The organism is Roseibium sp. SCP14 (genome assembly GCF_040329475.1).
Classification (GTDB): domain Bacteria; phylum Pseudomonadota; class Alphaproteobacteria; order Rhizobiales; family Stappiaceae; genus Roseibium.
The window spans coordinates 1-163,985 of record NZ_JBDZYH010000013.1; the positions used below are offsets into that span (position 1 = coordinate 1).

Below are 163,985 nucleotides of genomic sequence, written 5' to 3' on the forward strand. Positions count from 1 at the left end.
TCGTCGCGATCAACAAGGACGAAGAAGCCCCGATCTTCCAGGTGGCAGACTACGGTCTCGTCGCCGATCTGTTCGAGGTGCTGCCCGAATTGAAGGCTGCCGTCGAATAAGACCTGCGGCAAATTGATCACGGACCCCGGAGCGAGTAATAGTTTTCGCTCCGGGGTCCTTGCCGTTTGGCGTAAGACTTGCCAAAAATAGCGGCAACCGGGCCCGTCGGGGTGTTTGTAAGAGATCGGATTTTTCAGGATGGCTGTCGAAATCAAAAAAGTCGGTATTATTGGCGCTGGTCAGATGGGCAGCGGCATTGCACATGTGTGTGCGCTTGCAGGCTTCGACGTGGGATTGAGCGACATTTCAATGGAGCGGATCGAGTCCGGTCTGGCATCGATCAACGGAAACATGGCCCGTCAGGTTTCCAAATCCCTGATCACAGAAGAAGCACGCAACGCCGCCCTCGACAGGATCAAACCAGCGGAAGACCTCGACCTACTGAGTGACGCTGACCTCGTGATCGAATCCGCTGTCGAAAACGAGCAGATCAAACGCAAGATTTTCTCGCAGCTTTGCCCGATTCTGAAGCCGGAAGCCATTCTGGCAACCAACACCTCTTCCATCTCCATCACGCGGCTTGCGGCGACAACGGATCGTCCGGAGCGCTTCATCGGTATCCATTTCATGAACCCGGTGCCCCTGATGGAGCTTGTCGAACTCGTGCGCGGTATCGCAACCGAGGACGAAACATTTGAAGCGTCGAAGACCTTCTGCGACCGTCTGGGCAAGCAAATTGCGGTTGCCGAAGATTTTCCGGCATTCATGGTCAATCGCATTCTGCTGCCAATGATCAACGAAGCCATCTACACGCTTTATGAAGGCGTCGGTTCTGTTGAATCCATCGACAAGGCCATGCGTCTCGGGGCGAACCACCCGATGGGACCGTTGCAACTTGCTGATTTCATCGGCCTGGATACCTGCCTGTCGATCATGCAGGTGCTGTACGAAGGTCTTGCGGATACCAAATACCGTCCGTGTCCGCTGCTGGTAAAATATGTTGAAGCCGGTTGGCTGGGCCGGAAGACGCAGCGCGGCTTCTACGACTACCGCGGTGAACATCCGGTTCCGACACGATAACGCATATGAACCTTGCGCATTACTGTCTTGCCAACGCCGCTCCGGATCCGGAGAAAACGGCGTTGGAGGTGGTTGGCGCTGATGGCAAGGTCCTTGAAGAATGGACCTTCGGACAACTCAATAACACTGTCCTTTCCATTGCATCGGGACTTCGGGCCACCGGTTTGCAATCCGGTGACAGGATCCTCCTCAGGATCGGTCATTCCAGTGATTTTCCGCTTCTCTTTTTCGGTGCGATTGCCGGTGGCTTCGTTCCGGTCCCGACGTCAGCGCAGCTGACAGCCTCGGAAGTTTCATCCATCCTGACCGACAGCGCAGCCGGTCTGGTGTTGCATGACGGCGTCACGATCGTTCCCGTAGATGCCGGAGTTCCGCTGCTGGGGCCCGATGGTATCGAGGACCTCAAGAAGTTCGCTCCGGGCGAATTCGTGCAAACTGGCGACGATGATCCCGCATTTCTCATTTACACCTCCGGTACGAGTGGCCAGCCCAAGGGAGTGCTCCATGCACACCGGGCAGCCGCCGCCAGAAAACCCATGTATCAGGGCTGGTACGGCATCACACCTGCCGACAGGCTGCTCCACGCCGGTGCTTTCAACTGGACCTACACCCTGGGGGTCGGGCTTATGGATCCCTGGGCCAACGGGGCGACCAGCATCGTCTACGACGGGCCTCGCGATCCTGACGTCTGGCCACGGATCATCGAGGCCAGCAAGGCAACCTTGTTCGCAGCCGTTCCCAGCCTTTACCGGCGCCTGCTGAAATACGGCAATGTCGTCCCTGCTTCGTTTCCGTCGCTCCGGCATGGATTGACCGCTGGAGAAGCGCTTCCAGCAGGCCTTTATCAGGAATGGAAAGACCGGACAGGCCGCGAGCTCTTCGAAGCTCTCGGCATGAGCGAGATCTCGACATATCTGTCCAGTGGTCCGAATGTTGCGGTCAGGCCGGGGTCTCCGGGCAAACCACAGAAAGGCAGAAAGGTTGCCATTCTGAGCGAGAAAGGCGACACAGCGGTTCTGGCTCAAGGCAACGAGACCGGGCTTCTGGCAGTCCATCGCGAAGAGCCGGGGCTGATGCTTGGTTACTGGAACCGGCCAGAAGAAACCCGTGATGCGTTTCGGGGCGACTGGTTTTTGACTGGAGACCGGGCGCAGGAAGATGATGACGGATACATCTGGTATCAGGGGCGCGCGGACGACCTGATGAATTCATTCGGGTACCGGGTTGCGCCTGAAGAGGTCGAGCGGGCCCTGTCGGCACATCCGGATGTGCAGGAAATTGCCGTGACGGAGGTCTCTGTTCGCTCGGGCGTCAGCCTGATCACGGCTTTTGTGGTCCCGCACGACCTCGATACTTTCGATATCAATGAGCTTGCCGGTTTTGCGACCAGAAGCCTTGCTGAATACAAGCGGCCAAAGGACTACAGGATCGTCGATCGACTTCCCCGAACGGCTTCCGGCAAGGTCCGGCGCAAGGCGCTGGGTTCAAGGAATGCGTAAACTTTTTTGTCTGCAGGTAAGTTTTCGTTAACGCTTGCTTAAGGGCAGGGGAGTAGGGTCTTCCTGTATTCAGGAGACTGCAATGGATAGCGTTGGAATTGCCAGCACATATGCTGCGACGACCCAGGCTCAAACCAGCCAGGCGCTTCAGTCCGAGATGATGAAGATGGCGGCTCAGCAGGAAGCCAATCTGGTGGCGCTGCTCCAGGAAGGTGCTGAGAACCTTCAATCAGCTCAAGCCGCTCCCCCTCCGGGCCTTGGCACGCAGGTCGACGTGACCGCGTGATCCTGAGCAATTGCGATGATTTCAACTTCACGCGATAGCCTCAACACCCTGATTTGCTCAGGTCTCGACGGTAAGGCCGACTTGAAAACCCACTGAAAATGCGTCTTTCATCCGCTGCGAATGTTAAACCGGAGTAATTTCTCCTTGCCGGTTACATGCTTGCTTGTCGTTGTCGACGTCTTCCTCAAGGGAAAGTTTGAGTGTTTCTTGTCGAGAGATCAGAAAATAATTCAATCAATTTCAGTGACTTACCTGATTAAAATTTGAATTTTAAGAAAATTTGATAGATCAAAAAAGTAATTCTCAAATCAAAACTTGAAGTAACTTCCGATGTTTACCCATTAAGCGCAAGCATGGGATAAAAATTAGCTTCAATGTCGTATCCGAAGATTGGAACAGACGATGTCTGAAGCAGTAGGAAGTGGAACCACTCAAGTGTTCCAGCCTTCGCTGAGCATATCGCGTACGGAAAAGGTTGCTGAGCAGGCCGAAGCGATCAGGGCCCGCCAGTCTGAAGCTGTTGCCGAGACTGTTCAACGGCAGGCTCAATTCAGCGCAAACCGTGCGGAAAACCTGGTCCGTCAGGCCGAGACGCTCGAGAACCGGGCTGAGTCCGGCAATCCGCAGAACGGTCTGGGAGGTCAGGTCGACATATCCGTTTGACGAACAGTTTTCGTTCGCGCCAAAGGAGTAAAGAGTATGGCGAGTGTTTCCGGCAGCATGTCTTCTTCAGCGGCTGTTGATGCCGCGAAAGTGCGCAGTGAGCTTGCGGCCAATGCTATCAAGGATCAAAACGACCAGGAGCGTCAGGTCGCCGAACGCCTGAATGAAGCACAGGCAAATCAGGAACAGCAGCGTCGCGAAGCACGCAAGATCCCGGGTCTCGGGGAAGCGGTAGACATAACCGTCTGATTTCTCTTTCTTTTTGGGTTTTGCAAGGTTGAGCAGATTCGCAATGGCCGCGCAGACCCAACTTCATTCCCGGGCTGATGATGATTGCCCGGGATCTGTGTCAGTCGTTCTGTCATCAAGACCTGGTCGGATCACCTGCCCGACTTGGAGAGCCTCAGGCTCCATCCTTTTTCATTGCATTGTTGATCAGATCTTTTGCCTCGCCTGATGCCCATTCGGCAGGGCCGTACATGGTGCCGATTTCGCAGCCTTCCGGATCGACCAGGATTGTCGTCGGCAATCCGGTAGCTCGCGCGACCTTTCTCAAGTCTTTCAGCAGACCGTTTGAACTGTCCTGATAGTAGGTCAGGTGGCTGACGCCGATTTCGTCCAGAAACGCCTTCGGTTTCTCCGGTCCGCCCCGGTCGAGGTTAACCGCGACCACTTCGAAATTCTGACCACCAAGATCGGCCTGGAGTTGATCCAGAGCCGGCATCTCTTCGCGGCAAGGTGCGCACCATGTCGCCCAAAGGTTCAAAAGAACCGTCTTGTCCTTGAAATCGGCGAGTGTAAGCGGGTTGTCGTCCGGTCCCTTGAATGTGAGCGCCTTCAGGTCGAGAGGCTGACTTGCCGGCAGAAAAGCAGCCACGTCACCCTTGGCAAACGGCTTGGCCTGTTTGGCTGCTGCGAGAGCCGCCGAACAGCTTTGCGCTTCGGCAATATTGCCATTGGGACCAACGATCACGTATAGAGCCGCTACAGCGGCTACTGCACCTGCTAGTCCTGCGGCGACAATGCCGCGTTTGGAGCGTTTAGCGGGTTCATTTGGCTTCGTCATTCGTTCACACCTCGCAAGGGGCGCCTTTTAAAGGACAGGACATGAGCAATCGCATGTGGGGAGGCCGGTTCGCTGAAGGACCGGACGCCATCATGGAGGAAATCAACGCCTCCATCGACTACGACCGTAAGCTATATAAACAGGACATCGACGGCTCGAAAGCCCATGTGCGCATGCTCGCGGAAAAAGACATTGTGACGCGGGACGATGCCGACAAGATCGTTCAAGGTCTAGACACAATCCTGTCAGAAATCGAAAGCGGCGAATTCAAGTTTTCCAGGGCACTTGAAGATATTCATATGAATATCGAGGCGCGTCTTGCCGAACTGATCGGTCCGGCTGCCGGTCGGCTGCACACGGCGCGTTCCCGAAACGATCAGGTGGCAACCGATTTCCGCCTCTGGGTGCGTGATACGCTGGACACGCTGGATGAACAGTTGAGCGAGCTGATGCAGGTACTGGCGGAAAAGGCAGAGGCCCATGCAGCCGATGTGATGCCCGGTTTCACTCATTTGCAGTCCGCCCAACCGGTGACTTTCGGCCACCATCTTCTGGCCTATGTCGAGATGTTCGCACGCGATCGTGGCCGCGTCCGTGACGCGCGCAAGCGCATGAACGAGTGTCCGCTCGGTGCAGCGGCTCTTGCCGGAACGTCGTTTCCGATCGACCGGAAAATGACGGCGGAAGCGCTTGGGTTCGATCGGCCGAGCGCCAATTCGCTCGACGCGGTGTCCGACCGTGATTTTGTCATTGAAGCGGTTGCTGCCGCCTCCCTGACCGCCATGCACCTGTCCCGTCTGGCGGAGGAGATCGTTGTCTGGTGTTCCGCACAGTTCGGTTTCGTCAAGCTGTCGGACAAGTTTTCGACCGGTTCGTCGATCATGCCGCAGAAGAAAAATCCGGATGCTGCCGAACTCGTTCGTGCAAAGACCGGCCGTATCTACGGTTCACTTCAGGCTCTGCTGGTGATGATGAAGGGCTTGCCCCTCGCCTACTCGAAGGACATGCAGGAAGACAAGGAACAGGCTTTTGACGGTCTGGCCAGCGTTTCGCTTGCACTTGCGGCCATGACGGGCATGGTCCGCGACCTGGAGCCGGTCACCAAGGCGTTGAAAAAAGCCGCTGGGTCCGGTTATTCGACAGCAACCGATCTCGCCGACTGGCTTGTGCGTGTGCTTGGCATGCCGTTCCGCGACGCGCACCATGTTACGGGCCGCATCGTTGGTATCGCCGTGGAGAAGGGCATCGAACTTCACAAGGTTTCGCTGGAAGAGATGCAGGAGGTGGACCCCCGGATCACCGAGGAAGTTTTCTCGGTTCTGTCGGTGGACAAATCCGTCCGCAGCCGGACCAGCTACGGCGGAACCTCTCCGGTCAATGTCCGCAAGCAGGCGCGGCGCTGGCTGAAAGAGCTTGCGAAAGACTGATTGCAGCAACAATCGGTCGAAGTCGGCCCGACAATCTTCGCATGACAGGTGCAACTGGCCTTGCCGAATTCCGTCTGTCATGCGAGGAGAAGAATCAACGAGCAATTTTGCCGAATGTTCCACGCCCAATACGGTGTGAAGCGGCTTCGGTATGAGGGAACGATCGATTTTCCTGATTCATGTGAAACAGGAAAACCATTCCGGAAGGGCCTATATGGTGATGATGACCCGCTTCAAAACTGTGGCGCTGATCAGTCTCTGCCTGAGCCTGACACTGGCCGGATGCGGTCGGAAGGGCAGCCTGGACGATCCGAGAGCCCCGACGCCGTCTGCCGATGCCGGTGCGGATCCGGCGGTGGTTGCCGCGAGCGAGCCACCGGAACAGCCGGAGGACGATAAACCGTTCTTCCTGGACTTCCTGATTCAATAACAATACCGGCGCATCGCGAAAAACGTGCTGCGCATCGGCTGCGTGAGGGTGTCCCGTGCATCACTTTGATTACAAGAATGGCGAGTTGTTCGCAGAGGATGTTGCAATCGAAAAGATTGCGCGCGAAGTCGGCACGCCGTTTTACTGCTATTCCACGGCGACGCTCACGCGGCACTATCAGGTGTTCTCGTCCGCCTTTGACGATATTCCCTCGCTGGTCTGCTATGCCATGAAGGCAAATTCAAACCAGGCGGTGCTGGCGACGCTGGCTCAGCTGGGGGCCGGCATGGATGTTGTCTCGGAAGGTGAACTGCGTCGTGCCCGGGCGGCCGGCGTACCTGCTGACAAGATCGTCTTTTCAGGTGTCGGCAAGACCGAAGCGGAACAGGCTTATGGTCTTCAAGAAGATATCCTGTGCTTCAATATCGAATCTGAACCGGAGCTGCACCAGCTTTCGCGGGTTGCGAGCGAAATGGGCAAGACCGCTCGGGTTTCCATGCGGATCAACCCGGATGTCGATGCCAAGACCCACGCAAAGATTGCCACAGGCAAGGCTGAAAACAAGTTCGGTATTCCCTGGCAGCGTGCCAGGGAGGTTTACGCGGTTGCAGCAAAACTGCCCGGAATTCAGGTTACCGGTATCGACATGCATATCGGTTCCCAGATCACGGAGCTGGAGCCGTTCGACAATGCCTTTGCGCGCCTTGGTGAGCTGATCACCGACTTGCGCGGCGAAGGTCACAAGATTGATCACGTCGACCTCGGCGGTGGCCTGGGTATCCCCTATGTCACTGACAATGACCCGCCTCCACATCCGGATGCTTATGCGGAAGTGGTGAAAAAACATGTACGGCAGCTGGACTGCAAGGTCATGTTCGAACCGGGACGTCTGATTGCCGGAAACGCCGGTATTCTGGTGACCAGGGTGATCTACGTGAAGGATGGGGCCGACAAGACTTTCGTGATTGTCGACGGCGCCATGAATGACCTGATCCGGCCAACGCTTTACGAAGCCCATCATGAAGTGCGGCCGGTAAGGGAAGAAAACCGAGATGCGGAGCGAATCAAGGCCGATATCGTCGGTCCGGTTTGCGAAACAGGTGATTTTCTGGCTCAGGACCGGGATATGCCGAGGGTCGAGGCCGGCGACATGCTGGCGGTTTATTCGGCAGGTGCATATGGTGCGGTTCAGTCCAACACCTACAATTCCCGTTTGCTGGTCCCGGAAGTCCTCGTAAACGCTGATCAATTTGCAGTCATCCGTCCGCGGACGACGTTTGAGGAGCTGATCGGTCTCGACCGGATTCCCGACTGGCTCAAGGGTTCGTGACATCACCTGTCGACAAATAGTTGTTCCGACAGGTTGCCCCAACGCCTCCAATGCCTCACCTTATTAGGTGGAGGGCAGATCCTTCTGGCTGTTGCTCACGAGTGAGCGGCAGTTACAGGATATGAACCGGAGGTGCCTTTGAGCGCAGATGACAGCAAACAGGATTCCGGCCGGCATGTAACTCCAGAGCCATTTGGTTGGCGGGCCCTTATCAGGAACCGCCTGGACAGGCTTGTGCGCCAAAGCCGATGGGCACTGTTCGTCGAGCGTTTCTGGCGTGCGCTGTTACCTGTCCTTGTTGTTATCGGGCTGTTTGTCGGGCTTTCCTGGGTCGGTCTTTGGCTGGTTCTGCCTGCCTGGGCCGGTCCGCTCGGAGTGATTGGTTTTGCTGTTGCCGCGGTCTGGGCGGCACGCGATCTGTTCCGATTGTCCTGGCCGTCTCGGGAAGATGCACTCGGCCGGGTTGAAAGGGCATCCGGGTTCGATCATCGCCCCTTGACCACTCTTGAAGATGATCTGTCGGTTGGCGCCGAAGATCCACAGAGCCGGGCGATCTGGGAGCTGCATCAGCGCAGGACCGCCGAAGCCGTTGCCGAGATCCGCTCAAAAGCCCCCGATCCGCAAGCCTATCGCCGCGACCCCTGGGCGCTCAGGGTTTTGGCCGCAAGCTTGCTTGTTATCGGGTTTTCAACCGCCAGCGGCGACTATGGCGGCAGGCTTGCTTCTGCCTTTCAGAACCCGTTCAAAACGGTGGAACCGCCCAGTCGTCTCGATGCCTGGGTCACGCCACCGCTTTATACCAGCGAGCCGCCTATCTACTTGACCGGCGAAAGTGCGCAATTGCGCGACCCCGGTGCTCCGGTCTCGGTTCCGGAAGGCTCTATTCTGGTTGTCAGGACGCAAGGCTCTGGCAATCTGACCATGACCTTTGCCAGCGCGGAGGATGAAAAACCTCAGTTCATCCAACCTGAAGCAGGCAAGGAAGGGCAAGATCCTGATCTGGAACAGCTTCTTCCGGTCGAACGTCGTCTCAAGCTCGATACGACAGGCATTGTCGAGCTTCTGAACGGCGAAGAGCGCCTGTTGAGCTTCGTTTTTGCCGTGCGCCCGGATGATGCACCGGAAATCAGACTGGTGGACGATCCGGAGCCGCAGCTCAGCGGTGCGCTGAAATTTTCTTATCTCGTGAATGACGATTATGGCGTGATCGCCGCCGAAGGGCGGATTACGCCGCTGCCTGATCCGGAGCACAAGGACCGTGTGCCCAGGCCGCTTGTCGACGCGCCGCAATTTCCCCTGTCGCTGCCACCGCGGGCCGGAACCGCCAAGACAGCGGAAACCATTCGTGATCTGACGTCGCATCCCTGGGCAGGATCGGAAGTCGATCTGACGCTGATGGCACGGGATCAGGCGGGTCAGGAAGGCGTTTCCCCTGCCTACAGGATCACATTGCCGCAAAGAAGGTTCAGCAAACCGCTTGCACGTGCTGTGGTGGAACAGCGGCGCAATCTTGCCCTTGATGCGCACAACCATGCTCAGGTGATCATGGCAATGGACGCCTTGATGCTGGCGCCGGAGCTGTTCAACTTCAAACCCCGCAATTATCTCGGCATGCGCTTTGCCTACGGACTTCTCGTCAAGGCGCAGACGGACGATGAGCTCAAGGCAATGTTGCCGCTTTTGTGGGACCTGGCTCTCTCGATCGAGGATGGAGACCTGTCCGCCGCCGAACGGAAGCTGCGCGATGCCCAGGAAGCCTTGCGCAAAGCTCTCGAAGAGGGGGCGAGCGATGAAGAGATCGCCAAGCTTACCCAGCAGCTTCGAGAAGCGCTGAACGAATACATGCAGGCTCTGGCCGAGCAGATGCGCCAGAATCCACAGGCAATGCAGCCGTTCGACGGAAATCAGCAAACGCTCAGCCAGCAGGATCTGAGCGACATGCTGGATCGGATCGAAGAACTGGCGCGGACGGGTTCCCGCGATGCCGCGCGCGAACTTCTGGCGCAAATGCAGCAGATGCTGGAGAACCTGCAGGCCGGGCGGCCGCAGATGATGCCCAACGGCATGAACAACGAAATGATGGAAATGCTCAATCAGCTGGGCGAAATGATCCAGCGTCAGCAGCAGCTTATGGATGAGACCCACCGTTTCAACCAGGATCAGCAACAGCAGCGCCGCGGTCAGCGCCAGCAGGGCGAGCAGCAGGGTCAGGGACAGCAGCTGACCCAGGAGCAGCTGGAGCAGATGCTGGAGCAGTTGCAGCAAGGTCAGGGCAATCTGGCGCAGCAGCTGCAGCAGCTCATGGATCAGCTGGGTCAGAACGGCATGGGAGAAAACGAAGCCCTTGGTGAAGCCGGAGAGTCCATGGGGCAGGCTCAGGAGTCCCTTGGTGAAGGCCAGGGCGAACAAGCCCTTGGTCAGCAAGGAAATGCGCTGGACGCGCTCAGAAGAGGCGCACAGGGCCTGACCGAGCAAATGATGGGCCAGGGTCAGGGGGCCGGTTCGCCAAGCGGTCCTGCGCCGCTGGATGAGGATCCTCTGGGCCGCCCGCGCCGGACGGAAGGGCCCGACTTCAACAACCGGGTCCAGATCCCGGATGAAATCGACGTTCAGCGTGCAAGGCGTATTCTTGAAGAACTGCGCCGCCGGTTCTCGGATCCGTCCCGTCCGAAACTGGAACTCGACTATCTGGAGCGTTTGCTTAAGCGGTATTGAGTGCGGTTAGTGCATCAAAAAACCCCGCCGGTGGCGGGGTCTAATCGGTTCGTCTTTCCACAGCTTTTATGCGTTCAGGCGTAGCGGCGGGTCTCCTGCGGCAGTTCGCCCGCGATTGCTTCGCGGACGGCCCTGCGGATATCGGCAAGAGAAAATGGCTTCGTGATGATGTCATGCACCAGCGCGTCCAGTCCGTTTGCGCGCTCCCGCTGATCGGCAAAGCCGGTCATCAGCAGTATCGGCAGGTCCGGGTAATCGCGGGCTGAATGCAGCGCGAGGGCAATACCGTCCATCACCGGCATCTTGATGTCGGACAATAGTAGGTCGTAGCTGCCTTTTTCACGGGTCAGTGTTTCAACGGCTTCGCCGCCGTCTTCCGCCACTTCCACTGAATGCCCGTCAAGCTCCAGCGCGCGCTTCACGAAGCTGCGGACAGCTTCATCATCTTCGGTGAGAAGAATGCGAGCCATGCTCACTCTCCTGTATTGCCGTCTGCCGCAGTCTCTTCAGACGGAACGACGTATCCAATAAAGGGCAACTGCCGCCAAGCGTGGCCCATATCCATACCATATCCGACGACAAACTTATCAGGACAGGCAAATCCCACATAATCGGCAGATATGGCAGCTTTGCGGCGCTCCGGTTTATCCAGCAACGCCGCGACCTTGACCGAACGGGCTCCCCGTTTTTTCAATCGCTCACGTGCGAAGTTGAGCGTGCGGCCGGATTCAAGGATATCATCCACCAAAATTATATCGCGGTCGTTAACGTCACTTTCGACATCACGCAAAATACGGATATTTTCCGATCCCTCCGTGCCGGCACCGTAGGAAGAAAGGTGGATGAACTCCATTTCCGGCTCCAGACCGACCCGGTGCATGGCGCGGACCAGATCCGCTGCGAAAATGAAGCTGCCCTTGAGCACGGCAACCACGAGCAGTTTCTGCGGTTTTCCCTCTGCAATTTCTTCGGCGAGCGCAAAAACCCGCTGCGCAATTGCGTCTTCGTCGAACAAAGTGTGGATATTGGCGGTCATGGTCACTCGAGAACTATCTGGCGTTTGCCGCGGTCGACAAATCGTACCTGGATGTCGGATGCGGTTTCAGGTGGATCGGCTAAGATCGTTCTAAACCGGGTTTCGTCAAGCCCGTTTAACGATTTTGTCCGGGGCTCTACAGTCCAGGCGTAAATTTCCTGCAAATCCGAGTTGCGAATTGACAGGCGAACACCCGGAACGGTGTTGTTTTCACTCAATAGATTGCGGATCGATCCTTCCACGACGAGAACCCGCTTGCCGTCTTCGATTTCCGTGAAGGTTCTCAGGTTGCGGAATTCCAGGCCTCGCAGGTTCACGTCAAGGCCGATCATCTGGAAAAGGCTTGCAAGGTCGGGGGATTGTTTGACGATGTTGTCGCGCATCAGGACAAAGAAAACACATGCCGCGAGAGCCACGCCGAACAGGGCTATGCCGCCAATGCGCCGATAGTTGCGCCGAAACATCCAGTTCAGAATTGCCCCGATGTGATTTCGCCGGAACTTGTTCGGGTTGACGATGATCTTCGGCCGCTTGGCGTGAGATTCAATATCCTCACTCGGGGCGTCGTCGGGTTCGTTGCTTTCATTTGCAAGGTCGGCGGCGTATTTTTCTTCGTCGACACTGGCGCGTGAAGTCGCCGGAGGCGGCGTGAAATCCGCAATGTCTTCTTCTTCGCTGACCGGATCGGGGTCATCTTCCCCTTCATCAGTGCCGGCGATACCGGTTTCTTCCGTCGCGTCGGCTTCCCAGTCCGCTTCGTCCTTCTCCGAAGATTTTCCATCCACTTCAGGCGTTTTGGAGGTTTCAGCGGCTCCAGGCTTGAAGTCGACGGTGCCTTCCTCCTCTTCGGGGTTCGGCGAAACGTGCCAGCGATTGCCGCACTTTGCGCATTTGACGCTTCTCCCCTTGGGGCCGAGCGCCTCTGCCTTGATCTCGTAGGACGTACTGCAGTCCGGACATTTGATCTTCATGCGCGAAGACCTTTCGCCATGGCATGCTCTGAAGGTTTTCTTACATAACCCGTGAGACGGAAGTCCGGCAGGAATTTTTGGACAAAAGCCAGCAGATCCGGTGCCATGTCTATCTCTTCATATAGATCCATTCCCCAATGGACATTTATATGATTAATGCACCGTTAACGGGCTGGCTATAGCGTCTGTCCATCAACAGGAGTCAATTTTGTGATCCGCTTCGAAAATGTCGGATTGAGATACGGTATGGGGCCTGAGATCCTGCAGGACCTGACCTTCCAGATCGAACCGCAGTCCTTTCAGTTTCTGACCGGGCCTTCGGGTGCCGGCAAAACCAGCCTGATCAGACTGCTGTTCATGTCGCTGCGTCCGACCCGTGGACTGATCAAGGTTTTCAATCGTGACCTGAGCGTGATCGACAAACAGGAGCTGCCGAAACTGCGCCGCAAGATCGGCGTGGTTTTCCAGGACTTCCGTCTGCTGGATCATTTGACGACTTATGAAAATGTGGCCTTGCCCCTGAGGGTAATCGGCAAGGATGAATCCGAATACAGGTCGGACGTGATCGATCTTTTGAGGTGGGTCGGACTGGGAGACAGAATGCACGTTTTGCCGCCGGTCCTGTCGGGTGGCGAGAAACAGCGTGCCGCCATAGCCAGAGCGCTGATCACCCGACCGGAAGTCCTGTTGGCAGATGAGCCAACGGGGAACGTTGACCCGCCCCTTGCCCGCCGGCTGTTGCGTCTTTTTATTGAATTGAACAAACTTGGCACTTCCGTTGTCATTGCAACTCACGATATTGCTTTGCTGGAACAAGTGGACGCCCGGCGCATGGTTCTGGCCGACGGCCGTCTTTCGATTTTTGACTAGGCAGCAGAATGGCTCATTCGGAAGAACGAAACGAAAAGCGGGAGTCTGCTGCCAAGGTCAAGCCGCCGAAACGCCTGGAGCGGCTGAAACGACCCCGGCGCAAGGCACCTGCGGATACGCAGAACCAGCAGCAGAGTGACGAGGCCAAGCTTCGTCCGGCCGCCGCGATCGTTCCGCCTCAGTCGGTGGCCGGCCGCGCCCTCACTCTCGTCGTTGCCATCATGAGCTTTCTTGCGTGCCTGACCGTCGGTGCTGTGTCGGTTGTCTGGGATGCCGCCGATGCGTGGCAAAACGACCTGGTCCGTGAAATCACGATCCAGATACGACCGACGGAAGGGATCGACATGTTGCGCGAGATCGACAAGGCTGTCGCGCTTGCGCAGGAATTTTCCGGAATTGAATCCGTGCGGGCCCTTTCGGACGCCGAGACCAAGGACCTTCTCGAACCCTGGCTTGGAGATGGATTGCAACTGGATGGATTACCGGTGCCCCGCCTCATTCAGATCACCGTCGGTGATCCGGCCCTCCTGAATCTGGCACAACTACGGGCTCAGGTCTCGCAGCAGGTGACCGGGGCCAGTGTCGATGATCACTCGATCTGGACCTCTCGTCTGTCAGCCATGGCAGGTGCGGTCGTGGTTGGCGGCTTTGCCATCATGGTGCTTGTTCTGGGCTCGATGGTGCTCAGCGTGGTATTTGCTACGCAATCGGCAATGGCGGGCAACAAGGATGTGGTGTCGGTGCTGCATTTCGTCGGGGCGGAAGATTCGTTCATCGCCCGTGAATTCCAGCGTCATTTCCTGATGCTCGGTTTGAAGGGCGGCGTTTCCGGCGGAATTGCCGCAATAATCTGTTTTATTGTGGTGGATATGCTGACACGGCAAGGAGCGGGGCAAGCCGGATCAGACCAGATGTCAGCCCTGTTCGGCTCGGTCTCCGTCAGTTTACCCGGATATTTCGGTGTTTTCGGTGTGGTGTTTCTGGTGGCCATTCTGACTGCGCTGACTTCGGGTCTGGCGGTCAAGGCTCATCTTGCCAAGGTCGATTGAGGCGCAAAAAAAGCCGCTGAATAATCCAAGACTTATCCAGCAACTGACCCGTTTGCCGACAGATAGGCAGCTTGTAGTTGCTTCAAAAGCGGAAAGAGACTTGGAGTTATTCTTGCGCTCGGGAAACAATCTTGGTTTTGGCAATGTAATCGGCTAATTTGTCGCGACAGTCGGCTGCCGCGAAATTGGCCGAATCACTTATCATAGTCGCCGCATGACCAACGCAGACACAATCGTAGATCCAGCCTTGGAAGATGGCGTTCCAGTTGTTGCGGAACGGCGTGTGTCTGCTTTGCCGGAGAACTCCGCAACCGCTTCCACATTATCCGAAGCAGGTGAGCGCCGCAAAAAACGGTTTGGACTACGCTTTGTCTTCGTAGCAGTCATCGCGGCATTGCTGTTCGGAGCGGTCGGCCAGTTTCTGTATTTTGCGCATCAGATTACAACGGCAAAAGTCCCCGTGACCGCAAATGCCGATGCAATCGTTGTTTTGACCGGAGGTCAGGCCCGGGTCAACGAGGCTGTCCGCTTGCTTGAGGAAGGCAAGGCCAGCCGGTTGCTTATTTCCGGGGTGCATCCGGGAACGACGCGCGAACAGCTCGCAGCAGTCACGTCGTCCAGCATGCCCTTGGAGAAAGGCAGTGTCGATCTGGACCGTGTTGCGCTCAATACAGCGGGAAATGCAATTGAAACCGCCAGCTGGGTGAAGAAGAACGGCTTCGATTCCTTGCTGGTCGTCACGAGCGCGTATCACCTGCCTCGGGCCAGGGTTGAGCTTTCCGATGCTCTTCCGGATGTGAACCTGATCGCCTACCCGGTCTTCTCCAAGGGCCTGAATCTGGAAGACTGGTACAAGGAACCTGCAACGATCCGGCTTCTCATGCGCGAATATGTGAAGTATATCGTCGCCCGACTACGTATTGCCGTGAAGGGTGTTGGCTGACTCTGGTCAGGTCATTGCTGAACGGTTGGGGACGGACCGGCGGTAACGCCTAGTGATTTTTTGCAGGTACCATGCTTCTTCTGCGTTCGACAATTTTTCAGATTCTGTTCTATTCCGTTACCTTTGTTGAGATGATCCTGTTTTCTCCGGTCATGCTGCTGCCACGCAGCTGGGGCTGGTGGATTGTTCCGGTCTGGTCGAAAACTCTTTTGCTGCTGATGCGGGTGACCGTCGGGCTGAAGATTGAAGTCCGGGGCAAGGAAAATCTGCCGAAAGGCGGTTTCATTGCAGCCATGAAGCATCAGTCGGCCTGGGAAACGGTGACGTTGATCCCCCTCTTCACCAGCCCGACCTTCATCCTGAAACGGGAACTGCGCTGGATTCCGATCTTTGGGTGGTACACGGCCAAGTACAAGCAGATCCCCATCAATCGGGGCAAGCGGTCCGAAGCCCTGGCTGCCATGATGGAAGCTGCCAAGGAAGCAATTGCGGAAGAGCGCCAGATTCTGATCTTTCCGGAAGGTACGCGCCGCCCGGCCGGTGCCGAACCGAAATACAAGTACGGGATTGCGCATCTTTACAAGGACCTGAAATGTCCGGTGGTGCCGATTGCCCACAATGCCGGCCTCTATTGGCCCCGGTCCTCCTGGGTTGTCTATCCGGGAACGGTTGTCGTTGAGATCCTGCCGCCGATCGAACCGGGTCTGCCGGCCGATGAATTCCATCAGAAGATGGTGACGGCAATCGAAACGGCGAGCGACCGTCTGATCGATGAAGCGCGCAAGGCACCGCATCCTTCGCCGGTCCTACAGAAGATCGATGCTCACAAAGAAGCACGGACAGCCTGATCCCTGTTTTGCAGTTTCGGAACAGACAGCGGCGATGCGTGGAAGGATCCTGCAGCAATGCCGGTTACATGCCTTGTGGTTGATCTGGTGTTGCTGAAATCTCTGGATCTTATTTAATATAACCGGTTTCAAACTAAGTTAAACCAAATAACACAGGCGCGTGAATTGTAGTTTATCCAAGTAAACACGTAATCACGTATCAGTTATACCTGTTTTTTTCTAAAAAATCGCACCTACTTTGGGTGTGCAGCGTTCAAAAGACGTTAGCACGATGCGAAGACGATACTGTCGAAGACGTATCTATTGAAAGTTAAACACACTGGTACGGAGATTAATCATGCGTACGAACAAGAAATTTGTATCTACTTTGCTTGCCGCCGCTTTCATTTCTACGGCAGCTGCCGGCAGTGCCTTGGCCTTCAATGGCGGCGAAGCCTATGGCGATGCTACCGGTGACGAGCCGCTGACCATCCGCCAAATGCAGATTGCCAATGAAAAAGCGCTTCGTGACGCTCGCAACAACCGTCTGCTGATCCTGGAAAATCAAGGCAGCTATAACGGTGAAGAACGTTTGACGGCCAAACAGCAGGCTGCTTTCAATGCCGCTTCCTCGAAAGGTTCAAAGCTGATCCTGCCTTTTATTGGCGATTGGAACGGAACTGCAAAAGCCGGTTTTCCGCATAACTGATTGAAGCACTCGCACACAGAGTGTCCCCCACAAGAAAGGGCCGCGCATTTGCGCGGCCTTTCTTCTTTTCGGGAACCTGAACGGGTTGCCCGGAGTTCTGGAGAATTTTCCGGCAGAGTTGAAGCGGATTTCAGGCTGCGCCGTTATCCCGCAAGCGCTGTGCCAGCCAGGCAAGTCCTGTGTCGGGAATGCCCATCTCGTCCAGATGCGCTGCGGTGTTGATGACGTATTCCGGATTTGCGCCAGATTTTCCCACCGCACCATTGACGATATCCAGCTGCTCTTCCAGAGGCAGGGCGCCGGCATATTGCGGATGGCCGTGATCGACCATGTAGACCAGCGCTTCGACCTTTTCGCCATTGTCGAGTTCGATGTTGTGCCAGTGTTCCTTGTAGACCATGGTGGTCTGTTCGCGAGCGCGCAGATAATCGAGCGTCTGCGGCCAGATTTCCTCTGAAACCTGATAGGCGATCCCCCGGCACGCGCCGCCATTGTCCAGGCCGAAGACGAGCCCCGGCCTTTCCTGAGTGCCGCGGTGAACCCAGGAATAAACGCACAGCGCCCGGTGGGCTCCCCGTAACAGGGCTTGTTCCGACCGCAAGTGATCAAATCCCGGGTTCCACATCAAAGAACCGTAGCCAAATACCCAAAAATCGCTCATATCGACCTGTCTTCTCTTTTGCAGGTGCGGAAATAACAATCTCCGCCTGTCGATTCAATGCCGCGGTACAAGCCGCGACTTCAACAGTGAGTAACAAGAGCAGTGTCCACGACCGCGAGCAAACCGACCAAATCCTCCAAACGCCGTTACATTCTGCTGCTGAGCGTTATCGTTCTGGTGATTGCGGGCTGGTCTGCCGCATGGCTCTACGGTCGCTCTGTCCTGGCGGATCAGCTCGACCGGCAAATGAACAATCTTGCGCAAAGCGGCCTTGAGCTGACCTGCACGGATCTGACGATTGCCGGTTATCCCTTCCGCTACGAAGTCTCTTGCCAGGAGATGCAGTCGCTCGACAGGGCCGGCACGAGCAGTTCTCTCGAGGCACTGAGAGCCATCGCACTGATTTACAATCCCTGGCATGTGATCCTGGAAGCAAAGGCACCGATCCTGATGGAAGCGCCGCTTGCCGGGTTCAACGGCGAGATGACATGGGAAACCGCCCGTGCGAGCGTCAAATTCAGCCGGGAGGCGCTGGGAGACCTCGACGCGGTGATCCGGAAACCGGAAGTCGCGTTTGAAAACATTCTGACGAATGGTTTGATTTCGTCCGACAAGGCGGAAATTCACCTGCGGACAGCGCCGGAACAAGCGGATGCGCTGGACGGATTTGCGACGATCGACGCCTTGAACCTGCAATCGGTGTCAAACCTGCAGGAGACGATCGACTTGCGCGGCCATGTTCAGATCAGTGGTGGCACCGCGATGCTTGCAGGAGCGGACCTCGTCACTCTGGTTCGGATCAACAACGGTGAATTGCCGGTCAGACTGGTTCTGTTCGAGGCTGTTATCGGTGAAAGCCGCATCGGCGCCAATGGCGATTTGCTGGTCAATGGGGACGGCACGCTCTCCGGCACATTGAACCTGACACTGGGCAATGCCGAGCAGTTGCTCCAGATTCTTAAGCCGCTGTTTCCACCGCAAAACAATGCCTTTGGGCTCGTTGAAGGTGTCATAAAAAGCCTGAAGTCTGCCGAGACGCAGGTCGACGGCATTCCTACAATCAGTCTGCCTGTGGCGATCGAGCGCGGTGTGGTGCGAGTTGGCTTTTTGCCACTGGGGCAGATCCCGCCGCTGTTTGCAGCCGGGATCTAGACCCCAGGTGTCAGGTAACGCTTCAAGGGATCAATCGCCGGCAACGCGGTCGATCGGGATGAGATAACTCTTGCGATGGTCCGGCTCGGCGATCTTTTCATAAAGGGCAACGGCGGGGGTGTTCTTGCCCGGTACGATCCAGCGCAAATGCAGCCAGCCGCGGCTCTTTCCCTCCGCAACAAGGGTTTCAATGATCTTGCGGCCAACGCCCTGGTTGCGATGATCGGGATGAACGTAGATGTCATCCATCTGGCCGATGCGAAGGCCGGTGATCAGTTCGGGCAGGTCGAAATAGACCGCGAAGCCGATCAGCCTGCCACTCGAGAATGCGCCCAGCACTTCAGCGGTCTTGTCGCCAAGGATGCGTTCTGCGTAAAACTCGTCGGGGCGGCGCGGCGCTCCGCGTTTCAGCGCTTGAGCGTTCTCGGCAATGAGCGGTGCAAGCTGGTGGGCATCTTCTGGTCCGAGGACCTTGATTTCCGTAGTCGTCATGTATTCCCCGACAATGGCAGGACAAAGAAATGATCCCCAACATGTCCTGAAACCGGAGTCGGGATCAAGGACCTGAATCAAATTCTGCGAAAGCCTTCCGATGTTTTTCGTTTCGTGTCATGAGCATGTGTCGTTCGGCTGGATGCTTCAAGGCAGTGAGGTGAAATGGAAGGCTCGGGAAGAGTGAAGGCAACGGTCGTCGGGCTGAGCGCGGTGCTCATGTGGGCAACGCTCGGCGTGTTCGGTGCGGGCTCCGGGCAGGTTCCGCCTTTTCTGCTGAACGCGCTTTGCTTCGGAACGTCCGGCGCGCTTGCAATGCTCTGGCTGGCTGTGACCGGCAAACTTGCGCTGTTGCGCCAACCTCCAGGCGTGTGGGCCTTCGGTACGTTGGGCCTTTTCGGCTTTCACTTTTTCTATTTCACGGCCATTCGCAATGCACCGCCGGTAGAGGCCAACCTGATCAACTACACCTGGCCTTTGCTGATCGTGCTGTTTTCCGCCTTTTTGCCGGGTGAAAAGCTGCGAGCGCATCACGTTCTGGGGACAATCCTCGGACTTGCGGGAGCGGCCCTGTTGATTACCGGAGGCGACGGAATTCAGTTTTCCGGCGGCTCGGCATTGGGATATGGCGCTGCCATCGCGTCCTCCCTGTTCTGGTCCAGTTATTCGGTCCTGTCCCGCCGCCTTGGGTCGGTTCCGACCGAAGCGGTTGCGGGGTTCTGCCTTATGACGGCGCTGCTGTCTGCCTTGTGTCATGTGGCGCTGGAGGAAACAGTCTGGCCCGCGGCACCCCAGGAATGGGCTTCGGTCCTGGCTCTGGCGCTGTTTCCGGTCGGCTTGGCTTTCTTCACATGGGATATCGGTGTCAAACGCGGCGACATTCAGGTTTTGGGAGCCGCCGCTTATTCTGCGCCTTTGCTCTCGACGCTGTTGCTCATCGCTTTCGGGTTCGGGGTCTTGACCCTTTCGGTCGGCATCGCCTGTCTCGCCATTACCATGGGGGCCGTGATTGCCGCCAAGGACATGATCTTCGGCCATCGGGCGCAAAGTGCGTCTTGATGATCTTCCCCCTTCGGTGAATTTCGCTTGATCTTTCGATCCGCTAGGTTAACTCAAATCCCGTTTCGAATTCCCGTAGGATCAGTCGATGACCGCACCGCTTAGACCTCGCCGTTCCGCCCTCTATATGCCGGGTTCCAACGCCCGGGCACTGGAAAAGGCAAAGACCTTGGATGTCGATTGTCTGCTTCTGGATCTGGAGGATGCGGTCGCCCCTGATGCCAAGGAACTGGCCCGGACGCAGATCAGCGATGCGGTTTCTGCCGGTGGTTATGGTGAAAGGGAAGTCGTCATCCGGATCAACGGTATGGATACCCCGTGGGGAGAAGACGATTTGAAAATGGCGGTCAAGGCCGCGCCTGACGCCATTCTCGTTCCCAAGGTCAATGCGCCGGCTGATCTGCAACGCGTTGCGCATATGTTGTCTCTGCATGGCGCGTCGCACGACCTGAAAATCTGGGCGATGATGGAAACCCCCGAAGCGATGCTCAATGCCGCCGCCATCGGTGCTTGCGGCAGGGATCCGGAAGTCCGGCTCTCTTGTTTCGTCATGGGGACGAATGATCTTGCCAAGGAAACCCGTGCGCGGTTGATGCCGGGCCGGGCCGTCATGATGCCCTGGCTGATGACATGCGTTGCGGCTGCAAGGGCTGGAGGCATCGATATTCTCGACGGCGTCTATAACGCCTTTCAGGACGACGAGGGTTTTGCTGCCGAGTGTGCACAAGGTGCTGAAATGGGCATGGACGGCAAGACACTGATCCATCCCAAGCAGATTGCTTCCTGTCACGCGGCATTCAGTCCGACAGAAGAAGAAGTCGCCTGGGCGCGCAAGATCAACGAGATTTTCGATCTGCCGGAAAATGCAGACAAAGGTGCAATCCAGGTGGACGGCAAGATGGTGGAGCGGTTACATGCGGAAATGGGTAAGCGGGTGATCGCCATCGCCGACGCCATCGCTGCCCGTGCATGACAGGACGGACACACAAATGAAGCTTTATCGGTTCATCACCGGCGTAGACGACAGCGAATTCTGCCATCGGGTCACCCAGGCCCTGAACAAGGGCTGGGAACTTTCCGGCTCACCTTCTTTGACTTATGACGCCACGCGCGGCGCCACCATCTGCGGCCAGGCGGTCACCAAGGAAGTCGACGGCGAGTATTCCCGCGACATCAAGCTCGGCGATTACTGAGTTTCTCGATTTGCCTGGCACAAAGGCACTTCGGACGCACCGTTCACAAAACGGAAGGATTGAGAGTGCGCAAGGTACTCTCAATCCCGATCTATTACCGATTTTCTGAAAATTCCACTGGCTCAGGCAGCGACGGCGCTGATCTGGTCATGAGCTTTGGCGAGTACCTCCTCACCCCCGAGGACCTGCTGGTCTGCTGCCACGATCTGAATATCGGTGATGCCGAGGAAACCGAGCAGGTGCTTCAGGTAACCGGTGACGAAATCGTCGTAGGCACCAACCTGCGTCATTGCGGACGCCATCGCGAGGATGGCGCGTTTACCCGTCAGCGTTCCGGCCGGACCCGTTTCGGTGTAGTTGAAGGTCACGCCGTGACGTGTGATCAGATCGATCCATGCCTTCAGTGCCGCCGGGATCCCGAAATTGTAGACCGGCACACCTATGACGACCGTGTCGGCGGCCTTCAACTCGGCGATCAAGGTATCGGATAGAGCGAGCAGATTGCGCTGTTCGTCATTGCGATCATCAGCACTCGTCATGTTCGCGCCGATCCAGGAATTGTCGATCAGCGGAAGTCCATCAGCGAGATCACGAGACACGACAGTGTCTGGAGACAGGCGGGCAATCACCCGGTCGGTCAGATCCCGGGAAACGGAGCCTTCGGTACGGGCAGATGAGTCGATACGCAGAACGCTGTGTGGCATGGGGCTGATCCTTCTTGGACGTTGACTGAAGCCAGGTTCGTGGGCTGACCGGATATTTGTTTCTTGCAAATTCAAACGCAATATTCCCAAATGCACAGGATATGTGCGTTTACGCACAGACAGGGCGCGGCCATGGACAATTGGAACGAAATCCGGACTGCCTATCACGTGGCACGGCTCGGCTCCGTCAGTGGGGCCGCGAAGGTACTGGGGGTCCACCATGCAACGGTGATCCGACACATCGATGAGCTTGAAAAAACTCTGGGAGCAAAACTCTTCCAGAGGCACTCGAGAGGCTACACCGTTACCGAGGCCGGACAGGATCTGCTTCAGGTTGCGCAGGCGACCGACGATCAGTTCAGTCAGCTGGGCAACCGCATAAAGGGGCGTGGCGGTGAGGTAACCGGTGAACTGGTGATTACGTCGCTCGCAATCGCTTCGGCGGCGATGACTTCCCTTTTGGCGCGGTTTCAGGCCATGCATCCTCACCTGATCGTGCGCTTCCTGACCGACCCGCGCCTGTTTCGACTGGAATACGGTGAGGCCCATGTGGCTATCCGGGCGGGCAGCCCTTCCAGTCAGCCGGACAACGTCGTTCAACCATTTGCTCGCCAACGGTTTGCCATCTATGCCTCCCGGGCGTACATCTCTCGCAATGGCATGCCACAAGACGAAAACGAGATTGTTTCGCATCGATTTGTCGGTTCGGATGATCTAACGATCAACTCACCCATGATCGCCTGGTTGCGTGACCATGTGCCTGAAGAAAATCTGATTTTCCGAGCCACCGACATGACGGTCATGCGTGAGGCAACGCTTGCGGGCGTCGGTCTGTGCTTCCTGTCGGTCATGGAGGCGGCCTCTCACCCGGAGTTGGTAGAGGTCATACCCAGCAAGGAAGACTGGGTGGTTCCCTGGTGGCTCCTGACGCATGTCGATCTGCATCGAACGGCCAAGGTTCAGGCTGTATTGTCGTTTCTCAAAGAAGAAGCGAAAAAAGCTACGGTCATTTGACCGGAAGACGGCGTGCCTGCTTTCAGACGGGTTCAGCCAGAGCTTGCGTCTCCGGAGGCGAAAGTGTGCAAAGCGATTACTCTGATTGTCTTGCGGCTTGCCGTCGTTCAAAAACCACAGCGACATCTTCCCAGTCATCAACGGTTTGCGACGAAAGGGACATCCGAATGCCAGCCTATATGCTCACTTTCTTGCGTGTGGAAGATGCTGAAACCCACGCACGAGATTACCTGCCTGAAGCACACCGGATCCTGGTCAGCTACGGAGGCAAACCGCTGGCTGTGACCGAACAGGTCGATGTGAAAGAGGGGGCCTTACCAGAGGGCCGTCTGATCCTGGTGGAATTCCCGACGAAGAAGCACGCGGAAGATTACTATTTCGGTCCCGAGCACAGACCCTACAAGGAAATCCTGGAAAGGGTCTCCTCCTGCGATATGGCGATTTTTGACTCTGGCCTGCTGCCGTAAAGAACGGATCGAACCGCAGCGGAGATCCAGCTGTCTGCAACTGTTGACTGTTGCGATTGCCTGCAACCTGCTGCAGTCTTCTTGCCATTGGCAACTCCGGGCGCGGTGATCCAGGCGGTAAAATGGACAGACGGGATGTTGTGGCGGCTGTCTTTGCCGCGTTCATCTGGGGAGCAACCTTTCCGATTTCGGCCCTCGCGCTTGAATCAACGCCGCCTATTTTCTTCACATTCTTACGGTTTTTCTGCGCAGCGCTTTTTGTGGTGACCATCGCGCGCCCACGGGTTTCGTGGTGGAAACTGACATTGGCCGGCCTGCTTCTGGGAGCCGGGCAATACGGATTGATGTTCACATCGATGGCTATGGGTCTTCCAGCAGGACTGGCATCGCTGCTGGTGCACACCCAGGCATTCTTCACGATTCTGATTGCGATGGCCGTCTTTTCCGAACGGCTGGATGGCCGCGCAGCTTTTGCCGTCCTGCTGGCACTTGCCGGACTTGCATGCCTGATCCTCGATCGCTCGGATGCCAGCGCGCTTGAAGGTATCGGGTTGATCCTGCTGGCCGCTCTGTGCGGTGCCGGCGGCAACATTGTTCTGAAATCCATGGGCCAGGTCGACATGCTGGCGGTGGTGGTCTGGATGAGCCTGATGTCACCCATTCCCCTGGGAATTCTGTCGCTGCTGCTTGAAAGCAACGGTGACCCGCTCAGCCTCTTCGCCAAGGTTGGCTGGATGACTGCGTTCGCAGTCGCCTATTCCGCCTTGCTCGCGACCATTGTCGTCTTCACGATCTGGGGTCGACTACTGGTGAAATACGACGCCTCGAATGTTGCGCCGTTCTTTCTACTGGTTCCGGTTTTCGGCATCAGCCTGTCGGCTGTCATTCTGGGCGAGCGTCTGACGACGTTTCAGATGACAGGCGCGGGCCTGATTTTTTGCGGTTTGGCCTTGACCTTGTGGCCTCGCAGCAAACGCGAACTGGAAGCTGGTTGAAGGTCTGATCAGATCCACCTGTGTTGCAGTTTCAACGCTTTGATACGCTCTCAAACTTTCGGTGAAAATCGTCGGCGTTGTTGCTGCGGGGATAGGGTTCGCCCGGAACCTGACAGCCGAGAAAATCACACAGTGGTTCCCACCCCGATCCCAGCTCATAGGTTAAGAGACGGTCCGGACCAAACGCTGCCTGAACGTCGGATATGTTCTTTTTGTACGTCGCGATAATATGGTCGCGATCATCCAGACGGCCCTTGAAAACACGTTGAGCAACCAGTCTTTTCCCCACCGTGTTTGGATCGTCTCCGTTCCTGAGAGCTTTCAGTATGGTGCCGTCCATACTCTTGAACCAGCTGTCGACATCGCGAACCGACAGGATGATCTTGGCGTCGGGATAATGGGCGCTCAGTTCCCGCCAGAAAAATGCAGCGGGCCAGTCGACGGTTGCCCGGTAATCCGAAAACACTTCGTGCCAGTCAGGCAAGACTCCCATCGCGGCCGTTCGCCAAAGCGCGACGCGTTCCGGGTGAGGCACAACCTCGTACATGTGGTAGCACGGTCCATACCCCAGGATTTCCAGCGCCTTTTTGAGCGACTCCGTGCCGGTTCGGCCAAATCCGGCGCCAATTATCGAAAGTGTCACATAACGTTCCTTTGCGGTGATGCCAGTCTTAGCATTGCAGGCCTCGTCAGTACCTGCAGCAAAAAATTGGAACGCATCTCGGTTCCACCGGTGATCCGAACCGGGCCGAAGGCATACATATTAAAATCGCGCGTTTTCCCGGAATGCCGTCGGTGAACGTCCGCAATGGCGTTTGAAATCCCGGCTGAAGTGAAACGGGTCGGCGTAGCCGCAACGTTGGGCGACGGCTGATACATTCTCGGAACTGACCGTCAGCAGATGCTCGGCCTGCACCATACGCTCCCGGCGAAGCCAGGAGACCGGGGAGGTTTCTGTCGCGGCCTGGAACCGTCGGAACAGTTGCGACTGGCTGAGACCGGCAACCACAGCCATTGCCGTTATGTCCCAGTTGCGGGACAGATCCTTGCGCAATTGTTGAATGACCTTGGATACCGGGTCGACCTCATTCAGGGGCGGAGTTCCGGCTCGCTTCGTGAACACTTTGGCAAGAATCGCCGCGACCTGTGTGTTCATATGAGCATCCATGAGCGGATGCTGACTGGCCAGTTGTTGGATGATCCCCTCGAAATCGGGCAGCAGGTCCGCCATCTCGTCGACAACCGGCTCAGCCCGCAGATTGAGCTGCATGAAGAAGTTGTCGAGGGTCGCACCCGACAGTGCTATCCAGACATAGGACCAATGGTTTCCCGGCGTGGCGCGATGCGCATAGGTGCGGGATGTATCCAGCCAGGCCAGACAAGCCTCTTCGGCAGCGACTTCTCTGTCACCGACACGGATCCAACCCTCGCCGGACAGCGTCAGGATCAATGTGTGCTGATGATATTTCCGGTCAACGATCCCGCCGCTCCCGGGGTCATGCGTTCGTCCACCGGCCGCGACCTGATACGGCCAGGGCGAAACGGCCGGGTCACTGCTGTGGAAGTATATCTGTGTTCCGCCAATCACCTTCATGAATGCGAGTATTGTCCAGCTGAATGCCAATGTCATGCATTCTTTGCGCGATTTGGTGCGGGTATCTTCTAGTCAGTATCCGTCTTGCTGAACATGTGCAGCTATCAGGTCCGCTTAGAGGGGCATGAAATGCCAATTGAAAATCCGACCCTCCGCCACATCGTCAACGATCCCACGCTGAGCTTCGCGCAAAAGGCACGTGCCCTTTCGCTTGAAGCGGAGAATTCTCTGGACTATCCGTCGATCGATGACGAAACGCGCGCCGCACTGGAGGCGCGGGTGATCTGTGACATGTATGAAGGCCACGCCCCTTACAAGCCGCGTTACGTTCTTCCGGACTATGAGGTCGTTCTGAAAAACGGCAGCGAATGGTTGGAGTTGCCGCCGCCGCAGACGCTTGATGAGGCAATCAACACGCTGATGATTGCCTATCACCATGTGCCCTCGGTAACGGCGATGCCGGTTTTTATCGGTCATCTGGACAATTTGCTGTTGCCCTTTTGCGATGGGGTATCGGACGACGCGCTGTATCAAAAGATCAAACTGTTCTGGCGATACCTGGACCGGGTACTGCCCGACGCCTTCATGCATGCCAACATCGGCCCGACAGACAACCGCGTTGCCCGGGCAATCCTGCGTGTTGATGCCGAACTCAAGCAAATTGCCCCCAATCTGACCTTCTCCTACGATCCGGAAATCAGCGGCGATGACATATTGCAACTGGCGGCTGAAAACATAACGAAGTGCTCAAAGCCCCATATCGCCAACCATCCCTTGCACCGGCAAGTGTTCGGTGAGCGCGGCTACGGCATTGTCAGCTGCTACAATGCACTACCGGTTTGTGGTGGAGCCTCAACCCTGACGCGGGTGAACCTCGCCGCCGTGGCTGAGCGATCGGCGGGCCTGAACGATTTTCTGACAAACAAGTTGCCCTTTTATGTCGACCTGAATTTCCGGCTGACTGAGGCGCGGATCGATTACCTGTTCAATCAGTCCGGTTTCTTTGACAGCTTTCTTGTGACCGAAGGCTGGGTTGACGAGACACGCTTCACCGCGATGTTCGGCATCTTCGCTATGGCTGAGGCCGTGAATATCCTGCAGGACAAGGCAGGTGCCCAAGGGCGTTACGGTCATGCTCCGGAAGCAAACGCCATCGGCCACGAGATTTCCAGGCAGCTGGAACAGCTGGTGGGTGCGCACGAGCTGAAAAATGTCTGGCATGGAAGGGCGATGCTGCATTCTCAAGCAGGTTTGTCGACCGATACAGGGCTTACGCCGGGTGTGCGCATTCCCTACGGTACTGAACCTGACCCGGTTTCTCACATACTGGCACTGGCACCTCATCACCGGCACTATGCCTCCGGCGTCAGTGAAATCCTGACGCTCGACGAGACCGTCAAGGCAAATCCGAATGCCGTCGTTGATTTGTGCAAGGGTGCCTTTGCCAGGGGTTTTCGGGAGTTTACCGCAAATGTCGGTGGCAATGACCTGGTTCGCGTGACCGGCTACATGATCCGCCTGACCGACATTGAGAAATTCAATGCGGAGGCCGGTTCGCGGACAAATACGACGGCGCTAGGAGCGGAAGCTGCCGACTGCACGTCGATCCTGAAACGCAAACTGCGGGTCGTTGCCAGTGAACTCCTTGCGGGCACAAATCAGTAAGATCCTGACCTGGTCCTGCGTCGACGGACCGGGCAATCGGATGGTCCTTTTCATGCAGGGGTGCAATTTCAACTGCGCCACCTGCCACAATCCGCATACGATCGGTCAATGTGACAGTTGCGGCGAGTGCCTGCCCGTTTGTGAGCCGAAAGCTCTGTCGCTGGTGGACGGAAGGATTGCATTCGAGCCGTCCGTCTGCACGCAATGTGACGCCTGCTTGGACGTTTGCCCGATCAGCGCCAATCCAATGGTTCGCAGTTACACCGTTCAGGAGATCCTGGATCTGCTTCATGAGCATGCCGGGTTTCTGTCCGGCATCACCATCTCGGGCGGTGAAGCAACGCTGCAATTGCCCTTTATCCGCAGCCTCTTCTCGGCGATGGGAGAGGATGTAGACCTGCGCCATCTCACGCGCTTCATCGACAGCAACGGGCATCTTGGACCTGTTGCCTGGAAGTCGGTTTTGGAGGTTACCGACGGCGTTCTTCTCGACATAAAGGCGTTTGATCCAGAGCTGCACGTTCATTTGACGGAAAGATCAAATGCCAGAAGCCTCGCAAGCGCGCGGCTCTTGCACGAGGCCGGAAAGCTGTATGAATTGCGTTTTCTGATGGTTCCGGATGCGACAGACCGTGACGAGGAAATCGACAGTCTGATCAAATTTGTTCAGTCGCTTGATGGTCCGGTGCGATTGAAGCTGAACGCCTTTCGCACCCATGGGGTTCGTGGTGCGGCTGCACAGTGGCCGGCCATGAAGAAAAAGCGTGTGGAGGCGGCTGCGGAGCGACTGGTGCATGCGGGGCTTGGTCCCGTTGAACTGCCTGCCCTCTGGTAACTGGCTGTACGGTAACAGACGGTGCGATGTTTCAATCGCAAAAGATTGCGGCAAATACCCTGTCGTAGATTGCCTCGACAAGCGCTGCTTCCTCGGTCCCCTGGCGGGCGAGATTGCTGAGACCCGGCGCGGCATTCACCTCCAGAACAACGGCTTCGTTTTCTGAAGATAAGCCGTCGGGAACGATCATGTCGACGCCGGCATATCTAAGCGACAGGATATCCGCCGCTTGCTGCGCGGTTGCAAGAATTTCCGGGGCTAATTCAGGCGTGACGATCCTGGCAGTTCCCCCGCAAGACAGGTTGGTCACCGGCAGCAGCGTCACTTCCTGTCCGTTTTCGGGCACGCTTTCCAGATCCAGCCGCTGGGCGGCCAGTTCCCGGATAATACGGCTATCAGATACCGGCAGTTTCGCATGGGTTGCCAGCAGTTCCGCCAAGTTTTGTGTACCGTTGCCGAAAATGACGGGACGCTTTCGCTCGATGGCGCAAAGCACTTCACCGTCAAGAACGACGACGCGAAGCTCCCGTCCACGGATTTCCGGCTGCACGAGCAAATGTTCGTGGTTTTTGGCGAGACATTGCAGCGCGGATCCAAGGGTGTCGAGCGTGTCGACCCGCATGACACCCTGGCCTTCCTGACCGATGTTCGGTTTCACGAAGAGCGGAAACCGCTTTTCCTCGGTGAAGGTCAGAAGGTCGTCGTCGATGGGCGTGTTGTCGCTGATCTTATCGCTGAAGACAAAATGGCTGTCGGGAACGCTTATGCCGGCCTCGGCAAGGAACCTGGCTGCATAAGCCTTGTCGTTGGCGATCTCCGACGCGCCGAGCCCATTCAGGTCGAACCGGGTGCCTTTGAAATACCAGCGTTTGCCCGCCGGGCTCTCGACCATGCCGGCGTGGCCATAAGGATCGCCGGCGGACAGGCGTAGGCCCCTCCGGGCGCAGAAGCGTTCAAGCAATTGAAAAACGAGGGACCGGCTGCCCGGATCCCCCGCGTCAAACGAGCCCATTCGGGTCAATTCTTGCCTTGCCGTGCGTTGGCCAGATAATCGATCTTGAACAGGTCCGGATTGGTCGGACCGTTGGAGACCACGTTATAGACCGCTACAGACGTGTCGTAGCCCTGCTGGTCGGTCACGGTCCACTGCTTGAGCGCATAGTCCTTGGCGTCGAAGATCAGTGTCAGCGTGCCGGAATTGAACTTCGTCTTGTCGAAGATGGTTACGGTAATCAGATCCGATTCAACCAGAACATTGGTGACGTTGGTATCCTTCTGGAGATCAATCGTATCGGACAGAAGGAAGCGCAGCGGGGTCTGGCCAAGTGGCCAGATGTCCTGAGTGTTGAGTTTGCGGTCGCGAACGGAAACGGACTTGCCGTCCGCAACGATGTCCAGCACCGAAGGCTTGTTGTAATAGAAGCGGACCTTGCCGGGACGGGCCATGTAGAACTTGCCGTCAGACTGGCTGCCGTCTGGGCCGAACTGAATGAAGTCTCCGTGCATGGTCTTCACGGAGTTGAAATAGCTGTTCAGGTCCTTGAGGGCTTTTTGCTCGTTTTCCGTCAGCGCGTGCGCGGGAGCAAGAGCGGCTACGGCAATGGCTGCGGCAAGAAGCGGGCGCGTAACGTGCCTTGCCAGTTTGTGAGCGAAATGTTTCAGCATGTTGCAATGTCCCAATTCGTTAATGCCGTGGAGCTTTTGCCTTAGCTAGGTACTGTGTGTGGCAAAGCTTGGGCACGCTAAGCTACGGACGTGGAAATCGATCTTCAGAACACTTGGAAAATGCGATTTCGTCAGCCCGTATCCTAACATCAAAATTCTTCCTCGACCCCATTTTGCACGAGAATTTCTCGTTTCCCGGCATGGTTTGCCGGGCTGATAAGGCCTTCCTGCTCCATGCGCTCGATCAATGAAGCGGCACGGTTGTAGCCGATTGACAGGCGGCGCTGGACATAGGAAGTCGACGCCTTCTTGTCACGCAGCACGATGGCGACGGCCTTGTCGTAAAGGTCGTTGCCTTCACCGCCCCCGGCAAGTCCACCGTCATAGGGGCTCTCGGCTTCCTCTTCCTCTTCGGTGACTGCTTCCAGGTATTGGGGTGTGCCCTGAACTTTCAGGTGCTTGACGATATCCTCAACCTCGTCATCCGAAACAAACGGACCATGGACACGCTGGATGCGGCCGCCGCCGGCCATGAACAGCATGTCACCCATGCCAAGCAATTGTTCCGCACCCATTTCACCCAGGATGGTCCGGCTGTCGATCTTGGACGTCACCTGGAACGAAATACGGGTCGGGAAGTTCGCCTTGATGGTACCGGTGATGACGTCCACTGACGGGCGCTGGGTCGCCATGATGAGGTGAATACCGGCAGCACGCGCCATCTGCGCCAGACGCTGGATCGCGCCTTCGATGTCCTTGCCGGCAACCATCATGAGGTCTGCCATCTCATCGACGATCACGACGATGTACGGCATTGCCTCGAGCGGCAGTTCCTCTTCCTCGTAGATCGGCTGGCCGGTGTCCCGGTCGAAGCCGGTCTGAACTGTGCGTGTGAAGCTCTCGCCCTTTTCAAGGGCCTGCTTGATGCGGGTGTTGTAACCGTCAATGTTGCGGACGCCCATCTTGGACATCTTCTTGTAACGGTCCTCCATTTCCCGGACCGTCCATTTCAACGCGACAACCGCCTTTTTCGGGTCGGTTACCACCGGTGTCAGCAGGTGCGGGATGCCGTCGTAGATGGAGAGTTCCAGCATTTTCGGATCGATCATGATCATCTTGCACTGCTCCGGCGTCAGCCGGTAAAGCAACGACAGGATCATGGTGTTGATCGAAACGGATTTACCCGAACCGGTCGTACCTGCGACCAGCAAGTGCGGCATGCGGGCCAGGTCGGCAACAACGCTTTCGCCATTGATGGTCTTGCCGAGTGCCAGTGCCAGCTTGGCCTTGGCCTTTTCAAAGTCCTGCGCCGCCAGCAGTTCACGGAGATACACGGTTTCGCGGCGCGCATTCGGCAGTTCGATGCCGATCGCGTTCTTGCCCGGAATGACTGCAACACGGGCGGATATCGCGCTCATGGAGCGGGCGATATCATCCGCGAGGCCGATAACCCGCGAAGACTTGATGCCCGGTGCCGGCTCGAGTTCATAGAGTGTGACCACCGGTCCGGGGCGAACTTCGATGATTTCGCCGCGCACGCCGAAATCCTCCAGAACGCCTTCAAGGATGCGGGCATTCTGCTCAAGGGCGTCGGCCGACAGGCCCGGAACCTTTCCGGCGACCTTCGGTTCAGCCAGAAGGCGAAGCGGTGGCAGTTCGTACTCTTCCGGCGCGCCAAGGAAAGACGGCTGCGCTTCTTCGATGGCCCGCTTGCTTTGCTTCGGACGTGGAGCCTGTGGGATTACCCGACCCGCTTGTGGGGCAGGCGTCGCCATCTGTTCCTGCTGCCTTGGATCCGGTTCCGGAGCCGCGATACCGACCGGGACAGCAGGCCGGCCGGTGACCGGACCCTTGTCTATCATGAGCTCATCCGGCTCGAAGGACTCGCCTTCCTCGCCATAAGGGTCCTCGGCGTACATATCTTCAGGCTCTTCGGGGTCCTGATCGCGGCCGCGGTCATAGAACTCGTCCAGGCCATCGTCGTCTTCAGGCATCAACCGGCCGGCAAGCGCCCGTCGAAAGGCATTCAGGCGGCCGCCCTGCGGTTTGTCCTCCGGCTCATGGTCGCCGTCATGCTCCTCGTCTTCCCAGACCTCCTCTTCCGGCACCCTGGAGCGCTTGAGGCCGGTCAGCCGGCGAATCTGTGCTGCGGACTGAAGTCCCCAATGCCCGACCTGTCCGACCAGAGCCGTGGTGAGCATGGACAGGCGGGATTCGCCCTCGTCTTCTTCCAGTCCGAGCTCTTCCTCGATCGACTTGCCATGACCCTTGGGTGTGCGTGCAGGCTCGAGACGTTCGGAAATCTGATTTTTTGCGCCAAGCCAGCCGGCGGCGGCAAGAAGGAACAGGATGGCTGGAACGCCGAGGCCGAGACCTCCGACAATTGTGGCCGCACCACTGGTCAGATTGGAGGTGATGAGTGCGGGTGCCTGATGGACCGTGTCACCGAAAAAGCCGCCCAGTCCTGTCGGCAGCGGCCAGCTTTCCGGCACGGGCAAGGCTGCAAGCGCGCCGGCGGCAAGGCAAGACCCGATAACCCAGAAAACAAGACGTTTGCGGCCAATGCCCAGAGCGTTGCCGGTAAGAAGCCGCCAGCCCCACAGGACAAGCGGGATCAGGAAGACGGCGGTGGCAAGACCGATGGTCTGCATGAGCACGTCGGCGACAACGGCACCCGGCGCGCCGAGGGCATTTCGAACCGGTCCGCTCGTCGCGTGATTGAGGCTTGGATCGCCGACCGACCAGGTTGCCAGACTTGCAGCGAGCATTGCTGCAAGGGCGATGATACCCAGTCCGGCAGCGCCGACCAGATTGCGTCTCAGGAAACGCTTAATCGGGCTTTCGGTATCCAGCAGATCCACAGAGGACCGGCGACCGTTGCCGCGAACTGCGCTGGCCCGTCTCATGCTTTTTCTCCCAACCAGTTTGCCAAGCGTTCAAGCGCGATTTCCGTCTGTTCGAGCGGTGCGCACAGACCGACGCGGATGTAGTTTCGACCGGGGTTGCTTCCATCGGACTGATCGGACGCCAGGAAGCTTCCCGGCAATACCTTGACGCCGATGTCGCGCCACAGATCCTTCGTCACGCTGACCGCGTTGCCCCATTTGGAAACGTTCAGCCACAGGAAGAACCCGGCTTCAGGTGTGACCGGCCCCATGATCGGACCGAGAAGACGTTCCGCAGCCTCGAATTTTTCGTTGTACAGCCGTCGATTTTCCGCAACGTGCGTCTCATCCTGGTAAGCCCTGACCGCAACGGCCTGGGCAGGCAGTGGCACTTGCGGTGCCGCGAGACCACGGAACCGCACCCATTTGCGCAGGAACTCCGGATCACCGGCGGCAAATCCGCAACGCAATCCGGCGAGGTTCGACCGTTTGGAAAGCGAGTTCAGGACAATGATGTTGGCGAAATCAGTGCCCATGGCTTTTGCGGCCTGCAAGATGCCCGGGGGTGGCGTCTTTCGGTAGATTTCCGAATAGCATTCGTCTGCAAAAATGTAGAACCGGTGTTTTCTTGCCAGTGAAATCAACCGTTGCCAATAGGCGATGTCGGCAACATAACCTTCCGGGTTCGTTGGTGAGGCGACGTAAAATGCGACCGTTCCGTCCAGCAGTTCAGCGTCGAGACCGTCCAGGTCGGGCAGGAAATTGTTTTCGGCAGTCGCGTCGAGCAGAACCGCCTCGGCGTCCGCCACGTGCGCGGCAGCGGCATAGGTCTGATAGAACGGATTGGGCAGGATTACGGCCGGATGGTCGATCCCCTTGTCCAGCTGATCCCTTGCGGATATCGCGCCGAAGGAAAGGCCCTCACGGGAGCCGTTCAGCGGCAAGACACCGTGGTCCTTGTCGACCATTCCGTCCAGATCGTAGCGCTCGTCAAGCCAGGCGGCGATCGTTTCCCGGAACTCGGGCGATCCGGCAATGGGCGGATAGCGCCTGAAGCTTGCCATGTTTTCCGCCAGAACTTCCGCGGTGAAGTCCGGAATGGCGTGCTGAGGTTCGCCAATTGTCATGATGATCGGGTCGAGACCCGCCGTCTCGCCGTCAAGAAGCTCGGCAAGGCGTTGAAAGGGATTTGAGCTCGGCAGAGCCGCGCCGCGCTGATAGGCTTTAGGGCTGGCAGTCATCAATGATCCGGCGGTCGTTACGCATAACTTTGACCCGACCCTATCGCCTCCTTGGTAAATCTCTTATTAACCAAGCGGGCAGGGGCGTGCATTTCCAGCGGATTGCCAGTCGTCCGGTTCTTGCCTAAATTTCCTTGCGGCTCTCTCTACTTGATTAGTAAGGATTTTTCATGGCTGGCAGCAAAGATCCGATTTCTGTCGTTTGTTTTGGCGACTCTCTCACGTGGGGCTTCAATCCGGTGGATATGTCCCGCTATGGCCACGACATCCGCTGGACACGGCTGCTGCAAAAGGATCTCGGACCCGATTTCTATGTGGTCGAAGAGGGCGTGAATGGCCGCACGACGGTCTTCGAAGACCCGGTCAAGGGCGACAAGAACGGGCTGGAACACCTTTTCACCGTTCGAAAGACCCATATGCCGATCGATGTCCTCATCATCATGCTGGGCACCAACGATCTGCAGGATCGGTTCGGCATGAACGCGGAAACAATCTCGATTGCCATCGGACGCTTGCTTTTCCTTGCAACCCAGCCGACCGATGACGTCGAAGGTCGGGCTCCGAAAGTGTTGTTGATGTCGCCGCCACCGCTCGGAGATCTCCAGGGGACGCCGTTCGAATTGCAGTTCTCCAGTCGCAGCCAGGAAGAATCCACAAAGCTCGCCGACGCTTACCAGTGCAAAGCCGAAGAATATGGGGTCGCTTTCTTTGATACAGGCACCGTGATTTCGGCCAGTCCGGTCGATGCCATTCATTTTGAGGCCGAACCACAGGCGGACCTGGCCAAGGCGATCGCCGTTGAAGTACGCAAACTGGTGGGGCGATAGGTTACACTTCCAGCTTTTTCAGAGCTTTGCGAATTCGAACCTTGATCGATCCGGCTATTTCCTTCTCCTGAGCAGAGGTAAGAAAATCAAGCGCGGCCTTTTTTCTCTTCGGAAACCGGTAGGCGAGGGTCGCCAATCCGTAATAAGCCCAGGCCCGTACCAGTTTGTTTTGCGAAGTGAGTGCCTCGGTGATGAAGTCGCTGATGGTTGTTTCCGCCTCTGCCGGCACCTCAAGTTGATCAAGGTATTGAAGAATATGCAGTTTTGCTTCCCAGTGCCGGACATGCGGCAGGGAAGCGAGATGTTTCCTGGTCTGGCTGAAAGAAAGCGGTTCGCCTTTGGTATCGAAATGATGTTTCAACAGCCAGGTTGAGGCGCGCTCGCAGGCTTCGTTTTCGCTTAAGTCAATGAGCGAACCCAGAAAATCCGGGTCGGCCCGATGAACGGCAAAGACCTCTTCCAGAGGTTTCGTAAGTTTGCCGTCCCACGCAACAAGAACTGATTGAAGCGTTTCCAAGATCGAGACCCTGTCAGTTGTCGATTGTCAAAAGTCGACCGTCAGGCCCTTGATCTCCCAGTCGTCGTAACGTGTCGGTTCCAGTCCGCCGCGACCATTGACCTCTTCCGGCAGTGCGTCCTGTTTGGCATCGATCTCCTTGCGGCGTTCCTCGGCCTCCTTCAAGGCGCGCTGGGCCGCGGGCGGCAGGTCTTCGAAGCGTTTTTTGGGCGCGTCCTTGATGCTTGTTTTCAAGGAAGGGACGTCTGTCTGGCGAAAGGTGTCCGTGAGATGTTCTGGTTTGTCCGGCATGGATGCGTTCTTCAAGATTACGTCGTTGTCATGCTTTATAAGATAAGCTTGCCAAGATTGGCAGCAATACCCATGTTCAAATCTGGATTGAGCGCATTTGTCGCTCGACTTTTGATGGTTGCAGCCAGAATAGGAAACGGAACACAGCGGCAATGAACTATATTCGCACAGCGATGCTTTTGGCGGCGATGACCGCCCTTTTTATGGGAATCGGCTTCATGATCGGCGGCCAGTCGGGAATGCTGATCGCCCTGGCCATTGCCGCGGCCATGAACGTGTTCAGTTACTGGAACGCGGACAAGATGGTTTTGCGCATGCACCATGCACAGCAGGTGGATGAGCGTTCAGCGCCGGAATATTACCGCATGGTGCAGCGATTGGCGCAAAACGCCGATCTGCCGATGCCCAAGGTCTACATCATCAACAATCCGCAGCCGAATGCGTTCGCGACCGGCCGGAACCCGCAAAATGCGGCGGTTGCCGCCACGACCGGCCTGTTGAACATGCTGACGCCCGAAGAACTCGCCGGGGTGATGGCCCATGAGCTGGCGCATGTGAAAAACCATGACACCCTGATCATGACCATCACGGCAACGATCGCCGGTGCGATCTCGATGCTTGCGAACTTCGCGTTCTTCTTCGGCGGCAATCGCAACAATCCGCTTGGCATTGTCGGTGTTCTGCTGATGATGATCGTTGCGCCTATGGCAGCAATGGTCGTGCAGATGGCCATTTCCAGGACCCGTGAATATGCCGCCGACCGCATGGGCGCGCAGATTTGTGGCGAGCCGATGTGGCTGGCCTCCGCACTTGGCAAGATCGCGGGCGGTGTGGAGCGAATTCACAATCCCGATGCGGAAGCCAATCCGGCGACAGCGCACATGTTCATCATGAACCCGTTGTCCGGCGAGCGAATGGACAATCTGTTTTCGACCCACCCGAATACTCAGAACCGGATCAATGAGCTGCGCAAGCTCGCCGATTCCGGACTTGGAACCGGTGGACGTACCTCCTATCGCAGCGGATCTGCGCCGCAAACCGGCCCATGGAGCGGGACCGGTGGTTCGACGCAAGATAGTGAGCCCCGCCGGCCGAAAGGGCCTTGGGGCTGACACCCGCCGAAGCGGCAAAAACCGCTTTGCCCGACGCGTTGCACAGCTTAGAGTGATCAGAACTGCGCCGCAGCCGGAGGTCCGGTCTGCGGCGCTTGGTTTTATTCCCGAAAAAAGCCCGAGATTAGGACACTCCTTTGACGAGACGCCCCAACAAGAAAGCAAAACCTGCAGACAAGCAGGATCGGCAGCAGACCGACAAACCGGGTTTTTCCGCGCGCAAGGTCGCCGCGGACATTCTGGGAAACGTAGTGCACAAGAAACGGCCCCTGGATGGCGAACTGGATGTTGCGTCCGGGCACTCCGGTTTTCGGGCTCTTGCGGCGAACGACCGGGCTCTGGTACGGGCGATTGTAGGGGCTTCCCTTCGCCATCGCGGTGAAATCTCGGAAATTCTGGAACGCTTGCTGGATCGCCAGATTCCGGAGAAGACAGGCCGGGTGCTCGACATTCTTCATGTTGCCATTGCCCAGATGCTCTTTCTGGATGTTCCTGACAGGGCTGCAGTCTCCCTAGCGGTCGATCACGCCGGACTGGATCGAAGAGCGAGGCCATACAAAGGACTGGTGAACGGCGTCCTGCGCCGCCTGGGCCGTGAACGCGAAGAGATAACGGGCGACCTGGATGCGGATCTGTTGAATACTCCGGACTGGCTGTTTGAAAGCTGGCAGAGCTCTTATGGCGCGGAAACGGCCCGTGCAATTGCACGGGCGCACCAGGGCGAAGCGGATCTGGACCTGACTGTGAAAAAAGGCCCCGAAGACTGGGCGGAGAAACTTGAAGGTAGCATCGTCGGAGCCGGAAGTGTGCGCCTGGCTCGAAAAGGTGCTGTTGAAGCCCTTGAGGGTTTCGAAGACGGCGACTGGTGGGTGCAAGACGCTGCTGCCGCCTTGCCTGCGCGTCTTCTTGGAGATGTAGAGGGTCTGCAAGTTGCGGATCTTTGCGCTGCTCCTGGCGGCAAGACGGCGCAGCTTGCCGCGTTGGGTGCTGATGTGACTGCTGTCGATATCTCGAAGAGCCGATTGAAGCGCCTGGAGGAGAACATGGCCCGTCTGGGCCTGAAGGTGACGACGGTCGCCTCGGATCTCAGGGAATTCAAACCGGAGACTCAATTTGATGCGGTCCTGCTTGACGCCCCGTGCAGTGCAACGGGAACTATCCGGCGGCATCCCGATGTTCCCTGGATCAAGAAGCCGTACGATATTGAAAAGTTAAGTGAAATTCAGCGCGAGCTGCTTGATGGGGTTCTGGCCTGGGTCAAGTCAGGTGGTTTGATTGTTTATTGTACCTGCTCACTGGAAACAGCTGAAGGCGAACGGCAGGTCGAGGCGTTTCTGGAGCGCCAGGCCGGAAAGGTTGAGCTTGTTGCCGTCGATGCGGAAGAGATCGGCGGCCTTGATCAATGCGTCACGAACGAAGGGTTTTTACGCTGTTTGCCCTGCCATGTTGCGGGGGCTGATGCCGATTTGAAAGGAATGGATGGCTTTTTCGCAGCCAGATTCCGGGTCTCTTAACGTGGCATAAACTGTTCACTTGCAATGTTTCTTTAAACGAAATGCTAACCTTAACATTTGGTTCTGTGACCGGAGAGTTCCCATAGACGCGCTTGAACCATCGATGCTGGGGATGGTTTGGTGAATATTGCAAGCCTGAGTGAAAGAAGCCGTGTCTGGCGACTTTTGGCCCTGCATGTTTGGCAACGTACCCTTAAATGGATGCATGGCGGACCGATTTTCCGCATGCAGCCGTTTTCGGCTGTTCCCGCGCGTCTTCTGATCGCTCCTCAAGATCTGCGTACTGCAGATGCAACCAACGCTGCCGATATCTATGGCGGAAGATTCCTTTTTTCCGGTCATCTGGTGGAAACGCAAGGCCGCTCGCCCTTCGAGCTGGAGGCGGTGCACGAAGATTGGCAGCGGGAGTTGCACAGTTTCGGTTGGCTCAGGGACCTGCGTGCTTCCGACAGTCAGATCTCCCGGCAAAATGCCCGCGCCCTGGTGGAAGACTGGATCAGGTACAGCGGCCGCTGGCACGACGTGGGGTGGGAAGCCGCTGTCGTCACAAGACGTATTCTGTCCTGGCTGGCACATTCCCCGTTCATTCTCCAGGACGGTGATGCCGAGTTTTATCGGAGTTTCGTCAAATCATTGGCCCGTCAGGTCCGTTACCTGCGCCGGACCATAAACGAAACCGAAGATGGTGTTGAGCGGCTGCATGCGGCGCTGGCAATTGCCTCCGCCTGTATTTCCATGGCCGGGCAGGGACGGTTTGCGCGCCAGAGCATTCGCCGTCTGGAGCATGAGCTGACGCGGCAGATCCTTCCCGATGGTGGGCATATCTCCCGTAATCCAAGGGCTCTGATCGACATTCTGGCCGATCTCCTGCCGGTTCGTCAGGCCTTCGTTTCGCAAGGGCTGGAAATGCCTCCCGCCATGCTGCAGTCCGTCGACAGGATGATGCCCCTGTTGCGGTTTTTCCGGCACGGGGACGGAGCGCTGGCACATTTCAACGGCATGGGTTCGACACCCAGTGATCTGGTTGCCACGATCCTTGCCTATGACGATGCCCGGGGGGCTCCACCGGTCAACGCTCCCCATTCTGGATATCAGCGCCTCAGCGGGGCGTCTTCGGTGGTATTGATCGACACAGGTCCCGCTCCTGCAATTTCGGTGTCGGGTGACGCGCATGCCGGTTGTCTTTCCTTCGAGTTTTCATCCGGAGTGAACAGGCTTGTCGTCAATTGCGGCGTGTCTTCGAAATCCAATCCACTCTGGCGCAAGGTGAGCCGGTCAACCGCCGCCCATTCGACGGTGACCGTAGAGGACACCTCCTCTTGCCGCTTTCTGTCGGAAAAACCCTTTGGGCATTTGCTTGGCGCCCCCATCCTCTCAGGTCCTGGGGATGTTCCGCTGGAGCGGGAGGACGACAAGGCCGGGAGTCGGATCACTGCCTCGCATGACGGTTACGCAGCCGAATTCAACGTTCTTCATGAGCGCGATCTGCGCCTGTCGGCTGACGGTACGGTGCTTGACGGCATCGATACGCTCAAGGCGGTCGGCGATGTGGACCCTGAACAGCTTTACGCAGTTCGTTTTCACCTTCACCCAGGTTTGAGAACGTCGCTGATCCGAGGTGGATCCGCGGTTCTTCTGGTGTGCAGAGACGGGGAGGCCTGGGAGTTCGAGGCGCCTGGAAGCGAGCTGAGCCTGGAAGAGAGTATTTATCTGTCCGATGTCTACGGCCATCGCAAAACCGAGCAGATCGTCGTTGCCGGGTCTCTTCTGGAAGCACCGTCCGTCGGCTGGCAACTCCGCAAGACGGCCACCGCCAAACTCAGCCGGCGCGGAACCAGCGACTTTGACGAGATGAATGAGGCGGATGTACCGGAGGAGCCGCAAGAGCTGCCGCTCGAGGAATAATACGCCTCCGAGCGCGACCCAACGGCTCAATATGGACGGTTATTGCCAGACAACCTTCCGATTTTCCTGCAGACGTGTTAGGGCGACGCGCATCACCTGAGATCCGGATCGTCCCTACCTGCGAGGCATTCCTCATGGCCATTGTGTCCAAAGCCATTCCTGTTCCCGAATTGGTTCCCGTCAAGCGCGCCCTTCTTTCAGTTTTCGACAAGACCGGTCTTGTCGAATTCGCCAAGGCACTGGCCGAGCGCGGCGTGGAACTTGTGTCGACCGGAGGGTCCTACAAAGCTTTGAAAGACGCTGGTCTGACTGTTCTGGACATCACCGAAGTGACCGGATTTCCGGAAATCATGGATGGCCGGGTCAAGACACTTCATCCCATGGTCCATGGCGGTTTGTTGTCGATCCGTGATGACGCGGACCACCAGGCGGCGATGGGCGAACACGGCATTACCGGGATCGATCTTTTCTGCGGCAATCTTTATCCGTTCGAAGATGTAGTCGCCTCCGGAGCCGACTATGCGACCGGCATTGAGAACATCGACATCGGCGGGCCGGCAATGACGCGCGCTGCTGCCAAGAATCATGCCTATGTCACCGTGGTCACCGATCCAGCCGACTACGACAAGGTGATCGCCGAGCTCGATGCAAATGAAGGGCAGTCGCCGATTGCGCTGCGCAAGAAACTGGCGCTGAAGGCTTTCGCACGAACAGCAGCTTATGACGCGGCTGTCTCCAACTGGCTGGCGGATCAACTGGATGAAGCGACACCCGCACATCGTGCGGTTGGTGGTGCCCTTGCAGAAGTCATGCGCTATGGCGAAAATCCGCACCAGACAGCGGGTTTCTACAAGACTGGTGAGAACCGCCCGGGAGTGGCAACCGCGAAGCAGCTGCAGGGCAAGACGCTTTCTTACAACAATATCAACGATACGGATGCGGCGTTCGAACTGGTCAGCGAATTCGATCCCGCGCGGACGAGTGCCGTTGCCATCATCAAGCATGCCAATCCGTGTGGCGTGGCCGAAGGGGCAAGCCTCAAGGTTGCCTATGAAAAGGCCTTGCGCTGTGATCCGGTATCGGCCTTTGGCGGTATCGTGGCTCTGAACAAGACGCTGGATGCAGCCGCTGCCGAAGAAATCGTCAAGATCTTTACCGAAGTCATCATAGCGCCGGATGCCGATGAAGCTGCAAGAGAAATCATTGCCGCCAAGAAGAACCTGCGTTTGCTGGTGACCGGAGGTCTGGCTGATGCGCGGGCGCACGGCCTGTTCGTCAAGTCCGTGGCCGGTGGTCTTCTGGTTCAGTCCCGCGACAACGGTGTCGTTGACGATCTCGATCTGAAGGTCGTGACCAAGCGTGCGCCGAGTGAACAGGAACTGGCCGACCTGAAGTTTGCCTTCCGTGTTGCCAAACACGTCAAGTCGAACGCGATCGTCTACGCCAAGGACGGCGCGACCGTTGGTGTCGGCGCTGGTCAGATGAGCCGCGTGGACTCAGCCCGGATTGCAGCCCGCAAGGCGCTGGATGCAACAGCAGCAGCGGGCTTGAGCGAACCTCTGACAAAGGGTTGTGTCGTTGCGTCGGATGCCTTCTTCCCGTTTGCCGATGGGCTTCTGTCAGCTGCGGAAGCCGGTGCAACCGCGGTCATTCAGCCAGGCGGATCCATGCGAGACGACGACGTCATTGCAGCAGCGGACGAAGCGGGACTGGCAATGGTCATGACCGGGATGCGGCATTTCCGACATTGATTGTAGATTTTCAGCCTAATGGGCTGAAATTATTGTAAGAATTGACGAGAGGGTTTCATGAAAAAGCTCTCTCGTTGAAGACCTTGTTAACAACCGAAATGTAATCTTGCCAAAGTTGCGGCCGTCTTTATTTGGCCGCTTTCGTGTGAATCGCGGAGATTACTCGGTGTTGAAGAAAGCGAAGGTCACTACAAAGCTCATCGGCGCGAGCGCATTGACCCTTACGGTTGCAATGGCAATCGGAATTAGCGCCATCGGCTGGCAGGCTTCTCAGATTACGAGTGAGCTTGCACGAGAGGAAGCGGAAACCGTTGCCCGTGAGCAAGCCCAGTTCGTACAACGCGGACTGGAAAAGGGTCTGAAGTCGGCCCAGGCCCTCGGCAGCGCGCTGAGTGGGTTGAAGACTGCCGGAGCGGTTGATCGCGAAGCGTGGAACGCGGTTGTCGAGAAAGTGGCCCTGACGGACAAGGACATGTCCGGCGCCTGGGGTGTTGTCGTCGGCGATCAGCTGGACGGCAAGGACACGGAATTCGTCGGCAACGAAAAGTGGGCCAAGAGCGGGCAATGGCAGCCATACTTTTTCCGCAAGGCGGACGGCACGCTTGCTTACCGGCCGATCGAGGAAGTCTCGGTGGGTGATATGTCCAAGGACCTTTGGTTCAATGGGCCGTACACGTCCAGAAAAGACTACATGACCGAACCCTATAGCTGGGAAGCTGACGGCAAGACAGTGACCGGCGTCTCCTTCGGTGTTCCCGTCTGGGACGGTTCCAAGCTCATTGGTGTCGCAGGTGGCGATATTCTGCTGACGCCGCTTTCGGAAGTCCTTGGCGAGCAGAAACCGCTAAAGACAGGTATCGTCCAGCTGCTTTCGCAAAACGGCAAATGGATTGCGCATTCCGACCCGGCGCTGTTGGGCAAGGAATGGGCGGAAGGCCGCGCTGAACAGGATCTCGCATCTCAGAACAAGGTTCTGAGCGCTGTGAAGAACGGTGAACTTCTGATCTATGACGGTTATTCGAATACTCTGGGAACGGATGTGCACCGGGTTGTCATGCCGGTTTCGGTGACCGGCACGGATGCAAAGCTGGCCGTCGTGGTCAGTGTTCCCGAGGCGACCTTGAACGCTGCGTCTTCGCAGATCACGACCATGATCATCGGCGTCGGCATCGTTCTTCTCATCGTTGTCTGCCTGTCGATCTACCTGGTCGGAAACCAGATTGTACGTCGTCCGCTTGAAAGGGCTGTTGCCAGCATTCAGGCGCTGATTGACCAGCGCTATGACGAGCCGATCCATGATACGGATCGCGCTGACGAAATCGGCCAGATCAGCAATGCGCTCGAAGTCTTCCGTGAAAAGGCTCAGCACGCGGAAGCCCTTGCGGCGGAGCAGGAAGAAACCCAGCAACAGCAACTGGCGCGCGCCGAACGCATCAGCAATCTGTCGCAAAACTTCGATCGTCAGATCACCGAGCTGACCCAGACGGTGATGAACCAGGTGCAGGACCTGAATGCGGCGTCCGGTACATTGACGGCCGGCGCAGATGACACCAGCGAAAAGAGCACGACCGTTGCGGCGGCTTCAGAGGAAGCGTCCTCAAACGTGGAGACCGTTGCATCGGCAGCCGAGGAACTGATGGCCTCGGTCAGCGAAATTTCCCGTCAGATGACGCAGTCGACGGAAATCGCTTCGCACGCTGTTGAGCAGGCGCAGTCCACCAACAGCAAGATCGAAGGGTTGGCGGAAGCGGCCAACCGGATCAGCGAAGTCCTGAAACTGATCACCGACATTGCCGAGCAGACCAACCTTCTGGCTTTGAACGCGACCATCGAGGCCGCACGGGCTGGAGAAGCGGGCAAAGGCTTTGCGGTTGTTGCAGCCGAGGTCAAGGAGTTGGCGAACCAGACAGCCAAGGCAACGGAAGAAATCTCCTTGCAGATCCAGTCGGTTCAGACCGAGACGGCCGGGTCGGTTGAAGCGATCAAGGGAATCTCCGAGACAATCGAGAAGATGAACGAGATCTCGTCGAGCATCCAGGCTTCTGTTGAGCAACAGGGGCTGGCGACCGATGAGATCGCCCGCAACATCCAGGAAGCCTCGAATGGCACTCAGGAAGTTGCACAGAACATCGTCAAGGTGGCTGCTTCTGCTGATGACACCGGGAACGCTGCCCGCCAGGTGAGTGCATCGGCAAACGTTCTGCAGACCGAGGCGGATCGACTGAAGCAGGAAGTTGACGGTTTCCTGGAAGACGTTCGCCAGATCGCCTGACACCGCGATATTGCTTGCCTGAGATTGGAACGCGCCGGGTGCTTATCCGGCGCGTTTTTCTTTGACCATCAAAAGAAGGCCCAGTCCGACCGCGAAAAACAGCAGGATGACGGACATGCCGGCCGGTTGGCTGTTTGTCATTGCGGTAACGATGCCGACCGCAAGGGGGGCCAGAAAGCTCGTAACCTTTCCCGAGAGCGCCAACAGACCGAAATACTGTGTCATGTGCTCGCGGGGCACCAGCCGGATCAAAAGGCTTCGGCAGGAAGCTTGCAGCGGGCCGGAGACGGCTCCGATAAGGGCCCCGAGACCAATAAAGACCTGTTCGGGCAGGGAGGCAAAGAGCGCTCCCTCGGGAGCCGCTTCCGTCTTGATGACAAAAAAGACCGTGGTTCTGTCGATGGATATCATTCCCAGCCCGCAGATCATCAGGACAATCAGGGAAAAGATCAGAACCGGCTTTGCACCGAACCGGTCGTCCATGGGGCCGCCCAGGGCCAGGCCAAGTGTGCCGGTGATGGTCAGAATGATCCCGAAAGTGCCGATTTCTATCGAACTCCAGCCGAGCTGCCCAGCGGAATAGATGCCGCCGAAGGCAAACAGAGCCACAAGACCGTCCTTGAAGATCATGTTTGCGATGAGAAACAGGAAAGTGTTGCCGTTCGACCAGGCTTGGGAAAGATTCTGCGCAAGATCCTTCAGGCCCTTGCGGATCGCCGGGCCGAGTTTCGCCTGTTGAGGTGCATCGGGCACGAACAGGAACATCGGCAGCACGAAGATGAGATACCAGACCACCGAAAAAGGACCGACTGCCCGATCGCCTTCATGCGTCTTCGGGTCAAGGCCCAGAACCGGTTCGAAACCGAGTAGTGTCTTTCCGGTTTCGGGACTGGCGGAGAAAAAGCCGAGCGCAATCACCAGCGTTACCAGGCCACTTACATAGCCTGCCGCCCAGCCGAAACTGGAAAGCCGTCCGATCTTTTCGGAAGGTACCAGGCTCGGCATCATGGCGTTGTTGAAGACCGTCGCGATTTCAATTGAAAGTGTGCCGACCGCGAAGGCAATCATTGCGATAGCTATGCCGTGCGGTGCTCCGGGCGCGGCAAACCAGAAAGCCCAACAGCAGATGAGAAAGGGAATCGAAAATACAAAGATCCAGTGTTTTCGCCGGCCCGTGGCATCAGCGACAGAACCCAGGATCGGCGCAAGCAGAGCAATGCCGAGACCGGCGCTCGCCGTGGCAAAGCCCCACAGTGATTGTCCCTCCTCCGGTGTCGATGCCAATGCCGATGCAAAGTAGGGGGCGAAGATAAATGTTGTGATCAGGGTGAAAAAGGGCTGTGCCGCCCAGTCGAAAAGTGCCCAGGACAGGACTGCGCGGCGATCTGTCTTTTCGAGTGAAACGTCTGAAGCAGTTGTCATCTTGGCATTCTATCCCGACCGGATCCTGAAAAAGCAAAAGGTCGGCAGCGAACTGCCGACCTTGTCACTTGATAACATGCTTTCAGCCTCAGGCTGTGCCGCAAATTTCTGCCAGCAGTCCAGCGGCCACCGAAAACTTGGAAACGCTCAGTCCGCCATCGAGGATTTCGGTCACTACCCGATGTCTTCGCGTTACTTCCGCTTCATGCTCTGCGAGCCATTCGGAGAAGGTACCTGCCTTGATCGCGGCGATTGCAATCGAGCGGTGGGCAGAGACAAGGATCGCCCGCGCCCGGTCGAGAGCAAGGCCGTCATAGTAGTCCCGAACCGCAAGGTCGGTCGCCATCTGGTGCATGGCGCCAATCTGGAAGTGGTGCGCGACCTCGTAGTAGGCCGTTGCCGCCGTATCCAGGTCGGCTTCCGTAAGCTCCGACACAATGACGATGTCCGGGATGGCGCGCTCGGCCAGCAGCCGGGCAATCCGCTTGGCCAGTGCCTCCGGAACGCCCTGAGCGACATAGGCCTCGGCCTTTTCGTTCATGATCGCCTTTGGCCTTTCCGGAACAACGGCATCAAGCCGGCCGCGCAGATCGGAAATGCCGGTGCGGAACCGTTCGACGACGGCTGACAGCCCTTTGTCGAACGAGACGTTCCGCTTGAACCAGACCACGCGTTCCAGCAGCAGAGTTTGGACCTCGGAATAGAGCTCCAGCTGCAGATCACCGTCGATCTTTGTGTCGAGTGCATCGATCTCGTTGTTCAGATCAGTGAGATCGTAGCTGTTGCGAACGGCAACGAAGCTCTGCGCGATTTCGGTCGGCGTTGCACCGGTCTGGTCCATCAGACGCGTCAGGAAAGTGGCTCCGCCCCTGTTGATCATCGAGTTGGCCAACATGGTCGCGATGATTTCCCGGCGCAGCCGGTGACCGGCGATTTCGTCCTTGTAGGCGTTTGCCATCTGGTCCGGAAAATAGCGGAAGAGTTCCCGCCCGAGGTAATCGTCGTCGGGAACCGAGCTTTCCAGAAGGGAATCGTACAACGTGATCTTCGAGTAGGCGAGGAGGACGCCGAGCTCGGCACGTGTCAGCAGCTGACCGGCCTTGCGCATTTCGTCCAGGGTTGCCTCGTCCGGGAGTTCCTCGACCACCCGGTCGAGCAATCCAGCCTGTTCCAGCCGACGCATCATGCGGACCTGGAAGCCGAAGTCTTCCATTCCCCGGCGATGCATCATGGAGATGGCCAGTGTCTGCAAATAGTTGTTTCTGAGAACGAGGTCCGCGACCTCGTCCGTCATATCTGCCAGTAACTCGTTGCGTTGATCGATTGACAGCTTTTCAGCTTTCACTGCGGCTCCGAGCGCGATCTTGATATTGACCTCCATATCGGAGGAATTCACCCCGGCGGAGTTGTCGATCGCGTCAGAATTGCATCGACCGCCCTTCTTGCTGAATTCGATGCGCGCCAACTGCGTCAGTCCGAGGTTCGCGCCTTCGCCGATCACTTTCGCGCCGAGTTCCGGCGCGGTAATCCGGATCGGGTCGTTGGCGCGGTCGCCTGCATCCGCGTCAGTTTCGGTTGTGGCCCGAATATAGGTGCCGATACCGCCGAACCAGAGCAGATCCACGTTCATCTTCAAAATGGCGGTCATGACCTCCTGGGGCGTCGCGCTGGACTTGTCCAGATCAAGCAGGGTCTGGATTTCAGCTGAAAGCGGTATCGATTTCAGCTGACGCGAGAAGACACCGCCTCCCTTGGAGATGAGCTCGGTGTTGTAGTCCTTCCAGGAGGAACGGCCGAGATCGAACAATCGCTTTCGTTCGTCCCATGTCTTTGCCGGGTCCGGATCCGGATCAATGAAGATGTCGCGATGGTCGAAGGCAGCCACGAGGCGGGTCGCCTTGGACAGCAACATGCCATTGCCGAACACATCGCCGGACATGTCACCGACGCCGGCCGCGGTGAATGGTTCAGTCTGGATGTCGCGGTTCATTTCGCGGAAATGACGCTTGACCGCTTCCCAGGCACCGCGCGCGGTTATACCCATTTTCTTGTGGTCGTAGCCGGCAGAACCGCCAGAGGCGAATGCGTCCCCGAGCCAGAAGTCCCGCCCTTCGGAAATGTCGTTGGCGGTGTCGGAGAAGGTAGCAGTGCCCTTGTCGGCTGCCACCACGAGATAGGGATCGTCGACGTCATACCGTTGAACCCGCTCCGGAGGAAGGATTGTGTCCTCGTCCAGGTTGTCGGTCACGTCCAGAAGCGCATTGATGAAAATCTTGTAGCTTTCCGTGCCTTCCTTGAACCAGGCTTCGCGATCGCTCATCGGCGGGAGCTGTTTCGGAACGAAGCCGCCCTTTGCACCGACAGGAACGATCACGGCGTTCTTGACCTGCTGCGCCTTTACCAGGCCGAGCACTTCGGTGCGGAAGTCCTGGGCGCGGTCAGACCAGCGCAGTCCGCCGCGAGCGACCATGCCGAAGCGCAGATGGACGCCTTCGACGCGCGGACAATAGACGAAGATCTCCCGGAACGGCCGCGGTTGCGGCAGGTCACTGATCTGACGGCTGTCGATCTTGAAGGCAAAGGTTGGCTTGGGCTGGCCCTTGTCGTCCAGTTGATAGAAATTCGTGCGCAGGACGGATTCAATCGTGTTCTGGAAGCGTCGCAAGATGCGGTCATCATCGAGACTGGACACGTCCTCCAGGTCCGCGATCAGTTCACCCTGCAGTCGTTCGGTGCCAAGGTCGCGGTCCTTTTCCGTAACCTCAGGATTGAAGCGAAGATGGAACAATTCCAGCAATTTCGCCGTGATGGTCGGGTAGTTGTTGAGAGTCGACCACATGTAGTCTTCGGAGAAGCGGATGCCGGCCTGGCGCAGGTATTTGGACAGGGCACGGATCACCGCAACGTCGCGCCAGGCAAGATCGGCCGTCAGGACCAGGCGATTGTAACCGTCATTTTCGGCCTTGCCGGTCCACACCGCCATGAACATGCTTTCAAGGCGGCTCTGCAACTGTTCGGTAAAGTCGATGTCTTCGCCGGTTTTTGACTCAAGCGTCATTTCGTGAAGGTAGGACAGACGGGCATCGGCCGGTGTCACCCGGTAGGTCCTCTCGTTGATGACCTTGAAACCCATGTTCTCCAGAAGCGGCACGCGGGCCGATAGCGGTATGGGCGAGCCGCAGTGATAAACTTTCAGCGACAGGCGGTTTTTCTCTGTTTCCGAAGGCTGATGAAACGTGATTGTCGTGTCGTGCAGATCCGACAGGGTTTCCAGTTTGACAATATCAAACAGGGCGGACTGAGCGCTGTAGACTTCCTTGTAGCCGCCATGGAACGACCGGGCGTACCGATCTGCCAGCCGGCGGGCCTGGGCCGGGGCAAACTCCTTGTTCAAGGCGTCGCGAACACTGTCCGCCCAGGTCCGAATCATGTCCGCGACGGCGTTTTCAAGTTCTTCCTGTTCGGGTTTCGGCGTTTCGCCGGTGTCGCGTCCGACGATGTAATGCACCCGGGCAAGCGGTCCTTCCGGATAGGTCACGTACCAGGCGGACAGGCGGCCTTCGTAGATATTGGCCAGATAAGTGCCGATGTTGAGCCTGACTTCCGTGGAGTAGCGATCACGGGGAACGAACACCAGAATGGACACGTAACGATCGAACTTGTCCGGTCGTGACAGCACCCGAATGCGCGGGCGTTCGTCCAGCTGCAGGATCGCAATGGCGAAATGGAACAGGCGCTCACGCTCGATCTGGAACAACTCGTCGCGCGGGAAGGCTTCCAGAACGTTTCTGAGCGCGCGGCCGGAATGACTTTCTGAACCGTAGCCGGCCCGCGCCAGGACACTGGCGACCTTGCGACGCAGGAACGGGATCGTGCTGGTCGGTTCTGTGTAGGCGGTCGAAGCGAACAGACCGACGATACGCAATTCGCCGACCATGTTGCCGTCATCGTCGTAAAGCTTGGCACCGACATAATCCATGTGAACGCGGCGGTGCACGTTGCTCTTCACATTCGCCTTGGCGATGATCAGAGGTTCCGGCTTCATCAGGAACTCGCGGATTTCCGGAGTGATCTGGACGAACTCGGACCCGCGCCGCAACACCCTCACGTCCGGATCGGCCAACAGGCCGAGACCCGTTCCTTCGTGGGGCGACAGTTCCCCTTCCTCGACGCCGCCTTCGAACTTGTATTCGCGCATGCCGAGGAAGATGAAGTTGTCGTTCTCCATCCATTCGAGGAAGTGAATGGCTTCCCACAGGTCGTCACTGCTGCCGGGGATCTGGGTGGTCTTGTAAGTATCGATGGCTTCAGCCAGACGTTCCTGCATCGGCTTGAAGTCCGTGACGACGGACCTGACTGAATTCAGCACCGTGTCGAGACGCTGTTTCAGCGCGGACCTGGCCTCTTCGGAATCGATCCGGGTCACGTGAATGTGGATCAGACTTTCCTGCCGGTCCTTGCGCTTCGGCGGCTTCTTGCGTGCAATGGCAGAAGTGAGCTTGCCGTCTTCGTCCCGTTCAACGATGAAGATCGGATGCAGGACCAGGTGCACTTCAAGCTTGCTGTCGTGTAACTCGTCCATCACCGAGTCGACCAGGAAGGGCATGTTGTCATTGACGATCTCAATGACCGTCAGCCCGTTGACCTTGTTGCCCTTCGTTTCGAATGAGGGGTCGGAAATGCTGACCCTGTGCGTCCCCAACTCGTGGTTCTGGAAATCCTGCCAGGCATCGCGGACAAAACCGGTCAGCTCTTCGGTCGAATAAGTGACGATATCTTCGGCAGCGGCCCTGTCATAGAACGCGCTGGAAAATTCGGCCAGGGCAGGATCTTCTTTACTCAGGTTTGCGTGGACCGCGTCGATGAGTTTCAGTTTCTCGACGTCGTGTTTGTCCGGCATTTTTATCCCCTTAGGCGATCTTCGGTTTGGCTCTGTCGCATGGTAGGTCAAAGACCCCTAAAAGAGATTAAAAAGGCTTGGTGCAGTCAGTTCTCGGGAGAGGACGTCGAGACGCGGGAAACAGGGAGCGTTTCCCGGTCGTCGCGGCGTAAACGATGAGCCGACCGGACATATCGCAAGGACATTGAACTGGCTCTGTTCCGCAATCCGGCCACCGTCGAGCGGGCGGCAAACCCGATCGTGGACCCTGTAGAGCGGACTTTCGTCACTTCCAATGCCATCTTAAACTCATTTACGGAACCAGGACCTTTGTTCTTAAATTGCAGCGACCCTAGAAGTTTTCATGACGGGAGGACCAAATTGTCAAGTAAAGTCACAGCCTTGCAAATCGATTCAATTGAAACATTAAGTGAAAAAACGCAGGCCTATTTCGATTTGTGCGAGGAAAAGCTGGGTTTGGTGCCCAATGTGCTCAAGGCCTACGCCTTTGATGAAACGAAGCTGCGTGCTTTCACCGACATGTACAACGACCTCATGCTGGGGGATTGCGGTCTCTCCAAGCTTGAGCGTGAAATGATCGCCGTGGTGGTCTCCGCCGTCAACCGCTGTTTTTACTGCCTGACGGCCCATGGCGCCGCGGTCCGCGAGCTTTCCGGCGATCCGGTTCTTGGGGAACTTATGGTGATGAACTACCGCGTCGCGGATCTCAGCGAGCGGCAGCGGGCCATGCTCGATTTTGCTGTGAAGCTGACGGAGAAACCCGCGGAAATCGTCGAAGAGGACCGGCAGACTCTTCGCGACACCGGGTTCAGCGATCGTGATATCTGGGACATTTCTTCCGTTGCGGCGTTCTTCAACATGTCCAACAGGGTCGCGGCAGCGAGCGACATGCGCCCCAATGATGAGTATCACTCAAGAGCCCGTTGAGCTCTCGTCGTGCTGTGCGGCGGTGACAAGTGATGGAATTGGGTGTATGACGCATCCGATTTCATTCACTCGCTGAAGCGTAAAAGAGGAGAGGAGCGGGCGATGGTTGCGCGCGTATTCATTGATGGCGAAGCTGGCACAACGGGATTGCAGATCCGCGAGCGCCTCGCCATGCGCCGCGATCTTGAGCTTATCTCCATTCCGGACGAGAGCCGTAAGGACCCGTCGGCCAGGGCCGATTATCTCAACAAGGCGGACATTGCCATCTTGTGCCTGCCGGACGCGGCAGCGAAGGAAAGCGTAGCGCTGATCGAGAACGACACCACGCGAGTGATCGATGCTTCCAGCGCCCATAGGGTTACCGAAGGCTGGGCATATGGCTTTGCCGAGATGGATGTCGATCAGAGCGACATCATTGCAGCCGCCATGCGGGTCACCAATCCGGGGTGCTGGCCGCAAGGTCTCATCGCCGCGATGCGTCCGCTCGTCGCCGCAGAGTTGGTGCCGTCCGATCTCGCCGTCAATTTTCATGGCGTGTCGGGTTACTCCGGCGGCGGCAAGGGCATGATCGCGGACTATGAAGGGCAAGGCGCCGCAGCGAATGTCTGTGCGCCCTACGCGCTTGGATTCAATCACAAGCACCTGCCGGAAATGAGCGAATACGCTCTGCTGGAGGCTGCGCCGCTGTTCACACCGACCGTGGGCAACTACTACAAAGGCATGCTGACGGTTGTGCCACTGAACCTTTCCAAGCTGGAAAAGGTTCCGACAGGCGAGCAGCTTCACAACGCCATTGCTGACCATTTTGCGGGTGCTGCCGACGGCTTCGTCGAGGTTGCGCCCCTGGAAGCTATCGAACGCTCCGGCGATCTCAACCCACAGGCGCTGAATGATACCAATCGCCTGCGCCTGCATGTTTTTGCCAATGATGCGCGTGCACAGGCGGCGATCATTGCGGTCTATGACAATCTGGGCAAGGGCGCTTCGGGTGCCGCCGTCCAGAATCTTAATCTGATGCTCGGTGTCGATCAGACCACAAGCCTGGCGGCTTGAGGTGATCCACCGGACGTGACCATTCAGGAGAGGAAGTAATGGAAAAATTTGAAACCCTGACCGGTGTCGCGGCGCCAATGCCGATCGTGAACATCGACACGGACATGATCATTCCGAAGCAGTTTCTGAAAACGATCAAGCGCACCGGTCTCGGAAGCGCGTTGTTTTATGAAATGCGCACCAATGACGATGGTTCCGAAAACGTGGACTTTGTTCTGAACAAAGCCGCCTATCGCGATGCAAAGATCATCATTGCCGGCGACAACTTCGGCTGCGGTTCCTCTCGTGAGCATGCTCCATGGGCGTTGCACGACTTCGGCATTCGCTGCGTGATCTCCACATCCTTCGCCGACATCTTCTACAACAACTGCTTCAAGAACGGCATTCTGCCGATCGAAGTGTCTGAAGACGAGCTGGAAACCCTGCTGCACGCTGCCGAGCGGGGGTCCAACTTCACTCTGACGATCGATCTGGAAAGCCAGGAGATCCAGGGCCTGGAGAGCGGTGACATCGCCTTCAAGATCGACCACTTCCGCAAGCATTGCCTGATCAATGGCCTCGATGACATCGGCCTGACCATGGCGAAGTCGGAAAAGATCGATTCATTCGAAGGTGAAATCGGCAAGAGCCGTCCCTGGGTCTGAGGCCCGGAGTTCAGGTCAGAAAAACAGAAACCCGGTGCGATCGCACCGGGTTTTTTGCTGTGAGGGCCGGTGTCCGGTCAATCTTATAGGCAACCCGGGAACGGATTCAGTCGAATCGCTGCAAGCCAGACCCGTCAATTTGCGGCCTCCAGGGGCATCTATTGATGTCTTTCGTTTGTATAATTTGTTGATAAAATTCACATGAATTAGATAAAATCAACATTCTGGATTTTTGTAGTCAAAATACATGATCCTCAACATGTTCCTCTTTTGCTATTGTAATCAGATAGATAGATTGCGGTGCGGAAGAAAATGGAAGAAAAACGTCGATTGGTACTAAAGTCTGTTACGTGGCAGCTTTCTGGAGTGGTTTCAATGACACTCATCGGCTGCATTTTTACCAGTTCAGTATCGGTAAGTAGCGGTATTGCGATTGTGAGTTCTATTACAGGTTTCTTTTTTTACATACTGCATGAGTTCGTATGGTCGAAGATATTCTGGGGCCGCCGCAAGATCTCATGAATTCACGCAACAACAGTGAAGCACCATCTTGGAGGGATCGATTCCTGCGGCAAATAGCAGGCAAGCCGGACGGCGTTATTCTGAATCGTTCTTCGAGTGCCGCTCGGCATTAACCTGTTGCAGCTCGGCCATTTTCTCGCCAATTGGCCGCAATGCGGCAATCGTTTGCTGATAGCGGCTCGCGTGCTGCTCGAACAGGCGGCGGGCAAGTTCGGGATATTCCTGGATCATGCGTTTGAAAAGGGCACGCCGGATGCGGATGATGCGTACCGGGCCGACGGCTTCTGCCCGGCAAGGGCGCCTGCTTTCCGCAAGCAGTGCGGTCTCACCCAGGAGAGTTCCTTCGCCGACCTTGTCGACTTCCTCGAACCCATCCTTGCCTCTCGTCTGCAGGCTGACCGTGCCGTTGGTGATGACCAGACCGCCGTCAGCGCGCTCGTCCTGATCGAACAGGCGCTGACCGCCATTGTAGTCCATGCTTTCGGCGCTGAAGGCGAGCAGCCGCAGCTGATCGTCCTGAAAGTCCGATAGCAGGGGGATTCGTTTGAGAATCTCTATGTCTTGGGCAAGGCTCATGCCCAAGATTTACGCTGATTACCCGTTAGGGCACAAGCTTATATCCACCGGCTTCTGTGACCAGAAGCTCCGCATTGGACGGATCGCGCTCGATTTTTTGACGCAGTCGGTAGATGTGGGTCTCGAGCGTGTGGGTTGTAACGCCCGAATTATATCCCCAGACTTCATGCAGGAGCACGTCGCGAGTGACAGGCTTTTCGCCGGCGCGATACAGGAACTTGAGGATCGAGGTCTCTTTTTCCGTAAGACGAACCTTGGAACCCGCATCGTCCTGCATGACCTTGGCGGCCGGGCGGAACGAATAGCGCCCGATGGCGAATGTCGCGTCTTCGCTTTGCTCGTGCTGGCGAAGGTGGGCGCGAACCCGGGCAAGGAGAACCGCAAACTTGAAAGGCTTTGTGACGTAGTCGTTTGCGCCCGCTTCCAGACCAAGGATCGTGTCGCTGTCGCCATCATGGCCGGTCAGCATTATGATCGGTGCCTTGAACCCATTCTTGCGCAGGAGTTTGACCGCTTCGCGTCCGTCGATATCCGGAAGGCCGACATCCATCAGAAGCAGATCGACATGTTCGTCCTTGGCGAGGCCAATGCCGGAAGTTGCTGAATCTGCCTGGATGGTTTCGAACTCGTCATAAAGAGAGAGCTGTTCAACCAGCGCTTCGCGCAGTTCGTTATCATCATCGACTATCAAAATCGTGCGGGCGGTCATGGTCCTGGTCCTCGCCAAAAGTCTCAAATTGATCACGCCAACTTGTGCAATCTACACATGCGTGTTCCTGCCTCTATGTGCGTGGGAAATTCTCGCCATACAAGCCATGGTTCGTCAATTCTTCTTCACGCGGGGTTTAAGGCTGGTTTATCAAAGTTTTCTTTTTTGCGTTAAGGTCAATAAATACCCGTGATGACACAATTGCAAAAACCGGCGGATATCCTTGAAGTTCGCGCGCTGACGCGTGACAGAACCAAGGGAAATCTGCGTTTCGGACAGATCACGGTTCCGTGTGCTCTGGGAAGGTCCGGCATTCTCGCGCGCAAGAAAGAAGGCGACAGCGGCACACCGTCGGGCCGCTTTGAGCTGTTGCAGGTCTATTATCGGCCGGACAAGGGCCTGCCACCGGCAACGTCATTGCCTCTCGAACCGCTCACTCCAGTGTCGGGTTGGTGTGATGACCCCCGGCATCGGCTGTACAACCGGCCGGTCCGGCTGCCGTTTGCGTCAGGGCATGAGAGGATGTGGCGGCAAGACCGGCTCTACGACATCGTCGTCGTACTTGACTGCAACATGTATCCGGCGGTGAAAGGCCGGGGGAGTGCAATCTTCTTTCACATCGCGCGGGAAGACTACCGTCCGACTGAAGGCTGTGTTGCCGTCGCACCGGAGCACATGCGCCTGCTGCTCGCCAAAATCCGTCCCGGCGCGGTGATGCAGATCCATATCTGAATATTGCCGCCATATTAGCAGAGGTGCTGGCGTCTACTCCTCTTCCGCTTGCGGACGGTAAATGGTGAAGGACCCGCTGACACGGACGGTGGTGCGTTCGCCGTTGCCATCGTCCAGATCGGCCGTGCGGACATAGAACCGATGTCGCTGAACGTTGAAGCTGCCGTCGACATTGCTTTCCAGAAATGTCGCCCGGCCATTTGCATCGATGCTTTCCAGGATCGCCGTATGCCTCGGATCTCCCCGGGACAGGGTCTCTTCCTGCCAACCTTCGTCGTTGTCGACGCGAACACTGACGCGAAAGTTGGAAAACTGAAAGACGTCTCCCGGGCGGGCGTTCGCCAGTTGATCAACCACACGGCCCCAACGATAGGTCGATGAGGGCTTGTGAAAACCAACGCTGGCAAAGCCATTATTGACCAAGGTCCAGCATTGACCGTTTCCTTCCTGCCGTCCAAGACGTTCGACTGCAAAGGCGATCAGGCGTTGAGCTTGCTGCTCGGTGACATCGGGCATCGAACAAGTCCTCTTCAAGGTCAAATTCAGGAAATGACCTTACGTCAGATTGGCATTACGTCGATGTAACCGGCATCACAAGTCAGCGCTTGCTTCGGATTTGGTGCTCTGTCTTTAAGACATCTGGTAATTTGGCAAGAAATCCGCCATATAGGGGCAAATGATCGCGAAAAGTCGATCTGTTTCCCTGAACCCTAAAAGAAGTGCTCCCGGTATGGCGTCTGAAACCAGACCCTTTTTGAAGATGAATGGCCTCGGCAATGATTTCGTCGTGTGGGACGCGCGTGAAAAACCGCTGCGTCTGACCAGCGAAGCAATTGCCAGGTTGGGCGATCGGGAAAACGGGATCGGGTTCGATCAGATGATCACCGTTGAACGTTCCGGCCTGGGCGTCGATGCATTCATGCGCATTCACAACAGGGATGGCGGCGAGGTCTCCGCCTGTGGCAACGCCACTCGGTGTATCGGCCGTCTCCTGATGGAAGAAGCCGGCAAGGAGCTGGTGACGATCGAAACGAGCGCCGGATTGCTTCATGCTTTTGATGCCGCCGGCCCGCGTACCGTGACGGTCGACATGGGTGAGCCGCGTCTGGAATGGGATCAGATCCCGCTGGCGGAAGAGTTTGCGGATACCCGCGCCATCGAACTGCAGATCGGTCCGATAGACGATCCGATCCTGCATACGCCGGCTGCGGTCAACATGGGCAACCCGCACGCCATTTTCTGGGTAGACGATGTCGAGGGATATGAACTGGAACGGGTCGGTCCTCTGCTGGAGCGTCATCCGATCTTTCCCGAATTCGCCAACATCTCCCTGGCGCATGTCTATGACGAAGACCAGATCCGGGTAAAGGTCTGGGAGCGCGGTGTCGGTCTGACGCTTGCCTGCGGAACTGCTGCCTGTGCGGTCGGCGTAGCGGCAGCGCGTGACGGCAAGACCGGCCGCAAGACGACCGTCCATCTGCCGGGAGGCCCGATTGGCATCGAATGGCGCGAGCGCGACAATCATGTTCTGATGACGGGTCTCACGGAAGTGGAATTCGAGGGCGAAGTCGATATCGACACGCTCGACTGGCGCAGGACCGCCGCTGGAGATGCGCCGCAGGAGGCAGGATCCGCCTCATGAGCATTGACGTTGTAACATTCGGCTGCCGGCTGAATTCCTATGAGTCGGAAGTGATGAAGCGCGAGGCGGAAGCCGCGGGTCTCAAGGATGCGATCCTGATCAATACCTGTGCGGTGACGAACGAAGCCGTGCGGCAGGCGCGTCAGGCGGTTCGCAAGGCCAAGCGGGATAATCCGGATGCCCGCGTGATCGTGACCGGGTGCGCGGCGCAGACCGAAACCGAAACCTTCTCCTCCATGGACGAAGTCGACCTGGTGCTCGGCAATACTGAAAAGCTGGAGCGCAAGTCCTATCAGGATGTGGTTGCGTTTGGCATCTCGGAGACCGAGAAAGTCCGCGTCAACGATATCATGAGCGTTGAAGAGACCGCTGGTCACCTGATCGACGGCCTCACCGGACGGGCCCGCGCGTTTGTTCAGGTCCAGAACGGCTGCGATCACCGTTGTACTTTCTGCATCATTCCTTACGGCCGCGGCAACTCCCGCTCCGTGCCGATGGGCGTGGTGATCGATCAGATCAAGCGCCTGGTCGACAATGGCTACAACGAGATCGTTCTGACCGGTGTCGACATCACCTCTTACGGGGCCGACCTGCCGGGCGCACCGAAGCTCGGCACCTTGACGGCCAAGATCCTGAAGATGGTGCCGGACTTGAAGCGTCTACGGCTTTCCTCCATCGATTCCATCGAAGCGGATGAGGATCTGATGCGGGTGATCGCTGAGGATGAACGGCTGATGCCGCATTTCCATCTGTCCCTGCAGGCTGGTGACGACATGATCCTGAAGCGGATGAAGCGACGTCACCTGCGTGCCGATACGATTCAATTCTGCGACGAGGTTCGCCGTATGCGTCCCGACGTCGTTTTCGGGGCGGATATCATCGCCGGGTTCCCGACGGAAACCGAAGAGATGTTCCAGAACTCCCTGAAGATCGTCGATGAATGCGGATTGACCCATCTGCATGTCTTTCCGTTTTCTCCGCGCCCTGGAACGCCCGCGGCACGCATGCCGCAGCTGGGGCGTTCGATCGTCAAGGAACGGGGGGCACGCCTGAGAGCCAAGGGTGAAGAAGTGTTGGTCAAGCACCTTGCCGGTGAAGTCGGCAAAGTCTCTCCTGTCCTGATCGAGAAAGAAGGCCTGGGCCGGACCGAGCAGTTCACACAGGTTGAACTGAACGGAGGGCAGGCCGGAGAGATTGTCGAAACGAAAATTATCGGCCATACGGGACGGCATCTTCTGGGCGAGGCCCTTTCCAAGGCGGCCTGACGGTTGTCAAAGCCATTCCGGCAAAAGCGCGTCATGATGTTGCGCACCGGATGAGGCAAACAGACTGGATTTCTTAAGGCGGTTTCATGAGCGAGAAAAAGCGTGGGTTTCTTGGGCGGCTCTTTGGCGGCAAGGAGAAGCCGGTAGAAAAGACCGAGGCCGAAACCGATACGGTTGTTGAAAGCCCTGCTGCAGAGGAGCCGCAGGTTGTCGAACCTGAGGTCTCGACCGACGAAGCAGTTGTCTCCACCGAAATGGATGTGGAACCGGTCGTGTCCATGAGCGAGCCGGTTCAGACGCTCGATGCCGTCGTCAGCCCGAACCTGGTGACGGATTTTTCGCCTCCAAATGCTCCGTTGCAATCGGAAGACATTCTGACAACTGACCAGGCTCCTGAGCCGGAATCCGATCCGGAACCGAAACTTGAGGCAGAAAGCCAGGCGGAACAAACCTCCGAAGCGGAGCCTCTTGCTGAAGCAAAGCCGGTCGTTGAGCCTGAGCCTGAGCCGGAAACAGAAACAGAACCTGTTCCAGCTCCGGTTGCCGAAGAGCCGAAACTTTCCTGGTTCCAGCGACTGAAAAAAGGACTTTCCCGGTCTTCCGCCTCGCTGACCGAAGGTATCAGCTCCATCTTCACCAAGCGCAAGCTGGACGCCTCCATGCTGGAGGAACTGGAAGATATTCTGATCCAGGCCGACCTTGGCGTCGATACGGCCATGGCGATCACCGACCGGCTGTCCGATGGCCGTTACAACAAGGAGATTTCGCCGGAAGAGGTCCGGGAGATCCTGTCCGAGGAAGTCGAAAAAGTTCTTGAACCGGTCGCGCAGCCGCTCGATCTGGACATGGGCAAGAAGCCGCATGTGGTGCTGATGGTCGGCGTGAACGGCACCGGCAAGACCACGACCATCGGCAAGCTGTCGCAGAAACTGCGCTCCGAGGGCAAGAAGGTGATGCTGGCAGCGGGCGACACGTTCCGCGCGGCAGCGGTCGAGCAGCTCAAGATCTGGGGTGAGCGCACAGGGGCCGAGGTCGTTGCCCGCGATACCGGCGCGGATGCTGCCGGCCTTGCCTTTGATGCGATGAAAGAGGCGCAGGCAAAGGATGTCGACGTTCTTTTGATCGACACGGCCGGTCGTCTCCAGAACAAGGCCGAGCTGATGGATGAACTGGAAAAGGTCATCCGCGTCATCAAGAAACACGATCCTGAAGCCCCACACACGGTTCTTCTGACACTGGACGCGACAACCGGGCAGAACGCGCTCAACCAGGTCGAAATCTTCGGCAAGGTGGCGGGTGTTACCGGTCTGGTCATGACCAAGCTCGACGGCACTGCCCGTGGCGGTATTCTTGTCGCCATTTCCGCCAAACACGGACTGCCGGTGCACTTCATCGGCGTCGGCGAAGGCGTTGCCGATCTGGAGCCGTTCTCAGCCAAGGATTTCGCCAGCGCGATTGCCGGTCTGGCCTGACGGTTCCACTTCCTGCTTTTGTCATCCCTGCGAAAGAAGGGATCCGGTAACCCATGAGGCTTGTTGTCTTGCCGAGAGGTCACGGCGTACCGGATCCCGGCTCGCGCTACGCTTGGCCGGGATGACAAAGAGAGTGTGGATGTTTCTCGGAGAATTGCCGCCGTACTTGGCCTTGGCGACACTCTTGCGGTTGTCATCCCCGCGAACGCGGGGATCCAGTACTCCGTGCGGTCTGTTTGTTGACCGGGAGGCCTTGCTGTCTCGGTCCTGGCTCGCGCTCTGAGTGGTCAGGAAGACAATAAAAGTGAGCGAATTAACCGTGCACGGGGGTTAGCTGCCCGGTTCCCATCCCTCAGGTGCCATCTCGAAACCTTCGAACTGGAAGCCCGGGGCCACGGTGCAGCCGACCAGGGTCCAGGCGCCGAGGGATTGCGCTTGCTGCCAGCCGTCGCGGGGGACAATGCCCTGCGGGCGTTCGCCGGCGAGAAGATTGCTGCCGAGAGTGAGAATTTCCTTGGACTTGCCGTCTGCGCTGATTGAAAGCTCCAGCGGGCTGCCGGCATACCAGTGCCAGGTTTCGACCGCATCGACCTTGTGCCAGCGCGACAGGATACCTTCCGGTAGCAGGAAATAGATCAGCGTGGAGGCCGCACGGCCATTTGCGTCGCTCACCTCGTCGCGAAAGGTTTCGACATAGAAGCCGCCTTCGGGATGAGGCTGCATTTTCAGAAGGTCAACGACTTGTTCGGCTGACAGCTCGGTCGAATTCGGCATTTCAGTTCCGGATGTTTCAGGTTCAGGTGCTGGCGGAAGATCCGGACCTTCGAGCGTTCAGGACGACTTCGTGTCAGAACAGAAGGCAAGATCGTCGATGGTTTCCCTCAAGGCTGCAACGACTTCCTGGTAAAGAACCTGCATGTCCAGCTTATGGCCGCCGCCATGCTGCATCGGGATCGGTTCTGCCTGGGTCAGGATGCGGTGTACCACATCCTGCGCACGCTGCTCCGCGCTTCGGCTGGTCAGCGCCTCGGTACTGGCGGGTGTCATGTTTTCTGCCCCTTCATGATCACAACAGGTTGCATATGGGGGCAATTGCCGGGGATTTAAGCCTTTTGGAGGAGAAAAGCCGTCCGCGACCTTGGGGACTGAACGGACGGCAAAGTTTTCACCTCATGCGTTGTCTTTGCGTGTCCTGATCTCGGTAAAAACATCCGCAGCAGACTTGCCTTCCATTCCGAGCGCGGTCGCGACCGACGCCTCCGCAGCGCGCAGGAACGGATTAGTCGCCTTCTCCACACCCATCGAAGTTGGCAGGGTCGGCTTGCCTTGCGATCGCAGGTTCGAGACCTCCTGTGCCCGGGACTGCAGATCGGCGTTGTCCGGTTCGATCGTCAGCGAAAACCTGGCATTGGCTTCGGTGTATTCGTGGCCACAATAAACGGCTGTGTCGTCGGGCAGTTCACGCAGCAGCTTTGACAGCGAAGACCACATCATCTCCTTGTCGCCTTCAAACACCCGGCCGCATCCAAGTGAAAACAGCGTGTCCCCCGTGTGGGCCATCTTGATGGACGGGATGTACCAGGAAATCTGATCGAGCGTGTGTCCCGGCGTCGAGATGGCTTTCACTTCGTAAGGGCCGCAGAGAATGTGATCTCCGTCTTCGACAGTCCGGTCGAGCTGGGCGATCTTCTGCGCCGATCTGGCAGGACCATAAACGGTCGCGCCGGTTTTCTGCTTCAGCTCTCCAAGGCCCTGAACGTGATCCCAGTGGTGATGAGTGATCAGGATATGGGTCAGTTTCCAGCCGGTTTCTTCCAACGCCTGTTCGTAAGCGCCGGCATGTGGAACGTCGAAGGCGATTGTGGTTCCGCTGTCCCTGTCATGGACCAGAACGCCGAAATTGTCGTCGAGGCAGATGAATTGATGGATCTCGGTGCTGTCACTCAAGGCCATGGCTCGGCACTCCGCAATGATTGACTTGTGGAATCGCACAGTGGCAAAAGGACGGTCCCGGAGCAAGGCAAGAGTGCTTGCGCTTTCTCACAGTTCCTTGTTCAATCGCTGCCAACAGCATCCGCCGAGCGAGTTTTGATGTATCTTGACGTCGTCCATCTGCGCGCATTTTACGATCTGCCACTCGGACGGCTCTTGCGAAGCCTGATAGGTGCGCCGATCCGCTCCATGTGGCCGGATCTGAAGGGGCAAAGGCTCCTGGGGATCGGGTATGCCGGACCATTCATGCGGCCTTATCTCGACAATATCGACCGGGCGATCGCGGCAATGCCTGCCCCGCAGGGTGCTGTCCCCTGGCCGCGAGAACGTGAAAGTGCGTGTGCGCTGGTGGAAGACGCCGCCTTGCCGTTTCCCGATCTTTCCTTTGACCGCATCATGCTGGTGCATGCGCTTGATCATTGTTCCGATCCCGATGCGGTTCTGAAGGAAGCCTGGCGCGTGCTGGCGCCAGGGGGGCGGTTGATCGCGGTGGTTCCGAACCGGCGCGGGCTCTGGGCCCAGTCGGAACTCTCGCCTTTCGGCTATGGCCGCCCTTACTCGGGCAGACAGCTGAAGGAGTTGCTGAAGAGCTGCCAGTTCAATGTCCTGGAGGACAAGGAAGCTCTTTTCATGCCGCCTTCCAAGGCGCGCACGATTTTGCGTGCAGCTCGCACCTGGGAGGGCATCGGCCGCAGGATCTGGCCGGCTTTCGGAGGCATCCTGATCGTCGAGGCGGAAAAGGTTGTCTATCAAAGCCTGCCGGCCGACGGAAAACGCAGTCGTCTGCGCGCCTTGCGACCGGTGTTCATTCCCGAAGGCGTGGCCACCGGATTGAAACCGGTCAGGGCAGCAAGTGTCGAGCGAATGGGATCTCTATTGGACGATTAGTGGGGGAACAATAGCTCGCGTAGCCGGTTCCACTCCTACTCAAATCCGGGTCCTGAACGATGTCAGGTGGATGGCGGCAATTTTGCCGGTTTTGGAATTTGAAGACGGTTCGCGCGTTTATCGCTTCAGCAGAAAAACCGCCTGTTCGGCAACGATGTTCCAGACCCACCACGGGGCATTGACCGGGATCTTGTTGCCGCGTGCGCTGAGTGCAATGGCTTTTTCCACGTCGGCATCCAGTTCGCGGCACAGTTCGACAAAATCGCGAAGCGAACAGAAGTGAATGTTCGGCGTGTCGTACCACTCGTAAGGCAGGTACTTGGTGACGGGCATGCGTCCCCGGAACAGCAGCTGCATCCGATTGCGCCAATGGGCAAAATTCGGAATGGAAACAATAACCTGCTTGCCGATGCGCAGGAGTTCGCTCATCACCTGTTTCGGTTGGCGGGTAGCCTGCAGGGTCTGGCTCAGAATGACAATGTCGAAGGCCTGATCGGGATAATCCGCAAGGTCCTTGTCCGCGTCCCCCTGAATGACCGACAGACCGCGCGCAACACACCGGTTCACACCGGCCTGGCTGAGTTCGATGCCGCGTCCATCCGCCTGTCTTTCGCGAACGAGCAGGTCAAGCAGGGCACCGTCTGCCGAACCGATATCCAGAACGCGAATGCCGTGTGGAACCAGAGAGGCAACGACCTTGTGGTCACCGCGGACCTCACCAGGTTTCGTTTGTGTGGGCGCAAGGTTCATGACTTAGTGTTCCTCCCCAGGCGCCGGCAGGTTCCTTGCACGTGCTGCCCCTGTGATGAAGCCCTGGATGGTTTCGAACATTTCAGGCACGTCCAGCAGGAAGGAGTCGTGGCCGCGATCGCTTTCGATCTCGACAAAGGAGACATTGGCGGCCGCCGCATTCAACGCCCTGACCACGCTGCGGCTCTCGGATGTCGGGAACAGCCAGTCCGAGGTGAAAGACATTACGCAGAACCGCGTTTTAGTATCCTTGAAGGCATTCGGCAGTGATCCGCCGAATTCCTGCGCCAGGTCGAAATAGTCCATGGCGCGGGTCACATAGAGATAGGAGTTGGCGTCGAACCGGTCGACAAAGGTCATGCCCTGGTGGCGCAGGTAGCTTTCAATCTGGAAATCGGCGTCGAACCCGAAGGTCAGGTTGTCCCGGTCCTGTAGATTGCGGCCGAATTTCTGGTGCAGTGACTCGTCGGACATATAGGTGACATGGGCAGCCATTCTGGCCACAGCCAGGCCTTTGGTCGGTCGCACGCCTTCCTGAATGTAGTTGCCGCTCCGCCAGTTCGGATCTGCCATGATCGCCTGACGACCGACCTCGTGAAAGGCAATGTTCTGGGAAGTATGCCGCGCAGCTGCCGCAATCGGCACCGCCGCGAACACGCGTTCGGGATAGCTCGCTGCCCATTGGAGGACCTGCATGCCGCCCATGGAGCCGCCGACAACGGCAAACAGGGTTTCGATGCCCAGATGATCAACCAGCCGTGCCTGCGCGCGAACCATGTCGCGAATGGTGATCACCGGAAGATCAAGGCCATAGGGCGTTCCCGTTGACGGGTTGAGCGTTGCCGGACCTGTGGTTCCAAGGCACCCGCCCAGAACATTGGCGCAAATCACGAAGTAATGGTTGGTGTCGATCGGCTTGCCGGGACCGACCATCAAGCCCCACCAGCCGGGTTTTCCGGTTACTGGATTGGTTGAAGCGACATACTGGTCTCCGGTCAGTGCGTGGCAGATGACAATGGCGTTGGTCTTGTCGGCATTCAACACGCCATAGGTTTCATAGGCGATTTGCCATGGCGCCAATTCGATGCCGGAATCCAGCTTCAGAGGGTTTTCTGCGGAAAAATGCGCAACCTTGCTGGATGGCGTCACAGCCTCGGAGGCTTTCAGATCTTCAAGGGATGTTTTGCCGGGAGCAGCCGGATTTTCTGTTTCGGCGGACATTTGCGAGACCGTGACCTTTTTCGTCCTGGGTCGGGAAAACCTGTCCCCAGGCGAAGACCTGTGGCAGGGAATACCTGTCAGGCCAGCCTGACATTTTTGAAATGGAACGACAATCAGACTGGCGACCTAGCCGCGTGAAGCTTGCCGAGTCAATGATTTCTTTTGCGTTTGCGCGATCACATGCCTATGACTATGCGCCGCTGAACCCTAAAGAAGACTGGATCCTGTCATGGCTCAAATTCCGGACAACGGGACCTCGCCGGAGGCGTTGCGAGCGCGTATCGATGAGATCGATATACGGATCCACGAAGCGCTGATGCAGCGGGCTGAGGCTGAGGCCGGTCTCGCGGCGAGCCGAGGTTCGGACGAAAAACAAGGAGCTGTGTTTCAGCCGGAACGTGACGCGGAGACTTTGCGCCAGATCGTGGAGCGGCACGAGGGCACTTTGCCGCTGGAAACCGTCGAGCATATCTGGCGAAGCATTATATGCGCCTGCACCAATTTGCAGGCCGATACGGCGGTGTTTCTGGACGGTGGCGCCGAGCTCACGGATATGCTCGACCTGGCACGGTTTTATTTCGGATTTTCCATTGAACTGGTGCCCGGGAGCGATGCAGCCGATGTTGTCGGGGCGGTGAGCGATTCAGCCGGCGATATCGGACTGGTTGCCCTGAACGACCGTGCGGAACTGCCCTGGTGGCGGGGGCTGAGCGAGACTGGTGCGCAGGTTCGGGCAAGGCTTCCCTTTGTTGTCCAGGACGAGCGGCCGGCTGATCTTCCCGCTCTTGTTCTCGCCAAGGCCGATAGTCTTGTCGACAATGCGGATATCGCGGTTTATGACGCACGCTGGTCTGATGTTTTGCCCGGCAGATTGATGGATCAGGGGATCGAAGTGCTTAGTTTTTTCCGGTCCGCGGCCGGAGTTGACGCGCTGTTGGCGATTTCCGGAGACCTGTCGGAAGAAGACGTTTTGAAAGCCTGCGCAGCCGCAGGAGCTGAGCCGGATGTGTTGAGACGCGTTGGCGGATACGCCGCGCCGATCGATGGGGATGGCGATGCGGACGATGGATTTGGACCCGAGGATACCTTCGATGGCGAAGGTCGGGAGTCTCAGGAATGAACGAGATGACTACAGTGAAACAAGCTGACGCAACCCAGGCAATCCGCCCTCAGCCGAAAGCCGGTGTTCTGGACATCGCGCCCTATGTGCCCGGCAAATCCAAAGGTTCCCACGGCAGGACCGTGCACAAGCTCTCGTCCAACGAAACGCCTCTTGGAACCAGTGAAGACGTCAAGCACGTCATCGAGGAAGTTGCGCGGGCGCTCGAACTTTATCCGGACGGTGCGGCAACGGAACTGCGCAAGGCCATCGGCGAGGTCTACGGGCTAAATCCTGACCGGATCATCTGCGGAGCCGGCTCGGACGAGATCCTCAGCCTGCTTGCCTATTGTTATCTCGGGCCCGGCGACGAAGCGATCTATTCCGAGCACGGATTTCTGGTTTACGACATCGCCATCCGGGCGGCGGGTGCTGTTCCGGTGGTTGCGCCGGAAAAAGACCTGACGACCGACGTCGATGCGATCCTGGCTCGGGTCACTGAAAAGACCAAAATGGTCTTTGTGGCCAATCCCAACAATCCGACCGGTACCTATCTACCTTTCGAGGAAGTCAAACGCCTGCATGAAGGTCTGCCTAACCACGTTCTCCTGGTTCTGGATGCGGCCTATGGCGAATATGTCCGCCGGAACGACTACGAAAGCGGGCTGGCGCTTGCTGCGACTTCCGAGAACGTCTTCATGACACGGACCTTTTCCAAGATCTACGGTCTGGCAAACCTGCGGCTTGGCTGGGGTTTCGGGCCTGCGCATGTCATTGATGCGTTGAACCGCATTCGCGGTCCGTTCAACACATCTGGCGTTGCCATTGCTGCCGGTATCGCTGCCGTGAAAGACCGCCAGTTTGTTGCCGATTCAGTGGATCACAACGACAAATGGCTTCCTTGGGTAACGGGCGAATTGGAAGGTCTCGGTCTGGTCGTCACGCCGAGTGTCGGCAATTTCGTGCTTGTGCACTTCCCGGACGAAGACGGCAAGCGGGCTCAGGATGCGGACGCCTATTTGCTGGAGCGGGGTTGTGTTTTGCGCATGGTCGGCAATTACGGTCTGCCGAATGCCATTCGAATGACAATCGGTTCGGAAGATGCAAACCGCACGGTGATTGCGCATCTGAAAGAATTTTTGGAACAAGCTTGAGACAGATTTAGAACACATGACTGGTGCTCCCCTCTTTGAGCGAATGGCCCTGATCGGCATTGGCCTGATCGGCTCTTCTATTGCCCAGGCAGCGCGTCAGCGCGGCCTGGTGAAGGAAATTGCGATTTCCACCCGTTCGCCTGCGACATTGGCAAGGGCAGAGGAACTGGGCCTGGGGGACTATTATGCGCATGATGCGGCCCACGCTGTCGAAGGGGCCGATCTTGTCATTCTGTGTGTGCCGGTAGGCGCCAACGAGGCGGTTGCCAAGTGGATTGCACCTAACCTGAAAAAGGGTGCCATCCTGACGGATGTCGGTTCAACCAAGGGCTCGGTCGTGGAGCATGTCGGCCCGCATGTGCCGGAAGGTGTGCATTTCATTCCCGGGCACCCGATCGCAGGTACCGAGCAATCCGGTCCGGATGCCGGTTTCCCGACACTGTTCGATCAACGCTGGTGCATTCTGACGCCGCCCAAGGATGTGGATCAGGCCGCACTGGAAAAGCTCAGTGCATTCTGGCAGGGCTGCGGATCGCATGTCGATCTGATGGAGGCGAAGCACCATGATCTGGTTCTGGCAATCGTCTCGCATTTGCCGCATCTGATCGCCTACAACATTGTCGGCACGGCTGATGACCTTGAGACGGTAACGAAATCTCAGGTGATCAAATACTCAGCTTCCGGTTTCCGTGACTTCACGCGTCTGGCAGCCTCCGACCCGACCATGTGGCGGGATGTGTGCCTGTCCAACAAGGAAGCCATACTGGAAATGCTGGCACGGTTTTCCGAAGACCTGTCCGCAATGCAGCGTGCCATCCGGTGGGGAGACGGGCAGATGCTGTTCGACCTGTTCACCCGCACGCGCAGTATTCGCCGCTCGATCATCGAGGCTGGCCAGGAGACCGATGCGCCGGACTTCGGGCGCCATTCTGCAGGGGGATCGGTCAGCTCGTCCGATTGACGATATATGCGGCCAGTGCCTTTAGTGTGATGGTTGCGTCACCATAGGGCTGCATCAGCTCCTCGGCTTCCTGCAGCAGCCGATCAAGTTCCCGGCGGGTCTTGTCGACACCCCACAGGCCGACGAGTGTCGCCTTGCCGGCCTCGGCATCCTTGCCCGTCGCCTTGCCCATGGCTTCCGGGCTGGCTTCGACGTCAAGAAGGTCATCGGCAAGCTGGAAGGCCAGACCGGTGACTTCGCCAAACCGGGTGAGCCGTTCCACATCCGCGTCGGCCGCGTTCGCCAGGATAGCGCCCGCCCGGCAGGCATATCGGAGCAGGGCGCCGGTCTTCATGGATTGCAGGAGGCGAATTTCCGCTTCGGTGCGTTCGCGATGCTCGGATTCCAGATCGAGCATCTGACCGCCTGCCATGCCGCCGATGCCTGCCGCGCGGGACAATTCCCGGGAAAGGCGTAGGCGCACGGCCGGGTCTTCGTGGATCACGTCTTCAGCGATGATGTCGAAGGCAAGTGTCAAAAGGGCGTCACCGGCCAGAATGGCCGTTGCCTCGTCATAAGCCCTGTGAACCGTCGGCTGGCCGCGGCGCAGGTCATCATCGTCCATTGCGGGCAGGTCGTCGTGGACCAGTGAATAACAATGGATGAGTTCCAGTGCACATGCCGCCTGCACAACACCTTCGTCGGACCGCCCGATTAGCCGGGCACACTCGACAAGCAGGATGGGACGCAGTCGCTTGCCGCCGTTCAGGGCACCGTGCCGCATTGCGTCAAGCAGCCGGGTCGGGCGTGTGATCTCCTGCGGGCTGGCAACGTCGGACAGGATCGTCTTCAGCGCTGCTTCCACATTTGTCGCTTGCGCCGCCAGATAGGATTTGAGATCGAAAGTCATTCAGTTACCACCACTAAATTGCCCGGGGCTTCCCTGTCCTGAATTTCTGTTTGCGTCAAGCCATTAGCGCATAAGATCGGCATCCGCAGGCAATTTGTTCAGAAAGCTGGACGTATGATTTCAAGCCCGTTATTGCCTAGTCACTGCCATTGGGCAAACGGGTGTGCAATCAAGGGCTGCGGTTTGCGATCATTGACCTTCCAACTCAAGCTGAAGACGCCGCCGGTTATCCGGTCGGGTCACGGTGACGGAGGCTGAATGGCAACCAGGGCAAAAACCACAAATGTGTTCGGCGGACTGTTCCGTTTCCTCCGCAAGTGGCTGATCCGAATTGTTCTGCTTGTGATCATCCTGCCACCGGTGCTCACGGTCATCTATTCCGTCGTTCCACCGGTCAGTACGCTGATGATCGGTCGGTATGTGCAGTTTCTCTGGGTCGATCGTCAGTGGGTGTCACTGCAGGACATCTCTCCCAACCTGATCAAATCGGTGATTACCTCGGAAGACAGCGGGTTTTGCGAAAATGACGGTGTGGAGTGGGATGCGCTTCAGGATCAGGTCGAGGCCCTGACCGATGGCGAACGCCCGCGTGGGGCGAGCACGATCACGATGCAGACGGCCAAAAACCTGTTCCTGTGGGGTGACCGGTCCTATGTGCGCAAGGCCCTGGAAATTCCACTGGCCCTGATGCTTGACGCGATCCTTTCCAAAAAGCGTGTTCTTGAGATCTATCTCAATATCGCAGAGTGGGGGGAGGGCATCTTTGGTGCAGAAGCCGCTGCACAGGCATGGTTCGGCAAGCCTGCGAAGGATCTGACGCGGGTGGAAGCTGCCCGCTTGGCAACGGCATTGCCCAATCCACTGGGCCGTAACTCGGCAAATCCGACATCCGGACACCGCCGCCTTGCCGCGACCAATATTGCCAGAGTGAATGCCGCCGGCCCGATTTTCGGCTGTGTTCTGGGGAAATAGCCAACGTTCGGTAGAATGGGCGATTAGTCTATTCTATTTTAACGTAGAAAATTTCTTCTTTTGGGGTGGCAAAACGCTGGCGTTGCCTGTATAACGCCGCGCATTCGAACACCTGCGTGCAGCCACGCCCCGGGCTAACCCGGTCCGGGCCGCGCGGTTATGGACCACGGAGAAAAACAAAATGGCCGTTCCAAAGAGAAAAACCTCGCGCATGAAGCGCGGTTTTCGCCGTTCCGCGGACGCCCTGAAGCAGCCGACTTACGTCGAGGACAAGGATTCGGGTGAACTGCGTCGCCCGCATCACGTTGACCTGAAGACCGGCATGTACCGGGGCCGTCAGATCCTGTCCGCTAAGGACGACGCTTAAGTTCATTCCGCTTTCGAGTTTTTTGCTTGAAAGCGAATTGAAATCTTAAGGTGGATCGCCGCATGGCAAACCAAGATTGAGGCTGGCCTTGTTCCGACAGGTCGGCCTTTTTCTTTTGTCTTGAAATCGACCCTTTGATCGTGTCAGCTCCGCGCGTTCCGCCCTTCAGTCAGGGCCTTGCAGTCCGGAGCCCCTACATGCGCCTTTTCTCCGCAATCCCTTTCACACTTTTCTCGTTTCTGATCTATAACGCGTTCGCGTTCACGGCCGGAGCGTCCGATCCTGCCTTCTGGTCCCAGCCGGTTATCACCATTGCAATGGTCTCCGGGGCGACGTTCGAACTGCTTGCAAGCGATCTGCTGATCACGGTCGGCCTGTTCTTTCTTTTCATCGAAATTCTGAAAGCCACCCGGATCGGAACGACCGCGCTTCTGGATCACATGTTTTCGGTGCTCGTCTTCGTCGCCTATCTGGTCGAGTTCCTGGTGCTGCAGCAGGCCGCAACATCCTTGTTCTTCATCCTGATGGCGATTTCACTGATCGACGTGATCGCGGGGTTCTCGATTTCGATCACAGGCGCACGCCGGGATGTGTCGTTTGGACATGGAGATATGCATTAGGGTGAGCGGGCTGCGTACCGGCTTCGTTTCCCTATGCTCTGTCATTGCAGGACTAGATCCGCTGCTGTCCGGTTTACTTCCGACGGGTATAAAAGACCAACGACCGCTCCGTTGTCATTCCTGCACCCGCCTTCGCGGGCATAAACTCCGGCAGGAATTCAGTAAACACAAAGGTGCGGTTCAAATTGACACCGGGGATACCGGATCCCGGCCTTACGCTACGCTTCAGCCGGGACGACAAATACGGTGATTTTGTGTTTTGACAAATGATCGAACGCTGTTTGCTTGCCGGGCGCAGCGCCAGTTCGAGCAAACAGCTTGGAAGCGGCGCTTTGAATGCGCTTCGTCTCAGGCGTCCTTTGCGTCGTCCGTGAGCGCGTATCGTTGGATCAGAGGCAGCTGGGTCAGCGTGAACACCAGGGTGATCGGCATGACACCGAAGACCTTGAAATTGACCCAGAAGTCAGTGGAGAAGCTGCGCCAGACGACTTCGTTGATGATGGCGAGAACGAAGAAGAAGACACCCCAGCGGAATGTCAGTTTGCGCCAACCTTCATCGGTAAGTTTGAAAGCGCTGTCGAAAACGTAGCCGAGAAGGGATTTTCCAAACACGAGACCGCCGAGCAGGATAGACCCGAACAGGGTATTCACGATGGTCGGCTTGAGCTTGATGAAAAGCTCGTCATGCAGCCAAAGCGTCAGTGCACCGAACACCAGGACGACGACGCCCGATACCAGCGGCATGATCGGCAGGCGCCTTGTCAGCCACAGCGAGACTGCAAGGGAAATGGTGATGGCGACCATGAAGGCTGCCGTTGCCAGAAAGATTGGTTGTCCGATCGATTGCAGGACCGGAAAGGCTGCGGCGATCTGCTCGCCCCTTGAGTTGAAAAGAAAGAAGATACCGAGCGGTCCCAGCTCCAGCGCCAGCTTCAGAAGCGGCGACAGTTCCTTCCGGGTCGGGTCGTTCGGAGCGTGTTCGAATTCCATATTTTCTCTTCTCCACACAAGGAATACCCGGGAGATAGGGGCAAGGGGCGGGTCGGGTCAAGGCGCAAAGATTGACAAGGCCTGAAATTGATCCGAGTTGAGCCGGTGCACCTGACTGATAATCATCGCTTCCGTCCGGCAGCGACATGGACGGTCAAAAGCGCAAAAAACTGCCCCGAAGCATTGCGCTGTTCGAGGTCGTTCAAGAAGGCCGTACCTTCATCTTCTGATATATCGCCTGTAGTCACGCAGCGACTGACAGTTTCGGAGATATCGAAAATCGTTTCCGCGTCAGGAAAGTTCTGCAACACGAGTGGATGCGTAGATTGATGTGTCAGGGTCAGGTGATTGCCAAGCAATTCGCCGAGAGTGCGGCCGATCAGGGGATTGCGGAAGGTCCGGGCGAAGGTTCTGGTGATCTTGCCGGAGACTTCAGGCAGATCCGAATTGATAACGTAGGTGCTCCAGTCAGGTTCCGCGGCGCACACAATGCCGCCTGAACGAACAATTCGCGTCATTTCCGTAATCGCTGTGTCCGGATCGTGAATGTGCTGCAGAGACCGGTCGATCCGTGCGGCGTCGAAGAGACCTGCATCACAGTCAATGTTCTGAACATCGCACTGTCGGAAGGTGACTGATGTTGCCTTTTCGCCAAGCGCGTCGGCTGCATGACCCCGGGCGTGGGACAGGAACGTTTCACTGAGATCAAAGCCGGTTACCGTCCCTTTTGGCACCAGCTGCTTCAGCCGCGGCAGATCGAAACCCAGTCCGCAGGCAACGTCAGCGACCCTGCTTTCCGGGTCGAGGGTCAGAGCGTCATAAGAAGTTCGCTTGTAAGCCTGAAAATCCGGCAGGTCTTCCATGAGGCTCAAGCACTCTTTCAACTTGGCCAGATCCACCGCGGCATCCACATTGCGATATCCGTCTGCAAGAAACGTCATTCGTTCAATCCTTTGATCTTTCAGATATGTGTTTGCCTTTCCGAATTCCAATCCGGGGCGCGGATCTTGAGCGCGCGCGTGCCTGAAGCAACGTGAAGTGCCAAAGAACCGCCAATCTGATATCCCTTGTGTCATTGCTTCAAGCCGAAGTTGGAGAGTGTTCTGATAGATGCGTATGCTTCTGGCCTCAATTCTGCTGATTTGCATGATCCTGCCGGTAAGGGCAGTCACGCCCGTTGATTGGGAAGACCTGAAGGACCCGGCGGCAACAACTTTTGACGATCCATTCGCAGCCTTGAGCATGATCGAACTGCGGTCGTTGGCGACTGTCCTTCGTCTGCGCAAACGGCTTGGCGAGAGCGGCGTGGCGGACGAGGCAAGGTCCCGGATCGTGCTGAGGCTGGCAGACGAGGAAGCCAGGCTTGCTGCGAGCGGTGTCGACACGGACGCTTTGCTGGCTCAACGTGAGGCGATCGCCAGAAAGCGGGCACAGGCCGCATTGGCCGGCAACCCGGCACTGAGCGGCAAGGAAATTGCCATCACGGGATACGTCATTCCTGTTCTCGAGGAAGATGGTATCGCGCGCACCGGCTATCTGGTTCCGGAATATGGCATGTGCAGTCATGTACCTGCACCGGATCCCAATCAGATGATCCGCTATCGCCTGAAAAACGAGTGGCAGGCCGACCGGATTTACCAGAAGGTGCGCCTGACCGGGCGCCTTGGGCTCAGGGTGTCACGACAGACGATTAACCTGCTGGATGGTCAGGTTGAGATGATTTCCGCCTTTGAGCTTGAAACGCAAGAGGTGCAATCTCTCGAAGAGAACGGCCCTGACGTTGAAGCCCGGAGTTTCCGGTCTTTTGTGCCACCGAGATCCGGGGCGGCAAGGTCGGTCACCGCAAACTAAAAAGGCGCCCATTTGGGCGCCTTCTCGTTTCCACGCTTTACCGAATGATATCAGCCGTTGGCGATGTACTGACCGCCGTTGATGGTCATGACTGCACCGGTCATGAAAGCCGCGGCGTCGGACGCCAGGTAGACAACTGTCTGGGCGATTTCTTCCGGATGGCCGAGGCGGCCGACCGGAATACCGGAAATGATAGATTCCAGGACCTTTTCCGGCATGGCAGCGACCATGTCGGTGTTGATGTAGCCCGGGCAGACGCAGTTTACAGTGATGCCCTTGAAGGCATTTTCCTGGGCAAGGGCCTTGGTGAAGCCGATCACGCCTGCCTTGGCGGCCGAATAGTTGGTCTGACCCATCTGACCTTTCTGGCCGTTGATGGAGGAAATGTTGATGATGCGGCCGGAGCCGCGTCCACGCATGCCGTTGATCACCGGATGGGTCATGGTGAACATGGAATCGAGGTTGGTGGACAGAACGGCCCGCCACTGATCGAAATCCATCTTGTGGAACATGCCGTCACGGGTGATGCCCGCGTTGTTGACCAGAACTTCCACCGGTCCCAGCTCGCTCTCGACCTGTGCGATACCTGCTGCACAAGCGTCAGGGTCGGAAACGTCCCACTTGTAGACGTGAATGCCGGTTTCGGCTTTGAAGGCCTCGGCTTTCTCGGTGTTGCCGGCATAAGTGGCCGCCACCGTGTAGCCGGCATCTTTCAGACCGCGCGAGATTGCTTCGCCGATACCACGCGTACCTCCAGTGACCAATGCGACCTTGCTCATTCCCCTTCCTCCTGACTTCCAGCTTCGGGCCCTTTGGGCTCCACTAGGTTATTGATTTCGTTGTTTTGAAGTTGTGGCTGGTCCTCATCAGCCACAACCCCGTGCACATTTGGTTTCGATCAGCGCTCAAGACACATGGCAACACCCATGCCGCCGCCGATGCAGAGCGTCGCGAGGCCCTTCTTGGCGTCGCGACGAACCATTTCGTGGAGCAGGGTGGTGAGAATGCGGGCGCCGGACGCACCGATCGGGTGACCGATGGCGATGGCACCGCCGTTGACGTTGACGATGTCCGGGTTCCAGCCCATGTCCTTGTTGACGGCGCAAGCCTGTGCGGCGAATGCCTCGTTGGCTTCCACCAGGTCGAGGTCGGCCGCCGACCAACCGGCTTTTTCCAGAGCCTTGCGGGATGCCGGGATCGGGCCGGAGCCCATGATTGCCGGGTCGACACCAACCGTTGCCCAGGATGCGATGCGGGCGAGCGGCGTCAGGCCGCGCTTTTCGGCTTCGGCAGCGCTCATGACCAGAATCGCCGCCGCACCGTCGTTGATGCCGGAGGCGTTGGCGGCCGTCACGGATCCTTCCTTGGTGAAGGCCGGGCGCAGCTTGGCGACGCTGTCCAGAGTCGCACCGTGGCGGATGTATTCATCGTCCTCGACAACGCGTTCGGACTTGCGCTCCTTCACCGTGACCGGAGTGATTTCGGCCTTGAACTTTCCGGCTTTCTGCGCAGCTTCGGCCTTGTTCTGAGAGGCGACGGCGAACTCATCCTGCTGCTCACGGTTGATCTGCCATTTTTCAGCGACGTTTTCGGCGGTCTGACCCATGTGATAGCCATTGAACGCATCCCACAGTCCGTCCTTGATCATGGTATCGACCATCTTGAAGTCGCCCATCTTGTGGCCGGAGCGCATGTGAGCGCAGTGCGGCGACAACGACATGTTTTCCTGTCCGCCTGCCATCATGATGGTGGCGTCACCGGTCTGAATCTGCTGCGCTGCAATGGCGACGGTGCGCAGGCCGGAGCCGCAGACCTGGTTGAGGGTCCAGGCCGTTGCCGTGTCGGCGATACCCGCCTTGATTGCAGCCTGACGCGCCGGGTTCTGACCTTCTCCGGCGGTCAGAACCTGACCGAACACGACTTCGTCGATTTCGTCGCCTTTGACACCGGCCTGTTCCATGGCCGATTTCATGACAAGAGCGCCAAGTTCATGGGCGGGAATATTGGCAAATGAGCCGTTGAAAGTGCCAACCGGCGTGCGGGTCGCACTGACAATGACGATATCGTTGGAAGCGCTCATACTACTCTCCAGGACTTGGGCCGAGCGGCCTTAGTAGGTAGGTGACCCGAAGGCACCTTAAGATCCTTGTTTCACCTTGGACTAGAAACTGCGGTTGGATTTGTGTCAACCGTTTCACCCTCTATCTGGGGACTGTTTTCGCATTTGCGGTATTATCCTTTCGTCACTGCACATAAAAAGGGTGGCAAGATCCTCTACGATTGGCTTAGTCTCTTAGTTGGAGGAAATGACAGGGTTGCGAAGGCCTTGTCGTCAAATGGGAAACAAGCCGTAAGGCTGAGAGGCGGAAGTGACGAATGGCCAAGACAAACGAGCCAACAATCATCAAGAAATACGCCAACAGGCGGCTCTACAACACGGGCACCAGTACCTATGTCACGCTGGAGGACCTGGCCGTGATGGTGAAGGGGGAAGAGGATTTTGTGGTCTATGACGCGAAGTCCGGTGAGGACATCACTCGGTCCGTGCTGACCCAGATCATTTTCGAACAGGAAGGCAAGGGCCAGAATCTCTTGCCGGTGACGTTCCTGCGGCAGCTGATCCGTTTTTACGGCGACAGCATGCAGGGACTCGTTCCGAGCTTCCTGGAATATTCGATGACGTCCCTGACGAAAGAACAGGAAAAGCTCCGCTCGCAAATGAGCGAGGCTTTCGGGGCAACCGCGTTTGACGCCATCGAGGATCAGGTCAAGCGGAACACGGAGATGTTCGAGCGGGCGATGAAGATGTTCATGCCCTTCCCAACCGGAGAGGCTGGATCCGCACCCGGTTCCACTGCCGGTGGCAATGCGGTCAAACCGGAAAAGACCGAAGTTGCCGATCTGGACGACATGAAGCGTCAGCTGGAAGAAATGCAGAAGACGATCAACAAGTTGTCGGACAAGTCCTGACACCCGACGTGCAGGGAGGCGCTGGCAGAGTAACCGCACTGGAAACTGTTCCAGGCGCTTTGGAGTGTCTGGAAGCCTGGTTTGTCCGTGAATGGCGTGACTGGTATGGGCCAAGAGGCATCGGAGATGCTTCTCGCGATCTCAATGCCTGTCTTCAGGCGCGCAACCACCTGCCCAGATGCCTTGTGTCGCTGGATGGTTCGGGAGACGTTATCGGAACGGTTTCCCTGCGCGACACGTCACCGGGGTCAGACCGCTATCCGGGCGTCTGGGTGACCGCCTTGCTGGTCCCGGTACCCTTGAGACGGTCCGGCCTCGGAACCGGTCTGATTGCAGCCGCGGAAGCAGAAGCACTGCGGCTCGGTTTTTCGGAAATTCACGCATCAACAGCAAGTGCCCAGTCCCTGTTCCGCCGCAGGGACTGGTGCCTTCACGACAGTTTGAAGACCCGGGGCGCGGTTCTGGACATATTCCGGAAGTCACTTAAGGCTGATGCCTCAAGTACAGGGCGCCCAGGGCTTTGAGCAGGTCTTAACCGCAATCGGCAACCAGTTCCGCCGCTTCAATGCCTGCTACGGCACAGGCCTCGTCATTGTCGGAGGTGTCACCGGTAATGCCGACGGCACCCAGCGTTTCGCCGTTTTCATCCTTGATAATGACGCCGCCGGGAACCGGGACAATCGCACCACCGGACACACCGTTGAGGGCATTGACGAAATGCGGGCGCGATTCAGCGTTGGCATTCAGCCATCTTGTGCCCGTGCCGACCGCCAGGGCACCAACGGCCTTTCCAGTGGCGATTTGAGGCCGCATGATTGAGGAACCATCCTGCCGCTTGAGCAGAACGGTGTGGCCTCCGGCGTCCAGAATTGCGACAGTCAGAGGCTTGAGGTTGAGCTCTGCTGCTTTTTCAATAGCGGCAGAAGTGATGGTCTCTGCCGTTGAAAGTGTGAGTTTGCGCATTTGGCCACTTCTCCTTAAGGTGCTGCCCGAATTCGGAATTTGCTATCAGAACACGGCGTGGGCGAATAGGCCGTGTTCGAAAGAAGCTTTTGCGGCAAATTGGAAAAAGTAAGACGTGTTTCGGGTGGGAGGAACTCAGTGAAGCGTGATTTTCAGGCACCAGGCCGGTCTCCGGTTTTTGCGCGGGACGCCGTAGCCGCAACCTCACATCCCCTGGCAACCAGTGCAGCCATTGAAGTGCTTCAGGCAGGTGGCAATGCGGCAGACGCTGCAATTGCCGCTGTTGCCGTGCAATGCGTCGTGGAACCGCATATGACCGGAATAGGCGGTGACTGCTTTGCAATCGTCATGGAGCCGGGTGGCCGGTTGACCGGTTTCAACGGTTCGGGTGCAGCTCCGCGCGCGGCGACACCTGAAAAACTCGCCGAACTCGGTGTAAGAGAGATTACCGACACTTCTCCCCACGCGGTAACCGTTCCCGGTGCTGTCCGCGCATGGGAAACGCTTCTCAAGGCTCATGGCACCATGAGCTTCAAGCAGCTGTTCAAGCGTGCAATCCAATATGCACGGGAAGGTTTCCCCGTTGCGCCGCGTGTTGCGCATGACTGGTCGAAAGATGTCGACAAACTTGCCGGCGACCCGGGTTCGGCTGCGGCCTACCTGATTGACGGCAAAGCACCGGAAACCGGTACAATCCTGAGATATCAGCATCTGGCCGAAACACTGGAAGCCATTGCCGAAGGCGGTTCTGACGCTTTTTACTCAGGAGCGATTGCAAGGGATATCGTGTCCGCGCTTCAGGCCCGTGGTGGCCTGATGACCGAGGATGACTTGGCGGCCTGTCACACGACTGCGGTTTCTCCTGTCATGCGGGACTACAAGGGGCACACAATCGCGGAATTGCCGCCGAATGGTCAGGGCATCATTGCTTTGGTCATCCTTGGGATTCTGGACCGTTTCGACTTGGAAAACCTCGACCCGCTCGGGCCTGAACGGTTCCATCTGGAAATGGAAGCCGCCCGGCTCGCCTATGCCGTACGGGACAAGTTTGTCACCGATCCCGGCCACATGGATGTCTGCCACTCCCACCTGATTGGTGATGATTATCTGGACAGGCTTGCGCAACAGATAGCGCCTCACAAACGTATTGCCTCGTTGCCTGATGCGGAACTGTCGCCGCAGACCGATACCGTTTACCTGAGCATCGTCGACAAGGATGGCCTGGCAGTCTCCTTCATCAATTCACTGTTCAGCGACTTCGGCAGCGGCATCGTCGCGCCGGAAAGTGGCGTCCTTCTGCATTGCCGGGGCAAATCGTTCAACGTTGCCCCAGGACATGCCAATTCGATCGGCGGCGGCAAGCGGCCGTTGCATACGATCATTCCGGCAATGGGATTGAAAAACGGTGCGCCATGGCTGTCCTTCGGCGTGATGGGCGGCCACTACCAGGCCTGCGGTCATGCACATCTGCTCACCAACATCATCGACTATGGCATGGACGTGCAGGCGGCCATCGACTTCCCGCGCATGTTCTTCGACATGGACAGTCACGCATTGCAGGCTGAGAGACTGGTGCCGCCTTCAACGATCGAAGGATTGCGGGCTCTTGGTCACGAGGTGGTTGCGGCCGATGGAGCAATCGGCGGCAGCCAGGCGATCATGATCGACAAGGCGCGCAGAATGCTGACCGCGGGTTCCGATCCCCGCAAGGACGGACACGCCGCCGGGTATTGATGTCGCCCTCTGAGGTTGCGTCAATTTAGGGCTTGTGCAAATCGCGCATGGCGTGTTGAGTGCGGGCGGACGCGCCCGTTTTCTATGAGGTTTTCATGCTCGATCTTTCGAGGCGAGAGTTCCTGCTCGGGAGCGCCGGAACTGCCGCGGCCTTCGCTGTCGGTGGGGTAGCGGCAAGCCATGCAGCTGCCGCGGATCACGCGCTTACGCTTGCCAATCTCGACCATCGCATCATGCCCGATGCGGTAACGAAAAACATGATGAGTTTTTCGCCGGACGGACCGCCTCCGGTCCTGCGCTTCAGACAGGGACAGAAAACATCCGTCGATGTCACGAACAATCTTGATGAAGCGTCTGTTGTTCACTGGCACGGCTTCAGAATTGCCAACGCCATGGATGGCGTTCCCTATCTGACGCAATACCCGATCGAAGCAGGTCAGTCCTTTCGATACGAGTTCACTCCTCCGGACGCAGGTACATATTGGTACCACCCTCACTGCAACACATTGGAGCAGATGGCCCGCGGCCTGACAGGCGTCATGGTGGTGGAAGAGGATGAGGATCCCGGCTTCGATCATGATTTGCCGTTGAACATTCGTGACTTCAGGTTGGGAGGCGACCGCCAGTTTACTTCGCTTTTCAAGCCAAGAAGCGCGGCAAGAAGCGGAACGCTCGGAACCGTGTCGACGGTAAACTGGGAGACGGATCCGGTTTTTGAACTGGAAGCAGGCAGCCTTGTCCGACTGCGACTTGCGATAACCGATGTCACCCGAGTCGGCACCTATGACATTGCCGGCGGCGAGGCACGGGTGATCGCAATCGATTCCAATCCCCTGCCGGAACCTTTGCCCGCGACCGATATTCTTCTGTCACCGGGGCAACGTGCCGATGTCGCATTGCGGGTTCCCGACAGCGAAGACGACGTCGTCAATCTCGTGCTCAAGCGAAGCAACGGCAACAGGGTGGTGGCGCGTTTCAAGCCGAAAGGGGCGAGCGCGAAGCGTGACCTAAGGGAACTCAGGCCGCTGCCACAGAACCCGGTGAAGCTGCCGGATCTCAATAACGCTGAGGTGATGGAGTTTGTCTTTGGTTGGTCTCCGGAAGGAGACGCGCCTCAGTCCAGCCTGTGCGGAACGCTTGGTTATACGTTCTGGTCGATCAACCGAAAGGCATGGCCGGGAGATCTGCCCGGGCCGTTCGATCCATTGGCAACAATGAAACTGGGCAAGTCCTATATTTTGCGTCTTCGCAATGAAACGCCGAACGATCACCCGATCCACCTGCACGGGGTGTCTTTTCAGTTGCTCAGGTCAAACAAGCGCAAGCTGCCGCCACTGATTACCGATACGGCGCTGCTCCAGAAGGAAGAAACGATGGATGTGGCATTGGTTGCGGATAACCCCGGTGACTGGGCGTTCCATTGCCATGTGATCGAACACCAGAAAACCGGACTTGCCGGTTTCCTGAGGATCGACGGGTAACAGCCAGGTCAGGCGGTCAGCGAAACGGTGTAGGAATCTTCTTCCTGCTCCTGCGCGGCGGCCTGGTACTGTTGCACGTGCAAGTGCCGCTCCATCCGGGTTTCAGGGTGGTCCGGATGGCTTGCCAGAAGCTGTATGGCGTACGCCGCATGTGCGCCGTGGCTGGTTTCACGCTGCAGTGCGGCAGAGGCGAGATGGGCGGGGATCATTGCCATGTCGCCGAAACGGCCGTTCGCGGTGGAGGTCTGCTTCTCGTCTGAAGCGGGTGCGACGGTCGGCTTCTGCCGGATGCGCAGTGCGTGAATTGCGGATACTGGGGTCACTTGCATGTTCAAACTCCGTGGCGGGCCAGTCCGTGGCCAATCTTGTCGGAGGTCCGGGTGGTTCCCGGATCTGTATTCAATGTAGGAATTACCGCTGAAATTAAATGTGTTGCACGTCACACATTGTCATAACTGGCAATCAAGCCGCTGTGACCGGGCAAAAAGAAACCCGGAGCAATGCTCCGGGCTGAAGGTATCCAGTGGTACATCTGGAAACTTGAAAACTTGTGGACCGGGTCCTAACGCTCGGTCTTGATCAGGTGTCCTGCGGACCTTTGGCGCGGCAACGCTGCCGTTTCGCGATAGCTGTTGATGCCATTGAGTGGCTCAGTCTGCCGGCGCAGTCTTGTCTGTGGCTCGCCATCACGCGTGGCAATCAAATGGGCGAGGAAAACCGAGTTGGGACGATAGTGCGTGGCAAAAGCCTTCTGCTCCCGTTCGAAGGCGGGCTGCAGCGGTACTGGAAGATGCGAGGCAAAATCTTTCTGGCGTTCGGTTTCCGTCTCTCCCACAGAGGGACGTTTCCGCCTCACATTGGCACGACCTGCCGAAGTTACCGGGTTCACTCGCACGATTTAATGCCTCGTTGTTTCAGAATGGCACGATGGGTGCCGTCTTGCCTGAAACGTCGCAACCGCCATGCCACTTTGGGCTGGCATTAACAATTTAGGTGCAGAGTTTGGCCAAAAGAGGATCGCAAATGTTAACAATGGTGTGAGGCCGGGACACATTTCGATCACGCGGGACGGAGCAGGCGTTTGTTGAATCCCGCTTGAGGCCGGTCAGTTCCCCCGCTTCGCTCAAATCCCTGATGACGAAGCATTAACCAAATACGCAGCCCGAAAGGCCGCGTATTCCGATCAGGGCAGTGCGTTCAGATGCCCCCGTTTCAATCGTCGTCGGGCAGTTTGCCGGTCCAGGCAGTGCGATCGATGTCGAGGTCCGTATAGTCGTCCGGATTCAGCACCGGCCTTGCAACACCTTCGCTTAGCTGGGTCTTGAAATCCTTCAGAATGCGAAGGGCTGTCGGGAAAAGCATCAACAAAGCCAAGAGATTGACGACAGCCAGAACACCCATCAACGGGTCGGAGAAGAAAAAGACCGCGGCCGCGTTGGGGGCAGTCGCGCCAAGAAACACGATCGCGATCACGAACCAGCGCAGACCATGCACCCATGCGGAATTCCTGGACATGAAGGTGAGGGCGTTCTCGCCGAGATAGTAGTTGTAGATGATCGAGCTGAAGGCGAAGAGCAGCAGGGCCGCCGTCAGGAAGTAGCTTGTCCATCCGCCGAGATGGGATGCCAGGGACTGTTGTGTCAAAACGATACCGTCAACATCTTCGCTTCCGGGTTGGTAGACATCGCCGAGCAGGATGATGAAGGCGGTGCAGGAACAGATGATGATCGTATCGATGAAGACCGAAAAGGACTGGGTGATGCCCTGGCTGATCGGGTGCCTGACGCGGGCCGTCGCGGCCACATTGGGGGCGGAGCCAAGGCCGGCTTCATTGGAAAACAGACCGCGCTGCAGGCCTTGCTGGATCGCGACACCCATGCCGCCACCGACCAGTTCTTCAAAGCCGAAGGCATTGGCGACAATCATGTAGATCACGCGAGGCAGTTCGGTGATATTGACCAGGATGGCCAGAAGCGCGAGCAGGATGTAGCCGACTGCCATGATCGGAACGATGACGTCCGCCGTCTTTGCGATCCTGTGAATGCCACCATAGACGATCGCGCCCGTCAGAATTGCCAGAAACACACCGCTCCACAATCTGTCGATGCCGAGACTTTCCTGAACGGCGCCGGCAACCGTGTTGCCCTGAAAAGCGTTGAAGCCGATTGCGAAGGACGCGATCAGGCAGATGGCGTAAAGCACTGCCAGCCAGCGGAAATCCTCTCCCAGACCATGAATGATCGTTCGGGCAGGGCCACCTCGATAGGCACCGTCGCCGGTTGAGCGTTTGTATAACTGAGCGAGTGAGCATTCGATCAGGCTGGTGCACATGCCGACGAGTGCGATCGCCCACATCCAGAAGACGGCACCGGGTCCGCCCAGAGAGATGGCGACAGCGACGCCTGCAATATTGCCGCCGCCGACACGTCCGCCGACGGAAAGCAACAAGGCCTCACGCGCGGAAATCGCTTTCTGATCCTCGGTCTGGTTCTTCGAGGACAGGACACGAAACATGCGTTTGAAAAACCGGATCTGCGCAAACCCGGTAACGATGGTAAAGAACAACCCTATGACGACCAGAAAAGGTATCAGGGCAAAGCCCCAGGTAAGGTCGCCTATCAATCCGAACAGATTTTCAAGAAATTGCATGTCTGCCGCACTCCCGCATCGCTTGGAAAGGCCGATACCGGAAAGCGTAATCGCTTGCCGTAAGGTTATGCAACTCCTGAATTAATTTTGCATCGCAGCAACTCTGGGGAGTTTGGGCGACGGCGACCTCAACGTCGCAGATCCCCGGGTCATGCGCACTGGAACGCGAAAAAAAAGCGCGGTCCAAAGGACCGCGCTCTTGGAATTTCAGTTTGGATCGAAATCCTTAGGCAGCCAGTGCACCCTGTGCCTGGTCAACCAGAGCCTTGAAGGCATCCGGCTGATTGATGGCCAGGTCGGACAGAACCTTGCGGTCGACTTCGATGCCGGCCTTGTTCAGGCCGTCGATGAAGCGGCCATAGGTCATGCCGTGCTGACGGGTAGCCGCGTTGATGCGCTGGATCCAGAGCGAACGGAAGTTGCGCTTCTTGGTCTTGCGGTCGCGGTAGGCGTATTGTCCTGCCTTCTCCACGGCCTGCTTGGCGACGCGGATGGTATTCTTGCGGCGGCCATAGTAGCCCTTGGCAGCCTTCAGAACTTTTTTGTGACGAGCGTGGGCGGTTACGCCCCGTTTGACGCGTGACATTTAGATGATCTCCTTCGGGGCTGGCGTTATGCGTACGGCAGGAACTGCTTCACGATCTTTGCATCCTGGTCGCTCAGCGTGGTGGTGCCACGGGCGTTACGGATGAACTTGTTCGTGCGCTTGATCATGCCATGGCGCTTGCCGGCCTGCGCGGTTTTCACCTTGCCGGTCGCGGTCACTTTAAAGCGCTTTTTGGCGCCGGACTTCGTTTTCAGCTTGGGCATTTTGCATCCTTTCCTTTGTGCATCTGTCAAAAGACAGACACTCTTTTGTTGGTGCATTCAGAGCCGACACGGCATGCCCTTGGTTGTCATGAATGGCTGCGTTCAGAACACAGAAAACCAGTCCACGACGAGCCGGACGACTCTGGACCGGGCGCTTATATGGGAGGTTTCCGCCGAATGCAACCGGATTCAGCGCTTAAGAGCCGAATTGCCGGTCCGATTTTGTCGCGAGCATCCAGTTGCTTCGGTTGTTGTTTTCCGGCAGCTGGTCTGTCAGGCAGCCAGCTGACATTCCTTCTTCGCTGCTTCAACGTTGACTGCAACCGTGTCGGCATCCGCCGTAGTGCCCTGAACGGAGATGAAGCGGATATCGGTGATGCCGAGGAAAGACAGCAGGAACTGTAAGTACGGTTGAACAAAATTGGCTGCGGCAAAAGGCTCTCCCTCCAGATAACCCTCAGCACCATAGGCGCAAACAACGACCGCACGCCTGGTTCGTGCAAGGCCTCTGAAAGCACCATCTTCATAAGCAAAAGTGTGACCCATCCGCACGACCTGATCGATCCAGGCCTTCAGGGCAGCAGGCACACTGAAATTGTAGATAGGAGCGGTGATCAGCAAAGTGTCTGCTTGTTGAAGTTCGTCGATCAGGCTGTCGGAAAGTGATGTCGCTTCCCGCAAGTCTGCCGTCATGGCAGCGTCGGGCGTGTAAAAGCCTTCGATTGTTTTCTGGCTGATGAGCGGGATGGAGCCGTCGGATACATGACGGTTCACGACACGGCAGTCCGGATATTTGTTCCTGAAGCAGCCTTCAAAATGATCGGCAATCTCGGTGGAATGTGACCCTGTTTGTCGTGAACTGGAATTTATGCGCAGAAGCAAAGTCATTTGAGTTTCTCCATTGATTGATGGGTCTCAGTTTATTTCTGCGATATCTTCAGAAAAATGCCGCATGATCCCTCATAATCGTGCATAAATTGCACGAATGGATATTCAATCACTCAAGACCATTCTTCTGGTGAAGGACCTGGGCAGCATTGCCGCTGCCGCCAGGGCGCTTGACCTCGACGCGTCCAAGGTTTCCCGGGTTGTTGCGGGTGTTGAGCGCGAGCTTGGACTTCGGCTCTTTCAACGCAGCACCCGCAAACTGGCAGCCACTGACGAAGGCGATCAGTATCTGCGCCGGATTGCGCCGCTGGTGGAAGAACTGGAAGCTGCTGGAGCGGAAGTCGCCTCGAAGGGGGGATTGCTCCAAGGTACGATCCGGCTCACCGCGTCGGTGGCCTTTGTGCAGGAAGGCATTCTGCCGGTCCTGCCCAAATTCCAGCAAATGTATCCGGATCTCACCGTCGAGCTTTATCCTGCAGATCACAATCTCGACCTTCTGGCTGAAGGTCTGGATCTGGCAGTACGCCTTGCCGCTGCGCCGAAAGGTGATCTGATATCAACAAAGCTTCTTACAACCCACTATCGAGTCGTGGCGGCGCCCGAGTATCTGGAGCAGGTGGCGCCGGTTGGTCACCCCTCCGACCTGACCGCGCTGAATTGCCTGTGTTTTGCGTTCCCCGGGTTCAAGAAGTCCTGGCTCTTCAGGCAAAATGGCTCTGATCCGTTTCCTGTCGAAGTTTCCGGCAAAACCGTCATTGCCAGCGCGCCATCGTTGCGTGAAGCAGCGCGACTTGGCATGGGGGCAGCCCTGTTGCCGGACTGGCTGATCCGAAACGACCTGAAGTCCGGGCGTCTGGTTGATCTCTTTCCTGAATTTGAATGCGCGGCTTTTGATTTCGAAACCGCCGCCTGGATCCTCTATCCCAGCCGGAGCTATCTGCCACGTAAGGTTCGCGTTATGATAGAATTTCTCAAGGAAACGCTTGGTTTGCCGTAACGAATCTGAATGCGATTTTACATCTACAGATTGTTTTTATTGATCAAATATTATTATCTAATTCATGATTTTCGATAGTAACTTTCATAAGTTTCAGAAATGTTTGTCCGCTATAGTTGTCCACTGATAAATTGCTATCGCATGCTTTGCTATACCTGTGATTGCAAACTTATAGGTTGTGTATAATCATCTTGTGATTGAATATTTTTTACGAATCAATCTCAGGGTTTCGATGGTTTTATGAATCCGAACATTTGCCATGAACGGGGCGTGGTTTTCGTTCACAACCCAAAAACCGCAGGAATGAGTTTCCGAAAATGGTTGGGTTTTACCGGTGTGGTGAATCATGGTGTGCCGACGGTGAACGTTCCCTACCAGCTTTGGAACAAATACACTGTCATCGTGGTCGTTCGAGACCCGATGGAACGAGCAATCTCCTGCTACAGGTTCCTGACTCACGAAAGCTACGCAGGTGGTCTCAAAAAAGCATATCCGGATCTGTCGCAATGGGATCCGTTGACATTCTTCAGACGCATAACCAGCGAACAGCTGTATATTCTTGCGTGCCAATACAAGTACACACAACACCTTCAGTCAAACAAAGGTCCTGACTTTCTCTTCAAGTTTGAGGATATGGATACGACACGACTCGCAAAACATCTTGATATCGAGACTCCTTTTCCAAGAGAGAACATTGGAAAAAGCAGAGCTTTCGTAGAGCTTACCGAAGATCTTTATTACAGCTTGATAGATTACTTTAAGGTGGACTACCTACTCTTCAATTATAAACCAAAGCCCTATAAGGAATTCCTGCTTAGACAAGAAATGCTTGTGGGATGACCGCGCGCGCTTGGCAGTGTGCAGATGCAAGGCGTGTGATGAAGTCAACAGGATTGGTTTAATGCGTTACCACCGCCATGCGGTCGTCGTGTGACCCTCACGGAATCTCTACAACGATGACCAGCAAGTCTTTGAACGTTGCGGGCTGGATTATTTCGAGATCAGTGAATTAAACGATGATGGAACATACCCGATGTTCGGGTAAGCCCTCTCTCCTGGGGAGAGAGGGCAAGGCTCCAATATTTCGAAAAATCTTTTCTCTCACCCGGTGTTCAGCGCCGGCATTTCCAGTGGGGAGAGGCTAAGGCGCTGCGGGTTGCAGCTGACATTGACCGCAAATCGGGCAGGGTGTCGCGAGTTTTTGTCTGCCAGCGTCGCTCATGCATTCACATCGACAACGACGCGGCCCTTGACCTGACCCTTCAAGATGTCAGCACCGAGCTTTGGCAGACCTTCCAGCGTTGCCGGCTGGATCATGGCCTCAAGCTTGTCCATCGGCAGATCCTTTGCCAAACGCTCCCAGGCGCGAACGCGGGCATCATAAGGCTTCATGACACTGTCGATGCCCAAGAGGTTCACGCCGCGCAGCAGGAAGGGAATAACCGTCGCCGGTAGCGCTGCACCACCGGCCAGCCCGACGGCGGCAACGGAAGCGCCGTATTTCATCTGCCCGAGAACCCTTGCAAGCATCGCTCCGCCGACCGCATCGATGCATCCGGCCCAGGTTTCAGCCTCCAGTGGACGTTTGACGGTCTCGTTGACATCGTCGCGCGGCACGATGCGGCTGGCGCCGAGAGATTTCAGATAGTCCCAAGTGCTTTCCCGCCCGGTGACGGCAGCAACTTCATAGCCGAGATTCGCCAGGATCGCGGTTGCGACCGACCCGACGCCTCCGGCTGCACCTGTTACCAGAACAGGTCCGTCCTCAGGCTTCAGGCCATGGTCTTCCAGGGCCATCACGGCCAGCATGGCAGTGAACCCGGCAGTGCCGACGGCCATGGCGTTGCGTGTGGTCAGCCCGTCGGGAAGCGGAACCAGCCACTCGCCTTTGACGCATGCCTTCTGGGCGTAACCGCCCCACCAGACTTCGCCGACGCGCCAGCCGGTCAGCACGACCTTGTCTCCCGGCTTGTACCACTCGTCCGAGCTTTCTTCGACGGTGCCGGCGAAGTCGATCCCCGGTACGTGGGGGTAGTTGCGCACCAGTCCGCCGCCAGGCCCCACGCAGAGCCCGTCCTTGTAGTTCAGGGTCGAATACTCCACCGCAACGGTGACATTGCCATCCGGCAGACGGCTTTCCTCGATCTCCTGAATGGATGCGCTGGTCTTGCCCTCGACATCCTTGTCAACGATGAGTGCCTTGAAAGTCATGTGATTACGCCCTGTTAACTGGTCTTGCTTGCGATCGTCCTGGCCTCCTGGCGCAGAACAAATTTCTGGATTTTTCCGGTTGCCGTCTTCGGCAACTCGGTAAAGACGATCTTCTTCGGCCGCTTGAAACCGGCCATCTGTTCCTTGCAGAAGGCGATCAGACTGTCTTCGGTCGCCTGACTGTCTTCCTTCAGTTCAACGAAGGCGCAGGGAACCTCGCCCCACCGTTCATCCGGCAATGCGACGACGGCGGCCAGAACCACGTCCGGATGCCGGTGGAGAACGCCCTCGACTTCGACCGACGAGATGTTTTCGCCGCCGGAGATGATCACGTCCTTCAGCCTGTCCCTGATCTGGATGTATCCGCTCGGATGGCGCACCGCTGCGTCTCCCGACCTGAAAACCCCACCGGCCAGAGCTTCTTCGGTCGCTTCGGGGTTCTTGTAATAGCCCTTCATGACCGTGTTGCCGCGAACGACGATTTCCCCCTGGGTTTCACCGTCCGAAGGAACAGACACACCGGTGTCGCGGTCAATGACGTCGATAGTTTCCGTCATCGGGAAGCCGACGCCCTGCCAGGACTGCAATTCGGCCTGTTCGTCGGACGTCAGGTCGTCCCATTCCTCCCGCCATAGACACTGCGACACATGTCCGTAGGTCTCCGTGAGCCCATAGACCTGCATGACCTCGAAACCGAGTGCCTTGGTTGCCGCCAGAACCGCGGCCGGAGGCGGAGCCCCTGCGGTCATCACCTTGACCGGATTTTTCAGCGCCGTTCGGTCTGGTTCGGGGGTGTTGACCAGCATCGACAGGACAATCGGAGCGCCGCCGAGATGGGTGACCCCGTGTTCGGCGATCAGGTCGAAAACGGCTTTGCCCGTCACCTGCCGGATGCAGATGATGGTACCGGCGGTCAGTGTCATGGCCCAGGCATGACACCAGCCGTTACAGTGAAACATCGGAACGGTGTAGAGGTAGACCGGGTGACGCGGCAATTCCCAGGCAATGGGTGTTCCCATGCTCATGAGGTAAGCGCCGCGATGGTGATAAACCACACCTTTGGGACGGCCGGACGTTCCGGACGTATAATTGAGGGCGATCGCCTGCCACTCGTCCTCCGGACCCTGCCAGGCGAATGCAGGATCGCCGTCATCAACGAGGTTTTCGTAGGTCATTGTGCCGATCGGTTCGCCGCCCGGGCCATCTCTATCGACAATATTGACCACAGGCAGGTCGTTGCCGTTCAGCTCGAAGGATTCGCCGATGACGTTGGCAAAGGCCGTGTCGGCAATGACCAGCTTCGCGTCACTGTGATCAAGGATGTATGCGACGGTTTCCGGCTCCAGCCGGATGTTGATCGTGTTCAGCACCGCTCCGGTCATTGGAACGGCATAATGCAGTTCAAACAGTTCCGGCGTATTGGCCGCCATAACTGAAACAGTATCGCCAATACCAATACCCTTGGCGCGAAGGCTGGAGGCAACTCTCTTCACACGTTCGTAGACGTTGCCCCAGGCGTACTTTCGATCATTGTAGATGACGGCAAGACGATCCGGAAAAATTGTGGCTGTTCGCTCAAGAAAGGAGAGGGGCGACAGGGCGACATTGTTGGCAGCCTGTTGGGTGAAGGCGTCGTAGTGTTCCCTCATCGTGCGTTCCCCCGATCCGTGAAGGACTTTTCCCACACAGTTGCGGCACGCATGCCGTGGGGCGTATCGACCTGGACCCGTGTCCCGTCGTCCCAATGGGTCATTCGAACCATGCCTACCGCGACATTGATGCCGAAATCGGGTGAATAGGCGGCCGAACTCACGGTGCCGACCTGTTTGCCGTCGGCAATGATCGGCCACAGCTCATCGCAGGCCGGGACCGGATCGCCTTCAATGCCGATGCTGCGGATCTGTCTGACGGGACCTTCGGTGGCGACCCTTAACAGGGCATCCCGCCCCACACATCCGATGGCGGCCTGGGTCTGGCAGAATTTGCCCAGACCGCATTCATGCGGCGTGTTGTTTCGGGTCATGTCGTTGCCATAGGACAACAACAGGCCTTCGATCCGCTCGATCAGGTTGGGGCAGCCTGCACGCACATTCAGATCTTCGCCCGCATCCATCAAGGCATCCCATAGGGGTTCGCCGAGCTCGGAGCCTTCTACATAAAGCTCAAATCCACCCTGCTTCGAATAACCCGAGCGGGCAAGAACCAGTTTCTTTCCCTGAAATTCCACATGCACGAACTGGAAAAAGCGGATCGACCGGACGCTTTCGCCAAATACCCGGGCTGCGAGATCGTCTGCCCTTGGTCCCTGGATCGCGAGGGGCGAAACGTCCGGTTCGTCGATATCGACCTCAAGCCTGTATGCATGGGTAAGCCCCTTGATCCAGAAGAGAAGGTCGCTGTCGGCAATCGAAATCCAGTAGCGGTCTTCCGCCAGTTTTACGGTCACCGGATCGTTCAGCATTCCGCCGGTCTCATCGACCATAGGTGTGTAGAAACACTTGCCGACCGTCATCTTCGACAAGTCGCGCGGCGTCAGCATCTGCGTCAGGCGCGCGGCGTCAGGCCCCCTGATTTCGACCTGCCGTTCGCAAGACACATCCCAAAGCTGGACATGGGTCTTGAGATGCCGGCAGTCCGCCTCGACAGTGTCGAACACCGTCGGCAGCAGCATGTGATTGTAAACGGTGTATGCCTTGACACCGGCTGCCTCAACGCGCCTGGAAAACGGGGTTTTCCGGGTGCGGCGGGAAATCGAAAGAAGCGGGGCCTGCATGCCTGACCCTCCCTATGCGGCCTGTTCTGCGGCGGGACCCGACCAGTCGATCTGACAGATTTCGGCGCTGCGGCCGTCAAAATCCCAGACCCGTCCATAGGCGCGGACACGTCCCTGGTTGGCGGTGGCAACTGTGATGTCCGGTCCCATCCAGTATTCGGTGTTCCTGACCACGATATCCTCGTCCGGATTGCCGCCGGGGACCGGTTCCACTTCGCCCTTGATGGCCTTGCCGACAATCAGGCGGCGCTTCTTGCCTTCGTTGGTGTAGGAGACCGGTGCGCGCTCGGCACCCAGGAATTCGCTCACCAGAACGCGGAAGAGGCCGGTGGTGCCCTTTGCCTGGCCTGAGAAGATCTTCAGGAGCCCGTCATAGGCCGCATCGCTTGCCCGGTCATCGATATAGGCGGCGGCCTTCCAGTTTCCGCGTGCCATCAGGCCGGGAATTTCCAGCACCAGGCCAACATTGAGGCCGGAGAGATCTTCGCCCTCATAGTGACCCTCGTCGATGCGCACACCCGCCCAGGCCTGACAATAGCCCTCGGTGGGTGGATGCTTGCCCAGCGAGACGACGCAGGGGCAAAAGACCGTGCAGTTGCAATTCAGAATAAGTTCGCCGCGAATGGCCCAACCGGACATTCGATCCTCCCTAGAATAGATTTGGTATGAGCGGCAGGGCGACGACAGTCGTCCCTGCGATGAAAAGAAAGACGCCGAGCGGCGCGCTGAGCCTGGCGCCGATCTGCGGGAGTTTTTCCAGCGTCATCAACACCATGGCCAGCCCCATGAAAGCCAGGTTCATGGTGCCGGCAACAAAGGCGAGCAGCATCAGGGCCCAGCAGCAGCCAAGGCACACCACGCCGAGGCGAAGCCCAAGCTTCAAGGCTCCAAGGTTCCCGGGCTGCCAATGGCTGAAGAAGAATGTCATCGGGTTCTGGCAGGCGCTGAGGCAGGCGTTCTTCAGGCTGGAAAACTGATAGAGAGCCGCGACGATCAGGAGCCCGCCTGACAGGACTTCGGATGTTGACCGGCCGAGCGTGTTGAGCAGTCCAAACTCGGTCAGACGGATCTGCAGAAGAGCCGCAACGAACGAAAACCCGAGCCAGACCGAGAGGTAGCCACTGATCAGTGCCGCAAGGGACCGGCCGCTGGCCGCATCGGTATGCGCAAGATCGGAATAGGTCTTGAACGCAGGAAAAGCCGTAGGCGCCATCATGGCCAGGGACATGAGCGACCACATCAGAACGGCAGAGGGAAAACCGGCATCCGCGACGGTGCCCGCGCAAAGCGACAGGAGATAGCCCGGACCCAGCTCCTGCCAGCCGGCTGGAAGCTCAAAGCTCGCCTGCATGGCAAGCAACACGCTCCAGGCCGCCAGAATACCGGCGAAAAACGTCAGCCACAGCAAGCTGTGACCTGGAAACAGTCGTTCAAGCGACAGCACTCGGGTCCTCCCAACATGACCGGTGTTCGACCCGGTTTCGCTAACGCTGCGCCTCGATTGGAAAAAAGTCAAACATTTAATTGTCAGACAATAGTTGGTTTTTGATTGACCGCACCGGTATGCCTCTCTAGGTTTGGGTAAATTTCGCGGGAAATAAGTGTTTCTGGAGGATGCATTGGCGATTGAATTCAACACGATTCAAAAGGAAGGCCTGTCGGTCCAGATCGCCAATGCCATTCGAAACGCCATTCTCGAAGGACGTCTTTCCAGCGAAGAGCGATTGCCGAGTGAGGCGGAGCTGGCGGAACGTTTCGGTGTTTCCCGGTCAACTGTGCGCGAAGCGCTCAAACGGCTCGCCGCGCAGAACCTGATCCGAAGTGAACGCGGGTCTGCCGGCGGCGCATTTGTCAACCGTATGACCTGGGAAGAGGCACAGGCCAACCTGGTCACGGCAACGCGTCTTCTGATCGGCATGAACGATATTCCGCTGGAAGATGCGATCGAAGCACGCTTTGCCCTTGAGACTTCTGCCCTGCCGCTGGCGGCGGAAAAACGCACCGATGTGCACCTTGAAGCCTTGCGTGATGAAATCCGCAGGCAGCGTGATCCGCTGACCAGCGATGAGGATTTCTGCGCGTCGGACGTCTCGTTTCACTCCATCATCGCGGAAGCGACAGGAAATCCTTTGCTGCGCTTCCAGCTGTCGGCTGCTTTTGAATCCATGCAGCCCCTGATGAACATGCTGGTCTATCGATTGCGGGACCGTGAGCGGATCACCGAGCTGCATGAAGCGATGGCTGTGGCGCTTGAAGCAAGGCGAGCCGCAGAGGCTTCAAGCCAATTGGAAGCGCTGGCGACTTACACGAAGGAACTGGCTGCTCAACGCCGCAAACCGCTCAAGTCCTGATCTAAACCCTTTGCCCGGTTCCGCCGTTCAATTGCCCATTTGTTTGCGCAATCTGCGGCAGGTTATAGCCGGGGAGGGTGTGATATGCCTGCCAATCGTCTCGACCTGCCTTCGAATTACAGCGCTGTTCACGTCGTTGGTGTGACGCGGGGTGTCAATAAAATCAGGCCTACCGTCTATTTTGCGACCGGTTCACATTTCACTCAGTCGCACAAGACAGCGAACAATATCGGCTATCATCCACCTCCGGGGCATCATCTGTTTTTCGGAAATGTCAGCGCTATGGAGCTCGATCAGATCAGGGCGCGCGCGCGTGCGGGCAATGGGGTGAAGGAACCGCGCAGGCGAGCGTTGGCTTACTATCAAGGCCTCCTGGCCAAATTCACCGACGGCACAGGGCGAGCCTGTCAGGTGTTGCCGCCGCCACTTGCCCAAAAGCGCAAGGGCCTGGTGCTATTGGAAGTGACGACGGACTGGCTTCATCGTTCCCGATCGGCTTTGGAACCGGTTTCCTACCAGGAAGCGGTGCAGCTCGTCCGCAACATTCGCGGCCGGTCAACCCGGAAGCTGGGGCCTCATCAGGCAACCGGCGAGTATTATTTCGCCGACCACTCCAAGGCCTAGCACAAGTGCAAGGATGATAATCGCGTCAGATCCGGTGTCCGGCTTCGGATCACCGGAACCGCTGCGTGACGTCGCGGCATTGCCTGAGGTGAGTCTAAAGTATAATATAGACTAAAGTCGAATATCGATTCGATGAGCAGAAAGCGGCTGTTCTCCGTGCCGGATCAGATGGCCGCGGCCGAAAAGGAGCAAGCACATGAAATTCTGGAGCTTTGCCGTTGTTGCCCTGATCATTGTCGGAGTTGCCGCCGCAAAGGCAACCAACCCGAACCAGTCTCTCACTCAAACGACGCACTATTCCGGCGTGCCGGTCACGACTTTGCACACGCCTTCGACGCCTTGAAGGCTGTTTGGCCCGGCTTCTATCGGGAAGCGAGCTTCCGGGCCTTGTCCGCATCGGCGCGAATGGCGGAAGCATAAAGCGTGACATCGATGGACGTCGCGGCAAACAGGACACCCAGGTCGATGCACTTTTCCATGAATTCCATGTTGGTGCTCAGAATGCCGGGTGCCTTGCCGGCGTTCTTGATGCGAACAAGGGCATCTTCGATGGCAGCAACAACATCCGGATGCATCGGCTGACCGATATGCCCCATGTCGGCAGCGAGATCCGCAGGCCCGACAAAGACACCATCAACGCCGTCAACAGTCAAAATGTCATCGAGCGCAGCAAGCCCGGCTCTGTTTTCCACCTGCACCAGCAGACAGATTTCCTGATCTGCTGTCGTCAGGTAGTCCTTGATTCCATTGAATTTCGACGCGCGTGCCAATGCGGATCCGACGCCCCGGACACCCTTTGGCGGATATTGCACGGCCGCCACCAGCTGTTCCGCCTGCGCCTTGCTTTCGACCATGGGAATCAGCAGGGATTGGGCACCGGCATCGAGAAACTGCTTGATCATCCAGGTCTCGCCGATGGGCAGTCGGACGACCGGATGGCTATCCGAAGCCTGGATGACCTTCAGCTGCGCCATCATGCTGCGTAGATCGTTGGGGGCGTGTTCGCAGTCGATCAACAGCCAGTCGAATCCGGCAGAGGCAGTGATCTCCGCAACATAGGGATCTGCTAGTCCGACCCAGCACCCCATCTGCCGATGACCGTCCTGCAAGGCCTGTTTGAATGTGTTCTTTGGTGCCGGCATTCTTCAACTCACTTAAGCAAATGAACAGGAAACGCTTCCGAAGGCGCCGAAGTCGGCGTCGATCTCCGTTCCGGAGGGACATTCCACCGGGCGGATGAAGGAGCCGGACAGAACAATGTGCCCTGCCTCGATCTTCTGCCCGTAATCTGCCATGCGTCGGGCCAGCCAGACAACGCTTTCTACCGGATCGTTCAGAACCCCGGCGCCGAGCCCGGTTTCCTCCACCTCGCCGTTTCTGGCTACGATCGCGCCGGTCCAGCGAAGGTCGTGCGCTTCTGGCGCATGCCGTTTGTCACCAAGGACCACGCCGGCATTGGCGGCGTTGTCGGCAATCGTGTCGAAAACCTTTCTAGTCCTTCCGGTCTCCGGATCGGCACGAACGATGCGGGTGTCGAGGATTTCAAGACAGGGACAGACATACCCGGTGGCGTTCAGAATATCCTCACGGCTGACGTCTGAACCGCCAAGGGATGACTTCATGACGAAGGCAATTTCAGCTTCGACGCGAGGTTGAATGAACCGGTTTTCCGGGATGAGACCACCGTTTTCAAATAGCATGTCGTCGAACAGCATGCCGCTATCGGGAACGTCGATCTTGAGCGCATCCTGCATGGCCTTGGAGGTCAGGCCGATTTTCCAGCCGGTTATTCTCCGGCCAGCCTCCAGCTTGCGCCGGGTCAGGGCGTTCTGGATCGCGTAGGCGTCATCCATGTCGAGGTCCGGATGACGGAGCGAGAGCAATCCTGTCTGGGTCCGGGTTCGCTCGGCGTTGAACAGATCTTCGGCCGCCTGGGTTACCTGGGTCGGTGTCAGGCTCATGCCTCGTCCTCCACACCGTTGCGCAGAATGCCGATGCCTTCCACCTCGACTTCGACAACGTCACCGGGTTTCAGATAGCGCGGCGGGTCAAAGCGCGCTCCTGCCCCTGTCGGCGTGCCCGTGACGATGACATCGCCTGGTTTGAGCGTCATGAACGTTGAGATATAGGCGATCTCTTCGCGGATCGGGAACATCATGCGCTTCAGGTAATCGTCCTGGCGCACCTCTCCATTGACGCGCGTGATAATACGCGCCTCGTCCAGTTGTGACGGGTCTTCGAAAGGTACCAGCCAGGGACCCAGTGCACCGGACCTGTCCCAGTTCTTGCCTTGAGTGACGTTGAATTTCGCATGCCGGACCCAGTCGCGAATGGTGCCCTCGTTGCACAGGGTCAGGGTGGCGATGTGGTCATAGGCGTCTTCCGGCTTTATCCGCCGGCCTTCCTTGCCGATGACAATGGCAACCTCGCCTTCGTAATCAAGGGTGTGGTTCTCCGGTGGCCGGATCAAGGGGCGGTCGTGACCGGTAAACCCGCTGGCGAACCTGGGAAAGAGCGACATGTATTTCGGTTGCGCGCTGCCATCCTTGTATTCTGCGTTCCTGTCGGGGAAATTGACCCCGACACAGAGAATACGAGGCGCATTGGGCAGAACCATTTCGTATGAAAATTCAGTATGCGTTGCGGATCTGTCTCTGGCAGCTTCCACCAATGCATTCAGTCCGCCCGCCGCGATGGCGTCATAGAGCGTCGGCCATTGTGAAAATTCCGGCGACAGCGCGATCATGCCCGCGTCTGTCACGGCGCCATAATAGGTCCCACCTTCTGCGGTGTAGGTTGCTAACTTCATGCGATCTTTCTCCAGACGTCGCTGATGACCTCAGCTGCCATCAGGACATCTTCCCGGGTTGTGTTGAATTGTCCGAATGCTTGCCCCAATGGGCGAATTCGTCCCAGTTCATTTGTCACTCCGTCGCCGGATCAATGCCGCCCACACAGAGATACTTCAGCTCGAGAAAATCCTCGAGGCCATAGCGGGAGCCTTCACGCCCGAGGCCCGATGACTTGACCCCGCCGAAAGGGGCCTCCGCCGTTGAAATCAGACCGGTGTTGATGCCAACCATGCCGTATTCGAGGGCCTCGCCAACCCGCCATACCCGCGCCAGGTCGCGGGAATAGAAGTAGGAAGCAAGGCCAAAGGGCGTATCGTTGGCAGCGCGAACGACTTCGCTTTCGGTCTCGAACCTGAAAAGCGGGGCAACAGGGCCGAAGGTTTCCTCCCGTGCAACGGCCATCCCGGCGGTGACGCCGGTCAGAATTGTCGGTTCGAAGAAGGTGCCGCCGAGGCTGTGACGTTGACCGCCCAGAACGACTTTCGCACCTTTCCCGGACGCATCGCTGATGTGGTCTTCAACCTTTCCAACGGCTGCTTCGTCAATGAGCGGCCCGAAAGTGACGCCTTCATCAAAGCCATTTCCTGTCTTCAAGCCGCCGACCCTGACAGCGAGCTTGTCGGCAAAGGCTTCGTAGATGCCCGATTGTACGTAGATCCGGTTGGCGCAAACACAAGTCTGGCCGTTGTTCCGGAACTTGGCAATGATGGCCCCTTCGACGGCCGCATCCAGATCGGCATCGTCAAAAACGATGAAGGGGGCATTGCCGCCGAGTTCGAGTGCAAGCTTCTTGATGGTCGGGGCGCATTGTTCGTATAGCCTGGCGCCAACCTCGGTGCTGCCCGTGAATGTCAGCTTTCTGACCAGAGGATTTGCCGTCATTTCCGCACCGATCCGGCGGGCCGATCCGGTGATCACCGAGAAGATGCCGGCCGGAATTCCGGCCCGTTCCGCCAGAACCGCCAGGGCAATGGCCGAAAAGGGTGTTTGCGACGCCGGTTTGAGGACCATGGAACACCCCGCAGCGAGCGCTGGGCCAGCCTTGCGGGTGATCATGGCATTGGGAAAGTTCCACGGGGTGATTGCTGCCACTACACCGATCGGCTGTTTCAGCACCAGAATGCGTTTGTCCTGCTGGTGGCCAGGAACAATGTCTCCATAGGCCCGGCGGGCTTCCTCAGCGAACCACTGGATAAAGGAGGCGCCATAGGCGATTTCACCTTTGGCCTCGGCCAGAGGCTTGCCTTGCTCTGCTGTCAGAATCGCGCCGAGATCGTCCTGGTGCTGTATCATCAGCTCGTACCAGCGTTGCAGGATCGCCGAACGGTCCTTGGCGGTACGCGCTGCCCAGGCATGGCGCGCTTCTTCGGCAGCGTCGATCGCTTCACGCGTTTCTTCAGCGCCGAGATCGGGAACATGGCCGATCAGGTCGCCGGTTGCGGGATTGCGGACAGCCAGTCCGGTTTCGGGCGTCGCTTCAATCCACCGACCGCCTATGAGGGTGCCCTGCCTGAGCAGGGATGGGTCTTTCAGGTTCAACATGCTTACCTACCTGACCTCACGGAGCTACAATTGGCTGTGCGGCCAGGCTCGGCTCGCGTACGTCCACAGCATCGAACACTGAGCCTTCCTCGAACCAGCTTTTCGGAGCCGGAGCGCCCCAAAGGGTCTGGCGTTGAGGGTCTTTCAGGTCCCATCTGATCGGCTCCAGATCCGGATCAACCGTCTGGTAGTCGGAACAGTAGATCTCGATCCGATGGCCGTCAGGATCGCGGATATAAAGGAAGAAGGCGTTTGAAATGCCGTGGCGACCAGGGCCGCGCTCAATGTTGGAGACCCAACCGGTTGTCGACATGAGATCGAGCAGGTCGATGATGTTGAGAGGTGTCGGCACCCAGAAAGCCGTGTGGTGCAGGCGCGGTCCCCTGCCATTGGTGAAGGCAATGTCATGAACACCGCCCTTGCGATGGGTCCAGGCGGCCCAGAGATGGCCGGTTTTTTCGTCCTCTGTGTATTCGGTCACGCGGAAGCCGAGTTCGTTGTAAAAGGCAACGGATTCATCGACATTCGGCGAGAAACAGTTGAAATGGTCGATGCGCAGAGGCTTCACGCCGCGATAAAGCGCGTATTTCTGGTGAATTGGCGGCAATCGATCCATCTTGCAGTAGAATTCAAGCGGAATGCCATGCGGATCGCGCGTGCGGAATGTGCGTTCCTGGTAAGGACGCTCTACCCATTCCACCGGCAGGTCTTTGGACTTGAAGAAATAGGCCGCCTTGTCGAGGCTGTCTTCATCAAAAACCTTGAAGCCCAGGTCCCGGGCGCAAGCCTGGCCGGCTTTTCTGAGGACAATACAGTGATGGCCCCGTTCTTCCATGGCACGCAGATAGATGGCGTCCGCGGTTTCGTCGGTGACCTGAAGGCCAAGTGTGTCGACATAGAAAGCGCGGCTTTTCGCCAGATCGGTAACCGCCAGTTCCACGTGGCTGAGCCGGACGATGTTGAAAGGCGGGTAGAGATTGGGAGCGGGGACAGGCATCGGATCGGGTATCCTGCTTTTGTTACTGGACCGGGAAAATGACGTTGGTCTGCCCCGTGCCGGAGCTCGGGAAATATTCCGTCACCACTTCGCAATTGGCGGTGTAATTGTCCCAGCCCAGTGCACCGTACAGCATCGCGGTGTCGTGCATGGAGCCTTCGCCGCAGCAATATTCGGCGTATTCCGGCAGCATTTTCAGGAAGGTTGCGTGGTCGCCGTTCTTCCACATCTCCAGAACGTGCAGATCCATCTGCCGGTTGAATTCGGAGGAAATCGTGAACGTGCCGTTGTTGGCGGCATAATCCTTGTTGGCCCAGATCTTGTGTGAAAGCGAGCCGGAAGCAACCAGCAGCACTTTTTCGTCACTGGCTTCCACGGCTTCGCGGATTGCTTCGCCGACGGTCCGGCTTTCGGCGTGATCGTGGACCGTGCACCAGGCGGCAATCGAGACGACCTTCATCTCGTGTTCCCGGCTCATGAAGCGCATGGGAACGAGTGTGCCGTATTCCAGTTCCAGACTGTCCAGATGATGCGCGAGCGTGTGCGTGCCCTTGTCCATCGCGGCTTTTGCGATCGCGTCGCCGAGCTCCGGGTTGCCCTGATAGCTGTAGGGAAGGTTCTGGATGAAATGCGGGAATTCGTTCGACGTGAACAAGCCTTCGAACCGGCTGTTTGCATTGATGTGAAAGCCTGCGTTGATGACCCAGTGGGTATCGCAGATCACGACGGTGGTCGCGCCGAGTTCCTTGGCCCGGCGAGCGATCTCATAGTGCCCGTTGATCGCTGGTTGGCGCTTGCCTTCCACCGGTCCGGGTTGTTCCGACATCAGCATGGTCGGGACATGCGTTACTTTTGCGGCAAGTACTATTTCACCCATTCTATCCTCCCAATTCCTTCAGCAAACAGTGACCGTCGATTACAGCGCGCCGAGACGCGGGATCGCATGCTGGCCTGTTGCGAAGGCGATGTTCTTCTGTTCCATGTAAAATTCGAACGACCAGTCACCACCATCGCGGCCGATGCCGCTGGCCTTTACGCCGCCAAATGGCGTCGGCAGGTGTCGGACGTTTTCTGAATTTACCCAGATCATTCCGGCTTCGAGGCTGTTGGTGAAGCGCAGTGCCCGGGTAAGATCATTGGTCCAGACGTAACCCGTCAGTCCGTAAGGAACGTCGTTTGCGATCTGAAGAGCTTCTTCCTCCGACCCGAAGCGAATGCTGGTCAGAACGGGGCCGAAGATTTCTTCCTGGGCTATGTCCATCTGGTTGTCGGCACCCGTGAACAGGGTCGGATGAACGAAATAACCTTCTTCGCCAATCCGTCTGCCGCCGGCGGCAACCGTCGCTCCATTCCGCCTGGCCGTGTCGAAATAGCTGGTGACCTTGTCGAAATGGGTCTTGTGGATGAGCGGCCCGATCTCGGTCTTCGGATCAAGGGGATGTCCAACCTTGATGTTGTTGACCCGCTCCGTGAGCCTGGTCTCGAACTCCTCCGCGATCGTGTCTTGAACCAGCAGGCGTGAAGACGAGGTGCAGCGTTCGCCATTGAGCGAGTAGATCATGAAAATAGCTGCATCGAGCGCGCGATCCAGATCCGCGTCATCGAACACAATGACCGGGTTTTTCCCGCCCAGCTCAAAATGCACGCGCTTCAGGGTATCTGCCCCCTGCTTCATGATCATTGAGCCTGTGCGGCTTTCACCAACAAAAGCGATTGCCTTGATATCCGGATGCTCGGTCAGTGCCTTGCCGGCGTCCTCGCCGAAACCGTTCACCAGGTTCCAAACGCCTTTCGGCAGACCTGCTTCTTCAGCGATTTCAGCGAGGATACGCGCGGTCAACGGCGAAAATTCCGCCGGTTTGTGGACGACCGTGCAGCCGGCTGCGAGGGCTGGAGCGATCTTCCACGTTGACAGCATGAAAGGTGTGTTCCACGGCGTGATGACACCAACCGGGCCGATCGGTACGCGGGTGGTGACGTTCATCAGGGTGGAGGAGGGCAAGGCCTGACCATCTCTTGCAGCCGTTGCCTTGTCTGCGAAGAAACGGAAGTTTTCAGCACCGCGCAACGCTGCTTTCGACATGAACCTCAACGCCTGACCGGTGTCCCAGCATTCGCAGAGCGCAATTTCCTCCGCGCGGTCGACAATCCTGTCGGCGATGCGGTGCAGGATTTTCTTGCGTTCAGCCGCGGGCATGTCACGCCAGGCGGGAAAAGCTTCCTTTGCAGCTCTTGCTGCGGCGTCAATGTCCGCCGCGCCGCCCTTGGCCACATTGCAGATCAGGCTTTCGTCCACCGGAGAGTGGGTCTGAAATGTCTCTCCCGATTGAGCCGGAACCGTTTCGCCGCCAATCCGGTTCAGAATGCCGCTTGTCCGGAAACGTTCCAGATAGCTGCTCAGTTTTTGAATGTTGTTTTCGAGGTCGGACATTGGTCAGGCTTCTCCCAAATGGTCGCGAATGGTTCCTGTCTTGGGTGAAAGGTCCGGGTCGATGTCCCGCATTTCCAGAGACAGAGCCAGCGAACTCGTTTTCAAGACGGGTTCCAGAAACGCTTTTGCGGCGTCAAACAGTCTTTGTGCTGCGTCGGTTTTCACCTCCTGCGGCCGTCCGGCGCGCAGGCGGACGGAAATATCGATGAATCCGTGCCTCGAGGCGCCATCTGCAATGCTGTAATATTCCGCTTTCAGTGCCCGGACCCGGATGCCGGGCATCGGAAAGGCGGTGATGGTGGCCGCTTCTTCACGCAGGTGCTCGCACAATCCTTGAATGTCGACCCGCTCTTGCAAGTTGGCGGAAAATTCCAGTGTAATGTGCGGCATGGCATTTCCTTAACAACACAATATTTGCTATGTTAAATATATGGAGTCGAAAATGTCAAACTTTTTGTGTGAAATAAAGTTTGGATTCGCTAAGAGCTAAGAATGACTGACACTCCAGAAACCCAGACCGTCCGCAAGCTGCCGCCAACCAAACGGTCCATTCCCATCGCCCTCATCCGGGCGCGCGAAAAGGTCATGGGACCGATCCGGGAAATGCTCGCTGACACCGGCATCACCGAACAGCAGTGGCGTATCCTTCGGGTTTTGGAGGAATTCGGACCGCTTGATGCCTCGACTCTTGCGGACCGGGCCTGTCTTCTGCTGCCCAGCCAGACGCGTATCGTCCAGACACTCAGCGAAAAGGGACTGGTGACCCGCAACGCAGATGACAAGGACCGCCGGAAGCAAACTGTGGCCATTACCGATGCGGGCCGGAAGATCATTTATGACAATCTGGAGGAAGCACAGGCGATTGTCGCTCATATGGAAAAGGTGATCGGCCGGGAAAAGCTGAACCAGCTTCTTGATATTCTCGACGATTTCCAGAACCTTTGAAGCAAGCCTTACGTCCTTCGGTATCGAGATGACTTGACCGCCGGACGATTGCGCATTCGGCTCAGTCCTGTGCCAGGGGCAGTCTTCTAAGCCTTCGGTTGCTTCTTTGAGGTTTCCGGCGAAGTTTCTTGAGTATCTCCGGGTCGAGACCCAGATCTTCCAGCCTTGCGAATGCCGCAGCTCCGACACATAAAACCTTGCTGCTGCCGCCCGTGTTTTCCTCCAGGACCAGAATGCGGCCAGCTGCGCTCTGCTCTTCAATCCAGATCACGGTTTTTATCAGGACCCAGTATGTCCGGCCGCAGAACTGAGCCTTGTAATAGCCGTCCTCAGGCACGGTCAGAATTTCATGAAGCCCAGCCGGCCCGCCGTTCGAGTATTGAGCGCGAATGTAAATGTCACCCCGGGCATTCGCAAAGCCGGTCAGGCCGGTGCTGAAAAAGGCAAGCATCCCGAACATTACTGGCGGCAGGGGCAAGGAAAAAATGCGCGTTGGGCAAGAGGGCAAAAATCGAAGCATGCTTGGGAACTTGTTTTGAGATGCAACATCGTCGATTTGATTTTTCGACAGTCGATCAGACGAAGCTGGTGTTGCTTCCTCAATTCAGATCGACCGGGTCAGACGGACTGCATCAACAGGCCTGGCGCAATGCCGCCCGGTGCTGGCCGGCACAGGGCGGTCGGTTTTGAAAGGACGACACCGGTTCTGCCGGTTAGAAAAACCAGTTGAGCCCCGCCTTGACGAAGGGGCCCTGCGCGTCGTTGCCGATCTCCTGCTCCGCAATCACGTTCAGATGCAGGTTCGGCGAAAAGCTTTTTTCGTACCCGAGCTGAACGCTGGCGCCAGTGAAGTCGCTGGCCGCGTAAGTCAGTGCCTGTGTGGAGGACAGGACCGTCACATCGGCCGTGGTATCACCCAGGCCGCGGCGCACGACACCGCTCAAGCGTCCCTTGAGAGACCCAGCCCGGCCAAGCGACTTTTCAAGTTCGATACCCGTCCTGAAATCGACGACCTCAGTGGTGGCCGAACTGACGGTCGCATTCGCGGACGATCCGGTTTCCGTGTAGTCGTCATCGGTCTGACGGGTGTAACGCACTCCGCCAAGACCCAGAACCCTGTAACCGCCACCCAGCTGGAATGCGCGTTCGGCGCCGATATGGGCCGTCAACAAGGTGCTGTTGTAATTCGACTTGGCATCCGAACTGCCCGAGATGTCGCGGGTCTTGTATGTGGTGAGGTATCCGACGCCGAGATCCGCTTGCACGGTAAAGCCGCCGAACTGATGTCCGGCAGCCGCGTTCACATAAACCCCGGTCGTGTCGAACGAAGTTGTGTCGCCATTCCCATCGGCGGCGTAGGCGCCAAGTCCAAGGGCGAGGGACAGGCCATTTTCCAGTTGACCCGTGTAGCCGACGGCGGCGTTGGCCAGAACGAGCACGGTGTCGGTGTCCTGGTCCGTGTCGAACCGCTTGGCTTCGGCGTCGATGATGACGAACGGCCGGAAGGCGCTGGCGAAGCGATCCGATTTGCCGTTGGTGGCAAGCGCGCTGGAAATCGCTTCTTGCGAAGGATCTTGCGGCCGGGCTTTCGGATCGTCATAGGCCAGGGCGCCTGGAACCGTTTGCGGTGCCGCGCCGTAGGTCAGAACTTGCGAGATACTGCCGACGACATTGCCATAGGATGCGACGACGTCGCTTGAGGTAAAGAGTTCTGCGGGATCGACCACGGCATAGACAGGATTGGAGCCGCCCTCATCCTGCACATACCAGGCCGATCTACCGTCCGACGCTTTGGTGGTGAAATCCCCGCCGGCCGTGTTTGCATCTTCGAAGACAAAGATTGCACTGCCGCCGATGGCGTCCAGGTTGACGTCATGATCGGCAACACGAATGGTGCCGGTGACGTCGTCCTTGGAGTCGATGTTCAGCGTTCCGGTTCCACCGTCCAGATAGATTGCATAGGCCTCGCCGCTTTCCGATGTTGCAGAAATGGTCCCGACCTCGGTGATCGTGCCGTTGTGATTCTCGATGTAAAGACCATAGGCATTCGCGGCACTGCCGCCCGAAGCCGTTGCGTTGAGCGTGCCGGTATTGGCAAATTCGCCGTCCAGCGTGTCAATGCGAAAGGCGGCCGCGGAGGCAGCGGCGGACCCAGCGGCATCAACCAGGTTCACCGAGGCCGTTACGAAACCGGTATTGGATATGCTGCCGGGGACATCGTCCCGCAAATAAACGGCATATGCCTGGACAATTCTTGAACCTTCGGCCTGCGCGGAAATGGTGCCGCTGTTGTTGAAACTGCCGCGGATGTCACCGCCAATGTGAATGCCGTAAGCATAGGCGTCGCTGTCTTCGGAAATGGCGGCAACGGCAATCGTACCGGTGTTGTTCAGTTCCCCGGTCAGATCGCTGTCGATGAAGATACCGGCCGCAGTTACCTCGTCGAAACCCTCCGCCCGGCCAGTGATGGTGCCGCTGTTGGTGACATTGCCCGACACATCAATGCCGAAATAGGCGCCATAGACCTCTACAATGTCCCCCTCAACCGTCGCGGAAGCGTTTATGGAACCTGCGTTTTCAAAATCCCCGAAGAGCGTGTCTCCGAAATGAAAACCGGCAGTGAGTGCTTCGTCACCGGAAATGGCGGTCGCCTTGACCGTACCGCTGTTTGAGATGCTTCCGTTCATGTTGTCGGAAACACGAACACCATAAACCTCTGCCTCGGAAGACTTGCTTTCAAGCTCCACGATGATCGAGCCCGAGTTGTTGAAATTGCCGTTTAAGTCCCAGGCGACGTAAACGCCGGCCGCGGTATCCGAACTGTCACCGCTGCCTTGAACTTTGATTGTGCCGCTGTTGGCGATGTCCCCGGTCATCAGGCTGCCGACATAAAGGCCGTAGGCATCGGCTTCGGAGGTCTGGCTTTTTGTGATGACGGTGAGTGTGCCGGAGTTGTTGAAATTACCGTCCAGTTGATCGGAAATATAGAAACCACTTGCGGCTGCGGAGGAAAGTCCTTCAGCCTGAACGTCGACAGTGCCGAGGTTCACGATGTCACCCGTCATGTCCCCTTCGACGTAAAGACCATAGGCTTTGGCCTGATCAGTCTCGGATTTTGCATCGACTTGCAGCATTGCCGCGTTTTCAAAGTTCCCTTGCAAGCCGGTTTCAAGATAGTAACCGGCAGCAAGCGCTGACGTTTCCGCATTCGCGTTGATCTCGATATCACCGCTGTTGGTCAGGTTGCCCCTGGTTTCACCTTCGACGTGAAGGCCGAAAGCCTGCGCATCCTCCATTGCGCTTGTCGCTGAAACAGCAATCGTGCCGGTATTGTCGACGTTTCCTTCCAGATCCTGTTCAATAAGGAAACCTTCTACTTCTGCCGAGCCCGTACCATTCGTGACTTCGCCTTCAACGGTGAACTTGCCACTGTTCAAGATGTTGCCGGTCATGTTGCCGGTCAGGTAAAGGCCGTAGGTCGGCACATCATCTGTGTCACTGCTCGCTGCCACGGTTATGGACCCGGAGTTTCTGATGTCTCCGGTCAGGTCGTTCGAGATATAGACCGCAGCCGCGGTTAATCCCGTCCCCGCATTGGCGCTGATGTCAATTACATGGTCGTTGGTGATGTTGCCAGTGACTTCACCACTGGCATAAAGACCGAATGCATATGCTTCGCCCGGGCTCGTCGCTTGCGCACGAATTGTGCCGGAATTTGTGAAGTTGCCATTCAGCTCCCTGATCAGGAAAAGGCCTGCTGCAGATGCTTCGTCCCCGCCTTCAGCGACTGCCTTGATCTCACCGCTGTTGGAAATGTCTCCATTGACCGCCCGCCGGAAGTACATGCCTTGGGCCTGGGCGTAGTCATTATTGGAGCTCGCTTTGACAGTTATCGTGCCGATGTTTTGGACACCGCTCTCCACGGCTTCTTGGAAGTAAAATCCTCTTGCAACTGAATAGTCATCATCGGAATTGGTCTCGACCGTGACCGAACCGGAATTGACGACTACGGCAGATGCTTCCACCGTCTCGTCAAAATAGATGCCATAGGCGTAGGCCCGGTCCTTCGTTGCAGTGGCGGTGGACTCGATGGTGCCGGTGTTGGAGAACGTTCCGGCAAAGGTCTCACTGAAGCGTAGGCCGTATGCATTCGCGGCGGTGCCATTGGTGGCCTCCACTTTGATCAGATTGTTGTTTGTGATCTGACCTGAGGCTTCCAGCCGGCCGTCCAGAAACACACCGGTTGCCGTGGGAATGGAGGCGCCTTCGATGGTCACCGTGCCTTCATTGGTGAAGGTGCTGGAATAGTCGAGATCAATCGTCACCGCGGGTGCAGCGCCGGTTGTCAGATTGACCTCACCCGTCGAGGTGATCGTATTGTCTTCGTCATTGAAAAAGGTCACCGGAGTGGTTTCGGTTGAGGTAATTTCCTCCGCCAGAACCGCACCGGCCGATAGTGCCAGCACGGAAACCGATGCCAGAAACAGGGAAGGGGCAATGCTCGCTGCGCCGCCTTTTCGTTTGACAAGACGGCCCCCACGGACCACGACACTCCGCCTGTGCCGTTCCGAACAAATTCTTTTCACTGCAACCTTCCGGAAAATTCTTAGAAACTGGCCTCAAATCCGCTCTGAATCGGAGCGTGCGGGGCCGCTCAATTGCGACACCAAAGCCTAGCCATGAGACGAGACTTCAGGAATTTGAGCCCACCGCAAACCCAACAGATTCACTTGCAATAATAAGACGTTGGCGGATTGGAGTGTTCAAGGACAGTTCACGAAAACCTCGGGACACTTCGCGCCAAAATCAGGTCGGAAAGGGCCGGGAGCGCTCGGCGTGACGGATTCCTTGAAACTCGCGAAGTGTGTTGCGCGCCGTTTTCACAAGCCTGCATATTTTGGACCGACACAAAAGTGTGAAGCTCTCTGGCGCGAAGTGTCCGCTTGTTGGCGGGTTTTGTCCTCGCGTGTTGACGTGACCTGAGCGAAGTTCCGCTCGGTCCGACGGGGTTTGCCGCAATCTCTTTGATTTGCAGGGCATGATTTGTGTTGGAAAGCCCGAAACTCCAAACGGATATCCGGCAAAAGAATGTAACGTGGCTTGAAAGGGGGCTTTCAGGAGTTGCGCAACGACAACCGAAAAAGAAAGACGCCCGATGGGGAACGCCAGAAAGTGCTTGCAGACACGCTGAAATGATTACAACCAAAAAAACTCAAACGGATGATCCGTTGCAGCCGAAAACAATCGGAGCGGTGGCAGCGAGCATGGTGAGTTACGCTCTCTCGCGAGGCGTGCCTCTGCCGGAAATATTCGAGAAGCTGAACATCGATCCGATGAAGCTGCTTGAACCTGGCGCCAAACTGCCGGAAGACGAATTTCCGAAAATCATGAACCTGATGGCGTCGTCTCTTCCCGGAGAAGCGTTTCCTCTGGACCTGGCAAAGGTCACGCCTCTGTCGGTTTTCGGTTTCGTCAGTTCCGCCCTTGAGTTTGCTCCCACCGTGCGCGACGCGCTTGAAATGCTTGTCCGGTACAGGTCCGCATTGTCGGACAGGGTCCTGTTCACGCTTGTGGATTCAGAAAAGCGAACAAGCTTCCAGATGTATCATCCCATGGATGCGCTGGATGGTGGTGCCACCGCCGAATTCGGCTGTGCTCTGCTTTACCGGGTGATGAAGGAATGGTTTGACGCGAACAAACTGGTGACCAGGATAGAATTTGCGCACAAGCCTCGTGTGGCACAAAGCCACTATGAAGAGTTCTTTGAAACGGAAGTCCTGTTCAATCAGCCGAGCAACGGACTGGTCCTCGCACATGAAGCCCTGGATCGCCCGAACCGTCTGCCCTCAAAACCGCTATACGAATATGCGCGCGCGCATCTTGAGAGGTTGAGCAATGAGGAAGGCAGCGCAGTTTTCGGCAGCGAGCAATTGAGAAAGGTTCACGACGCGATCTGCGAGAATGCCGCGGTCGGTGAATACAGCGCCGTTGCCCTTGCCAAAAAGCTCAGCATGAGCCTGCGTTCGCTGCAGAGACTTGTCAGTCAGAACGGTGGCGAATTGCGCGAGATGCTTGAAAACGTCCGCGAGGCAAACGCCAAGAAACTCCTTGCGAACCGCGACCTGAGTTTGAGCAACATTGCCCACCTGCTGGGATATTCCGAGGAAAGGGCGTTTCGCCGGTCGTTCAAGCGCTGGTCCGATCTGACACCATCCCAATTTCGGGACAGTCTCTGAAGCCGGGTCTGTCTGACGGTCGTTGGTCACTTAACGGGACGATGTTCGAACTATGGCCTGTGCGGAGCGTTGAAGAATGGTTGAAACCAGGCAGATTTCAATTGACGATGCTTATCGGCAAGGCATGGCCCATTATCAGAATGGTCAGCTGAAGCCAGCCGCAACGCTGTTTGCCAAAATTGTTGGCGTGCTTCCCGAACATGCCCTTTCTCACCAGATGCTGGGTCTCATCGGTTTTCAACTCGGACAGTATGAACCGGCGGTCAGAGCATTGACGGAGGCGGTCCGGCTTCAGCCTGGTAACGCGCATTTTCTGGCGAACTTCACGGAAGTTCTGCGGGTTTCGGGCCAGCTGGACAAGGCACGGGAGATCGGCGAGCGCGCGGTGCGAGTCGCTCCGGCCAACGCAGCCGGACATTCAAACCTCGGATTGGTCTACTACGATCAGGGGGATCTTGATCTCGCGAAGGCTTCGCAGGAACGCGCACTAGCCCTTGCGCCCGAGTTAGACCGAGCAATCAACAATCTGGGAAGCATTGCACGCGACGGGGGCGATCGACAGAAGGCGGCAACACTTTACCGCAAGGCCTTGCGGATCAATCCGGCATCGTCCGAGACCGCCAACAACCTTATTGCGGTCCTGATCGAGGCGGAAAACGTCGTCGAAGCCCGAAAGGTTGCCGAAAACCAGCTGAAAATAGCGCCGGGTGACGCCGAACTGCATCGAAATTTCGGGCGTTTGTTCATGCTGGAAAACCAGTTGGACAAGGCTGAAAGCGCGTTTCGCAATGCGATTAATCTGGACGGGAAAAACGCCGATTGCTTTGTCGGTCTTTCGCAAGTCCTGTTCGAAAAGAACCACCCCAAGCTGGCCCTGATCGAGGCGGAACAGGCCTTGCGCCTCGATGCCGCCAATGCGGCCGCCTGCCATCAGATCGCTCTGGCCAAAGCACACCTTGGAGATATCCAGGGCGCAATTGCCATGTATGAACGGGCCATGGAACTGAAGCCCGAGCTGACGGCAAGCCGTCTCGCACTGGGCCATCTGGCAATAGAACAGGGTGATTTCGACACCGCTCGCAGCCACTTCGAGACAGCAGCCGAATCTGCCGACGACAAACTCAGTGCCCTGGTCGCGCTCGCCCGATTGGAAAAGGTTTCCGAAGATAGCCCGGTGTTTCAGTCGCTGGAGGCCGCCTTGCCCGGGGCTGCAACCATGCTGCCGCAAAAGGCGGTCGCCTATCGCTATGCGATGGGAGATTGCTATGACAAACTAGGCCGCTACGAGGAGGCGTTTTCCAATTTCGCGAGCGGAGCGCAGATCAAGCGTTCTCTGATTTCCTATGACCCTCTGGAGAACGACAAGCTGACCGATGACCTGATCGCGACGTTCGATCGGTCGATGCTGACGCGGTTGCGGGATTGTGCCGTTTCCGATGCCAAGCCGATTTTCGTTGTCGGAATGCCGCGTTCAGGAACAACTCTGACGGAATCAATTCTGGATGCGCATCCCGAAGTTTCCGGGGCCGGCGAACTGAATGATCTCCAGAATATATTCGGCCGGCTGGATGACGGGTCTTCTCACGTTCCGCTGGCACTGCGTTCGGTTTCTGACCAAACATTGAACCGGTGGGCAGAGGACTATGTCGAAGCCCTGTCGCAACATGCGCCGGACGCCACACATATCGTCGACAAGATGCCGGCAAATTTCCAGCTGATCGGGCTGATCCATGGGATCATGCCCAATGCGAAGATTATTCACATTGCACGCGATCCCTTCGACACGTGCCTGTCCTGTTATACGCGCCTTTTCGAACGCAGCCAGCTGCACAGTTACGATCTGGTCGAGCTCGGGCGTTACTACAACAATTATGTTCGCCTGATGAACCATTGGCGAGAATTGCTTCCGGAAGATGCCTTTCACAGCCTTCACTATGAAGTTCTGATTGACGGCATTGAAACAGAAGCGCGCCAACTCATCGAATTCTGCGGGTTGGACTGGGATGATGCCTGTCTGGAATTTCACAAGTCCAAACGCCGGGTTCGCACCGCAAGCGTTCAGCAGGTCCGTCAGCCGCTTTACACTTCCTCGAAGGCAAAGTGGCGCAGGTACGAGAAACACCTGCGCCCCTTGATCGAAACGATCGGCGAAAACCGGATTGGCTTTTAATGCATGGCCGGGTGTGACGGCCAGGCTTTCCGGTCGTTGCCTGCACATGCGTTGCGCAGGTGAGCGCATTTTGCGGCCCGGCGTGGTTTTTCGCCGGGCCGGTTTGCCTCAAAGAGCCTTCAACCCTGTTTCGGTGGCCGACAATATCTTTGCGACATGGTCTTCCGTCACCACAAGAGGCGGCGAGAAGATCACGTTGTTGCCAGACACACGAACCATGACGCCATCGTCATAGGCTGCCTGTTGCAGTTTCATCGGAATGTCTTTGCCGGCCGGTTCCCTGGTCGTCCGGTCCGATACAAGTTCGAGGGCGCACATCAGGCCTTCGCCCCGTACATCGCCGATAACTTCAAACCTTTCCTGAAGCCCCTTCAGGCCGCCAAGAAGCTGCTTGCCGCGTTCCGCCGCGTTTTCATGAACCTTTTGCGCCTTGATTTCCGCAAGGGCTGCAAGAGCTGCGGCGGCGCCGACAGGGTGGCCGGAATAGGTGTAGCCGGTGTCGACCGATGCTGTCCCGGTGCGGTCGGCTTCGAAGACATCGGCTACGTGATCGGCGATCATGACCGCGCCGAACGGGAAATAGCCGTTGGTGATGGCCTTGGCCGTGCACATCAGGTCGGGCTTGACGCCCCAGTGACGTGCGCCGCTTTCCGATCCGGTGCGCCCGAAGGCAGTAATGACCTCGTCGGAAATGAGCAGGATGCCATTCCTGGAGCAGATTTCACGGACCAGAGGCATGAAGCTCGGATGCGGTGGCATGACACCGCCCGCGCCCAGAACCGGCTCCATGATGAAAGCGGCAATGGTGTTGGGGCCCTGGAAGGCGATTTCGTCCTTCAACGCCGCAGCACATAGCCGGGCCAGCTTTTCCGGATCGCTCTCGTTGAACGGATTGCGATAGGTGTAAGGGGCCGGAATGTGAAAGCAACCCGGCATCAGCGGCTCATAGGCGTTGCGGAACTTGGCATTGCCGTTGACGCTTGCGCCGCCGAAATGCGTGCCGTGGTAACCTTTCTTCAGGCTGATGAATTTGGTCCGGGAGGCTTCACCGCGGATGCGATGATATTGACGGGCAAGTTTCAAAGCGACTTCGACGGAGTCTGATCCGCCCGAGGTGAAAAACGCCCGGCTGAGCCCGTCTGGTGCGAAAAACTGGGCGAGTTCGTAGGAAAGCTCGATGGCCTTGTCGTTGGTGGTTCCGCGAAACAGCGAATAGTAGGGCAGTGCGTCCAGCTGATCGCGGATGGCCTGCTTCACCGGTTCGCAGGAATAGCCGAGATTGACGTTCCAGAGACCGCCAACGGCGTCAATCACCTCGTGTCCGTTCACATCGGTGATACGGACGTCCCTGGCTTCAGTCAGGATTGTCGGCAGGTTGGTCTGGCTGTCCGCCGGATGGGCCATCGGATGCCAGACATGCCGGGCATTGTTTTCCTTCAGGAAGTTTGAGTCCTTCATGACATGTCTCCTCAATTCAGGCCGCCAGGCCAAGCTGGGCCAGCGCGTCGGAATAAGACGCTGCCGGGTTCAGAACGTTGAAGTGAACCGTTCGCATGCCCACTGCCGCTGCACCCGTGATGTTGCGAGCCTGGTCGTCGACGAAGACGCAGGCAGATGCGGGCAGGTCCAGTTCCTCCAGGCAAAGCTGGTAGGCATTCGGATCGGGCTTCAGGATTTTCGTGTATGTGGCGTCGACGATGACGTCGAAGTCTTTCAGAAAAGCAAGCTTGTCGCGGAATTCGACGCCATAAAAAAGATCCAGTTCATTGGACAGGATCGCGAGTTTCTTGCCGGCTCGCCGGGCGGTTTCGATCGCTGCAAGGGCTTCGGGGCGCATGACGGCATCCGGGTCTGCTCCGCGTGCCGCCTTCACGAAATCGGACATCGCGGTCCAGGGGCGTCCGGTCAATCCGGCAACTTCCTCGGTCCGGATGCGCCAATAGTCCCGCTCGGAGATTTCATCTGCCTGCATGGAGCGCCACAGGGGGTCGGTCGCCGGCTCGAAGGGACCTTTCCAGGTCAAGGTGCCCGCCGGCAGGCCAAGCGCGCGCTCCGTCAGGTCGTGGGTTTCAAAGAGCGTGCGTGTCACCACGCCGCCGAAATCGAGTACGAGGGCTTCAGCATCATGCTGCATTGAGCCAGATCCTTCTCAGGTGAGGGGGAACCGTGCCGCCAAGTTCTTCCGTGACTTCCGTTGCTGCCTCAATGAGCGCAACGGGTATCTTCCGCTTCAGTTCGTCCGTCATTCGAGCGGTGGGAACTGCCACGGCCATGGTGCCGACAGCTTCCTTCAGGTCGCCAAAGACCGGGACGCCAAAGGAAGAGACGTGAAGTTCAAATCCCTGGTCGATAAAGGCAACGCCTTCGACCTGGACCCTTTCGACAGTTCGCTTCAACTCGTCCGGATCAGTGATCGTGTATTGTGTCGAAGCTTCCAGCGGGTCGGCGAGAAGGTCGGACATCAGGTGATCCGGGCCGAAGGCAAGCATTGCCAGGCCAGAGGCCGTGGCATGGAGCGGCAACAGTTCGGCTTCATCGAAATAGACCCTTGTTCCATGGATCAGGGCATCGTGATGACAGAGTGGCGACAGATGATCGCCTTCGCGCAAGGAGACATGCACCAGTTCGCCCAGGTCCGTCGCCAAACGCTCCACCAGCGGAGCAACTAGCGAACGGGCGGGAAACAGGCGCTCGCGAACCGCGGCCAGCCGCAGGATGGCAGGCCCCAGGCGATAGCCTTTCGTGACGGGGTTCTGTTCCAGGAAGCCGTTTGACGCAAGTTCGATGAGATGGCGATGCACCGTGGCCTTGTCCTGCCCAGACAGAGTCCGGAACTCGGTCAGTCCGATTTCCGGATGGCTGGGGGAAAAGAAGTTCAGGAGGTTGAGCGCCTTGGTGATCGTTCCCATCGGATTTCAGGTCCGTTTCAAATGCGGTTTCAGGTCCGGGGCGAAGGGCCCGCGGTCGTCGAAGTGCATTTATCTTGACAGATAGTTTCAAATGAAACAATATTTATTTGATACCTCTGGTTCATTATTTGAACCCTTTGTGAGTGTGACATTGTTCTATCCGCCGTTTGATTGGAGGTTGACAGGCTATTATTTAATATGACAACATTTAACAACGCAAATAAAAAATAGCTGAGATCAGCCGAAAAGGTTGACGGACCACCATCAGATGAGGGACTTCGAAATGAAAAAGCACGCGATTGCCCTTACAGCGGCAAGCTTGATGAGCGTTACGGCTGCACTTGCCGACTATCCGGAAAAGCCGGTCTCCTTCATTGTTCCCTGGCCTCCGGGGGACCTGGAAGATGTTCTGACCCGGCTGATTGCCGATGAATTTCAGGAAATGTACGGAGTTCCGGCGGCGGTCGTGAACAAGCCCGGCGGCGGTGGCGGTCCTTTCCCGGGTGCGGTTGAAGTGGCAACCGCTCCGGCCGATGGCTACACGATCGGTTCTTTCGTGACCGATGTGCCGATCGGCGGGCCGCAAATCGGAATTCCCGAATTGTCGCCCAACCCGTTTGAACCGATCGGGATCTTCATGACCTACCCGTTCGTGATCGCTACTGGCGCCAACGCACCCTACAGCTCATGGGAAGAACTGGCGGAATATGCCAAGTCGAATGACGTTGCCCTTGGCCATTTCGGATCATTCCTGCCGCCAACCCAGATTACCTTTGCCGCGGCAAAGACCTCCGGTTTCGATTTTGCCAGCGAAGCTGCGTTTGACGAATTGACCTGCAACACGTTGGCGTCCGGTGACGTCGATGTGATCAACACGACCATCCAGCAGGTCCTGCCGTGCCTGTCGGACATCAAGGTGCTGGCAAGTGTCGGCAACGAGCGCACGTCTCTGACGCCTGATGTCCCGACCGTTCAGGAAATCAATCCGGAACTGTCCGTTGCTCTCTGGAATGGCCTCTTCGTGCACAAGGATGTGCCGCAGGAAGCGCGCGACAAGATTGCGGTTGCCGCACAAGCTGCGTTGAAAAAGGAAAAGGCGCAGAACCTGATCGGCGAAACCGGAGTTCTGATTTACTGGCAGGACGCTGACGCATCGAAGGCTCAGATCGAATCCGACGCTGCTGCCATCGGGAAAATCTCCGAGATCAACGAGCAGTAAGATCTTGCCTCCAGGCGGTACTTTTCCGTACCGCCTGGCGATTGTGGAGGGCAGTCGTGGCACATATCAAAACTTTGCAGGAACTGTTCCGGCGCTACCGTCGTCCGGGCGATATCGTTTTCGCGATCCTGTTCCTGGCGTTTTCTCTCTTTCTGTTGTCGCAGCTTTATTCGGAAACGGCCTGGATAAAGCGAACCAACTGGTATGCGCAGCCTAGGTTCTGGCCGGCCGTGTCGCTGATCGGAATGGCAATCTTCGCTTGCCTTCATTTCATCGGCTCGATCTGTTCACCACGTATTCTGGGGCGCTGGAAAGAAGTTGCCTTCTGGGTCAGCTCACTGGAATTCGTGTTGTATTTCCTTGGCTATGTGGTGCTTGTTCCCCAACTGGGTTACTTGCCCTCGACCGTACTTTTCACCGTGTTTCTGACTCTCAGGATTGGTGAAACACGGATCGTGAATCTCCTGTCAGCAGTGGGGTTTGCGGTGGCTGTTGCGGTCGTCTTCCGCGCATTTCTCCAGGTCAAGATTCCAGCCGGACGCATCTATGAAGCGCTTCCGGACGGTATCCGCGCCTTTGCACTAACATACCTGTGAGGCGCCCATGGAAACCCTTTTCTCAGGACTGACGCTCCTCGCGCAATGGGAAGTGCTTGTCGCTCTGGCCATCGGTTCCGTCGGAGGCGTCATCATCGGTGCGATCCCTGGTGTCGGCGCAGCCGTTGCAATCGCAATTCTGTTGCCGGCCACGTTCGCGTTCGAACCGATTGTCGGCCTCACCCTGCTTCTGGGTGTCTACGGTTCCTCCATGTACGGAGGCGCCATTCCGGCCATTCTGATCAATACGCCCGGTACCGCCGTCAACGCCCTGACGACCTATGACGGATATCCGATGACAAAGGATGGACGAGGCCACCGTGCGCTGTCGCTTGCCTATTCGGCATCGTTCTTCGGTGGAATCTTTTCCGTTGTCTGTCTGATCGTTCTCTCGCCAGTGCTGGCGATGATTGCGCCGCATTTCGGCAGTCGTGAAATCTTTCTGGCTGCCCTGATGGGGATCATCCTGGTGATCGTGGCCCATCGCGGCCAGGTCTTCGCAGCTGGCATGCTTGCCTGCTTCGGCATCTTTATCAGCACGATCGGACTGGAGCCTGCCAAATACACCAAGCGTTTCACGTTTGATCAGAGCTGGCTGGCATCGGGTATCGACCTGATCGTCGTCGTGCTTGGCCTGTTCGCGATTTCCCAGGCCCTGCTTCTTCTGGTGGACAAGGAACACAAGCCGGGGTCGGCAAATGTCGACGGCAACCTGTTTGCCGGTCTGAAGGACCTGTTCCGGTTCAAGCGCATCGCGTCGGCCTCTTCCGGTATCGGCGTGCTGATGGGCATGATCCCCGGGGTCGGTGAGTTTACCGCTCAGTTCCTTTCCTACACCTACGCGCAGAAAACCTCGAAAAACCCGGACCTGTTCGGCAAAGGGTCGCCTGAGGGCCTGGTCGCATCGGAAGCTGCAAACAACGCCGTGCCCGGTGCGGCGATGATCCCGTTGCTGGCTTTGGGCATTCCCGGCGAAGCCCTGACGGCAATGATGCTGTCCGTTTTCTATGTGCACAATGTCATCCCGGGACCGCAATTGTTCCAGGGGCAGCTCGATTTCGTGGTCGCGCTTTACCTTGCACTGATCATTCTGAACGTGATCGTGCTGATCTTCCTGCTGTTCTCGACGAACCTGCTTTTGAAGATCATTCAGATTCCGACCAGATTCCTTGGCGTGATGATCCTGACGCTCTCATTCGTCGGCGTTTATTCGCTACGCAATTCGGTGACAGACTGTGCGATCGCATCCGCGTTCGGCGTGTTCGGCCTGATCCTGAAGCGGCTCAACCTGCCGATCGTGCCGATCATTCTCGGAATGGTTCTTGGCGGCATCATGGAAGTGAAGCTGCGCAGCGCCATGGCACGCGTGAAATCTCCGTTGGATTTCATCGACCGCCCGATCTCGGCAATCCTGTTCATCATGATCATCGGCATTCTGGTGCTGCATTTCCGCGCTGTCATTCACGAGCAAAAGGCGCGCAGGCAGCAACGCGAGGAAGGCTCTTCCAATATGTCGACACAGCAAGGGTGAGACTTCTATGCTTGACCAGAAAGCCATCGATGCGTTGCGTGACGAAACGGTCGGCGACCAGGGGCACTTTATCGATGGAAGATCCGTTGCATCCCGATCAGGCGAAACGCTGGATGTGATTTCCCCGATTGACGGCAATCCGTTTGCAAGAATGGCAGCCGGAGCTCCTGACGACATGGATCAGGCAGTCGCAACCGCGCGTCGGGCTTTCGAGGATGGCCGCTGGTCCAAAGCGGCTCCTTCTCAACGCAAGAAAGTCCTGCTCAGGCTCGCAGAGCTGATCGAGCGTGACGCCCTGAAGCTTACGGTGCTTGGTATTCGCGACAACGGTACCGAAATCAACATGGCCTACAAGGCGGAAGCGCTTTCTGCGGCGGCAACCTTCCGCTATTACGCGGAAGCCATCGACAAGGTCTACGGCCAGATCGCGCCAACCGCGGAAAATGTTCTCGGCCTTGTGCATCATGCGCCGGTCGGTGTGGTCGGGGCGATTGTGCCGTGGAATTTTCCTTTGATGATCGGCGCCTGGAAGATTGCGCCGGCATTGGCCGCCGGCAACTCCCTGGTCCTGAAACCGGCTGAATCGGCCTCTCTGTCGCTGCTGAAAATTGCCGAACTGGCATCAGAAGCCGGTTTGCCCGATGGCGTCTTCAACGTGGTCACCGGGGCCGGTTCGATTGTCGGCGAGGCACTGGCGCTGTCGATGGATGTCGACGTGCTGGTTTTCACCGGCTCGGGGGCGACCGGCCGCCGGCTTTTGAACTATGCGGCTGCGTCCAACCTGAAACGCTGCTATCTGGAGCTTGGCGGCAAATCACCGAACATCGTTTTCAACGATGCGCCGGATCTTGCCCAGGCCGCCAAGATTTCCGCCGCAGGTATTTTCCGCAATTCCGGCCAGGTCTGCGTCGCCGGATCCAGGCTTCTGGTCCAGGAAGACATTCTCGACGATTTCGTGATGGAGATCTGCTCACACGCGGAAGCCTTCAGGGTCGGCGATCCACTCGACCTCAAGACCCAGATCGGTGCCGTTCACAGCCTGCCTCAGCTGGAAGCCGATCTTCAGTTCGTCACGATCGCGGAAAACGAAGGTGCGGAACGACGGACAGGCGGGAGCCGTATTCTTCAGGAAACCGGCGGCTATTACATGCAGCCGACGGTGATGACCAGTGTGAAGCCGACCGACACGATTGCCCAACAAGAGGTGTTCGGGCCGGTTCTGGCCGTGACCGCTTTCAAGGATGAGGCGGATGCCATCCGGATTGCCAACAGCACGCAATTTGGCCTGGCGGCAGGCGTGTGGACCGCCAATCTCAGCCGCGCCCACCGGATGATTTCCGAAGTGCGTTCCGGGGTGATTCACGTGAATACATATGGCGGATCGGACCTGACCGTTCCGCTTGGCGGCGTCAAGCAGTCGGGCAACGGTCATGACAAGTCGCTGCACGCGCTGGACAAGTATGTCGATCTGAAGACCGCCTGGATCCAGCTGTAGCGAGGAGTGCGAGATGACCGTTCACCACCCGACCGGATCTTCGAATCTGCTGGAAAGGCGCACTCGTTTGCTGGGTCCGAACGTGTCGACCTTCTACGACGAGCCGGTTCATATCGTGAAGGGGGAAGGGGTCTGGCTCTGGGACGCGAACGACCGCAAATATCTGGATTGCTACAACAATGTGCCGCATGTCGGGCATTGCAATCCGCGTGTGGTCGAAGCGATTTCCCGGCAGGCGGCCACGCTGAACACACACACCAGATATCTGCATGAAGGCATTCTGGACTATGTTGAGCGGCTGACCGGGACATTTGATGACCCGCTCTCCACGGCCATCCTGACCTGTACCGGTTCCGAGGCGAACGACATCGCCCTGCGCATGGCGGAAGCCGTGACCGGCAGGCGTGGCATTATCGCCTCGGACTTCACTTATCACGGCAACACCTCGCTGGTTTCGCAATTGTCGAGAAGCAACGTGCCCGGCGTCGGTAATGGCGACTGGGTGCGCTTCGTTCCGGCACCCGACAGCTATCGTCCGCTCGGCGGTGAGGCAGGCATCGCCCATGCACAGGCATTTGCCGAAGCGGTTGCCGAACAGATCGACGCCCTGAAGCAAACCGAGCACGGCTTTGCCGGCCTCATCCTGTGTCCGTTTTTCGTCAATGAGGGCTTTCCGGATCTCCCGGAAGGGTGGCTGAAACCGGCAATCGACGTCGTCAGGAGAGAAGGCGGCATCTTCATTGCCGATGAAGTCCAGCCCGGGTTTGGCCGGATCGGAACCCACATGTGGGGTCATCAACGCCAGGCGGTCGTTCCCGATGTTGTCACGCTGGGAAAGCCGATGGCCAATGGCCACCCGGTCGGTGGCGTTGTAACCACTCCTGACATCATGTCTGCATTCCGCAATTCGTTCCGGTATTTCAACACGTTCGGTGGTAACCCGGTTTCCTGTGCAGCGGCCATGGCGGTGCTTGAGGAACTGGAGGACAAAGATCTTGTGTCGAATGCTCGAACCGTTGGTGATTATGCGAAGACGCGGCTTCGGGATCTGGCGCGAAAGTATGACTTTGTTGGAGACACGCGCGGGTCCGGCCTGATTTTTGGCGCCGAGATGGTGCTTGATCCGGCGAGCAAAGAACCGGCCATCGACTTCACTGATCGGGTTGTCAACGAAATGCGCCGTCGCGGGATCATCCTCAGCAAGCTCGGGCGTCACAAGAACACGCTCAAGATCCGCCCTCCGATGCCGTTTGGAACAGAGCATGCCGATCTTCTGTTCGAAACCCTGGACGATGTGCTGGCATCGACACCGCTTCATCATGGATAGTCTCGTTGTAAAGTCCCGCACCCTTTGGGGCCTGGAAGACAGTCAGATCATTCTGGTCGCGGAGCGGGAGAACCGGGTCTTCAAGGTGACTTCGAGGAATGGCACTTTCGCGCTTCGTGTCCATCGCAAGGGCCTGAGAACCGATGCGGAGCTTCTGTCGGAATTGTGCTGGATGGCCGAGCTCAGCAGTGCCGGATTGAGTGTGCCGTGCCCGGTCGCGTCAGCCCGCGGATCGCTCTTTCACCTGATCGAGGATCATCAGGTTGACATGCTGACCTGGTTGGGCGGGTCGCCATTGGGCAAGACCTCCGAGCCCTTACAGCATTCGGACCGCGTAGAAGTTTTCTGCCAGATCGGCCAGACGCTTGCACAGTTGCACAGAATTTCCGACGCCTGGATCCCGCCAGACGGTTTCGTGCGCGGCAGCTGGAACAGGGCAGGTCTTGTCGGCACTGATCCGCTTTGGGGCAGGTTCTGGGAGAACCCGGATCTGACATCTGCCGAAGTCCAAACGCTAAGAGCATTCCGTGAAGCGTCCCATGAGGATCTTGTGCGTCTGGAGGTGACACTGGATTACGGGTTGATCCACGCCGATGCGGTCAGGGAAAACATCATGATCGATGAGAGCTCCTTGCACCTGATCGACTTTGATGACAGCGGTTATGGGTATCGCCTGTTCGACGTGGCGACAGCGCTTTTGAAGAATATGGGCGAACCGGATTTTCCCGAGCTGAAAGACGCGCTTTTGCAAGGCTACCTTGGTCTCAGACCGCTGGATGTTTCGGCCCTGGATCTCTTTCTGGCGCTCAGGGCCGTAACCTATGTCGGCTGGAACATCTCCCGACTTGAAGAGCCGAACGGCCGGATCCGCAACAGCCGGATGATCGCCCAGGCCATTGCCCTGACCGAAACTTACCTATCCACCCGCACGGGCTCATCCTTGTCTACGATTGAGGTATCGCGATGACCAAAACCATCCTGTCCATCGGCACCTATGACACCAAGAATGCCGAACTGGAATTCATTCAGTCCTGCATTGAGGAGCAGGGCGGCAGGGTCATGACCATGGATGTAAGTGTGCTCGGCGATCCGGAAAAACCAACCGACATATCCAAGCACCAGGTGGCCGAGGCTGGCGGCATGACCATCGAAGAGGTGATTGCGCTCGGCGATGAGAACAAGGCCTTTCAAATCATGGCGCGGGGTGCTGCCAGGCTGGTTGCAGAATTCTGGCAGGCAGGCCGGTTCGACGGCATGATTGCGCTCGGCGGAACAATGGGAACGGACCTGGCATTGGATTGTGCCCAGGCCCTGCCGCTTGGTGTGCCGAAATTCATTGTCTCGACCGTGAGTTTTTCGCCGTTGATCGCCCCGGATCGTCTTGCGCCGGACATTCAGATGATCCTGTGGGCCGGTGGACTTTACGGTCTCAACTCCATCTGCAAATCATCGTTGTCTCAGGCGGCGGGGGCTGTGCTCGGAGCTGCAAAAGCGGCGCAAGCACCCGACACGGGACGTCCCCTGGTTGGCATGACGTCTCTCGGGTCAAGCTGCCTGAAATACATGAAGAGCCTGAAACCTGCTCTTGAAGAGCGCGGCTTCGAAGTTGCCGTCTTTCATTCGACCGGCATGGGTGGAATGGCATTTGAAAGCCTTGCCAGACAAGGGGCATTTTGCTGTGTCATGGACTTCTGTCTTCAGGAGTTCGGCAACATGCTGGCCGGATCACTGGTCAGCAGCGGTGATGACCGGCTGACCAATGCCGGCAAGAGCGGCATTCCGCAACTGGTCGCGCCAGGTGCGCTGGATCTTGTCGATTTTGCCGGATGGCAGGCGGTGCCAGTGCAATATTCTGACAGACCGTTCCACGAGCACAATCGCCTGATCAAAAGCTCAGTGTTCAATGCCGATGAACGCCGAAAATGGGTTCATGAGCTCGCCGACCGGTTGGAAGCATCCAAGGGCGAGGTCCGGTTTCTGCTCCCCGTGGGAGGCATAGAAGAGTGGGACCGGGAGGGCCAGGAAGCTTATGATCCGGAAGGCCTTCAGGCGTTCATCGAGGAAGCTCGCAACATTCTTCCCGGGCGCGTGCCGATGGACGAAGTTGACGGACATATCAACGACCAGGTTTTTGTCGACGCAGCGCTGGCAATTTTCGACGGCTGGGTTCGGGACGGCGTCATAAAGTCCTCCTGACCTCGCAAATTCGCATCTAGACTGAAAACCTGCTTCACCGATTTCGCATCGTTCAGTTGTGCGAGGTCGGTCCTATGCCATCTTCCCTCGCTTCAAATCGAGTTGCGGCGCGTCGCTCAAGTTCGCCAAGAAGATGGTCGCCGTCTGTACGCCTGTCAAGTAGGTAGTTCTCTTCTTAGTCAATTGTTTTATTTGTAATAATTTTGTCTGGTTGAGGCGTGTGCGGCCCTTCGAGTTCAAAAATGTAATGTTCGCTTTTAGCTGACTTACAGTTTCTTTTGTCAGTCTTTTGTTAAATTCGGATCGCTCCTAATTTCCCAACACGTTCGTTTGTTGAGGAAAGTCGAAGTGACACGTTTCACCATTGTCTACGACACCTATTGCGGCTGGTGCTATGGCGCGCATCCCGTCTTTGCCGCTCTGGTAAGGAGTGCAAGCAAGGTTGAGGTGTTGCACCGGTACCTCTTCCAGGGGCCGAATGCACATCGAATGGCCGAAGGGTTCGGTGACATGGCGTGGAGTTATGATCAGCGCATTGCATCGCTGACAGCTCAACCCTTTACACAAGAATACAGAGACAACGTTCTCGGATCGGAATCGGAAGTCCTGGAGTCCGGTCTGACAGCTCAGGCCGCTGCTCTGGTTCACCACAAGGGTGCCGGGGTGGAACTGGCGCTTGCCGCGTCTCTGCAGCAGGCCCGCTATGTCGAGGGCAGATCGGCCGCGGATCGGGAGCATGTTGTTGCGGCGCTCGTCAGGCACGGCATCGACAGGAAAGAAGCCGGGGAAAGGCTCGGCTCACCTGAACTGAGAGGTGCAGCCGCGGAGCTCGCGCGACAGGCAAGGCATGCCATGGCTTCCGTTGGCGCCGGAGGTGTTCCTGTCTTGATCCGTGAGCAGGACGGACGTCGCGTCTCTGTCGATATTTCCCGTTTTTTCAAAGAGCCGGAAACGATCCGGGCCCTGGCGGCCTGAAGGTCGTTCAAGCCTTTCTTCGCGGCGCTCACGCAGAGAAGACGAGCATTGCGAAGGACTTAAACCCGGCTGCAATAGCCGATCTCCCCAGAAAGGAAATGCCATGAATTCGTTCTTTAAATCGCTGACGGCGGCGGCGGCCTTGTCGTTGTCCTCTGCGCTGGCCAACGCGGCTGAACTCACGGTCGAAGTCTTCAATCCGGGCGAAGACGCTCTCTTCCCGGTCACCTCAAGCCTGATATCAGGACCGAACGAGGCAATCCTCGTGGATGCCCAGTTCGACAAGGCAAATGCCCGGAAGGTTCTGAAGATGGTTCAGGACAGCGGCAAGGATCTCAAGACCATCTATATCAGCCATGGAGACCCAGACTTCTATTTTGGTCTGGACGTTCTGACGGAAGCTTATCCGGAGGCCGAAGTCGTGGCGAGCCCGTCCACCATTGCGCATATCAACGCAACCAAGGACAAGAAAATCGGCTACTGGGGCCCGATCCTGGCGGAAAACGCTCCTTCCAAGGTTATCGTGCCGACGGAAATCTCCGGCACCAGCTTCACTCTCGACGGTGAAACGGTGGAAATCGTCGGACTGGACGGTCATGATCCCAAGCATACCTTTCTTTGGATTCCTTCCGAAAAAACCGTTCTCGGCGGGGTGGTTCTTTACGAGAACCTTCATGTGTGGGTTGCCGATGCGCAGACCCAGAAGGACCGGGACAACTGGTACAAGACCCTGGACGTGATCCGGAACCTGGGTGCCGAGCGCATCGTGCCCGGGCATTACCTTGGCGGCACGCAGGAAGATCTCACCGCCGTGAATTTCACCGAGGAGTATGTGAAGGCTTTCGAAGCCGCTTCTGCAAAGGTTGACGGGTCGGAAGCCCTGGTGAAGGAAATGACCACTGCCTACCCGGACTTCCCGAATGTCACCGATCTTGGCCTGAGTGCCAAAGTTCTCGAAGGGGAGATGAAGTGGCCGTAAGCCGCAATGGATTGCCCTCTTTCAATTGACCCCTGTCAGCCCGGCATGTCCGGGCTGATTTGCTGCTATATGGAGTGGGTGGAAATCAAAGGTGACGGCGATTGACCGTCATGCAACCTTGATGAGGACGGCTGGTCCTCGAATATGGAAGAGACATGGGCAAGGGGCCAAATCTCAAGCGTCTGGAATATTTCGTTGCGGTGATCGAGGAAGGCTCGATTACAGCGGCTGCCAGGCGTCTGGGCGTCAGCAAGGCGGTTGTCAGCAAGCAATTGCAGATGCTCGAGGATGAAGTGTCGGCCAGTCTTGTTCTACGCACGTCGCGCCAGATGAACCTGACCGAAGCAGGGCGCCAGTTCTACGAGGTCGCCAGCAGTGCAGTCGGTCAGGCCAAGGAAGCCTATGAGGCAATCCGGGAAGCAAATGATGTTCCGCGCGGCGTCCTGCGTATCACTGCACCGGTCGATTTCGGGTTGGCCTATGTGTCCGGCGTCACGGCCAAGTTCACCGAAATCTATCCGGATGTGCATGTCGAGCTCGTGTTCAGCGACACGAAATTCGACCTTGTGGAATCCCAATTCGACATCTCGTTCAGAACGGGTTGGCTGAAGGATTCCAGTTATCTTGCACGCAAACTGAGCGACTTTGATCAGTTGCCGTTGTGTACTCCAGCGTTCCTCGAGCGCATTGGTGGGTCCAAAGATCTGAAAGCCCTGGAAAAACTGCCATTTGTCGAGAACCGTGCACTGGTCCAGCCAAAGGCATGGACCTTCGAGCGACAAGGCGAAGAACGTCTCATTTCCATGCAGAACGTTGCCGTATCTGTCGACGTAACCCTGGCGGCGAAACAGGTCATTCTGTCAGGAACGGCATTTTCCATCATGCCGGACTTTGTTGTCCGTGAGGAACTGCAGTCCGGTGAACTGGTATCCATGATGCAGGACTGGTCCCTGCCTCGAGGCGGTGTTTACGCGGTATTTCCCCCGTCAAAACATCGTACCGCCGCGGCGCGCGAATTTGTGAATTTCATGCTGAAGCGGTTCCGTGGAGAAACCAATCTGCAGCCGAATTGAGTGGAATTGGAGGGCCGTCGCTGGACGGGAAGTAATGTCCGCAGCTAAGCTTTCAGCCGGTTTTGTGTTTTCCAACCGGTATCCAGGCAGCTGTGATGGCAGGTCGACGCAAGTGGTCGTATGAAAATGTACAGGAAGTCGCGCGCTCGTTTCAAACGCGCAAGGAGTTTCGTCTGCAGGCGAGGCAGGCCTATAACGCTGCGCATCGCTATGGTTGGATGAACCGGGTCTGCAGCCACATGGAGCGCGAGCGCAAGGATTGGACATTTGAGGAGTGTCAGGAAATCGCGCGCCGTTACAACTGCCGATCGGCCTTCATGCTGGAGTCAAATGCCGCCTATCAAAGCGCTTATCGAAAAGGGTGGCTGGACCGGATTTGCGATCATATGTGATTGCGTCTCTCAGTCTGTTGCCTGGATGGCCCAACGTTCCGGTCACGAGGCTTTAGCTGCTGAACTTCAGTCTCTTTCCCGGCGCGGGACTGACGCTTTTCTCTCTACCTGGAGCAAGCGCGCTGAGGTGCCCGGCAAGCTCCTCCATTTGGGTCAGAAACCTGTTGCTGCTGACGCCTTCACACAAGATGACGGCGGTTGTCTGACGGGCCAGACCATCGCCCATCTGCACTGCCTTGAGAAGAGACATGAACTGGTGTTCGTGTTTTGCCAGCTTGTGTCGACAGCATGGGCAACCCGGATTGGTAAAGCTGAAGCAAGTCATGCGGGTCTGGCGCAACGAACGCATCGCGTTCATCACCGCCAATCCGATTTTTGCCCCTTCTTCCGGACCGAAGGTTTTGGAGCAGCTTTCAAAGGCCTCTTCCCAGGCATGGCAACCGGGATTGGCATAGCTCATGCAAAACAGTCTCAGGGAATGAAGGACGGCCTGTTCAGCAGTTGAAAGACCGATTTGCGATACCGAAACGCGTTTGTCCGCTTGTCCGTAATGGTCGTGCTTGCCATTTTCCGGTTGGTTGCTGCTTATCAAATCTGTTCTCCTGAAAACAATGTGTGAAATGCGAGTTGCGGCAGTGGTGGCTGCTCCAGGTCACAGGAAATCAACGCGTGACTTGTTTTGGTGACAGGCCGAACTCCCGTTTGAAGGCAGTTGAGAAATTGGCCGGTGACGAGTAACCGGCAATATGCGCGGCTTTGGTGATCGTGAGAGCGTCTCGTTCCAATGCTTCACGCGCCTTTTCCAGCATGAACCGGCGAATGAAGCGCGATGTTGACAGGCCATAGGTTCGGGACAACAGACGTTGAAGGGAATTGGAGCTCATCCCGGTGTGCCGCGCCAATTCGTCCGCCGTCACCCAATGACCGCGCTCTCCACTCAGGTAATGCTCGATCGCTCGCAGTTTCTGCCTGTCCTGTCCGGATCCGGACTTCGCATTGGGCTCGACCCGGTGCTCCGTAAAGTACCGGAAAGCCTCTTCCAGCAGGCCATACACGCGCGCCGTGATGTAGAGCCGGTGCTGGAACGGAGATTTTCTCGGAGCGCCGATGATCTGTTCGGCCAGACCGATGGCGTGTGCACTCGGTGTCCAGCTGAGATTGGCGAGGTTTTCTCCGGCAAATTCCTTGAAGGCGCTGAAACCGGGATCGGACAAATCCAGGTGGGCGAGGAACCATTCATGTGAAATGGCAATCGTCACCTTCTTCAAGCGGCTGCCTCTGCGCGCCTGTCTGATGAATTTTTCGCGCTGTGTCTGGGCAAAAAATGTTGCAACCGGTGACCAGTTCCGCTGTTCCGCGTCATAAACCGGCATCGGGATCTTGAAGTTGCCGATCGAGGCTTCAACCTGTCCTTCCAGAAACAGCAAAATACCGAGGCGCGGTCCCTGTTCGGATTCTATTCTGAGATCGTGAAGATCTTCGGCGTTGGAATAGTGGATCGAGAGGCCGTCCTCGATGTTCTCGAAGCCGATCGCGCCGCGCAACACCTCGTCGCCGGTGTCAAGGGAAGGTCCTAGCCAGCGCACAGGCCGGCTGCTCTCCCTGATCATGAGGTCTTCTTTGGTCACGTAGTGATTGTGATGGTCGGATTGTACGAACATGCCGGTCTGGGTTCTTCACGTTTTTCGAAAGCCTGCAGCGCCTGAGTGACTGGCTGAGCAATCCTTGAAAACCGGATGGCTTTGGCTCCTGAACGCATTTCGCAAAAGAGTTTGAGCGACTGGCAAACGCTTTCGGAATTGTCCTCACGCGGCAACCTCCTTATCAAATACATGAACTTTTAAGTCAAGTTTAAGTCTGTCCGGCGTGGCGTGGGGCCGCCGCGGCCGGACCGGTTATGGTTGGGGTTTGAAATGAAACGTGGATTTGCAAGACACGCGGCCGTCCTGGCGTCAGTCAGCACACTTGCACTCATTCCGGCAGCAGCCTGGGCGCAGGAAGCCCAGGAACTGGAAAAAATTGTCATCGAGGAAAGCGAAGCGGCGAAATTCGAGTCGCTTGAAACGAGTGTCGATATCAGCCGGGAAGATATCGAGAGGACGCAGCCGGTAGATTTGAAGCAGCTGTTTCAAACAACTCCTTCGGTCACGACGGCAGGTGGCAGTCCGGCTTCGCAGAAATTCTACGTTCACGGAATTGACCAGTCCAAGCTCAACGTGACCATTGACGGTGCCCGCCAGAAAAACAACGTCTGGCACCACAATGGCAATATCGGCATCAATCCGATGTTCCTGAAATCGGTAGGCATCAATGACGGCGTTGCTCCGGCGGATGATGGTCCCGGTGCACTGGGTGGTAGTGCCAGGTTCGAAACCGTTGATGCCGTGGATATGCTGAAGGAGGGGCAGAAACTCGGGGCGCTGGTCTCATTCGGCTATGACACCAATTCGATGACGCTTACCGGAACCGGTGCCGCTTATGGCGCAGACCAGGGATTTGAGTACCTCGGTACGCTCACCCGCGCCGAGGGTCAGGACTACGACGACGGCGACGGCTTCACGGAAGCAGGAACAGCGGCGGATCTGTGGAACGGTCTCGGTAAATTCGCTTATCAGAGCCAGGAAGGGCACCGGTTCGAGGTTTCCGGCGAATATTATCGCGACAAGGGATATCGCCGCCTTCGCACCAATATGGGCCTCGTGAGTTCCGACTTTAACAACAATCTTTACGAACGTGTGACGACGACGTTCAAATACACGCTGGAAGGAGCAGGCGGCTATTTCGATCCGGAAGTCCTGCTCTACTACAACCGGAACAAGCTGGAGCGTCCGAGCGAAGCCTACTACACGAGACCGAGCGGCGACTTTAATTCCGATCTGCAGTCCTTCGGCGGTCATCTGCAGAACCGCTTCCATTTTGCAATGGGCACAATCACTTCCGGCGTCGACTTTTATCACGATCACGCGGACATAGAGCGGTTCTGGTTTTCCACGGACGCGGACGAAACCATTTCAAATGTGGGCGGCTATGTGCAGGCCCGCCTGACGCCGATCGACAAGCTGGATGTTTCAACCGGCCTGCGCGCTGACTTTCAGAGTTATAAGGCCGTGGACGGCCAGACCTTCGACAATTTCGGCCTCTCGCCGAATGTCAATCTCGGTTACGAGATCATCGACGGGCTGACGGCCAGCGCGGGGTACTCCTATGTCTTTGGTGGCATCGAGCAGGCCGAGACTGCCCTGTTTCATGCCCGGGACTACACCTATTCGCGCGATCTCGAGCCGACAACCGCGCATAACGCAAAGGTTGGGTTGGCCTATGAGTATGGCGGGCTGACGTTTGGGGCGGATCTCTTCTACATCAAGATGTTCAATCCCGTTGCCTGGGATTATTCCAACTCCATTCGCCTGAATGGTGATGAACTCGTTTCGCAAGGCTTCGACCTTTCCGCCCGGTATGACTGGAACAATGCTTATGTTTCTGCCGCCTTCACCCATACGGATGTCCAGTATGGCGACCGGATCGCGCTTGCAGGTGACTATAACAACGCCGTACCGGTGGGGGACATGCTGGCACTTGGGGCCGGGTATACGTTCGAGGACTGGGATCTGACGGTTGGTGCGAGCGCGGAAATCGCATTCGAGTATTCGAACCAGGATCTGGAAGACAATGGTTACGAAAACCCGCTTCCCGGCTATGAAGTCGTGAATGTCTTTGCTGAATGGGCGCCGAAACTCGGGAGCACGGATTTCACGTTGCGCGGCGAGGTCAACAATCTCTTCGACGAAACCTATTACAGTCGAGGCACTTACAGCACGACCAGCCGGGTGACGCCGGTAAATTCACCGGGCCGAAGTTTCTTTTTGACAGCAACGGCAAAATTCTGAGTCAATAATTCAAGATTTTTTGTGTGGGCCGGTTTCCCCGGCTCACCTTTTTGGTGTAAGGAACGGACAGCCAGGGCATGATTATCGTCACGACGACGGCGAATACCGCCTCAGCCTCGAAATATCTCCAGCAACTTTGCAAGCACTTTGCCCACAAGGTCCCCGCAGCCTGGGATGCCACCCGAGGGGAAGTGTCTTTTCCGTTCGGCCGCTGCCGGATGGAGGCGACCGATAGCTGTTTGACCATCCGCTGCGAAACCGATGAAGACCAGAAAATGGTCCGAATGAAAGGGGTTATCGACAGTCATATCGAACGGTTCGCCTGGCGCGAAGAGCTGAAGCTCCAGTGGCAATCTGCGGAATGAACTTCACGGATTGACCGGTTCTCAACTTCAACAGGGAGAGCGCGCAGATGAAAAGACATTTGATTTCGTCCCTTTTTCTGGCAGCCAGCCTGGTTGCTCCGGCAGCCTTTGCGCAGTCGCCGGATGCCATAACGATCCAGCTCAATACCGCGGAAACCGCAGGAGATGCCTGTCGGTTGACCTTTGTGATCCGCAACCAGATGTCCTCTCCCGTCGATGCACTCGGACTGGATCTGGTCATGTTCGATCAATCCGAAGGTGTTTCGGGCTATGCGGCGGTTGATTTCGGCGCGATGCCATCGGGCAAGACCGTCGTGCGCCAGTATGATGTCGGAACAGGCGCCTGTTCGGACATTTCGCGCGTTTTGCTGAACGAAGTCCGTGCCTGCCAGGTGGCCAGTGGCCCGTTGCCGGACTGCCTGTCGAAGCTGCAAATCACTTCCCGGTCCGAAATCGACTTCATCTTGTAGAGACCTGTCATGCCTTTTGAACTCGCGTCCTTAATGCCGCCGTTTCTGTCTTCGCTTGCAGGGTTGGTCGATCAGGGCGGCCCTGTTGTCATGCTTTTGCTTGTACTGTCCGTGATTGCCGTTGCCTTGATTGCGGCAAAGGTGCTGCAATTCGCGCTTCTGGGGGCCGGGCGCTTTTCCGGTGCTCGCAAGGCCTTGAGGTTGTGGCTTGATGGCCGACAGCAGGACGCTCAGATCACTGCTGCCGGAAGCAGCTCCGTTCTTTCCGATGTCATGTTGAAGCTTATCAAGGGCGCCGGCCAGCCGGACGCTGACAAGGAGCTTCTGAAGGAAGATGTCGAGCGCATCTGCATCCAGCGCATCAACGGTCTTCGGGCCTACCTGCGCCCGCTGGACATGATCGCTCAGACGGCTCCGCTGATCGGTCTGCTTGGAACTGTTCTTGGTATGATCGAAGCATTTCAGGCCATGCAGGGTGCCGGAGCCGCTGTCGATCCATCAGTGCTTGCCGGAGGGATCTGGGTGGCGTTGCTGACGACTGCTGTCGGTCTCGCCGTCGCAATTCCCGTCTCGGCCGTTGTCGGCTGGTTCGACAGCCGTATTGAAGCCGTGCAATCGGAAATGGATGCGCTGGTGACGGCCTTCTTCACCGGGGCTGTCGCTGAACGCGGAACAGCACGGGTCGTTCCGCTTGAGCTCTCGGAGCCGAGGCATGCAAGTTAAGCCAAGAGCAAAGCGGCGGCCGGTCGGGCTGACTTCGCTGATCGATGTCATTTTCCTGCTGCTGCTCTTCTTCATGCTCGCGTCCAGTTTTACGCGTTATCAGTCGTTGGATGTCTCAAGCGGCGGACAGGGGGGCGGTGCCGACATAAAGCCCGCCTATCTTCGCATTCATGCATCCGAGAAAATCGACTTGAACGGTGTGCCGATGAGCAAGGCTGAAATGGCCGGGCGGTTCGCCGACCTCACGAACAAGGAAAACATGGTCATCGCGATCTGGTCCGGGCCCGAAGCCAATGTCCAGGACGTCGTCGATGTCATGTCCGCAGCGCGGCAGAGCGGTTTGAGGACCGTTCTGGTCACCGGAAATTAATCTTAGGAACCTGTGAGACGCTTTCATGCGCATGCGACAGCAACATAAACGTGAGCCGGCGGAAAGCACGATACCGTTGATCAACGTCGTGTTCCTGATGCTGATCTTCTTCCTGTTTGCAGGTTCCATTGCAAAGGACGATGCCCGCCAGATCGAGCCGCCCTTGAACATCCTGGAAGACGAAACCATCCGCTCCACAGGAGCGCTGATTGTCGATCCGGAAGGCAAGACCTTTTTCGGAGAAACCGAGGTTACGATTGTCGACTGGCTGGCCGAACAGGAGGCCGGTGAGGAAGCCGGAGGGCCATTGAAGATCGCGGCCGACGGAACCCTGAAGGCGGACGCTCTGGAAAAGGTCATCCAGGACCTCAAGGCCGCAGGACGAACGGACATCGTCCTGATTACAAGAAGGGGCTCGAAATGAGGTTTCTTCGCTTTTTCATCGCCGGAGTTCTGATATCCGTGCTTGCCCATGGCGCCGGGTCCGCTTACTTCGCCGAAAATCCTGACGAGGTGTCCGTGGCAGCCTCCCAGGGTGGTGGGGTTTCCGTCATTGGCTCGATCGAAGACCTCGTTCTCGGTAGTCGGGTACAGGAGGTGGTGCCGGAAGAAACCGCCGAAGAACTGGAACCGGAAACCGAAATGGTTGAAGAGGTTCGTGAGCCGGTGAAAGTCGCCAGGGTCGAACCTCCTGTCACTACAAGTGCCGTAACCCCGGTTGAAGTTGAAACGGCAAAACCCGTTGTGAACGAGGTCACTGCCCCGGTGATTGCAGGAGTGACTTCGACGGACGTCGTGACCGCAGTTGAAATTCAGGAAGAAGTGAAACCTGAAGAAACACAGGTTGAGAGAGCGCAGACAAAACCGGTCGAAAAAATCGAGCCGGAAGTGTCGCCTGCGAAGCCTGTTGTCCCGGAAACGGTCGCAAGTCAGGTGCCGGTATCAGAACCTCTGAAAAGCGAACCGGTAAAGGAACAAAAACCAATTGAAATCGCGAAGGCGGTTCAACCCGAGCTGACAGAATTGCAGGAACCGGTTGAGCCTGAAGCCGAAACGCTGGAAGAGGTATCCGAGCCTCTGCAAGAGGTGACGAAAACACCGCTCAAAAAGCCCGAACCACCCAAACGGCAAGTCGAGAAGGTTGAGAAAAAGAAGCCGGTCAAGCAGGCGAAAAGGAGAGGGGCAGAAGTCAGCTCTCGCAAGGGTGGTGAGCGTGTCACCAGCAAGACGGCCCGTTCCAACGCAAATGGCCGTGCGGATGCGACAACAAATGATGGTGGGACCAAAGCCAGGTCCAACTACAAGGGCAAAGTCCAGGTCAAGCTGCGGCGGGCCAAGAACCGGGCCGCAAAAAAGCGTCGGCGTGGACAGAGCGGTGTCGTCAGCATATCGTTCCTGATTTCAAGGAATGGCGGCGTGTCCAACGTGCGCCTGATAAAAACATCGGGCCATTCAAATCTCGACAACGCGATCATTCGACTGGTGAGTTCCATGCGCATGCCCAAGTTTCCGAGCGATATCAGGGAAAACAGCATGCGGATGAGAGTCCCGTTCTCGTTCGAATAGACCCCGAACTCCTTCATTCGATGTTTGACACAGTTTTCTGTCAGGACGGTTTTTCTTTGAACTGTTTCCTGAAGCGGGGATTGATCGTTTCAACGTGCATCTATTTATCGGAGCCGCAGGTTTCAGACCGGACCCTGTAGCTCCGCTATCGATGAAGTTCGTGCTGTTTTTGGATTCTTTCCTCAAACGGCAACGGCACGATGCCGAGTTCAAAACTTCGATCGGCGTTAGCGGCACCAGCCTGCCGGTCCCATTTCTGAGCTGTTTCCTTCAAGATTCGATCATTCTGTTCGTCTGCGTTTTAGCTGTCGTTCTGGCAGGCCATCACCGGCAACAGCCCTCCAATCAGGCGCCCTAAAACAATATTTCAAACAGTGTTTTACATGAGTTAAATTCTCATATATATAACTCGCACGCCGTTCCTGTGGGGGCGGCTCACGCCAATTTCGGCTGTCCTGCCGATTTCAGCTGCACTCGAGACATTCATAGATAAGGGACCTGACCATGCTTGATCGCGTGCGTCTTTCGCTGCTGCTTACAGGCACAGTTTTACAATCGGCGCTATTAGCGGGGGGCTCAGCCGCTCAAGACGCACCAGACACTGCAACTGCTCAGGATGAGACAACGCTGGACACGATCCGGTTGTTTCCCAACGAACCTGATCGCTTCGACAAGCATCAAGGGGCGGCTGACAGAGCCCAGTCCATCTACATTCCGCTTGAAGAAATTCAACGGACCGATCCGCAGAACCTGCGAGATGTTTTTGCCGGCAACGCATCTATTTCGGTCGGTGGAGCAATTCCGATTGCGCAGAAAGTGTTCGTGAACGGTATCGATGAAAACAACCTTGCGGTTTCAATCGATGGCGTGCCTCAGGGAAATCGCATCTTCCACCATACCAATACGAACTACATTGACCCTGCGATGCTGAAATCGGTCAGAGTGGATCCGGCGGTTGCCCCGGCTGATGCCGGATTTGCGGCCCTTGGTGGCTCGATCGTTTATGAAACGGTTGATGTTCAGGACTTGCTGATCAAGGACCGGAACTACGGTGCCTTTGCAACTGTCAGTTACGAGACAAATGGCAATACTTTTACCGAAAGTGGCGCTGCATACGGCAAATACGGTGGATTTGAACTGCTCGGATACGCAAAGTTTGCCAACGGCGACGACTATGAAAACGGCGACGGTTTCACCGTGCCGGGGACTGCGGCAGACTTTTACAGTGTGCTCGGAAAAGGCGCATTTGAGATAGACAATGGATACCGCCTGGAACTCAGCGCCCAGCAGGTTCGGGATGACTCTTTGCGACCCTACCGTGCGAATATAGGCGGTATCGGCGGTAACTACGTGACGCGCGTCTACGACATTACCCGCAAGAATTTTTCCATCAACTTCAACCGTGACTACACGGAAGGGCTTTGGAACCCGCAAGCCGTTATCGGCTACAGCGGAAATGACTACAAAGTTCCTGAACCCTACGGAAGTGAGGGCTCCGGCAGCACCTGGACTGCAAAAGTTGAAAACGTCTTTGCGTTTACGGAAGACAATTCCCTAACTGTCGGTGCAGATCTTATTTCGCAGCTAGGTGACTATTACGATCCCGCTGAAACCTATCAGGAGAAGCTGACAAATGTCGGCGCCTATGCCCAGGCGCGTGTCAAAGCGTTCGAACGCGTAAACCTGTCCTTTGGCGGGCGTGCGGACAGCAACCGCTTCGAAGGAAAAGACGGAACCACGCTCGACAATTTCGGACTGAGCGGAAACGCATTTGCTGAAGTGGACGTCTATGGCGGTTTCTCGGTAAATGCCGGCTATTCCAACGTCTTCGGCGGCATTGACCTCGAAGAGACCTTTGAGTACTGGCGGCCGTGGGACTACTCAAACCTGAAGCCGGTCCGTTCCGACAACATGACCGCAGGCATAAAATACAAGCATGAAGGCTGGTTTGCGGAAGGCAACGTCTTCAACACGCGCTTCCGGGACTATCGTGACGGCGACGGTAATGTCAATTTCAGCAGTTGGGGTTTCAATCTTGCAGGGGGCTATAATTGGGGGAATGGTTTTGCCAAACTCTCATACGCTGATACACGTCTCAGCCTCTCGAACGCTCAGTTGGAGTCCTACTATCTGATCAATATCGGGGCAGGTACCGGTCAGATCATATCCGGCGAAATCGCTCATACCTTCGATCGATTCGATTTGACGCTTGGCGCAACCCTTGACGCTGCCCTTGAATATGATGGTTTCGTGTCGGCGGGATACGACAAGATCGACCCTTATACGGTTGTGAATGCCTATGCCGAATACAAGCCGGAGCAATTCGATTTCCTGAGTGTCAGGTTTGAAGCCAGCAACATCTTCGACGAAACGTATTCGGATCGCGCGACGTATGGCGGTGAGTACGAGTCCGTAACGCCGCTTTACGAACCTGGCCGGTCGTTCCGGCTTACCGCCAAACTGCGATACTGAACCCGAAATGCTTCAAAAGACAGCGAGAACGCCGGCCTGTGAGCCGGCGTTTTTCATGCATGATGCAGTGCTACCTTCGTGCCGTCCACCATCCTGATCCTGACCGGCATGTCGTAGATCTGCGCAAGGTTTTCTTCGGTCATGAAGGTTTCGGTCTTCGATTTGACCGCCACTTCGCCATTTTTCAGAGCCACGATCGTGTCAGCATGCGCCGCGGCGTAGTTGATCTCATGCAGCACCACCACAATCGTCTTTCCGTGATTGTCGGCCAGGTCCCGGAGCTGATGCATCAGGTTTCGGGCGAAATGCATGTCGAGATTGTTCAAGGGCTCGTCCAGGAGCAGGTACTCGGTGTCCTGGGCATAGGCCATGGCCACCAGAACACGCTGACGCTGGCCGCCTGACAGTTCGTCAATGAACCTTTCGGACAGATCCGTCAGGTCGAATATTTCCAGTGCTTGTGCAACCTTCTCGTGATCCTGCCGGGTAGCACGACCCTGATGATGCGGAAAGCGGCCGAAACCGACCATGTCGCGAACCGAAATCCTGGAGGCAACATGAGTATCCTGCCGCAGGATGGCGAGCTTTTTCGCAAGATCCCTCGAAGCGGTTCGGCGAATGTCCAGACCGTCGAAGGTGATGCTCCCGGATTGCAGAGGCAGCAATCGTGCCATGAGCGCGAACAGCGTGGACTTTCCGGCGCCATTAGGGCCGATCAATGCTGTGATGCCGCCCTTTTGCAGCGTCAAGGACACATCATTGAGGATAAGAGACCTGCCGTGATGAAAGGTGACATTTTCGATTTCAATCAAGTCCGGACCTTTCTCAGGATCAGGAAGAGAAACACCAGACCGCCGAGGAACTCGATCACGATACTCAAGGTGGCGCTCATGCCGAGGACGCGTTCAAACACCGCCTGACCGCCGACCAGAACCGTTATCGCAATCAGGCTTGCCACGATGAAAACCGGGCCGTGATGATGGGTTTTGACGACCTCGTAGCTGATTGCGCTGACCAGCAGACCAAAAAATGTGACCGGACCGACGAGCGCGGTCGAGGTTGCCACCAGAGCCGTCACGAGCGTGAGACCCACCAGCAATTCGCGCCGGTAATTGATCCCAAGGTTTATCGCCTGATCCCGTCCGAGTGCCATGACGTCAAGAATGTGGCGTTTGCGCCAGACAAGGGCACAGCAGGCCAACACAAGCGGAAGGGCGATCATCAGCAGGCTGGTGTCGACACGGTTGAAGCTAGCAAAGAGCGATCCTTGCAGGACGGCAAATTCGTTGGGGTCGATGAGCCGCTGCAGGAGGCTTGTCAGGCTGCGGAACAGGACACCGAACACAACACCAACCAGCAGCATGCGAAAGAGATCCTGCAACCCCTGCCCAAGGAGACTGCCGAACAGCAGCAATGCAGCGGAGGACAGCAGCAATAGCTCAAGCGCGAATTTCATTTCCGGGTGAAGGGAGACGTAGCCAAGACCTCCCAGCAGAAACACCAGAGTGGTTTGCAGGAGAATGTAGAGCGCGTCGAAGCCCATGATCGAAGGCGTCAGAATGCGATTGCTCGTCAACGTCTGAAACACGATGGTCGCGACCGCGACCGCGATTCCGACGATGACCAATGCCACCAGTTTTGTGCCGCGAAATGTGAGAATGAACCCCCAATTGCCGCGGGCTCCCAAAACCATGAAGGCAAGGATGGAAAGCGCGGCGCAGCCGCCCAGAAACAGGAATTTTCTAGCCACGGCGCGCTGGCCTCGCGAACAGGAGCCACAGGAAAACACCGGCACCGAGAACTCCGAAAACCGTTCCTGCCGGAACTTCATACGGATAGCGGATCAGCCGGCCGAAAAGGTCGCTCGCCAGAACGAAAAAACCGCCGGTCAGGGCGACGAGCGGCAAAGTTGCGCGGGCATTGTCTCCCCGGTAACGGCTGACGATGTTGGGCACCACCAACCCGACAAAGGGCAGCATGCCGACGGTCAGCACCGTGAAAGAGGTGATCAGCGCAACAATGCTCAAGCCGGCGATCAACACGGCACGATAATTCAGGCCAAGACCGATTGCGGCGTCCTTGCCAAACCCGGCGACGGTGAACTGGTCGGCAAACAGATAAGCGATCAGTGCCACGGCGCCTGAGGCCCACAACAGTTCGTAACGCCCCTGAAGCACGCCTGAGAACTCGCCGTTCATCCAGATCGACAGGTACTGAAGCAGGTCGTATTCGTAAGCAATGAAGGCCGTAATCGCAGCGACAACACCGCCGTAAACGATGCCGGTGAGAGGCACGAGCAGAGGTTGTGTGGGGGGGAGTTTCTGTACAAGTGCCAGGAAGAGGGCTGTCCCGCCAAAGGCGGCTGCACTGGACATTGCCATTTTTGTGAAAACGGATGCCTCCGGCGCTAAAAGCAGCATCGCGAGGAGGCCGAGCGCGGCGCATTCGGCCGTGCCTGTGGTCGCCGGTTCGACAAAGCGGTTTCTCACCAGCATCTGCATGATGACACCCGCAACAGCCAATGAGGAACCTGCGAGTATGGCGGCAAGCGTTCTTGGGAGGCGCGAGACGATCAACAACTCTCCGGAGTTCCCGCCTTGAAAGAGCTCGACCAGGGATACATTCGCAGCCCCGGTCGCAAGACTTCCGAGGATCAGACCGACCATGCCGGTCGTCAGGACGGCCGGCCAAAGCGCGGAAGCAAGGCGAGTGGCTGCGAATGGCAACATCAGGCGGCTGACGTCCGGTTACTCGGATTTCGCGAACGCCGCGGACAGATCCTGTAGCGTGTCCACCAGAGACTGATAACCGCCCGCGGCGATATAGACCTTCGATGCGTCGAGATAGATGACTTGCCCTGATTTCCAGGCGGTTGTTTCGGCAACCAGCTTGTTGTCGAGCGTTTCTGCAGCCAGAGCGGCATCGTCGCCGATAGCCGCGGCGCGGTCGATAACAATCAGCCAGTCAGGGTTGGCGTCGCGAATGAACTCGAACGAGACGGCTTCACCATGCGTCGATGCCTTGACGTCTTCGATGACGGGCTCAATGCCAAGTTCGGTGTGCAACCAGCCAAATCGGGAATCCTTGCCGTAAACACTCAGCTTTGGGCCGTTTGTCAGAACGATGAGCGCTTTTCCGGCATCCGCGGTTTGCGCCTTCACAGCATCGACTGCAGCCGTCAGATCTTCTTCCAGCTTGCGCGCAGTTTGTTCCTTGTCGAAAACTGCTCCGTATGCGTTCAGCCGCGCTTTGGCCTGATCCAGGAGGCCATCACCCCAGATTGTCATGTCTATGGTGGGAGCAAACTCGGACAGGGCTTCAACCTGCTTGGACGAACGTCCGCCTGCAACGATCAGTTCGGGCTGGAGTGCATTGACAGCTTCAAAGTCCGGCTCAAATAGCGTGCCGATCTTCTCGGCACCTGCAGCCGTCTCTTGCAGGTAGTCGACGTAAACCCGCTCAGGAGTGCCGGCGATCTGAACACCGAGCGCGCGCAGAGTATCCAGGGCCGCGATATCAAAAACCGCGACTGTCCCGGGGCGGAAGGGCGTGGTGACAATGCCTGTGGCGGTCTCGATCGAAACCGTCTCCGCCTGAGCTGCTGTTGTGCTTAGTCCCACGGCAACAAAAAGGGTTGCCCAACGGAATGCGCGCATGGTCGTCTCCATTTCTGGACGCCTGGCTATTCCAAGGGATTGGCTGAGCGTTTGCTTGGTTGGTCGACTTTGACAAGTCGAGCTCTGAGGTTGTCTGGTGATGCCAAAAACAGGCTTGTTTTTCAATAGTGGAACGTCAACTGGCGTCCGCAAATCGCCGCATGTAGGCTTCTATCCCGGCGACCAGAAACTCCCTGACCGCAGAAAACAGGATTTCGTTCTTGTGTTCCGGGTTCATTGCGATCATCGCTGTCACGGAGGCGGTGAACATCAATCCCATGAGAACGGGGATCTCGAGTGATTTTCGGCGCTCTTCGGGAACGGAATACGCCAGCAGGCTGACCATCTTGGTAATGCCGGGTGCATGGTAGTCCTGAGCCCGCTCCAAGACGACTTCCTGCTCTGCAGAAGCTCGCTGAATGAGGAGAATGAAGGGGTCGAGCTGACCGGTCTCTCCGTCAAATCCGAGATGGGCCAGGGCATCGAAGTAAGCGCCGGTCAGCTCCCGGATATCGGGGACGTGTCCGTTGGTTTTCGTTTCAACGTCGGAAACCCTGGCAAGCAACTCGGCATCGAGTTGCGTGAACCGGTTCTTCAACAGTTCGAGCAGCAATTCACTTTTGCTGCCGAAGTAGTAGTTTACCGAGGCAACATTGGCGTTCGAGGCATCCGTGATCTCGCGCACCGAAGTCGCGGCGATGCCTTTTTCAGCCATCAGTCTTTCTGCATTTTTCAAAAGGCGTTGCGGTGTTGATTCCGGCACGGCGTCTTCTCCTCGGTCCAGTTGCCGATTTAGACTGTTTGAAAGGATATTTCAAACACTGTTTGAGGGGCGGGTGTCGATGTTTCGCTCCCGGTTGACGAGCCGCTGAAACAGTTCCGCTTCACCTGGTTGGCGTTAATATATTGTTTTCATTGATTAACAAATATCGATGCGTAAGCGTGTTCCATTTTTGCAACGGCGTAGCTGTAACGTGAGTAAATGCTCATAATAATACTTGCGTGTAGAACTCAGGATTTATAAACCACCCTTGAAAAATATTTCCAAGCCAAAAGCCAGGATGACCGAAAAAGTGGGCACGAGGGCACATGTTGAAATATTCCGGCTTGGTAACGGCTGCACTCCTTGCGGCTGTTCAAGGGGCATCCGCACAAGATCTGACATTGGAAGAAGAACCTGCGCTCAGCACTGAAGATGCGACGCTTCTCGACCTGATCGTGATCAAATCCGCTACCCGGACCGAAACACCGATATCGGAAGCGACTGTATCAGTCTCCGTGGTGACGGAGGATCAGGTTCAGCGACAGTCAAACATCAACTCCAACATCGGTCAGATACTGTCGAAGACCGTTCCCGGGTTTGGCCAGTCGACCGAAAACCTGACCGAGTACGGCCAAACTCTGCGAGGCCGCAACTTTCTCACCCTGATCGACGGTGTTCCGCAAACGAACAACCTGAACAACAACTACCGGGCACTCAACAGCATCAGCACGACAGCCATCCAGCAGATCGAGGTCGTGCGCGGGGCGACTGCGGCTTATGGATTTGGAGCTCCGGGCGGTCTGGTCAACATCATCACGAAGCAGCCGGATGACGGCGAATTCAATGCGCAGCTCAGCGTTGGCATAAAGGCGTCTCCTTCCAGCCTGACCGAGTCCTTTTCCTACCTGACCGAGGCGGGGGCATCCGGAGCAAAGAACGGTTTCTTCTATCTCGCCAATGGAAGCTTCGAAGATACCGGATCTTCGTTCACGGCAGACGGGGAGCGACGTCCGCCTGACTCCTTCGGTTCGCAAGGCGGGACCGATGACATCATGGCCTATAACTTCCTCGGAAAGCTTGGCTATGAGCATGAGAGCCACAAGATCCAGATCAGCGCCAACAGGTATCGATACTGGCAGGACAGCGACTGGGCTGGCGTCGTTTCAGGCGGCAGCAGGCAAAATGGCACAAGTGCGATGCCCTCCAAGGGAAACCTGAACACCCGCACACCCGGTATCGACAATCTGACGATCAACGGCACCTATACGAACGACGACATTCTGGGTGGAACGTTTGAACTGCAGAGCTATTACAATGACAATACGACGACCTTCACCCGAACGGAGTTTCTGGGGCAACAATACGACCAATATGAAACAGAGTCTCAGAAGGTTGGAGGTCGGGCGACATTCGATACGCCGTTCCCCTGGGACCGCCTGCCGATTGATATCGTCTGGGGTCTGGATGTTCTGAATGACCAGACCAACATCAATCCCATTGACGGGCCAACCGGCGCACCCAAATACGACCTCACCGGAGTAGCGCCATTCGCCCAGGTGCGCGCAGACCTCTTTGATGATCGGGCTATTCTGACTGCCGGTGTCCGCTATGAACACCTTTCGGTCGATATCACCGATTTCACCAACGATAGTGGTAATGCGGTCAAGGGTGGCAACCTGACTTTCCGCGAGCCTTTGTTCAACATTTCAGGATCCTTCGATATCAACGACACATTCACGGTGTTCGGCGGTTTCTCGCAAGGGTTCCAGCTAGGTGATCTCGGTCGCGTTCTCTACAATAGTCCCGGCTTTACCAACATTTCGCAGTTGGAAGAAAAGGGTCAGAAAACAGACAGTTACGAACTCGGCCTGCGCGCGGTTGGTAGCGTCTGGGACGCCTCGGTGACCGGCTTCTACAACAAGTCAAACAATGGTGTGACCTATAGCGCCGACCTCGACATCGTGCTGTCGCCTGAACAGATCTGGGGGGTCGAAATTGCGGCCAACTATGAAGCGACAGATCAGATCACTGTGGGAGGCACTCTCACCTGGCTTGAAGGCGAGTACGACACTGATGGCGACGGAAAATATGACTCCGACCTCGGCTCTGACCGTATTGCTCCGCTCAAGCTGACAGGATATGTCGAGTATGCTCCCCGGGACTGGGCCAATTTCCGCCTCCAGGGCCTTTACTCCGGTAGCCGGAATCCTGATAGCGAGCAGTTCACCGGCCTGGAGTCCATTGACCCTTACTTCGTGATGGATGCGTTTGCCGATTTCCAGGTGAATGAAAGCTCGAAATTATCCTTCGGGGTGGAGAACATCCTGAACGCGGACTACGTCCCTGTCCTGCAACAGGCCTATTCCGTGGAAGCGTACGGATATGACGACTATTATTACGTGAAGGCGCCGGGAACGACGTTTTCCGCAAAGTACTCCGTCAAATTCTGATTCAATCCGAACTCCACAAAGATGCACAAGGGTTTCGCCGGTTTCCGGCGGAGCCCTTTTTCTGACCTGTTCTGCTCTGGTTTACCTTCCTACCGGCCGAGACGTTGGTGTACTTACGTCAGGCACACTTTTCTGACGGAAGGATCTTTGCCCCTCCGGTCAGGATTGCTATGCCTGATCTCTCAGGACCAACCAGGAGGGGGATCGCTTTGCCGATAGCCGAGGAAAAATCCGTCGCCCGGCGAAACATTGCCACTCAGCGGCGCTCTAAAGACAAGGTTCAGCGTATTCTCGACACGACACTTGCCATGTTGAGTGCCGGTCCTGCGGACAAGATCACGACCAACGAGATTGCCAAAAACGCCGGCATCAGCATCGGAACGCTCTATCACTACTTCCCGAAGAAAGAAGCGATCTTCTACGAGTTGTTTCGCCGTTGGCTTCAGCAGACGCTGGATCTTCTCGATGGCGTCGACGCCCGGTTCGATGGTTCGGAAAACCTCGAAGATTATGTCGATGCGATCTTCGAGCGGCTGTCCAGGGATGAGGAAATCAATTCGCCCGGGCACTGGCAGCTTCGCCGCGCAATGGGCAGCTCGCGTGAACTGGCTGAGCTCGAGGCGCATCACCAGAAGGAAGTGACGCAAAGACTGATCTCGTTTCAAAAAAGGTTCGGAAGAGAGATCAGCGAGCAACAGGCCGGTGCGCTCGCCTATCTGCAAAACCAGGTCTCCGTAGCCTGTCTTTCTGCGGCGGCTCTATATGGGTCACGACCTGAAGGACGTGAAGTTTTGCAGTGGTGCAGGAAGACATTGCATCTTGTCTACGATATTGAACGGCTCAGCGATAAGTTGTAAAATATTGATATTTAAAAGAAAAATAAATTATTCGAGTTTTTGCTCAATATTCTTGATTTGTTGAGTTTTTGAGTCTAGTTATTGGCAATCTTCAATGCGCCCGTTCGGGCGGACAATCAAGGTTGCCGATCCATGGGAGAGACCTCCAACTCTGGTCTTCTTTCGATAGCCGCTTTTCCGGCGCAGAGCTCACGTCTGGACCGCCGGGTCTGGCTTGTGTTGTTGAGCCTTTATGTTGCACAGGCGATTCCGGTCTATCTGGTTGCCGCTGCCCTGCCGCCGATCTTCCGCTCAAGAGGTATAGATCTGGTCTCGATCGGATCCATCGGCATCCTGATGCTGCCGTGGATCCTGAAGTTCCTCTGGGCGCCCTATGTCGACAGGTTCCACGTCGGGGCTCTGGGGCGCCGCCGCAGCTGGATCGTGCCGATGCAGCTTGTCTCGGTCGCCGTGATCCTCTTTCTGAGCACGATCTATCCGGAAGACAATCTCGGCGTCTTTTTCCCCGTACTGATGCTGCTTGCCCTGTGCGCGGCCACACAGGACATCGCGACCGATGGATATGCGGTCGAACATCTGCCGAAAGAACAGCAGCCGCTTGGAAATGCCATTCAAGGAGGCAGCGTCGCAGCTGGCGTGTTGATAGGAGGATCGCTGACGCTGTTCGTCTATGATGCCGAGGGCTGGCCGGTCGCGCTGAAAACTGCCGCAATCCTGTCGGCGCTCTGCCTGCTGCCGATCCTGTTTGTTTCTGAAAGTATCGGCCTTCGCAAGAGGGCGGAGGAGACCAGACCCGTTCCATCATTGAGGGCATTTGTGAAGCGGCCTCATGCGTTGGCTCTGCTGGGATTCGCCCTGGTTTTTCGCCTGCCGGAAGGACTGGTGAAAGGGATGGAGCAGGCGTTTCTGGTCGATCAGGGCTTCAGTCTGTCCCAGATTGGTCTGATCAGCGGTGGTGCGGCAGCCTGTGTCGGACTTGGAGGGTCGGCGGTCGCGGTTGTTGTTATCAAGTCTTTCGGACTGCGCAGCTTCTTCTGGACCATAGGCCTGAGCCGGACGTTGTGTTTTGCCGGATATGCCGCCTTTGCATGGCAGGTTTTCGGGGTTTCGGAATCATCCTTTGCGGTGCTGATCGGCCTGTCGGCCTTCAACACATTTATCCGCTACATGGAACTTGTCGGCCTTTACACCGCGTTCATGCGCTTTGCCTCCCTGGACCAGGCCGGAACGGATTTCACATTCCTGTCGTGCTCCAATTTGCTGGTCTACATGATTGGCAGCATGGCGGCCGGTGTCATTGGTCAAGCCTTTGGCTTTTCATTCCTATTTTCCCTTGCCGTTGGTCTTTCGGTCGTCAGCATCCTGATCGCAATGCGATGTCTGCCGTGGTCGATAAGCCAGCCGGAAAATCAAAAAACATAGACTAAGACAATCTGACAGGAGCCTGCCGTGTTGCGAGTGAAAACACCGCTGCAAACACCCAAGTTGTGCCTGGTGACAACTGCCAGCGCGATCATACTGATGTCGTCCGGCCTTACTGCAATCGCGCAGGACGTCTCAACAGCGACGGAGGTTGACGAGCTCGACCTGATCGTCATCAACTCCGCCCGGTCCAAGGGGGATCTTTCCACAACACCCGGCTCGGTTCAGATCATCGAGCAGGAAGAGCTGCGCGAAAGCCTTCTGGCAAGCCGAAACCTGAACGAGTTTCTTGGCAAATATGTGCCCGGCCTGACACCCAGCAACGGAACGCTGGCCGGAAGCGGACAGACCCTTCGCGGACGCTCGGTCCAGGTTCTCGTCAATGGCGCACCGCGCAACATCGCGCTTCGAAACAATTCGCGGACATTGTCATTGATCGATCCGAACTCGATCGAGCGGATCGAGATCATCAACGGCGCAAGCGCCGTATATGGTGACGGTGCGACCGGCGGCGTCATCAACATCATCACCAAGACCCCGACGGAGGAAGGTCTGCACGGGGCGGTGATGACCAACATCTCGACGACGGAGCATTCCGTAGTCGATGGTGCCCACACGACGACAAGCGCTGACCTGTCTTACGCCAAAGATCAACTGACGTTGCAGTTGAACGGTCGTTTCCAGACGACCGGTGATATGTATGACGGCGATGGTAAACAGATCCCTGAAGATCCGATGATCGGCCAGGGCGGCGGTTCCGGAATTCAGCAGGTCAATCTGTCGGGGACAGCCGGATATGAAGGCGAAGCGTTCGACGCCAGTCTCTATGGTTCATGGGTCTACCTGAACCAGTATCTCGACTACTTCTCCGACTATACGACTGTTCCCGTTTCAGTGGACAAGAATGCCCCTTACACAGGTGAACCGACCCACGAAGACACGAAGAATGTCTCCGCTACGTTCAATTTCTACGATGTGCCGGTCGGCGAGATCAAACTGGAAGCCTATTATAACGACAGCGAAAAACGCGCGAGTTTCGTTCGTGCAGACCCTGTCTCGAACCCGTTCGTCTATTCTGATCCGGGTGTGGTGCAATCACCGGATTCCCAGTCGGTTCTCTATGCAAAACAGGCTGGTGTCCGCTCAACAGTTCAGACGCCGCTGGACATTGTTCTGGATGGGGCGCAGGTCACCTGGGGGTTAGATTACTCCTACAACGATGTCTCTCAAACGCTGCTGGATGGCCGCGACATCATTGCGCCGATGACACAGCACGCCTATGCGGGCTTTGCGCAGCTGGACATTCCGGTGACCACTTTCCTGGATGTCAAAGCGGGTGTGCGTTACGAGCGTTTTGATCTCGATATTTCGACCTTCGTGCGCCCGGCAGCGAACTATCTGGTTTCGTCAACTTTTGCTGTGCCGTTCTCGGCTGCCACGGTCTACGGTGCCGATACCAGTTATTCCGCAACCGTCTTCAATGCTGGCGCGGTCGCTCACATCACCGACGATCTGGATGCGTTCGCCAATTTCTCGCAAGGTTATTCCGTGCCGGATATTGGTGCCTTCACACGGCGCGCAGTGAACACTTCCAATCCGTTCCAGACCGAGTTCGATTATTCCGACATCGCACCGGACGCGGCGATCGTGAACAATTACGAGATTGGCGTCCGATACAATACCGTCAGAACGTCGCTCAATGCCTCCGTCTTTGTTTCAACCTCGGACAAGGGTACCAACATAACCGCGGATGCGCTGACACTCAGCCAGAACAAGGAGCGGATCTGGGGGGCGGAACTTACCGTCGACCAACTCGTGACAGACCAGTGGAACGTTGGGGCGGTCCTTGCCTATACCGAAGGTGTCTGGGACCAGGACGGGGACGGCAAGCTGGACGACGACCTGCCCAACAGCCGGATCGGTGCACCCTTCAGGGCAACGCTCTACTCCGGTTACGATTTCGACAATGGTTTCAAGGTCTACGGCGAAGCCCTGTTCACGTCCGGGCGGGACGCGGATGATGGCGGTACCCGTCAGATGAAGGTGAAGCCGACGTTCACGGTGAACAGCCGCGTTGGTTACGATACCGACTGGGGCGAATTTCAGCTCGGTGTCGACAATATTTTCGACCGTTACCAGTACAATCCGACGGCAAGCTCGCTGCGCAATGCCCAGATTGCCGCAGAAGGTCGTCGGTTCTATGCGACATTCCGCAAAACATTCTGAGATTTTGCTCGCATTTCTCGCGTGAGCCGGTTTCCCCGGCTCACGTTTTTGGTGTATGGAACTGGCAGCCACGGCACGATCAACTCCGCTGCAACAGCGCGCGCTGCCACAGCCAGAAATTCCCGGAAACGTCGACAATGCATTGCTTTCATCGTGTCTGAACAAGACCCGGTGAAGTCGTTGTTTGCGCTGACATTTGACGCGACATGCAAAGGCATCTCGGTCATCAGGCCTGCCGATTTGTTTCCGGGGCGAATGTTTCCAGCAGCTGTAGCGATGTTGCCGTCGCGCGAAAGATCGAGGGCCGAGTTTGAATACGATGCCATGTCAGTCTCACCGCTCAATTGCCTATATGCCTCTTTCGGGGGCTGACCAGGCGTTTGAGCAACTGGTGGTCGATGTTGAAGAGCACGATGTGGTTCTGGAGCGACCGGGGGCAAGAGTTGCCAGGATCCTCGTCGGCGACAGTTTGATCGAGGTCGGGTCGGATGGTTCCGGAATATCGCTCAAAGTGTCGGCCGTATCCCAAAGCATTCTGTACTTCCTGAAGGAAGCGGCTGTGAGATACATGACGGAGCTTGATGCGCCGGCAGCCGAGAAGCTCAGATGGAAAGACGATGCAGCGCCTGCTTTGAACGATGGTGTGCCTGCGAATTTTCATGAGTTGACGCTGGCTGCAAAAAGCGAGCCCTTGCCGGGCTTGATCCGTCTGCGCCTGAACGCCAAGGGCAATTTGGACGTCCTCTCCGGACCGGGCATTCATGTCAAGCTGATGCTTCCTCTCCATTCGGGCCGGGTACCGGTCTGGCCAAAAATGGCTGCAAATGGAACAACCAGCTGGCCGAGTGGGAAAGACGCGCTTCACGTGCGCTATTACACGATCCGATCCGCGGACCCTGCCAATGGTCACCTGGACATCGACATCGTGCGGCACGAAGGCGGTGTGATCGCGGAGTGGGCGGAAGCCGCGAGTGAAGGAGATCGGATCGGACTGCTCGGACCGAGCGGCCGCGAGCGACCACAGTCCGGCGATAATGTGATCTTTGCTGGTGACCAGACCGCCTTGCCGGCCCTTGCGCGCATGGTGGAGGATCTGCCGGAAGACGTCTCAGGACATCTAGTCGGCGAAGCGGAGAGCTATGAGGAACTGAGGCACTATCTGCCGAATTCCGATCTAGTCGTTCATGCAATTCCACCCGCCCGGTTTCAAGCCGACGTCCTCGACGTTTGCAGAACGGTGTCGGCAGGCGAAAAGCTGCACTTCGCGTGGTTTGCAGGCGAATACAAAAACGCGCAGGCCATGCGCAAGTTCTTCAAGTCGGAACTCGGCCTTGGCAAGGGAAGTCAGTTTTCAATTACATATTGGCGAAAGGGAGTCTCTCTGAAAGCAGACTGATCCTGCGGAATTCGGCATGAGCCGAATTGGAGAGGTTTCATACATCAGTGCGCTGTCTATAAGACAGTCACTGAATACGTAAATGATTGAGGGGAGAGGCAGAGTGTCTGCGACAACGGGAGCATCCGTCAAAAAGCGGAAGATTGCGCAACAGGAGCGCTCGAAGGCGAAGGTTCAGCTCATTCTCGACACGACACTTGCGATGCTCAACGAGGGGCCGGCGGACAGAATAACGACGAATGAAATTGCCAAGAGGGCAGGCATCAGCATCGGTTCGCTCTATCAGTTTTTTCCGAAGAAAGACGCGATTTTCTACGAGCTGTTCAGCCAGTGGCTACAGCAAACGGTGGATCTGCTTGATGAGGTCGGCGAAAAGTTCGACGGCAGCGAAAGCCTGGAAGAACTGTCCGATGCGGTGTTCGAGTGCTTGTCGCGGGACGACACGATCAACTCACCCGGTCACTGGCAGTTGCTTCGTGCGATGGGCAGTACTGAAGAGCTGGTTGCTCTTGAAGCGCACCATCAGAAGGAAGTTTTCCGCCGCATCGTCGCCTTTCAGGAAAAATTCGGCCGCAAGATTCCAATGCAACAGGCGGAAGTTCTGGCGACTTTGCAGCATCATGTCACCGTCGGATGCCTCGCGGCGGTCGCACAGGTCGGAGACCACGCGGAAAGAGTTGCCGTTCTGGACTGGGGCAAGAAGACCATGCGGTTGGTCTATGACATTGAGAGACTGAACTCTTGAGCATGGGCGCTGAAGCAAGTCCCGCGCATTCGGTTGATCCATCTTTTCAATCGAGCGTCAATCCACCGGCGATTTGACATAGATCAAAGTTCGGGATGCCGAATGGGCGATAAAACCTGAATAGTAAACTCCAGTTAAAGGCGTGCCACTTGAAAGACGTTTTGAACGATGTCGCTCCAGCAGCAAGGCGGGCGTTCTGGTTCTGTCTGGGACTGCTTGCGCTCGGACTTGGTGGGCTGGGAGTGGTGTTGCCCGTTTTGCCGACCACGCCCTTCGTTATCCTGGCCGCCTTTGCATTCGGCAAAAGCTCACCTCAGCTGCAGGCAATTCTGGAAAACAGCAGTGTGTTCGGGCCGATCATTGCCGACTGGCGCGCCAGCGGCGCCATCGCCCTGCGCTACAAGATCATTTCCATTTCAATGATGGCTCTGGTGTTCGGTCTCAGCGTTGTCATGGCCGTCTCACCGATCATTCTGATCGTCCAGGCCGTCTGCATGACCGGCGCTGCCGCTTTCATTCTCACCCGGCCAAGTTCTGCTGATTGATCTCAGTGTTTCTGTTATGCCGTTGCCTTTTTGCAAACCAATTGGCCTCGGTGGCACGGTCCGTATTGTTTCTGCAGGCATCTTGTCGCATTTGGCGCAACTGCAACAATCTAAGCGCGAATCTATTGCAATTACTCTCGAGTTTGTGCCAGTGCTTGGCAAACAATTGGGCTAGGGTGTTTTATGCTGAAAAATCTTCTCGGAATTTCCGGGTTGTTTCGCTTGCCTTCTTGGCGAGCTGCGCTTCCACGTCGGTGACGCCGATTTCGAAAAACCAAGTTCTGATTTCAACAAGTGCTGCTCCGGCTTGCGGAACAAAGGGCGCAGCGCAAGTGGCATCCCAGATGGCGGCGGTAGCAACGCTTCGCGCAGGTTATCAACGGTATGTCATCCAGGGCGGTGGCGTACAAAACAACACAAGAGTTGTTTCGACTGGCCCAACTTACGCAACGACCTACGGGTCAGCATCGGTTTACGGAAACACAGCCTACGGTTCTTCGACGACCTTCTTTGGAGGGCAGACTTCATACCTTGCAGGAAGCAACAACGCCGAGTTTGCGATTATGATGTTCAATCCTGGTGAGCCCGGATACGCAAACGGCATCGACGCAAAGACCGTGCTCGGCAAGGAATGGGAAACAAAAGTCCGAGAAGGGATAAATACCTGCGGCTAGCGCGCTGAATGGAGTACGAAGCTGCGTTTTTTGCTTCGAAGCGAGCGCCTACGGAAGTCAGGCAGAATGCAACAAGTCTTCAAAAAATCAACAGTAGAATAAAGCTCTTAAGAAACTTGGTGACCCCGACGGATTCGAACCTGTGACCCTCGGAGAAGACCCTGCAGAGGAACGGGACGCCAAGCGCCAGGCAGTGACGCTTTCGAAGCTGGTGGAGCTCTTCGTTGAGGGACACGGTCCAAAGCTGAAGGCAGCAAGCCTGACGAATTACGAGTCAGCTCTGAATAAACACGTACTGCCAGTGCTCGGAAAGCGGCCAGCCGAGGCAATCACCACCAAGGACCTGAACAAGTTCCATATCGGCCTTGTTGAACATCCGTTTAATGCCAATAGGGTGATCGCCTACCTTGGCAGTGTGTTCAGCTGGGGGGCTGTCAATGGCTATGTCCCGGAGGCCTTCAATCCAGCCCGGGCCGTCAAGCGATTCAGAGAGCAAGGGCGTCAGCGATACCTAAGTGACGAAGAACTGGCGAGATTGGGTAGCGCCCTTGTTCTTGCAGAGACCGACGGTTTACCGTGGAACATTAAGGCAACCGGCGACAGGCGCAAACACGTTGCGAAAGATAACAAATCGATCGTCTATCCATCCCACGTCACCAATGCCATTCGCTTGTTGTTGATGACGGGTTGCCGGCTGCGAGAGATCCTTCACCTGCAGTGGAAGGAGGTGGACATAGGTCGTGGCCTGCGCAAGGGACAGGCCGGTATCTCCAACTTTTCAAACGATATCCTTGGTGAAGCCCACATTGTCGAGAGAACATTCGGCATCGATCCATGTGCTCTCTCTGAAGCCGTAACCATGCTCGAAAACCATCTTCAGGATGTCAAAGCTTGAGCCGAGGGGCTCCAACAGGCCGAAATCCGTCTAAAGTCAATCTTTGCAACAGAGCCAGCCTGACTGCTTGTTAACGTGACAAGCTCGTTTTTATTGCTTGGCCAAGGTCTTCGATTAGATCCTCGACAGCTTCCAAACCGACATTCAATCGAACCAGGCGGTGACAGTCGTTTCGGTTGCGCCGTTTCATTTGGGGATACGCCATAACCAGACTTGTGGTGCCACCCCAACCAAAGCCGATCTTGAAAAGCCGCAAGGCGTCAACAAACCGCGCGATGCGTTCAACAGTCCATGTTTCGCCAAAAACAACTGAAAACACGCTTGAACTACCCGTGTAATCCCGTTGCCAGATTTTATGCCCGGGACAGTCCGGAAAGGCTGGATGCAAGACGGCCGCGACGTCGGACTGTTGCTTCAGCCAAGTGGCCACCGTCATGGAAGCATGTTCCAAATGCGCAAGGCGGATCGCCAGGGTTTGAAGCCCTCTCAAAGCGAGGGCACAATCGTCGGGCGATGCTGCCATCCCCAATCTATCATGGACCTGGGCGATACGTTCAGCGGCCGCGCTGCTGCCAACGGACACAGTCCCAAGCAAGACATCGCTATGCCCTCCAACATACTTTGTCAGCGCCTGGACGCTGACCTCCACCCCGGATGAAAATGCATCGAAAAACAGACCGGCTGCGTATGTGTTATCCAAGGCGACCTTGATGCCTGCCGCCCGCGCTGCCATTGCGATCGCGGGAACATCCTGAATTTCCATCGTGATCGAACCGGGACTTTCACACCAAATCAGTGACGTGTTTTGACGAAACAGATTCGCAATGCCGCTGCCGATCAACGGATCATAGAGCTCCATCTCGATGCCGAGACCGGCGAGCAGGTCATCGCCCAGTTTGCGGCTTGGGCGATAAACGCTTTCCGGCACAAGCACATGCGATCCCGATCCGCAATAGGCGAGGTAAGTGAGCGCGATGGCCGCCTGACCACAGGGAACCACGAAACACTTTCGCGCGCCCTCCAATTCCGCGATCCGCGCCCCAAGCTCAAGTGTGGTGGGTGTCCCGGACGTGCCGTAGACATATCCATCTCCCGGCGGTTTGGAGGCCAACGCATCCGACAGGCTCTCAAACACCACTGTCGAGCCTCGCTGAATGGCGGGTGTCAGAGACGTGAAACCCTTTGGTACGACGCAGTCGGACTGCACCAGCCGAGTGCGCCAGTCCTTTCGGGCAGAGCTGGTTTGAGCGGCTGCGGCCACCAGCCGACTTGGATTTGGCTTATCGTACATCTTGAAATCCGGTCACTGGAGAAAGAGACAACAAACGCGCACGGACTTCGTTCAAGTCCGATGCGATGAAGAGGCACTGATCCCTGGTCATTTCGGTTGGAGGCAAGAGATCCGGGACCATTACCACCGGCATCCCGGCGGCAGTGGCGCTGAGGATGCCGGCATAGGAATCCTCCAGAACAAGGCATTGCGCAGGGGGGATGTCCAATAGATCCGCGACGCGAAGAAAAGGATCAGGCGCGGGCTTGGAATTCGAATAGTCCCCGGCTGCGACGATCACGTCGAACAGGTCAGCGAGCGCATGGAGGGAGAAGTAGTAATAGACAGTGGAAGGTTTCGAGGACGTGCAAACCGCCGTACATAAGTGATTGCTCCTGGCCCAGTGGAGGAGCTGTTTTACGCCCGGCTTGAGCTGCAGCCTCGGCTTGGCGTCATCGAAGTGCCTGCACCAGACCGCGTGAAGACGATCGACCTCTGCTTCGGAGCCGACCTTCTCCAAAATTTTCATGCGGTTCTTCTTCCACGCATGCCCCACAAGTGCCAAGGCATCTGCCGGCTGAAAGGCATGGCCCGTCTCTTCAGCTGCCTTGAGGAAGGAGTCGCAATAGAGCCGCTCGCTATCGATCAGCACGCCGTCCATGTCAAAAACAACTGCTGAGATGGTCAAGGAAGTCATCCCGTGAACCCGTGGTTTGATCGGCACACGCAGTGCGCGGAGGTGTTGAGAGCTGGCTGTCTGGCGGAGAGTTCCTCACCTTTCGACCGGCGGATCGAGTAATGGCCTGCAAGCGCGGGAAAGCCATTCTTGCTCGGACGGGTCAAGAGAAGGCGACAGCGTCTGCCGAATTTTCTCATGATAGTCGTCGATCCAGCGTCGCTCTTGTGCTGTCAACTGCTCGAGCTCAATCAGGCTTCGGTCGAATGGCACCAGGGTAAGAACATCGAACCTCAAGAAAGGCCGTTTCTGAGAGGCATGAGGAGCCTGAACAACTACCGCCAGGTTTTCCAGCCGGACGCCAAACTGTCCGACCTCGTAACAACCAGGCTCTATCGATAAGATCATGCCCTCTTCGATGGGAAGAGGCCGCGCGTTCCTGCCAATCCTCACAGGGCCTTCATGTACTGAAAGATAGCTACCGACACCGTGGCCGGTGTCTTGGTCGAAATCGAGCCCAACCTGCCACAGAGCAACTCTGGAGAGGCTGTCGATGTGGTGCCCGCAGATGCCGGCCGGGAAAACGAGTGATGCCACGGCGATATGGCCTTTTAACACTCTCGTGTATCGATCACGAAGCTTCAGGGGTGGCTGTGAGGGGCCAGGCCACACAGCCCGCGCCGAATCCGTGGTCCCGCCGAGGAATTGGCCACCGGTGTCAAACAGATAGATCTCGTCTTCACAAATGGGGCGGTTGGAGGTCTCGTCCGGGCAATAAAGAACACTTGCGCTGTGGTGTCCGACAGACGAAATCGCCGGAAAGGATGGCCCCTTGTAGGCTGCCATCTCCTGACGCAGAGACTCGAGTTTGGCTGAGCACGACATTTCCGTTTCGCTGGCGGGGCTGGTTTCGAACCACTGCAAAAAACGGCATAAGGCGACACCGTCATCGATATGGCATGCGCGCGCGAGCTTTTGCTCAACGTCGTTCTTTCGTGCTTTCGGGAGATGACACGGATCGATGGCCTCGACAACCGTCGCGCCGGCCTTGCGAAGCGTATCGCTGAACCAAGAGGCGTGGCGTGCGGTGTCTACACCAACCCGCTTCCCCGATAGAAGTGAAAGCGATTGCTGGAGCTGCTCGCGCGGCTTGCAGTCGACCTCCGGACCCAGCCAGTGCCTCGTTTCCTGAGGAAGCTTATCAGTTGCCATAAACAGATCGACGCGGGCATCGCAGTGGACCAAGGCGAATCCCAAAGCGACGGGTAGGTAAGGAATGTCACTGCCTCGGATGTTGAGCAACCAGGCGATCGATGCCGGATCGGCCAGCACAGCCGCCGAGAGCCCGGCATCCCTCAATGTTTCTGCAACGCGCCGGCGTTTGCTTATCGAGGTCTCGCCAGCAAGTTCGATGGGGTAGGGCAACGCTGGGTGCAAAGGAAATCCAGGACGTTCTTTCCAGATCCGGTCAATCGGATTTGCAGGCAGTGCGACGCAGTTCAGTCCGTGCTTGATATAAGCGTTCAGAGCTTGCTCGCTGATCAACCACGGGTCATATCCGAGACGCCCATCAACGAGACGCTCCAAAAGCCATTGAGCCGCAGATGTCGGTGTAAAGAGATGCCGCTCCCAAAGCTTACCGTCGGTTTCCTGTTTAAGCTGGTCTATCCAAAGACCTGACGTAAAAATGGCTGTTTCGTGTTCCAGTACAAACGCCACACCCACGTTCCCGGTAAACCCCGTGAGCCATTCCAGCCGGCTCGCTGAAGGTGGAGCGTATTCCGCGAGATGCTCGTCGGACCGCGGTACCATCAACCCAGCAAGTTGGTGTTGCCGCATGAATTCGCGGACAGCTGCTACGCGATCCGAAGAAAGTGCGAGATCGTTCTCTAGTGATACCAACATAACATTCCCTCGGAGTGGGGCCGATTCTCGGGCACGAACAGAGCCGGCGGACCGTGAGGATTCTGCGCGGTTCCGCATTTACGACGAGGCGTCGCTCCAGCTGTCCAATCCCTGCCGGAGGCGGCTCAGGTAGTCGGCGAAATTGTTTTCCCAAGACAGATTGATCCTGAGACCAATCCGCTCCGGATAGATTTCCTGCCAGGCACGCTGCGTGCCACCGAAGGCATGCATCGTGTTGACCCATACCTTGGAGCGTTCGCTTAGGTGTTTGGAGAAGGCCAGGGTTCGCTCGGGCGTCGGCGACAAAAAGCGTAGGTTCGGAAAGCAGGTGAAGCCCGATCGGAAGGCTTCGAGATTTTCAAAGATATCGGTGAGTTTATCTTGCAGGGTTACGAAGTTGGTCCTGATGACCTCTCGCTGACGCGCGAAGATCTCCGTTGCTTCACGCTCAAAGATCGGACGGCCGCTTTCAAAGAGCGCCATTTCATCCAGCAACGGCGCAAGACCGGCATGTTCTTTCGCCACGCCGCTTTCGACCGCGAGGCAATAGGCATAGAACAGCATCGCGTAGCAAGACAGCGGTCCGACCTGGACATATCTTTGCTCAACCCGCTTTTTCAAAAAGCTGAGGAGCTTCTGATCTCTTGTAATCACAATTCCAGACCGCAACCCGGGCAGACCCAGGTCTTTTGACAAGGTCATGAGAAGACAGGAATTGATCAGATCTCGTTCGTTCGCGACTTTGCGAAGCTCGGTCCTTGTGCGGGCTCCCGCAACGTCCATTGTCTGGCACGTCGTGTCCACGATGACGAAATCGCATTCCGTGTCGGACAAATGGGAGGGAGGCTCGATGTTCTGTGCCCCCGAAATTCCTTCCGGAACATTCCGCAACAGAAAACGACGTTCTTTCGGTTTCTTTTCCCGGACCTGACCCGATGAAGAGGCAACGCCTTCGCCATAATAATGATCGATATGAAGTCCGTTCCCGAGGATTGCCAGCTCGTATCCGTAGTAACTTGCAAGCGGTATGGCGCCCTGACGAATGCCTTCCATGCGGCAGTATTCGAACAGCATATCGAGCGCGTCGGTGCTGCCGTAGCAATAAACGATGTTCTCCGCCGTCAGATCGTCCCGTTCCAGGTACAGGCATAGAATTTCCGCGATTTGAGCGGCGCAGCGGTCGTTCAGATGGTACCGGCTCAGTTGGCCGCTCGATATACTGTATCGCAGCAGGCCCATCGCCGCTTCATTGAGAACAGGCGATTGACTGAACTGGCTCACGCCGCTGCTCAGAAGATGCGGTCGGTCTTCGCGTTTGACGCCAGCCATGCATTGGCGCCAGTTTTCCCAATAATATTCGACACAGAAGGGGCGATTGGGCGCTTCCGCCTGACCGGAAGTCGAGAGCGTCTTCACCATATCAGGCCACCTTGAGCGGGTTGGCTCCGGCGCTGATGCGCCGGAAAGCATCGTTCAGGACCCTGAAGTCCCGGTGGAAGCCGTCGATTTGGCAGGACTTGTATTTGATACTCGTAGGCTGAACCGCAGTTTCGCCCGGCAGCATTTCCCCTGACATGTGAAGTTCGACGTCATTGGCCGGATAGGCGTAGCCTTGCACAAGTCCGGGTTTTTGCGGCCAAATCATCCAGAACCCGTGGGTGAGTTCGTCTTGCGGCAGATCTGGGCACTGGCCCAAGGCGATTTGCAGATCGACGTCAACATAATTGATGCCGTATGTCCGCAAATAGACATGATGTTGCGTGATGCCCGGCGTGCGCGGTCCGGCTTCCAAATAACAAAGTTCTCCGGACTTGTTTCGGAAAACCTCCATGTGAATAGAGCCGTCACTCAGCCCGAGCGCATGAAGCGCTTCAGTTCCGAATGCATTTATTTGCTGAAAGGTTTCGTCGGTCCTGGGCAAAGAAATGGATCCGGTCGGAAGGCCAGAAAGAAATTTCAGCATTGGGTTGCAATACTTCCACACGTAAGTGCCGACTATGCTTCCCTTCAAGACAAAGGCGTCGAAATGGTAGAGATCACCGTCGAAAAACTCCTCGACCTCAAACATGTCGGAGACCTTTGGACTCTTGAGCCAAGCATCGAATTCGCTCTCCGAACGGATGTGTGACACACCAACACAGCCCGATGCACCGAGCGGTTTGATGATGATGGACGGTCCAAACTCGCCTGTAAGTGCGGCAAAGCCGCGTCGAAGAGACGTCAACTCCTCCACACGGTAGGTCCTGCCTTTCGGGACGCGCAATCCGCGCGCAGATACTTTGGATTTCGCCTTTGCCTTGTCAGCTATGGCGTCGACGTCTTCGATCCTGCGTCCCGGTGTACCGAATTCGGTTCTCAAAGCGCCGCAAAACCTTGCATACTCGTCGACCGTCGTCACAATTCGCAGAAGTCTTGCGGATGCGGCTGCCTCAAGCTCCCGGTAAAGAGGCTTTGGTATCGCGCTTATTTCGATATGAGAGAGGCCATCGCGAACCAAGTAATCCAGATAAAAACAGTCGTCGACTTTCTGAACAATATCAGGTGGTAATTTTCCTTTGTATTTGGAAGACGTCAGAACAATGATTTTGGATTTGTTCGCTGATTTAATGTTTTCGAAGTCATACTTAATTAAGTGAGACGGGGTGCTTACTATCAACAAGGTCTGATTCGACATTATTCTATCCCATTGAACAATGGTGCTGTATTTGAGTTCGACAATCCGATAATCGCTCGTGCCACTGCAGCCTTGCTATCCAGCTCAACGAGGCTGTTGGCCACCATCGTGACCCTTGTTGTCGCCCAGATTCCCTCGGAGAGCTTGCCGGCGTATTTGAAACCGGAAGCGGTATCAGGAAGCGCAAATTCGGCAGAAAAGCGCGAAGCATTTACAAAGACTGTGCGGTCTTCCGATTGGTCACCGGACAGTTCTATCAATCTTGTGAAGTTCACTTGGCAAGCCAGCAGGTTCATTCTAAGCGTCGCCGAAATCCTGGGGTTTATCTCCAGCAGATAAATGCGGTCTTCCGACAAGATGAACTCGAGTTCAGCGATGCCCTGAATTTCGGCGGCAACCGCAATTTCCGCTGCCGCTTCATTGAGTGCTTGCAATTCGGTCGTCGTCAGGGGAGGGGCGGGGCAGTGCCGGACACGCTTGCAGGGATGTTTCCCGTCCATCGAGGTCACGCCTTTTTCGACAGCCTCAAGGACGTGCGTCGAGCGTCCCATCCTCCACAGGTTTACTGAGACCTCCCTGCCTTGGATGTGCGGCTGCAACATCCAGTTTCCACTACTTTCTTGATGGGCAGACAGGATGTCGTCGAGGTCGGAGAGGTCATGAGCAACTGCGAAGCCGTCTCCTTCGGTCCCGGACGATTTTTTCATAACGACACCACAATCGCCGGATTGGATCAAAGAGCGGGCAGCCTGAGCCGTTAATTCCGGGATTGGGCTTACATGCGGGGATCGGGATGCAAGCTGCGCCATTAAGCGTTTGTCATACGCAAGTTCTATGGCAACCGAGCTTTGACAGATCACGGGCAAATGAAGCTCACGTTCCAGGTCGCGCGCCCAGCCGGCGTCTCTGTTCAGCGTCAGATGGTGGCTGAGAAAGATGACGGTTGAGGGCTTAACCTGTGCCACCGTCGCAACGAGAGCCTCATAGTCGGCGGGGCAGGAAATGACCGCGGACAATGAATTGGTCGGAGCGACGAAATCGCTGATCCAGGCTTGCCAGGACTGAGATCCCAAGACCAACAACACTACATTTTGGTTGCTTGATTCCATTACTTCAACTCAAGGTTAAGCGATTGTCGCAGTTAAAGAATTCGCAAAGGCACATATCCTTGCGAGGTTTCGACGAGGGGGCATTCTTTCCTTTTGCTGGCCGTCGGATGGGTCTTCGGAGAAGGAGGTTTAGGATGCAACTAATACGAGAATTGATTCGAGATTAGCTAATAGATAGAGGATAATGTCAAGATTATATATATTCGCGAATTTTATGTGGAAGAGTTCGATTTTAGATCGAATCAATTAAAGCTTTAGATTGTAGCTTAGAAAAATTCTAACTTTAATAATGTTAATAGATGTCAGAATTTGAAAAATATATATTTTACTTAAATTATTAAATTGTTTTTACAAATATTAGCGGTCACTGAAGATATTATGACTATCTATTTTACAGAAAAATATTATACGATTACGATATATTGATTCTTCGCTGATGAAAGTATTTGTTAATCCGACGGACACTTTGGCCTGTCAACGTCATAAAAATCTCGACAATAGCTGGTTAGAGGTGATTTTCCTCAAGTCTGGGGTGTGGTGTGAATGAAATATACTTGCACAGGTTGCAGGATGGGCGCATTAATGCAACCTCGAATCGATCGGGCGATTCAGGCATCCGTCCGGCATTCGCGCATTTTTGTTAAGAGGCTCATGTGTCACCAATTTGCTGGACCCGGAATAATAAGGACTGGCTGATCCCGTTCGTTCTTGTATTTGCTGCGCAATTTTTCTCGATTTTGGTCAACACGCTTTTTATCAACTTGCCGCATTTCATCCTGAACCAGGGTGGTACGTTGTCTGATATCGGATTGGTCGCCATTGCCGGTGGCGCTGGAACCCTGCTCGTCAGACCGGGCGCAGGATGGTTAACCGATCGCAAGGGGCGCAGAGTGGTGTTCCTTTGCGGCTCGATTGTCCATGCATTGGCAACTTCAAGCTTCTTGCTGATCGACCACTATGGACCTTCGCTGCTGGTCGCGCGCGCTCTTCAATTCGCCGGTCAAGCTGCGTTGACCGGCGCGATGATGACGGTGGCCTCGGATCTGCTACCTAGTCCTTACCGTACGCGTGGGTTTGCCGTCTTCATGATGACGGGGATGGGCGCGCTTGGAATTGGCCCGTTCCTCGGTCAGGTCCTGATTGAATTGGGGACATTCAAATTGGTGGTCATAACGTCTTGCGCGCTTGCTTGGTTGTGCGTTGGGTGCCTGTTGGGCGTAGGGGAAACCATGGGCCAGGATCGAACTCGGGGCATTGGCATGTTGCAGCTGTCCTACAACAAGCACTTGCTCCCGATCTGGATTGCTGCCTTTGCCTTTTCGCTCGCCTATTCTGTCCTCCCAATCTTCCTGGATGCCTTTTCGGAGCAGGTGGCAGCAGGACTGACGGGGCCGTACTTCTTGGTGTTCGCCGTTGCTGCGGCAACAGTCCGGCTGCTGTTCGGCAACCTACCCACCAAATTCGGCGTCAATAGAGTCTTGATGATGTCAATGGTGCTGCTCGCCGCCGGGCTACTCTGCATGAACGCGCAGATCGGCATCGCGCCGTTTTTGATATCGGCGATATTTATCGGCGTTGCCAACGGCTATCTGACGCCCATTTTCAGCTTGTTGACTGCGAACCGGACGGATCAGTCCTCGAGGGGGAGGGCCTTCGCTCTGCTGACGACGCTCATGGATCTTGGTCCACTGATTGCCGGTTTGCTGTTCGGGATCGTCGCGGAACGGTTCGGGTTCTCTGTCGTGTTTTATTGCGCAGCCGCCGTTGCCACCATTGGCCTTCTGCTTTTCATCAACCGGGAACGGGCGTCTGAACGCGGTTTGCTTCAGGCCACAGCCATTGAAGGGTGACAGCGGAAAGTCTTGAAAGGCGCACAGGCGGGAAGAGGTGAGTCCGCTTCAAGGCGTTTGCCGATTAGGTGGCGATTGGATGAAAATTCCTTCTTTGGGGCGACCACGATTTGCGAGGCTTTGCCGTCCTCAAGGGGAGGAAATCATGATGGAACAGGTGCATGCGAAAGAAAGTGATACTTGACGTAGACACCGGAGCCGATGATGCGATTGCCATCATGCTGGCTGCAACGTGTCGTGAGATGGACCTTGTTGCGTGCACTACAGTTTACGGAAACAGGCACGTTGATCAGACCACAACCAACACATTGGCGGTACTCGACCACATCGGGCGGCAGGATGTACCGGTCTTCAAAGGAGCCGATCGCCCACTCGTCAAGACTAACAATATGGATTATGCGTCCGACAACGACGGGGCACCGAGTTCGAATTTGCCGGTCAAGTGGAGCCATCGGCAGGAAGACAGGCAGCCCGCGGCGGACTTCCTGGTTGAAACATTTCGAACCGCAAAGGAACCAATATCGCTTGTCGCGCTCGCACCGCTTACCAACATCGCGACCTGTCTTGCAATGGAGCCAAAGTTCACTGAGCTTGTGCCCGATATTGTCATCATGGGGGGAGCTCACAATGGGGGCAATATGACTCCGGCGGCGGAGTTCAATATATGGCACGATCCCGATGCGGCGGAGGCCGTGTTTTCCGCTGGTTTTAAGACCATCACTCTGGTGACCCTCGATGCAACGCACCAGGCACTGGTTGCTCGGGCCGATTGTGACCGGTTGGCGTCTTCCAAAACCGCTGCATCGCAGGCCACCGCAGCGATCATCAGGCAGCTTATCAACGCCTATGACAGGTCTGAAGAACAGATCAGCACAGGCACGGCTCCGGTGCATGATGCGCTCGCTGTGGCAAGTCTTCTGAGGCCAAATTTACTGCGCAAATGCCAAGGGGCTGTGAATGTAGAAACGCTCGCTTCCCCCAATATCGGTCAAACAACAATCGACCTGAAGTGTAAGGGTGCAGCCGCGCGGACAGTTGAGATTGCACTAAACGCAGATGGCCCTGAATTTGTCCGATATCTCACAGTTGCTCTAACAGGCTGTTGAAAAAGTTGTCATCCGGAGTCGATTTTGTTGTTTTAGACCGTTCTGACAGCGCCTTGTCGAAAATAACTAACAGAGAACATTGATCTTTTCGGATCTCGTTCAACCTGATTTCGCACTGAAGTAGGAGGCAAAAACCTATTTCAACACCCTGCTAAGCCATTCTACCGTCAGGTGACGGCTCTGTTGCAAAACTTGAATTTGGTTGGTTTGCAGCCTTTACCATTCCTTCGGTTCAAACTTCGACATCCTGAAGATGGATTTCGAGCATGTTCACGGCCTCGGAAAGGGCACATGGACCGATGTTGAAGGCTCGTTCGACGATGCGAGCCTCATCGAGAATGTCATTCGTGAAGTGAAGATGCCAGCTTGGCCCTTGCGCAGAGCACGCATGACCTCAAAACCCATGATTGTCGCATAGGCGGACTTCAACGATTTGAACCCACGCACTGGCCGGATCAATTGTTTCAGTTTGCCGTGATCGGCTTCAACGACGTTGTTCAGATACTTGACCTGGCGATGCTCGGTGTCTTCGGGGCATTTGCCTTCTGCCTTCAATTCGGAAATGGCTGCGCCGTAGGTTGGCGCCTTGTCAGTGTTGATCGTATGAGGCTTTTCCCAGTCTTTCAGCCCTCTTAAGGCTTTGCCAAGAAACCGCTTTGCCGCTTTGGTATTGCGGGTGGCAGAGAGGTAGAAATCGATGGTGTTGCCGTACTTGTCTACCGCCCGGTAGAGATACGTCCACTTCCCGCGAACCTTGATGTAGGTTTCGTCGACGCGCCAACTGCCCGAAGCCGGCCGACGCCATTGCCAACGCAACCGTTTTTCAATTTCAGGGGCATAGGTCTGAACTCAGCGGTAGCCCGTGGCGTGATCAACGCGCACACCGCGCTCGGCCATCATCTGTTCAAGGTCCCGGTAACTGATCCCGTAACGGCAATACCAGCGAACCGCCCACAACACGACTTCGCCGCTGAAATGACGGCCTTTGAATGCACTCATGAAATCAACAGCCTAATCTGAAAGGCTGCTTCTCGCACCAAGCTCAGTGATTTGCAACAGAGCCGATCACCTTGAAAATAAACATAAAATTGAAAGCGGATCTCATGAACAGCTTTACGATGACTCTAATATTTAGTACGTCTGCAGAATTGCATGACGAGTTCTTTTTTCTGAAACAAATGTGTTCGATGGGCTCGTTCTAAGGATACGAGCAAAT

154 protein-coding genes and 4 pseudogenes are annotated in these 163,985 nt (G+C 56.8%); 89 read left to right on the forward strand and 69 right to left on the reverse strand.

Annotation, left to right across the window (positions count from 1 at the left end):
• The 6 genes and pseudogenes from ABLQ08_RS30225 to ABLQ08_RS30250 all read left to right on the forward strand — a co-directional run.
• Positions 1-110, forward strand: a pseudogene (locus ABLQ08_RS30225) (electron transfer flavoprotein subunit alpha/FixB family protein); the annotation flags it as partial.
• 139 nt (positions 111-249) lie between these two features.
• A complete protein-coding gene (locus tag ABLQ08_RS30230) occupies positions 250-1,131 on the forward strand; it encodes a 3-hydroxybutyryl-CoA dehydrogenase (protein ID WP_352950300.1) in 882 nt (293 codons plus the stop codon).
• Positions 1,132-1,136: 5 nt separating this feature from the next.
• Entirely contained in the window at positions 1,137-2,630 is a 1,494-nt protein-coding gene (locus ABLQ08_RS30235; RefSeq protein WP_352950302.1) for a class I adenylate-forming enzyme family protein, read from the forward strand.
• 82 nt (positions 2,631-2,712) lie between these two features.
• On the forward strand, positions 2,713-2,916 hold the full coding sequence (locus ABLQ08_RS30240) for a putative motility protein (RefSeq protein WP_352950304.1): 204 nt from the start codon (positions 2,713-2,715) through the stop codon (positions 2,914-2,916).
• A 402-nt stretch (positions 2,917-3,318) separates the two neighbouring features.
• Positions 3,319-3,579: a hypothetical protein gene (locus ABLQ08_RS30245; RefSeq protein ID WP_352950306.1), complete on the forward strand. Its 261-nt coding sequence runs from the start codon at positions 3,319-3,321 to the stop codon at positions 3,577-3,579.
• A gap of 36 nt (positions 3,580-3,615) precedes the next feature.
• A complete protein-coding gene (locus tag ABLQ08_RS30250; RefSeq protein WP_352950308.1) occupies positions 3,616-3,828 on the forward strand; it encodes a hypothetical protein in 213 nt (70 codons plus the stop codon).
• Positions 3,829-3,982: 154 nt separating this feature from the next.
• Here ABLQ08_RS30250 and tlpA read toward each other — a convergent pair whose 3' ends face one another.
• The gene (gene tlpA / locus ABLQ08_RS30255) at positions 3,983-4,645 is read right to left on the reverse strand and encodes a thiol:disulfide interchange protein TlpA (RefSeq protein WP_352950310.1); all 663 of its coding nucleotides are present in this window, start codon (positions 4,643-4,645) and stop codon (positions 3,983-3,985) included.
• Positions 4,646-4,686: 41 nt separating this feature from the next.
• Here tlpA and argH point away from each other — a divergent pair, with 41 nt between their 5' ends.
• From argH to ABLQ08_RS30275, 4 genes are all read left to right on the forward strand, one after another.
• On the forward strand, positions 4,687-6,072 hold the full coding sequence (gene argH, locus ABLQ08_RS30260) for an argininosuccinate lyase (protein ID WP_352950311.1): 1,386 nt from the start codon (positions 4,687-4,689) through the stop codon (positions 6,070-6,072).
• Positions 6,073-6,223: 151 nt separating this feature from the next.
• Positions 6,224-6,502, forward strand: coding sequence for an LPS translocon maturation chaperone LptM (lptM, locus tag ABLQ08_RS30265; RefSeq protein WP_352950313.1), 279 nt, complete (start codon positions 6,224-6,226; stop codon positions 6,500-6,502).
• Positions 6,503-6,557: 55 nt separating this feature from the next.
• The gene (gene lysA, locus ABLQ08_RS30270) at positions 6,558-7,832 is read left to right on the forward strand and encodes a diaminopimelate decarboxylase (protein ID WP_352950315.1); all 1,275 of its coding nucleotides are present in this window, start codon (positions 6,558-6,560) and stop codon (positions 7,830-7,832) included.
• Between the two features lie 132 nt (positions 7,833-7,964).
• Positions 7,965-10,547 carry a TIGR02302 family protein gene (locus ABLQ08_RS30275; RefSeq protein WP_417714970.1) on the forward strand — a complete coding sequence of 861 codons (2,583 nt, stop codon included), beginning with the start codon at positions 7,965-7,967 and terminating at the stop codon, positions 10,545-10,547.
• Between the two features lie 74 nt (positions 10,548-10,621).
• Here ABLQ08_RS30275 and ABLQ08_RS30280 read toward each other — a convergent pair whose 3' ends face one another.
• Genes ABLQ08_RS30280 through ABLQ08_RS30290 form a run of 3 tightly spaced genes read right to left on the reverse strand, consistent with a single transcriptional unit; the run spans position 10,622 to position 12,554 of the window.
• Positions 10,622-11,017, reverse strand: coding sequence for a response regulator (locus ABLQ08_RS30280; protein ID WP_352950319.1), 396 nt, complete (start codon positions 11,015-11,017; stop codon positions 10,622-10,624).
• A gap of 2 nt (positions 11,018-11,019) precedes the next feature.
• Entirely contained in the window at positions 11,020-11,583 is a 564-nt protein-coding gene (gene hpt, locus ABLQ08_RS30285) for a hypoxanthine phosphoribosyltransferase (RefSeq protein ID WP_352950321.1), read from the reverse strand.
• A 2-nt stretch (positions 11,584-11,585) separates the two neighbouring features.
• The gene (locus ABLQ08_RS30290; RefSeq protein ID WP_352950323.1) at positions 11,586-12,554 is read right to left on the reverse strand and encodes an MJ0042-type zinc finger domain-containing protein; all 969 of its coding nucleotides are present in this window, start codon (positions 12,552-12,554) and stop codon (positions 11,586-11,588) included.
• Between the two features lie 210 nt (positions 12,555-12,764).
• Between ABLQ08_RS30290 and ftsE the strand changes: the two genes are divergently transcribed.
• From ftsE to ABLQ08_RS30315, 5 genes are all read left to right on the forward strand, one after another.
• Positions 12,765-13,424, forward strand: a complete 660-nt coding sequence (ftsE, locus tag ABLQ08_RS30295) for a cell division ATP-binding protein FtsE (RefSeq protein ID WP_352950325.1) — start codon at positions 12,765-12,767, stop codon at positions 13,422-13,424.
• Between the two features lie 8 nt (positions 13,425-13,432).
• On the forward strand, positions 13,433-14,473 hold the full coding sequence (locus ABLQ08_RS30300; RefSeq protein WP_352950326.1) for a cell division protein FtsX: 1,041 nt from the start codon (positions 13,433-13,435) through the stop codon (positions 14,471-14,473).
• A gap of 214 nt (positions 14,474-14,687) precedes the next feature.
• Positions 14,688-15,416, forward strand: a complete 729-nt coding sequence (locus tag ABLQ08_RS30305) for a YdcF family protein (RefSeq protein WP_352950328.1) — start codon at positions 14,688-14,690, stop codon at positions 15,414-15,416.
• Positions 15,417-15,487: 71 nt separating this feature from the next.
• Positions 15,488-16,264: a lysophospholipid acyltransferase family protein gene (locus ABLQ08_RS30310; RefSeq protein WP_352950330.1), complete on the forward strand. Its 777-nt coding sequence runs from the start codon at positions 15,488-15,490 to the stop codon at positions 16,262-16,264.
• A gap of 337 nt (positions 16,265-16,601) precedes the next feature.
• Entirely contained in the window at positions 16,602-16,952 is a 351-nt protein-coding gene (locus ABLQ08_RS30315) for a hypothetical protein (RefSeq protein WP_352950332.1), read from the forward strand.
• 130 nt (positions 16,953-17,082) lie between these two features.
• Here the strand turns inward: ABLQ08_RS30315 and ABLQ08_RS30320 are convergent, their stop codons facing one another.
• Positions 17,083-17,613, reverse strand: a complete 531-nt coding sequence (locus ABLQ08_RS30320) for a gamma-glutamylcyclotransferase (protein WP_352950334.1) — start codon at positions 17,611-17,613, stop codon at positions 17,083-17,085.
• Between the two features lie 102 nt (positions 17,614-17,715).
• Here ABLQ08_RS30320 and ABLQ08_RS30325 point away from each other — a divergent pair, with 102 nt between their 5' ends.
• Entirely contained in the window at positions 17,716-18,765 is a 1,050-nt protein-coding gene (locus ABLQ08_RS30325; protein ID WP_352950336.1) for a DUF2125 domain-containing protein, read from the forward strand.
• A 30-nt stretch (positions 18,766-18,795) separates the two neighbouring features.
• On the opposite strand, the gene ABLQ08_RS30330 is transcribed toward ABLQ08_RS30325, so the two are convergent.
• Positions 18,796-19,257 (reverse strand): GNAT family N-acetyltransferase, encoded by a 462-nt coding sequence (locus ABLQ08_RS30330; RefSeq protein ID WP_352950338.1) that lies wholly within the window; start codon positions 19,255-19,257, stop codon positions 18,796-18,798.
• A 165-nt stretch (positions 19,258-19,422) separates the two neighbouring features.
• On the opposite strand from ABLQ08_RS30330, the gene ABLQ08_RS30335 reads away from it, so the two are divergent.
• From ABLQ08_RS30335 to ABLQ08_RS30345, 3 genes are all read left to right on the forward strand, one after another.
• On the forward strand, positions 19,423-20,316 hold the full coding sequence (locus ABLQ08_RS30335) for a DMT family transporter (protein WP_352950340.1): 894 nt from the start codon (positions 19,423-19,425) through the stop codon (positions 20,314-20,316).
• An 88-nt stretch (positions 20,317-20,404) separates the two neighbouring features.
• Positions 20,405-21,289, forward strand: coding sequence for an HpcH/HpaI aldolase/citrate lyase family protein (locus ABLQ08_RS30340; RefSeq protein WP_352950342.1), 885 nt, complete (start codon positions 20,405-20,407; stop codon positions 21,287-21,289).
• A 16-nt stretch (positions 21,290-21,305) separates the two neighbouring features.
• Positions 21,306-21,509 (forward strand): DUF1737 domain-containing protein, encoded by a 204-nt coding sequence (locus ABLQ08_RS30345; protein ID WP_352950344.1) that lies wholly within the window; start codon positions 21,306-21,308, stop codon positions 21,507-21,509.
• Between the two features lie 122 nt (positions 21,510-21,631).
• Here the strand turns inward: ABLQ08_RS30345 and ABLQ08_RS30350 are convergent, their stop codons facing one another.
• Positions 21,632-22,213, reverse strand: coding sequence for an FMN-dependent NADH-azoreductase (locus tag ABLQ08_RS30350; RefSeq protein ID WP_352950346.1), 582 nt, complete (start codon positions 22,211-22,213; stop codon positions 21,632-21,634).
• Positions 22,214-22,345: 132 nt separating this feature from the next.
• On the opposite strand from ABLQ08_RS30350, the gene ABLQ08_RS30355 reads away from it, so the two are divergent.
• From ABLQ08_RS30355 to ABLQ08_RS30365, 3 genes are all read left to right on the forward strand, one after another.
• Positions 22,346-23,227, forward strand: a complete 882-nt coding sequence (locus tag ABLQ08_RS30355) for a LysR family transcriptional regulator (protein ID WP_352950348.1) — start codon at positions 22,346-22,348, stop codon at positions 23,225-23,227.
• A gap of 167 nt (positions 23,228-23,394) precedes the next feature.
• A complete protein-coding gene (locus ABLQ08_RS30360) occupies positions 23,395-23,694 on the forward strand; it encodes a DUF1330 domain-containing protein (RefSeq protein ID WP_352950350.1) in 300 nt (99 codons plus the stop codon).
• 122 nt (positions 23,695-23,816) lie between these two features.
• A complete protein-coding gene (locus ABLQ08_RS30365; RefSeq protein ID WP_352950352.1) occupies positions 23,817-24,689 on the forward strand; it encodes an EamA family transporter in 873 nt (290 codons plus the stop codon).
• 31 nt (positions 24,690-24,720) lie between these two features.
• On the opposite strand, the gene ABLQ08_RS30370 is transcribed toward ABLQ08_RS30365, so the two are convergent.
• Complete coding sequence (locus ABLQ08_RS30370) at positions 24,721-25,332, reverse strand: sulfotransferase family protein (protein ID WP_352950354.1); 612 nt, start codon at positions 25,330-25,332, stop codon at positions 24,721-24,723.
• Positions 25,333-25,452: 120 nt separating this feature from the next.
• The gene (locus tag ABLQ08_RS30375; RefSeq protein ID WP_352950356.1) at positions 25,453-26,319 is read right to left on the reverse strand and encodes an AraC family transcriptional regulator; all 867 of its coding nucleotides are present in this window, start codon (positions 26,317-26,319) and stop codon (positions 25,453-25,455) included.
• 93 nt (positions 26,320-26,412) lie between these two features.
• On the opposite strand from ABLQ08_RS30375, the gene ABLQ08_RS30380 reads away from it, so the two are divergent.
• Both ABLQ08_RS30380 and ABLQ08_RS30385 read left to right on the forward strand, forming a co-directional pair.
• Positions 26,413-27,948: a YjjI family glycine radical enzyme gene (locus tag ABLQ08_RS30380; RefSeq protein ID WP_352950358.1), complete on the forward strand. Its 1,536-nt coding sequence runs from the start codon at positions 26,413-26,415 to the stop codon at positions 27,946-27,948.
• Positions 27,920-28,783 (forward strand): YjjW family glycine radical enzyme activase, encoded by an 864-nt coding sequence (locus tag ABLQ08_RS30385; RefSeq protein ID WP_352950360.1) that lies wholly within the window; start codon positions 27,920-27,922, stop codon positions 28,781-28,783. The genes ABLQ08_RS30380 and ABLQ08_RS30385 overlap by 29 nt, the downstream gene beginning before the upstream one ends.
• Positions 28,784-28,814: 31 nt before the next feature.
• Here the strand turns inward: ABLQ08_RS30385 and ABLQ08_RS30390 are convergent, their stop codons facing one another.
• The 4 genes from ABLQ08_RS30390 to ABLQ08_RS30405 form a co-directional block, all read right to left on the reverse strand.
• Positions 28,815-29,795: an ATP-grasp domain-containing protein gene (locus ABLQ08_RS30390; protein WP_352950361.1), complete on the reverse strand. Its 981-nt coding sequence runs from the start codon at positions 29,793-29,795 to the stop codon at positions 28,815-28,817.
• 5 nt (positions 29,796-29,800) lie between these two features.
• Complete coding sequence (locus ABLQ08_RS30395; protein WP_352950363.1) at positions 29,801-30,448, reverse strand: outer membrane lipoprotein carrier protein LolA; 648 nt, start codon at positions 30,446-30,448, stop codon at positions 29,801-29,803.
• A 149-nt stretch (positions 30,449-30,597) separates the two neighbouring features.
• Positions 30,598-33,354, reverse strand: a complete 2,757-nt coding sequence (locus tag ABLQ08_RS30400) for an FtsK/SpoIIIE family DNA translocase (RefSeq protein WP_352950365.1) — start codon at positions 33,352-33,354, stop codon at positions 30,598-30,600.
• Positions 33,351-34,574, reverse strand: a complete 1,224-nt coding sequence (locus ABLQ08_RS30405) for an aminotransferase class I/II-fold pyridoxal phosphate-dependent enzyme (RefSeq protein ID WP_352950367.1) — start codon at positions 34,572-34,574, stop codon at positions 33,351-33,353. Before ABLQ08_RS30405 ends, ABLQ08_RS30400 begins: the two co-directional genes overlap by 4 nt.
• Positions 34,575-34,744: 170 nt before the next feature.
• Here ABLQ08_RS30405 and ABLQ08_RS30410 point away from each other — a divergent pair, with 170 nt between their 5' ends.
• On the forward strand, positions 34,745-35,401 hold the full coding sequence (locus ABLQ08_RS30410; RefSeq protein WP_352950369.1) for an SGNH/GDSL hydrolase family protein: 657 nt from the start codon (positions 34,745-34,747) through the stop codon (positions 35,399-35,401).
• A 1-nt stretch (position 35,402) separates the two neighbouring features.
• Here ABLQ08_RS30410 and ABLQ08_RS30415 read toward each other — a convergent pair whose 3' ends face one another.
• Together ABLQ08_RS30415 and ABLQ08_RS30420 are read right to left on the reverse strand one after the other, a co-directional pair.
• The gene (locus ABLQ08_RS30415) at positions 35,403-35,918 is read right to left on the reverse strand and encodes a hypothetical protein (RefSeq protein ID WP_352950371.1); all 516 of its coding nucleotides are present in this window, start codon (positions 35,916-35,918) and stop codon (positions 35,403-35,405) included.
• Positions 35,919-35,945: 27 nt separating this feature from the next.
• Positions 35,946-36,209 (reverse strand): DUF1674 domain-containing protein, encoded by a 264-nt coding sequence (locus tag ABLQ08_RS30420; RefSeq protein ID WP_352950373.1) that lies wholly within the window; start codon positions 36,207-36,209, stop codon positions 35,946-35,948.
• Between the two features lie 152 nt (positions 36,210-36,361).
• Here ABLQ08_RS30420 and htpX point away from each other — a divergent pair, with 152 nt between their 5' ends.
• From htpX to ABLQ08_RS30445, 5 genes are all read left to right on the forward strand, one after another.
• Positions 36,362-37,321, forward strand: a complete 960-nt coding sequence (htpX, locus tag ABLQ08_RS30425; protein WP_352950375.1) for a zinc metalloprotease HtpX — start codon at positions 36,362-36,364, stop codon at positions 37,319-37,321.
• A gap of 137 nt (positions 37,322-37,458) precedes the next feature.
• On the forward strand, positions 37,459-38,835 hold the full coding sequence (locus ABLQ08_RS30430) for an RsmB/NOP family class I SAM-dependent RNA methyltransferase (protein ID WP_352950377.1): 1,377 nt from the start codon (positions 37,459-37,461) through the stop codon (positions 38,833-38,835).
• A gap of 120 nt (positions 38,836-38,955) precedes the next feature.
• A complete protein-coding gene (locus ABLQ08_RS30435) occupies positions 38,956-40,740 on the forward strand; it encodes a heparinase II/III family protein (protein ID WP_352950379.1) in 1,785 nt (594 codons plus the stop codon).
• Between the two features lie 134 nt (positions 40,741-40,874).
• Complete coding sequence (gene purH, locus ABLQ08_RS30440; protein ID WP_352950381.1) at positions 40,875-42,491, forward strand: bifunctional phosphoribosylaminoimidazolecarboxamide formyltransferase/IMP cyclohydrolase; 1,617 nt, start codon at positions 40,875-40,877, stop codon at positions 42,489-42,491.
• 166 nt (positions 42,492-42,657) lie between these two features.
• Positions 42,658-44,763, forward strand: a complete 2,106-nt coding sequence (locus ABLQ08_RS30445) for a methyl-accepting chemotaxis protein (RefSeq protein WP_352950383.1) — start codon at positions 42,658-42,660, stop codon at positions 44,761-44,763.
• A gap of 42 nt (positions 44,764-44,805) precedes the next feature.
• On the opposite strand, the gene ABLQ08_RS30450 is transcribed toward ABLQ08_RS30445, so the two are convergent.
• Positions 44,806-46,185, reverse strand: coding sequence for an MFS transporter (locus ABLQ08_RS30450; RefSeq protein WP_352950385.1), 1,380 nt, complete (start codon positions 46,183-46,185; stop codon positions 44,806-44,808).
• 88 nt (positions 46,186-46,273) lie between these two features.
• Positions 46,274-51,085 carry an NAD-glutamate dehydrogenase gene (locus tag ABLQ08_RS30455; RefSeq protein WP_352950387.1) on the reverse strand — a complete coding sequence of 1,604 codons (4,812 nt, stop codon included), beginning with the start codon at positions 51,083-51,085 and terminating at the stop codon, positions 46,274-46,276.
• Positions 51,086-51,445: 360 nt separating this feature from the next.
• Here ABLQ08_RS30455 and ABLQ08_RS30460 point away from each other — a divergent pair, with 360 nt between their 5' ends.
• The 4 genes from ABLQ08_RS30460 (at position 51,446) to ABLQ08_RS30475 (ending at position 54,231) form a co-directional block, all read left to right on the forward strand.
• Complete coding sequence (locus tag ABLQ08_RS30460) at positions 51,446-52,012, forward strand: peroxidase-related enzyme (protein WP_352950389.1); 567 nt, start codon at positions 51,446-51,448, stop codon at positions 52,010-52,012.
• A 102-nt stretch (positions 52,013-52,114) separates the two neighbouring features.
• Entirely contained in the window at positions 52,115-53,065 is a 951-nt protein-coding gene (gene argC, locus ABLQ08_RS30465; RefSeq protein WP_352950391.1) for an N-acetyl-gamma-glutamyl-phosphate reductase, read from the forward strand.
• Positions 53,066-53,103: 38 nt separating this feature from the next.
• A complete protein-coding gene (leuD, locus tag ABLQ08_RS30470; RefSeq protein WP_352950393.1) occupies positions 53,104-53,709 on the forward strand; it encodes a 3-isopropylmalate dehydratase small subunit in 606 nt (201 codons plus the stop codon).
• 312 nt (positions 53,710-54,021) lie between these two features.
• Positions 54,022-54,231, forward strand: a complete 210-nt coding sequence (locus ABLQ08_RS30475; protein ID WP_352950394.1) for a DUF2061 domain-containing protein — start codon at positions 54,022-54,024, stop codon at positions 54,229-54,231.
• A gap of 75 nt (positions 54,232-54,306) precedes the next feature.
• Here the strand turns inward: ABLQ08_RS30475 and ABLQ08_RS30480 are convergent, their stop codons facing one another.
• Together ABLQ08_RS30480 and ABLQ08_RS30485 are read right to left on the reverse strand one after the other, a co-directional pair.
• Positions 54,307-54,807, reverse strand: a complete 501-nt coding sequence (locus tag ABLQ08_RS30480) for a Crp/Fnr family transcriptional regulator (RefSeq protein ID WP_352950396.1) — start codon at positions 54,805-54,807, stop codon at positions 54,307-54,309.
• Positions 54,808-54,832: 25 nt separating this feature from the next.
• The gene (locus ABLQ08_RS30485) at positions 54,833-55,516 is read right to left on the reverse strand and encodes a response regulator transcription factor (RefSeq protein WP_352950398.1); all 684 of its coding nucleotides are present in this window, start codon (positions 55,514-55,516) and stop codon (positions 54,833-54,835) included.
• A gap of 192 nt (positions 55,517-55,708) precedes the next feature.
• On the opposite strand from ABLQ08_RS30485, the gene ABLQ08_RS30490 reads away from it, so the two are divergent.
• Positions 55,709-56,248 (forward strand): L,D-transpeptidase family protein, encoded by a 540-nt coding sequence (locus ABLQ08_RS30490; protein ID WP_352950400.1) that lies wholly within the window; start codon positions 55,709-55,711, stop codon positions 56,246-56,248.
• 33 nt (positions 56,249-56,281) lie between these two features.
• Here ABLQ08_RS30490 and ABLQ08_RS30495 read toward each other — a convergent pair whose 3' ends face one another.
• Complete coding sequence (locus ABLQ08_RS30495) at positions 56,282-56,764, reverse strand: hypothetical protein (protein WP_352950402.1); 483 nt, start codon at positions 56,762-56,764, stop codon at positions 56,282-56,284.
• Between the two features lie 214 nt (positions 56,765-56,978).
• On the opposite strand from ABLQ08_RS30495, the gene dapF reads away from it, so the two are divergent.
• The 3 genes from dapF (at position 56,979) to ftsY (ending at position 60,627) form a co-directional block, all read left to right on the forward strand.
• Positions 56,979-57,890, forward strand: coding sequence for a diaminopimelate epimerase (gene dapF, locus ABLQ08_RS30500; RefSeq protein WP_352950404.1), 912 nt, complete (start codon positions 56,979-56,981; stop codon positions 57,888-57,890).
• Entirely contained in the window at positions 57,887-59,155 is a 1,269-nt protein-coding gene (gene mtaB / locus ABLQ08_RS30505; protein ID WP_352950405.1) for a tRNA (N(6)-L-threonylcarbamoyladenosine(37)-C(2))-methylthiotransferase MtaB, read from the forward strand. The genes dapF and mtaB overlap by 4 nt, the downstream gene beginning before the upstream one ends.
• An 86-nt stretch (positions 59,156-59,241) precedes the next feature.
• Positions 59,242-60,627 carry a signal recognition particle-docking protein FtsY gene (ftsY, locus tag ABLQ08_RS30510; protein ID WP_352950407.1) on the forward strand — a complete coding sequence of 462 codons (1,386 nt, stop codon included), beginning with the start codon at positions 59,242-59,244 and terminating at the stop codon, positions 60,625-60,627.
• A gap of 330 nt (positions 60,628-60,957) precedes the next feature.
• Here the strand turns inward: ftsY and ABLQ08_RS30515 are convergent, their stop codons facing one another.
• The 3 genes from ABLQ08_RS30515 to gloB all read right to left on the reverse strand — a co-directional run bounded on the left by ABLQ08_RS30515 (position 60,958) and on the right by gloB (position 62,580).
• Entirely contained in the window at positions 60,958-61,401 is a 444-nt protein-coding gene (locus ABLQ08_RS30515) for a cupin domain-containing protein (protein WP_352950409.1), read from the reverse strand.
• Between the two features lie 57 nt (positions 61,402-61,458).
• Complete coding sequence (locus ABLQ08_RS30520; protein ID WP_352950410.1) at positions 61,459-61,674, reverse strand: hypothetical protein; 216 nt, start codon at positions 61,672-61,674, stop codon at positions 61,459-61,461.
• Between the two features lie 123 nt (positions 61,675-61,797).
• Positions 61,798-62,580, reverse strand: coding sequence for a hydroxyacylglutathione hydrolase (gloB, locus tag ABLQ08_RS30525; protein WP_352950412.1), 783 nt, complete (start codon positions 62,578-62,580; stop codon positions 61,798-61,800).
• A 138-nt stretch (positions 62,581-62,718) separates the two neighbouring features.
• On the opposite strand from gloB, the gene ABLQ08_RS30530 reads away from it, so the two are divergent.
• A complete protein-coding gene (locus tag ABLQ08_RS30530) occupies positions 62,719-63,507 on the forward strand; it encodes a class I SAM-dependent methyltransferase (RefSeq protein WP_352950414.1) in 789 nt (262 codons plus the stop codon).
• Positions 63,508-63,624: 117 nt separating this feature from the next.
• Here the strand turns inward: ABLQ08_RS30530 and metW are convergent, their stop codons facing one another.
• Together metW and metX are read right to left on the reverse strand one after the other, a co-directional pair.
• Entirely contained in the window at positions 63,625-64,257 is a 633-nt protein-coding gene (gene metW, locus ABLQ08_RS30535) for a methionine biosynthesis protein MetW (protein ID WP_352950416.1), read from the reverse strand.
• Between the two features lie 3 nt (positions 64,258-64,260).
• The gene (gene metX / locus ABLQ08_RS30540) at positions 64,261-65,478 is read right to left on the reverse strand and encodes a homoserine O-acetyltransferase MetX (RefSeq protein ID WP_352950418.1); all 1,218 of its coding nucleotides are present in this window, start codon (positions 65,476-65,478) and stop codon (positions 64,261-64,263) included.
• 229 nt (positions 65,479-65,707) lie between these two features.
• Between metX and ABLQ08_RS30545 the strand changes: the two genes are divergently transcribed.
• Genes ABLQ08_RS30545 through ABLQ08_RS30555 form a run of 3 tightly spaced genes read left to right on the forward strand, consistent with a single transcriptional unit; the run spans position 65,708 to position 68,692 of the window.
• The gene (locus tag ABLQ08_RS30545; RefSeq protein WP_352950420.1) at positions 65,708-66,598 is read left to right on the forward strand and encodes a chorismate mutase; all 891 of its coding nucleotides are present in this window, start codon (positions 65,708-65,710) and stop codon (positions 66,596-66,598) included.
• Positions 66,595-67,731 carry a pyridoxal phosphate-dependent aminotransferase gene (locus ABLQ08_RS30550; RefSeq protein ID WP_352950422.1) on the forward strand — a complete coding sequence of 379 codons (1,137 nt, stop codon included), beginning with the start codon at positions 66,595-66,597 and terminating at the stop codon, positions 67,729-67,731. Before ABLQ08_RS30545 ends, ABLQ08_RS30550 begins: the two co-directional genes overlap by 4 nt.
• Positions 67,732-67,747: 16 nt before the next feature.
• On the forward strand, positions 67,748-68,692 hold the full coding sequence (locus ABLQ08_RS30555; protein ID WP_352950424.1) for a prephenate/arogenate dehydrogenase family protein: 945 nt from the start codon (positions 67,748-67,750) through the stop codon (positions 68,690-68,692).
• On the opposite strand, the gene ABLQ08_RS30560 is transcribed toward ABLQ08_RS30555, so the two are convergent.
• Positions 68,676-69,581: a polyprenyl synthetase family protein gene (locus ABLQ08_RS30560; RefSeq protein WP_352950426.1), complete on the reverse strand. Its 906-nt coding sequence runs from the start codon at positions 69,579-69,581 to the stop codon at positions 68,676-68,678. The two genes, ABLQ08_RS30555 and ABLQ08_RS30560, sit on opposite strands and share 17 nt — an antisense overlap.
• Before the next feature lie 258 nt (positions 69,582-69,839).
• Here ABLQ08_RS30560 and mtgA point away from each other — a divergent pair, with 258 nt between their 5' ends.
• From mtgA to ABLQ08_RS30575, 3 genes are all read left to right on the forward strand, one after another.
• The gene (gene mtgA / locus ABLQ08_RS30565; protein ID WP_352950428.1) at positions 69,840-70,553 is read left to right on the forward strand and encodes a monofunctional biosynthetic peptidoglycan transglycosylase; all 714 of its coding nucleotides are present in this window, start codon (positions 69,840-69,842) and stop codon (positions 70,551-70,553) included.
• A 181-nt stretch (positions 70,554-70,734) separates the two neighbouring features.
• A complete protein-coding gene (gene rpmF, locus ABLQ08_RS30570) occupies positions 70,735-70,920 on the forward strand; it encodes a 50S ribosomal protein L32 (RefSeq protein WP_296591987.1) in 186 nt (61 codons plus the stop codon).
• A 197-nt stretch (positions 70,921-71,117) separates the two neighbouring features.
• Positions 71,118-71,540 carry a hypothetical protein gene (locus tag ABLQ08_RS30575; RefSeq protein WP_352950430.1) on the forward strand — a complete coding sequence of 141 codons (423 nt, stop codon included), beginning with the start codon at positions 71,118-71,120 and terminating at the stop codon, positions 71,538-71,540.
• 348 nt (positions 71,541-71,888) lie between these two features.
• Here ABLQ08_RS30575 and ABLQ08_RS30580 read toward each other — a convergent pair whose 3' ends face one another.
• Positions 71,889-72,530 (reverse strand): septation protein A, encoded by a 642-nt coding sequence (locus ABLQ08_RS30580; protein WP_352950432.1) that lies wholly within the window; start codon positions 72,528-72,530, stop codon positions 71,889-71,891.
• Between the two features lie 122 nt (positions 72,531-72,652).
• Positions 72,653-73,471 (reverse strand): methyltransferase domain-containing protein, encoded by an 819-nt coding sequence (locus ABLQ08_RS30585; RefSeq protein ID WP_352950434.1) that lies wholly within the window; start codon positions 73,469-73,471, stop codon positions 72,653-72,655.
• A gap of 169 nt (positions 73,472-73,640) precedes the next feature.
• On the opposite strand from ABLQ08_RS30585, the gene ABLQ08_RS30590 reads away from it, so the two are divergent.
• Positions 73,641-74,381, forward strand: coding sequence for a DUF3299 domain-containing protein (locus tag ABLQ08_RS30590; RefSeq protein ID WP_352950435.1), 741 nt, complete (start codon positions 73,641-73,643; stop codon positions 74,379-74,381).
• 50 nt (positions 74,382-74,431) lie between these two features.
• Here the strand turns inward: ABLQ08_RS30590 and phbB are convergent, their stop codons facing one another.
• Both phbB and ABLQ08_RS30600 read right to left on the reverse strand, forming a co-directional pair.
• Positions 74,432-75,160: an acetoacetyl-CoA reductase gene (phbB, locus tag ABLQ08_RS30595; RefSeq protein WP_352950437.1), complete on the reverse strand. Its 729-nt coding sequence runs from the start codon at positions 75,158-75,160 to the stop codon at positions 74,432-74,434.
• 119 nt (positions 75,161-75,279) lie between these two features.
• Positions 75,280-76,461, reverse strand: a complete 1,182-nt coding sequence (locus ABLQ08_RS30600; protein ID WP_352950439.1) for an acetyl-CoA C-acetyltransferase — start codon at positions 76,459-76,461, stop codon at positions 75,280-75,282.
• 296 nt (positions 76,462-76,757) lie between these two features.
• Between ABLQ08_RS30600 and phaR the strand changes: the two genes are divergently transcribed.
• Both phaR and ABLQ08_RS30610 read left to right on the forward strand, forming a co-directional pair.
• Entirely contained in the window at positions 76,758-77,351 is a 594-nt protein-coding gene (phaR, locus tag ABLQ08_RS30605; RefSeq protein WP_352950441.1) for a polyhydroxyalkanoate synthesis repressor PhaR, read from the forward strand.
• 8 nt (positions 77,352-77,359) lie between these two features.
• Positions 77,360-77,875: a GNAT family N-acetyltransferase gene (locus ABLQ08_RS30610; RefSeq protein ID WP_352950442.1), complete on the forward strand. Its 516-nt coding sequence runs from the start codon at positions 77,360-77,362 to the stop codon at positions 77,873-77,875.
• Between the two features lie 7 nt (positions 77,876-77,882).
• Here ABLQ08_RS30610 and ABLQ08_RS30615 read toward each other — a convergent pair whose 3' ends face one another.
• On the reverse strand, positions 77,883-78,314 hold the full coding sequence (locus ABLQ08_RS30615) for a GlcG/HbpS family heme-binding protein (RefSeq protein WP_352950444.1): 432 nt from the start codon (positions 78,312-78,314) through the stop codon (positions 77,883-77,885).
• Between the two features lie 138 nt (positions 78,315-78,452).
• Between ABLQ08_RS30615 and ggt the strand changes: the two genes are divergently transcribed.
• Positions 78,453-80,048 carry a gamma-glutamyltransferase gene (ggt, locus tag ABLQ08_RS30620; protein ID WP_352950446.1) on the forward strand — a complete coding sequence of 532 codons (1,596 nt, stop codon included), beginning with the start codon at positions 78,453-78,455 and terminating at the stop codon, positions 80,046-80,048.
• Between the two features lie 95 nt (positions 80,049-80,143).
• Complete coding sequence (locus tag ABLQ08_RS30625) at positions 80,144-81,529, forward strand: multicopper oxidase family protein (protein WP_352950448.1); 1,386 nt, start codon at positions 80,144-80,146, stop codon at positions 81,527-81,529.
• Positions 81,530-81,537: 8 nt separating this feature from the next.
• Here ABLQ08_RS30625 and ABLQ08_RS30630 read toward each other — a convergent pair whose 3' ends face one another.
• The 6 genes from ABLQ08_RS30630 to ABLQ08_RS30655 form a co-directional block, all read right to left on the reverse strand.
• The gene (locus tag ABLQ08_RS30630) at positions 81,538-81,858 is read right to left on the reverse strand and encodes a hypothetical protein (RefSeq protein ID WP_352950450.1); all 321 of its coding nucleotides are present in this window, start codon (positions 81,856-81,858) and stop codon (positions 81,538-81,540) included.
• Between the two features lie 233 nt (positions 81,859-82,091).
• Positions 82,092-82,364: a hypothetical protein gene (locus ABLQ08_RS30635; protein ID WP_352950452.1), complete on the reverse strand. Its 273-nt coding sequence runs from the start codon at positions 82,362-82,364 to the stop codon at positions 82,092-82,094.
• 377 nt (positions 82,365-82,741) lie between these two features.
• The gene (locus ABLQ08_RS30640; RefSeq protein ID WP_352950453.1) at positions 82,742-84,178 is read right to left on the reverse strand and encodes an alanine/glycine:cation symporter family protein; all 1,437 of its coding nucleotides are present in this window, start codon (positions 84,176-84,178) and stop codon (positions 82,742-82,744) included.
• Between the two features lie 226 nt (positions 84,179-84,404).
• The gene (rplT, locus tag ABLQ08_RS30645) at positions 84,405-84,764 is read right to left on the reverse strand and encodes a 50S ribosomal protein L20 (RefSeq protein ID WP_352950455.1); all 360 of its coding nucleotides are present in this window, start codon (positions 84,762-84,764) and stop codon (positions 84,405-84,407) included.
• Between the two features lie 26 nt (positions 84,765-84,790).
• Positions 84,791-84,988 carry a 50S ribosomal protein L35 gene (rpmI, locus tag ABLQ08_RS30650; RefSeq protein WP_023002610.1) on the reverse strand — a complete coding sequence of 66 codons (198 nt, stop codon included), beginning with the start codon at positions 84,986-84,988 and terminating at the stop codon, positions 84,791-84,793.
• A 273-nt stretch (positions 84,989-85,261) separates the two neighbouring features.
• Complete coding sequence (locus tag ABLQ08_RS30655) at positions 85,262-85,876, reverse strand: FMN-dependent NADH-azoreductase (RefSeq protein ID WP_352950458.1); 615 nt, start codon at positions 85,874-85,876, stop codon at positions 85,262-85,264.
• Between the two features lie 97 nt (positions 85,877-85,973).
• Here ABLQ08_RS30655 and ABLQ08_RS30660 point away from each other — a divergent pair, with 97 nt between their 5' ends.
• Together ABLQ08_RS30660 and ABLQ08_RS30665 are read left to right on the forward strand one after the other, a co-directional pair.
• Positions 85,974-86,873, forward strand: a complete 900-nt coding sequence (locus ABLQ08_RS30660) for a LysR family transcriptional regulator (protein WP_352950460.1) — start codon at positions 85,974-85,976, stop codon at positions 86,871-86,873.
• Positions 86,874-87,113: 240 nt separating this feature from the next.
• Positions 87,114-87,713: a sulfotransferase family 2 domain-containing protein gene (locus ABLQ08_RS30665; RefSeq protein ID WP_352950462.1), complete on the forward strand. Its 600-nt coding sequence runs from the start codon at positions 87,114-87,116 to the stop codon at positions 87,711-87,713.
• Positions 87,714-88,091: 378 nt separating this feature from the next.
• Here ABLQ08_RS30665 and acuI read toward each other — a convergent pair whose 3' ends face one another.
• From acuI to ABLQ08_RS30690, 5 genes are read right to left on the reverse strand one after another with little or no spacing between them, the layout of a single operon-like run.
• Positions 88,092-89,084: an acryloyl-CoA reductase gene (gene acuI, locus ABLQ08_RS30670; protein WP_352950464.1), complete on the reverse strand. Its 993-nt coding sequence runs from the start codon at positions 89,082-89,084 to the stop codon at positions 88,092-88,094.
• A 14-nt stretch (positions 89,085-89,098) separates the two neighbouring features.
• Complete coding sequence (locus tag ABLQ08_RS30675; RefSeq protein WP_352950465.1) at positions 89,099-90,733, reverse strand: AMP-binding protein; 1,635 nt, start codon at positions 90,731-90,733, stop codon at positions 89,099-89,101.
• Complete coding sequence (locus ABLQ08_RS30680; protein WP_352950467.1) at positions 90,730-91,857, reverse strand: dimethylsulfoniopropionate demethylase; 1,128 nt, start codon at positions 91,855-91,857, stop codon at positions 90,730-90,732. Before ABLQ08_RS30680 ends, ABLQ08_RS30675 begins: the two co-directional genes overlap by 4 nt.
• Positions 91,858-91,869: 12 nt before the next feature.
• A complete protein-coding gene (locus ABLQ08_RS30685; RefSeq protein ID WP_352950468.1) occupies positions 91,870-92,496 on the reverse strand; it encodes a DUF1326 domain-containing protein in 627 nt (208 codons plus the stop codon).
• Positions 92,497-92,506: 10 nt separating this feature from the next.
• Entirely contained in the window at positions 92,507-93,301 is a 795-nt protein-coding gene (locus ABLQ08_RS30690; RefSeq protein WP_352950470.1) for a DUF2182 domain-containing protein, read from the reverse strand.
• Positions 93,302-93,476: 175 nt separating this feature from the next.
• On the opposite strand from ABLQ08_RS30690, the gene ABLQ08_RS30695 reads away from it, so the two are divergent.
• The 3 genes from ABLQ08_RS30695 to ABLQ08_RS30705 all read left to right on the forward strand — a co-directional run bounded on the left by ABLQ08_RS30695 (position 93,477) and on the right by ABLQ08_RS30705 (position 95,175).
• Entirely contained in the window at positions 93,477-94,208 is a 732-nt protein-coding gene (locus tag ABLQ08_RS30695; protein ID WP_352950472.1) for a FadR/GntR family transcriptional regulator, read from the forward strand.
• Positions 94,209-94,292: 84 nt separating this feature from the next.
• Positions 94,293-94,832 (forward strand): hypothetical protein, encoded by a 540-nt coding sequence (locus tag ABLQ08_RS30700; protein ID WP_352950474.1) that lies wholly within the window; start codon positions 94,293-94,295, stop codon positions 94,830-94,832.
• 196 nt (positions 94,833-95,028) lie between these two features.
• Positions 95,029-95,175 carry a hypothetical protein gene (locus ABLQ08_RS30705; RefSeq protein WP_352950476.1) on the forward strand — a complete coding sequence of 49 codons (147 nt, stop codon included), beginning with the start codon at positions 95,029-95,031 and terminating at the stop codon, positions 95,173-95,175.
• 19 nt (positions 95,176-95,194) lie between these two features.
• Here ABLQ08_RS30705 and hpaI read toward each other — a convergent pair whose 3' ends face one another.
• From hpaI to ABLQ08_RS30745, 8 genes are all read right to left on the reverse strand, one after another.
• Positions 95,195-95,974 (reverse strand): 4-hydroxy-2-oxoheptanedioate aldolase, encoded by a 780-nt coding sequence (gene hpaI / locus ABLQ08_RS30710; RefSeq protein WP_352950478.1) that lies wholly within the window; start codon positions 95,972-95,974, stop codon positions 95,195-95,197.
• A gap of 12 nt (positions 95,975-95,986) precedes the next feature.
• A complete protein-coding gene (gene hpaH / locus ABLQ08_RS30715) occupies positions 95,987-96,793 on the reverse strand; it encodes a 2-oxo-hept-4-ene-1,7-dioate hydratase (protein ID WP_352950479.1) in 807 nt (268 codons plus the stop codon).
• Positions 96,790-97,641, reverse strand: a complete 852-nt coding sequence (locus ABLQ08_RS30720; RefSeq protein ID WP_352950481.1) for a fumarylacetoacetate hydrolase family protein — start codon at positions 97,639-97,641, stop codon at positions 96,790-96,792. Before ABLQ08_RS30720 ends, hpaH begins: the two co-directional genes overlap by 4 nt.
• Positions 97,642-97,756: 115 nt before the next feature.
• Entirely contained in the window at positions 97,757-99,223 is a 1,467-nt protein-coding gene (gabD, locus tag ABLQ08_RS30725) for an NADP-dependent succinate-semialdehyde dehydrogenase (RefSeq protein WP_352950579.1), read from the reverse strand.
• A gap of 19 nt (positions 99,224-99,242) precedes the next feature.
• Positions 99,243-100,223, reverse strand: coding sequence for a 3,4-dihydroxyphenylacetate 2,3-dioxygenase (hpaD, locus tag ABLQ08_RS30730; RefSeq protein ID WP_352950483.1), 981 nt, complete (start codon positions 100,221-100,223; stop codon positions 99,243-99,245).
• Between the two features lie 22 nt (positions 100,224-100,245).
• On the reverse strand, positions 100,246-101,100 hold the full coding sequence (gene hpaD / locus ABLQ08_RS30735; RefSeq protein WP_352950485.1) for a 3,4-dihydroxyphenylacetate 2,3-dioxygenase: 855 nt from the start codon (positions 101,098-101,100) through the stop codon (positions 100,246-100,248).
• 39 nt (positions 101,101-101,139) lie between these two features.
• Positions 101,140-102,654 (reverse strand): 5-carboxymethyl-2-hydroxymuconate semialdehyde dehydrogenase, encoded by a 1,515-nt coding sequence (hpaE, locus tag ABLQ08_RS30740; protein WP_352950487.1) that lies wholly within the window; start codon positions 102,652-102,654, stop codon positions 101,140-101,142.
• A 3-nt stretch (positions 102,655-102,657) separates the two neighbouring features.
• Entirely contained in the window at positions 102,658-103,044 is a 387-nt protein-coding gene (locus tag ABLQ08_RS30745) for a 5-carboxymethyl-2-hydroxymuconate isomerase (RefSeq protein ID WP_352950489.1), read from the reverse strand.
• Positions 103,045-103,146: 102 nt separating this feature from the next.
• Between ABLQ08_RS30745 and hpaR the strand changes: the two genes are divergently transcribed.
• A complete protein-coding gene (gene hpaR, locus ABLQ08_RS30750; RefSeq protein ID WP_352950491.1) occupies positions 103,147-103,599 on the forward strand; it encodes a homoprotocatechuate degradation operon regulator HpaR in 453 nt (150 codons plus the stop codon).
• A gap of 61 nt (positions 103,600-103,660) precedes the next feature.
• Here the strand turns inward: hpaR and ABLQ08_RS30755 are convergent, their stop codons facing one another.
• Together ABLQ08_RS30755 and ABLQ08_RS30760 are read right to left on the reverse strand one after the other, a co-directional pair.
• Positions 103,661-104,059 carry a hypothetical protein gene (locus tag ABLQ08_RS30755; RefSeq protein ID WP_352950493.1) on the reverse strand — a complete coding sequence of 133 codons (399 nt, stop codon included), beginning with the start codon at positions 104,057-104,059 and terminating at the stop codon, positions 103,661-103,663.
• Between the two features lie 253 nt (positions 104,060-104,312).
• Positions 104,313-108,146 carry an autotransporter domain-containing protein gene (locus ABLQ08_RS30760; RefSeq protein WP_352950495.1) on the reverse strand — a complete coding sequence of 1,278 codons (3,834 nt, stop codon included), beginning with the start codon at positions 108,144-108,146 and terminating at the stop codon, positions 104,313-104,315.
• A 681-nt stretch (positions 108,147-108,827) separates the two neighbouring features.
• Here ABLQ08_RS30760 and ABLQ08_RS30765 point away from each other — a divergent pair.
• Positions 108,828-109,835 carry an AraC family transcriptional regulator gene (locus ABLQ08_RS30765; RefSeq protein ID WP_352950497.1) on the forward strand — a complete coding sequence of 336 codons (1,008 nt, stop codon included), beginning with the start codon at positions 108,828-108,830 and terminating at the stop codon, positions 109,833-109,835.
• A 76-nt stretch (positions 109,836-109,911) separates the two neighbouring features.
• Positions 109,912-112,005: a tetratricopeptide repeat-containing sulfotransferase family protein gene (locus tag ABLQ08_RS30770; RefSeq protein WP_352950499.1), complete on the forward strand. Its 2,094-nt coding sequence runs from the start codon at positions 109,912-109,914 to the stop codon at positions 112,003-112,005.
• A gap of 108 nt (positions 112,006-112,113) precedes the next feature.
• Here the strand turns inward: ABLQ08_RS30770 and ABLQ08_RS30775 are convergent, their stop codons facing one another.
• Genes ABLQ08_RS30775 through ABLQ08_RS30785 form a run of 3 tightly spaced genes read right to left on the reverse strand, consistent with a single transcriptional unit; the run spans position 112,114 to position 114,914 of the window.
• Positions 112,114-113,463 (reverse strand): aminotransferase class III-fold pyridoxal phosphate-dependent enzyme, encoded by a 1,350-nt coding sequence (locus ABLQ08_RS30775; protein ID WP_352950501.1) that lies wholly within the window; start codon positions 113,461-113,463, stop codon positions 112,114-112,116.
• Positions 113,464-113,479: 16 nt separating this feature from the next.
• Positions 113,480-114,139, reverse strand: coding sequence for an HAD-IA family hydrolase (locus tag ABLQ08_RS30780; protein ID WP_352950502.1), 660 nt, complete (start codon positions 114,137-114,139; stop codon positions 113,480-113,482).
• Complete coding sequence (locus ABLQ08_RS30785; RefSeq protein WP_352950503.1) at positions 114,129-114,914, reverse strand: IclR family transcriptional regulator; 786 nt, start codon at positions 114,912-114,914, stop codon at positions 114,129-114,131. Before ABLQ08_RS30785 ends, ABLQ08_RS30780 begins: the two co-directional genes overlap by 11 nt.
• 283 nt (positions 114,915-115,197) lie before the next feature.
• Here ABLQ08_RS30785 and ABLQ08_RS30790 point away from each other — a divergent pair, with 283 nt between their 5' ends.
• From ABLQ08_RS30790 to ABLQ08_RS30840, 11 genes are all read left to right on the forward strand, one after another.
• Positions 115,198-116,133: a tripartite tricarboxylate transporter substrate binding protein gene (locus ABLQ08_RS30790; RefSeq protein WP_352950505.1), complete on the forward strand. Its 936-nt coding sequence runs from the start codon at positions 115,198-115,200 to the stop codon at positions 116,131-116,133.
• 56 nt (positions 116,134-116,189) lie between these two features.
• Positions 116,190-116,729: a tripartite tricarboxylate transporter TctB family protein gene (locus tag ABLQ08_RS30795; RefSeq protein WP_352950507.1), complete on the forward strand. Its 540-nt coding sequence runs from the start codon at positions 116,190-116,192 to the stop codon at positions 116,727-116,729.
• Between the two features lie 7 nt (positions 116,730-116,736).
• Entirely contained in the window at positions 116,737-118,260 is a 1,524-nt protein-coding gene (locus tag ABLQ08_RS30800; RefSeq protein WP_352950509.1) for a tripartite tricarboxylate transporter permease, read from the forward strand.
• Positions 118,261-118,267: 7 nt separating this feature from the next.
• The gene (locus tag ABLQ08_RS30805) at positions 118,268-119,755 is read left to right on the forward strand and encodes an aldehyde dehydrogenase (RefSeq protein WP_352950510.1); all 1,488 of its coding nucleotides are present in this window, start codon (positions 118,268-118,270) and stop codon (positions 119,753-119,755) included.
• Positions 119,756-119,768: 13 nt separating this feature from the next.
• Positions 119,769-121,082, forward strand: coding sequence for an aspartate aminotransferase family protein (locus tag ABLQ08_RS30810; protein WP_352950512.1), 1,314 nt, complete (start codon positions 119,769-119,771; stop codon positions 121,080-121,082).
• The gene (locus ABLQ08_RS30815) at positions 121,075-122,049 is read left to right on the forward strand and encodes a phosphotransferase enzyme family protein (RefSeq protein ID WP_352950513.1); all 975 of its coding nucleotides are present in this window, start codon (positions 121,075-121,077) and stop codon (positions 122,047-122,049) included. The genes ABLQ08_RS30810 and ABLQ08_RS30815 overlap by 8 nt, the downstream gene beginning before the upstream one ends.
• Complete coding sequence (locus ABLQ08_RS30820) at positions 122,046-123,278, forward strand: Tm-1-like ATP-binding domain-containing protein (protein WP_352950515.1); 1,233 nt, start codon at positions 122,046-122,048, stop codon at positions 123,276-123,278. The genes ABLQ08_RS30815 and ABLQ08_RS30820 overlap by 4 nt, the downstream gene beginning before the upstream one ends.
• A 348-nt stretch (positions 123,279-123,626) precedes the next feature.
• Positions 123,627-124,253 (forward strand): DsbA family protein, encoded by a 627-nt coding sequence (locus ABLQ08_RS30825; protein WP_352950517.1) that lies wholly within the window; start codon positions 123,627-123,629, stop codon positions 124,251-124,253.
• Between the two features lie 103 nt (positions 124,254-124,356).
• A complete protein-coding gene (locus tag ABLQ08_RS30830; protein WP_352950519.1) occupies positions 124,357-125,232 on the forward strand; it encodes an MBL fold metallo-hydrolase in 876 nt (291 codons plus the stop codon).
• A gap of 155 nt (positions 125,233-125,387) precedes the next feature.
• On the forward strand, positions 125,388-126,305 hold the full coding sequence (locus ABLQ08_RS30835) for a LysR family transcriptional regulator (protein WP_352950521.1): 918 nt from the start codon (positions 125,388-125,390) through the stop codon (positions 126,303-126,305).
• A gap of 95 nt (positions 126,306-126,400) precedes the next feature.
• Positions 126,401-126,697 (forward strand): hypothetical protein, encoded by a 297-nt coding sequence (locus ABLQ08_RS30840; RefSeq protein ID WP_352950522.1) that lies wholly within the window; start codon positions 126,401-126,403, stop codon positions 126,695-126,697.
• Positions 126,698-126,749: 52 nt separating this feature from the next.
• Here ABLQ08_RS30840 and ABLQ08_RS30845 read toward each other — a convergent pair whose 3' ends face one another.
• A complete protein-coding gene (locus ABLQ08_RS30845) occupies positions 126,750-127,289 on the reverse strand; it encodes a hypothetical protein (RefSeq protein WP_352950524.1) in 540 nt (179 codons plus the stop codon).
• A gap of 70 nt (positions 127,290-127,359) precedes the next feature.
• Entirely contained in the window at positions 127,360-128,358 is a 999-nt protein-coding gene (locus ABLQ08_RS30850; RefSeq protein ID WP_352950526.1) for a helix-turn-helix domain-containing protein, read from the reverse strand.
• Positions 128,359-128,610: 252 nt separating this feature from the next.
• Here ABLQ08_RS30850 and ABLQ08_RS30855 point away from each other — a divergent pair, with 252 nt between their 5' ends.
• From ABLQ08_RS30855 to ABLQ08_RS30890, 8 genes are all read left to right on the forward strand, one after another.
• Entirely contained in the window at positions 128,611-130,584 is a 1,974-nt protein-coding gene (locus tag ABLQ08_RS30855; RefSeq protein WP_352950528.1) for a TonB-dependent receptor domain-containing protein, read from the forward strand.
• A gap of 77 nt (positions 130,585-130,661) precedes the next feature.
• A complete protein-coding gene (locus tag ABLQ08_RS30860) occupies positions 130,662-130,949 on the forward strand; it encodes a DUF2218 domain-containing protein (protein WP_352950530.1) in 288 nt (95 codons plus the stop codon).
• A 47-nt stretch (positions 130,950-130,996) separates the two neighbouring features.
• Positions 130,997-131,419 carry a hypothetical protein gene (locus ABLQ08_RS30865; RefSeq protein ID WP_352950532.1) on the forward strand — a complete coding sequence of 141 codons (423 nt, stop codon included), beginning with the start codon at positions 130,997-130,999 and terminating at the stop codon, positions 131,417-131,419.
• A gap of 9 nt (positions 131,420-131,428) precedes the next feature.
• Positions 131,429-132,142 carry a MotA/TolQ/ExbB proton channel family protein gene (locus ABLQ08_RS30870; protein WP_352950533.1) on the forward strand — a complete coding sequence of 238 codons (714 nt, stop codon included), beginning with the start codon at positions 131,429-131,431 and terminating at the stop codon, positions 132,140-132,142.
• Positions 132,132-132,512 (forward strand): ExbD/TolR family protein, encoded by a 381-nt coding sequence (locus tag ABLQ08_RS30875; RefSeq protein ID WP_352950534.1) that lies wholly within the window; start codon positions 132,132-132,134, stop codon positions 132,510-132,512. The genes ABLQ08_RS30870 and ABLQ08_RS30875 overlap by 11 nt, the downstream gene beginning before the upstream one ends.
• Before the next feature lie 31 nt (positions 132,513-132,543).
• Complete coding sequence (locus ABLQ08_RS30880; protein ID WP_352950536.1) at positions 132,544-132,936, forward strand: ExbD/TolR family protein; 393 nt, start codon at positions 132,544-132,546, stop codon at positions 132,934-132,936.
• The gene (locus ABLQ08_RS30885; protein WP_352950538.1) at positions 132,933-134,078 is read left to right on the forward strand and encodes an energy transducer TonB; all 1,146 of its coding nucleotides are present in this window, start codon (positions 132,933-132,935) and stop codon (positions 134,076-134,078) included. Before ABLQ08_RS30880 ends, ABLQ08_RS30885 begins: the two co-directional genes overlap by 4 nt.
• A 504-nt stretch (positions 134,079-134,582) precedes the next feature.
• Positions 134,583-136,550, forward strand: a complete 1,968-nt coding sequence (locus ABLQ08_RS30890) for a TonB-dependent receptor domain-containing protein (protein ID WP_352950540.1) — start codon at positions 134,583-134,585, stop codon at positions 136,548-136,550.
• Positions 136,551-136,603: 53 nt separating this feature from the next.
• Here the strand turns inward: ABLQ08_RS30890 and ABLQ08_RS30895 are convergent, their stop codons facing one another.
• The 5 genes from ABLQ08_RS30895 to ABLQ08_RS30915 form a co-directional block, all read right to left on the reverse strand.
• Positions 136,604-137,362, reverse strand: coding sequence for an ABC transporter ATP-binding protein (locus ABLQ08_RS30895; protein ID WP_352950541.1), 759 nt, complete (start codon positions 137,360-137,362; stop codon positions 136,604-136,606).
• Complete coding sequence (locus ABLQ08_RS30900; RefSeq protein WP_352950543.1) at positions 137,359-138,300, reverse strand: iron chelate uptake ABC transporter family permease subunit; 942 nt, start codon at positions 138,298-138,300, stop codon at positions 137,359-137,361. Before ABLQ08_RS30900 ends, ABLQ08_RS30895 begins: the two co-directional genes overlap by 4 nt.
• Positions 138,293-139,216, reverse strand: a complete 924-nt coding sequence (locus ABLQ08_RS30905; RefSeq protein ID WP_417714971.1) for an ABC transporter permease — start codon at positions 139,214-139,216, stop codon at positions 138,293-138,295. The genes ABLQ08_RS30900 and ABLQ08_RS30905 overlap by 8 nt, the downstream gene beginning before the upstream one ends.
• An 81-nt stretch (positions 139,217-139,297) precedes the next feature.
• Positions 139,298-140,206 (reverse strand): siderophore ABC transporter substrate-binding protein, encoded by a 909-nt coding sequence (locus ABLQ08_RS30910; RefSeq protein ID WP_352950547.1) that lies wholly within the window; start codon positions 140,204-140,206, stop codon positions 139,298-139,300.
• Positions 140,207-140,342: 136 nt separating this feature from the next.
• Positions 140,343-140,969 (reverse strand): TetR/AcrR family transcriptional regulator, encoded by a 627-nt coding sequence (locus ABLQ08_RS30915; protein WP_352950549.1) that lies wholly within the window; start codon positions 140,967-140,969, stop codon positions 140,343-140,345.
• Positions 140,970-141,295: 326 nt separating this feature from the next.
• On the opposite strand from ABLQ08_RS30915, the gene ABLQ08_RS30920 reads away from it, so the two are divergent.
• From ABLQ08_RS30920 to ABLQ08_RS30965, 10 genes and pseudogenes are all read left to right on the forward strand, one after another.
• Entirely contained in the window at positions 141,296-143,419 is a 2,124-nt protein-coding gene (locus ABLQ08_RS30920; protein ID WP_352950551.1) for a TonB-dependent receptor, read from the forward strand.
• Positions 143,420-143,589: 170 nt separating this feature from the next.
• Complete coding sequence (locus tag ABLQ08_RS30925) at positions 143,590-144,276, forward strand: TetR/AcrR family transcriptional regulator (RefSeq protein WP_352950553.1); 687 nt, start codon at positions 143,590-143,592, stop codon at positions 144,274-144,276.
• Positions 144,277-144,408: 132 nt separating this feature from the next.
• On the forward strand, positions 144,409-145,698 hold the full coding sequence (locus ABLQ08_RS30930; protein ID WP_352950555.1) for an MFS transporter: 1,290 nt from the start codon (positions 144,409-144,411) through the stop codon (positions 145,696-145,698).
• A gap of 27 nt (positions 145,699-145,725) precedes the next feature.
• Positions 145,726-147,924, forward strand: a complete 2,199-nt coding sequence (locus tag ABLQ08_RS30935) for a TonB-dependent receptor (RefSeq protein WP_352950557.1) — start codon at positions 145,726-145,728, stop codon at positions 147,922-147,924.
• Positions 147,925-148,243: 319 nt separating this feature from the next.
• Positions 148,244-149,320 carry a siderophore-interacting protein gene (locus tag ABLQ08_RS30940; protein ID WP_352950581.1) on the forward strand — a complete coding sequence of 359 codons (1,077 nt, stop codon included), beginning with the start codon at positions 148,244-148,246 and terminating at the stop codon, positions 149,318-149,320.
• Between the two features lie 103 nt (positions 149,321-149,423).
• Positions 149,424-150,065, forward strand: coding sequence for a TetR/AcrR family transcriptional regulator (locus ABLQ08_RS30945; protein WP_352950559.1), 642 nt, complete (start codon positions 149,424-149,426; stop codon positions 150,063-150,065).
• 149 nt (positions 150,066-150,214) lie between these two features.
• Positions 150,215-150,610 carry a YbaN family protein gene (locus tag ABLQ08_RS30950; protein ID WP_352950561.1) on the forward strand — a complete coding sequence of 132 codons (396 nt, stop codon included), beginning with the start codon at positions 150,215-150,217 and terminating at the stop codon, positions 150,608-150,610.
• A gap of 344 nt (positions 150,611-150,954) precedes the next feature.
• Complete coding sequence (locus tag ABLQ08_RS30955; RefSeq protein ID WP_352950563.1) at positions 150,955-151,284, forward strand: hypothetical protein; 330 nt, start codon at positions 150,955-150,957, stop codon at positions 151,282-151,284.
• 193 nt (positions 151,285-151,477) lie between these two features.
• Positions 151,478-151,630 (forward strand): annotated as a pseudogene (locus tag ABLQ08_RS30960) (hypothetical protein); the annotation flags it as partial.
• 393 nt (positions 151,631-152,023) lie between these two features.
• Positions 152,024-152,179: pseudogene (locus ABLQ08_RS30965) on the forward strand (IS6 family transposase); the annotation flags it as partial.
• Between the two features lie 70 nt (positions 152,180-152,249).
• Here the strand turns inward: ABLQ08_RS30965 and ABLQ08_RS30970 are convergent.
• From ABLQ08_RS30970 to ABLQ08_RS30995, 6 genes are all read right to left on the reverse strand, one after another.
• Positions 152,250-153,470, reverse strand: a complete 1,221-nt coding sequence (locus ABLQ08_RS30970; RefSeq protein WP_352950564.1) for a cystathionine beta-lyase — start codon at positions 153,468-153,470, stop codon at positions 152,250-152,252.
• Positions 153,460-154,146 (reverse strand): HAD family hydrolase, encoded by a 687-nt coding sequence (locus tag ABLQ08_RS30975; protein WP_352950566.1) that lies wholly within the window; start codon positions 154,144-154,146, stop codon positions 153,460-153,462. The genes ABLQ08_RS30970 and ABLQ08_RS30975 overlap by 11 nt, the downstream gene beginning before the upstream one ends.
• A gap of 75 nt (positions 154,147-154,221) precedes the next feature.
• Complete coding sequence (locus ABLQ08_RS30980; RefSeq protein WP_352950568.1) at positions 154,222-156,030, reverse strand: aminopeptidase P family protein; 1,809 nt, start codon at positions 156,028-156,030, stop codon at positions 154,222-154,224.
• 78 nt (positions 156,031-156,108) lie between these two features.
• Positions 156,109-157,449: an aminotransferase class I/II-fold pyridoxal phosphate-dependent enzyme gene (locus ABLQ08_RS30985; protein ID WP_352950570.1), complete on the reverse strand. Its 1,341-nt coding sequence runs from the start codon at positions 157,447-157,449 to the stop codon at positions 156,109-156,111.
• A 1-nt stretch (position 157,450) separates the two neighbouring features.
• Positions 157,451-158,428: an ATP-grasp domain-containing protein gene (locus ABLQ08_RS30990; protein WP_352950572.1), complete on the reverse strand. Its 978-nt coding sequence runs from the start codon at positions 158,426-158,428 to the stop codon at positions 157,451-157,453.
• A 275-nt stretch (positions 158,429-158,703) separates the two neighbouring features.
• A complete protein-coding gene (locus ABLQ08_RS30995; protein WP_352950573.1) occupies positions 158,704-159,813 on the reverse strand; it encodes an ATP-grasp domain-containing protein in 1,110 nt (369 codons plus the stop codon).
• A 653-nt stretch (positions 159,814-160,466) separates the two neighbouring features.
• Between ABLQ08_RS30995 and ABLQ08_RS31000 the strand changes: the two genes are divergently transcribed.
• Together ABLQ08_RS31000 and ABLQ08_RS31005 are read left to right on the forward strand one after the other, a co-directional pair.
• Complete coding sequence (locus tag ABLQ08_RS31000) at positions 160,467-161,663, forward strand: MFS transporter (protein ID WP_352950575.1); 1,197 nt, start codon at positions 160,467-160,469, stop codon at positions 161,661-161,663.
• Between the two features lie 161 nt (positions 161,664-161,824).
• Positions 161,825-162,769, forward strand: coding sequence for a nucleoside hydrolase (locus ABLQ08_RS31005; RefSeq protein WP_352950577.1), 945 nt, complete (start codon positions 161,825-161,827; stop codon positions 162,767-162,769).
• Between the two features lie 232 nt (positions 162,770-163,001).
• On the opposite strand, the pseudogene ABLQ08_RS31010 reads toward ABLQ08_RS31005, so the two are convergent.
• Positions 163,002-163,768: pseudogene (locus ABLQ08_RS31010) on the reverse strand (IS6 family transposase).
• Between the last annotated feature and the right edge of the window lie 217 nt (positions 163,769-163,985).

What these genes read in the sequence shown, in the direction of transcription:
- ABLQ08_RS30665 (WP_352950462.1), top strand. Translation starts at nt 87,114, where the DNA reads ATGAATCCGAACATTTGCCATGAACGGGGCGTGGTTTTCGTTCACAAC.
- ABLQ08_RS30680 (WP_352950467.1), bottom strand. Translation starts at nt 91,857, where the DNA reads ATGCAGGCCCCGCTTCTTTCGATTTCCCGCCGCACCCGGAAAACCCCG.
- ABLQ08_RS30305 (WP_352950328.1), top strand. Translation starts at nt 14,688, where the DNA reads ATGACCAACGCAGACACAATCGTAGATCCAGCCTTGGAAGATGGCGTT.
- leuD (WP_352950393.1), top strand. Translation starts at nt 53,104, where the DNA reads ATGGAAAAATTTGAAACCCTGACCGGTGTCGCGGCGCCAATGCCGATC.
- ABLQ08_RS30995 (WP_352950573.1), bottom strand. Translation starts at nt 159,813, where the DNA reads ATGGAATCAAGCAACCAAAATGTAGTGTTGTTGGTCTTGGGATCTCAG.
- ABLQ08_RS30240 (WP_352950304.1), top strand. Translation starts at nt 2,713, where the DNA reads ATGGATAGCGTTGGAATTGCCAGCACATATGCTGCGACGACCCAGGCT.
- ABLQ08_RS30930 (WP_352950555.1), top strand. Translation starts at nt 144,409, where the DNA reads ATGGGAGAGACCTCCAACTCTGGTCTTCTTTCGATAGCCGCTTTTCCG.
- ABLQ08_RS30280 (WP_352950319.1), bottom strand. Translation starts at nt 11,017, where the DNA reads ATGGCTCGCATTCTTCTCACCGAAGATGATGAAGCTGTCCGCAGCTTC.
- ABLQ08_RS30980 (WP_352950568.1), bottom strand. Translation starts at nt 156,030, where the DNA reads ATGTTGGTATCACTAGAGAACGATCTCGCACTTTCTTCGGATCGCGTA.
- ABLQ08_RS30920 (WP_352950551.1), top strand. Translation starts at nt 141,296, where the DNA reads ATGTTGAAATATTCCGGCTTGGTAACGGCTGCACTCCTTGCGGCTGTT.
- ABLQ08_RS30550 (WP_352950422.1), top strand. Translation starts at nt 66,595, where the DNA reads ATGAACGAGATGACTACAGTGAAACAAGCTGACGCAACCCAGGCAATC.
- ABLQ08_RS30485 (WP_352950398.1), bottom strand. Translation starts at nt 55,516, where the DNA reads ATGACCGCCCGCACGATTTTGATAGTCGATGATGATAACGAACTGCGC.
- rpmF (WP_296591987.1), top strand. Translation starts at nt 70,735, where the DNA reads ATGGCCGTTCCAAAGAGAAAAACCTCGCGCATGAAGCGCGGTTTTCGC.
- ABLQ08_RS30450 (WP_352950385.1), bottom strand. Translation starts at nt 46,185, where the DNA reads ATGACAACTGCTTCAGACGTTTCACTCGAAAAGACAGATCGCCGCGCA.
- hpaR (WP_352950491.1), top strand. Translation starts at nt 103,147, where the DNA reads ATGACTGACACTCCAGAAACCCAGACCGTCCGCAAGCTGCCGCCAACC.
- ABLQ08_RS30875 (WP_352950534.1), top strand. Translation starts at nt 132,132, where the DNA reads ATGCAAGTTAAGCCAAGAGCAAAGCGGCGGCCGGTCGGGCTGACTTCG.
- ABLQ08_RS30625 (WP_352950448.1), top strand. Translation starts at nt 80,144, where the DNA reads ATGCTCGATCTTTCGAGGCGAGAGTTCCTGCTCGGGAGCGCCGGAACT.
- hpaI (WP_352950478.1), bottom strand. Translation starts at nt 95,974, where the DNA reads ATGCCGGCACCAAAGAACACATTCAAACAGGCCTTGCAGGACGGTCAT.
- ABLQ08_RS30630 (WP_352950450.1), bottom strand. Translation starts at nt 81,858, where the DNA reads ATGCAAGTGACCCCAGTATCCGCAATTCACGCACTGCGCATCCGGCAG.
- htpX (WP_352950375.1), top strand. Translation starts at nt 36,362, where the DNA reads ATGAACTATATTCGCACAGCGATGCTTTTGGCGGCGATGACCGCCCTT.
- ABLQ08_RS30675 (WP_352950465.1), bottom strand. Translation starts at nt 90,733, where the DNA reads ATGAGGGAACACTACGACGCCTTCACCCAACAGGCTGCCAACAATGTC.
- ABLQ08_RS30770 (WP_352950499.1), top strand. Translation starts at nt 109,912, where the DNA reads ATGGTTGAAACCAGGCAGATTTCAATTGACGATGCTTATCGGCAAGGC.
- ABLQ08_RS30970 (WP_352950564.1), bottom strand. Translation starts at nt 153,470, where the DNA reads ATGTACGATAAGCCAAATCCAAGTCGGCTGGTGGCCGCAGCCGCTCAA.
- purH (WP_352950381.1), top strand. Translation starts at nt 40,875, where the DNA reads ATGGCCATTGTGTCCAAAGCCATTCCTGTTCCCGAATTGGTTCCCGTC.
- ABLQ08_RS30775 (WP_352950501.1), bottom strand. Translation starts at nt 113,463, where the DNA reads ATGAAGGACTCAAACTTCCTGAAGGAAAACAATGCCCGGCATGTCTGG.
- ABLQ08_RS30885 (WP_352950538.1), top strand. Translation starts at nt 132,933, where the DNA reads ATGAGGTTTCTTCGCTTTTTCATCGCCGGAGTTCTGATATCCGTGCTT.
- ABLQ08_RS30975 (WP_352950566.1), bottom strand. Translation starts at nt 154,146, where the DNA reads ATGACTTCCTTGACCATCTCAGCAGTTGTTTTTGACATGGACGGCGTG.
- gloB (WP_352950412.1), bottom strand. Translation starts at nt 62,580, where the DNA reads ATGGCCTTGAGTGACAGCACCGAGATCCATCAATTCATCTGCCTCGAC.
- ABLQ08_RS30400 (WP_352950365.1), bottom strand. Translation starts at nt 33,354, where the DNA reads ATGAGACGGGCCAGCGCAGTTCGCGGCAACGGTCGCCGGTCCTCTGTG.
- mtaB (WP_352950405.1), top strand. Translation starts at nt 57,887, where the DNA reads ATGAGCATTGACGTTGTAACATTCGGCTGCCGGCTGAATTCCTATGAG.
- ABLQ08_RS30815 (WP_352950513.1), top strand. Translation starts at nt 121,075, where the DNA reads ATGGATAGTCTCGTTGTAAAGTCCCGCACCCTTTGGGGCCTGGAAGAC.
- acuI (WP_352950464.1), bottom strand. Translation starts at nt 89,084, where the DNA reads ATGACTTTCAAGGCACTCATCGTTGACAAGGATGTCGAGGGCAAGACC.
- dapF (WP_352950404.1), top strand. Translation starts at nt 56,979, where the DNA reads ATGGCGTCTGAAACCAGACCCTTTTTGAAGATGAATGGCCTCGGCAAT.
- ABLQ08_RS30870 (WP_352950533.1), top strand. Translation starts at nt 131,429, where the DNA reads ATGCCTTTTGAACTCGCGTCCTTAATGCCGCCGTTTCTGTCTTCGCTT.
- argH (WP_352950311.1), top strand. Translation starts at nt 4,687, where the DNA reads ATGAGCAATCGCATGTGGGGAGGCCGGTTCGCTGAAGGACCGGACGCC.
- ABLQ08_RS30850 (WP_352950526.1), bottom strand. Translation starts at nt 128,358, where the DNA reads ATGTTCGTACAATCCGACCATCACAATCACTACGTGACCAAAGAAGAC.
- ABLQ08_RS30940 (WP_352950581.1), top strand. Translation starts at nt 148,244, where the DNA reads ATGCCATGTCAGTCTCACCGCTCAATTGCCTATATGCCTCTTTCGGGG.
- ABLQ08_RS30700 (WP_352950474.1), top strand. Translation starts at nt 94,293, where the DNA reads ATGCCTGCCAATCGTCTCGACCTGCCTTCGAATTACAGCGCTGTTCAC.
- ABLQ08_RS30890 (WP_352950540.1), top strand. Translation starts at nt 134,583, where the DNA reads ATGCTTGATCGCGTGCGTCTTTCGCTGCTGCTTACAGGCACAGTTTTA.
- ABLQ08_RS30335 (WP_352950340.1), top strand. Translation starts at nt 19,423, where the DNA reads ATGGAAGGCTCGGGAAGAGTGAAGGCAACGGTCGTCGGGCTGAGCGCG.
- ABLQ08_RS30360 (WP_352950350.1), top strand. Translation starts at nt 23,395, where the DNA reads ATGCCAGCCTATATGCTCACTTTCTTGCGTGTGGAAGATGCTGAAACC.
- ABLQ08_RS30800 (WP_352950509.1), top strand. Translation starts at nt 116,737, where the DNA reads ATGGAAACCCTTTTCTCAGGACTGACGCTCCTCGCGCAATGGGAAGTG.
- ABLQ08_RS30790 (WP_352950505.1), top strand. Translation starts at nt 115,198, where the DNA reads ATGAAAAAGCACGCGATTGCCCTTACAGCGGCAAGCTTGATGAGCGTT.
- argC (WP_352950391.1), top strand. Translation starts at nt 52,115, where the DNA reads ATGGTTGCGCGCGTATTCATTGATGGCGAAGCTGGCACAACGGGATTG.
- ABLQ08_RS30515 (WP_352950409.1), bottom strand. Translation starts at nt 61,401, where the DNA reads ATGCCGAATTCGACCGAGCTGTCAGCCGAACAAGTCGTTGACCTTCTG.
- ABLQ08_RS30290 (WP_352950323.1), bottom strand. Translation starts at nt 12,554, where the DNA reads ATGAAGATCAAATGTCCGGACTGCAGTACGTCCTACGAGATCAAGGCA.
- ABLQ08_RS30705 (WP_352950476.1), top strand. Translation starts at nt 95,029, where the DNA reads ATGAAATTCTGGAGCTTTGCCGTTGTTGCCCTGATCATTGTCGGAGTT.
- ABLQ08_RS30835 (WP_352950521.1), top strand. Translation starts at nt 125,388, where the DNA reads ATGGGCAAGGGGCCAAATCTCAAGCGTCTGGAATATTTCGTTGCGGTG.
- ABLQ08_RS30405 (WP_352950367.1), bottom strand. Translation starts at nt 34,574, where the DNA reads ATGACTGCCAGCCCTAAAGCCTATCAGCGCGGCGCGGCTCTGCCGAGC.
- ABLQ08_RS30480 (WP_352950396.1), bottom strand. Translation starts at nt 54,807, where the DNA reads ATGAGCCTTGCCCAAGACATAGAGATTCTCAAACGAATCCCCCTGCTA.
- ABLQ08_RS30955 (WP_352950563.1), top strand. Translation starts at nt 150,955, where the DNA reads ATGGCGGCGGTAGCAACGCTTCGCGCAGGTTATCAACGGTATGTCATC.
- ABLQ08_RS30660 (WP_352950460.1), top strand. Translation starts at nt 85,974, where the DNA reads ATGGATATTCAATCACTCAAGACCATTCTTCTGGTGAAGGACCTGGGC.
- ABLQ08_RS30640 (WP_352950453.1), bottom strand. Translation starts at nt 84,178, where the DNA reads ATGCAATTTCTTGAAAATCTGTTCGGATTGATAGGCGACCTTACCTGG.
- hpaH (WP_352950479.1), bottom strand. Translation starts at nt 96,793, where the DNA reads ATGAGCCTGACACCGACCCAGGTAACCCAGGCGGCCGAAGATCTGTTC.
- ABLQ08_RS30230 (WP_352950300.1), top strand. Translation starts at nt 250, where the DNA reads ATGGCTGTCGAAATCAAAAAAGTCGGTATTATTGGCGCTGGTCAGATG.
- ABLQ08_RS30925 (WP_352950553.1), top strand. Translation starts at nt 143,590, where the DNA reads ATGCCTGATCTCTCAGGACCAACCAGGAGGGGGATCGCTTTGCCGATA.
- rplT (WP_352950455.1), bottom strand. Translation starts at nt 84,764, where the DNA reads ATGTCACGCGTCAAACGGGGCGTAACCGCCCACGCTCGTCACAAAAAA.
- ABLQ08_RS30300 (WP_352950326.1), top strand. Translation starts at nt 13,433, where the DNA reads ATGGCTCATTCGGAAGAACGAAACGAAAAGCGGGAGTCTGCTGCCAAG.
- hpaD (WP_352950483.1), bottom strand. Translation starts at nt 100,223, where the DNA reads ATGCCTGTCCCCGCTCCCAATCTCTACCCGCCTTTCAACATCGTCCGG.
- ABLQ08_RS30685 (WP_352950468.1), bottom strand. Translation starts at nt 92,496, where the DNA reads ATGTCCGGTTGGGCCATTCGCGGCGAACTTATTCTGAATTGCAACTGC.
- tlpA (WP_352950310.1), bottom strand. Translation starts at nt 4,645, where the DNA reads ATGACGAAGCCAAATGAACCCGCTAAACGCTCCAAACGCGGCATTGTC.
- ABLQ08_RS30250 (WP_352950308.1), top strand. Translation starts at nt 3,616, where the DNA reads ATGGCGAGTGTTTCCGGCAGCATGTCTTCTTCAGCGGCTGTTGATGCC.
- ABLQ08_RS30310 (WP_352950330.1), top strand. Translation starts at nt 15,488, where the DNA reads ATGCTTCTTCTGCGTTCGACAATTTTTCAGATTCTGTTCTATTCCGTT.
- ABLQ08_RS30320 (WP_352950334.1), bottom strand. Translation starts at nt 17,613, where the DNA reads ATGAGCGATTTTTGGGTATTTGGCTACGGTTCTTTGATGTGGAACCCG.
- ABLQ08_RS30395 (WP_352950363.1), bottom strand. Translation starts at nt 30,448, where the DNA reads ATGCTGAAACATTTCGCTCACAAACTGGCAAGGCACGTTACGCGCCCG.
- ABLQ08_RS30520 (WP_352950410.1), bottom strand. Translation starts at nt 61,674, where the DNA reads ATGACACCCGCCAGTACCGAGGCGCTGACCAGCCGAAGCGCGGAGCAG.
- ABLQ08_RS30905 (WP_417714971.1), bottom strand. Translation starts at nt 139,216, where the DNA reads ATGGTCGGTCTGATCCTCGGAAGTCTTGCGACCGGGGCTGCGAATGTA.
- ABLQ08_RS30600 (WP_352950439.1), bottom strand. Translation starts at nt 76,461, where the DNA reads ATGAGCGCTTCCAACGATATCGTCATTGTCAGTGCGACCCGCACGCCG.
- rpmI (WP_023002610.1), bottom strand. Translation starts at nt 84,988, where the DNA reads ATGCCCAAGCTGAAAACGAAGTCCGGCGCCAAAAAGCGCTTTAAAGTG.
- ABLQ08_RS30455 (WP_352950387.1), bottom strand. Translation starts at nt 51,085, where the DNA reads ATGCCGGACAAACACGACGTCGAGAAACTGAAACTCATCGACGCGGTC.
- ABLQ08_RS30365 (WP_352950352.1), top strand. Translation starts at nt 23,817, where the DNA reads ATGGACAGACGGGATGTTGTGGCGGCTGTCTTTGCCGCGTTCATCTGG.
- metX (WP_352950418.1), bottom strand. Translation starts at nt 65,478, where the DNA reads ATGTCCGCCGAAACAGAAAATCCGGCTGCTCCCGGCAAAACATCCCTT.
- ABLQ08_RS30560 (WP_352950426.1), bottom strand. Translation starts at nt 69,581, where the DNA reads ATGACTTTCGATCTCAAATCCTATCTGGCGGCGCAAGCGACAAATGTG.
- ABLQ08_RS30380 (WP_352950358.1), top strand. Translation starts at nt 26,413, where the DNA reads ATGCCAATTGAAAATCCGACCCTCCGCCACATCGTCAACGATCCCACG.
- ABLQ08_RS30785 (WP_352950503.1), bottom strand. Translation starts at nt 114,914, where the DNA reads ATGGGAACGATCACCAAGGCGCTCAACCTCCTGAACTTCTTTTCCCCC.
- ABLQ08_RS30880 (WP_352950536.1), top strand. Translation starts at nt 132,544, where the DNA reads ATGCGACAGCAACATAAACGTGAGCCGGCGGAAAGCACGATACCGTTG.
- ABLQ08_RS30780 (WP_352950502.1), bottom strand. Translation starts at nt 114,139, where the DNA reads ATGCAGCATGATGCTGAAGCCCTCGTACTCGATTTCGGCGGCGTGGTG.
- mtgA (WP_352950428.1), top strand. Translation starts at nt 69,840, where the DNA reads ATGGCAACCAGGGCAAAAACCACAAATGTGTTCGGCGGACTGTTCCGT.
- ABLQ08_RS30860 (WP_352950530.1), top strand. Translation starts at nt 130,662, where the DNA reads ATGATTATCGTCACGACGACGGCGAATACCGCCTCAGCCTCGAAATAT.
- ABLQ08_RS30580 (WP_352950432.1), bottom strand. Translation starts at nt 72,530, where the DNA reads ATGGAATTCGAACACGCTCCGAACGACCCGACCCGGAAGGAACTGTCG.
- ABLQ08_RS30865 (WP_352950532.1), top strand. Translation starts at nt 130,997, where the DNA reads ATGAAAAGACATTTGATTTCGTCCCTTTTTCTGGCAGCCAGCCTGGTT.
- ABLQ08_RS30495 (WP_352950402.1), bottom strand. Translation starts at nt 56,764, where the DNA reads ATGCCCGATGTCACCGAGCAGCAAGCTCAACGCCTGATCGCCTTTGCA.
- ABLQ08_RS30720 (WP_352950481.1), bottom strand. Translation starts at nt 97,641, where the DNA reads ATGAAGTTAGCAACCTACACCGCAGAAGGTGGGACCTATTATGGCGCC.
- ABLQ08_RS30235 (WP_352950302.1), top strand. Translation starts at nt 1,137, where the DNA reads ATGAACCTTGCGCATTACTGTCTTGCCAACGCCGCTCCGGATCCGGAG.
- hpaD (WP_352950485.1), bottom strand. Translation starts at nt 101,100, where the DNA reads ATGGGTGAAATAGTACTTGCCGCAAAAGTAACGCATGTCCCGACCATG.
- ABLQ08_RS30245 (WP_352950306.1), top strand. Translation starts at nt 3,319, where the DNA reads ATGTCTGAAGCAGTAGGAAGTGGAACCACTCAAGTGTTCCAGCCTTCG.
- ABLQ08_RS30345 (WP_352950344.1), top strand. Translation starts at nt 21,306, where the DNA reads ATGAAGCTTTATCGGTTCATCACCGGCGTAGACGACAGCGAATTCTGC.
- ABLQ08_RS30615 (WP_352950444.1), bottom strand. Translation starts at nt 78,314, where the DNA reads ATGCGCAAACTCACACTTTCAACGGCAGAGACCATCACTTCTGCCGCT.
- lptM (WP_352950313.1), top strand. Translation starts at nt 6,224, where the DNA reads ATGAGGGAACGATCGATTTTCCTGATTCATGTGAAACAGGAAAACCAT.
- ABLQ08_RS30840 (WP_352950522.1), top strand. Translation starts at nt 126,401, where the DNA reads ATGGCAGGTCGACGCAAGTGGTCGTATGAAAATGTACAGGAAGTCGCG.
- phaR (WP_352950441.1), top strand. Translation starts at nt 76,758, where the DNA reads ATGGCCAAGACAAACGAGCCAACAATCATCAAGAAATACGCCAACAGG.
- ABLQ08_RS30350 (WP_352950346.1), bottom strand. Translation starts at nt 22,213, where the DNA reads ATGCCACACAGCGTTCTGCGTATCGACTCATCTGCCCGTACCGAAGGC.
- ABLQ08_RS30555 (WP_352950424.1), top strand. Translation starts at nt 67,748, where the DNA reads ATGACTGGTGCTCCCCTCTTTGAGCGAATGGCCCTGATCGGCATTGGC.
- ABLQ08_RS31005 (WP_352950577.1), top strand. Translation starts at nt 161,825, where the DNA reads ATGCGAAAGAAAGTGATACTTGACGTAGACACCGGAGCCGATGATGCG.
- ABLQ08_RS30330 (WP_352950338.1), bottom strand. Translation starts at nt 19,257, where the DNA reads ATGACGACTACGGAAATCAAGGTCCTCGGACCAGAAGATGCCCACCAG.
- ABLQ08_RS30355 (WP_352950348.1), top strand. Translation starts at nt 22,346, where the DNA reads ATGGACAATTGGAACGAAATCCGGACTGCCTATCACGTGGCACGGCTC.
- ABLQ08_RS30420 (WP_352950373.1), bottom strand. Translation starts at nt 36,209, where the DNA reads ATGCCGGACAAACCAGAACATCTCACGGACACCTTTCGCCAGACAGAC.
- ABLQ08_RS30855 (WP_352950528.1), top strand. Translation starts at nt 128,611, where the DNA reads ATGAAACGTGGATTTGCAAGACACGCGGCCGTCCTGGCGTCAGTCAGC.
- ABLQ08_RS30530 (WP_352950414.1), top strand. Translation starts at nt 62,719, where the DNA reads ATGTATCTTGACGTCGTCCATCTGCGCGCATTTTACGATCTGCCACTC.
- ABLQ08_RS30575 (WP_352950430.1), top strand. Translation starts at nt 71,118, where the DNA reads ATGCGCCTTTTCTCCGCAATCCCTTTCACACTTTTCTCGTTTCTGATC.
- ABLQ08_RS30820 (WP_352950515.1), top strand. Translation starts at nt 122,046, where the DNA reads ATGACCAAAACCATCCTGTCCATCGGCACCTATGACACCAAGAATGCC.
- metW (WP_352950416.1), bottom strand. Translation starts at nt 64,257, where the DNA reads ATGAACCTTGCGCCCACACAAACGAAACCTGGTGAGGTCCGCGGTGAC.
- ABLQ08_RS30585 (WP_352950434.1), bottom strand. Translation starts at nt 73,471, where the DNA reads ATGACGTTTCTTGCAGACGGATATCGCAATGTGGATGCCGCGGTGGAT.
- ABLQ08_RS30375 (WP_352950356.1), bottom strand. Translation starts at nt 26,319, where the DNA reads ATGACATTGGCATTCAGCTGGACAATACTCGCATTCATGAAGGTGATT.
- ABLQ08_RS30910 (WP_352950547.1), bottom strand. Translation starts at nt 140,206, where the DNA reads ATGCGCGCATTCCGTTGGGCAACCCTTTTTGTTGCCGTGGGACTAAGC.
- ABLQ08_RS30390 (WP_352950361.1), bottom strand. Translation starts at nt 29,795, where the DNA reads ATGGGCTCGTTTGACGCGGGGGATCCGGGCAGCCGGTCCCTCGTTTTT.
- ABLQ08_RS30985 (WP_352950570.1), bottom strand. Translation starts at nt 157,449, where the DNA reads ATGGTGAAGACGCTCTCGACTTCCGGTCAGGCGGAAGCGCCCAATCGC.
- ABLQ08_RS30810 (WP_352950512.1), top strand. Translation starts at nt 119,769, where the DNA reads ATGACCGTTCACCACCCGACCGGATCTTCGAATCTGCTGGAAAGGCGC.
- ABLQ08_RS30745 (WP_352950489.1), bottom strand. Translation starts at nt 103,044, where the DNA reads ATGCCGCACATTACACTGGAATTTTCCGCCAACTTGCAAGAGCGGGTC.
- ABLQ08_RS30490 (WP_352950400.1), top strand. Translation starts at nt 55,709, where the DNA reads ATGACACAATTGCAAAAACCGGCGGATATCCTTGAAGTTCGCGCGCTG.
- hpt (WP_352950321.1), bottom strand. Translation starts at nt 11,583, where the DNA reads ATGACCGCCAATATCCACACTTTGTTCGACGAAGACGCAATTGCGCAG.
- ABLQ08_RS30655 (WP_352950458.1), bottom strand. Translation starts at nt 85,876, where the DNA reads ATGACTTTGCTTCTGCGCATAAATTCCAGTTCACGACAAACAGGGTCA.
- ABLQ08_RS30315 (WP_352950332.1), top strand. Translation starts at nt 16,602, where the DNA reads ATGCGTACGAACAAGAAATTTGTATCTACTTTGCTTGCCGCCGCTTTC.
- ABLQ08_RS30410 (WP_352950369.1), top strand. Translation starts at nt 34,745, where the DNA reads ATGGCTGGCAGCAAAGATCCGATTTCTGTCGTTTGTTTTGGCGACTCT.
- ABLQ08_RS30340 (WP_352950342.1), top strand. Translation starts at nt 20,405, where the DNA reads ATGACCGCACCGCTTAGACCTCGCCGTTCCGCCCTCTATATGCCGGGT.
- ABLQ08_RS30590 (WP_352950435.1), top strand. Translation starts at nt 73,641, where the DNA reads ATGCGTATGCTTCTGGCCTCAATTCTGCTGATTTGCATGATCCTGCCG.
- ftsY (WP_352950407.1), top strand. Translation starts at nt 59,242, where the DNA reads ATGAGCGAGAAAAAGCGTGGGTTTCTTGGGCGGCTCTTTGGCGGCAAG.
- ABLQ08_RS30830 (WP_352950519.1), top strand. Translation starts at nt 124,357, where the DNA reads ATGAATTCGTTCTTTAAATCGCTGACGGCGGCGGCGGCCTTGTCGTTG.
- phbB (WP_352950437.1), bottom strand. Translation starts at nt 75,160, where the DNA reads ATGAGCAAGGTCGCATTGGTCACTGGAGGTACGCGTGGTATCGGCGAA.
- hpaE (WP_352950487.1), bottom strand. Translation starts at nt 102,654, where the DNA reads ATGTCCGACCTCGAAAACAACATTCAAAAACTGAGCAGCTATCTGGAA.
- ABLQ08_RS30475 (WP_352950394.1), top strand. Translation starts at nt 54,022, where the DNA reads ATGGAAGAAAAACGTCGATTGGTACTAAAGTCTGTTACGTGGCAGCTT.
- ABLQ08_RS30755 (WP_352950493.1), bottom strand. Translation starts at nt 104,059, where the DNA reads ATGTTCGGGATGCTTGCCTTTTTCAGCACCGGCCTGACCGGCTTTGCG.
- ABLQ08_RS30805 (WP_352950510.1), top strand. Translation starts at nt 118,268, where the DNA reads ATGCTTGACCAGAAAGCCATCGATGCGTTGCGTGACGAAACGGTCGGC.
- ABLQ08_RS30545 (WP_352950420.1), top strand. Translation starts at nt 65,708, where the DNA reads ATGGCTCAAATTCCGGACAACGGGACCTCGCCGGAGGCGTTGCGAGCG.